The 230686-nt window shown below is 40.3% G+C and carries 237 protein-coding genes, 1 other RNA gene, 4 pseudogenes, 1 riboswitch and 2 other annotated features (1 of these 245 running past the window's edge); of the genes and pseudogenes, 199 read left to right on the top strand and 43 right to left on the bottom strand.

Annotated elements, in window-relative coordinates; all coding sequences use genetic code 11:
- Window positions 1-25: 25 nt before the first annotated feature.
- Entirely contained in the window at window positions 26-316 is a 291-nt protein-coding gene (gene yajC, locus AA980_RS13225) for a preprotein translocase subunit YajC (RefSeq protein ID WP_024030160.1), read from the top strand.
- 34 nt (window positions 317-350) lie between these two features.
- Here yajC and AA980_RS13230 read toward each other — a convergent pair whose 3' ends face one another.
- Window positions 351-713, bottom strand: coding sequence for a TIGR04086 family membrane protein (locus AA980_RS13230; RefSeq protein ID WP_024030159.1), 363 nt, complete (start codon window positions 711-713; stop codon window positions 351-353).
- A 243-nt stretch (window positions 714-956) separates the two neighbouring features.
- On the opposite strand from AA980_RS13230, the gene AA980_RS13235 reads away from it, so the two are divergent.
- Window positions 957-1622: a DUF421 domain-containing protein gene (locus tag AA980_RS13235; RefSeq protein WP_024030158.1), complete on the top strand. Its 666-nt coding sequence runs from the start codon at window positions 957-959 to the stop codon at window positions 1620-1622.
- Window positions 1623-1664: 42 nt separating this feature from the next.
- Here the strand turns inward: AA980_RS13235 and spoVB are convergent, their stop codons facing one another.
- Window positions 1665-3209 carry a stage V sporulation protein B gene (gene spoVB, locus AA980_RS13240; protein ID WP_024030157.1) on the bottom strand — a complete coding sequence of 515 codons (1545 nt, stop codon included), beginning with the start codon at window positions 3207-3209 and terminating at the stop codon, window positions 1665-1667.
- A 123-nt stretch (window positions 3210-3332) separates the two neighbouring features.
- Between spoVB and AA980_RS13245 the strand changes: the two genes are divergently transcribed.
- The 6 genes from AA980_RS13245 (at window position 3333) to dtd (ending at window position 11834) form a co-directional block, all read left to right on the top strand.
- Window positions 3333-3629 carry a post-transcriptional regulator gene (locus tag AA980_RS13245; RefSeq protein WP_024030156.1) on the top strand — a complete coding sequence of 99 codons (297 nt, stop codon included), beginning with the start codon at window positions 3333-3335 and terminating at the stop codon, window positions 3627-3629.
- 118 nt (window positions 3630-3747) lie between these two features.
- A complete protein-coding gene (secDF, locus tag AA980_RS13250) occupies window positions 3748-6009 on the top strand; it encodes a protein translocase subunit SecDF (RefSeq protein WP_024030155.1) in 2262 nt (753 codons plus the stop codon).
- Window positions 6010-6104: 95 nt separating this feature from the next.
- Complete coding sequence (recJ, locus tag AA980_RS13255; RefSeq protein WP_024030154.1) at window positions 6105-8468, top strand: single-stranded-DNA-specific exonuclease RecJ; 2364 nt, start codon at window positions 6105-6107, stop codon at window positions 8466-8468.
- Window positions 8459-8971 (top strand): adenine phosphoribosyltransferase, encoded by a 513-nt coding sequence (locus tag AA980_RS13260; RefSeq protein ID WP_024030153.1) that lies wholly within the window; start codon window positions 8459-8461, stop codon window positions 8969-8971. The genes recJ and AA980_RS13260 overlap by 10 nt, the downstream gene beginning before the upstream one ends.
- A 212-nt stretch (window positions 8972-9183) precedes the next feature.
- A complete protein-coding gene (locus AA980_RS13265; RefSeq protein WP_024030152.1) occupies window positions 9184-11379 on the top strand; it encodes a RelA/SpoT family protein in 2196 nt (731 codons plus the stop codon).
- A gap of 11 nt (window positions 11380-11390) precedes the next feature.
- Window positions 11391-11834, top strand: a complete 444-nt coding sequence (gene dtd / locus AA980_RS13270; protein WP_024030151.1) for a D-aminoacyl-tRNA deacylase — start codon at window positions 11391-11393, stop codon at window positions 11832-11834.
- Window positions 11835-11878: 44 nt separating this feature from the next.
- Here the strand turns inward: dtd and AA980_RS13275 are convergent, their stop codons facing one another.
- Window positions 11879-13648: an SH3 domain-containing protein gene (locus tag AA980_RS13275; RefSeq protein ID WP_024030150.1), complete on the bottom strand. Its 1770-nt coding sequence runs from the start codon at window positions 13646-13648 to the stop codon at window positions 11879-11881.
- Between the two features lie 285 nt (window positions 13649-13933).
- Here AA980_RS13275 and AA980_RS26950 point away from each other — a divergent pair, with 285 nt between their 5' ends.
- From AA980_RS26950 to AA980_RS13305, 7 genes are all read left to right on the top strand, one after another.
- Complete coding sequence (locus AA980_RS26950; RefSeq protein WP_156351208.1) at window positions 13934-14119, top strand: hypothetical protein; 186 nt, start codon at window positions 13934-13936, stop codon at window positions 14117-14119.
- A gap of 60 nt (window positions 14120-14179) precedes the next feature.
- Window positions 14180-14421, top strand: a binding site (T-box leader).
- Window positions 14422-14696: 275 nt separating this feature from the next.
- Window positions 14697-15971 (top strand): histidine--tRNA ligase, encoded by a 1275-nt coding sequence (gene hisS / locus AA980_RS13285; RefSeq protein ID WP_024029984.1) that lies wholly within the window; start codon window positions 14697-14699, stop codon window positions 15969-15971.
- 2 nt (window positions 15972-15973) lie between these two features.
- Window positions 15974-17743 carry an aspartate--tRNA ligase gene (aspS, locus tag AA980_RS13290; protein WP_024029983.1) on the top strand — a complete coding sequence of 590 codons (1770 nt, stop codon included), beginning with the start codon at window positions 15974-15976 and terminating at the stop codon, window positions 17741-17743.
- A gap of 67 nt (window positions 17744-17810) precedes the next feature.
- Window positions 17811-18007: non-coding RNA, 6S RNA (gene ssrS, locus AA980_RS26380), on the top strand.
- A 201-nt stretch (window positions 18008-18208) separates the two neighbouring features.
- Complete coding sequence (locus AA980_RS13295; protein WP_024029982.1) at window positions 18209-18976, top strand: tRNA threonylcarbamoyladenosine dehydratase; 768 nt, start codon at window positions 18209-18211, stop codon at window positions 18974-18976.
- Window positions 18977-19137: 161 nt separating this feature from the next.
- Window positions 19138-20064 carry an ABC transporter ATP-binding protein gene (locus AA980_RS13300; protein ID WP_024029981.1) on the top strand — a complete coding sequence of 309 codons (927 nt, stop codon included), beginning with the start codon at window positions 19138-19140 and terminating at the stop codon, window positions 20062-20064.
- Window positions 20057-21007, top strand: coding sequence for an ABC transporter permease (locus tag AA980_RS13305; RefSeq protein WP_024029980.1), 951 nt, complete (start codon window positions 20057-20059; stop codon window positions 21005-21007). Before AA980_RS13300 ends, AA980_RS13305 begins: the two co-directional genes overlap by 8 nt.
- A gap of 71 nt (window positions 21008-21078) precedes the next feature.
- Here the strand turns inward: AA980_RS13305 and AA980_RS13310 are convergent, their stop codons facing one another.
- Entirely contained in the window at window positions 21079-22350 is a 1272-nt protein-coding gene (locus AA980_RS13310) for a replication-associated recombination protein A (RefSeq protein ID WP_024029979.1), read from the bottom strand.
- A gap of 145 nt (window positions 22351-22495) precedes the next feature.
- Between AA980_RS13310 and cymR the strand changes: the two genes are divergently transcribed.
- From cymR to AA980_RS13415, 22 genes are all read left to right on the top strand, one after another.
- Window positions 22496-22915, top strand: coding sequence for a cysteine metabolism transcriptional regulator CymR (gene cymR / locus AA980_RS13315; protein WP_024029978.1), 420 nt, complete (start codon window positions 22496-22498; stop codon window positions 22913-22915).
- A 45-nt stretch (window positions 22916-22960) separates the two neighbouring features.
- The gene (locus tag AA980_RS13320; RefSeq protein WP_024029977.1) at window positions 22961-24103 is read left to right on the top strand and encodes a cysteine desulfurase family protein; all 1143 of its coding nucleotides are present in this window, start codon (window positions 22961-22963) and stop codon (window positions 24101-24103) included.
- A 39-nt stretch (window positions 24104-24142) separates the two neighbouring features.
- Complete coding sequence (mnmA, locus tag AA980_RS13325) at window positions 24143-25261, top strand: tRNA 2-thiouridine(34) synthase MnmA (protein ID WP_024029976.1); 1119 nt, start codon at window positions 24143-24145, stop codon at window positions 25259-25261.
- A gap of 38 nt (window positions 25262-25299) precedes the next feature.
- Window positions 25300-25479, top strand: coding sequence for a hypothetical protein (locus AA980_RS13330; RefSeq protein WP_034724711.1), 180 nt, complete (start codon window positions 25300-25302; stop codon window positions 25477-25479).
- Window positions 25480-25691: 212 nt separating this feature from the next.
- Entirely contained in the window at window positions 25692-26345 is a 654-nt protein-coding gene (locus AA980_RS13335; RefSeq protein ID WP_024029975.1) for a tetratricopeptide repeat protein, read from the top strand.
- A 34-nt stretch (window positions 26346-26379) separates the two neighbouring features.
- Window positions 26380-28833, top strand: a complete 2454-nt coding sequence (gene recD2, locus AA980_RS13340) for an SF1B family DNA helicase RecD2 (RefSeq protein WP_024029974.1) — start codon at window positions 26380-26382, stop codon at window positions 28831-28833.
- Between the two features lie 33 nt (window positions 28834-28866).
- Complete coding sequence (locus tag AA980_RS13345; RefSeq protein WP_024029973.1) at window positions 28867-29367, top strand: PRC-barrel domain-containing protein; 501 nt, start codon at window positions 28867-28869, stop codon at window positions 29365-29367.
- A gap of 89 nt (window positions 29368-29456) precedes the next feature.
- Complete coding sequence (locus AA980_RS13350) at window positions 29457-29648, top strand: hypothetical protein (protein ID WP_024029972.1); 192 nt, start codon at window positions 29457-29459, stop codon at window positions 29646-29648.
- A 57-nt stretch (window positions 29649-29705) separates the two neighbouring features.
- Window positions 29706-29840 (top strand): YrzQ family protein, encoded by a 135-nt coding sequence (locus AA980_RS26385; protein WP_024029971.1) that lies wholly within the window; start codon window positions 29706-29708, stop codon window positions 29838-29840.
- A gap of 92 nt (window positions 29841-29932) precedes the next feature.
- The gene (locus tag AA980_RS13355; protein ID WP_024029970.1) at window positions 29933-31003 is read left to right on the top strand and encodes an AI-2E family transporter; all 1071 of its coding nucleotides are present in this window, start codon (window positions 29933-29935) and stop codon (window positions 31001-31003) included.
- 337 nt (window positions 31004-31340) lie between these two features.
- The gene (gene alaS, locus AA980_RS13360; RefSeq protein ID WP_024029969.1) at window positions 31341-33977 is read left to right on the top strand and encodes an alanine--tRNA ligase; all 2637 of its coding nucleotides are present in this window, start codon (window positions 31341-31343) and stop codon (window positions 33975-33977) included.
- Between the two features lie 120 nt (window positions 33978-34097).
- The gene (locus AA980_RS13365) at window positions 34098-34361 is read left to right on the top strand and encodes an IreB family regulatory phosphoprotein (protein ID WP_024029968.1); all 264 of its coding nucleotides are present in this window, start codon (window positions 34098-34100) and stop codon (window positions 34359-34361) included.
- A 3-nt stretch (window positions 34362-34364) separates the two neighbouring features.
- Complete coding sequence (ruvX, locus tag AA980_RS13370; RefSeq protein WP_024029967.1) at window positions 34365-34781, top strand: Holliday junction resolvase RuvX; 417 nt, start codon at window positions 34365-34367, stop codon at window positions 34779-34781.
- Window positions 34782-34793: 12 nt separating this feature from the next.
- The gene (locus tag AA980_RS13375; RefSeq protein ID WP_024029966.1) at window positions 34794-35096 is read left to right on the top strand and encodes a DUF1292 domain-containing protein; all 303 of its coding nucleotides are present in this window, start codon (window positions 34794-34796) and stop codon (window positions 35094-35096) included.
- Window positions 35097-35449: 353 nt separating this feature from the next.
- Entirely contained in the window at window positions 35450-36586 is a 1137-nt protein-coding gene (gene mltG, locus AA980_RS13380; protein ID WP_024029965.1) for an endolytic transglycosylase MltG, read from the top strand.
- A gap of 233 nt (window positions 36587-36819) precedes the next feature.
- Window positions 36820-37470, top strand: a complete 651-nt coding sequence (locus AA980_RS13385; protein WP_024029964.1) for an O-methyltransferase — start codon at window positions 36820-36822, stop codon at window positions 37468-37470.
- Window positions 37467-38396: a peptidase U32 family protein gene (locus AA980_RS13390; RefSeq protein WP_024029963.1), complete on the top strand. Its 930-nt coding sequence runs from the start codon at window positions 37467-37469 to the stop codon at window positions 38394-38396. The genes AA980_RS13385 and AA980_RS13390 overlap by 4 nt, the downstream gene beginning before the upstream one ends.
- Window positions 38397-38413: 17 nt before the next feature.
- Entirely contained in the window at window positions 38414-39682 is a 1269-nt protein-coding gene (locus AA980_RS13395; RefSeq protein ID WP_024029962.1) for a peptidase U32 family protein, read from the top strand.
- A 1-nt stretch (window position 39683) separates the two neighbouring features.
- The gene (gene udk, locus AA980_RS13400; protein WP_034724708.1) at window positions 39684-40319 is read left to right on the top strand and encodes a uridine kinase; all 636 of its coding nucleotides are present in this window, start codon (window positions 39684-39686) and stop codon (window positions 40317-40319) included.
- 154 nt (window positions 40320-40473) lie between these two features.
- Entirely contained in the window at window positions 40474-40950 is a 477-nt protein-coding gene (gene greA / locus AA980_RS13405; protein WP_024029960.1) for a transcription elongation factor GreA, read from the top strand.
- Window positions 40951-41025: 75 nt separating this feature from the next.
- The gene (locus AA980_RS13410) at window positions 41026-42789 is read left to right on the top strand and encodes a peptidoglycan D,D-transpeptidase FtsI family protein (RefSeq protein WP_024029959.1); all 1764 of its coding nucleotides are present in this window, start codon (window positions 41026-41028) and stop codon (window positions 42787-42789) included.
- 73 nt (window positions 42790-42862) lie between these two features.
- Entirely contained in the window at window positions 42863-43543 is a 681-nt protein-coding gene (locus AA980_RS13415; RefSeq protein WP_024029958.1) for a YrrS family protein, read from the top strand.
- Window positions 43544-43606: 63 nt separating this feature from the next.
- Here the strand turns inward: AA980_RS13415 and AA980_RS13420 are convergent, their stop codons facing one another.
- Complete coding sequence (locus AA980_RS13420) at window positions 43607-43810, bottom strand: DUF2536 family protein (RefSeq protein WP_024029957.1); 204 nt, start codon at window positions 43808-43810, stop codon at window positions 43607-43609.
- A gap of 186 nt (window positions 43811-43996) precedes the next feature.
- Here AA980_RS13420 and AA980_RS13425 point away from each other — a divergent pair, with 186 nt between their 5' ends.
- From AA980_RS13425 to AA980_RS26400, 7 genes are all read left to right on the top strand, one after another.
- The gene (locus AA980_RS13425; RefSeq protein ID WP_024029956.1) at window positions 43997-44635 is read left to right on the top strand and encodes a class I SAM-dependent DNA methyltransferase; all 639 of its coding nucleotides are present in this window, start codon (window positions 43997-43999) and stop codon (window positions 44633-44635) included.
- A gap of 14 nt (window positions 44636-44649) precedes the next feature.
- Window positions 44650-45345: a 5'-methylthioadenosine/S-adenosylhomocysteine nucleosidase gene (gene mtnN / locus AA980_RS13430; protein ID WP_024029955.1), complete on the top strand. Its 696-nt coding sequence runs from the start codon at window positions 44650-44652 to the stop codon at window positions 45343-45345.
- Window positions 45346-45363: 18 nt separating this feature from the next.
- Window positions 45364-46287, top strand: a complete 924-nt coding sequence (locus AA980_RS13435; protein ID WP_024029954.1) for a PLP-dependent cysteine synthase family protein — start codon at window positions 45364-45366, stop codon at window positions 46285-46287.
- Between the two features lies 1 nt (window position 46288).
- On the top strand, window positions 46289-47422 hold the full coding sequence (locus tag AA980_RS13440) for a bifunctional cystathionine gamma-lyase/homocysteine desulfhydrase (protein WP_024029953.1): 1134 nt from the start codon (window positions 46289-46291) through the stop codon (window positions 47420-47422).
- A 474-nt stretch (window positions 47423-47896) separates the two neighbouring features.
- Window positions 47897-48037: a YrzI family small protein gene (locus AA980_RS26390; protein ID WP_024029952.1), complete on the top strand. Its 141-nt coding sequence runs from the start codon at window positions 47897-47899 to the stop codon at window positions 48035-48037.
- Between the two features lie 31 nt (window positions 48038-48068).
- On the top strand, window positions 48069-48212 hold the full coding sequence (locus AA980_RS26395; RefSeq protein WP_024029951.1) for a YrzI family small protein: 144 nt from the start codon (window positions 48069-48071) through the stop codon (window positions 48210-48212).
- A gap of 27 nt (window positions 48213-48239) precedes the next feature.
- Window positions 48240-48380 (top strand): YrzI family small protein, encoded by a 141-nt coding sequence (locus AA980_RS26400; RefSeq protein ID WP_024029950.1) that lies wholly within the window; start codon window positions 48240-48242, stop codon window positions 48378-48380.
- 422 nt (window positions 48381-48802) lie between these two features.
- Here the strand turns inward: AA980_RS26400 and AA980_RS13445 are convergent, their stop codons facing one another.
- Both AA980_RS13445 and AA980_RS13450 read right to left on the bottom strand, forming a co-directional pair.
- A complete protein-coding gene (locus tag AA980_RS13445) occupies window positions 48803-50605 on the bottom strand; it encodes a M3 family oligoendopeptidase (protein WP_024029949.1) in 1803 nt (600 codons plus the stop codon).
- 118 nt (window positions 50606-50723) lie between these two features.
- A complete protein-coding gene (locus AA980_RS13450; protein ID WP_024029948.1) occupies window positions 50724-50912 on the bottom strand; it encodes a hypothetical protein in 189 nt (62 codons plus the stop codon).
- Between the two features lie 181 nt (window positions 50913-51093).
- Here AA980_RS13450 and AA980_RS13455 point away from each other — a divergent pair, with 181 nt between their 5' ends.
- Entirely contained in the window at window positions 51094-52068 is a 975-nt protein-coding gene (locus AA980_RS13455) for a F510_1955 family glycosylhydrolase (protein WP_024029947.1), read from the top strand.
- Between the two features lie 14 nt (window positions 52069-52082).
- Here AA980_RS13455 and sigK read toward each other — a convergent pair whose 3' ends face one another.
- The gene (gene sigK / locus AA980_RS13460; RefSeq protein WP_024029946.1) at window positions 52083-52799 is read right to left on the bottom strand and encodes an RNA polymerase sporulation sigma factor SigK; all 717 of its coding nucleotides are present in this window, start codon (window positions 52797-52799) and stop codon (window positions 52083-52085) included.
- Window positions 52800-52952: 153 nt separating this feature from the next.
- Window positions 52953-53492, bottom strand: coding sequence for a CDP-diacylglycerol--serine O-phosphatidyltransferase (gene pssA, locus AA980_RS13465; RefSeq protein WP_024029945.1), 540 nt, complete (start codon window positions 53490-53492; stop codon window positions 52953-52955).
- Window positions 53493-53613: 121 nt separating this feature from the next.
- On the opposite strand from pssA, the gene AA980_RS13470 reads away from it, so the two are divergent.
- A complete protein-coding gene (locus AA980_RS13470; protein ID WP_024029944.1) occupies window positions 53614-54420 on the top strand; it encodes a phosphatidylserine decarboxylase in 807 nt (268 codons plus the stop codon).
- Between the two features lie 17 nt (window positions 54421-54437).
- Here AA980_RS13470 and sda read toward each other — a convergent pair whose 3' ends face one another.
- On the bottom strand, window positions 54438-54578 hold the full coding sequence (gene sda, locus AA980_RS13475; protein ID WP_024029943.1) for a sporulation histidine kinase inhibitor Sda: 141 nt from the start codon (window positions 54576-54578) through the stop codon (window positions 54438-54440).
- A 389-nt stretch (window positions 54579-54967) separates the two neighbouring features.
- Here sda and AA980_RS13485 point away from each other — a divergent pair, with 389 nt between their 5' ends.
- From AA980_RS13485 to AA980_RS13520, 8 genes are read left to right on the top strand one after another with little or no spacing between them, the layout of a single operon-like run.
- Window positions 54968-55483, top strand: coding sequence for a YqeG family HAD IIIA-type phosphatase (locus AA980_RS13485; protein ID WP_024029941.1), 516 nt, complete (start codon window positions 54968-54970; stop codon window positions 55481-55483).
- Window positions 55484-55486: 3 nt separating this feature from the next.
- Complete coding sequence (yqeH, locus tag AA980_RS13490) at window positions 55487-56593, top strand: ribosome biogenesis GTPase YqeH (RefSeq protein ID WP_024029940.1); 1107 nt, start codon at window positions 55487-55489, stop codon at window positions 56591-56593.
- A gap of 16 nt (window positions 56594-56609) precedes the next feature.
- Window positions 56610-57449, top strand: coding sequence for a shikimate dehydrogenase (gene aroE, locus AA980_RS13495; protein WP_024029939.1), 840 nt, complete (start codon window positions 56610-56612; stop codon window positions 57447-57449).
- Window positions 57443-57733: a ribosome assembly RNA-binding protein YhbY gene (yhbY, locus tag AA980_RS13500; RefSeq protein WP_024029938.1), complete on the top strand. Its 291-nt coding sequence runs from the start codon at window positions 57443-57445 to the stop codon at window positions 57731-57733. Before aroE ends, yhbY begins: the two co-directional genes overlap by 7 nt.
- Before the next feature lie 20 nt (window positions 57734-57753).
- Entirely contained in the window at window positions 57754-58323 is a 570-nt protein-coding gene (locus tag AA980_RS13505; protein ID WP_024029937.1) for a nicotinate-nucleotide adenylyltransferase, read from the top strand.
- Window positions 58313-58879: a bis(5'-nucleosyl)-tetraphosphatase (symmetrical) YqeK gene (yqeK, locus tag AA980_RS13510; protein ID WP_024029936.1), complete on the top strand. Its 567-nt coding sequence runs from the start codon at window positions 58313-58315 to the stop codon at window positions 58877-58879. Before AA980_RS13505 ends, yqeK begins: the two co-directional genes overlap by 11 nt.
- 3 nt (window positions 58880-58882) lie before the next feature.
- Window positions 58883-59239 (top strand): ribosome silencing factor, encoded by a 357-nt coding sequence (gene rsfS / locus AA980_RS13515; RefSeq protein ID WP_024029935.1) that lies wholly within the window; start codon window positions 58883-58885, stop codon window positions 59237-59239.
- Window positions 59236-59994 (top strand): class I SAM-dependent DNA methyltransferase, encoded by a 759-nt coding sequence (locus AA980_RS13520; RefSeq protein ID WP_024029934.1) that lies wholly within the window; start codon window positions 59236-59238, stop codon window positions 59992-59994. Before rsfS ends, AA980_RS13520 begins: the two co-directional genes overlap by 4 nt.
- Window positions 59995-60059: 65 nt before the next feature.
- On the opposite strand, the gene comER is transcribed toward AA980_RS13520, so the two are convergent.
- Window positions 60060-60884 carry a late competence protein ComER gene (comER, locus tag AA980_RS13525; protein ID WP_024029933.1) on the bottom strand — a complete coding sequence of 275 codons (825 nt, stop codon included), beginning with the start codon at window positions 60882-60884 and terminating at the stop codon, window positions 60060-60062.
- 86 nt (window positions 60885-60970) lie between these two features.
- Between comER and AA980_RS13530 the strand changes: the two genes are divergently transcribed.
- The 4 genes and pseudogenes from AA980_RS13530 (at window position 60971) to AA980_RS13545 (ending at window position 66203) form a co-directional block, all read left to right on the top strand.
- Entirely contained in the window at window positions 60971-61606 is a 636-nt protein-coding gene (locus tag AA980_RS13530; protein WP_024029932.1) for a helix-hairpin-helix domain-containing protein, read from the top strand.
- A 245-nt stretch (window positions 61607-61851) separates the two neighbouring features.
- On the top strand, window positions 61852-62829 hold the full coding sequence (locus AA980_RS13535; RefSeq protein WP_024029931.1) for a nuclease-related domain-containing protein: 978 nt from the start codon (window positions 61852-61854) through the stop codon (window positions 62827-62829).
- A 511-nt stretch (window positions 62830-63340) separates the two neighbouring features.
- A pseudogene (locus AA980_RS13540) lies at window positions 63341-63787 on the top strand (ComE operon protein 2); the annotation flags it as partial.
- Between the two features lie 85 nt (window positions 63788-63872).
- On the top strand, window positions 63873-66203 hold the full coding sequence (locus AA980_RS13545; RefSeq protein WP_024029929.1) for a DNA internalization-related competence protein ComEC/Rec2: 2331 nt from the start codon (window positions 63873-63875) through the stop codon (window positions 66201-66203).
- Window positions 66204-66269: 66 nt separating this feature from the next.
- On the opposite strand, the gene AA980_RS26405 is transcribed toward AA980_RS13545, so the two are convergent.
- A complete protein-coding gene (locus tag AA980_RS26405; RefSeq protein ID WP_024029928.1) occupies window positions 66270-66404 on the bottom strand; it encodes a YqzM family protein in 135 nt (44 codons plus the stop codon).
- A 335-nt stretch (window positions 66405-66739) separates the two neighbouring features.
- Here AA980_RS26405 and holA point away from each other — a divergent pair, with 335 nt between their 5' ends.
- The gene (holA, locus tag AA980_RS13555) at window positions 66740-67756 is read left to right on the top strand and encodes a DNA polymerase III subunit delta (protein ID WP_024029927.1); all 1017 of its coding nucleotides are present in this window, start codon (window positions 66740-66742) and stop codon (window positions 67754-67756) included.
- A gap of 42 nt (window positions 67757-67798) precedes the next feature.
- Here the strand turns inward: holA and rpsT are convergent, their stop codons facing one another.
- Complete coding sequence (gene rpsT / locus AA980_RS13560) at window positions 67799-68059, bottom strand: 30S ribosomal protein S20 (protein ID WP_024029926.1); 261 nt, start codon at window positions 68057-68059, stop codon at window positions 67799-67801.
- Window positions 68060-68274: 215 nt separating this feature from the next.
- Between rpsT and gpr the strand changes: the two genes are divergently transcribed.
- The 13 genes from gpr to deoC all read left to right on the top strand — a co-directional run bounded on the left by gpr (window position 68275) and on the right by deoC (window position 83823).
- Window positions 68275-69399, top strand: a complete 1125-nt coding sequence (gene gpr / locus AA980_RS13565; protein ID WP_024029925.1) for a GPR endopeptidase — start codon at window positions 68275-68277, stop codon at window positions 69397-69399.
- A gap of 339 nt (window positions 69400-69738) precedes the next feature.
- Window positions 69739-70944 carry a stage II sporulation protein P gene (gene spoIIP / locus AA980_RS13570; RefSeq protein ID WP_024029924.1) on the top strand — a complete coding sequence of 402 codons (1206 nt, stop codon included), beginning with the start codon at window positions 69739-69741 and terminating at the stop codon, window positions 70942-70944.
- Between the two features lie 15 nt (window positions 70945-70959).
- Entirely contained in the window at window positions 70960-71286 is a 327-nt protein-coding gene (locus AA980_RS13575; protein ID WP_024029923.1) for a DUF3679 domain-containing protein, read from the top strand.
- Window positions 71287-71444: 158 nt separating this feature from the next.
- Window positions 71445-73280: a translation elongation factor 4 gene (lepA, locus tag AA980_RS13580; RefSeq protein ID WP_024029922.1), complete on the top strand. Its 1836-nt coding sequence runs from the start codon at window positions 71445-71447 to the stop codon at window positions 73278-73280.
- A 75-nt stretch (window positions 73281-73355) separates the two neighbouring features.
- A complete protein-coding gene (hemW, locus tag AA980_RS13585) occupies window positions 73356-74495 on the top strand; it encodes a radical SAM family heme chaperone HemW (RefSeq protein ID WP_024029921.1) in 1140 nt (379 codons plus the stop codon).
- Window positions 74496-74596: 101 nt separating this feature from the next.
- A complete protein-coding gene (gene hrcA / locus AA980_RS13590) occupies window positions 74597-75628 on the top strand; it encodes a heat-inducible transcriptional repressor HrcA (RefSeq protein WP_024029920.1) in 1032 nt (343 codons plus the stop codon).
- Between the two features lie 99 nt (window positions 75629-75727).
- Complete coding sequence (grpE, locus tag AA980_RS13595) at window positions 75728-76315, top strand: nucleotide exchange factor GrpE (protein WP_024029919.1); 588 nt, start codon at window positions 75728-75730, stop codon at window positions 76313-76315.
- Window positions 76316-76346: 31 nt separating this feature from the next.
- Window positions 76347-78185, top strand: a complete 1839-nt coding sequence (gene dnaK / locus AA980_RS13600) for a molecular chaperone DnaK (RefSeq protein WP_024029918.1) — start codon at window positions 76347-76349, stop codon at window positions 78183-78185.
- 117 nt (window positions 78186-78302) lie between these two features.
- A complete protein-coding gene (dnaJ, locus tag AA980_RS13605) occupies window positions 78303-79436 on the top strand; it encodes a molecular chaperone DnaJ (protein ID WP_024029917.1) in 1134 nt (377 codons plus the stop codon).
- 17 nt (window positions 79437-79453) lie between these two features.
- The gene (gene prmA, locus AA980_RS13610; protein ID WP_024029916.1) at window positions 79454-80395 is read left to right on the top strand and encodes a 50S ribosomal protein L11 methyltransferase; all 942 of its coding nucleotides are present in this window, start codon (window positions 79454-79456) and stop codon (window positions 80393-80395) included.
- A gap of 286 nt (window positions 80396-80681) precedes the next feature.
- Window positions 80682-81431 (top strand): 16S rRNA (uracil(1498)-N(3))-methyltransferase, encoded by a 750-nt coding sequence (locus AA980_RS13615; protein ID WP_024030995.1) that lies wholly within the window; start codon window positions 80682-80684, stop codon window positions 81429-81431.
- 7 nt (window positions 81432-81438) lie between these two features.
- Window positions 81439-82812 (top strand): tRNA (N(6)-L-threonylcarbamoyladenosine(37)-C(2))-methylthiotransferase MtaB, encoded by a 1374-nt coding sequence (gene mtaB / locus AA980_RS13620; RefSeq protein WP_024030996.1) that lies wholly within the window; start codon window positions 81439-81441, stop codon window positions 82810-82812.
- A 333-nt stretch (window positions 82813-83145) separates the two neighbouring features.
- Window positions 83146-83823 (top strand): deoxyribose-phosphate aldolase, encoded by a 678-nt coding sequence (gene deoC, locus AA980_RS13625; protein WP_024030997.1) that lies wholly within the window; start codon window positions 83146-83148, stop codon window positions 83821-83823.
- 358 nt (window positions 83824-84181) lie between these two features.
- On the opposite strand, the gene AA980_RS13630 is transcribed toward deoC, so the two are convergent.
- Entirely contained in the window at window positions 84182-85123 is a 942-nt protein-coding gene (locus AA980_RS13630) for a Na/Pi symporter (RefSeq protein ID WP_024030998.1), read from the bottom strand.
- Between the two features lie 207 nt (window positions 85124-85330).
- Here AA980_RS13630 and rpsU point away from each other — a divergent pair, with 207 nt between their 5' ends.
- From rpsU to AA980_RS13745, 24 genes are all read left to right on the top strand, one after another.
- Window positions 85331-85504 (top strand): 30S ribosomal protein S21, encoded by a 174-nt coding sequence (gene rpsU / locus AA980_RS13635; RefSeq protein ID WP_007087607.1) that lies wholly within the window; start codon window positions 85331-85333, stop codon window positions 85502-85504.
- Between the two features lie 15 nt (window positions 85505-85519).
- Window positions 85520-85966 carry a GatB/YqeY domain-containing protein gene (locus AA980_RS13640; RefSeq protein WP_024030999.1) on the top strand — a complete coding sequence of 149 codons (447 nt, stop codon included), beginning with the start codon at window positions 85520-85522 and terminating at the stop codon, window positions 85964-85966.
- 313 nt (window positions 85967-86279) lie between these two features.
- The gene (locus AA980_RS13645; RefSeq protein WP_024030116.1) at window positions 86280-86915 is read left to right on the top strand and encodes an NfeD family protein; all 636 of its coding nucleotides are present in this window, start codon (window positions 86280-86282) and stop codon (window positions 86913-86915) included.
- Window positions 86916-86934: 19 nt separating this feature from the next.
- Entirely contained in the window at window positions 86935-87927 is a 993-nt protein-coding gene (gene floA, locus AA980_RS13650) for a flotillin-like protein FloA (protein ID WP_024030117.1), read from the top strand.
- A gap of 31 nt (window positions 87928-87958) precedes the next feature.
- Window positions 87959-88429 carry a hypothetical protein gene (locus AA980_RS13655; RefSeq protein WP_024030118.1) on the top strand — a complete coding sequence of 157 codons (471 nt, stop codon included), beginning with the start codon at window positions 87959-87961 and terminating at the stop codon, window positions 88427-88429.
- Window positions 88430-88514: 85 nt separating this feature from the next.
- Window positions 88515-88817: a sporulation protein YqfC gene (gene yqfC, locus AA980_RS13660; protein ID WP_024030119.1), complete on the top strand. Its 303-nt coding sequence runs from the start codon at window positions 88515-88517 to the stop codon at window positions 88815-88817.
- Entirely contained in the window at window positions 88814-90007 is a 1194-nt protein-coding gene (yqfD, locus tag AA980_RS13665; RefSeq protein WP_024030120.1) for a sporulation protein YqfD, read from the top strand. The genes yqfC and yqfD overlap by 4 nt, the downstream gene beginning before the upstream one ends.
- Window positions 90004-90966 (top strand): PhoH family protein, encoded by a 963-nt coding sequence (locus AA980_RS13670; RefSeq protein WP_024030121.1) that lies wholly within the window; start codon window positions 90004-90006, stop codon window positions 90964-90966. Before yqfD ends, AA980_RS13670 begins: the two co-directional genes overlap by 4 nt.
- A 187-nt stretch (window positions 90967-91153) precedes the next feature.
- Entirely contained in the window at window positions 91154-93328 is a 2175-nt protein-coding gene (locus AA980_RS13675) for an HD family phosphohydrolase (protein WP_024030122.1), read from the top strand.
- Window positions 93325-93795, top strand: coding sequence for an rRNA maturation RNase YbeY (gene ybeY / locus AA980_RS13680; protein ID WP_024030123.1), 471 nt, complete (start codon window positions 93325-93327; stop codon window positions 93793-93795). The genes AA980_RS13675 and ybeY overlap by 4 nt, the downstream gene beginning before the upstream one ends.
- Window positions 93779-94159, top strand: coding sequence for a diacylglycerol kinase family protein (locus tag AA980_RS13685; RefSeq protein WP_024030124.1), 381 nt, complete (start codon window positions 93779-93781; stop codon window positions 94157-94159). Before ybeY ends, AA980_RS13685 begins: the two co-directional genes overlap by 17 nt.
- A 182-nt stretch (window positions 94160-94341) precedes the next feature.
- Entirely contained in the window at window positions 94342-94743 is a 402-nt protein-coding gene (locus AA980_RS13690; RefSeq protein WP_024030125.1) for a cytidine deaminase, read from the top strand.
- On the top strand, window positions 94733-95653 hold the full coding sequence (era, locus tag AA980_RS13695) for a GTPase Era (RefSeq protein ID WP_024030126.1): 921 nt from the start codon (window positions 94733-94735) through the stop codon (window positions 95651-95653). The genes AA980_RS13690 and era overlap by 11 nt, the downstream gene beginning before the upstream one ends.
- A 156-nt stretch (window positions 95654-95809) precedes the next feature.
- The gene (locus AA980_RS26410; RefSeq protein ID WP_024030127.1) at window positions 95810-95953 is read left to right on the top strand and encodes a YqzL family protein; all 144 of its coding nucleotides are present in this window, start codon (window positions 95810-95812) and stop codon (window positions 95951-95953) included.
- A gap of 36 nt (window positions 95954-95989) precedes the next feature.
- Window positions 95990-96742: a DNA repair protein RecO gene (gene recO / locus AA980_RS13700; protein ID WP_024030128.1), complete on the top strand. Its 753-nt coding sequence runs from the start codon at window positions 95990-95992 to the stop codon at window positions 96740-96742.
- Window positions 96743-96792: 50 nt separating this feature from the next.
- Window positions 96793-96979, top strand: a binding site (T-box leader).
- A gap of 63 nt (window positions 96980-97042) precedes the next feature.
- Window positions 97043-98425, top strand: coding sequence for a glycine--tRNA ligase (locus tag AA980_RS13705; protein WP_024030129.1), 1383 nt, complete (start codon window positions 97043-97045; stop codon window positions 98423-98425).
- Between the two features lie 71 nt (window positions 98426-98496).
- On the top strand, window positions 98497-99162 hold the full coding sequence (locus tag AA980_RS13710; protein ID WP_328586714.1) for a helix-turn-helix transcriptional regulator: 666 nt from the start codon (window positions 98497-98499) through the stop codon (window positions 99160-99162).
- A 27-nt stretch (window positions 99163-99189) separates the two neighbouring features.
- Window positions 99190-99999 carry a pyruvate, water dikinase regulatory protein gene (locus AA980_RS13715; protein ID WP_024030131.1) on the top strand — a complete coding sequence of 270 codons (810 nt, stop codon included), beginning with the start codon at window positions 99190-99192 and terminating at the stop codon, window positions 99997-99999.
- A 764-nt stretch (window positions 100000-100763) separates the two neighbouring features.
- Complete coding sequence (dnaG, locus tag AA980_RS13720) at window positions 100764-102572, top strand: DNA primase (protein WP_024031174.1); 1809 nt, start codon at window positions 100764-100766, stop codon at window positions 102570-102572.
- Between the two features lie 43 nt (window positions 102573-102615).
- On the top strand, window positions 102616-103743 hold the full coding sequence (rpoD, locus tag AA980_RS13725) for an RNA polymerase sigma factor RpoD (RefSeq protein ID WP_024031173.1): 1128 nt from the start codon (window positions 102616-102618) through the stop codon (window positions 103741-103743).
- 369 nt (window positions 103744-104112) lie between these two features.
- The gene (locus AA980_RS13730; RefSeq protein WP_024031172.1) at window positions 104113-105252 is read left to right on the top strand and encodes an acyl-CoA dehydrogenase; all 1140 of its coding nucleotides are present in this window, start codon (window positions 104113-104115) and stop codon (window positions 105250-105252) included.
- A 319-nt stretch (window positions 105253-105571) separates the two neighbouring features.
- Window positions 105572-105946, top strand: a complete 375-nt coding sequence (gene cccA / locus AA980_RS13735) for a cytochrome c550 (protein WP_024031171.1) — start codon at window positions 105572-105574, stop codon at window positions 105944-105946.
- A 79-nt stretch (window positions 105947-106025) separates the two neighbouring features.
- Complete coding sequence (locus AA980_RS13740; RefSeq protein ID WP_024031170.1) at window positions 106026-106745, top strand: tRNA (adenine(22)-N(1))-methyltransferase; 720 nt, start codon at window positions 106026-106028, stop codon at window positions 106743-106745.
- Window positions 106732-107847 (top strand): Nif3-like dinuclear metal center hexameric protein, encoded by a 1116-nt coding sequence (locus tag AA980_RS13745; RefSeq protein WP_024031169.1) that lies wholly within the window; start codon window positions 106732-106734, stop codon window positions 107845-107847. Before AA980_RS13740 ends, AA980_RS13745 begins: the two co-directional genes overlap by 14 nt.
- A 143-nt stretch (window positions 107848-107990) precedes the next feature.
- Here the strand turns inward: AA980_RS13745 and AA980_RS13750 are convergent, their stop codons facing one another.
- Together AA980_RS13750 and vrrA are read right to left on the bottom strand one after the other, a co-directional pair.
- Complete coding sequence (locus tag AA980_RS13750; protein ID WP_024031168.1) at window positions 107991-108938, bottom strand: 4-hydroxy-3-methylbut-2-enyl diphosphate reductase; 948 nt, start codon at window positions 108936-108938, stop codon at window positions 107991-107993.
- 140 nt (window positions 108939-109078) lie between these two features.
- The gene (vrrA, locus tag AA980_RS13755; protein WP_053005478.1) at window positions 109079-109873 is read right to left on the bottom strand and encodes a VrrA/YqfQ family protein; all 795 of its coding nucleotides are present in this window, start codon (window positions 109871-109873) and stop codon (window positions 109079-109081) included.
- 265 nt (window positions 109874-110138) lie between these two features.
- On the opposite strand from vrrA, the gene AA980_RS13760 reads away from it, so the two are divergent.
- Both AA980_RS13760 and AA980_RS13765 read left to right on the top strand, forming a co-directional pair.
- Entirely contained in the window at window positions 110139-111455 is a 1317-nt protein-coding gene (locus tag AA980_RS13760; protein ID WP_024030081.1) for a DEAD/DEAH box helicase, read from the top strand.
- Window positions 111456-111477: 22 nt separating this feature from the next.
- Window positions 111478-112371 carry a deoxyribonuclease IV gene (locus tag AA980_RS13765; protein ID WP_024030082.1) on the top strand — a complete coding sequence of 298 codons (894 nt, stop codon included), beginning with the start codon at window positions 111478-111480 and terminating at the stop codon, window positions 112369-112371.
- Between the two features lie 60 nt (window positions 112372-112431).
- On the opposite strand, the gene AA980_RS13770 is transcribed toward AA980_RS13765, so the two are convergent.
- On the bottom strand, window positions 112432-112689 hold the full coding sequence (locus AA980_RS13770) for a DUF2624 domain-containing protein (protein ID WP_024030083.1): 258 nt from the start codon (window positions 112687-112689) through the stop codon (window positions 112432-112434).
- 176 nt (window positions 112690-112865) lie between these two features.
- Here AA980_RS13770 and AA980_RS13775 point away from each other — a divergent pair, with 176 nt between their 5' ends.
- From AA980_RS13775 to AA980_RS13785, 3 genes are read left to right on the top strand one after another with little or no spacing between them, the layout of a single operon-like run.
- Complete coding sequence (locus AA980_RS13775) at window positions 112866-113639, top strand: metal ABC transporter ATP-binding protein (RefSeq protein ID WP_024030084.1); 774 nt, start codon at window positions 112866-112868, stop codon at window positions 113637-113639.
- Window positions 113636-114499 (top strand): metal ABC transporter permease, encoded by an 864-nt coding sequence (locus AA980_RS13780; protein ID WP_024030085.1) that lies wholly within the window; start codon window positions 113636-113638, stop codon window positions 114497-114499. The genes AA980_RS13775 and AA980_RS13780 overlap by 4 nt, the downstream gene beginning before the upstream one ends.
- A complete protein-coding gene (locus AA980_RS13785) occupies window positions 114496-114906 on the top strand; it encodes a Fur family transcriptional regulator (protein ID WP_024030086.1) in 411 nt (136 codons plus the stop codon). The genes AA980_RS13780 and AA980_RS13785 overlap by 4 nt, the downstream gene beginning before the upstream one ends.
- 40 nt (window positions 114907-114946) lie before the next feature.
- Here the strand turns inward: AA980_RS13785 and AA980_RS13790 are convergent, their stop codons facing one another.
- Window positions 114947-115534, bottom strand: coding sequence for a nucleotidase (locus AA980_RS13790; protein WP_024030087.1), 588 nt, complete (start codon window positions 115532-115534; stop codon window positions 114947-114949).
- A 401-nt stretch (window positions 115535-115935) separates the two neighbouring features.
- Here AA980_RS13790 and AA980_RS27840 point away from each other — a divergent pair, with 401 nt between their 5' ends.
- Window positions 115936-116253 (top strand): hypothetical protein, encoded by a 318-nt coding sequence (locus tag AA980_RS27840; RefSeq protein ID WP_047771729.1) that lies wholly within the window; start codon window positions 115936-115938, stop codon window positions 116251-116253.
- 62 nt (window positions 116254-116315) lie between these two features.
- Here the strand turns inward: AA980_RS27840 and ispG are convergent, their stop codons facing one another.
- The 3 genes from ispG to AA980_RS13810 form a co-directional block, all read right to left on the bottom strand.
- Window positions 116316-117419 (bottom strand): flavodoxin-dependent (E)-4-hydroxy-3-methylbut-2-enyl-diphosphate synthase, encoded by a 1104-nt coding sequence (gene ispG, locus AA980_RS13800; protein WP_193392262.1) that lies wholly within the window; start codon window positions 117417-117419, stop codon window positions 116316-116318.
- Between the two features lie 110 nt (window positions 117420-117529).
- Complete coding sequence (locus AA980_RS13805; RefSeq protein WP_024030090.1) at window positions 117530-117865, bottom strand: hypothetical protein; 336 nt, start codon at window positions 117863-117865, stop codon at window positions 117530-117532.
- A 94-nt stretch (window positions 117866-117959) separates the two neighbouring features.
- On the bottom strand, window positions 117960-118739 hold the full coding sequence (locus AA980_RS13810) for a DUF1189 domain-containing protein (RefSeq protein ID WP_024030091.1): 780 nt from the start codon (window positions 118737-118739) through the stop codon (window positions 117960-117962).
- A 164-nt stretch (window positions 118740-118903) separates the two neighbouring features.
- Between AA980_RS13810 and AA980_RS13815 the strand changes: the two genes are divergently transcribed.
- Complete coding sequence (locus AA980_RS13815) at window positions 118904-119386, top strand: DUF456 domain-containing protein (protein WP_024030092.1); 483 nt, start codon at window positions 118904-118906, stop codon at window positions 119384-119386.
- Between the two features lie 41 nt (window positions 119387-119427).
- On the opposite strand, the gene AA980_RS13820 is transcribed toward AA980_RS13815, so the two are convergent.
- Entirely contained in the window at window positions 119428-120123 is a 696-nt protein-coding gene (locus tag AA980_RS13820) for a Crp/Fnr family transcriptional regulator (protein ID WP_024030093.1), read from the bottom strand.
- 362 nt (window positions 120124-120485) lie between these two features.
- On the opposite strand from AA980_RS13820, the gene AA980_RS13825 reads away from it, so the two are divergent.
- The 21 genes from AA980_RS13825 (at window position 120486) to AA980_RS13925 (ending at window position 140111) form a co-directional block, all read left to right on the top strand.
- On the top strand, window positions 120486-121094 hold the full coding sequence (locus AA980_RS13825; RefSeq protein ID WP_024030094.1) for a superoxide dismutase: 609 nt from the start codon (window positions 120486-120488) through the stop codon (window positions 121092-121094).
- 111 nt (window positions 121095-121205) lie between these two features.
- Complete coding sequence (locus AA980_RS13830) at window positions 121206-122423, top strand: MFS transporter (protein WP_024030095.1); 1218 nt, start codon at window positions 121206-121208, stop codon at window positions 122421-122423.
- A gap of 189 nt (window positions 122424-122612) precedes the next feature.
- Window positions 122613-124706 (top strand): peptidoglycan D,D-transpeptidase FtsI family protein, encoded by a 2094-nt coding sequence (locus AA980_RS13835; protein WP_047771733.1) that lies wholly within the window; start codon window positions 122613-122615, stop codon window positions 124704-124706.
- Window positions 124707-124974: 268 nt separating this feature from the next.
- A complete protein-coding gene (locus tag AA980_RS13840; protein WP_024030097.1) occupies window positions 124975-125910 on the top strand; it encodes a phosphate ABC transporter substrate-binding protein in 936 nt (311 codons plus the stop codon).
- Window positions 125911-125995: 85 nt separating this feature from the next.
- Entirely contained in the window at window positions 125996-126916 is a 921-nt protein-coding gene (pstC, locus tag AA980_RS13845) for a phosphate ABC transporter permease subunit PstC (RefSeq protein ID WP_024030098.1), read from the top strand.
- The gene (gene pstA, locus AA980_RS13850; RefSeq protein ID WP_024030099.1) at window positions 126916-127803 is read left to right on the top strand and encodes a phosphate ABC transporter permease PstA; all 888 of its coding nucleotides are present in this window, start codon (window positions 126916-126918) and stop codon (window positions 127801-127803) included. Before pstC ends, pstA begins: the two co-directional genes overlap by 1 nt.
- Window positions 127804-127886: 83 nt before the next feature.
- Entirely contained in the window at window positions 127887-128642 is a 756-nt protein-coding gene (gene pstB, locus AA980_RS13855; RefSeq protein ID WP_407937464.1) for a phosphate ABC transporter ATP-binding protein PstB, read from the top strand.
- 12 nt (window positions 128643-128654) lie between these two features.
- Window positions 128655-129428: a phosphate ABC transporter ATP-binding protein PstB gene (gene pstB, locus AA980_RS13860; RefSeq protein WP_024030101.1), complete on the top strand. Its 774-nt coding sequence runs from the start codon at window positions 128655-128657 to the stop codon at window positions 129426-129428.
- A 13-nt stretch (window positions 129429-129441) separates the two neighbouring features.
- On the top strand, window positions 129442-130101 hold the full coding sequence (gene phoU, locus AA980_RS13865) for a phosphate signaling complex protein PhoU (RefSeq protein WP_024030102.1): 660 nt from the start codon (window positions 129442-129444) through the stop codon (window positions 130099-130101).
- Between the two features lie 312 nt (window positions 130102-130413).
- Window positions 130414-130935 (top strand): DUF4912 domain-containing protein, encoded by a 522-nt coding sequence (locus AA980_RS13870; protein ID WP_024030103.1) that lies wholly within the window; start codon window positions 130414-130416, stop codon window positions 130933-130935.
- The gene (locus AA980_RS13875; RefSeq protein WP_024030104.1) at window positions 130928-132178 is read left to right on the top strand and encodes a glycosyltransferase family 4 protein; all 1251 of its coding nucleotides are present in this window, start codon (window positions 130928-130930) and stop codon (window positions 132176-132178) included. The genes AA980_RS13870 and AA980_RS13875 overlap by 8 nt, the downstream gene beginning before the upstream one ends.
- Before the next feature lie 11 nt (window positions 132179-132189).
- Complete coding sequence (locus AA980_RS13880) at window positions 132190-132816, top strand: hypothetical protein (protein ID WP_160310252.1); 627 nt, start codon at window positions 132190-132192, stop codon at window positions 132814-132816.
- Window positions 132817-132969: 153 nt separating this feature from the next.
- Window positions 132970-133119 carry a 50S ribosomal protein L33 gene (gene rpmG, locus AA980_RS13885; RefSeq protein ID WP_015594975.1) on the top strand — a complete coding sequence of 50 codons (150 nt, stop codon included), beginning with the start codon at window positions 132970-132972 and terminating at the stop codon, window positions 133117-133119.
- A 56-nt stretch (window positions 133120-133175) separates the two neighbouring features.
- Window positions 133176-133742 carry a 5-formyltetrahydrofolate cyclo-ligase gene (locus tag AA980_RS13890; RefSeq protein WP_024030106.1) on the top strand — a complete coding sequence of 189 codons (567 nt, stop codon included), beginning with the start codon at window positions 133176-133178 and terminating at the stop codon, window positions 133740-133742.
- Between the two features lie 8 nt (window positions 133743-133750).
- Complete coding sequence (locus AA980_RS13895; RefSeq protein ID WP_235815178.1) at window positions 133751-134527, top strand: DUF92 domain-containing protein; 777 nt, start codon at window positions 133751-133753, stop codon at window positions 134525-134527.
- Window positions 134528-134581: 54 nt separating this feature from the next.
- On the top strand, window positions 134582-135535 hold the full coding sequence (locus AA980_RS13900; RefSeq protein WP_024030108.1) for an L-lactate dehydrogenase: 954 nt from the start codon (window positions 134582-134584) through the stop codon (window positions 135533-135535).
- Window positions 135536-135642: 107 nt separating this feature from the next.
- Entirely contained in the window at window positions 135643-135837 is a 195-nt protein-coding gene (locus AA980_RS13905; RefSeq protein ID WP_024030109.1) for a hypothetical protein, read from the top strand.
- Between the two features lie 268 nt (window positions 135838-136105).
- Window positions 136106-137680: a rhomboid family protein gene (locus AA980_RS13910; protein ID WP_034724769.1), complete on the top strand. Its 1575-nt coding sequence runs from the start codon at window positions 136106-136108 to the stop codon at window positions 137678-137680.
- Complete coding sequence (locus tag AA980_RS13915) at window positions 137664-137867, top strand: YqgQ family protein (RefSeq protein ID WP_024030111.1); 204 nt, start codon at window positions 137664-137666, stop codon at window positions 137865-137867. Before AA980_RS13910 ends, AA980_RS13915 begins: the two co-directional genes overlap by 17 nt.
- Window positions 137868-137876: 9 nt before the next feature.
- Complete coding sequence (locus AA980_RS13920) at window positions 137877-138851, top strand: ROK family glucokinase (protein WP_024030112.1); 975 nt, start codon at window positions 137877-137879, stop codon at window positions 138849-138851.
- A gap of 135 nt (window positions 138852-138986) precedes the next feature.
- Window positions 138987-140111, top strand: a complete 1125-nt coding sequence (locus tag AA980_RS13925) for a YqgU-like beta propeller domain-containing protein (protein ID WP_024030113.1) — start codon at window positions 138987-138989, stop codon at window positions 140109-140111.
- 25 nt (window positions 140112-140136) lie between these two features.
- Here AA980_RS13925 and AA980_RS26415 read toward each other — a convergent pair whose 3' ends face one another.
- Complete coding sequence (locus AA980_RS26415; RefSeq protein WP_024030114.1) at window positions 140137-140313, bottom strand: DUF2759 domain-containing protein; 177 nt, start codon at window positions 140311-140313, stop codon at window positions 140137-140139.
- Window positions 140314-140524: 211 nt separating this feature from the next.
- Between AA980_RS26415 and AA980_RS13935 the strand changes: the two genes are divergently transcribed.
- Window positions 140525-141160: an MBL fold metallo-hydrolase gene (locus AA980_RS13935; protein WP_024030115.1), complete on the top strand. Its 636-nt coding sequence runs from the start codon at window positions 140525-140527 to the stop codon at window positions 141158-141160.
- Window positions 141161-141532: 372 nt separating this feature from the next.
- The gene (locus AA980_RS13940; protein ID WP_024029747.1) at window positions 141533-142624 is read left to right on the top strand and encodes a class I SAM-dependent methyltransferase; all 1092 of its coding nucleotides are present in this window, start codon (window positions 141533-141535) and stop codon (window positions 142622-142624) included.
- A gap of 40 nt (window positions 142625-142664) precedes the next feature.
- Here the strand turns inward: AA980_RS13940 and AA980_RS13945 are convergent, their stop codons facing one another.
- From AA980_RS13945 to AA980_RS14000, 12 genes are all read right to left on the bottom strand, one after another.
- Window positions 142665-142907, bottom strand: a complete 243-nt coding sequence (locus tag AA980_RS13945; RefSeq protein WP_024029748.1) for a DUF2626 domain-containing protein — start codon at window positions 142905-142907, stop codon at window positions 142665-142667.
- An 84-nt stretch (window positions 142908-142991) separates the two neighbouring features.
- Window positions 142992-143690 carry a helix-turn-helix transcriptional regulator gene (locus AA980_RS13950; protein WP_024029749.1) on the bottom strand — a complete coding sequence of 233 codons (699 nt, stop codon included), beginning with the start codon at window positions 143688-143690 and terminating at the stop codon, window positions 142992-142994.
- A gap of 227 nt (window positions 143691-143917) precedes the next feature.
- The gene (locus AA980_RS13955; RefSeq protein WP_034724607.1) at window positions 143918-144103 is read right to left on the bottom strand and encodes a YqzE family protein; all 186 of its coding nucleotides are present in this window, start codon (window positions 144101-144103) and stop codon (window positions 143918-143920) included.
- A gap of 51 nt (window positions 144104-144154) precedes the next feature.
- Complete coding sequence (comGG, locus tag AA980_RS13960) at window positions 144155-144532, bottom strand: competence type IV pilus minor pilin ComGG (protein WP_024029751.1); 378 nt, start codon at window positions 144530-144532, stop codon at window positions 144155-144157.
- A complete protein-coding gene (gene comGF / locus AA980_RS13965; protein WP_024029752.1) occupies window positions 144529-145005 on the bottom strand; it encodes a competence type IV pilus minor pilin ComGF in 477 nt (158 codons plus the stop codon). The genes comGG and comGF overlap by 4 nt, the downstream gene beginning before the upstream one ends.
- Window positions 144953-145291, bottom strand: coding sequence for a hypothetical protein (locus AA980_RS13970; RefSeq protein ID WP_024029753.1), 339 nt, complete (start codon window positions 145289-145291; stop codon window positions 144953-144955). The genes comGF and AA980_RS13970 overlap by 53 nt, the downstream gene beginning before the upstream one ends.
- Complete coding sequence (comGD, locus tag AA980_RS13975; protein WP_034724609.1) at window positions 145275-145715, bottom strand: competence type IV pilus minor pilin ComGD; 441 nt, start codon at window positions 145713-145715, stop codon at window positions 145275-145277. Before comGD ends, AA980_RS13970 begins: the two co-directional genes overlap by 17 nt.
- A gap of 6 nt (window positions 145716-145721) precedes the next feature.
- Complete coding sequence (comGC, locus tag AA980_RS13980; RefSeq protein WP_024029755.1) at window positions 145722-146051, bottom strand: competence type IV pilus major pilin ComGC; 330 nt, start codon at window positions 146049-146051, stop codon at window positions 145722-145724.
- An 18-nt stretch (window positions 146052-146069) separates the two neighbouring features.
- Window positions 146070-147122, bottom strand: coding sequence for a competence type IV pilus assembly protein ComGB (gene comGB, locus AA980_RS13985; protein WP_024029756.1), 1053 nt, complete (start codon window positions 147120-147122; stop codon window positions 146070-146072).
- Entirely contained in the window at window positions 147088-148194 is a 1107-nt protein-coding gene (comGA, locus tag AA980_RS13990; protein WP_024029757.1) for a competence type IV pilus ATPase ComGA, read from the bottom strand. Before comGA ends, comGB begins: the two co-directional genes overlap by 35 nt.
- Window positions 148195-148330: 136 nt before the next feature.
- A complete protein-coding gene (locus AA980_RS13995) occupies window positions 148331-149122 on the bottom strand; it encodes a YqhG family protein (RefSeq protein WP_024029758.1) in 792 nt (263 codons plus the stop codon).
- Window positions 149100-150788, bottom strand: a complete 1689-nt coding sequence (locus AA980_RS14000; RefSeq protein ID WP_024029759.1) for a DEAD/DEAH box helicase — start codon at window positions 150786-150788, stop codon at window positions 149100-149102. The genes AA980_RS13995 and AA980_RS14000 overlap by 23 nt, the downstream gene beginning before the upstream one ends.
- Window positions 150789-150942: 154 nt before the next feature.
- Window positions 150943-151031, top strand: a riboswitch (glycine riboswitch).
- 184 nt (window positions 151032-151215) lie between these two features.
- Here AA980_RS14000 and gcvT point away from each other — a divergent pair.
- The 4 genes from gcvT to AA980_RS14020 all read left to right on the top strand — a co-directional run bounded on the left by gcvT (window position 151216) and on the right by AA980_RS14020 (window position 156263).
- Window positions 151216-152316 (top strand): glycine cleavage system aminomethyltransferase GcvT, encoded by a 1101-nt coding sequence (gcvT, locus tag AA980_RS14005; protein ID WP_024029760.1) that lies wholly within the window; start codon window positions 151216-151218, stop codon window positions 152314-152316.
- A 21-nt stretch (window positions 152317-152337) separates the two neighbouring features.
- Window positions 152338-153684: an aminomethyl-transferring glycine dehydrogenase subunit GcvPA gene (gene gcvPA, locus AA980_RS14010; RefSeq protein WP_024029761.1), complete on the top strand. Its 1347-nt coding sequence runs from the start codon at window positions 152338-152340 to the stop codon at window positions 153682-153684.
- Window positions 153677-155137 carry an aminomethyl-transferring glycine dehydrogenase subunit GcvPB gene (gene gcvPB / locus AA980_RS14015; protein WP_024029762.1) on the top strand — a complete coding sequence of 487 codons (1461 nt, stop codon included), beginning with the start codon at window positions 153677-153679 and terminating at the stop codon, window positions 155135-155137. Before gcvPA ends, gcvPB begins: the two co-directional genes overlap by 8 nt.
- 115 nt (window positions 155138-155252) lie before the next feature.
- Entirely contained in the window at window positions 155253-156263 is a 1011-nt protein-coding gene (locus AA980_RS14020) for a DUF3231 family protein (RefSeq protein WP_024029763.1), read from the top strand.
- Between the two features lie 65 nt (window positions 156264-156328).
- Here the strand turns inward: AA980_RS14020 and AA980_RS14025 are convergent, their stop codons facing one another.
- The gene (locus AA980_RS14025) at window positions 156329-156712 is read right to left on the bottom strand and encodes a rhodanese-like domain-containing protein (protein ID WP_024029764.1); all 384 of its coding nucleotides are present in this window, start codon (window positions 156710-156712) and stop codon (window positions 156329-156331) included.
- A 193-nt stretch (window positions 156713-156905) separates the two neighbouring features.
- On the opposite strand from AA980_RS14025, the gene AA980_RS14030 reads away from it, so the two are divergent.
- The 9 genes and pseudogenes from AA980_RS14030 (at window position 156906) to AA980_RS14070 (ending at window position 168218) form a co-directional block, all read left to right on the top strand.
- Complete coding sequence (locus AA980_RS14030) at window positions 156906-157742, top strand: lipoate--protein ligase family protein (protein WP_024029765.1); 837 nt, start codon at window positions 156906-156908, stop codon at window positions 157740-157742.
- Between the two features lie 307 nt (window positions 157743-158049).
- Window positions 158050-160005: pseudogene (locus AA980_RS14035) on the top strand (vitamin B12-dependent ribonucleotide reductase); the annotation flags it as partial.
- A 279-nt stretch (window positions 160006-160284) separates the two neighbouring features.
- Window positions 160285-160887: pseudogene (locus AA980_RS14040) on the top strand (hypothetical protein); the annotation flags it as partial.
- Window positions 160888-161119: 232 nt separating this feature from the next.
- Window positions 161120-161569 (top strand): C40 family peptidase, encoded by a 450-nt coding sequence (locus AA980_RS14045; protein WP_024029766.1) that lies wholly within the window; start codon window positions 161120-161122, stop codon window positions 161567-161569.
- A gap of 342 nt (window positions 161570-161911) precedes the next feature.
- Window positions 161912-163076 (top strand): annotated as a pseudogene (locus AA980_RS14050) (chromate transporter).
- A 563-nt stretch (window positions 163077-163639) separates the two neighbouring features.
- Window positions 163640-164374: an urease accessory protein UreH domain-containing protein gene (locus AA980_RS14055; RefSeq protein ID WP_034724613.1), complete on the top strand. Its 735-nt coding sequence runs from the start codon at window positions 163640-163642 to the stop codon at window positions 164372-164374.
- A gap of 105 nt (window positions 164375-164479) precedes the next feature.
- Complete coding sequence (gene copZ / locus AA980_RS14060) at window positions 164480-164686, top strand: copper chaperone CopZ (RefSeq protein ID WP_024029768.1); 207 nt, start codon at window positions 164480-164482, stop codon at window positions 164684-164686.
- Window positions 164687-164768: 82 nt separating this feature from the next.
- Window positions 164769-167183 carry a heavy metal translocating P-type ATPase gene (locus tag AA980_RS14065; protein ID WP_024029769.1) on the top strand — a complete coding sequence of 805 codons (2415 nt, stop codon included), beginning with the start codon at window positions 164769-164771 and terminating at the stop codon, window positions 167181-167183.
- Between the two features lie 150 nt (window positions 167184-167333).
- Entirely contained in the window at window positions 167334-168218 is an 885-nt protein-coding gene (locus AA980_RS14070; protein WP_024029770.1) for a patatin-like phospholipase family protein, read from the top strand.
- 198 nt (window positions 168219-168416) lie between these two features.
- Here AA980_RS14070 and AA980_RS14075 read toward each other — a convergent pair whose 3' ends face one another.
- Complete coding sequence (locus AA980_RS14075; protein ID WP_328586712.1) at window positions 168417-168809, bottom strand: SA1362 family protein; 393 nt, start codon at window positions 168807-168809, stop codon at window positions 168417-168419.
- A 57-nt stretch (window positions 168810-168866) separates the two neighbouring features.
- The gene (locus AA980_RS14080) at window positions 168867-169811 is read right to left on the bottom strand and encodes a DUF1385 domain-containing protein (protein ID WP_024029772.1); all 945 of its coding nucleotides are present in this window, start codon (window positions 169809-169811) and stop codon (window positions 168867-168869) included.
- A 282-nt stretch (window positions 169812-170093) separates the two neighbouring features.
- Between AA980_RS14080 and AA980_RS14085 the strand changes: the two genes are divergently transcribed.
- From AA980_RS14085 to AA980_RS14155, 16 genes are all read left to right on the top strand, one after another.
- Entirely contained in the window at window positions 170094-170591 is a 498-nt protein-coding gene (locus tag AA980_RS14085; RefSeq protein WP_024029773.1) for a YqhR family membrane protein, read from the top strand.
- Between the two features lie 78 nt (window positions 170592-170669).
- On the top strand, window positions 170670-171731 hold the full coding sequence (locus AA980_RS14090; RefSeq protein ID WP_024029774.1) for a M24 family metallopeptidase: 1062 nt from the start codon (window positions 170670-170672) through the stop codon (window positions 171729-171731).
- 20 nt (window positions 171732-171751) lie between these two features.
- A complete protein-coding gene (gene efp, locus AA980_RS14095; RefSeq protein WP_024029775.1) occupies window positions 171752-172309 on the top strand; it encodes an elongation factor P in 558 nt (185 codons plus the stop codon).
- Between the two features lie 827 nt (window positions 172310-173136).
- Entirely contained in the window at window positions 173137-173589 is a 453-nt protein-coding gene (locus AA980_RS28040; RefSeq protein ID WP_328586713.1) for a PCYCGC motif-containing (lipo)protein, read from the top strand.
- A 9-nt stretch (window positions 173590-173598) separates the two neighbouring features.
- Window positions 173599-174282 carry a c-type cytochrome gene (locus AA980_RS14105; protein ID WP_024029777.1) on the top strand — a complete coding sequence of 228 codons (684 nt, stop codon included), beginning with the start codon at window positions 173599-173601 and terminating at the stop codon, window positions 174280-174282.
- Between the two features lie 367 nt (window positions 174283-174649).
- Complete coding sequence (locus AA980_RS14110; protein WP_024029778.1) at window positions 174650-175708, top strand: hypothetical protein; 1059 nt, start codon at window positions 174650-174652, stop codon at window positions 175706-175708.
- Between the two features lie 13 nt (window positions 175709-175721).
- A complete protein-coding gene (locus tag AA980_RS14115) occupies window positions 175722-176174 on the top strand; it encodes a cytochrome c maturation protein CcmE (protein ID WP_024029779.1) in 453 nt (150 codons plus the stop codon).
- A 25-nt stretch (window positions 176175-176199) separates the two neighbouring features.
- The gene (locus AA980_RS14120) at window positions 176200-178182 is read left to right on the top strand and encodes a heme lyase CcmF/NrfE family subunit (RefSeq protein ID WP_024029780.1); all 1983 of its coding nucleotides are present in this window, start codon (window positions 176200-176202) and stop codon (window positions 178180-178182) included.
- Window position 178183: 1 nt separating this feature from the next.
- A complete protein-coding gene (locus AA980_RS14125) occupies window positions 178184-178690 on the top strand; it encodes a cytochrome c-type biogenesis protein CcmH (protein ID WP_024029781.1) in 507 nt (168 codons plus the stop codon).
- 12 nt (window positions 178691-178702) lie between these two features.
- Window positions 178703-179077, top strand: coding sequence for a hypothetical protein (locus AA980_RS14130; RefSeq protein ID WP_024029782.1), 375 nt, complete (start codon window positions 178703-178705; stop codon window positions 179075-179077).
- Complete coding sequence (locus tag AA980_RS14135; RefSeq protein WP_024029783.1) at window positions 179074-180069, top strand: hypothetical protein; 996 nt, start codon at window positions 179074-179076, stop codon at window positions 180067-180069. Before AA980_RS14130 ends, AA980_RS14135 begins: the two co-directional genes overlap by 4 nt.
- A 22-nt stretch (window positions 180070-180091) precedes the next feature.
- Window positions 180092-180796 (top strand): ABC transporter ATP-binding protein, encoded by a 705-nt coding sequence (locus tag AA980_RS14140; protein WP_024029784.1) that lies wholly within the window; start codon window positions 180092-180094, stop codon window positions 180794-180796.
- Entirely contained in the window at window positions 180793-181473 is a 681-nt protein-coding gene (locus tag AA980_RS14145; protein WP_024029785.1) for a heme exporter protein CcmB, read from the top strand. Before AA980_RS14140 ends, AA980_RS14145 begins: the two co-directional genes overlap by 4 nt.
- A 3-nt stretch (window positions 181474-181476) precedes the next feature.
- A complete protein-coding gene (locus AA980_RS14150) occupies window positions 181477-182238 on the top strand; it encodes a cytochrome c biogenesis protein (protein ID WP_024029786.1) in 762 nt (253 codons plus the stop codon).
- Window positions 182239-182250: 12 nt separating this feature from the next.
- The gene (locus AA980_RS26425; RefSeq protein WP_082195739.1) at window positions 182251-182382 is read left to right on the top strand and encodes a CcmD family protein; all 132 of its coding nucleotides are present in this window, start codon (window positions 182251-182253) and stop codon (window positions 182380-182382) included.
- A 45-nt stretch (window positions 182383-182427) separates the two neighbouring features.
- A complete protein-coding gene (locus AA980_RS14155; protein WP_024029787.1) occupies window positions 182428-182937 on the top strand; it encodes a TlpA family protein disulfide reductase in 510 nt (169 codons plus the stop codon).
- A gap of 41 nt (window positions 182938-182978) precedes the next feature.
- Here the strand turns inward: AA980_RS14155 and AA980_RS14160 are convergent, their stop codons facing one another.
- The gene (locus AA980_RS14160) at window positions 182979-183650 is read right to left on the bottom strand and encodes an SIMPL domain-containing protein (RefSeq protein WP_024029788.1); all 672 of its coding nucleotides are present in this window, start codon (window positions 183648-183650) and stop codon (window positions 182979-182981) included.
- Between the two features lie 214 nt (window positions 183651-183864).
- On the opposite strand from AA980_RS14160, the gene spoIIIAA reads away from it, so the two are divergent.
- From spoIIIAA to spo0A, 22 genes are all read left to right on the top strand, one after another.
- Complete coding sequence (gene spoIIIAA / locus AA980_RS14165; RefSeq protein WP_024029789.1) at window positions 183865-184788, top strand: stage III sporulation protein AA; 924 nt, start codon at window positions 183865-183867, stop codon at window positions 184786-184788.
- Window positions 184789-185304: a stage III sporulation protein SpoIIIAB gene (spoIIIAB, locus tag AA980_RS14170; RefSeq protein WP_024029790.1), complete on the top strand. Its 516-nt coding sequence runs from the start codon at window positions 184789-184791 to the stop codon at window positions 185302-185304.
- A gap of 11 nt (window positions 185305-185315) precedes the next feature.
- The gene (spoIIIAC, locus tag AA980_RS14175; RefSeq protein WP_007084610.1) at window positions 185316-185519 is read left to right on the top strand and encodes a stage III sporulation protein AC; all 204 of its coding nucleotides are present in this window, start codon (window positions 185316-185318) and stop codon (window positions 185517-185519) included.
- A 16-nt stretch (window positions 185520-185535) separates the two neighbouring features.
- Window positions 185536-185925, top strand: coding sequence for a stage III sporulation protein AD (gene spoIIIAD / locus AA980_RS14180; protein WP_193392260.1), 390 nt, complete (start codon window positions 185536-185538; stop codon window positions 185923-185925).
- 141 nt (window positions 185926-186066) lie between these two features.
- Window positions 186067-187266 carry a stage III sporulation protein AE gene (gene spoIIIAE / locus AA980_RS14185; protein ID WP_024029792.1) on the top strand — a complete coding sequence of 400 codons (1200 nt, stop codon included), beginning with the start codon at window positions 186067-186069 and terminating at the stop codon, window positions 187264-187266.
- 11 nt (window positions 187267-187277) lie between these two features.
- Window positions 187278-187907 (top strand): stage III sporulation protein AF, encoded by a 630-nt coding sequence (spoIIIAF, locus tag AA980_RS14190; RefSeq protein WP_024029793.1) that lies wholly within the window; start codon window positions 187278-187280, stop codon window positions 187905-187907.
- Window positions 187900-188550, top strand: a complete 651-nt coding sequence (spoIIIAG, locus tag AA980_RS14195) for a stage III sporulation protein AG (RefSeq protein WP_024029794.1) — start codon at window positions 187900-187902, stop codon at window positions 188548-188550. Before spoIIIAF ends, spoIIIAG begins: the two co-directional genes overlap by 8 nt.
- Before the next feature lie 15 nt (window positions 188551-188565).
- Window positions 188566-189117, top strand: coding sequence for a SpoIIIAH-like family protein (locus AA980_RS14200; RefSeq protein WP_024029795.1), 552 nt, complete (start codon window positions 188566-188568; stop codon window positions 189115-189117).
- Between the two features lie 380 nt (window positions 189118-189497).
- Entirely contained in the window at window positions 189498-190013 is a 516-nt protein-coding gene (gene accB / locus AA980_RS14205; RefSeq protein WP_024029796.1) for an acetyl-CoA carboxylase biotin carboxyl carrier protein, read from the top strand.
- Between the two features lie 18 nt (window positions 190014-190031).
- Window positions 190032-191387, top strand: coding sequence for an acetyl-CoA carboxylase biotin carboxylase subunit (accC, locus tag AA980_RS14210; RefSeq protein ID WP_024029797.1), 1356 nt, complete (start codon window positions 190032-190034; stop codon window positions 191385-191387).
- Window positions 191388-191408: 21 nt separating this feature from the next.
- Window positions 191409-191816, top strand: a complete 408-nt coding sequence (locus tag AA980_RS14215) for an Asp23/Gls24 family envelope stress response protein (protein WP_024029798.1) — start codon at window positions 191409-191411, stop codon at window positions 191814-191816.
- 191 nt (window positions 191817-192007) lie between these two features.
- The gene (gene nusB / locus AA980_RS14220; protein ID WP_024029799.1) at window positions 192008-192406 is read left to right on the top strand and encodes a transcription antitermination factor NusB; all 399 of its coding nucleotides are present in this window, start codon (window positions 192008-192010) and stop codon (window positions 192404-192406) included.
- 36 nt (window positions 192407-192442) lie between these two features.
- Complete coding sequence (gene folD, locus AA980_RS14225) at window positions 192443-193300, top strand: bifunctional methylenetetrahydrofolate dehydrogenase/methenyltetrahydrofolate cyclohydrolase FolD (RefSeq protein ID WP_024029800.1); 858 nt, start codon at window positions 192443-192445, stop codon at window positions 193298-193300.
- An 80-nt stretch (window positions 193301-193380) separates the two neighbouring features.
- The gene (xseA, locus tag AA980_RS14230; protein WP_024029801.1) at window positions 193381-194739 is read left to right on the top strand and encodes an exodeoxyribonuclease VII large subunit; all 1359 of its coding nucleotides are present in this window, start codon (window positions 193381-193383) and stop codon (window positions 194737-194739) included.
- Window positions 194729-194962 (top strand): exodeoxyribonuclease VII small subunit, encoded by a 234-nt coding sequence (locus tag AA980_RS14235; RefSeq protein ID WP_024029802.1) that lies wholly within the window; start codon window positions 194729-194731, stop codon window positions 194960-194962. The genes xseA and AA980_RS14235 overlap by 11 nt, the downstream gene beginning before the upstream one ends.
- 3 nt (window positions 194963-194965) lie before the next feature.
- A complete protein-coding gene (locus AA980_RS14240; protein ID WP_024029803.1) occupies window positions 194966-195859 on the top strand; it encodes a polyprenyl synthetase family protein in 894 nt (297 codons plus the stop codon).
- Window positions 195860-196183: 324 nt separating this feature from the next.
- Complete coding sequence (gene dxs, locus AA980_RS14245) at window positions 196184-198079, top strand: 1-deoxy-D-xylulose-5-phosphate synthase (protein ID WP_034724876.1); 1896 nt, start codon at window positions 196184-196186, stop codon at window positions 198077-198079.
- A gap of 3 nt (window positions 198080-198082) precedes the next feature.
- The gene (locus tag AA980_RS14250) at window positions 198083-198913 is read left to right on the top strand and encodes a TlyA family RNA methyltransferase (RefSeq protein WP_024030471.1); all 831 of its coding nucleotides are present in this window, start codon (window positions 198083-198085) and stop codon (window positions 198911-198913) included.
- A gap of 142 nt (window positions 198914-199055) precedes the next feature.
- Window positions 199056-199505: a transcriptional regulator AhrC/ArgR gene (gene ahrC, locus AA980_RS14255; protein WP_024030470.1), complete on the top strand. Its 450-nt coding sequence runs from the start codon at window positions 199056-199058 to the stop codon at window positions 199503-199505.
- A 15-nt stretch (window positions 199506-199520) separates the two neighbouring features.
- Window positions 199521-201209 carry a DNA repair protein RecN gene (gene recN / locus AA980_RS14260; protein WP_024030469.1) on the top strand — a complete coding sequence of 563 codons (1689 nt, stop codon included), beginning with the start codon at window positions 199521-199523 and terminating at the stop codon, window positions 201207-201209.
- A 172-nt stretch (window positions 201210-201381) separates the two neighbouring features.
- Window positions 201382-202671 carry a SpoIVB peptidase gene (spoIVB, locus tag AA980_RS14265; protein ID WP_024030468.1) on the top strand — a complete coding sequence of 430 codons (1290 nt, stop codon included), beginning with the start codon at window positions 201382-201384 and terminating at the stop codon, window positions 202669-202671.
- Window positions 202672-202952: 281 nt separating this feature from the next.
- Entirely contained in the window at window positions 202953-203744 is a 792-nt protein-coding gene (gene spo0A / locus AA980_RS14270) for a sporulation transcription factor Spo0A (protein WP_024030467.1), read from the top strand.
- A 37-nt stretch (window positions 203745-203781) separates the two neighbouring features.
- Here spo0A and AA980_RS26430 read toward each other — a convergent pair whose 3' ends face one another.
- Complete coding sequence (locus AA980_RS26430) at window positions 203782-203925, bottom strand: YycC family protein (protein WP_024030466.1); 144 nt, start codon at window positions 203923-203925, stop codon at window positions 203782-203784.
- A gap of 38 nt (window positions 203926-203963) precedes the next feature.
- Here AA980_RS26430 and AA980_RS14275 point away from each other — a divergent pair, with 38 nt between their 5' ends.
- Complete coding sequence (locus AA980_RS14275; RefSeq protein WP_024030465.1) at window positions 203964-204692, top strand: glycerophosphodiester phosphodiesterase; 729 nt, start codon at window positions 203964-203966, stop codon at window positions 204690-204692.
- A 12-nt stretch (window positions 204693-204704) separates the two neighbouring features.
- Here the strand turns inward: AA980_RS14275 and AA980_RS14280 are convergent, their stop codons facing one another.
- A complete protein-coding gene (locus AA980_RS14280) occupies window positions 204705-204938 on the bottom strand; it encodes a DUF2627 domain-containing protein (RefSeq protein WP_024030464.1) in 234 nt (77 codons plus the stop codon).
- Between the two features lie 189 nt (window positions 204939-205127).
- Here AA980_RS14280 and AA980_RS14285 point away from each other — a divergent pair, with 189 nt between their 5' ends.
- The 17 genes from AA980_RS14285 to AA980_RS14365 all read left to right on the top strand — a co-directional run bounded on the left by AA980_RS14285 (window position 205128) and on the right by AA980_RS14365 (window position 225294).
- Window positions 205128-207203, top strand: a complete 2076-nt coding sequence (locus tag AA980_RS14285; protein WP_024030463.1) for a sigma-54 interaction domain-containing protein — start codon at window positions 205128-205130, stop codon at window positions 207201-207203.
- Between the two features lie 132 nt (window positions 207204-207335).
- Window positions 207336-208241 carry a phosphate butyryltransferase gene (gene yqiS, locus AA980_RS14290; protein WP_024030462.1) on the top strand — a complete coding sequence of 302 codons (906 nt, stop codon included), beginning with the start codon at window positions 207336-207338 and terminating at the stop codon, window positions 208239-208241.
- Between the two features lie 23 nt (window positions 208242-208264).
- The gene (gene bcd / locus AA980_RS14295; RefSeq protein WP_193392267.1) at window positions 208265-209374 is read left to right on the top strand and encodes a branched-chain amino acid dehydrogenase; all 1110 of its coding nucleotides are present in this window, start codon (window positions 208265-208267) and stop codon (window positions 209372-209374) included.
- Between the two features lie 135 nt (window positions 209375-209509).
- A complete protein-coding gene (buk, locus tag AA980_RS14300) occupies window positions 209510-210628 on the top strand; it encodes a butyrate kinase (RefSeq protein ID WP_407937463.1) in 1119 nt (372 codons plus the stop codon).
- 22 nt (window positions 210629-210650) lie between these two features.
- The gene (gene lpdA / locus AA980_RS14305) at window positions 210651-212072 is read left to right on the top strand and encodes a dihydrolipoyl dehydrogenase (protein ID WP_024030459.1); all 1422 of its coding nucleotides are present in this window, start codon (window positions 210651-210653) and stop codon (window positions 212070-212072) included.
- A 35-nt stretch (window positions 212073-212107) separates the two neighbouring features.
- Complete coding sequence (locus tag AA980_RS14310) at window positions 212108-213109, top strand: thiamine pyrophosphate-dependent dehydrogenase E1 component subunit alpha (RefSeq protein ID WP_024030458.1); 1002 nt, start codon at window positions 212108-212110, stop codon at window positions 213107-213109.
- Window positions 213110-213121: 12 nt separating this feature from the next.
- Window positions 213122-214105: an alpha-ketoacid dehydrogenase subunit beta gene (locus AA980_RS14315; RefSeq protein ID WP_024030457.1), complete on the top strand. Its 984-nt coding sequence runs from the start codon at window positions 213122-213124 to the stop codon at window positions 214103-214105.
- 15 nt (window positions 214106-214120) lie between these two features.
- Window positions 214121-215422, top strand: a complete 1302-nt coding sequence (locus AA980_RS14320) for a dihydrolipoamide acetyltransferase family protein (protein ID WP_024030456.1) — start codon at window positions 214121-214123, stop codon at window positions 215420-215422.
- A gap of 140 nt (window positions 215423-215562) precedes the next feature.
- Window positions 215563-217437 (top strand): methylmalonyl-CoA mutase subunit beta, encoded by a 1875-nt coding sequence (locus AA980_RS14325; RefSeq protein ID WP_034724869.1) that lies wholly within the window; start codon window positions 215563-215565, stop codon window positions 217435-217437.
- Window positions 217418-219616 (top strand): methylmalonyl-CoA mutase, encoded by a 2199-nt coding sequence (scpA, locus tag AA980_RS14330; RefSeq protein WP_024030454.1) that lies wholly within the window; start codon window positions 217418-217420, stop codon window positions 219614-219616. The genes AA980_RS14325 and scpA overlap by 20 nt, the downstream gene beginning before the upstream one ends.
- Window positions 219616-220740, top strand: a complete 1125-nt coding sequence (gene meaB / locus AA980_RS14335) for a methylmalonyl Co-A mutase-associated GTPase MeaB (protein WP_024030453.1) — start codon at window positions 219616-219618, stop codon at window positions 220738-220740. The genes scpA and meaB overlap by 1 nt, the downstream gene beginning before the upstream one ends.
- A gap of 73 nt (window positions 220741-220813) precedes the next feature.
- Complete coding sequence (locus AA980_RS14340; RefSeq protein WP_024030452.1) at window positions 220814-221251, top strand: BrxA/BrxB family bacilliredoxin; 438 nt, start codon at window positions 220814-220816, stop codon at window positions 221249-221251.
- Between the two features lie 227 nt (window positions 221252-221478).
- Complete coding sequence (locus AA980_RS14345; protein WP_024030451.1) at window positions 221479-222261, top strand: transporter substrate-binding domain-containing protein; 783 nt, start codon at window positions 221479-221481, stop codon at window positions 222259-222261.
- 71 nt (window positions 222262-222332) lie between these two features.
- On the top strand, window positions 222333-222992 hold the full coding sequence (locus tag AA980_RS14350) for an amino acid ABC transporter permease (RefSeq protein WP_024030450.1): 660 nt from the start codon (window positions 222333-222335) through the stop codon (window positions 222990-222992).
- Window positions 222985-223707, top strand: a complete 723-nt coding sequence (locus AA980_RS14355; protein WP_024030449.1) for an amino acid ABC transporter ATP-binding protein — start codon at window positions 222985-222987, stop codon at window positions 223705-223707. Before AA980_RS14350 ends, AA980_RS14355 begins: the two co-directional genes overlap by 8 nt.
- Before the next feature lie 61 nt (window positions 223708-223768).
- Complete coding sequence (locus tag AA980_RS14360; RefSeq protein ID WP_024030448.1) at window positions 223769-224758, top strand: aromatic acid exporter family protein; 990 nt, start codon at window positions 223769-223771, stop codon at window positions 224756-224758.
- Between the two features lie 23 nt (window positions 224759-224781).
- Entirely contained in the window at window positions 224782-225294 is a 513-nt protein-coding gene (locus AA980_RS14365) for a L,D-transpeptidase (protein WP_193392266.1), read from the top strand.
- Between the two features lie 45 nt (window positions 225295-225339).
- On the opposite strand, the gene prli42 is transcribed toward AA980_RS14365, so the two are convergent.
- Window positions 225340-225435 carry a stressosome-associated protein Prli42 gene (prli42, locus tag AA980_RS26965; protein WP_152681152.1) on the bottom strand — a complete coding sequence of 32 codons (96 nt, stop codon included), beginning with the start codon at window positions 225433-225435 and terminating at the stop codon, window positions 225340-225342.
- A 161-nt stretch (window positions 225436-225596) separates the two neighbouring features.
- Between prli42 and mce the strand changes: the two genes are divergently transcribed.
- The 4 genes from mce to AA980_RS14385 all read left to right on the top strand — a co-directional run bounded on the left by mce (window position 225597) and on the right by AA980_RS14385 (window position 230126).
- On the top strand, window positions 225597-226013 hold the full coding sequence (gene mce, locus AA980_RS14370) for a methylmalonyl-CoA epimerase (RefSeq protein WP_024030446.1): 417 nt from the start codon (window positions 225597-225599) through the stop codon (window positions 226011-226013).
- Window positions 226010-227560, top strand: coding sequence for an acyl-CoA carboxylase subunit beta (locus AA980_RS14375; protein ID WP_024030445.1), 1551 nt, complete (start codon window positions 226010-226012; stop codon window positions 227558-227560). Before mce ends, AA980_RS14375 begins: the two co-directional genes overlap by 4 nt.
- 87 nt (window positions 227561-227647) lie before the next feature.
- Complete coding sequence (locus AA980_RS14380; RefSeq protein ID WP_047771695.1) at window positions 227648-228763, top strand: tripeptidase T; 1116 nt, start codon at window positions 227648-227650, stop codon at window positions 228761-228763.
- Between the two features lie 85 nt (window positions 228764-228848).
- Entirely contained in the window at window positions 228849-230126 is a 1278-nt protein-coding gene (locus AA980_RS14385; RefSeq protein ID WP_024030443.1) for a DNA polymerase IV, read from the top strand.
- A 44-nt stretch (window positions 230127-230170) separates the two neighbouring features.
- Here the strand turns inward: AA980_RS14385 and zwf are convergent, their stop codons facing one another.
- Window positions 230171-230686, bottom strand: partial view of a glucose-6-phosphate dehydrogenase gene (gene zwf, locus AA980_RS14390; RefSeq protein ID WP_034724871.1) — the final stretch only. Its footprint extends 951 nt past the window's final position; the window shows 516 of its 1467 coding nt (coding positions 952-1467); its start codon lies beyond the right edge, outside the window — the gene reads right to left on this strand; the stop codon is at window positions 230171-230173.

The raw sequence follows: 230686 nt of genomic DNA on the forward strand, positions 1-230686 counted from the left end.
ACTTTTTGAAAGGAGGGAAACAGTTATGGCAGGAGGACTTGGAACAATTGGTCCATTAATATTAATGTTTGTGTTGTTTTATTTCTTATTAATCCGCCCGCAGCAAAAACGCCAAAAAGCAGTTCGGCAAATGCAAAACGATTTGAAGAAGGGTGACAAAATCGTCACGATTGGTGGATTACATGGGATTATCGACTCGATCGATGATAATAAAGCTGTAATTAAATGTGGAGACGGAAGCCGTCTTACATATGACCGCAATGCAATTCGTGAAGTCACGGAAGTTGGCGGAGAGAGTGTAAGCCTTTCAAAATAACACGTAAAAAGGAAGCCATTTGGCTTCCTTTTCTTTATGAAGACCGCCTTGAATTATTGTTAGCGATATTAACCCCTAAGATTCCACCCATCATCGCAATTAATGTATAGCAAGTGTGGTAAATTACTTGCTCTGTGTCAAACAAGCGATCATAGCCCAAGTATTGAAATAAAAAAACCACTAGCGAGTAAATAAGCCCAGTTAAACCGCCGATAAGCCAGCCCTTTTCTTTACGCTTACCCCCGGAAAGAAAACCGCCGCCGAATAGCGCAATAAATGATAATGCCGTTATGATATATTGAAGCATTCCCTCCTCGGCGGACGTAAACCTTAGTATAAATGCAAATATCAGGCTGCATAACACAGCAAAAGCAAAGATAAAAATTAATCCGTACATGATGGATGTCCCTAAGCTTTTTGATTCGATTTTAACTCTCCCCCTTCAGCATCCTCCGTGGCTGTTTTTTATTTAACTATCCCAGCCATGGCCTTAGATACAAATTTCTTTCCTAGTACAAGCGTATTCACGAGATCAGGAAAGTAGAATGAAAATTTGTCCGCTTTTCACAAAAGAAAACGAATGATTCTTAGTAAACTAGCGGACAATAGTACGGAATGGAATAAAAGGGGCGATTAGCAAGTGGAAGTTTATTTGAGTATTATTTTACGAACGATATTTTTATATTTACTGATGCTCGTCATATTTAGGATCATGGGGAAGCGGGAAATTGGCGAATTAAGCGTCCTTGACCTGGTCGTTTTTATCATGATTGGTGAGATGGCTGTTATTGCAATTGAAAATACGAAGGACCCGCTATTTCATACGGTGGTACCGATGGTTCTCTTGATGTGTATTCAAATCACGCTCGCGATCATTTCGCTAAAAAATAAAAAATTTCGTGATATTGTGGATGGACAGCCAAGTATCATCATCAATCGAGGAAAAATTGATGAGGAGGCAATGAAGAAGCTCCGCTATAACTTTGATGATTTAATGTCACAATTAAGAGAAAAGGACATTAGGAGTATTGGAGATGTTGAATTTGCCATTTTAGAAACCTCAGGCAAACTGTCTGTTTTAGAAAAAATTTACGACCCGAAGCAGCCCAAGACGCCTGCTAAGAATGGTGATATTACCGTCCCGCTAATTATGGATGGAACAATTGAGGAAGAAAATTTAAAAAGGATCAATAAAACCAATCTATGGCTCCGTCAAGAACTTAAAAAACAGGGCTACCGCGATATTAAGAAAATTTCCTTTTGCAGCTATGAAAACGGTAAATTTTTCATTGATACCCAGGATTAAAGGTATAGACACGCCGGTAAAACTGCGTGTCTTCTAATTTGTTCAAAATAACTTCCCAATCCAAGGAATTCGGTGGATTTCATCTTTTTTAATCAGTCCGAATAACAGGAGCATGACGAGATAGGATATTCCCATGCCAGTAATCGAGGTTAACACCCTTACCAGCAAATGTTCGCTTAAGAGGATATTTTCAAATAGCCAATATCCTAACCAGCCGGAAGCGCCCATGACGAGAAAACCTTTAATATAATCGCCAACATAAAATGGAAAGGTAACTTTTTTCAAAACAGTGGCAAAGTGAAGAATCGTTACTAACACAAAGCCAACAATAATTCCGAGTGCAGCCCCCGTGATGCCGAAGGAATCCTGTGAGGCAAGAGAAAAGATGACAGCCGTTTTGACAACGGCGCCAATAAGACTGTTAATCATCGCCGCTCTAGCAAGATTTAACGCTTGGAGAACAGCCTGTAATGGACCTTGATAATAAAAAAATAAGAAGAACGGGGCCATTAAGCGAATAAAGTATGACCCTTTTGTTGACCCATACATTAACTGCATTAGTGGGTCTGCCAATACATAAAGGACAATGACGGCAAGCCCGCCGGTTAAAAACGTCAATCTTAATGCCTGCTGGAGCCGATAGGCGATTAACTTATGGTTATTGCGGGAATTGGCCTCACTGATGGCTGGAACCAAAGATGTTGCCAATGAAAAGGTGACAAAAGACGGGAGCATTAACAGCGGCATCGCATAGCCGGTTAACAGCCCATATTGTTTTGTCCCATTCACCGCTAGAACACCTGCTAGCGCTAAGCTGTGAGCAACGACAATCGGTTCAAAAAACCAGGCAACAGAACCAATCATTCTGCTTCCCATTGTAGGTAAAGCAATTTCCATTAAATCTTGAAATGTCTTTTTCCCTTTTTGGGCAAATTGGAAGAAATTCTTTCGAAGCGGAAAACGTTTTTTCAATTTGAAGGTCGTCATAAGGTAAACCAGTGATAATAGTTCACCTAAAACAGATGCCGCCATTGCCGCTGCTGCCGCATATTGAACTCCATAGGGAAGAAATGCTTTTGTCATCACGGCAATTAGGGTAATTCTTACAATCTGCTCTAAAATCTGCGAAACGGCTGACGGGCGCATGTTTTGTCTTCCTTGAAAGTAGCCTCTTAACACAGAAGAAACGGCAATAATTGGAATCGCTGGCGCAATCGCAATTAAAGGGTAATATGTCCTTGGATCGGTGAACAGTGTCGTTGCTAGAATAGGTGCCAGCAGGATGATTGCCGGTGTAAGAATGATTGATAAGCTAATTGTTGTTGCAAGGGAAACAACAAGGATTTTTTTTATTTCGGCATAATCACCTCTTGCCTCAGCCTCGGCAATATTTTTTGATATCGCTACGGGAAGCCCCAGCTGTGTAATGGTGACGACAAGAATAAAGGTGGGATACGCCATCATGTATAGGCCCACACCTTCTTCACCAATGCTCCGCGCTAGGACAATCCGATAAATAAAACCGAGGACCCTAGTAATTAATCCTGCAATTAATAGGATAAAAGTCCCCTTTAAAAACTTCGACATGCTGACTCCCACCTTCTCAAAAAAGAAGAATTCATATACAATTAACTATATGCTTAATGGTGGACAAAGCATGACAAGTAGTAAGACCTTTTTAAATGGAAGTAACTTTAGGGGGCAGAGTGAATGGATAATAACCACAGATACGATTATTTTCGTACCCAGGTACAGCCGGCACTAGCAAGTAAACTTTCAGAGTTTCGCTTGCTTGGTTACGATTCGGTAACGGAACAAGAGCTTTGGGAATTCTTAATTAAGAAAAAGTGGAAGAAGGTAAAGGATGAATTAATGCTGCATGAAATTATCCAAGCCATTCTCTCTGTTAAGGTAAGTGATTATCTCAGCTTTGCAGCAATCGAGACATATAAAACGGCTGAATTCTCACTTGATGATGAAAATGAATTGAAAGAGTTATTGAAATAATCCCACCATTTTCAAATTGACAGCATTTCTAACTTATTCCATAATAGTAGCAGTGACTTTTTTTATTATTTGGACGTAAACGTGCTAAGGCACAGGCACTAAGGAGGAACAATACATAATGGTAAAGCGCAGCAGAATTATTGCTTTCTTTCTTGTAATCTTAATTGCAGGAAGTACTATGGGAGCAACAGCAAAAAACGTTATTAATAATATGAAACTTGGACTGGACCTACAAGGCGGATTTGAGGTTTTGTACGAGGTTGAGGCGGCGAAAAAAGGTCAAAAGATTGATAAAGAGGTATTGGCTAGTACCGCTGAAGCTCTCGACAGACGGATCAACGTCCTAGGGGTAAGTGAGCCGAGCATTCAAATTGAAGGAACAAACCGAATCCGCGTTCAGCTGGCTGGAATCACTGACCAAAACAAAGCACGTGAGATTTTGTCTACTCAGGCAAATTTATCGTTCCGCGATGCAAATGACCAGCTGAAGATGGACGGCACAGACTTAAAGCAAGGCGGGGCAAAGCAAACTTTTGATGAAAAGGGCGCACCAAGCGTTAGTTTAACATTAAATGATGCGAATAAATTCCGCAAAGTATCTGAAGAAATTATGAACACGAATCCAAATGTTCTTGTTATTTGGATGGATTTTGAAGAGGGAAAAGACTCCTTTAAAGCTGAATCAGCAAAACCAAATCCAAAATATATATCAGCTCCAACTGTAAAGCAAGTATTTAATCAAAATACGGTTTCAATTGTGGGCAATTTTACAGCAAAAGAAGCGCAAACCTTGGCATCGCTTTTAAATGCTGGATCATTACCGGTAAAGCTTACAGAAGTGTACTCTACGTCTGTCGGCGCTAAGTTCGGGGAACAGGCATTAAATGAGACGATTTTTGCAGGAATCATCGGTGTCGCTATCATTTTCTTGTTTATGATTTTCTATTATCGTTTTCCAGGATTCATTGCAGTTATTGCGTTAAGTATTTATATTTATTTGATTCTATTGGTTTTTGATTGGATGAATGGGGTATTAACACTGCCGGGAATTGCCGCGATTATTCTTGGGATTGGTATGGCTGTTGACGCGAATATCATTACCTACGAGCGGATAAAAGATGAGATTAAAGTTGGTAAATCGATTAAATCAGCATTCCAGGCTGGTGAAAATCATGCGTTTAGGACCATTCTTGATGCCAACTTGACAACAATGTTGACAGCAGGTGTATTATTTTTCTATGGGACAAGCTCTGTAAAAGGGTTTGCTACGATGTTACTCGTGAGTATCTTTATGAGTTTTCTCACCGCTGTATACGGGTCAAGGTTTTTGTTAGGTTTATGGGTTCACAGTGGATTATTTAAAAAGAAACCAACCTGGTTTGGTGTACATCCGTCCAAAATTCATGATATTGCTGAAAATTTTGATACAATAGATCTCCCAACCAGATATGATAAGCTAGATTTTATTAAAATGAAAAATAAATTCTTCATTTTTTCAGGTGTGCTTCTCGTTGCCGGTATAATCATTCTTGCTATTTTCCGTTTGAACCTAGGTATTGATTTTGCGAGTGGCACGCGCGTTGAAATTCAATCCAAAACACCTTTAACAACGGCGCAGGTTGAAAATGCTTTTGACAAGCTTCATTTAAAAACAGATGACGTGGTCATTTCAGGAGATAAAAAACAAATTGGCGCTGCTCGATTGGTTGGTTTTTTATCGAAAGATGAAATCGCCCATTTAAAAGCAGAGTTTAATAAGGAATTCGGCTCAGAGCCGAATGTCAGCGCTGTTTCGTCAGAAGTTGGGAAAGAGCTGGCGAAAAATGCCGTTAAAGCAGTTTTGATTGCATCGATAGGAATTATTCTCTACGTTACGATTCGATTTGAATTGTATATGGCAATTGCGGCCGTTATTTCCTTGCTTCACGATGCGTTCTTTATAATTGCCTTCTTTAGTCTTACAAGACTTGAAGTCGATTTAACCTTTATTGCTGCTATTTTAACAATTGTTGGTTATTCGAACCACGATACAATCGTTACCTTTGACCGGATTCGTGAAAACTTGCATAAGAAAAAGCGTCTCAAAACCGTTCAGGAGATTGCTGACGTTGTAAATGTTAGTATCCGTCAAACATTAACGCGTTCGATCAACACTGTTTTAACCGTATTAATTGCTACTACAGGTTTAATGATTTTCGGAAGTGCATCGATCCGCAATTTCTCTATCGCCTTGTTTGTAGGATTAATTGTCGGGGTATACTCTTCCCTTTTTATCGCAAGTTCACTATGGTTTGTTATGAAATGTAGAGAGCTAAAGAAAAAGGGAGTTATTAAAACAGAAAAGGTTAAAAAGAAATATTCAGATCAACCACAAGTGTAATTTTTGGAAAAACCGCAGAACTTCTGCGGTTTTTCTTTATTGAAAGCTGTTTAATGCTCCTGTATAATAAGAAAGTCTGAGGGGTGAACAAGCAAATGTTAAAGTCAAAATCAAGATGGATTGTTCGCAGTTCTGATCACAATCTAGTAAAAATGCTAGCTCAGGAGTTGAAAATTACACCTCTAGTTGCGTCTCTGCTTGTCAACCGTGGCTTAGACAGCCTAGAATCTGCACGGTGTTTTTTATTTGGCAAGGATGAATTTCATGACCCGTATTTATTAAAAGGGATGGATATCGCGGTTGCGAGAATTCGAGAAGCAATTGAAAAGCAAGAACCCATCCTTATTTTTGGTGATTATGACGCTGATGGTGTAAGCAGTACATCGGTGTTGATGATTGCCCTTCGTGACTTGGGAGCAAATGTACAATTCTACATCCCAAATCGTTTTACTGAAGGATATGGACCAAATGAACCGGCATTTCGTCAGGCGGCGGAAAGTGGAATAAAATTAATTATTACTGTTGATACTGGAATATCTGCTCTCCATGAAGCAGCAGTGGCAAAAGAAATCGGAATTGACCTAATCATTACCGACCACCATGAACCGGGGCCAGTCTTACCGGAAGCACTTGCAATTATCCACCCGAAACTTCCGGATAGCGACTATCCATTTCGGGAACTGGCAGGAGTAGGAGTCGCGTTTAAACTTGCCCATGCCCTTTATGGAGCAGTTCCAGAGCATTTACTCGAAATTGCCGTCATTGGAACAATTGCCGATTTAGTTTCATTAAAAGGTGAAAACCGGTTGATTGTAAAAAAAGGGCTTGAAAAGTTAAAGGCTACGAAAAATATCGGTCTTAAAGCGATTTTAAAATTGGCTGGGGTCGATCCTCTGTCAATAAATGAAGAAACGATTGGCTTTACGCTTGCACCGCGGATTAATGCCGTGGGCCGCTTAGAAGATGCAGACCTAGCCGTTCAGCTTATCCTCACAGGAGACCCGGAGGAAGCACAACATTTAGCGGAAGAAATGGATGCGTTAAATAAGACCAGGCAAGCGATTGTCAATGCGATAACCGCTGAAGCGATTCAAGAAGTGGAAACAAATTATCCAATCGAATCCAATAAGGTTCTCGTCATCGGTAAAGAAGGCTGGAATGCCGGTGTCATTGGCATTGTCGCCTCAAGGCTAGTTGATAAATACTACCGGCCAACGATTGTGTTGAATTTTGATCCAGATAAAGGGGTCGCAAAGGGATCTGCCCGGAGCATTGCCGGCTTTGACCTGTTCAAAAATTTATCGACCTGCCGTGAGATTCTTCCTCATTTTGGCGGTCACCCGATGGCTGCAGGAATGACCTTGAAATTAGAGGATGTTGCTGAGCTCCGGACAAGACTAAATAACCTTGCTGAGGAGCAGTTAACTGAAGCGGATTTTGTCCCAGTAACCTATCTTGATGAGGAAATCCGTCTAGAAGACATTAGTGTATCGTCAGTCGAAGAAATGAGTCTGCTTTCTCCTTTTGGAATGGACAACCCTAAACCAAAAGTTTTAATAAATAATGCGACAATTGCCAGTATGAGAAAAATTGGCAGTGAGCAAAACCATTTAAAGGTGTTAGTGAATGAAGCTGATGCCAATCTCGATGGAGTAGGTTTTGGGTTAGGCGCTTTAGTTGACCAAATTTCACCTGCTTCAAAAATTTCATTCATTGGGGAATTATCTATTAATGAATGGAACAATATACGTAAACCACAAATTTTCATTCACGATATCGCGGTGAATTCATGGCAGTTATTTGACTATCGCGGGCAAAAGCGAATGAGCGCCATTGCTCAATCCGTACCTGCTGAAAACAGGAAATTCATTATTTTTAATAAAGAACATCTAGAAAAAATGAGCCCTGAATTGATGGCTGATACCATTCATGTTCAAGATATCGAGGAAGCAAAAGCTCTCAATTGTAACCAGGCAAATATCGTCTTAGTTGACTTCCCGCCCTCAAAAGAGATTCTCGTGGTTTTATTAAAAGGGAAACAGCCGGCAAGGGTGTATGCCTATTTTTATAAGAAATCCAGTGATTTCTTCAGCACGGTTCCAACCCGTGACCATTTTAAATGGTTCTATGCCTTTTTAGTAAAGAAAGGTCCGATCGATCTTAAGCGATATGGCGAAGATATCGCCAAACATCGCGGCTGGTCACAGGAAACGATAAACTTTATGGCAAAGGTGTTTTCTGAACTGGATTTTGTTACAATAAACAATGGATTTATTTCTTTAACAACCGGCGCGCAAAAGCGTGATTTAAGTGACTCTAGAACATATCAAACCAAACAGATGCAATATGCTCTTGAACGGGATTTATTGTTTTCGTCCTTTCATGATTTAAAGGGCTGGTTCGATCAAGTTATCCAAGAGTCGGTAGAAACTGAGGAGGCAATAACAGAATGGATTTAAAGCAATTTATTACCATCGTACCCGATTGGCCAAAGCCAGGAATTAAATTTAAAGATATTACCCCATTAATGAATGATGGTGAAGCATATAAATATGCAACTGACCAAATCGTTTCTTATGCAAAAGAGAAACAAATTGATATCATTGTAGGACCTGAAGCTCGTGGCTTTATTATTGGCTGTCCCGTTGCTTATTCGCTGGGAGTAGGCTTTGCCCCAGTCCGTAAAGAGGGCAAACTGCCGCGTGAAACGATTAATGTGAGCTATGGCCTGGAATACGGAAAAGACGTACTGACGATTCATAAGGATGCAATTAAACCTGGACAACGCGTGTTAATTACGGATGATTTGTTAGCAACCGGCGGTACGATTGAAGCGACGATTCAATTAGTGGAAGAGCTCGGCGGAGTAGTCGCTGGTATCGCTTTCTTAGTTGAGTTAAGCTATTTAGATGGCCGGAAAAAGTTAGACGGCTATGATATTTTAACACTTATGCACTATTAAAAATAGCTTAGAGGGCACTCAGATGAGGGTGCTCTCTTTATATAATAAAAAAATAATATTCGACATATCTCGATAATTTGTAGAAATTACTTACAATCTCTTTACATCTTCGCTATTTTTTTCGATAATAGAAACAATCATTCTAATTTTGTAACAATATTTTCAAAAATACCATTAAATAATAAAATGAGACGAAAATAAAGGTGATTTTCATGGCGAATGATCAAGTGTTGACAGCCGACCAAGTCATCGACAAGACCAAGACCTATTTAAATGAAGAGCATGTTGATTTAGTTAAAAAAGCGTATGAATTCGCAAAACATGCTCATCGTGAACAATATCGAAAATCAGGCGAGCCGTACATTATTCATCCCATCCAGGTTGCAGGGATTCTAGCTGACTTGGAGATGGATCCTGCGACGGTTGCTGCGGGTTTTCTTCACGACGTCGTGGAAGATACAACTGTATCCTTAAAAGATTTAGAGGAAGCTTTCAATGACGAAGTGGCGATGCTTGTCGATGGGGTAACAAAACTAGGGAAAATTAAATATAAATCTCACGAGGAACAGCAGGCCGAGAACCACCGGAAAATGTTTGTGGCAATGGCTCAGGATATTCGCGTTATTCTCATTAAGCTTGCTGACCGTTTGCATAATATGCGGACACTGAAGCATCTTCCTGTAGAGAAACAGCGCCGAATTTCAAATGAGACACTTGAAATTTTTGCACCTTTAGCACATCGTCTTGGTATATCTAAGATAAAATGGGAGCTGGAAGATACAGCATTAAGGTATTTAAATCCGCAGCAATACTACCGGATTGTTAACTTAATGAAGAAAAAGCGTGCGGAACGGGAGCAATATCTCGAGGATGTCATCGAGGAAGTCAAGACGCAGATGGGTGAAGTTTCGATCAAGGCAGAGCTTTCAGGCCGTCCTAAGCATATTTATAGTATTTATCGAAAAATGGCATTGCAAAATAAGCAATTCAGTGAAATCTACGATTTGCTTGCAGTAAGGATTGTCGTCAACAGCATTAAAGATTGCTACGCGGTTCTCGGTATTATTCACACTTGTTGGAAACCGATGCCCGGCCGCTTTAAGGATTATATTGCGATGCCGAAGCCGAATATGTATCAATCGCTGCATACAACCGTAATTGGACCGAAAGGCGACCCGCTTGAAGTGCAAATTCGCACCTATGAGATGCACCGGATTGCCGAATTCGGGGTTGCAGCACACTGGGCCTATAAAGAAGGAAAAGCCCTCAGTGACAGCTCTTCTTTTGAACAAAAATTAACCTGGTTCAGGGAGATTCTAGAGTTCCAAAATGATACCGCCAATGCCGAAGAGTTTATGGAGTCATTGAAAATTGACCTGTTCTCCGATATGGTATTTGTGTTTACACCAAAAGGCGATGTCATTGAACTTCCATCCGGTTCTGTTCCAATCGATTTTGCTTATCGCATCCACTCGGAAATAGGCAATAAAACAATTGGCGCCAAAGTGAACGGCAAAATGGTGACGCTGGACTATCGACTGATGACCGGGGATATTATTGAAATATTAACCTCCAAACATTCCTATGGTCCAAGTCAGGATTGGCTGAAGCTGGCACAAACTTCGCAGGCGAAGAACAAAATCCGCGCCTTCTTTAAAAAGCAGCGCCGTGATGAAAATGTCGTCAAGGGGAAAGAGCTAGTCGAAAAAGAAATCCGTAACATGGAGTTCGAGCTGAAAGAAATTTTAACATCAGACAATCTGAAAAAGGTTGCTGAAAAATTTAATTTTTCCAATGAAGAAGATATGTATGCCGCTGTTGGCTATAACGGGGTCACGGCCTTGCAGGTAGCGAACCGCTTAACGGAGAAATGGCGCAAGAAACGCGACCAGGAACAATCTGCGAGCATTACCAATGTGATTTCGGATTTAAAAACATACCCTTCAAGTAAGAAACGGGAATCCGGCGTCCGTGTTCAAGGGATTGACAACCTGTTAATTCGTTTATCGAGATGCTGTAACCCGGTTCCAGGCGACGAAATTGTTGGCTTCATTACGAAGGGCCGCGGTGTCTCCGTTCACCGTTCCGATTGTACGAACATTGATTCGAATGATGCCCAGGCAAGGTTAATTCCGGTCGAGTGGGAATCTTCCTTAAATGATCGCAAGGAATATAATGTGGATATCGAAATCAACGGCTATGACCGCCACGGAATTCTTAATGAAGTGCTTCAAGCGGTTAATGAGACGAAAACAAATATATCTGCTGTCACCGGGAAATCAGACCGTAATAAAATGGCAACCATCAGCATGTCAATTGCAATCCACAATGTAAACCATTTGCACAAGGTTGTCGAACGAATTAAACAAATCCCGGATATTTATTCCGTCCGCAGGATTATGAATTAAGGAGTATTGGTATGAGAGTAGTTGTTCAACGCAGTAAAGCCGCACGGGTAACGGTTGCTGGTGAAGTAACTGGAGAAATTACCAAAGGACTTGTCCTACTAGTCGGTGTGACCCATGAGGACACAGAAGAGGATGCGGCTTACTTAGCTGATAAAATTGCAAATTTACGGATCTTTGAAGATGCGGATGAAAAAATGAATTTGTCATTACTGGATGTCGGCGGTGAAATTCTATCCGTTTCCCAATTTACCCTTTACGGCGATTGCCGAAAGGGGAGAAGACCTAGTTTCATCGAGGCGGCTAGACCAGAGCAGGCTGTCGTGCTTTATGAAACTTTTAACAAGCTGCTGCGTGAAAAAGGTATTCGCGTTGAAACAGGCCGGTTTGGGGCCATGATGGATGTTGAATTAACCAATGACGGTCCAGTGACGTTGATCGTCGAGAGTAAAGCATAAAAAAAGGCTCGGCACTTGAATTTTAAGTGCCGGGCCTTTTTATATTAATTACTCTTGAAATACCTTGCTAATCCATCATACAATCCTGATGCAGCACTTTCTTGAAACCCGCTGGATTTCAGCGTCATTTCTTCTTCGGGATTACTCAAATACCCAAGCTCCATAAGGACAGCTTTTTGGCTATTTTCACGAACAACATGGAAATCACCAAAACGGACGCCGCGATTTTTCAATTTCGTTTGCGCTACAGTTGAAGCGTAAAGCGTGTCAGCTAGTGACTTTTGATAAGAATGATAATAATAGCCGGTCATTCCACGGACGCTGCGATCTAAATTACTGTCATAATGCAGGCTGATAAACGCATCAGCATGATAAGCGCGTGCAGTATTTACACGGGATGGAAGCGGAAGGAAAGAATCATTATTTCTAGTTAAATAGACATTCGCTCCAGCAGCCCTTAATTTATCATATAAAAGCTGAGCTGTTCGAAGTGTTAACTCCTTTTCTAATGTTCCGGCTGCCCCTGTAGCCCCGTTATCCCCGCCGCCATGTCCTGGATCGAGAACAATGGTTTTATTTTTCAGATAACCTTCGGCTCCTGACTTCACAATTTGCGGATTCGCGCCGTTTGTGGAAACAATCCAGCCAGCAACAAAGCCCGTTTTACCGTTCTTCAGTTTCACTTCATACCAGTCATTCGCTAAACTTTGTACTGAGAAGGTATCGCCTGCGTTAGCCCGCTCCACAACATCCGATTGAACATTTGGCCCTTTTCGGATATTTGTTCCATTTTGCAGAATGGTAACCTTGCTTTCCTTCACAGCTTGTCCAGTATTCGTTTTCACTGCTGACTTTTCAAGATACCAGCCGGCAACCCAGCCAAAACTACCAGACTTAAACTCTATTTTTGCCCAATTATTAAACTCTTCCAAAATAGTAAAGCTTTGACCCAGCGATACAGAGCCAATGATGCCTGAATCCAATGATGCTCCTGAGCGGACGCTTAGACTTCCTGCAGTGACCGTCCCGTTCATACCGCTCGATTGTTTTTTTGCTGTGTCATTCGAGGGGGGTGAGGCAGAGGTGTCAATAAACTCCGCACTTACCCAGCCTCTTAATGATGAAAAACCGACTTCCATCCAATTATTTTGTTTTGAATAAATGGTTACAGTCGTGCCTTTTGTTAATTTTCCAACCATAGTACTTGAAGAAGATGGTTCTTTACGGACATTTAAGGTATCACCATTCACCACGCCGCTGGTTACAGTCTTCTCAGGCGGCATTGCTGGAGTATTTTCCTGCTTAACAGTTTTATACTCTAAAAAATCACTTGCAACCCATACCTCAGTGGATGATGAGCTGATTTTACACCAGTTTTCATTTTGGTCAAGCACCGTTACTTGCTGGCCTTTATTCAAGAAACCGACTATCGGGAAGCTTGTCCCAGGTCCAGAGCGAACCCGTAATTGATCTGTTTTGGCAGCGGCGCTTGTGCTTTTTGAACCGGATGCCTTGGCTGTACTGGCTGTTGTCGCCGCATTTTCTTTTGAGACCAGCCAATTAACGACCCAGCCTGTTTTTCCAAAAGATAATTGAATTTCAATCCAATCATCTTTTTCTGATACAATTGAATACTTTTCACCCCGTTTTGCTATTTTCACAAGGGGATAGCTTAAGCCTGGGCCGCCGCGAACATTGACAGTATCGGTGGAAATGGTTATAGAACCGGTTGCAGCGATACTTTTCCCCTGCGGCAGGAAGGCTCCGAAAATAAGAATGATGCCTACTAGCAGCAGGTTGAATTTTTTAAACATAACACCCTCCTTTTTCTGTTTGTTTTGCTTAAGCGCCTAGGGGCTCGCAGGTCTACAGCCAATCAGTCAAGAAGGTTAAAGAGCAACCTTCTCGCTTGCTGGTCTAAACACATGCCCTTGGACAAGGCGCTTACGCTTCTCTACTTCTATTATTTTAGCGTAAAAGAACGTGAAAATCATTCCTAAAATGTTAAATAAGGCCATCAAAGCAACAAATTACCCATTTTTGATGCAATTTTTTCCGCTTGTATGGAAATAATAACAATAAAGAAGAAGGGAACAGGGGTGATTTATTTGCGATCAAGTGAAAAGGGAATGAACATACAATCGATGGATGGCCGTCTTTTTGGCGTCGATTTTCATGATTTTATTCAACAAGAACAGCAGTCAACCTCGTTTGAACTAGCTTCAGAATTCGGTTTATCGATAGGTGATGTCAGAAAGTTAAAAAAACATTTAGAAAGGTCTTAAAACGCTCTTGACATTGCGTACAATGCTCCGTATTATTATATAAATATAAAACAAATAGGGAAATAACCATTGATGGAGCATAGTAATTAAGCTCACCCATGAAAAGAGAGGAAATGCCTTGGGCTGAAAGCATTTCTGCATGTGCCTTAATGAATGAACACTCCGTAGGCTTCTCTCTGAAAAAGCTCAGGGCTCTAGTAGGAGAAGAACGTAGCAGGCGTTAACTGTTTAAGAGGGATAGCTTTTTTTGAAGGCTATTCAACTAGGGTGGTACCGCGGGACTATAAACTCTCGTCCCTTGTATTTATTACAAGGGATGGGAGTTTTTTTATTTTTCGCTAGGCACTGTTAAAAGAGAATGTTGATTTCCGTTCCAGGCGCGAGCGGTTCGCGGGGCGGGCGGTGAGCCTCCTCGGCGCTAAAGCGCCTGCGGGGTCTCACCTGTCCCGCTGATCCCGCAGGAGTCTCGCGCCTTCCACTCCAATCAACATTGTGCTCAAAATCAACAATGTACTTTAACACAGCCTTTTGCTTAAAATTTTTTACATAAATCAGTATTGAAGAGGAGGTTTCTGCTATGTCAATCAGTATTCCAAGAGGCACGCAGGACATACTGCCAGGAGAAGTAGAAAAATGGCAGTTGATTGAAGCAAAGGCGAGAGAACTTTGTGAAAAATATCAATATCAAGAAATTCGCACCCCGATTTTTGAATCAACCGAATTATTTTCACGAGGGGTTGGCGACAGCACTGATATAGTTCAAAAAGAAATGTACACCTTCGAAGATCGGGGGAAACGAAGTATCACGCTTCGCCCCGAAGGCACTGCGGCAGTCGTCCGCTCGTTTGTCGAGAAAAAAATGTTCGGCTACGCTAACCAGCCTGTAAAGCTTTATTATATGGGGCCAATGTTTCGCTACGAACGCCCGCAGGCAGGCCGCTTCCGCCAGTTTGTCCAGTTTGGTGTTGAGGCGCTCGGCAGTAACGATCCGGCAATTGATGCCGAAGTCATTTCGCTGGCGATGAATCTGTATAAAGAAATGGGTTTGCAGAAATTAAAGCTTATTATCAACAGTCTTGGCGATAAAGAGAGCCGCGTCGCACACCGTGATGCGCTGGTTAATCACTTCAAACCGAGAATCGGTGAGTTTTGTCATGACTGCCAGAATCGTTTGGAGAAAAATCCACTGCGCATCTTGGATTGTAAACAGGACCGTGACCATGAATTAATGAAATCTGCACCTTCTATATTAGAATTTTTAAACGATTTTTCTAAAGCATATTTTGAAAAATTACAGCAGTATTTAACCCAGCTTGATATCCCGTTTGAAGTCGATGCGAACCTAGTCCGCGGCTTAGATTATTATAACCACACCGCTTTTGAGATTATGAGTAACGCTGAAGGCTTCGGGGCGATTACCACTTTATGCGGCGGCGGACGTTATAACGGTTTAGCGGAAGAGATTGGCGGTCCGGAAACACCAGGAATCGGCTTCGCCTTAAGCATTGAACGGTTTATTGCCGCGCTAAATGCAGAGGGAATCGAATTGGATACGGATCAAGGGATTGATTGTTACCTGGCTGCTCTCGGAGAGGAAGCGAAGGATTATACGGTAGGACTCCTGCAGCAGCTGCGCATGGCTGGTATTTCAGCTGAAAGAGATTACTTGGATCGAAAATTTAAGGCTCAATTTAAAGCGGCGGACCGCCTGAAAGCCAAGTATGTTGCCGTTCTTGGCGAAGATGAGCTTAAGAATAAAAAAATTAATTTGAAAAATATGGCGACGGGTGACCAAGTTGAAATAGAACTTGATTCTTTTGTTCAGTATTTTCAAGGATTAAAGGGGGAGTAACAATGTTTGGAAGATCCTATTTTTGCGGTGAAGTACCAGAGTCTGCAGTTGGGGAAAAAGTTACGTTAAAGGGCTGGGTGCAAAAGCGGCGCGACCTTGGCGGCTTAATTTTTATCGATTTGCGCGACCGCTCGGGAATTGTTCAGGTAGTCTTTAATCCTGATTTATCAAAGGAAGCACTTCAAACAGCGGAAAAAATCCGCAGTGAATTTGTTCTTGATGTTGTTGGGACAGTCGTTGCCCGTGAAGCTGGAACTGTTAATGAGAACCTTAAAACAGGTAAAATTGAAATCCAAGCTGATGCAGTAACGATTATCAATGAGGCGAAAACGCCACCGTTTACGATTTCTGATAATACAGATGCGTCAGAAGATGTTCGCTTGAAATATCGTTATTTAGACTTCCGCCGCCCGGTCATTTTTGAAACATTAAAAATGCGTCATCAGGTGACGAAGCAAATTCGCGACTTTCTTGACGGCGAAGGCTTCTTAGACATCGAAACACCAATTTTGACAAAAAGTACGCCAGAAGGTGCACGCGATTATTTAGTTCCAAGCCGTGTTCATCCAGGTGAATTCTACGCGCTGCCCCAATCACCGCAGCTGTTTAAACAATTGCTGATGGTCGGAGGAATTGAGCGCTATTACCAAATTGCCCGCTGTTTCCGTGACGAGGACCTGCGTGCCGACCGCCAGCCCGAATTTACGCAAATTGATATTGAAACAAGCTTCTTAAGCCAAGAGGACATCATGGGCATGATGGAAAAAATGATGACCCAGCTGATGAGGGAAGTAAAAGGTGTGGAAGTGCCGGCAGCCTTCCCGCGGATGACTTACGATGAGGCGATGAGCCGATTTGGTTCCGATAAACCGGATACCCGTTTTGGCCTTGAGCTTGTCGACGTATCGGAAATCGTCAAGGATTCAGGCTTTAAGGTGTTTGCCGGTGCAGTTGCCGGTGGCGGCCAAGTCAAAGCTTTGAATGTAAAAGGCTCGGCAGATAAGTATTCCCGTAAAGATATTGATGCGTTAACCGAGTTCACGGCCGTTTATGGCGCGAAAGGACTTGCCTGGTTAAAGGTGGATGCAGAAGGTCTGAAGGGGCCGATTGCGAAATTCTTCTCGGCTGAAGATGCGCAGGCACTTAAAGCGACTCTTGAGGCTTCGGAAGGGGACTTACTCCTATTTGTTGCAGATAAGAAAAATGTTGTTGCGGACGCCCTTGGCGCTTTAAGACTTAAGCTGGGAAAAGAATTGGGATTAATCGATAATAGCTTATTTCATTTCCTTTGGGTGACAGACTGGCCGCTGCTTGAGTATGATGAGGAAGAAGGCCGTTATTACGCTGCCCACCATCCGTTTACGATGCCATTTAGGGAAGACCTTGAATACCTGGATTCTGACCCAGGAAAGGTCCGAGCACAGGCCTATGACCTTGTCCTGAACGGCTATGAGCTTGGTGGCGGATCACTGCGGATTTTTGAACGGCCAGTTCAGGAAAAAATGTTCAGTGTCCTTGGTTTTTCACCGGAAGAAGCGAAGGAACAGTTCGGCTTCCTAATGAATGCGTTTGAATATGGAACTCCTCCGCATGGCGGAATCGCACTCGGCCTTGACCGCTTGGTAATGCTGTTAGCCGGCAGCTCCAACTTGCGTGATACGATTGCCTTCCCGAAAACCGCTAGTGCAAGCTGTTTATTAACGAATGCACCGGGTGAAGTTTCCGAGGCCCAATTAGTTGAACTAAACTTGTCACTAAATGTTAAAAAATAACAGGAATTCGCTTTCATGAAAACTTGAATACAGTAAGATAATGTGATAATATAAAAGCAATTAAAGAAGAGTCCTGAGATGTACGTTGTGTTACCTGAAGTTTTGACCGAACATTATTTATCCGGGAGTCTGAGTTTTCTGATTGCGTAAATGCCCCACCCTATGACGGGTAAGGGGACTTACAATACCGGAAACAGGACACCCACCTGCTGAGAGCGGGATCAAAACTAAGGACCTAGAAGCAACGGCACCATTGGGACTCTTTTCTATTCCCAAAAAATCAACCTCCTGACTGCGGAGAACGCGGGTAGGAGGTTTTATTTTTGTTTTATCTACATAATTCCTATAAAGATACTTGTTTTTATCGAATAGTATGATATATTTTTTAGGTGAAAAAATAACTTTAATTACGAAAATGAATTTATGAAAAATGAATTATGAATTTGAATTTGGAGTGAAGATAAAATGCTGCATCAATTTTCCCGTAATGAGCTTGCGGTTGGTAAAGAAGGGCTCGAAATTATGAAAAACAGCACGGTCGCTGTTTTAGGTATCGGCGGAGTTGGTTCGTTCGCTGCAGAAGCATTGGCCCGCTCTGGAGTCGGCCGTTTGGTATTAATCGATAAAGATGATGTTGATATCACAAATATTAATCGACAGCTAATTGCTTTGCTGTCAACTGTCGGTAGACCGAAAGTTGACATTATGCAGGAGCGGATTAAGGATATCAATCCCGACTGCGAAGTAATTGCGCTGAAGATGTTTTACACAGAGGAAACGTATGAGGAGATTTTTGGCTACAACTTGGATTTTGTCGTCGACGCCTCTGATACGATTGTTTATAAAATTCATTTAATGAAAGAATGTTTAAAAAGAGATATTCCAATTATTTCGAGTATGGGGGCGGCCAATAAAATGGATCCAACCCGTTTTATGATTGCGGACATCTCCAAAACTCATACCGACCCGATTGCGAAGGTAATTCGCACCAAGCTGCGGAAGGAACGAATCCATAAAGGAATTCCGGTTGTTTTTTCTGATGAAAGTCCAATTGTGATTCGCGAAGATATTAAGAAAGAGGTCGGCAACGAGAATGCCGCGATTCGCAAAGCACAAATGCCGCCAGCCTCCAATGCCTTTGTCCCATCAGCTGCAGGTTTGATCATGGCGAGCTATGTGGTGAGGGAATTACTTAAAGATATTAAGATACAACGTGTTTCGGATGAGAAATGATTGCTGTACCCTAAGCCTAGATGGTTTAGGGTTTTTTACTATTTAGAAATGATTCAACCCCGGTCGTTTTTAGAAAATAAAAAAATAAGGTTATAATATACTAGGAAATTTTTTCAACAATCAGTTAAACTAAGGTGGGATACATAGAGAGGAGAGAGAGTTTGGAAACAATAGTGGAACTAACAAATGTAACGAAAGTGATAAAAGGAAGAACGATTATAGACGATATCAGCTTCCAAGTGAATAAAGGTGAGGTTTTCGGTTTCTTAGGGCCAAATGGTGCCGGGAAAACGACGACTATTCGGATGATTGTCGGCTTAATGGGGATTACATCGGGAGACATTACCATTGGTGGTGCCAGCATAAAATCCCAGTTTGAAGAAGCGGTCAGACATGTCGGGGCCATCGTTGAAAATCCTGAAATGTATAAATTTTTAAGCGGATATCAGAACCTTGTTCATTATGCAAGAATGTCAAAAGGGATTACAAAGGAAAAAATCCGCGAAACAGTGGAACTGGTTGGTTTAACTGACAGAATCAACGACAAAGTGAAAACTTATTCACTTGGAATGCGCCAACGATTAGGCTTAGCACAATGTCTGTTGCATGACCCAGATGTGCTCATCCTTGACGAGCCCACAAACGGCCTTGACCCTGCGGGTATTCGAGAAATCCGCGATTATGTCCGCCTGCTGGCGCGTGAAAAAAATATGGCCGTTATTGTCTCCAGCCACTTGCTTTCTGAAATGGAAATGATGTGTGACCGGATTGGGATTATTCAAAATGGACGACTAATTGATGTCCAGCATATGAAGGAATTTGTCAACGGCAGCGAAGTCATGTATGAGCTGGAAGTCACCCCGAGTGAAGCAGCGCTATCAATTTTGCGGACATATTATCCACATGCTAGCGCAACCCTCTCTAGCAATGGAGTAGCTGTTGAGCTTCCGAAAATAGAAATTCCGAATATCGTGAAGGTTTTTGTTCAAGAAGATATTAAGGTTTTCGGGATAAAAGAAGTGGCAAAAACATTAGAAGATCGCTTCCTCGAAGTGACAGCGGAAAAGGGGGCGGCAACCCGTGGTTAATCTAATCAAAAATGAATGGATGAAAATTTTTAAACGCCCTGGAACCTTTGTAATGATTGGGATTCTTATCGTTTGTATTGCCCTTGTGGGGATTATTATTAAGGCACAACACAATGATAAAGATTTTGTCCAGGATAGCAATTGGCAGCAAGTTTTACAAGAGGAAAACAATGCTTTAAAGCAGCAGTTGGCACAAAGTCGGACAAAAATCGAAAAGGAATTTTTCAAAAAAGAAATCGCCATTAATGAATACCGCATTGAGCATGATATTCCAACAAGGGAAAAATATACGGTTTGGTCATTTGTAAAAGATTCTTCGCAGTTGATCATGTTGGCTGGTTTATTCATCATTATTATTTCCGCTGGAATTGTTGCTAGTGAATTTAACTGGGGAACCATTAAATTGTTATTGATACGGCCCATCAATAGGACAAAAATCCTCCTATCGAAATATTTAACGGTACTATTATTTGCCTTGTTCTTACTGGCGATTTTGTTTGTTTTTTCAACCGCACTTGGTGCAATTCTGTTTGGCATGCCTGAAAAAGCTATACCGTATTTAAATTATTTCAATGGACAAGTTTCTGAGCAAAATATTGTTGTCCATTTGCTTATCGATTATGGATTAAGTTCAATTGCCACGATCATGCTAGTGACAATGGCCTTCATGATTTCATCTGTCTTCCGAAATAGCTCACTGGCCATCGGTTTATCACTGTTTTTATTGTTTACTGGTGCTCAATTCACTGCCTTGTTATCAATGAAATTTAATTGGGCAAAATACCTATTGTTTGCGAACACGGATTTAAGACAATATTTTGAAGGAACGCCAATGGTAGATGGAATGACCCTTCCCTTCTCCATCACCATGCTCCTAATCTACTTTGCCATATTCCAATTCCTAGCCTTCTACGTCTTCAAAAAACGAGACGTCGCAGCTTAAGGGTTCCAAAAATTAACAAAAGGTGTCAGGCACTATGTGAAATTTTCACATGGTGCCTGACACCTTATTTACTATTTCGAGCGTGTTAATTTTGCGTATACGATTGCGAGTGCTTGTTCGAATTTTCCGGTTTTCTTTGGCTGGTAGTATTGTTTGTTTTTTAGTTTGTTTGGTAAGTATTGCTGCGGGACCCAGCCGTTTTCATAGTCATGTGGATATTTGTAGCCAATTCCTCTGCCGAGCTCTTTTGCTCCTTTATAATGGGCATCACGCAGGTGATCCGGGATTTCTCCGACAATTCCTTTTTGAATATCCTCAAGTGCGGCAGAAATGGCTAAGACTGCAGAATTGGACTTAGGTGATAGGCATAGCTCAATCACAGCGTTGGCTAACGGTATCCGTGCTTCTGGAAAGCCAATTCTTTCAGCTGTTTCAATTGCGGCTAGCGTGCGAGCTCCCGCCTGTGGATTAGCAAGGCCCACGTCTTCGTACGCAATTACAATTAAGCGCCGGCTGATACTTGGCATGTCACCAGCTTCAATTAATCTACCAAGATAATGGAGGGCAGCATTAACGTCACTACCGCGTATCGATTTTTGAAATGCCGACAAAACGTCATAGTGGCCATCCCCGTCTTTATCAGCCACCAAGCTTTTCTTTTGCAGGCATTCCTCGGCTGTTTTCACATCGATATGGATAATGCTATTCTCATCTTTATCCGTAGAAAGTACTGCTAGCTCGAGAGCATTTAAGGAGCTCCTGACATCCCCGTTGGAGCCTTGAGCGAAATGCTGTAAAGCTTCATCAGATATCTCAACTTTCAATTCCCCCAAACCCCGTTCTTCATCTTCAAGGGCGCGGGTTAAGGTTTGTCTCACTTCAGCAGGTGATAACGGCTTTAGTTCAAAAATTTGACAGCGGCTGCGGATTGCAGGATTAATCGCATGGTAGGGATTGCTCGTTGTTGCCCCGATTAATACAATCATTCCGTTTTCCAAGTAGGGAAGTAAAAAATCCTGCTTCGCTTTATCTAAACGATGGACTTCATCGAGAAGCAGAATGACTTTCCCCGACATTTTCGCCTCAGCAGCGACGATTTCCATATCTTTTTTATTGTTCGTAACGGCGTTAAGCGTCCGAAAGGCATATTTGGTACTGCCGGCAATTGCGCTGGCAATCGAAGTTTTTCCAATTCCTGGTGGCCCATATAATATCATCGATGTCAGCTGTTTTGCTTTTACCATTCTGGCAATTATTTTTCCGTCACCAACCAAATGTTCCTGGCCTGCGACTTCTTCAATCGTTCTAGGACGCATCCGATAGGCTAAAGGCTTTTGCTGCATATACATCTCTCCAAAAAAATATTCACTTCCATCTTACCATTTTCACTGCTAAAAGCATATTGAAGAAGAATGTGTTATAATTTCTAATACCTATCAATTTACTAAGGATTTTACTTTATATAGATTATAAATCGAGGTGCGTATTATGAAAATTTCTACTAAAGGACGTTATGGTCTGACAATCATGATTGAACTTGCTAAAAAACATGGAGAGGGACCTACTTCATTAAAAACGATAGCCCAAGCTAATGATTTATCAGAACATTATTTAGAGCAATTGATTGCTCCGTTACGGAATGCCGGATTAGTCAAAAGTATTAGAGGGGCGTACGGTGGTTATATTCTCACAAATGAACCATCGAAAATTACAGCAGGAGATGTCATTCGTGTCCTTGAAGGACCTATCACTCCTGTTGAGGGAATTGAAGACGAAGAGCCGGCGAAGCGTGAGCTGTGGATTCGCATCCGCGATGCCATCAAAGATGTCCTCGATAACACGACCATCGAGGATCTAGCTAGTCATAGTGATGACAGTGAGACAGATGGTTATATGTTTTATATTTGATGTAAAAGATAATAATAGAGAATTTTTTTGAATGAAGGTGTAATAATGGAACGAATTTATCTCGATCATGCCGCTACGACTCCGATGCACCCTAAAGTTACTGAAAAAATGCTAGAAATTATGAACTCTACTTTTGGAAATCCTTCTAGTATCCATTCATATGGCAGAGAGGCGCGTCATCATATTGATTTAGCACGTGCGGCGCTAGCTCGAAGCATTGGGGCGAAGGAAAGTGAAATCATTTTTACTGGCGGTGGAACCGAGGCTGATAATATGGCTTTATTCGGGGTGGCCGAAAGTAATCAACATAATGGCAGGCATATCATTACAACGCAAATCGAACACCATGCCGTGCTCCACGCCTGCAAGAAACTAGAAAAAATGGGCTTTGAGGTGACATATCTCCCAGTCGATGAAACCGGGAGAATTTCACTTTCGGAGCTTGAGGCTGCCTTAAGAGATGATACCATTCTCGTTTCTGTCATGTATGGAAACAATGAAGTTGGAGCGATTCAGCCGATATCGAAGATTGGCCAACTTTTGAAAAATCATCAAGCTGTTTTTCATACGGATGCAGTACAGGCTTATGGAATGGAAATCATCAATGTTAATGATAGCTTCATTGATTTATTATCAGTTTCTGCTCATAAAATTAACGGTCCAAAAGGAACGGGTTTTCTCTATGCAAGGTCAACGGTAAAATTGGCGCCTCGTCTATTTGGCGGTGATCAAGAAAGAAAACGGCGTGCTGGAACCGAAAATGTGGCAGCGATTGCCGGATTCCGTGAGGCAGTTTTGATTGTAAATGAACAACGTGCCGCCAAGCGGGAAAGGTTCATTGATTTTAAAAAAATATTAATGGACAAGCTCCGTGAACAAAATGTTGCGTTTGACGTAAACGGATCGCTTGAATTTTCCCTGCCGCATGTATTAAACTTAAGCTTTCCAGGGACAAGTGTCGAAGCAATGCTCGTTAATCTCGACTTAGCTGGAATTGCTGTTTCGAGTGGCTCTGCTTGCACGGCGGGTTCGATTGAGCCTTCCCATGTCCTTGTTGCCATGTTTGGTAAACAGTCAGAGCGCTTAATCAATTCGATTCGGTTTAGCTTTGGTTTTAATACGACGACTGAAGAAGTCGTCAAGGCAGCTGAAGAAATCGCTGGAGTTGTTTCGCGCTTGAAAAAATAAATAGTTAAGAATGCTTCAAGCGAAGAGAGAGGTGAAAATATGGAAAGAAAAGATCCAAAAAATACACGTGTTGTTGTCGGCATGTCCGGCGGGGTAGATTCATCTGTTGCTGCGCTTTTATTAAAACAGCAAGGCTATGATGTCATCGGCATTTTTATGAAAAACTGGGACGACACCGATGATAACGGTGTTTGTACTGCTACCGAAGATTATGAGGATGTCATTCGTGTTTGCAATCAAATCGGCATTCCATACTATGCGGTGAATTTTGAAAAACAATATTGGGACAAGGTGTTTACCTATTTCCTTGATGAATATAAAGCGGGCAGGACGCCTAATCCTGACGTGATGTGCAATAAAGAAATCAAATTTAAGGCGTTTTTGGAGCATGCTGTAAAATTAGGTGCGGACTATTTAGCGACTGGCCATTATGCCCAGGTCGAGTTTCGTGATGGGGAATACAAAATGCTCCGCGGCCTTGACGAAAATAAGGACCAAACCTATTTCTTAAACCAATTAACGCAGGAACAGTTAAGTAAGGTCATGTTCCCAATCGGTAATCTTGAAAAACCTCGAGTTCGGGAGCTTGCGCGCGAAGCGGAGCTTGCAACTGCGACAAAGAAGGATAGTACTGGTATCTGCTTCATCGGAGAACGAAATTTTAAAGAGTTCTTAGGTCAATACCTTCCGGCCCAGCCAGGAAATATGGAAACATTTGATGGCGAGGTCAAGGGCAAGCATGAAGGATTAATGTATCATACCATCGGCCAGCGCCACGGTTTGGGAATTGGCGGATCGGGCGAGCCTTGGTTTGCAATCGGTAAGGATTTAAAAAGAAATGTCCTTTATGTCGGGCAAGGTTTTCACAACGAGAAATTATATTCTGATTCGATTACCGCTGACAGTGTGAGTTGGGTTTCTAATCGGGAAAAACCGGCTGAATTTGAATGCACGGCCAAATTCCGTTACCGCCAGGAAGACAGTAAAGTAACAGTTCGTCTATTAAAAGGTGCGAAGGCGGAGGTTATTTTCCATGAACCTATTCGGGCCATAACTCCGGGTCAAGCCGTCGTTTTTTACGATGGCGATGAATGTCTAGGCGGCGGAACGATTGACGAAGTTTTTAAAAATGGTGAACGGTTAACGTACGTTGGTTAATATTTAGACCTCGATTCTTGTGGAGAATCGGGGTTTTTTTGCGTGAATTTTCGGGTTGGCGGAATAAATGTGAAGTTGGCGAAATTATTCCTTGGTTTGGCGAAATAAAAGGTGAAGTTGGCGAGATTCAGCGGCAGTTTGGCGAAATAAACGATAAAATCGGCGAAATCCCGGTTTCTTTTTGGAAGAAAAACCGGTTTTGGCGAAATAAACCGTGAAGTTGGCGATATTATTTCTCAGTTTGGCGAAATTAGAGGCCAAGTTGGCGAGATAAATCCGCAGATTGGCGAAAAAAACGCCAAACTCGGCGAAATCCCTGCTTTTTTTGGATTTGCGAGGATCTAAACGAATATCCAGATCCTCATTTAGCTTAGAAAGTAATTTTTGAATAAAATATGATATACTTTCTCTTAGGATTGGAGTTGAAATAATGGATAAAAACCAATTAGGTGTACAATACATGCAGGAAGGCAACTGGGAAGAGGCGGCAAAGGCATTTAATGAAGCCATCGAAGAAAACCCGAACGACCCAGTCGCTTACATTAATTTTGGAAATGTACTTTCAGCGGTCGGCGACGACGAAAAAGCGCTCAAATTTTATCAAAAAGCAATTGAAATAGATGAAAATGCTGCGGCTGCGTATTATAGCATCGGCAACTTATTATTCAGTAAGGACCTCTTTAACGAAGCCAAGAATATGTTTGAAACAGCAATGAAAAAAGGGCTCAACACAAGTGACAACTATTTTATGCTAGGGCTAACACTTGTTCAACTAAATCAGGGACGTTTTGCTCTCCCTTATTTACAAAGAAGTGTTGAACTCAACGGAACAGATGCGGAAGCACGTTTTCAATATGGATTAGCGTTAGCACAGCTCGAACTGATTGATGAATCAATGGTTCAATTCACTAAATGTATCGAGCTGGACCCTAACCATTCGGATGCCTATTATAATTTAGGGGTTTCTTTTGCCTTTAAAGAAAATGCTCAAAAAGCAATTGAGATGTTTAATAAGGCACTCGACATTCAGCCGGACCATTTGCTTGCAGGTCATGCTAAAAAACTAATCGAAAACAATCTTTAATTTTTCAAACGCCGCCGAAGGGAGGGAGTACAGAATGGAAAAGCAAGACTCGCTGGATTTATTTCAAGAGCAGGCAAAGTTCGTTAAGGGCCGGCCGATAGTAACGATTTTTCACAATGAACAAAATCTATATACTGTATTGAGAATTAGGGTTGATGAAACGAATCACCAATATGAAGACAAAGAGGCAGTCGTTACCGGTTACTTTCCGAAAATCCATGAACAGGAAAGCTATATTTTTTTCGGAGAGTTTAAGGAACATCCAAAGTTTGGAATGCAATTTCATACCAATCATTTTCGGAAGGACATGCCGCAGACAAAACAAGGCGTTGCAGCGTATTTATCAGGTGAAATGTTTAAAGGGATTGGCAAAAAAACAGCACAAAGTATCGTCGATACCTTAGGAGAGGACGCCATCTCCAAAATTCTCAATCAGCCGTCACTGCTGGATTCCATTCCCAAGCTACCTCCTGAAAAGGCAAAAATGCTTTACGATACATTGATGGAGCATCAAGGACTCGAGCAGGTAATGGTGGCCTTAAACCAATATGGTTTTGGCCCGCAAATTTCGATGCGGATATACCAAGCATATAAAGAGGAAACCCTCGATACTATTCAAAAAAATCCCTACAAGCTTGTGGAGGATATCGAAGGCATCGGTTTTGGACGCGCGGACGAGCTAGGCTACCAGCTGGGGATTTCCGGTAACCATCCAGATCGAATTAAAGCAGCATGCCTATACATACTAGAAAAAGAAAGCATCCAAGCAGGACACGTGTTCATGCAGGTCGAGGATTTACTTGAACAAGTAAAAGTTCTCCTCGAGGAAAACAAGCGCGATCAGATTGAATACGCCGACATATCGACTGAAGTCATTAAGCTTAATGAAGAAGGGAAAATTAAAGGTGAGGAAAAACGCGTTTATTTGCCTTCGTTATTTTTCGCGGAAAAAGGACTTGTGACGAGCATCCAACGCATACTAAAGCAAACGGAATACAAAGATCAATTTCCTGAATCGGAGTTCCTGCTGGCGCTGGGAAGCTTGGAGGAGCGGCTCAAGGTCCATTATGCGCCAACTCAAAAAGAAGCGATTCAGACAGCGCTCATGTCGCCCATGCTTATCTTAACTGGTGGACCAGGAACTGGTAAAACAACGGTCATTAAGGGAATAGTTGAGCTGTATGCGGAATTGCACGGAGTCTCATTAGAGTTGAAGGACTACCAGAAAAAGGATGAACCTTTCCCGTTTTTGCTTGCGGCACCAACCGGGAGAGCGGCCAAAAGAATGAGCGAATCGACCGGTCTTCCTGCAGTAACTATCCACCGGCTGCTTGGGTTTAACGGAACGGAAGGGTTTGACCGCGATGATGCGAGCCCGCTAGAAGGAAAAATATTAATTGTTGATGAAACCTCCATGCTGGATATTTGGCTGGCCAATCAATTGTTTAAGGCCTTGCCGGAAAATATTCAAGTTATCCTTGTTGGTGATGAGGACCAGCTGCCATCTGTTGGACCAGGACAGGTTTTAAAGGATTTGCTTCAATCTGAACGGATTCCAACCGTCAGATTAACAGATATTTACCGTCAGGCAGAAGGGTCTTCGATTATTGAACTGGCCCACGAAATCAAAAAGGGGTATCTCCCTGCTGATGTTACTGAGAAGCAAGCCGACCGCTCTTTTATCAAATGTTCAACCCCACAGGTGGCTCAAGTGGTTGAGAAAGTGGCACTCAATGCTAAAAATAAAGGGTATTCTGCAAAGGAAATTCAAGTATTGGCACCGATGTACAGAGGCCCTGCCGGGATTGACCGGCTAAATGTTTTACTTCAGGAAATTTTCAATCCGAATCCTGACGGAAAGCGCAAAGAAATTGCTTTTGGTGAGGTGAAATACCGCATCGGTGATAAGGTGCTACAGCTCGTCAACCAGCCGGAGAGCAATGTTTTTAACGGGGATATAGGTGAAATTATCTCGATCATTTATGCAAAAGAAAACACTGAAAAGCAAGATATGATCTATATTTCTTTTGAAGGCAATGAGATTGAATATACTAAGCAGGATTTAACTCAGATAACTCATGCTTATTGCTGCTCGGTGCATAAATCACAGGGAAGCGAGTTCCCTATTGTGATCCTTCCGATAACAAGAAGCTATTATCGGATGCTGCAGAGAAATTTAATTTATACGGCGATAACAAGAAGCAAACAATCGTTAATTTTATGCGGCGAAGAAGATGCGCTGCGAATGGGTGTCGAAAGAGCCGATGAGCTCTCAAGGCAAACGACCCTTTGCCAAAAGCTTCAAGAAACCATCCATGGTAAATCCATTAGTAAAGAAAAAAGCGTATCTAAGCAAGAAGAAAAACGGGCAACCAATGACGACCAAACTACAGCTGCAGAGATGTCCTACGAAGAAGAATTAATGCAGGTAAATCCATTGGTAGGAATGGAAAACGTTTCACCTTATGATTTTATGGTAAATGACTGAAACTATAAATGTTCACAGGAGGTGGGACACTCTTTGCGGACATTTTCTTTATTGAAAGGGCAGCCTGTATTTGAAACGAGAACCGGTACAAAAATTGGTGAGATCAGTGATCTCTGTATCTCAAGCGGCGGCACGGTGAAAGGTCTACTAGTTAAAAAAGGCGTTTTCTTCAAACAATCTTTTTTTCTGGACATTCAAAAGGTGACTTCCTTCGGCTGGGATGGAGTTATGATTGAGGAGCCCGAGCATTTAGAAAAGCTAAAAGATAGACCTGATTATACCTTAAACCATCAACATTCCTTAGACGGTATGATGATGCTCTCTAAGGGCGGAAAAACGCTCGGTTTGTTAAAAGATGTTTATTTTCAAGAAGAAGTGGGCACAATCGTAGGGTACGAAATCACGGATGGCTTCTTTTCGGATATCACGGAAGGGAAACAGGTCATTCAATCTGAGAAGCCCATAGCAATCGGAAAGGATGCCATTATCGTAGATGTAAATGAAAACTCGCCAACTGGCCATGAAACCCTGTAGGGTGAGGACCTGAGGCGCAGTTGAATTTATGCGTATCAGAATTTATCAAGTAAATTCTGGCTAGCTAAATATACGTGAGGTGTCCTTTCATGTTTAAGTGTCCCAATTGTCAAAGCAAGGATATCGGCAAAATTGGTATCAACCAATATTATTGCTGGAACTGTTTTATTGAGCTCTCGGTTTCTGAAGGCATAATCAACACCCATCAAGTTGAAGAAGACGGGTCACTTAGTTCCTTAGACGATTTGTTTGAAGAAGAAGAGCGTCGTTACACCCTTTAGAATAGAAAAGCGGACGCAGGAGCCGACGCTGGACAATTAAAATAAGAGGTGAGACGGATGAACAAAATGATGACGTCGATGATTGCTTTTGGTGCAGGGATGGCAGTATATAATCTTGCTCAGCGAAATAATATGATGTCGCCCCGCAATATGAAAAGAATGCAACGGAAAGTAAAACGTGCGATATTTTAAATGTACCTTAATCCCCCTCTTAGTTCCGAGGGGGATTTTTGTTGAATATTTACACCAATTGTCTCTAAAACTAAAGAAAAGGAGGCATTGACGTGGATATTCGCATGAAATGGTATTACCGAATCGGTTTTTTGCTCCTTTTATTGATTGCCATTTATCTCTTTCTAAAAATTAGCTTTGTCTGGATGCCGATTCTTCGAGTCACTGTTCTCATTATTCTACCGTTTATCATTGGCGGATTTATTACTTATTTGCTTCATCCGCTTGTTGAAAAATTACATGAAAAAGGGCTTCATCGCGGTCTTGCGATTATGCTCATATATGTTATTTTTTTTGGCGGAATTGGCTTGGCCCTTTATAAAGGGATACCGGCAATGATTGACCAATTAAAAGATCTGACTGAAAGTGCACCGATCTTTGCCGAGCAATACCGGGAATGGATTGCAAAGCTCCAGTCCCACACCAGGGAGTGGCCAGATGGTCTTCAAGCAAGATTAGATGAAGGCATCGATACCTTTGAAAAAAAGCTGGACTCCCTAGTAACGATTCTCGTGAATATCTTAATGAAATTTTTCAATTCGGCGTTAATCCTGATGATTATCCCGTTTATTGCCTTCTATATGTTAAAGGACTTTCAACTCATTAAACAGGCTTGCTGGTATATGACTCCAAAAAAATGGCGGAAAAAGGGGACGCTTTTTCTCAAAGATATTGATGAATCCCTCGGCAGCTATATTAGGGGACAGCTGTTAATCTGTATCATAATTGGCAGTATTTCCGCTTTGCTATTTTGGATTTTTCATTTAAAATATCCGTTGCTATTGGGTTTGATTGTTGGGGCCACAAATGTAATCCCTTATTTTGGACCGATTATCGGGGCAGTGCCAGCCGTCATCATTGCGGCAACCTCGTCAGTCAAACTAGTCATCATTACGGCAGTGATTGTTTTTGGTTTGCAATTTCTCGAAGGGAATATTCTATCCCCTTATATCGTTGGAAAAAGTCTTCATATGCACCCGTTAATCATTATGATTGCCTTAACAGCAGGTGGAGAAATTGGCGGCATTTTGGGATTGATTGTAGCAGTCCCTGTTCTTGTCGTTCTTAAAGTATCCATCGTCCATGCAAAAAATCATTTCATTAACGGGAAATCGAAGGAATAAGAAATTGACAAACGTTTTCCTGCTCGCTATAATTCCTCATATAGAATATATCGATCATGTAGAAGGATCAAGTACGTTGTAGTCCATCTATAGCGCGTAAAGCGTTGAAGAGAGGAGCTTCCTTGGCTGAAAGAGGCTCTAGATGAAGGATGACAGAAAGCTAATCCGGAGTGCAGCTAATCACTGCCGTACACTCGCGTTAAGAGTATTTTTGAGAGATGGATACCGTTTTTTTGGATCCATAATCAGGGTGGTACCGCGAGAGAGGCTCTCGTCCCTGCTATAGGGATGAGGGCCTTTTTGTATTCTTTTTTAAATATAAAGGAGGTTAAACCAAATGAAAAACTTAACTGGATCACAAATTCGCCAAATGTTTTTACAGTTTTTTAACGAAGAAAAAGGACACGCGATTGAGCCAAGTGCATCACTTGTCCCGCATGAAGATCCGTCATTATTATGGATTAACAGCGGTGTCGCCACGTTAAAGAAATATTTTGATGGCCGCGTTGTTCCGGAGAATCCAAGAATTACAAATGCACAAAAGTCCATCAGAACAAATGACATTGAGAATGTCGGAAAAACAGCTCGTCACCATACATTTTTTGAAATGCTAGGCAACTTTTCCATTGGTGAGTATTTCAAGCAAGAAGCAATTGAATGGGCATGGGAGTTTTTAACGGATGAAAAATGGATCGGCTGGGATCCAGAGCTTCTATCTGTTACCGTCCATCCCGAGGATGATGAGGCCTATGAAATTTGGCATAACAAAATCGGAATCCCAGAGGAACGGATTATTCGTCTTGAAGGAAACTACTGGGATATCGGTGAAGGTCCAAGCGGCCCGAATACCGAAATTTTCTATGACCGTGGTCCTGAGTATGGCAATGATTCAAGTGATCCTGAACTCTATCCAGGCGGTGAAAACGAGCGCTACCTTGAAGTTTGGAACCTTGTGTTTTCACAATTTAACCATAACCCTGATGGTACATATACACCGCTGCCAAAGAAAAATATTGATACCGGTATGGGATTAGAACGAATGGCATCTGTCGTTCAAAATGTGCCAACTAACTTTGATACTGATTTATTTATGCCAATCATTCGGGCAACAGAGGAAATCGCCGGCGAAAAATATGGTGTCGATAAAGAACGCGATGTAGCGTTTAAAGTCATCGCTGACCATATCCGGACCGTTGCTTTTGCAGTTGGCGACGGGGCGCTCCCATCAAATGAAGGGCGCGGCTATGTATTGCGCCGTTTGCTCCGCCGGGCAGTCCGCTATGCGAAACAAATCAATATCAATCGTCCGTTTATGTTTGAACTTGTGCCTGTTGTCGGCGAAATCATGGCTGACTTCTATCCGGAAGTAAAAGACAAAACTGAATTCATTCAAAAGGTTATTAAAAATGAAGAAGAACGTTTCCATGAAACTCTTCATGAAGGGCTAGCGATTTTAGCAAGTGTCATTAAGAAGGAAAGAGAAAAAGAAAGTGACACGATTACGGGTGCCGATGTGTTCCGTCTTTATGATACGTATGGTTTCCCAGTGGAGTTAACCGAAGAATATGCCGAAGAAGAAGGCATGAAGGTAGATCATGGAGGCTTCGAAGTGGAAATGGATAAGCAGCGTGAACGGGCCCGCGCCGCACGTCATGATGTCGATTCGATGCAAGTACAAGGCGGTGTGCTTCGTGATGTAACCGTGGAAAGTAAATTTGTTGGCTACGATCAGCTTGAGACAAGTTCCACTGTAGCAGCGATTATTAAAAACGGCGAGCTAATCAATGAAGCACAGGCAGGTGAGGAAGTTCAATTAATTCTGGATGTGACCCCATTTTATGCAGAAAGCGGCGGACAAATTGCTGACCGCGGATTGATTGAAGGGGAAGGCGCAACCGTTGCAGTTAAGGATGTCCAAAAAGCACCGAATGGCCAGAATCTTCATCAGGTAGTTGTCAAGAGCGGCACGATAAAAACGAACCAACAGGTAGCGGCAAAGGTTGATGCAAAGAATCGAGTGAAGATCATCAAAAACCATACGGCTACCCATTTGCTTCATCAGGCACTAAAGGATACACTTGGCGAGCACGTTAACCAAGCAGGATCCCTTGTGGAACCGGATCGCCTCCGTTTTGATTTTTCGCATTTTGGCCAAATTAAGCCGGAAGAACTTGACCAAATCGAAAGAATTGTTAATGAAAAAATCTGGAGAAACATCGAAGTGGATATCAGCCTTAAACCGATCGCTGAAGCCAAAGCAATGGGCGCAATGGCGCTTTTTGGCGAAAAATATGGTGATATTGTCCGCGTCGTCAAAGTCGGTGATTACAGCCTTGAGCTTTGCGGCGGCTGCCATGTTCCGAATACATCGGTGATTGGTTTATTTAAAATAGTTTCTGAGAGCGGAATCGGTGCCGGAACGAGAAGGATTGAAGCGGTCACTGGTGAAGCGGCATACAAATCCCTACATGACCAAGTAGGCTTGTTAAAGGAAGCATCTGAAAAGCTAAAATCGAATCCAAAGGATATCGTGAACCGCATTGATAGTCTTATGGTTGAAATGAAACAGCTCCAGCGTGAAAATGAGTCACTCGCAGCGAAGCTTGGAAATATAGAAGCAGGCAGCCTCGTTTCAAAGGCAAAAGATATTGATGGCGTAACCGTGTTAGCCGCCAAAGTTCAAGCGGCAGATATGAATAATTTACGGAATATGGCCGATGATTTGAAGCAGAAGCTAGGTTCTGTTGTACTTGTACTAGGCAGTTCACACGAAGGAAAAGTGAATTTAATTGCGGCTGTGACGAAGGATTTAATCGAACAAGGCTACCATGCCGGGAAATTGATTAAAGAGGTTGCATCCCGCTGTGGCGGCGGTGGCGGCGGTCGTCCTGACATGGCCCAGGCTGGCGGTAAAGATCCAGAAAAATTGGATGATGCCCTTCAATTCGTTCAGGAATGGATAAAATCGGTTTGATAATAGGACAAAGTAGTGTAAAATGTAGGTAACTATACTAGAAAGCGGAAGCGCCATGCCTAGGTGCTGTAGCTAAACTATTATAATTTTCTCCCCTATTAGAAAGGTGAGGTGCATGAAATGAACTTTGACAAAACGATGCGATTTAATTTTCCTGAAGAGCCGTTTGAACATGATGTAAATGATGTTCTTCTTCAAGTCTATGAGGCATTGCAAGAAAAAGGCTATAATCCGATAAATCAAATTGTCGGCTACCTATTATCTGGGGACCCAGCCTATATACCACGTCATCGGGATGCCCGCAATATTATTCGTAAGCTTGAACGGGACGAAATTATTGAAGAATTGGTCAAATCCTATTTAAAACAGCAGCGAGAGGGTTAAGGAATGCGCGTATTTGGTTTAGATGTAGGCTCTAAGACTGTCGGCATTGCCGTTAGTGATGAACTTGGGTGGACAGCTCAGGGCCTTAAAACCCTCAAAATCAACGAGGAAAAGCAGGAGTTTGGTTTTGAGGAAATTGGTCAATTAATAAAAGAGTATCAAGCAGACACGGTGGTCATTGGCCTCCCTAAAAACATGAACGGGACGATTGGCCCGCGCGGTGAAGCAAGTCAGCGATATGCTGCTGAAATAGAAAGTAGATTCGCTGTCCATACAGTTTTATGGGACGAGCGCTTGACAACGATGGCAGCAGAACGTGTGTTACTTGAAGCAGATGTTAGTCGAAAGAAGCGTAAGAAGGTTATTGATAAAATGGCAGCAGTCATGATCCTTCAAGGCTATCTCGACAGTAAAAATTAATGAGGTGAAGAAATGGACCACAAACACGAACACGAACATGATGAGGATCGCTATATTACACTTATTGATGAAAATGGCGATGAACAGTTATTTGAAATTCTGTTTACATTTGACTCAGACGAATTTGAAAAGTCCTATGTATTCTTTTATCCAGTTGGAGCTAGTGAAGAAGAGGAAATTGACATTCTTACTTATGCCTATATTCCAACAGATGATGGCGGCTTCGGAGAATTAATGGAAATCGAAACAGACGAAGAATGGGAAATGGTTGAAGAAGTTTTCAATACCTTCAATGAAGAGCAAGAGGAAGAATAAATCATGAAAAAACCGGCTATTTTCTAGCCGGTTTTTTCATGGGGTAATTAGACAATTTAATAGCAAAATTGACATTTTTCTCACTATATGCTGAAATAATTACGATGTCCTATTTCGCTAACTATATTAAAAGTTTGTAAAAATACGTGCGAAATCTTTTGTTAAAAGATAAGAATGTATAAAATTTTGACTTTGAGAATTGTCCAGCTCCAGCGCCTAGCCCCTCGAGGTCACAAGCCAAACCGGCCAAAAGGTTAAAAAGCAACCTTTCGTCCGGCTCGTCTTGTGCTTGTCGGGGCTGAACAAGGCGCTTGCGCTTTTCTTATTTTGGTCAAAGGGAAAGGGGGAAGACAATGACAACAGACGAAAAGAACACAAAAAAAGCTGCTATTCGAGAAAAAATGCTCGAACATCAGAGTGAAGCAAGAGTTGTCAGAAAGATTGTATTAATTATTTCTATTGTATTGCTATTATTCATAGTCTTTATTGGCGGCGGAGGTTATCTTTACATACAATCAGCACTTAAACCAGTCGATTCTAAAAGTAAGAGTCAGAAAACAGTGGAAATCCCAATTGGCTCTTCGGTGACTGGAATTGCACAAACATTAGAAAAAAATGGTATCATCAAAAACGCAAAAGTATTTAAGTATTATGTAAAATTGAAAAATGAAGGTGGATTTATGGCCGGGGATTACCAGCTTAGTCCATCAATGGATGTACCTGAAATTGTCAGCCGCTTGAAAACAGGGAAGGTCCTTGCAAAGGCCAGCTTTAAAATCACGATTCCAGAAGGGAAGCAGCTGCAGGAAATTGCCGCCATTATGGCCGAGGCTACCAAGCAGAATCAAGAGGATGTCTTAAATAAATTAAATGATAAAGAGTTTATTAAAGAGCTCATGGTCAAATACCCTGAAGTTTTATCTGACGAAATCATGAATGGTTCGATAAAATATAAGCTTGAAGGCTACCTCTTCCCGGCAACTTATCCTTTCTATAAGCCCAACCCTACAGTCGAAGAAATGGTCACGGCAATGCTTGATAAAACACGGACTGTGATAGCAGATTACGCTGAAGAAAGCGATGCTAAAAAGCTGTCAGTCCATCAATTATTAACAATGGCCTCTTTAGTTGAAGAAGAAGCAACCGGGAAGGCCGACCGTAAAAAGATAGCCAGCGTATTCTATAATCGGATGAAGAAGGGAATGCCGCTGCAAACAGACCCAACCGTCCTATATGCGCAAGGGAAGCATAAAGAAAAGGTTTTATATAAGGATTTAGAGGTGAACTCACCTTATAACACGTATCAACATACTGGTCTGCCGCCGGGACCGATTGCAAGTGCCGGTAAAATTTCCATTGAAGCTGCATTAGAGCCAGCGGAAACTGATTATTATTACTTCCTGGCAACCGCTGACGGTGAGGTTATTTTTACTAAAACATTAGAAGAACATAATAAGGAAAAAGCCAAGCATATTTCCAATAAAAAATAACTCATAATTTTTTGGGGGAAGTTCGCATCCCCCTTTAATTTGTGATAAAATAGTACAGGTATTTTAAAAGTAATCTATAGCGTAACTCACAGTTAAGGTACATCTACGGCATAACGCCCGAGACGCACCCCCCGAGTTTGAATTCCTTCAGCTCGTGACGTCAGGACCTGTGAACGCTATTTTTTCATGTCTAAAGAGCATTAGTTTGTTACAGGGATTGAGGTGATGGCAGCTTGTTAAATGAGAAGCTGCATTTTTATATTGAAGGTCTAATAGCTGAGCGGAATCCGTTGTTAATGGAAATGGAAAGCTACGCAAAAGAACATCATGTCCCGATTATGGAGCTTGCCGGAATTGAAACAATGCTGCAATTATTGCGGATTCACCGTTCGAAAAAAATTCTTGAGGTTGGGACTGCGATTGGTTATTCGGCCTTAAGGATGGCGGGGGCCATTAAAGGTTCGCACATCGTTACTATTGAGCGCGACGAGGAGCGAATAAAGGCTGCCGAGGAATTTATCCACCGTTCGGGGAATGGTGAGCAAATTACCTTAATCAAGGGTGATGCACTTGAAGTTATGGCCGAAGTAAGTCGATATGCCCCATTTGATGTGATATTTATCGATGCAGCAAAAGGTCAATATAAAAAGTTCTTTGAAATATATGCTGACCATCTTACCGAAGATGGAATGATTATTACTGACAATGTCTTGTTTAAAGGACTTGTCGCTGAATCAGAAATTGAATCTAAGAGAATCCGTAATCTCGTGAAGAAAATTGATGGCTTTAACCGCTGGTTAATGGATCATCCATATTATGATTCGGTGATTCTTCCTGTTGGGGACGGCGTCGCTATCAGCAAAAGAAGAGGTGAGAGGAAATGAAAAAACCAGAATTGCTTGTTACACCATTGACTGTCGAGGATATAGTGCCGTTAGCTGAGGCGGGAGCGGATGCGTTTGTTATCGGGGAACAGCGATATGGATTAAGGCTTGCCGGTGAGTTCAACCGTGAGGATGTAGAAAAGGCGATTGATCTGGCTCATTCCAAAGGGAAAAAAGTCTACATCGCGATGAATGCGATTTTTCACAATGAGAAAATTGAAGAACTCGGTGATTATATTCAATTTGCAGCTGCGGCAAATGCGGATGCCATTATTTTCGGCGACCCGGCGGTTCTAATGACAGCTAAAGAAGTTGCTCCTGAAATGAAGCTCCATTGGAGTACTGAGACAACAGGCACGAATTGGTACACGTGTAATTATTGGGGGAGAGAAGGTGCGAAAAGATCTGTTCTGGCCCGAGAAATCAACATGGATGCCATAGTCGAAATTAAGGAAAATGCCGATGTTGAAATTGAAGTGCTGGTTCATGGAATGAGCTGTATGTTCCAATCGAAACGAACTCTCCTTGGGAATTATTATGAGTACCAAGGGAAAGTCATGGAAATTGAAAATCGCAAGATGGAAAAGAATATGTTCCTGCACGACAAAGAACGTGCTAATAAATATCCGATTTTTGAAGATGAAAATGGTACCCATATTATGAGTCCGAATGATATTTGTATCATTGACGAGCTTCAAGACATGTTAGAAGCTGGAGTAGACTCGTTTAAGATTGACGGGATCTTAAAGAGTCCAGAGTATATCTTGGAAGTGACGAAACTATATCGTGATGCCATTGATTTATTTTTCGAGGACCCAGATGCTTATGATCATAAAAAGGACGAGCTGCTTGAGGCAATCGAAGAAATTCAGCCTGCAAATCGTTCGCTAGATACAGGGTTCTATTTTAAAGAGACAGTATATTAAAAGGGAGGAGTTCAATCGTGAATACAGTTAAAGATAAAATTTCTGAGATCATCGACGGGAAACGTGTCATTGTGAAGAAGCCAGAACTCCTTGCCCCAGCAGGCAATCTTGAAAAGCTGAAAATTGCGGTTCAATATGGCGCCGATGCCGTATTTATCGGCGGTCAGGAATATGGACTGCGTTCAAACGCCGATAACTTTACATTTGAAGAAATGAAAGAAGGCGTCGAGTTTGCGAAGGAATTTGGCGCCAAAATTTACGTGACCACCAATATTTTTGCCCACAATGAAAATATTGCCGGCTTAGAGGAATATATTCTGGGTTTAAAGGAGACGGGAATAGCGGGAATTATTGTTGCCGATCCGCTTATTATTGAAACTTGCCGCCGCCTTGCCCCGGAGATTGAAATCCACATTAGTACACAGCAATCACTATCCAACTGGAAAGCGGCCCAGTTTTGGAAAGAGGCAGGGGCAGAACGGGTTGTATTAGCTCGAGAAGTAAGTGCGGAAGAAATCAGAGAAATGAAGGAAAAGGTTGATGTTGAAATTGAAACCTTTATTCATGGCGCAATGTGCATTGCCTACTCTGGACGCTGTACTTTGAGTAACCATATGACCGCACGGGATTCCAACCGCGGCGGCTGCTGTCAGTCATGCCGCTGGGATTATGATCTATATCAACTAGAGGGCGAGAACGAAAATGCACTTTATGCGGAGGGTGATGCCCCGTTTGCAATGAGCCCAAAGGATCTAAATTTAATTCAGGCGATTCCACAAATGATTGAATTAGGGATTGACAGTTTAAAAATCGAAGGCCGGATGAAATCGATTCATTATATCGCAACAGTTGTCAGCGTTTATCGCAAGGTGATTGACGCTTATTGTGCCGACCCAGAGAATTTTGTGATTCAGCGGGAATGGTTAACAGAGCTCGATAAGTGTGCAAACCGTGAAACGGCTCCGGCGTTTTTTGAAGGCATTCCAGGGTATAAAGAGCAAATGTTTGGTAATCATAGCAAGAAGACTAGTTTCGAATTTGTTGGTCTTATCTTGGATTACAACAAGGAAACGCAAATGGTAACCCTGCAGCAGCGGAACCATTTTAAACCAGGGGAAGAAGTGGAATTCTTCGGACCAGAAATTCAAAATTTTACACATGTAGTAGATAAAATATGGGATGAAAAAGGTAATGAACTGGATGCAGCTAGACACCCTCTTCAGATTGTGCAATTTAAATTGGACAAACCGGTATACCCTAACAACATGATGCGAAAGGAGAACTAGCATGATGCAGAGACCTGTTGTTATTGGTGTCACCGGTGGCTCCGGCTCCGGCAAAACCAGTGTAACAAAAGCGATTTATGAAAGTTTGAAGGATCATTCTATTTTAGTATTAGAACAGGATTATTATTATAAGGATCAAGGTGATTTGCCGTTTGAAGAACGATTAAAAACAAATTATGATCATCCGCTGGCCTTTGATAATGATTTATTAATTGAACATATTGAAAAGCTGGTGCGATATGAGGCAATTGAGAAACCGGTTTATGATTATTCGATTCATACCCGTTCAGAAAAGGTTATTCAGGTTGAACCTCAGGATGTAATTATTTTGGAAGGAATTTTGGTGCTTGAAGACGAGCGGCTTCGTGATTTAATGGACATTAAATTGTATGTTGATACCGATGCTGATTTACGAATTATTCGCCGCATGACGCGTGATATTAAGGAACGCGGGCGGAGCTTTGATTCGGTTATCGACCAATATTTAAATGTGGTTCGGCCGATGCATAATCAATTTATCGAGCCTACGAAGCGATACGCTGATGTGATTATTCCAGAGGGCGGGCAAAACCATGTTGCCATCGATTTAATGGTCACAAAAATTCAAACAATTCTTGAACAAAAATCATTTTTATGACACAATAGCAAAAGATAAGGAATAAATATTTAGTTGCGCGCCCTTATGTAACAAGGACGCGCTGCTATATATTATGCGTAATCTGCATAAAACCTACATACACTACATACACAATTCTAATGGGGATTTGTGAAGACTAGAAGGAGTGAGGATTTTGGCTGCTGAGAAAGTATTTCCAATGACACAAGCAGGAAAAGACAAATTAGTTCAGGAACTTGAGTATTTAAAATCAGTGAAGCGTAAAGAAGTGGTGGAAAGAATTAAAATCGCGCGAAGCTTTGGCGATTTATCGGAAAACTCCGAGTATGATTCCGCGAAAGAGGAGCAGGCTTTTGTTGAAGGCCGAATTACAACCTTAGAAAATATGATTCGCAATGCGAAAATTATCTCAGAAGGCGATATGACAGGCGATTCCGTTGCATTAGGCAGATCGGTAACCTTTGTTGAGCTTCCAGATGGTGACGAAGAAACGTATTCCATTGTTGGGAGTGCTGAGGCCGATCCATTTGAAGGGAAAATCTCCAACGATTCACCAATAGCGAAAAGTTTATTAGGTAAGAAAGTTGGCGATCAAGTTTCCGTTCAAACGCCAGGCGGTGAAATGAGCGTCCGCATCGTTAGCATTAAATAATTGAAATAATATTATTCATTTGAATATTGTTTGAAATTTACAAACCTCGTCAAAACTTTTGACGAGGTGTTTTTTATGTGGAGAAAACGGGCACTTTTTTGGCTGTTCATTTGTATAACTGGTTTGCTGTTGTTGTTAATCCGTTTAATACAAATTCAATTAATTGAGACGGAAACTTTTTCAAAACATAATGTCAATTTACTCGAGGAAAGTGTTAAACAAAGAACCCAAGAGCTGGTAATCGATAATGGCAGAGGGAACTTTCTCGACCGCAACGGGGATATGCTGACCCATAAAAAGGTGTCCGTACTGGTCCTATTTCCATTTTTAAAAAAAATCGACTGGGAGATTGAAAAGGTGTCTGCTATTTCTGGGATATCGGTTCAAGTACTGCAAACGGCAGTAGAAGCGGCAAAAAAGCCGTTTGCTTTTGGCGACCCGGAACCGCGTGCGCTGACGGCCTCACAAATGGAACAAATCAATGACTTGAAAATACCCGGTGTGTTTGCAATCGAAAAAAAGTTTGAACGATCTGATATACCTGCGGAGCAGTTACTTGGTCTGACGGGTGAAAACCCGCAAGAATTAAAGAAACGTTACCCGAATAAAGAACTGTCGGAGAAAACACTCTTAGGTGTCTCCGGGCTTGAAGAAAGCTTTGATGAATTCCTGCTCCCTGAAGGAAAATCAAAGCTTGTTTACCATGTAGATGGCGGCGGTGCACCGCTATTCGGAATCAATGTTAAGTATGTCGACCCGGCGAACCCGTTTTATCCTGTAAATGTGCGGACATCGATTAATAAAAGCCTCCAGCAAAAAGCGGAGGATTTAGTGGATAAGTATCAGATAAAAAAAGGCGGTTTAGTGCTTCTTGATATTGAGGACAATAGCGTGCTCGCGATGGTGTCACGGCCAATGTTGAATAAAAAGGACCCCTATAGCAGTGCAGGAATTACCAATCGGATGTTAAAACAGCAGATTATCGGTTCAGTGTTTAAAACCGTTGTTGCCGCGGCAGCCATCGATCATAATCTTGCCGACCCCGCCCGGCTTTTTGATTGCAGTAAAAAAATCAATGGCAAGCCGGAACTAACATACGATTATGGAATGCTTGATTTTACCAATAGCTTTGCGAGAAGCTGTAATCGAACGTTTGGCGAGCTGGCAAGAGAACTGCAAACAATAGATTCTCACATGTTAGAGGATTATGCGGCTAAATTGTCACTGACAGGCATTAACGGCTGGCAGGGGGAAGTTTATCATACAAGCAATTTCAAGCAGCTTGCTGACGAAGATAAAGGCAGGGTGTTTTTGACAGATGAAGCCCGAAAAGATGCAAATTTTGTAGCGATGTCGGGAATTGGTCAGAATGAAGTGCGTGCGACTCCTTTATCTGTCGCCAATATGATGGCGACGATTGCCAGAGGCGGTAAAAAAGAGATGGTCAGGGCGGTTTCGAAAATTGAGTATAAAAATGGGACAACGATGGTTGATTTCCCCGAGCAAAACTTAAAAGGAGAAATGATTTCTCCTTTTACGGCCATGAAGCTGCAGAAGCTACTGCGAGAAGTCGTCCTTAACCCCAATGGCACGGGAAGGTGGTTTAATAATTTGCCATACGATGTTGCAGGAAAATCGGGTACCGCGGAAACAGGAAAATATGAAGATGGTAAACAATTGCATAATAAATGGTTTGCCGGCTATTTTCCTTACCAACATCCCAAATATGCGTTGGTAGCTGTTAATTTGGATGTGCTGGATTCGGAGGGCGGGGTTAATCCGTTGTTTGCCGATATGGTCAAGATGCTGTATGAAAATGATCATGGAAAGGAACAGTGAAAAAGGTTTTCCCTTCAAGTTCTCTGCAAATCATGTTAAAATATTGAGAGCCTTATGTTTAGGAGTGATATAGTTGAGTAATGATTTTAATTCTAATTCGCGTTCTGGATATCGTGCGAAAAGAAAGAAGACGAATATCGTATTAAATGGTTTAATTATCGTTGTACTTCTGTTAATTATTTTTGTCGCATACAATATTTTTGCATCAGGGGATGACAAGGCAGCACCAAAGAAGGAAAGCCCAAAAACAGCACAAAAGGATACCGAACATAAAGAGGTTAAGGATAAGAAAAAAGACGAGAACGCCAAAAAAGATGAGGAAACTAAAAAAGATGACAGCTCATCAGATGATACTGCGGCGGAAGACCAACCAAGCGAGGAGACAACCACACCGGAAAAGCCGGATGATTCGCAGGCCGTCGTGTCTGATGGGGGCACATCTTCCAATGTGCTAAAAACCATCGAAAATCCGAGCTGGAAGCCAGTTGGAACATCACAAACAGGCAATCATACCCCAGTTTATAGCGGAACAGATTGGGATGAGATGTTGAATGCTATTTCCTATGCAACCGGATTAGATCCGAGCAACATGACGGTTTTTTGGCTGGGCAGTGACAAATCAACCACCAACGCATCAATCGGAACCGTCCACTCCAAGGATAAAACACAAAAATATAAAGTTTATATAAAATGGGTCGACGGCCAAGGCTGGATGCCAACCAAAGTCGAAGAACTAGCAGAATTGCAAAGATAATGGGACAAAGGGGCAGGCTCCTTGTTTCAAAAGAACTAGGACATGGGGACTAACCCCTTGTCCTTATTTCTTTTTAAAATGAACTACAGCCGTAAAGTAGGTTTGTCCGTTTTCATTGACGTGCATTTGGTGGGAGACCGAATGTACCCCAAGCAAGATGGTTCTGTTTTCATCAATTTGTGCCTCAATCTTTTTCTGCAAGGTTTTAAGATTATTAGCTTCGAAAAATTCCACTTTATCCTCAATTAAGTCAAATTGAAAATTCATCTAAATCATCCTTTCCATACTTCCATTTTAGTTATTTCTTTAAATCCTAGCAACGGGAATTGTTTAAAAGTTTTGGGACAATGTGCCTATCCCCTTGTTCCAAATTGTGAAGTGTGATAACATTGTTTTAAATTAATTCATAGTATACTCATAGGAATTATGCGTTTATATTTGGGGGCTGATTTTATGGGCAGAGAATTTTTAGATATTTTTGAGCAATGGGCTGATTCTTACGATGATACCGTCATTGGTCATGATATAGAATATAAAGAAGTATTTTCAAAGTATGAGCAAATATTAGCTGCCGTGGCCGACCAGTCCGTTGGTCATGTAGTAGAATTTGGCGTGGGAACAGGAAATTTGACACAAAAGCTCTTGTCGAGAGGGCTTAGAGTTACTGGAATTGAACCATCTCCTCCGATGAGGAAAATTGCTGAAGCAAAGCTTGGCAATAATGCAGTTCTTCTAGACGGTGATTTTCTTCAGTTTCCAAAGGTAAACAATATTGATACCTTTGTCAGCACCTATGCCTTCCACCATCTCACCGATGACGAAAAAGCAAACGCTATTACTCACTATGGCAGCCTGCTTTCAAAAGGTGGTAGAATAGTGTTTGCGGATACGATGTTTGAATCTGCGAAAGATTATAATCAAACGATCGAAAAAGCAAAACATCAAGGCTATCTTAACCTGGCAAAAGATTTGGAAACTGAATATTATACAACGATTCCGTTTTTAACAAATATCTTAGAAGAAAACCGTTTTAGCGTTACCTTTAAACAATTCAACGATTTTGTCTGGTTATTCGAAGCCGTAAAACAGTAGAAAGAGGTCAAATTATGAAAATCGCCATCATCGGAGCAATGGAAGAAGAAGTTAAATTACTAAGAGAAAATATTGACAATCAAACACAAGAAACAGTAGCGGGATGCGAATTTACGTTTGGAACCATGCATGGTGCGGAAGTGATTCTCCTCCGTTCAGGAATTGGCAAAGTCAATGCCGCCATGTCGACGACGATCCTGCTTGAAAAATATAAGCCTGATTACATTATCAATACCGGTTCAGCAGGGGGCTTTAATCCAGCACTTAATGTCGGAGATGCTGTAATTTCAACAGAGGTTCGTCATCATGACGTCGATGTAACGGCATTTGGCTATGAATATGGTCAAGTTCCACAGCTGCCGGCAGCTTTTGTAGCCGATGAAAAATTAATGGCAGTTGCAGAAGCAGCGGCAAATGAATTAGAAAACTTCCAAATCGTGAAGGGCTTGATTGTTACCGGCGATTCTTTCATGGAGGATCCAGTCCGTGTTGATTTCGTCCGTTCCAAATTTACCGAGTTACAAGCGGTTGAAATGGAGGCCGCTGCAATTGCGCAAGTAGCTCATCGCTTTGGCGTTCCTTTCGTGATTATTCGTTCGCTTTCTGATATAGCCGGAAAAGAATCCGAACTTTCGTTTGATCAGTTTATTGATAAAGCAGCAACTAATTCTGCTACATTGGTTATGAAAATGGTAGCAGACTTACGTTAGGTTAACAGGGGTGGAGAAATGAAGGTCTACAAAAATGTTCATGAATTAATTGGCCACACACCAATCGTTGAAATTACCCAGTTTTCATTGCCTGAGGGTGTTCGTATTTTTGCCAAATTGGAGTTCATGAATCCAGGGGGAAGTGTCAAAGACAGGCTCGGAATGGAACTGCTTCGTGAAGCCTTTTCAAGTGGGAAACTTCGTACGGGCGGGACGGTAATTGAGCCGACTGCCGGAAATACCGGAATTGGCTTGGCGCTTGCAGCCATCAATAAAGGGGTACAGGTCATTTTTTGTATGCCGGAAAAATTCAGCATGGAAAAGCAGGAAATCATGAAAGCGCTTGGGGCGAAAATCGTTCATACACCAACGGAGCTAGGAATTAAAGGGGCGATTGCAAAAGCTGAAGCCCTGCTTACAGAAATTCCCGGTTCTTATTGTCCCCAGCAATTCGCCAACCCGGCAAACCCTGCGACCTACTATAAAACATTAGGACCTGAGCTCTGGGATCAACTTGAAGGTGAGTTAGATGTTTTTGTTTCAGGAGCAGGTTCAGGTGGTACATTCATGGGAACTGCCCGTTTTTTGAAAGAACAAGAAAAACAAATAAAAACGGTCATTGTTGAGCCTGAAGGTTCGATTTTAAATGGCGGTGAACCTGGCCCGCATAAAACAGAGGGAATTGGCATGGAGTTCTTGCCGCCGTTTATGGAGCCTATCTATTTTGATGCAATTCACACCGTTAGCGACGAGAATGCCTTTCACCTCGTCAAGGAATTAGCGGCTAAGGAGGGGCTGCTTGTAGGCAGTTCTTCCGGAGCAGCTTTTTATGCGGCGCTCAAAGAGGCAGAAATAGCTAAGGCTGGCACCAACATCGTTGTTGTTTTTCCAGACGGCAGTGAACGATACTTAAGCAAAAAAATCTTTGAGGGGGGAATTTAGGATGAGAAGAAAAACGAAATTGATTCATGGGGGCATTAGTGAAGATCCAGCAACAGGAGCGGTTTCTTTTCCGATTTATCAAGTAAGTACGTATAAGCAGGAGGGTGTCGGAGGACACAAAGGCTTTGAATACTCGCGCACCGGCAATCCGACGAGGAACGCACTGGAAGAACTGATTAAAGACCTTGAGGGTGGCGAAGCTGGATTTGCATTTGGCTCCGGGATGGCGGCGATGACTGCTGTAATGATGCTATTTAACAGCGGTGATCACGTTATTTTGACGGATGATGTTTACGGCGGTTCATTTCGGGTTATGACGAAGGTATTGAATCGCTTAGGAATTGACTCTACATTTGTTGATACAACAGACTTAGAGAATATTAAACGTGAAATTAGAGCAAATACGAAGGCAATTCATTTAGAAACACCTACAAACCCGTTATTAAAGATTACAGATATTAAGGCAGTCGCTAAGCTTGCGAAAGAGCATAATTTATTGACAATCGTAGATAACACTTTTTCTACTCCGTACTGGCAAAATCCAATTGAGCTTGGTGCTGATATTGTCCTTCATAGTGCAACAAAATACCTTGGGGGCCACAGCGATGTTGTTGCAGGATTAGCGGTTGTTAACAGCAAGGAACTGGCTGAAGAACTTCATTTTATTCAAAATTCCACTGGCGGTATATTGGGGCCGCAGGATTCATGGCTGTTAATTCGTGGAATGCGGACATTAGGGATTCGCTTGGAAGAAATGGAATCCAATACAGCGGCAATTGTGGCATTCTTACAAGGCCATTCTGCTGTGAAAAAGGTTTTCTACCCAGGCCTTGAGACACACCCGAATCATGAGTTAGCTAAGCGACAGACTAGAGGCTTCGGGGGCATGGTTTCGTTCGATGTAGGCAGTGCCGAAAATGCAGACCGCTTGTTAAGCAAAGTGAAATATTTTACATTAGCAGAAAGCCTCGGTGCAGTCGAAAGCTTAATTTCTGTACCGGCAAGAATGACACATGCCTCGATACCAGCAGAACGGCGGGCAGAACTAGGCATCACAGACGGCTTAGTCCGCATCTCCGTCGGCCTTGAAGATATTGAAGATCTACTTGAGGATTTAGCCCAGGCATTAGAATAGCAATGATAGGGTGTCAGGCGCCATGTGAAAAATTCACATGGTGCCTGACACCCTTGCTATTTTAAGGGCTATTTTATTATCTTTTTAAAAAGTTTGAATAAAAAGGTTTACAAAGTACCGATATGTGGATATAATTACCCTTGTAAGTAAAAAATTCCAAAAGGGGGTCGAAGAAAATGAATTTAGTTACAATTGCGTCTGGCGCTGTCATGAAAACTGTATATTTGAATATCACGCATTCGACCAGACTGGAATGGATTGCTTAGCTTAACGTTACAATACATATCCATGCCGCAGGGAGAATGACGCCTTGCGGTATTTTTGTGTCCAAAAAATGACCGGCCGCAAGGGGACTCTTTTCTTCTTGCGGCCTTTTTGTGCCCTTTTTACAGGCAAAATGGATATGGCTTGCATAAATTGTAAATGTTGCTGAACAGAAAAACGAAAGAAAATCCTTTTAAGGAGGTGGCAGGTATGACCCTAAATATATTCTTTTTCTCGATTACCATTAAAAAACGTCAAGCAAGCCTTGTAGATGCTGTTCAAAATGAACTTGCTGAAAATCTTTATGAGCGAAACAGAGACCGTCAAATTTCCGTACATCATTTCATGTAATCGGAGCTTTAGTGAAAGGAAGTGAATCAAAATGACTTTAAATATATTCTTTTTCTCGATCACCTTTAAAAAACGAGAAGTAAGCCTTCAAGAGGCAGCGCAACAGGAAATGGTTGAGAAACTTTATGAACAAAACAAAGACCGCCAAATTTCGATGCAGCATTTCATGTATTAATGCTTTAAGTAAAGGAAGTGAATCAAAATGACTCTTAATATATTCTTTTTAACGATAACGATTAATAAACGTAGAATGAACATTCAAGAAGCTGCACACCAAGAAATGGTTGAAAGGCTTTATGAACAAAACAAAGATCGTCAAGTCTCCATGCACCGCTTCATGTAAGGATTTTAAAATTTGCAAAAAAGAAAGGTGGTTTTTAATATGTTGTTTTTTCTAATGCAAGGTCGGGGTGCTAGTCTCTGGGATTCGAAGGATACCACCTAGTAAAGAAGTTGAATAGGAGGTAAAAAACATGCCACTGCATATTTTATTTTTATCGCTTATCTTTAAAGCAAAATCTAGAAAATAAAAATGTTTGTTAACAAAATGTTCACTTTTCCCTAAGATTGATACTGTGAAAATATGATAAATTCAAAGTAGAAGTAGCAGTAGCAGGATAAACCTAAGGGGTGGAGAATATGTTCATGGTTGTGATGGCTTTAATTATCACCGGGGCGATTGGCTGCGTAATTATTTCTGAAATAACAGTAGAATAACAAAAAAAGAAGCATCGGCCATTTGTCACGGCCGATGCTTTAATATGTTTATTTTTTATCTTTCGTTAATTCTAAGAATTCATCAATATCATCAAGGCAGATGTGAACAGCTTTTTCCCAGAAGTCTTTTTGGGTTAGATCCACTTGTAAATGTTTCTCTGCCAGATTCTCTACAGTCATTGATGCCGTATCCCGCAACAAGGCCATGTACTTTTCTTCATAGCCTTTACCTTCCTCTAATGCCTTGGCATAAATACCGAGGGAGAATAGATAGCCAAAGGTATATGGGAAGTTATAGAATGGAACACCGGTAATAAAGAAATGCAGCTTCGATGCCCAGAATAATGGATGGTACTCCTCTAAAGCACCACAGTAAGCCTCCTTTTGCGCCTCAAGCATCAATTCATTCAATTTTTCTACAGTCACAGTACCATGCTTTCTTTCCTCATAAAAACGTGTTTCAAACAGGAACCGGGCGTGGATATTCATTAAAAGGGCGACTGTTCTTTGGATTTTGTCATCTAATAAAACGAGTTTTTCTTCTTCATCCTTAGCATTTTTTACCGCTGCATCAGCGACAATCATTTCCGCAAAGGTCGAAGCGGTTTCGGCGACGTTCATCGCATAATTACAGTTAAGGAACGGAACATCTCTCATGGCAAAAGAATGAAACGCATGCCCCAGCTCATGTGCTAGTGTAGATACATTAGATGGTGTCCCGGAGTATGTCATAAAGATACGGGATTGTTTACTCTCAGGTAAACCGGTACAGAACCCTCCAGGTGCTTTTCCAGGGCGGTCCTCCGCCTCAATCCACTGGTCTTCAAACGCAATCTTCGCAAAAGCAGCCATCTTATCGCCGAAGTGAGCAAAGTTCTGTTCAATAAATTCTGCGCCTTCTTGATAAGACACCTTTGATTCTGTATTGCCATATGGTGCATCTAAATCAAACCAGCTCATCTTTTCAAGACCCAAGAGCTTTGCTTTACGCTCTAAATATTGAACGAGCTTCTGCTTATTTTCAGAAATGACAGCCCACATTGTTTCAAGGGTTTCCTTCTCCATCCGGTTAATGCTGAGCGGTTCCTTCAAGACATCTTCCCAACCTCTTTTTTTATAAACATTCAAACGGAAACCGGACAGATGGTTTAAGGTTTTTGCCAGGAAATCTGCCTGCTCTCCCCAAGCTTTTTCCCAATTTTTAAAAACTGCTGAACGGACGTCGCGTTCAGAGCTGGAGAATTTGTTATGTGCTTGACCGACAGAAAGCTGTTTTTCCTCGCCATTTTCAGTAAAAGAAACTTTGATTTTGCTGACAATTAAGTCATATAGTTGTCCCCAGCTGTGATAGCCGTCCACTTCAAGAGCGCTGATTAAGGCCTCTTCCTCTTTAGAGAGCTTCTCCTTGGCTTTTTCGCGGCTTTCCGTTAACACGAAGGCGAGCTCCTTTAAAGGTTCTACGGTTACTAGCTGCTGCCAAACACCGTCATCAATTGATGTCAGTAAATTATCTAATGAACCTAGTGCTGTCTGGAAGCCAGCACTTAAACTGGTGATTTTCGCGTCAAGTGAATAGGCCTTTTTATCCTCAGTATTTTGCGCCAGTAAACAGCCGACAAAGGCTCCAGCCTGAATTAGTTTTTTCGCGGCGACTTCTAAATCCGTTAGTAACTCTTGCAGGTAATTGGCGTCATTAGGTGAATTAATGGGTGTCCAGTTGTTAACTTTTGCTTCAAAATTTTGAATCAGTTCTTCAGTTTTAATAAGGTGTTTCTGTAGTTCAGGAGAATCGCTGCCACCTTTAAAAAAAACGTCTAGATCCCAAACCTCTGAATATGTAGTTGCTGTCATTCTTTGTACCCCCTTTTTATAGTACAATTTTATTATAATGTAACCATTCGAAAAACTCTATATTTTACGGTTTCCGAAATAATAGGCTTATGCAGAAGTGCATAAGCCGTAAAAGTTCTTAATAAAAACTGGTATACCACCACCAGGCTCCGAAGATAAACAATAGAATAAAGAGTACGATTATGACTGCAATCCATACACCGGCACTGAGGGCATATGGAGCACGATATGCAGGATACGCAGAATAGGCAGGATAGGCAGGATAGGGTGCTGGACAACCGAAAGAATTTGGATAACCGTAAGTCATCAGGATTCCCCCCTTTATCATTTATTACAGGGTATGTGCCTGTTAGATTACTTTTATAGGCTGAAGCTTTTACCCAGTGCAATTATTTGACAATCGGAAGGGGACTGCGGTATAAGTGGATGGATAACTTCGATTGTCTATGGTAGTGTGAAACGCCATATATGTTTTTAGGGGGAAAAAAATGAAGCTTCAACGAAAACTAATGATAGCGATTCTTTCAGGAATATTATTAATCGCCTCAGGCTGCTCAAATAAAAGCGGGGATAACAAAAAAACTAATCAAGAAAATAAGGCTGAAACAATTAAGAATTTTGAAATTGTTGAGGCAAAATCGTTTAAGGTAAAAAATATTCGCGGCATTGGCTACCCTGGAAATGACAATGCGCTTTATCTGGCGGCAAATGACGGATTGAAAATGTACAATGATGGAAAGTGGACCAAAACAACAACCAATCAACATGATTATATTGGTTTCCAAGCGCTCGAATCCGGATTTCTATCGAGCGGACATCCGCAAAAAGGGACAGGCTTTTCAGACCCATTAGGTTTAGTCAAAAGTACTGATAAGGGGAATACACTACAAAAATTAGCCCTCTATGGCAAAACGAATTTTCACTTCACCGCGTCTAGTTTTTCTGGCAACGGGCTGTATGTGATTAGTGAACAGCCGAATGATGCCTTAAGCTTAGGCGTGAATTACTCAACAGATAACGGCGGCACATGGAAAAAGAGTGCATTTAAGGATTTCAACGCGGATTCACTTGGAATGATGGCAGTGCACCCAAACAATGGTGCGATAATGGCTATGTCCACAAGGTCAGGGATTTATTATTCAACCGATAACGGAAACACAATGAAGCTGATAACCGACCCAATTATGGTTACTGCGCTCACGTTTATCGGAGATTCCATTCTATTCTCCAGTGTGGAAAACGAAAAAATTTTATTAAAGACGATAAATCCTGCATCGGGAGAACAGACGAGCATCGCTTTTCCATTTTTAGATTATGATAATCCGATTACTTATTTAACAGTTAATCCAAAAAACACGAATCAAATGGCATTCACTACTTATAAAAATGATTTATATGAATCCTCAGATGGTGGCAAAAATTGGCGCAATCTCCTTAAAGACGGTAAAAAAGAGCTGGAGTAATATCTTCAGCTCTTTTATCCTTTTTTCTTCCGTTCCTTCTCGGCGCGGTAAAATTCGTGGAACATTTTCATTAGGGCGCGCTTTTCAATTCTTGATACATAGCTTCTTGATATCCCGAGTTCTTTGGCAATTTCCCGTTGTGTTTTTTCTTTTTGCAAATCAAGGCCGAAGCGGCCAATAATGACTTCCTTTTCCCGGGTATCAAGGACTTCAATATATTTTTTAATTTTTTCTAGTTCCATGTTAAGTTGGATGGTATCAATGACATCTTCAGATTCTGATTTAAGGACATCAATAAGCGATATTTCATTCCCCTCTTTATCCTGGCCGATTGGGTCATGCAGGGAAACATCCTTTTTCGTTTTCTTAAGCGCGCGCAAATGCATCAGGATTTCGTTCTCAATGCATCGTGCGGCATAGGTAGCAAGCTTCGTTCCTTTTCCTTCTGAGTAACTCTCAATCGCTTTGATTAAACCGATTGTTCCAATTGAGATTAAATCCTCGGAATCCTCGCCGGTATTTTCGAATTTTTTTACGATATGTGCAACGAGTCGCAGATTGTGTTCAATTAGCATATTTCGGGCATGCGCATCCCCTTCTGCCATTAACCGTAAGTATTTTCTTTCTTCTGCAGCAGATAGGGGTTGCGGAAAGGCATTATTCTTTACATAGGAAACAAGAAAAAGGAATTCTTTCACTAAATAACCGAGTGCTGTTAAAATTCCAGACATAAAAACCCACCCCCGTCTTTTTTAGGACTCAAGCCTATTAATAATTCCTATGAAAAAAACGGGAAATTGTGTCTGTCCAGAAAATTTTATTTAAGGAATGCAAAAAAAAATGACCACCGAGATCTCGCATAAGCAGGTCATTTTTCTTACCATTTATACTTTTTTTAGTTTAAAGGAACTAACCATTAGGAATGATAGAATGATAATAATGAATAAGAACGTTTGGGATGGAACGTAGGGAATGGCCAAGAAGCTTAGGGTTGCCAAACACCCGGCTGCGGTAATCGGTAAACCGGTAAAATATCCATTGCTTTCGGTAATATTGAACCTCGCTAATCTAAATGCGCCACAGCCGATGTAAAAAACTGTGAAAAATGATCCAGGTCCGCCAAATTCATTTAAAATTCCTTGGTATAGTAATAGTGCTGGTGCCACTCCAAATGATATAATATCACTCATGGAATCTAATTGCTTGCCAAGTTCGGATTCGATATTAAACTTTCGGGCAATCATTCCGTCGAACCGGTCTGCTAAGGCGGCAATAAAAATGAGCAGCAGGCTTAGTCTTAAATTTCCATTAAGTCCAAACACAATCGCAAATCCGCCTAAAGATAAATTTGCTAAGGTTATCAAATTGGCTGTTTGTGATTTAAGCTTTTTAATTGTCTGATCAAATACATCCAATAAAAACATTTTCCAAACCACTCCTTTTTTTAGCCGAGGGGGAATAATTTTCCTTGTTTTATTCTATTTAATTCTAAGGGTTTTATGTCATTTCGTAAAGAGTATTTTTACACTATTTGGGGGTCTTTCAATGTTACAAACTGTTTATCGTCTTTTGATTGAGTTAACGAATGGAAAGTGGACATCCGTTGTTTTAAAGGGATTTGCCCGATCGCGGCTCAGTCGATTCATCGTACCTTCTTTTGCAAAAGTTTATCATTTGAACCAAGAAGAAATGGAGAAGGGCTTGTCTGAATATCCCACGCTTCACGATTTATTTATTCGCACGTTAAGAAAAGGAGCGCGTGAAATCGATCAAACGGTTGACTCTGTTGTTAGTCCGGTAGATGCGGTTATCGAAGATGTGGGTCAAATTAGAGAAACAAGTGAAATCGTTGTAAAAGAAAAGACCTATTCCATTGAAGAAATGCTTGGAAATCAAGAACTGTTAACAAAGTATTTAAATGGTACATACTTAATTCTTTATTTAAGCCCAAGTCATTATCATCGAATTCATAGTCCCGTTGATGGCGATGTCACTAAACAGTGGACGCTGGGAAAGAAATCGTATCCTGTTAATAAATGGGGGGTAAAGTACGGAGTTAGAACACTGGCAAAGAATTACCGTGTCATGACGGAAGTGAAAACGGAGTTTGGACATGTAACCATTGTCAAGGTTGGCGCCATGTTTGTTAATTCCATCGAAACAACACATACGGGGACGAAATTGGAAAAGGGCAGTGAAATGGCCTATTTTAGTTTTGGGTCAACAGTCGTTTTATTATTCGAAAAAAACACTTTCCAAATAGATCCAGAAATACAAACCCCAAAAGAAATCAGAGTTGGAGAAAAGATTGGATTATTAATGAAAGAAATGGGCAAAAAGAAAAGCCCTTAAAGGGCGATGTAAGAAGATTATGAAGACCGCTTAATTTTATTGAATAAAGACCGCCGCTGAATTTCAGATTCAATGAGACAAATAAACTCCGGGCTTAAATTAAGCTCTCTTGCTTTATAATAGGACTCAATTAATAATTCATCTGACAGTTTCCGCATGTCAGGATTCACCTCCAATTAGAAATAAAGGGTTCTATTTGCTGAAATGTTATCATATAGTAGTACGTTCAATTGGTGTACCCTAAATCTACCAAATTTAAACCTAGAGAACAATCGTTCCAATTATCCACAGGTTCTAGTGGATAACTTGTGATTAAATTGTTTGTAAAGTTAGAAAATGTAAATGATTCAATGGGTATAATGTTAATAAGGTTATCCACAGGTCATGATAAAGTAGAGATTTGTCGAAAAATATTTTTTGCTTTTCATAAAACTGTCATTTTCATTCGCTTTTCTTTGAAACAAAGGGTGAAATTGGTTATGATGTTACAAGTAAGTGGCTCTTTCAAAGAGTCGATTTTATTTAGAATTAATGAGGTGTTAGCTTAGTGTTAAAACAATTTTTACCGAATGAACATGTAAAAAGCATTTTGGATATATCTCCTGTAGAATTAAAACAAAGAGGCATTAAAGGGATCATTACCGATTTGGATAATACGTTAGTAGAATGGGACCGCCCCAATGCAACTCCTGCATTGATTGAATGGTTCGCTGAAATAAAAAAACATAATATTCTTGTCACAATTGTTTCTAATAATAATGAAGAAAGAGTGAAGGCTTTTTCTGACCCTCTTCAAATCCCGTTTATTTTTCGGGCAAAAAAGCCAATGGCACCGGCCTTTCGCAGAGCGATTTCGCTAATGGGGATTACAAAAGAAGAAGCTGTTGTTATCGGGGACCAATTATTAACCGATGTCCTCGGCGGCAACCGAAGCGGATTTCATACCATCCTTGTTGTGCCGGTTGCGCAAACGGATGGCTTCTGGACAAAATTTAATCGCTTTGCGGAACGAAGAATCTTAAACTGGTTCCGCAAAAAAGGCATGCTGCAATGGGAGGATTAAGCTGTGAGTGAACAACTAGATATTTGCATGGGCTGCGGTGTAAAAGTCCAAACTGAAAACCCGGAAATGATTGGCTATGCACCTGCTTCGGCATTAGCAAAGGAAATGATTATTTGCCAACGGTGTTTTCGTTTAAAACACTACAACGAAGTTCAAGATGTTAATTTAACAGATGATGATTTTTTGAAAATATTAAATGAGATTGGCAGGACAGACGCCCTTGTCGTGATGATTGTTGATATTTTTGATTTTAATGGAAGCTGGCTTCCGGGCTTGCACCGCTTCGTTGGTAAAAACAAAGTCCTGCTGGTTGGCAATAAGGTTGATTTATTGCCGAAGTCCGTTAAGCATAACAAGTTAATAAACTGGATGAAGCATGAAGCAAAGCAACTGGGATTAAAGCCGGAAGAGGTGTTTCTCGTCAGTGCGGCTAAAGGGCTAAATGTGAAAGAAACAGCGGGAGCCATTGACGAATTGCGTAAGGGCAAAGACGTTTATGTAGTCGGCTGTACCAATGTCGGGAAATCTACATTTATTAATAGAATCATTAAGGAAGTAACCGGGGAAGCAGATGTGATTACGACCTCCCATTTTCCGGGGACGACGCTGGATATCATTAAAATTCCGCTTGACGATGAGAAATCATTGATTGATTCTCCAGGAATCATCAACCATCATCAAATGGCGCATTTTGTTGATAAACGGGACTTGAAAATTATTACACCTAAAAAAGAAATTAAGCCAAAGGTGTTTCAATTAAATGAAGGACAAACCTTATTCTTTGGCGGTTTGGCCCGGTTCGATTATATCAGCGGCGGCAGACGATCGTTTGTTTGTTATGTTTCTAATGAAATCAATATTCACCGGACAAAAACCGAAAATGCAGCAGAGCTTTATGATAAGCATGTTGGGGAATTACTGACACCGCCGCGGCCGGAACAATTGGACTCATTTCCGGAGCTGGTGAAACAAGAATTTTTCGTAAAAGAAGCGAAAACGGATATTGTTTTCTCAGGGCTTGGCTGGATAACTGTCAATGAGCCCGGGGTAAAAGTGGCGGCTTACGTACCAAAGGGTGTGCAAACGTTAATTAGAAAATCATTAATATAATGGTGGGGAGAGCCAAGTGAAGAAGCTATTCGCGGTATTAGGAGATCCAATCGAGCATTCGATGTCTCCAATCATGCACAATGATTTATTTTCCTTTTATCAAATAGATGCGCACTATCTTCCCTTTCGAGTAAAAGGCGAGAATTTACACGATGCCGTCAAAGGCTTGAAAGCGATTGGTGCAGCAGGATTTAATGTCACCGTACCGCATAAGAGTAAAATTATTCCCTTGCTGGATGAGGTGGATGAATTAGCCGCCAGTATCGGAGCGGTCAATACGGTGGTCAATGAAGGCGGCAAATTGATTGGCTATAATACGGATGGTCCTGGCTTCTTAAAAGGTTTACACGCACACGTACCCAGTGCAGTGGGTCAAAAGATATTAGTAATAGGGGCTGGAGGTGCCGCACGGGCGATTTATTTCACTCTAGCCAGGGAGAATCCGCAGGCAATTGACATCGCGAATCGTACGCTGGAAACCGCTTTGAAACTTATTGAGGATTGTCCGTATACAAATATCTCAAGGGCGTTGTCTTTGGCTGAGGCAAATCAAAAATTAGCGGAATATAATTTAATTATTCAAACGACGACGATTGGTATGTCGCCAAAAATCGCTGAACAGCCACTGGATTTGGGCAATTTAAGTCATAAGTCCATGGTTTGTGATATAATTTATAATCCGTTGGAAACGCAATTCTTACGTGAGGCAAGTATAAAAGGAGCAAAAATCCAAAACGGAATCGATATGTTCGTTTATCAGGGGGCGCTTGCCTTTGAGAAATGGACTGGAATTTTTCCTGATGTGGAAAGAATGAGAGAAAATGTTTTGCAACAACTAGGAGGAAAAACATGTTAACAGGTAAACAAAAACGATTTTTACGCTCAAAGGCGCATCACTTGGATCCGATTTTTCAAGTAGGCAAAGGCGGCGTAAACGAGAATATGATTAAACAGATAGCAGATGCGCTAGAAGCGAGAGAGCTTTTTAAAGTAAGCATTTTGCAAAATTGTGAAGAAGATAAAACCGAAGTTGCCGAGCAGTTAGCAGAAGGTACTGGTGCGGATATTGTGCAAATCATTGGTAATATCATTGTTCTCTATAAAGAGTCTGTGGAAAAGAAAACAATCAAACTTCCATAAGAGCAAAGGATGGCGAAAGCATGAAGAAAGTTGGGATTTTGGGGGGAACGTTCGATCCTCCGCATTACGGACATCTTTTGATTGCTAATGAAGTTCTTGCTGCACTAAAGCTTGATGAAATTTGGTTCATGCCAAATGGGGAGCCGCCGCATAAGCAAAAAACAGGATCGGTTACGAATGGACAGCGTGTTCAAATGCTGAAGCTGGCTATTCAGGGGAATTCAGCTTTTAAAATTGAAACGATCGAGCTACATCGGGTAGGTCTATCATACACCGTTGATACAATGAAAATGTTGAATGCCGAATATACGGACTATCAATTTTTCTTTATCATTGGGGCGGATATGATTGAGTATTTGCCTAAATGGCACAAAATTGATGAGCTAGTAAAACTTGTCCAATTTGTTGGGGTGGAAAGGCCTGCCTACAGCCTTCAAACCGATTATCCGATTCTTTATGTGGACGTACCGGCAATGGATGTGTCATCCAGTATGATTAGAGAGCGGTTGACAAGCGGTAAGACGGTCCGTTATTTACTGCCAGATTCGGTTATCCACTATATCGAGGAGAATCAATTATATGGAACGTGAAGAGGCGTTAAAGATTGTCAAGGAACAATTAACAGAGCATCGCTATCAGCATACGTTAGGGGTAATGGAAACAGCGGTTCTCTTGGCGAGGCAGTACGGTGCAGACGAGCAAAAGGCGGAACTGGCGGCGATTTTTCACGATTATGCGAAATTTCGTTCGAAAGATGAAATGAAAGCAATTATTGCTGACCAAGGGTTTCCGCAGGATTTGCTCGAGTTTAATGCTGAATTATGGCATGCGCCGGTTGGAGCTTTCCTAGTGGAAAAGGAAGCAGGCATCACAGACAGAGAAATTTTAGCTGCTATCCGTTATCATACATCGGGAAGAATTGGAATGTCTTTGCTTGAGAAAATCATCTATCTAGCTGATTATATTGAACCAGGCAGGCATTTTCCCGGCGTTGATGAAGTCAGAGCGATGGCGAAGGAAAATTTAGATCAAGCATTAATAAAAGCAGTGCAAAATACGATTCTTTTTTTATTGAAGAAGAATCAAAAGGTATTTCCGGATACATTTTACACCTACAATGACCTTATTAATAAACTGGAGGCTTGATGAATGAATAATCAAGAATTATTAAAAATTGCCGTTAAAGCAGCAGATGATAAACGTGCGGAAGACATCCTTGCGCTAAACATGCAGGGGATTTCTTTAATTGCCGATTACTTTATTATTTGTCATGGGAATTCCGATAAACAAGTGCAGGCAATAGCACGGGAAATGAAAGAGAAAGCGCAAGAAAAAGGCTACGAAGTGAAAAGAATGGAAGGCTTTGATGAAGCAAGATGGATTTTAATTGATATGGGCGATGTGGTTGCCCATGTGTTCCATCGTGATGAAAGAAGCTATTACAATTTGGAACGGCTATGGGGCGATGCACCGCTTGAAGATGTTTTTAGTGAGCTGAATTCATGAGTTATCAGCAATTCGCTTACCTTTATGATGAGCTGATGAAAGATGCTCCATATGATGAGTGGGTGCGGTTTGTTAGAGATATTCTCCAAAAATATCAGGTGGAGGGCGGACCTCGGCCACGGCTGCTTGATGTAGCATGTGGGACCGGGGAGCTCTCCGTTCGCTTTGCTACTGATGGTTTTCAAGTGACCGGTGTCGACCTGTCTGAAGATATGCTGGCAGTAGCACAGGCGAAAGCGGAGGATGCAGGAGTTAGGATTCCTTTTTTTCAGCAAAATATGGCTGAATTGGAAGGTCAGGGGAATTTCGATGTGATTGGTATCTTTTGTGATTCATTAAATTATCTTGAAACCGAAGAAGAGGTTATTGCTACTTTTTCGAATGTTCTCGAGCAATTAAATGATGATGGACTTTTCATAGTGGATGTCCATTCCCCTTATAAAATCAATGACGGTTTCATTAATCAAACCTTTGCCTTAAATGAAGAAAAGGTTTCATATATCTGGAATAGTTTCCCTGGCGAAGAACCGAATAGTGTTGAGCATGAGCTAAGCTTTTTTGTTTTGGATGAACGGCTGGGAAAATATGACCGCTTTGATGAACTGCATTATCAACGTACATATCCTGTTCAGCAATATGAAACCTGGTTACTGGAAGCCGGTTTTGAAGTACTTGAGGTTTGCGCTGATTTCGAACAGACACCGCCGGAGCACGATTCAGAAAGAATCTTTTTTGTTGCCAGGAAAAATAAATGAGCCATCTTTTAAAAAAAGATGGCTTTTTTTAAAATTCATGAAGGAATTTGTCAAATAAACACGAATTAATGATTAGAGAACTGTAACTCTACTTTATCCAGATCTTCTTTAAATTTTGCGTGTGTTGCCTGAAACAGGTGTTCAAATACGTCTCCAAGTTCGTTCTCCAGTACTTTAATACCCTCACCGGTTATTCCGCCCTTTACACATACTTTTTCTTGAAGTGACGGTAACGTATAATGCCCTTGCTTTAATAATTCACCTAGACCGACAATCATTTCACTGGCAAAAATGGTGGCTGTTTTTTCATCAATTTCTGTCTCCCTGACGGCTGCTTGGATGAAACGCTGCAGGAGATAGCTGAAAAAAGCCGGTCCGCAGCTAACGATATCTGAGGCAACCCTCGTTACTTTTTCATCAATATAAACCGGCACAGAAATCTTCGTAATTATTTGCTCTATTTTCGCTTTCCAAACATCGCTGCAATTTTCTCCAAAAGTAATTAATGACACCCCGGATAACGCACGATTGGTGATGCTTGGGATTACCCGGGCGGTTGAACACGATACCTTTTGTTCAAGCTGGCTTGTACTGATAGGACTCGTTATCGAAATTAGACATTTTTCTCGACCTAAATGGGGATTGATTTCATCAAGGATTTTAAATGCATCTAATGGTTTTACACATAAAAATAACAAATCGGATTGAGCCGCTACTTCTTCTGCATTTGCCCCAACCCTAATTTCTTTATATTTATTTTTAAGCTGCATGGCTTTGGAAATTGTTCTATTCGTAATCAACATTGAAGAAGGGGAAATGGCTTTTCCGTCAATTAAGGCCTCCACCACAATACTCCCCATATTACCGGTACCGATGATACCTATATTCATTTTCCGACCCTCCTTCACAAGCAATATTCTTTAATAACCATATGAAAACGAGTAATAAAATATACCTTTAGAAAGGATGGATTCATATGAAAGACTGGTTAATTGAACACAAGTTTTATTTAATCGCCGCTGTTGTTCTTGTTTTTGGGAGCTTTTATTATTTTTATCTTTATGATGATAAAGAACTTCCGCTCAATTCCGCGATAAGTCAAGTCGACAATAAACAGCAGTCAGCTGTGAAGGATGCTGAAAAGAAAGAGCTGCCGGAAAAGATTATGGTAGATGTAAAGGGGCAGATCAAACTTCCAGGGGTTTATCTATCCAATTCTGGTGAACGGGTCATCGATGTGATTAATCGTGCAGGGGGATTAACAGACAAAGCAGACCAAAGTAAGGTGAATTTTGCCGAGCATGTGCACGATGAAATGTTGATTTATATACCAGCCATCGGTGAGGAGGGGGTTTCAGCCCCTGGCACATCAGGAGGAGCCGCTATGTCAACGTCAGGCGGTGCTGGTCAAACGCAAGGGAAAATTAATATCAATAAAGCGACTGAAAGTGAATTACAAACCCTGCCCGGAATCGGTCCTGCAAAAGCGGCAGCCATCATCGAGTATCGGAAAACAAGCGGTCCATTTAAAGCGGTGGAAGATATTAAGAATATAAGCGGAATTGGTGAAAAAACGTTTGAAAAATTAAAGGATTCGATAGCGGTTCATTGATTCTTTCATTGTCCAGCTCCAGTGCGCGTGCGCTTTTCTTATTAAATTCGATTCGCTAATAAATTGAAATATTCGCTAATAAGTGGTCAAGATTCGCTAATAAACCATCTAGATTCGCTAATAAACTCCCGAAATTCGCTAATAAAAAAATCAGACATAATTTCTTAACAATTTCCGCTAAAATTCGGCAGGATTTTCACAGGCTTTTTAGAATTTTATCATTAAAATGTAAAGGAGTGATTTGTTTGGTCATAAAAGCAAGGACTATTCCATTAAAACTTCTGATTTTGGCGGCAATATTAAGGCGGCTCCCATTAAGTCACCAAAACTATCAAGCCATTTTAGATGAATTCAAAAGACGAGAGGCCGGATATCAAGGTGAGGTATCACTAGATTACTATCTCCGTTCTCTTCCGCAGGAAAAATATCTGATTCTTCACGATTTAAACCTTCCGGATGGAAATTATATTTGCCAAATCGACACCTTTCTTCTAACACCAGAATTTGGACTCATTATTGATGTGAAAAATATGGCTGGCAAGTTAATTTTTGATACTGAGAATGAGCAATTTATTCAAATTAATAATGATAAGGAAAAAGGGTACCCAGACCCGATTGCCCAGGCTGAAAGGCATAAAGCTTTTATTAAAAAATGGCTCGCTGCGAATGGTTTTCCTCCGGTACCCATTGATTACATGGTTGTCATCAGCAACCCATACGCTACATATATGGTTTCCGGCCCCAATGCCCGCAAAGTAAAGCCGCGTGTTTGCAAGGCAGACGCTTTTCTGAGTAAGATACAATTTTTTGAAAAAATGTATTCTTCCTCACTCCTCAGCCCGAAAGAGCTTCGGAAAATTTGTCGCCTCCTTGTGAAAATGAATACTCCGCCGACAAAATTCCTTCTTGAAAAATTCGATATTAAACAGTCAGAACTATTAACGGGCGTTCTTGGCCCATGCTGCAATTATCTGCCCCTTATCCGTAAAAAACAACAATGGTATTGTCCCCGCTGTGACAAATATTTTGTTGATGCCCATATAACTGCGTTGATGGATTACTTTTTATTGTTCGATATGAAAATTACTAATCGGCAGTTTCGGGAGTTTTGCCATTTGGATTCGATTCATACAGCTAAAAGACTGCTAATGCTTTCTGGAAAAGTAAATTACTCAGGTATAAAAAAGGGAAGGGTCTATTATCCGAAGGCTTTTCCATGGTAAATTTCAATTCGCTATTAAATCCTTAAATTCGCTAATAAATATGGCAAATTCGCTAATAAATATGGCAAATTCGCTAATAAACTCTCAAAATTCGCTAATAAAAAATTGGGCGAGTCTAATTGACTGCTTTTTCGCGGGAAAAAAAATGTTTTTCAGACGGGTAAGTATCTTCTAATTACATTTTTTCGCCAATTTAACGTCCAAAATGAATAATTTACCCCACAAGAGGCTGTTTTTTCCAAAAGTGACAGTATTTAAAGCAATTTGCGATATTTTTAAAGATAAGAAATTTCGACTTGAGAAATGTCCAGCTCCATAGCGGCGAGACGCCTTCACGCTTCGCTCTACGATAAGTCAACATCTGAACGCTTGCGCTCACCATGTTTCCAATACTCTTGAAGCGCTCAAGGCATATCGTGAGCTGACTAGTGCGCTCACGCTTTTCTTATTGACCGAATTGTCCAAGCCGGCTTACACTTAAATCAGAAAAGTTATTAAGGAGTGGGAGAACGTGAATCGGATTTCGTGGAATCAATACTTTATGGCGCAAAGTCATTTGCTCGCATTAAGAAGCACATGTACAAGATTGACGGTTGGGGCGACGATTGTCAGGGATAAACGAATCATAGCAGGCGGCTACAATGGATCGATAGCTGGAGGCGACCATTGCATTGATAAAGGCTGCTACGTTATCGACAATCACTGTGTACGAACAATTCATGCGGAAATAAATGCACTCTTACAATGTGCAAAATTTGGTGTGCCTACATCCGAGGCGGACATTTATGTAACTCATTTTCCTTGCCTGCAATGCTGTAAGGCACTTATCCAAGCTGGGATTAAAACAGTTTATTATGCGATGGATTATAAAAATCACCCGTTTGCTATCGAACTATTTGAACAAGCAAATGTGAAAACAGAAAAGGTTGAACTGACAGAACCGGTCATCGATTTTCGAAAGATAAAACAGTAATTCCTCTAGAACGACGCCGGGTATTCCGGCGTCTCACCCTCGTTAAAAAAACTACTAATGGAGAAGAATCATGAATGGAAAATACTTTTATTTCGCACTTGCGGCCCTTTTGGGTGTCCTCTGTTCTCTAGTTACGTTTCTTCCGTTTTTTCTGCTGACATTCTTTTATCTGTACCTGCTAAACAAATACAAACGGTTTAAAAATAAACAACTATTCGTGGTAATGTTTATCTTTGTAACATTTGTGTTTTTGGCGGGACGGACACAATTAGAAAATAAATCTTTAATCCCCGAAACCATCACAGATTTTTATATCGAATATAACCAGAATCCAAAAATAGATGGCGACCTCCTGCAAATTCAAGCAACTGAAAAACAATTCAAGGAAAAGCTCCTTATCCGTTACAAAATAAAATCGGAAGCAGAACAAGTGCTGTTAAAAAGTAAAAGCTTTTACAATTGTTTGTGCCAGGTGTCAGGCACCATAAAAAAACCAGCCATCGCAAAAAATCCAAATAGCTTTGACTACCGTCAATATTTAGCTTCGAAGGATATTTATTGGATCGTTGAAAGCCAGGAAAATCCACTTCAAAATTGTTCCCCGATGAGACCCTCGCCAATGACCATGGTGAAACAACTTCGCTTTTTAGGAATTCGTTATCTTGAAGCACATTTTCCAATTGAAATTGCCTCACTATCAGCCGCCTTAATCTTTGGCGATCGCAGTATGCTTGACCCTGTTTTATTGGGGGATTTTCAAAAAACGGGAATCGTCCATTTGTTGGCCATTTCAGGCCTTCATGTTTCGTTGTTAGTGGGAATGGTTTTTTATTTGGGGATTCGAATCGGGCTGACAAGACAGTTCATGATGAATTTCCTGCTGCTGATTTTACCTGTCTATGTCATTCTTACTGGTGCCTCTCCATCGGTGATCAGGGCGGTCCTAATGATTTATCTTGTCTTATTGACTGTTAAGTGGAAAAGCAGGCTAAAGCTCTTACCGATTGATGCAATCAGTTTGGCGTTCATGATTTTTTTGTTTTTTTCGCCAAAGGTTATAGTTGATATTGGCTTTCAACTTTCCTTTTCGGTAAGTCTGGTGATTATTTTCTCTGCGCCGATTATTTTGCGCCGTTATCAAAACAATGGCGCCCGAATTCTGGCTACTTCAGTAACGGCTCAATTAGCTGCCCTTCCATTATTATTCTATCATTTCTTTGAAATGTCGCTGATGGGGATTGCAGCTAATATGTTATACATTCCGCTTTTTTCGTTTGTTTATCTCCCTGGCTTATACATCTTGTTTATCATCCAAATTCTTTTTGGAAACACACCACTATTTCTTATCAATATCTTCAAAAATATCATAAACCTGTCCAATCATCTTATTGGTTATTTAGCTCATTTTTCTTTCGCTGCTTTTGTTCCTGGGAGGCCGAACATCATTCAGCTAATCATCTACATCGTTATCATCGTTGCTATTTTTTACATCTGGGAAGCTAAAGTGTATCAGAAAAAGAAAACTCACTTGTTCTATTTAGTTGTTATCCTCCTTTCCTTTCAGCCTGTGTGGAATTGGCTGAACCCCATTGGTGAAGTGACGATGATTGATGTCGGGCAAGGGGACAGCAGTTTGATTCACCTTCCCCACGGGAGGGGGACCTATCTCATCGATACGGGGGGAACGATGACGTTTGGCGAAGAAGAAGAATGGAAGCACCGTTTAAAACCGTATGAAGTCGGCAGGGATGTTGTTGTTCCTTTTTTGAAGGGAAAGGGAATCACGAAAATCGATAAACTTATTCTTACCCATGGGGATATGGACCATATTGGCGGGACATTTTCAATATTAAAGGAGCTTCGGGTCAAACAAATCCTGTTGCCTTCTGTCGTTGCTCCTTCTGAAACGGAATTAAGAATTATTCAGGAGGCAGAAAAGAGAAAAATCCCAGTCATAAAAGTATCGGCGGGGGATCAATGGAAAAGTGCGGGAAGTAAATTCAATATTCTATCACCAGAAAAAAATTTTAGCGGTGAACGAAACCGCGGTTCAATCGCTTTGGTTGCGCAAGTAGGGGGAGTTACCTGGTTCTTTGGCGGGGATTTAGACCAAGAAGGGGAAATGAAAATCAGCAAACAATTTCCTAATTTAACGATTGATGTGCTAAAAGCTGGTCATCATGGAAGTAAAACTTCAAGTGCCGAAGCGTTCATCAAGCAAATCAACCCGGGTACAGCATTAATTTCAGCAGGTGAAACCAATCGTTATGGCCATCCACACCAAGAGGTTTTAGAGCGTTTGCGAGAAACGAACACGACCATTTACCGGACGGACTTGCAGGGGGCCATAACCTTCCGTTTTTATCGAAATAATGGAACCTTTTCAACCTATCTGCCATAGGATGTATTCAAAGTAAAAAAAGGCTGCATATGCAGCCTCTTAAATTACTCATATGTAGCCAAATATTTAAGAACCAATTAATTTAATGACTGTTGCAATAATAAACATTACAGCAAAAAAACCAAAGGAAACCCCAAATCCTACTCCAGAATCAATTGCATCGTTTCGTTTACTTACCGGATTTTTTTCGAATTCGTTCACAGTCTACCCCTCCTATTTCATCATATAGTATAAGCCATTTGACTGAAAAAATCCAGCCTGCCTGTGGAAAACGGCAGAGAGCGCAAACCGTCTTATTAGTTGCTTTCCTATACTGACAAGAGTTGTCAAAATAGTTTGACTCGAGGTAGGCAACACTATGATTACAAAGGAACTCCGCCGGGCGGCTTAGAACCTAGGTCTAAAAATTGCCGGGCGTTCATTATAAATCGGGAATTGGCACTTTATTGAAAAGCTGCTAATTCCCTTTAAGTACTTGTCAAATTGTCCAAGCTTCTTTACGATAGATGTGAGTGATAAGAAGAGGAGCGCGGACAATGGTATTAGATATTTGGCGGAAAATTAAACAAAGGGATTTTGCTCCTATTTATTTATTATATGGAACAGAGGCATATTTAATCAATGAGACGAAACAATTACTGCTGAACGAGGCATTAAACGAAGAAGAGAAGGACTTTAATTTTTCGGTCTATGATTTAGAAGATACACCTATCGATGTGGCGTTAGAGGATGCTGAAACCTTTCCATTTTTCGGCGAAAGAAAAGTGATCTTTTTACATAATCCAGCATTTTTAACGGCAGAAAAATCAAAAGAAAAGATTGAACATAATTTAGTGAAATTTGAGGCATATTTGAAAGAGCCAGCGCCCTATACGGTAATGGTTATTTCTGCTCCATACGAAAAATTAGATGAACGAAAAAAAATAACCAAAGAATTGAAACGAACGGCAGAAGTAGTTGAAGCGAAAAAATTAAAAGAACACGAATTAATCAATTGGGTGAAGAACCGAGCGAAGAGCAGCGGGATTGAATTTGAACCAAATGCGATTGAGCAATTATTGGCTCTTGTCGGAACAAACATGTTTATGATTACAAGTGAAGTTGATAAATTAGCTTTGTATGCCGCAGACCAAAAGAAAATTGATGTGAATTTAGTTGAAAAGTTAGTTTCACGCTCACTTGAGCAAAATATTTTTACCTTAATTGAAAAAGTGGTCCAGCGTAAACTGGATGAAGCCTTACGAATTTATTATGATTTATTAAAACAAAATGAAGAGCCAATCAAAATTTTGGCGCTGCTTGCAGGGCAGTTCCGGTTAATATATCAAGTGAAGGAGCTTTCAAGACGAGGGTACGGGCAGCAGCAAATTGCGGGTTACTTGAAAACCCACCCGTTCCGCGTCAAGCTTGCGCTCGGCCAGGCGGGTAAATTTAGCGATGAAGAATTAGCCAGTATAATGGAGATGCTAGCTGAGGCCGACTACCAAATGAAAACAGGCGGTATGAATAAATCATTATTGATTGAGATGGTATTATTTCGGTTAAAAAAGTAAAAAAAAACGATTCCTGTAAAGGAATCGTTTTTTTTTCGCTTATTAAAGAGCGTTCGCTTTTTTCATTAGACGTGATTTTTTACGAGCAGCAGCATTTTTGTGGATTAGACCTTTTCCAGCAGCCTTGTCCAATTTGCTAGCAGCAGTTACTAATGCTTCCTTTGCAGCAGCAGCGTCGTTAGTAGTAACAGCAGCTTCTACTTTCTTAACAGCCGTACGCATTGCAGATTTAGCAGTTGTATTTTGAGCATTTTTCGCTTCATTTGTTTTTACACGCTTAATAGCAGATTTAATGTTAGGCATTCCATTCACCTCCTACAAAGAATCGAGACTATATGAACTCGACTATACATTCATCATAATAATTCAGAACAAGAAGTATTTTATCAAACGAGAGCCTATATTGCAATACACAATTATCAAGGAAAGAATTTTACTCTGCATGTTTTGGAATGAGAAGGGTCAAAATAGGAAATAGTTTCTATTTATAGGAGATTTCATAATGGGAGTGAATAGTCATGAGTGAAGCAATAGATTTAAGTCAGTATTCTGTTCGAACTGATTTGGCGATTGAAGCAAGGGAAATGGTCCTTGCCGGCAGAGGCGGAACAGTTGGACAGGAGGAAAACCTTTCGCAAATTGAAGGTGTCATCATAAAGGAAAAAGATGTTGATGATATAAAAATTTCTTTAGTTGAAGTTACCAAACAGGGTGAGCAGCAGCTTGGTAAAAAGGCAGGCAGATATTTAACCGTTGAAGTCCAAGGGATTCGCCAGCAAAATACGGAGGTTCAGCAGAAGGTTGGTGAAGTTTTCGCAAGGGAATTTTCTTATTTTTTAGAAGGGACGGGGATTAAAAAAACAGATTCCTGTCTGATTGTCGGTCTTGGAAATTGGAATGTAACCCCAGATGCACTTGGACCGATGGTTTGTGAAAACTTGCTTGTCACTCGTCATTTATTCCAGCTTCAGCCGGAAAATGTCGAGGAAGGATATCGCTCCGTAAGTGCTCTTTCACCTGGTGTTATGGGACTAACCGGAATTGAGACTAGTGATATTATTTTTGGCGTTGTTGAAAAAACAAAACCGGATTTCGTGATTGCGATTGATGCGCTCGCTTCAAGATCGATTGAGAGAGTAAATTCGACCATCCAAATATCCGATACCGGTATTCACCCTGGTTCTGGTGTCGGCAATAAAAGGAAGGAACTTAGTAAAGAAACATTGGGTATTCCCGTCATCGCCATTGGTGTTCCCACAGTGGTCGACGCAGTTTCGATTACAAGTGATACGATAGATTTCATTTTAAAGCATTTCGGAAAAGAGCTCAGGGAAGGAAATCGCCCTTCGAGGGCACTTGCCCCAGCTGGAATGAGCTTTGGCGAAAAGCGAAAGTTAACGGAAGAGGATTTACCAGAAGAAAAGCACCGGAAAACGTTTCTTGGCATGATTGGCACATTATCGGAGGATGAAAAAAGGAAGTTAATCTATGAGGTTTTGTCGCCCATTGGCCATAATTTAATGGTTACTCCAAAGGAAGTCGACGTCTTCATTGAGGATATGGCCAACCTGATTGCCAACGGTTTGAACGCCTCACTCCACAGCACAGTTGACCAAGAAAATGCGGGGTATTATACAAGATAGACCAATTTAATAAGGGACCAGTATTTTTTGAAGGCACTGAAAAAGCCACTTAAATTTAGGCAGAGTGTATAATATTGGCTGTTGATTTCCGCTCCAGGCGGCTTCGCGCATCTTAGGGCGTGCCGGGGAGCCTCCTCGGCGCTTTAGCGCCTGCGGGGTCTCCCCGGCCCCGTACTCCCGCAGGAGTCTTCGCCGCCTTCCACTCCAATCAACAGAGTTCTTTTATAAGGAATTTCAGAGCCCTCGTATTCTTCAGGTCTCATTTGTCTCGTAAATTTATGGTTCTATCAATTCTAGTAATGTCATAAGATTTACTAGAATTCTAAGTGGGGTGGAACCATGAAAAATACTAGAACATCAGGCACGTTTATGATTGTCCAAGGGACAAGCATCCTGAAAATTTTCGCTGCTCTTTCATTATTTTTGTTATTGGTCTTTTCGATAAGCGGGCTGTTAACCTCGTTAAAGCCGCAATTTCGACCTATGTCTTCTTCAGTCAATCAGGCTGCTACAAATGTAAACGGTGAACTGCTGTATCAATTAATGGGTTGGGAAAATCATCATTTTTTGAAGGCAGAAAATAACTTGGCACAGGCGCCGAAGTTAAGCAGTTTGGTATTTAAGCTAGCAAGCAATATTAATCTGGATGACCCGCGAAGCCTTCTTGGCAGGGAGCTTCCCGGATTTTTTCAATTCGATGGAAAAATTGTTGTTGCCGGCGAAGGGACGAATTATACGAATATGCCGATTGAATCGGCGCCACCGATCGAAATTATGAAAGCCGAACAAGAAGCTTCTTTACAGAATTTAGAGGGATTAGATAAGCCGGCAGAAGAAAAACCACCAATCGCATCGGGGCAAACAACAGGAGAGCATAAGGTGGTTTATCTTTACTTTACACATAATCGCGAGTCCTATATCCCCTATCTAAAAGGCGTTAACGACCCTGATAACGCGTACCATTCACAAATAAACGTGACAAAAGTTGGCGACCAATTAAAGACAAGCTTAGAAGACAGAGGAATCGGTACCTTTGTTGATAAAACGGATGTCCAGGCGAACTTAAATAAAAAAGGGTTAAATTATGCAAAATCATACCAGGAATCACGCTTAGTTGTTCAAGCTGCTATGACTTCGAATCGTGATTTACGTTATCTCATTGATATTCACAGGGATTCTAAACGGAAAGACGATACAACTGTTGCTATTAACGGAAAATCATATGCGAAATTAGTATTTGTCATCGGTGGTAAAAACCCCAATTATGAAAAGAATGAAAAACTAGCAAGGGAACTCCATAAGCTTTTAGAAAAGAAATATAAAGGGTTAAGCAGGGGAGTTATGTTAAAAAAAGATCCCGGGTCAAATGGTGTTTATAATCAAAATTTATCTGATAATGCACTTTTAATTGAATTCGGCGGTGTCGATAACACATTTGAAGAATTAAACCGTTCGGCTGAAGCACTTGCAGATGTGTTTAGTGAATATTACTGGCAGGCAGAAAAAGTGAATCAGAATGTTGAGCAATCGACTGATAAACAATAGTAGGGGAGCATTCATATGAGGATGTTTATGTTAAAAAGCTTATGCATCGCAGCGCTCATGTTAATCTCAGTATTAACAGGAATGCAATTAGCCAATAATGGGATTCATAAAATGAAGGGCTATGACGATGCTTCCTTTCAAAATGCGATTTCTATCGAAGAATCGGGAAACAATATAAGTGCCTCCATTCTAGGAAATGATATCTCTAGTCATGATATTGCGGCGAAAAAGAAAAGATTAGAGGAAAACAGTGCGTTTAACTTCTTCTCATCGATGGGGAAGAAACTGTCGGACGGGATAACCGGCGCCTCGGAAAAACTGATTCAGCTGATAACAGACTAAAATGGTTAGCGGTACCTTAGTGGTGCCGCTAATTTTATCATGTAATTAAAGTCCATACGCTGCTTCCGCTTTTCTGATAAAAACATTGATTTCCACTTTTCTTTGCTGATATAATCAAAAATAGTGTAAATGTGCGAGTATAGTAGGAGTGAACTACCATGAACAGAGAAGATAGACTCAAACGACAAGCAAAAATAAGAAATTTCTCGATTATTGCCCATATCGATCATGGGAAATCAACACTGGCTGACCGGATTTTGGAAAAAACGAATGCCTTGACATCACGTGAAATGAAGGCCCAGCTTTTAGATTCAATGGATCTTGAGAGAGAACGCGGGATTACAATCAAGTTAAATGCCGTCCAATTAAAATATAAAGCAAATGATGGAGAAGACTATATTTTCCATTTAATTGATACACCAGGACATGTCGATTTTACGTACGAGGTATCGAGGAGCCTTGCTGCATGCGAAGGGGCGATTTTAGTCGTTGACGCTGCACAGGGAATTGAAGCACAGACACTAGCGAACGTATACCTTGCCCTTGATAACGACCTTGAAATCTTGCCGGTTATCAATAAAATCGACTTGCCAAGTGCGGACCCGGAAAGGGTGCGTAATGAAATCGAGGAAGTCATTGGTTTAGACGCCTCCGAAGCGGTTCTAGCTTCTGCTAAAGCAGGAATCGGTATCGAAGACATCCTTGAACAAGTCGTAAAATCAGTCCCTGCACCAACCGGCGACCCTGATGCCCCTTTAAAAGCGTTGATTTTCGATTCCTTATATGACGCTTATCGCGGCGTTGTCGCTTATATTCGTGTGGTCGATGGAACCGTTAAAGTCGGTGACAAAATAAAAATGATGGCGACTGGAAAAGAGTTTGAAGTAAATGAAGTAGGTGTTTTTTCACCGAAAGCGACGATGCTTGATGAATTAACTGTCGGTGACGTTGGCTTTTTAACGGCATCGATTAAAAATGTCGGTGACACACGTGTCGGTGATACAATTACAAATGCCAAAAATGGAACAACTGAACCGCTTCCAGGCTATCGAAAGCTCAATCCAATGGTCTATTGTGGCCTTTATCCGATTGATACAGCAAGATTTAATGACCTTCGTGAAGCACTAGAAAAGCTTCAATTGAATGATTCAGCGCTTCAGTTCGAACCAGAAACATCCCAGGCACTTGGATTTGGCTTCCGTTGCGGCTTCTTAGGTCTCCTGCATATGGAAATTATCCAAGAACGGATTGAGCGGGAATTCAAGATTGATTTAATTACCACCGCGCCAAGCGTTATCTATCATGTCCACATGACAGATGGTTCAGAACTCAAGGTAGATAACCCATCTAACCTGCCGGACCCGCAGAAAATTGACCGTGTGGAAGAGCCATACGTAAAAGCAACCATGATGGCGCCTAATGACTATGTCGGGGCAATTATGGAGCTTTGCCAGTTAAAACGGGGAATTTTTATAGATATGCAATACCAAGGTGAAAACAGGGTAAGTATTATCTATGAAATCCCTTTAGCAGAAATCGTCTACGATTTCTTTGATCAACTAAAATCAAGTACAAGGGGTTACGCCTCTTTTGATTACGAATTGATTGGTTATAAACCGTCCAAACTGGTAAAAATGGATATATTGCTTAACACTGAAAAAGTTGATGCTTTAAGCTTTATCGTTCATAATGATTTTGCTTATGAACGCGGGAAAATAATCGTCGAAAAACTGAAGGACTTAATTCCGAGACAGCAATTTGAGGTTCCGATCCAAGCAGCGATTGGACAAAAAATCGTTGCGCGTTCCACAATTAAAGCGATGCGGAAAAACGTATTAGCGAAATGTTATGGCGGGGATATCTCCCGTAAGCGTAAATTGCTTGAAAAACAAAAAGAAGGTAAGAAGCGGATGAAACAAGTTGGTTCCGTTGAAGTACCACAAGAGGCATTTATGGCTGTCTTAAAAATGGACGATAACAATACCAAGAAATAAAAAGCGGGAGGTTGGGACAAGTCTTTTGACAGACAAAATCCAGCCTCTTTTAATTATCAAAAAAGAGGTGAAAAAATGATTAAAGCAGCCTATCTCCATATCCCATTTTGTGAACATATTTGTCATTATTGTGATTTTAATAAAGTATTTCTAAAAGGCCAGCCTGTAAATGACTATTTACAAGCGGTTGACCAAGAAATGAAGATGACCCTCAGCGAATATCCGACAGATCAGCTTGAAACCATTTTTGTCGGCGGCGGTACGCCGACTTCTTTAAATGAGCTGCAGCTTGAGCAGTTTTGTGTAAGCATTAACCGAAATTTACCTAAATCTGCGAACTTGGAATTCACTTTTGAGGCAAATCCCGGTGATTTATCAACGGATAAATTGCAAATATTAAAAGATGCGGGTGTAAACCGAATCAGTCTTGGGGTCCAAACCTTTAACGACGACTTATTGAAAAAAATCGGCCGGGTCCATCGGGCGAAGGACGTCTATCAAACGATTGAACGTGCAAAAGCGATTGGCTTTGAAAATATAAGTATTGACCTTATTTTTAGTTTGCCGACGCAAACGGTAACCGACTTCCAGGAAACATTAGCTGAGGCGTTTACATTAGATATTACCCATTATTCTGCCTATTCGTTAATCATCGAACCAAAGACAGTTTTTTATAACTTGTTAAAAAAAGGGAAACTTCCCACGCCTGGTGAGGATATCGAAGCGCAAATGTATGAAATATTAATGGAAGAAATGGAAAAACATAGCTTCACGCAATATGAAATAAGTAATTTTTCAAAGCCAGGCTTTGAGAGCAGGCATAACTTAACTTACTGGAATAATGAATACTATTATGGTTTTGGAGCAGGTGCCCACAGCTATGTGAACGGAATTAGACGTTCCAACTCCGGGCCAGTGAAAAAGTATATCGACCAAATAAATAGCGGAATACTCCCGGTTTTTGAAGCCCATGAAGCAACGAAAGCGGAACAAATGGAAGAGGAAATGTTCCTCGGTTTACGCAAAACTGAGGGGGTATCGATTTCTCATTTCATCAAGAAATTTGCCCATGACCCACAAGAGTTATTTAAAAACGAGATTTCTGATTTAGTTTCTAAACAATGGATAGAAGTGAAGAAGGATAATATATATTTAACTACACAGGGTCGTTTTTTAGGCAATGAAGTTTTTCAATCCTTTTTGGGTATTGTCTAGCTTCTAGTTTTCTTTTTGATTGACATCATCCCCCTTTTTTTGATAATTTATTAGTATAATTAGCACTCGGCAACAAGGAGTGCTAACAGAGGTGATGAATGTTGTTAACAGATCGTCAATTGTTAATTCTTCAGGTAATTGTTGATGACTTTATTCGATCTGCCCAACCAGTCGGCTCAAGAAGCTTGTCGAAAAAGGAAGAAATTTCCTTCAGTTCAGCAACAATTCGCAATGAAATGTCCGACCTTGAAGATTTGGGGTTTATTGAAAAGACGCATACCTCTTCAGGGCGTGTTCCATCTGAAAAAGGGTATCGCTATTATGTTGATCATTTATTGTCGCCTCAGGTTTTAAATCAGCAGGATGTATCCATCATTCAATCCATTTTTGCTGAGAAAATTTTTGAGTTCGAGAAAATTATTCAAAGATCGGCGAAAATTTTATCCGAATTAACCAATTATACTTCGATCGTCCTAGGACCGGCCGTAAGTATTAATAAGTTAAAAAGAATCCAAATTATTCCGTTAAACAAAGAAACCGCAGTAGCCATTTTTGTTACGGACACAGGTCATGTCGAAAACCGAACGTTTTCCATACCTGCTTCGGTGGATGCTGGTGATTTGGAAAAAACGGTCAATATTTTAAATGATCGTTTAGCAGGAGTGCCTCTTGATGATTTAAACGATAAGATTTACAAGGAAGTCGCGATGCTTTTAAGGCAACATATCCATAATTACGATCTAATGCTCCATACGATTGCCGATTCCTTGAAAATGCCAATCCATGAAAAGCTTTTTTTCGGCGGGAAAACAAATATGTTAAGTCAGCCGGAATTTCATGATATTTCAAAAATCCGCAGTTTATTAATGATGATTGATCAAGAAGAGTGGATTTATAATTTAATTAGAAAAAATTCAGCAGGCATTCATGTGAAAATTGGCCGCGAAAATAATAACAGTGCAATGGAAAATTGCAGCTTAATTACTGCTACATATTCGGCTGGTCAAGAAAAATTGGGTACGATAGCCATCCTAGGGCCTACTAGAATGGAATATTCACGTGTAATCAGCTTGCTGAAATTCTTAAGCAAGGACTTATCAGAAGTGCTAACCAAGTTGTATCAAAATATTTAACACAGGTAATATTGAGTAAGGGTGAAATACTTGCTTGTTTTACCCCTTTTCCATGGAAATCTTAATATTCTACCTAACGCTTTAAGGGAGGTGAGTAAGTTGACAATTGAGAAAAACAATACCATTAATGATGAAGTTGAAGCTGATGTTGAACTTACTGATGAAAAAACAGCTGAGCCTGTTTTTGATGAGAATGGAGCAACAGCACAGACTATTGTTGATCCTGTCGAAGAACAGCTCGAAGAAATTCAACAGCTGCAGGGGAAGTTAGAGGAAGCGGAAAATCGTTACCTAAGACTTCAAGCAGATTTTGATAATTTTCGTCGCCGAACAAGATTGGATCAAGAGGCTGGCGAAAAATATAGAGCACAAAACCTAATAACAGATTTACTGCCTGCATTAGACAACTTTGAAAGAGCAATGAATTTGGAAGCAGACAATGAACAAACAAAGTCTGTGCTGCAAGGCATGGACATGGTTTACCGCAATTTGTTAGATGCCCTAAAAAAGGAAGGCGTTGAGCAGATTGAAGCGGTTGGGAAAGAGTTTGATCCCCATCAGCACCAAGCTGTGATGCAGGGAGAAGATGAGAATTTCGGCTCCAACATTGTCACTGATGAATTTCAAAAAGGGTATATATTAAAGGATCGGGTAATTCGCCCATCAATGGTTAAAGTAAATCAATAATTCTACATATTTTTTTTAGGAGGTAAAAGCTATGAGTAAAATAATTGGTATTGACTTAGGTACAACAAACTCATGTGTGTCAGTGCTTGAAGGCGGAGAACCAAAAGTAATTCCTAATCCAGAAGGAAATCGTACTACTCCTTCCGTTATTGCATTTAAAAATGGCGAGCGTCAAGTGGGGGAAGTGGCAAAGCGCCAAGCAATTACAAACCCGAATACAATCATGTCTATCAAACGTCACATGGGCACAAGTTTTAAACAAGAGATTGAAGGTAAGGATTATACTCCACAAGAACTTTCTGCCATCATTCTTCAATATTTAAAATCATATGCTGAAGATTATCTTGGCGAGCCAGTAACAAAGGCTGTTATTACAGTGCCTGCTTATTTTAATGACGCAGAACGTCAAGCTACAAAGGATGCAGGAAAAATTGCTGGTCTTGAAGTAGAGCGGATTATCAATGAACCAACTGCTGCAGCACTGGCATACGGTTTAGATAAAACCGATCAAGACCACACAATCCTTGTTTATGACCTTGGCGGCGGTACATTTGACGTATCTATCCTTGAACTAGGGGACGGCGTTTTCCAAGTAAAATCAACTGCCGGAGATAATCGTCTTGGCGGTGACGATTTTGACCAAGTCATCATTGATTACTTAGTGGAACAATTTAAAAAAGAAAATGGAATTGACCTTTCAAAAGATAAAATGGCGTTACAACGTCTAAAAGATGCTGCTGAAAAGGCTAAAAAAGATTTGTCGGGTGTAGCTTCTACACAAATTTCACTTCCATTTATCACTGCGGGAGCTGCTGGACCGCTTCATCTTGAAGTGTCCTTATCTAGAGCAAAATTTGATGAAATTTCTGCTCATTTGGTTGAACGGACTATGGGCCCAACTCGTCAAGCTCTAAGCGATGCCGGCATGTCACCATCAGAAATTGATAAGGTTATCCTTGTCGGTGGTTCAACGCGAATCCCTGCTGTCCAAGAAGCAATCAAAAAAGCAACTGGACAAGAGCCACACCGCGGTGTAAACCCGGATGAAGTAGTGGCAATGGGTGCTGCGATTCAAGGCGGCGTTATCACAGGTGATGTTAAGGATGTTGTCTTACTTGACGTTACACCGCTATCCCTTGGAATTGAAACAATGGGCGGCGTATTTACGAAATTAATTGATCGTAATACAACCATCCCAACATCTAAATCACAAGTTTTCTCAACTGCTGCTGATAACCAAACTGCTGTTGATATCCATGTGCTTCAAGGGGAACGTCCAATGGCGGCAAATAATAAAACACTAGGCCGATTCCAATTAGCGGATATTCCACCAGCACCACGTGGAATTCCACAAATCGAAGTTAACTTTGACATTGATAAAAACGGTATTGTAAACGTTCGGGCCAAAGATCTAGGTACGAATAAAGAGCAGCAAATTACGATTAAGTCTTCTACTGGTCTATCTGATGAAGAAATTCAAAAAATGGTTAGAGAAGCAGAAGAAAATGCTGAAGCTGACAAGCAGCGTAAAGAAGAAGTAGAACTGCGTAATGAAGCAGATCAGCTTGTGTTTACAACTGAGAAAACCTTAAAGGATCTAGAAGGTAAAGTTGATGCAGGTGAAGTCGAAAAAGCTAATGAAGCAAAAGACGCATTAAAACAAGCAATAGAGAAAAATGATCTAGATGAAATTCGCACTAAAAAGGATGCATTGCAAGAAATCGTTCAAGCTTTGACTGTTAAGCTATATGAGCAAGCTGCACAGCAGGCACAAGCACAGCAAGGCGGCCAAGAAGGCGGCGCTCAAGCTGGTGCCCAAGACGACAACGTCGTTGATGCAGAATTTGAAGAAGTAAAAGATGATAAGTAATCGGCTGTGAAAAAAGAAAAAGCCAAAGTCAGTTTAACTGCTTTGGCTTTTTTATTGCAATAACATCATTATCGGTGTTAGAATAATCTTTATGTGACAGATTCGGGAGTGGTAATCATGAGTAAACGGGATTACTATGAGGTGCTTGGGATAACTAAGAGCGCTTCAAAGGATGAAATAAAAAAAGCCTATCGAAAACTTTCTAAACAATATCATCCAGATATTAATAAAGCGGAAGATGCGGCAGATAAATTTAAGGAAATTACAGAAGCATATGAAGTGTTAAGCGATGATCAAAAGAAGGCCCATTATGACCAGTTTGGCCATTCCGATCCAAATCAAGGTTTTGGCGGAGGAGCAGATTTTGGCGGCGGCTTTGGCGGTTTTGAAGATATCTTTAATACCTTTTTTGGCGGCGGCGGCGGCGGTTCTAGACGACGTGATCCGAATGCTCCAAGGCAAGGTGCAGACCTTCAATACACGATGACAGTTTCGTTTGAAGAAGCAGCATTTGGCAAAGAAACAGATATTGAAATTCCACGTGAAGAAACATGCGGAACATGCAGCGGGTCTGGAGCTAAGCCTGGAACAAAACCAGAGACTTGTCAGCACTGCCATGGAACCGGACAGTTGAACGTAGAACAAAATACCCCATTTGGCAGGATTGTTAACCGTCGTACCTGTCATCACTGTAATGGAACAGGGAAAGAAATTAAACATAAATGTTCCACTTGCGGCGGCGCTGGGAAAGTGAAAAAGCGCAAGAAGATTCATGTTAAGATTCCTGCCGGGATTGATGATGGACAACAGCTTCGCATGGCGGGGCAAGGGGAAGCAGGTATGAACGGCGGTCCAGCGGGTGACCTTTACGTTGTTTTCCAAGTACGTGCGCATGAGTTTTTTGAACGAGATGGCGATGATATTTATTGTGAAATGCCTATCACATTTGTTCAAGCTTCCTTGGGTGACGAAATCGAAGTGCCTACTCTTCATGGAAAAGTGAAGCTAAAAATCCCTGCCGGAACACAAACGGGCAAAAAGTTCCGTTTGAAAGGGAAAGGTGTTCCTAATGTCCGCGGATATGGTGTGGGGGATCAGTATATTCTTGTTCGCATTATTACCCCAACAAAGCTTTCAGACAAACAAAAGCAGCTTCTAAAAGAATTCGCAGAGCTAAGCGGTTCTTCGCCAATTGGTGAACACGAAGAAAGTTTTTTCTCAAAGGTAAAACGTGCCTTTAAAAGCGAGTAAGGATTGGAGTTGGTAAGATGAAATGGTCCGAAATCAGTATTCACACAACAAATGAGGCAATTGAACCTATTTCTCATATCTTGCATGAAGCTGGAGCGAGCGGTGTAGTTATTGAAGATCCTTTTGAGCTGACAAAGGAAAGGGAAGATCAATTCGGAGAAATTTACCAACTTAATCCAGATGATTACCCGCAAGAAGGTGTTATTGTGAAAGCCTATCTGCCTGTTAACAGCTTTTTGGGTGAAACGGTAGATGCCATTAAGGAATCCATCAATAATTTAATTATTTATGATATTGATATTGGCAAAAACCATGTAACCATTAGTGAAGTGAACGAAGAAGAATGGGCAACAGCTTGGAAAAAATACTATAACCCTGTGAAAATTTCTGAAAAATTCACGATTGTACCGACTTGGGAGATTTATGAGCCTGTCAGCAGCGATGAATTAATTATCGAATTAGATCCTGGTATGGCGTTTGGAACGGGAACACATCCAACAACAGTGATGTGTATTCAAGCCCTTGAAAGAACTGTCCGTTCAGGTGACAGAGTAATTGATGTCGGGACCGGGTCTGGCGTATTAAGCATTGCGGCAGCACAGCTTGGTGCGGAAGATGTTAGGGCCTATGACCTAGATGAAGTTGCAGTAACGACTGCCAGGTTAAATATAAAGTTAAATAAAGTAAATGATTCCGTAACTATTTCGCAAAACAACCTGCTTGATGGTGTCGAGGAAAATTCTGCGGATGTCGTAGTGGCTAATATTCTTGCCGAAGTTATTTTACGGTTTACGGACGATGTTGCCCATGTTGTGAAGCCCGGTGGTTCTTTCATTGCATCAGGCATTATCCAGCAGAAGAAAGATCAGGTTAAAGAAGGTCTACTGAAAGCGGGCTTTGAAATTTCCGAAACCATTTTGATGGAAGACTGGGTTGCAATTATTGCCAAACGGAAATAATGCTGGAATAAAGGGGGGAGAATCCCCTTTTTTTCATAATATCAGCATTTAAATCATTGAACTTTGAGAATTGTCCAGCGTAAGCGCCCTAGCGGCTAGTGTCCTTCGCTCTCCGCCCTACGATAAGTCAAGCACGAATGCGCTCCGCTCTTCGTGTTTCCTTTATCTCAGTTGGAGCGCTCCAGGCCATACGCCGCTGACCAGGGCGCTTGCGCTTTTCTTATTCCCAATTAAAATTATTTTTAGTAAAATAAAGAGTAAAATGTTTTAGAGAGGGTGCAAAAGTGTGCAACGCTACTTTGTTAAACACCGAGTAAATGATGAGCGTTTTTTCATTGACGAAGAAGACCGTCATCATATCGTCAAGGTTATGCGAATGCAAGTTGGTGATCAAATCATTTGTGTTGACCAAGAAGGGAAACAGGCTATATGCAGGCTTGCAGAAATTACCGATGAAAGTGTCGTTGCAGACGTTGTACAATGGAAAGAAGAGATTTCTGAGCTTCCAATTTCAATAACGATTGCCAGCGGGCTTCCAAAAGGGGACAAGCTCGAATGGATTATCCAAAAAGGAACGGAACTCGGAGCCCATCAGTTTCTCCCATTTTCTGCTGCTCGCTCAGTCGTAAAATGGGATGAAAAAAAGGCAACGAAGAAAATAGAGAGATGGCAAAAAATTGCTAAAGAAGCTGCTGAACAATCTCATCGAGCGTTTATGCCGGAAATCGTAAGCCCGATGAGCTTTAAAGCTCTAATGGGAAAAAGTAAGGACTTTGATTATAAATTAGCTGCCTTTGAGGATGAGAGCAGAAAAGGTGAAATGCACCTGTTTTCTTCAACCCTCAAACAAATGAAGAACGGTGAGTCATTGCTTATGGTTTTTGGACCTGAAGGCGGCTTAGCGGACGAAGAGGTTAAGCAATTAAAGGATCATGGTTTTGGTCTATGCGGGTTAGGCCCGCGGATTTTAAGAACGGAAACGGCCCCGCTCTATGCACTTTCGGCCATTTCCTATCATTTTGAACTATTGAGGTGAGGATACGATGGCAACAGTCGCGTTTCATACACTTGGATGCAAGGTGAATCATTATGAAACTGAAGCTATCTGGCAGTTGTTTAAACAAGAAGGCTACGATCGGGTTGATTTTGAATCAATTTCCGACGTTTATATTATTAATACCTGTACAGTAACGAATACTGGCGATAAAAAAAGCCGTCAGGTTATCCGGCGTGCAGTGAGGAAAAATCCTGATGCAGTCATCTGTGTTACTGGCTGTTACGCGCAAACATCTCCTGCCGAAATCATGGCGATTCCTGGTGTTGATATTGTTGTCGGTACACAGGACCGTGTGAAAATGCTCGACTATATTGAACAATATAAGCAAGAGCGTCAGCCGATTAATGGCGTTGGCAATATTATGAAAAATCGTGTTTATGAGGAGCTTGATGTTCCGGCATTTACTGACAGAACACGAGCATCGTTAAAAATCCAAGAAGGCTGTAACAATTTCTGTACCTTCTGTATCATTCCTTGGGCCCGCGGTCTCATGAGATCCCGTGATCCTAAAGAAGTGATCCGCCAAGCGCAGCAGCTTGTGGATGCAGGCTACAAAGAAATCGTGTTAACAGGTATTCATACTGGCGGTTATGGTGAAGACATGAAGGATTATAATCTTGCGATGCTCCTCCGTGATTTAGAAGCGGGAGTAAACGGGATTGAACGCCTCCGGATATCATCAATTGAAGCCAGCCAGATCACCGATGAAGTGATCGAGGTAATTAAACATTCGAATATTGTTGTCCGGCATTTGCATATTCCATTGCAATCTGGTTCCAATACAGTATTAAAAAGAATGCGCCGTAAATATACGATGGAATTCTTTGGAGAAAGACTGGAGCGCCTGAAAGAAGTACTTCCAGGTCTTGCGGTTACCTCTGATGTGATCGTTGGATTCCCTGGGGAAACCGAAGAAGAATTTATGGAAACGTACAATTTTATTAAAGATCATAAATTCTCTGAGCTTCATGTATTCCCGTATTCTAAGCGTACAGGCACACCGGCTGCACGAATGGAAGACCAAGTGAATGAAGAAGTGAAAAATGAACGGGTTCACCGCTTAATTTCCCTTTCCGATCAACTGGCAAAGGAATACGCCTCACTTTTTGAAGGTGAAGTATTAGAAGTAATTCCGGAAGAGGAATATAAGGATGAAGCAAATTCTGGTTTATATGTTGGATATACTGACAACTACTTGAAAGTTGTTTTTCCGGCAACTGAAGAGATGATTGGTAAGATTGTTAAAGTTAAGATAACCAAAGCTGGATATCCATACAATGAAGGCCAATTTGTTCGAGTTGTTGAAGATACGTCAGTAGTTAAAGAAGAAGTCTTTAATACAGAAGAAGCGGCAATTTAAGGAAAGAGGACCTATTCTGGGTCCTTTTTTTGGTTTAGGTTTGGTTTTATTGTGGAAAAAATTGTCTAATTAGCCAAAACACCTTAAAAAATAGCCAAAAGCCTTGGAAAAGTAGCCAAAACACTCAAGAAAGTAGCCATAACCCATGGAAAAGTAGCCAAAACACCTCGAAAAATAGCCAAAAACTTTTCCGCTCTTAAAAATCTAGGATAATTTGGTCACAGCACATGAATTTACTATAGGTTTCTAATGTTTTTCAGGGAAACTTAAAGTAAGTGGCAACTATCGATCCAAAATTTCAAATAACCTTAAGATCGAAGGGAGCATGAGCCAATGGCTACTACTACAAATGTTGCTGCAATGATTGACCACACTTTACTAAAGCCGGAGTCAACAAAAGGACAAATCGAGACTCTCTGTCAAGAAGCCAGGGAGAATAAATTCTTTTCCGTATGTGTTAACCCAACCTGGGTCAGTGCGGCAAAGGAATTATTACAGGGCAGTGATGTCAAGGTTTGTACAGTAATTGGCTTCCCTTTAGGTGCGACAACTTCTGAAACGAAAGCGTTTGAAACAACAAATGCAATTGATCATGGTGCTGATGAAGTAGACATGGTCATTAATATTGGGGCACTAAAAGATGGCAATGATGAATTGGTGGGGAGCGATATCCTTGCTGTTGTTCAAGCAGCCAAGGGAAAAGCATTAACCAAGGTGATTATTGAAACAAGTCTTTTGACGAAGGAAGAAAAAATTCGCGCCTGTGAGCTTGCTGTTAAAGCTGGTGCTAATTATGTAAAAACTTCAACCGGATTTTCAACCGGCGGTGCAACTGTTGAGGACATTGCCCTAATGAGGAAAACGGTAGGACCTGATATCGGTGTCAAAGCTTCCGGCGGTGTACGAAGCACAGAAGATGCCAAAAAAATGATTGATGCCGGAGCGACGAGGATTGGAGCAAGTTCAAGTGTCGCGATCATAAACGGGATGCTAGTGACTTCAAATTACTAAAAAAAGAATTGATGTAACAGCGCACGTAAAGCCAGAAAAGAGCGCATCTCGGTCAACTGGAAGGTCATAGTGCCCATGAAGCAAGAAAAAAGCCCAACATGGGCACTCTGGAAGGTTCACAGTGCCCATGAAGCAAGAAAAAAGCCCATCACGGGCACTCTGGAAGGTTCACAGTGCCCATGAAGCAAGAAAAAAGCTCATCACGGGCACTCTGGAAGGTTCACAGTGCCCATGAAGCAAGAAAAAAGCTCATTACGGGCACTCTGGGCAGTCACCGACTCACGTGGAGCCAATCCCTCAAACTCGGGTAAAATCTAAGTACTCAAATACAAAGAAAGACAGCAAAATTGCTGTCTTTCTACGATACAGGGCGTTTTGGTTTTCGATCGTGGAAGTATAAAATCATCTCACCAAACCTTGTTGCAAACGGTAAAACCAGCAGGGAAGTGGCAACATTAAAAATCACACTAATATGCGCTAATTGCACATCCTTTCTACTTGCAAGCAACGGTGCGTTTTCGGTTAGCAGCGGGATCAGCGGAATAAACAGCAAAACCCCGAATACATTTAGCCAAACGTGGGCAAAGGCGGCCAGGCGAGATTCTTTTCCGCCGCCAATCGATGCAATAATCGCCGTAATACAGGTGCCAATATTAGCCCCAAGCACAATTGCGATGCCAGCATCCAACTGCAGCAGCCCGGCAGTTAGAAAACCCATCGCAATCCCAGTCATCGCCGTGCTTGACTGAATAATCGCCGTAATCACTGTGCCTGTTAATAAGCTCAAAAAAATATTATCATTAATCGATAAGATAAATTTATTGATAAAGTCCATTGTGGTTAATGGCTTCGCTAATAATTCAAAACCTTTCATCGCCGTGAAAACAGAGGCAATTCCGAACACAAGCATGCCAATACTTCTTGCCTTTTTATTTTTAAATAAAATTAGAAGTGCTCCACTAATGGCAAGGGGAACTAGGACGGCATCTAAATTAAAGGTAATTAGTTCTGTTTTAAAAGTTGTGCCAATATTGGTGCCGAGAATAATCCCGATTGACTGAGGAAAGGTCATAATTCTAGCAGAAATTAAGCCAATAGTAATGACCATAACAGCAGTGCTGCTTTGCAGGAGCGCTGTAATAAACGTTCCTGTCAACATCCCTTTTAATGGTGTTCGTGTTAGTTTGATCAGCCATGTTTTCAATTTATTTGCCGACAAATTGAATAACCCAAACCTAATAATGGTCATTCCAAAAATAAATAATAAAATACAAAGAAGAAATAATAGTATGTATAGCATGTCTTGGCCCCCTCCCCTTCATTCTATGGTCAAATGTTGCGGGGCATGCCATTTTTTCAGACAAGCTCTTCTATATTTTGCATAAATAAATGAAAAGCTCGTTCTAACACAGCGAATTTCAGTTGACCTTGTTCCAAGGTTATATTATAATTGCAAGGTACATGGATTGAATGTTAGTGTGTTGTGTTTCGGAGGGAGGGAAAGAGAATGTCTAAAACCGTCGTTCGTAAAAACGAATCGCTTGAAGATGCTCTTCGTCGCTTCAAACGTACAGTATCAAAAACTGGTACTTTGCAAGAGGCAAGAAAGCGCGAATTCTATGAAAAGCCAAGTGTAAAACGTAAGAAAAAGTCTGAAGCTGCAAGAAAACGTAAGTTTTAAGAGAGGGTGTATTATATGAGTCTTCTCGAGCGTTTAAATGATGATATGAAACAAGCGATGAAAAACAAGGAAAAAGACAGACTCTCCGTCATTCGGATGGTGAAAGCTTCGTTGCAAAATGAAGCTATCAAGCTTGGAACAAAAGAGCTTTCCGAGGATACAGAGCTAACAGTCCTTTCTCGCGAATTAAAACAACGCAAAGACTCCCTCCATGAATTTGATAAAGCTGGTCGTGAAGATCTGGTTGAAAAGCTGCGTACGGAGATTTCGATCGTCGAACTGTACATGCCGAAACAGCTTTCTGAAGAGGAGTTGTCAGTAATCGTTAAAGAAACGATTGCTGAAGTAGGTGCAGCATCAAAAGCGGATATGGGAAAAGTGATGGCTGCAATTATGCCCAAAGTTAAGGGGAAAGCAGACGGATCACTTGTAAATAAATTTGTACAACAACACCTTTCATAGTATTCTGACACTAAGACCGCAGACCAGTAAAGTCTGCGGTCTTTTATTTTAGGTTGTGTTAAAACACATTGTTGGTTTTGTGCACAATGTTGCTCTACGTTTCAGGCGCGAGACTCCTGCGGGAGCAGCGGGACAGGTGAGACCCCGCAGGCGCGCAATTCGCCGAGGAGGCTCNCCCCGCGGAAAGCGCCTGGAACGGAGATCAACATTCCCTTTTAACACAGCCTTATTTTAAAAACGAATGAAACTTTTATCGCATTCATACGTACTACATACAGTCAGTTGAAAAAAAGAAAAAAAGGGGGGACAGCTGATGGTTGAATTGCTTACTGACCCGATTGTTGTAACCGTTCTCTTAACGATTACAGGAATCGGCATTGTGTTAGAACTTTTTTCATCGAAGTTTGGTATCGCGGGGTTTATTGGTGTATTTGCATTATTGCTATTCTTTTATGGTCATTTTCAGGCAGGACTTGTGGGATTTGGTACATTAGTTCTGTTTGTGGCAGGAATTCTTCTTATTTTTTTAGAGTTCTTTGTACCGGGGGCGGTTGCGGGAACACTTGGTGTTGCTGCGTTAATCCTAAGTCTTTTTTTATCAGGAGAAGATGCCTTGCAGATGGGGGTTTCCATCTTAATTGCGATCATCATTTCTATTATCGTTTTCTTTATCATGATTAAGATGTTTGACAAAAAGCTGGTGCTGTTTAGCAAAATGGTACTGTCTGATTCAGCTGGAAATGAGAACGGGTATGTTTCTAATATTAACCGGACAGACCTTTTGGGCAAGACAGGGACAGCATTAACAGTCTTAAGGCCGGCTGGCACGGTTATCATTAATCATGAACGAATCGATGTGGTCAGCGAAGGCGGCTTTATTGAACAGGATGCCAGAGTGAAAGTAATTAAAGTTGAAGGAGCCCGCATTGTAGTAAGAGAAGTGAAATAGTTGAAGGAGGTTTTAATAAATGGAAATTAATGATGGAACAATTTTTATTCTTGCTGTTGTCGTCGTTGCTTTAATTCTTTTTGGAATTCTATTATCCTTTGTACCAGTCATGCTCTGGATTTCAGCACTTGCTGCCGGAGTACGCATCAGTATTTTTACATTAGTAGGGATGAGACTTAGAAGGGTAACTCCAAGCAGGGTCGTTAACCCGCTGATTAAAGCTCATAAAGCTGGAATCAATGTCACAATTAATCAGCTTGAAAGCCATTACCTTGCCGGCGGGAATGTCGATAGGGTAGTAAATGCTTTGATTGCCGCGCACCGTGCCAATATCGAACTATCGTTTGAACGCTGTGCCGCCATCGATCTAGCGGGTCGTGACGTGTTAGAAGCGGTGCAAATGAGTGTTAATCCAAAAGTTATCGAAACTCCGTTTATTGCGGGTGTTGCGATGAATGGGATTGAAGTTAAAGCAAAGGCTAGAATTACCGTTCGTGCCAATATCGAGCGTCTTGTCGGTGGTGCCGGTGAAGAAACGGTTGTTGCCCGTGTTGGTGAAGGGGTCGTTTCTACCATCGGTTCATCAGATAGTCATAGTAAGGTCCTTGAGAATCCAGATTTAATCTCACAAACAGTCCTTGCAAAAGGGCTTGATGCAGGTACAGCCTTTGAAATTCTCTCGATTGATATCGCAGACGTTGATATCGGTAAAAACATTGGGGCAGAGCTGCAAACAGAACAAGCGGAAGCTGATAAGAAGATTGCGCAGGCAAAAGCGGAAGAGCGCCGGGCAATGGCTGTTGCTTCTGAACAAGAAATGAAGGCAAAAGTACAGGAAATGAGAGCAAAAGTTGTGGAAGCAGAAGCAGAGGTTCCTCTAGCGATGGCCGAAGCGCTTAAATCAGGAAATATCGGTGTGATGGACTATATGAACTTTAAAAACATTTCCGCTGATACAGATATGAGAGGCTCCATCGGGAAAATAACTGGTGAGAAAAAGGACGAAAAGTAAAACCCACTTTAATAAAAAAGGAGGGTAAGTTTTGAATACAATATTAGTCATGATTGTTATCGGTATAATTACTTCGATGGTTAGTAAGGTGAAAAATAATCGCGGACAATCCCCAAATAAGCCAACTTCAACCAATGGAATCGGGGAAATCCGTAAACTTTTTCAAGAGCTTACTGATAATGAATTAAGTGAACCGAGCCTAATTAAGGAACCAAGAAAAACAAGCCCGGTAATCGTAGAGCAAAAAACAGCTGCTCCACAAAATCTCGAAAAAGAGTACATGCAGGTAAGGAAAGAGTCTGAATTCAGTCGAGAGAGAGCGGCCACCTCTCGACAGCAAAAAGAAAGAATCAAAGAACTTGTTGAGAAGGATAAGCAAGATGATGCTGGAACTATTCTTTCTGAATACCCGGACGCCAAAACACTGGTTAATGGAATTGTCTGGTCAGAAATTCTTGGTGAGCCTCGTTCGAAAAAACCGTATTTTTCTAAAAGAGGCTAAACAGTCCATCATAAATCAAATCGAAAAAAATGTGCTAGAACCCCCTTTCATTTCATAAATTGAGATGAAAGGGGGTTCTTTTTTTATGGCAAAAAAATGGGGCGGGCGAATCCGCAATTGGATGGCTAATAAAATGGATCTTCCTCAGGATGTCATGATGGATCTGCCTCGGATCACAATGATTGGCCAAATCCATGTGTATATTGAGAACCACCGTGGCTTACTGGCCTTTACCGATAAAGAGCTGCGCCTGCTATTAAAGCAAGGCCAATTGTTGATAAAGGGAAGTTCTTTTGTGATTAAAACGATTTTACCTGAAGAAATTTTGTTAGAAGGAAAAATTGATCAGGTCATGTATATAACTGATAATCCGGGAGGAAAAAAATGAAGAACCAGTGGATTGAATTTCTCTATGGCAGAGTGACCGTTAAAGTATCTGGGAAGGGGATTGAGCGTTTCTTAAATGTGTTAATAAGGAATGGTATTCATATTTGGAATGTTAAGCGGCATGGAACGGAGACGATTACCTTTAAAATGAGGCTTCATGATGCCAAGAACATTCGTTTTTATGCAAGAAAAAGCGAATGTTCGATTACATTTTTACGAAGAAGTGGAATTCCGTTTTTATTCAAAAGATTGTTAAAAAATAGCGGTTTTTTACTAGGTGCAGGAGTTTTCCTCTTGATTATCTTATTGTTATCTAACGTTATTTGGGGCATTGAAATAAAAGGTGCCAAGCCTGCGACAGAATACAAAATTCGCAAAGAATTGGACAAGATGGGTGTGAAAATTGGCAAGGTTCAATTTTTCGTTAAAAATGTGGAAGGAATACAGCGGCAATTAACGAATAACATTGGCGATCTTACGTGGATTGGCGTGGAGTTAAACGGGACAACCTATCATCTTCAAGCGGTCGAAAAAAATGAGCCCAAAAAGCCAGAGAATTTATCCCCGCAAAATCTTGTCGCGAAAAAGAAGGCCACTATTGTAAAGATGTTTATTGAAACGGGTCAGCCGGTGGTTGAAAGGAATGACCATGTAGAGCCGGGGCAGATACTCGTTTCTGGGGTGTATGGACAAGAAGGTAACACAGAGTTAGTTGCAGCTACGGGGAAGGTTTGGGGTGAAACTTGGTATAAAAGTAACGTCAAACTTCCGTTAATAACGAACTTTAAGGTATATAACGGCAAGGAAAAACAAAAACGATCTCTTTTAATGGGCAATTGGGAAATCCCAATTTGGGGCTTTGGAAAGCCGGAGTTTGAAAAATATGAGACAGAAAAGGATGTTCGTAAAATTCACTTTTTAAAGTGGGATTTGCCAATATCCTATGTTCATAAAACAATTAGAGAACGGGAAGAGTTTACTCGTGAATATACAAACGAAGAAGCAGAAAAAGAAGCGCTTAACTTGGCAAGAAAACAAATAAAAAGCGAATTAGATGAAGATGCTATCATCAAAGATGAAAAAATTTTACACAAGTCAACTAAAAATGGTAAAGTTATACTAGATATTCACTTTAAAATAATTGAAAATATAGCAGTCGGACAACCGATATTCAAGGAGACACCTGAATGACAGAAAAATTAACAACAATTAACGTACAGCTAGAAAACCCAGCCGAGGCGATTACACTGTTGGGTAACTCTGATCAAAATTTAAAAATAATTGAACAAGAACTTGATGTCTCCATCATTACAAGAGGGGAATCTGTTAATTTGTCAGGCGACGAAGAGAAGGTCAGCCTTGCAGGGGAAATTCTTGACAAATTAATGATTGTGATTCGAAAGGGAATTAATATTAGCCAAAGAGATGTTCTCTATGCGGTGCAAATGGCGAATAAGGGAACACTTGATTACTTTGTCAATTTGTATGATGAGGAAATCGGCAAAAATGTCAAAGGTAAAACCATTCGGATTAAAACCCTCGGACAAAGACAATATGTAATGGCGATAAAAAAGCATGATCTTGTCTTTGGGATTGGGCCAGCTGGAACGGGGAAAACCTATCTAGCAGTTGTTATGGCAGTGGGTGCCCTAAAAAACGGTCGAGTAAATAAAATTATTTTAACGAGGCCGGCTGTTGAAGCAGGAGAAAGTCTTGGGTTTTTGCCCGGAGACTTGAAAGAAAAGGTGGATCCTTATTTAAGGCCCCTGTATGACGCTTTAAACGACGTTTTAGGCGTCGAACATACACAGCGGTTAATTGAACGGGGGACGATTGAAATCGCTCCTCTTGCCTATATGAGAGGCCGTACGTTAGATGATGCTTTTGTTATTTTAGATGAGGCCCAAAATACGACACATGCCCAAATGAAAATGTTTTTGACAAGACTAGGCTTTGGCTCGAAAATGATTATTACTGGCGACAAAACGCAAATTGATTTGCCGAAGGGAGCGAAATCCGGATTAATTGCAGCGGAAGAAATTTTACAAAATGTCAACGGCATTTCGTTTACCTTTTTAGAACAAACCGATGTTGTCCGTCACCCGCTAGTAGGCAGGATTATTGAAGCGTATGAGAAGAAAACAGATTAAATTAACACAAGGGGTAAACCAGTATAAATGGTTTACCCCTTGTTTTCTTACCAAAATAATCAATCTTCTTCGTTTAGTGGATGAAACTTGATAGAAAAACTGTTATCATTTTACATAAAGCGAACTTTCAGTAATAATATGTTTATTCTTGCGTAATAATGTCGGGCAGTGTTTTGGGGGGATAAAGTTGGAAAAGCTGCAGAAATACTTTATACGGGTACGAAAATTGCTCGATTTTACTTTTTTTCGCATCCTATTTTTTATTGTATTAGGAGCCATCCTTTTTGCCGCAATGTATAGTCAAGTAAAACCAGAAAAACTTGACTTGGGCTTGTTTTCCGTTGCTGAAAAAACGATTCGATCCCCTGGGACAGTGGAGGATAAAAAAAGTACCGAGAAAAAACGGAAAGAGGCACGCGACCAAGTCCAGCCTGTTTATACCTTAAAAAATGAATACACGCAAAACCGAGTGGATTTAATTACGTCTATTTTTTCCGCAGCAGCAGAGGTCAATGATGAAATAAAAGAAGAAATGAAGAAGCAGGAAGAGCCGGCTACTGTGGAAAAACCGGCAAATGAGGAGCCGAGTGTATCAGAAAAAGTGACAAGGCTTAAAGCAAAATTGACCTCCGGTGTTTCGAAGGATCTCCCAGGTCAAGTGTTCTCAAGCTTAGTCCAAGCTAGTAACGATGAGTTGTCGATCGCTAAGGATTTAACCGTAACAGCAATCAACAATGTGATGACGAAAAGAATCCCTGGGGATGAAGTAGAAAACGCCAAAAAGCGAGTCGAAGAAGAATTAAAATACGCATCATTAAATGAAAGTTTAAGAACCGCTGCGATTGCATTAGGCAGGTATGCAGTCATTCAAAATGAATTTTATGACCCCGCTGCCACAGAGGATTTGCGCCTGCAGGCGGCTGAAAACGTAGAGCATGTAAAGATTCTTCAGGGGCAAATCATTGTCGAAGAAGGAAAATTGATTAATCAGGATATTTATCATCAGTTAAAGCTAGTCGGTCTTCTTAACACTGAAAAATCATTTAAACCATTAATTGGCTTAGTTGTTTTAATTACCATAATCCTTTCGGCTGTCTTTTATTATTTTTATCAAATGAAATCTCTTCCCGAGAAACGGCAAATGTTTTTATTATTGTATGGGATTATTTTTCTCCTTTCCATTTTAATTATGAAACTGGTCAGTCTGCTGCAAATATTTAATTACGCGGGAATTGGCTATTTATTCCCTGCCGCGATGGGGGGCATGCTAATTAAGATATTAATTGATGAAAAGCTGGCGATCCTCACGGCGATTATTCTGGCGGTTTGCGGTAGTGTTCTTTTCAATGAAGGTGTGACGGGAACCCTAAATTTTTCAGAAGGTATTTATATCCTTTTTAGCGCTTTAGCGGGCATCCTGTTTTTAAGCGGGCAAAATCATCGCTCGAAAATATTGCAAGCAGGCTCGATTGCGTCATTAGTCAATCTTTTGGCGATAGTGGCGCTAATGTTTCTGCCGAACGGTCAGTTTTCAGGAATCGAATATGGGTATTATCTTCTTACAGCCTTGGTATCAGGAATTGGCTCGGCTGTGTTAACCATCGGCTTACTGCCTTTTTTAGAGGCTAGTTTTGGGATTCTCTCAACGATGAGATTGATTGAACTATCTAATCCCAATCACCCGCTGCTTAGAAAAATTTTAATGGAGGCACCCGGTACATATCATCATAGTGTAATGGTCGCTAATTTAGCAGAATCTGCATGTGAGGCAATTGGGGCAAACGGTCTGTTGGCAAGGGTTGGCAGCTATTATCATGATATTGGTAAAACAAAAAGGCCAAACTTTTTTATTGAAAATCAAATGCACCATGACAATCCGCATGATCGCTTACCGCCAGACAAGAGTTCTCATATCATCATTGCGCATGTAATAGACGGTTCATCCATCTTGAAGAAATACCATATGCCTAAAGAAATTATTGATATTGCCGAACAGCATCATGGGACAACTTTATTGAAATTTTTCTACCATAAGGCGCTCCAAAACGATGAAGAAACAAAGGAAAGCGATTTTCGCTACCAGGGACCAAAGGCGCAAACGAAAGAGTCTGCTGTGGTTGGCATTGCAGACAGCGTGGAGGCAGCAGTCCGATCTTTATCACAGCCCACGCCCGAATTAATTGAATCGCTTGTCAATAAAATTGTCGCTGACCGGCTCCAGGATGGTCAATTAAATGAATGTGATATCACGATCAAGGAAATTGAAACGGTAACCCATACGTTATGCGAAACATTAAAGGGGATTTTTCACTCACGGATTGAATATCCAGAAATGACGAAAAAGAAGGTGAAGCAAGCATGACATTACTGATTGATTGTATTGATGAAACCAATGAACTATCAGACGAACAAATGCTTGAAATTGAAAGAGTATTAAATTTTGCCGCAAATAAACAAAATGTTGAAATCAATAGCGAAGTTTCGGTCACATTTGTTTCTAATGAGAGAATTCAGGAGATTAACCGGGAATATCGCATGAAAGATGCCCCAACCGATGTTATTTCTTTTGCTATGGAAGAACTGGGTGAAGGTGAAATTGAAATAACCGGAAACCAGCTTCCTCGTGTCCTTGGGGATATTATTATCTCTGTTCCAAAAACAAAAGAACAGGCTGAGGAGTATGGGCATTCTTTTATTCGAGAGCTCGGATTTCTCGCGGTTCATGGTTTCCTGCATCTCTTAGGCTATGACCACATGAGCGAGGATGAAGAAAGAGAAATGTTCACTCTGCAAAAGGAAATATTAAACGAGTATGGACTCACAAGATAAACGTAATCCGATATCTTTCATTAGCTCTTTGTCATATGCCATTTCAGGGGTTAAGATAGCTCTTAGAGCAGAAAGAAATATGAGGATTCATTTCATTAGCTCTATCTTTGTTTTAATCGGTTCGTTTTATTTTTCGATTACGAAAATAGAGTGGTTATTTATCCTTTTCGCGATTAGCGGCATGTTTGCCTTAGAGCTGGTGAATACCGCGATCGAGCGTGTGGTTGACCTAATGACAGAAGAATATCATCCACTTGCAAAACAAGCGAAAGATTTGGCTGCCGGGGCAGTCTTAGTTTATGCTGTCCTCTCGGTAGCAATTGGGATGATCATTTTTTTTCCTTACATTCTAAATTTATTTTAGCAACGGTTTGAAAAGGGAAAGGGAATTCGGTAAAATTACATTTCAGCTTATAATTCTTGGATAGGTTGATTTGTGAGAAAATTCTAATTTTTTTATTACTTTTTTGTTGCAAGTAATGATTTTCTCTCATTTTTGATGTAAAATAAAGGAACAGCAGATTCTGCTGGAAGGGAAGAAGAATTGTGAACATCGAAGAATTAATTGAAGAAGCAAAAAAAGCAAGAGAAAAAGCCTATATTCCTTATTCAAAATTTGGAGTAGGGGCAGCATTGTTAACAACGGATGGAAAAGTATATCATGGCTGTAATATAGAAAATGCCGCTTATAGTATGTGCAACTGTGGAGAACGTTCCGCTCTATTTAGTGCCTATTCACATGGCGATCGGGATTTCGCGATGCTTGCTGTTGTAGCTGATACAGAACGGCCATGTTCACCATGTGGTGCTTGCCGGCAGGTAATCTCTGAACTTTGCCCTAAGGATATGAAGGTGGTTTTAACCAATTTAAAAGGGGATATTCAAGAAATTACCGTCGAAGAATTATTGCCTGGAGCATTTACTCCGGAGGATTTACATGCAGAATAATGGGAATGGAAACGGATACAAGTCTGGATTTATTTCGATTATTGGCCGGCCGAATGTCGGGAAATCAACCTTTCTTAATCGAGTGATTGGTCAGAAAATCGCCATTATGAGCGATAAACCACAAACGACTCGTAACAAAATCCAGGGTGTGCTAACAGTAAATAATGCACAAATGATTTTTATCGATACACCAGGTATCCACAAACCAAAACATAAATTAGGCGACTTTATGATGAAGGTTGCACAAAATACACTAAAAGAAGTTGACTTGATTTTATTTATGGTAAATGCTGAAGAAGGATTTGGACGTGGTGAAGAATTTATTCTTGAAAAATTCCAAACGGTCAACACACCAATATTCCTTGTAATTAATAAAATTGATCAAATCCATCCGGATGAATTATTGCCAATTATTCAGTCTTATAAAGACAAATACGCCTTTAAGGAAATTGTTCCCATTTCTGCGCTTGAAGGTAATAATGTGGTGCGGTTGTTAGACCAAATAAAGTCCTTCTTACCTGAAGGTCCACAATATTATCCAGCTGACCAGGTAACCGACCACCCTGAACGGTTTATCATTACTGAACTGATTCGGGAAAAGGCGCTGCACTTAACGAGGGAAGAAATTCCCCATTCTTTGGCTGTTGTTCTTGACAAAATGGAGCGGCGAAAAGGTAAGGATATCATTCACGTCATGGCAACTGTAATAGTGGAAAGAGATTCACAAAAAGGGATTATTATCGGAAAACAAGGAAGTATGCTGAAAGAGATCGGAAAGAGGGCCCGAGTAGATATTGAAAATCTCCTTGGTTCAAAGGTGTTTTTAGAGCTTTGGGTAAAAGTTCAAAAAGATTGGCGCAATAAGATGTCCCAGCTCCGTGATTACGGCTTCAACGAAGATGAATACTAATAATCACCCTAATAAAATATTATCTTATCTACAAATTATGCATGGACAACATTAACAATATTTTCGTCTTATGATTTTTGCGCTGGCAGGCTATGATAATTGTAAGGTTTGGGACCCGAATAAAGCTAGTCTAAATATTGAAAGGTGGGGTTTTCGTTGATGGATTTTACGTGGAAAGTATTCCTTCAGACAGGTAATATTGACACATATCTTCTCTTCAAAGAGCTTGAGAAGGAAAACCAAGAAATACCCGGAAATCTGAATGAAGAGCTAGCACAAATCGATTTTCCCGTTTCATAAGCAAGTCTTTCGCGCTCCTTAAGAAGGTGGCTTTTAATGCTTCAGAAGTGTGAAGGCATCGTGATTAGAACGACAGATTACAGTGAAACTAATAAGATTGTAACTATATATACAAGGGAATGGGGAAAGATTGGTGCGATGGCACGAGGAGCTAAAAAGCCAAACAGCCGCCTTTCCTCGATTACCCAGTTGTTTACACATGGGTATTTTCTCATTTCTAGAGGTTCCGGATTAGGAAGCTTACAGCAGGGAGAAATCATTACCTCATTTCGTTCGATCGGTGAGGATATCTTTTTAACTGCCTATGCAAGTTACATTGTTGAATTAACTGATAAGTGTACAGACGAGAAAAAACCAAACCCGTTTCATTTTGAATTGCTTTATCAAACATTAAATTTCATGAATGAAGGCTATGACCCGGATATTCTAATGAATATTTATGAGATGAAAATGTTAAATGTCATCGGTATGTATCCCATCTTAAATCAATGTTCCATCTGCGGCAGTACAGATGGACATTTTTCCTTTTCGATTCGGGAAGGTGGATTTATCTGCCACCGCTGTTTAGATAAGGATCCGTATCATTTTAAATTATCAACAGCAGCAGTTAAATTATTACGGCTATTTTATTATTTTGATCTTTCCAGGTTAGGTAATATTTCGGTTAAACAAGAAACAAAGGCTGAATTGAAAAAAGTGATTACTGCTTATTATGAAGAGTATTCCGGCTTACATCTCAAAACAAAAAAATTCCTTAATTCCATGGATCAATTTCGCAATCTTTTATAATTGCCTTGTTGACAATGTTTAGAGTATTGGTTAAAATTTTGGTTAATAAAATAATTGCAGTGACGGAAAAGAGTAGTTAGTCAACTCTATAAAAGCGAACCTAGGACAGTGTAAGCTAGGGTATAGGGCACTAACGAAGGCGTTCTTGAGCAATCAAGTGTTGTAATAACACAACTTAAAGAGGCTGCTATCATGGCAGCAAATAGGGTGGAACCGCGGGTAACTCTCGTCCCTATGCTTAATTAAGCATAGGGACGAGAGTTTTTTTGTTTTATATTTTTAAAAAAGGAGCGAAAAGCAATGAAAGTAACGATGGAGCAAATTGTATCACATGCCAAACACAGAGGATTTATTTTTCCGGGATCGGAAATTTACGGCGGCCTCGCCAATACTTGGGATTACGGTCCGTTAGGCGTTGAATTTAAAAACAATATAAAACAGGCATGGTGGAGGAAGTTTGTTCAGGAGTCTCCTTATAATGTCGGCTTGGACGCAAGTATCTTAATGAATCCGCGAACTTGGGAAGCGTCTGGACATATTGGTAACTTTAACGACCCAATGATGGATTGCAAGAATTGTAAAGCCCGTCATCGTGCCGATAAATTAATCGAAAATGCTCTTGATGAAAAAGGCATTGAAATGGTTGTTGACGGATTGCCGTTTGATAAAATGGAAGAGCTGGTTAAAGAGCATAATATCGCTTGCCCGGATTGTGGCAGCCATGATTTTACCGGAATTCGCCAGTTCAACTTAATGTTTAAAACCTTCCAAGGGGTAACAGAATCAAGCACGAATGAAATCTTTCTTCGCCCGGAAACAGCACAAGGTATTTTCGTTAACTTTAAAAATGTACAGCGGACGATGAGAAAGAAACTGCCATTTGGTATTGCTCAAATCGGAAAAAGCTTCCGAAATGAAATTACCCCTGGTAACTTTACCTTCCGGACAAGAGAATTTGAACAAATGGAGCTTGAATTTTTCTGTAAACCAGGTGAAGAGCTTAAATGGTTCGATTATTGGAAGCAATCTGCGAAAGAATGGCTGCTTTCATTAGGTCTTACTGAAGAAAATTTACGACTCCGCGACCACTCAGAGGATGAACTTTCTCACTACAGTAATGCGACAACTGACTTTGAATTTAAGTTCCCGTTTGGCTGGGGTGAACTATGGGGTGTTGCTTCGAGAACGGATTATGATTTGAAGCAGCATATGGAATACTCAAGCGAAGACTTCCACTATTTAGACCCTGAGACGAACGAAAAGTATGTGCCATATTGTATTGAACCATCACTGGGTGCAGACAGGGTAACGCTTGCATTCTTGATTGATGCATATGACGAAGAACAGCTTGAAGATGGTACGTCTAGAACGGTAATGCACTTCCACCCTGCCCTCGCACCATTTAAGGCGGCAGTACTTCCGTTATCAAAGAAGCTGTCTGAAGAGGCAAGAGAGGTTTTCGCAACATTAGCTAAATATTATTCAGTAGATTATGATGAAGCTGGTTCCATCGGAAAACGTTATCGCCGTCATGATGAAATCGGCACGCCATACTGTATTACGTATGACTTTGATTCCAAGGAAGACAATATGGTTACAGTTCGTGATCGTGATACAATGGAACAAAAACGACTCCCGATTACTGAACTAGTGAGCTTTTTACAGGAAAAAATGTCATTTTAAAAGAAACCCGCCCACCGGCGGGTTTTCTTTTAAAAAGAACCCTATTTGGTATATAATAATTCTATTATAGTATGACATATTACGTCTTCAGATTTATTTTTAAGGTGGTGAGAACAATCGAACTGACTAAACGCCAGGAGCATATTTTGGATATTGTAAAGGAAAATGGACCGATTACCGGTGAGCACATTGCTGACCAGCTAAGCTTGACCAGAGCAACATTAAGACCGGATCTAGCTATTTTAACAATGGCAGGTTTTCTAGATGCAAGACCTCGTGTCGGCTATTTTTATACTGGTAAATCCGGAGCTCAGCTGTTAACAGAGAACCTGCAGAAAATTTATGTCAAAGATTATCAATCCATTCCAGTTGTAGTGAATGAAAATGTTTCTGTTTATGATGCAATTTGTACCATGTTCCTCGAAGATGTAGGAACTTTGTTTGTAGTCGATAAAAAAACAATTTTAGTTGGTGTATTATCCAGAAAGGATCTCCTTCGGGCAAGTATAGGGAAACAAGAGCTTACCGCGATTCCAGTCAATATCATTATGACTAGGATGCCAAATATAACCATGTGTGAACGGGAAGATTTATTAATTGATGTCGCTAAAAAATTGATTGAAAAGCAAATTGATGCATTACCGGTAGTTAAGAAATCAGACAAAGGGTTCGAGGTAATTGGCAGAGTAACAAAAACAAACATCACAAAAGCATTTGTTTCGTTAGGCGACGAATAAACTAGGATTAGGAGTTGTTGAGGGAGAATGAGTATACCAATCATTTATGTTGTCTCTGATTCAGTTGGTGAAACAGCTGAATTAGTTACAAAAGCTGCCGTCAGTCAGTTTAATGGCGCCGGGATGGTGTTAAAAACGTTTCCATATGTAGAAGATAATGAACATATTGATGAGGTATTATCGCTAGCGTCTCTGGATAAAGGGATGATTGCCTATACCCTCGTTAAACCTTCCATGCGTACATATATGAAGGAAAGAGCGGAAAAGGAAGGGATATTGTCAGTGGATTTAATCGGTCCAATCATGGACCAGATCCAAGCGTTCAGTGGTAAGACTCCTTTATATGAACCGGGTCTTGTCAGGAAGCTTGATGAGGAGTATTTCAAGAAGGTAGAAGCAATCGAATTTGCAGTCAAATATGATGATGGACGTGATCCAAGAGGTATTTTAAAAGCAGACATTGTTTTGATTGGGGTCTCAAGAACATCGAAAACGCCATTATCACAGTATTTGGCTCATAAGCGCTTAAAAGTAGCGAATGTCCCGCTTGTTCCAGAGGTCGACCCGCCCGAAGAACTTTATAAAGTTCCAAGTGAAAAATGCTTTGGTCTCAAAATAAGCCCAGAAAAACTAAACAATATTAGACGAGAACGTTTAATATCGTTAGGTTTAAATGATCAGGCGAGTTATGCAAATATCGAGCGGATAAAAGAAGAACTGGCCTTTTTCGAAAAAGTAGTGAAAAAAATTAATTGTCCAGTTATTGATGTTACAAATAAAGCAGTTGAAGAAACAGCAAACATGATTCAAAATTATATTCGAAAAGGCAAACCATAACACATAATCATTTGATTATGTGTTTTTATTAGGCTGTGTTAAAGTACATTGTTGATTTTGATCACAATGTTGATTGGAGTGGAAGGCGCGAGACTCCTGCGGGAGTAGCGGGACAGGTGAGACCCCGCAGGCGCTTTAGCGCCGAGGAGGCTCACCGCCCGCCCCGCGGAAAGCGAAGCGCCTAGAACGGAAATCAACATTCTCTTTCAATACAGCATTTTTTAAAAATATGAGATATGGTAAGTAATAATTATGGCAAAATGATAATTTATATACTATAATAAAAAATTGTGATAAAAATGTATCTTTTTAGGTTTAGAGTTGGATGTGAACGAATAAACTATTTATTGTTAGATGTCAAGGCAGGGACCCCATAAAACTCCCAAAATAATTCGACATTAATCCTTTTATAAAAGTTCACGTCTCAAGAAGGAATATGCGGATTGATGTAGAATTAATACTTAAGTAAAAAAGCATTCCGACATTTTTTGTCGAAGGTGCTGCTCAATTTTCCATTGAAGTACTTTTTGCTGCTTCCTGTTCACATGTGAAAGACAAGAATACATATGCTGCCTGGAAGTATGTTGATTCAGGAAAGTTTCCGCAGACCGATTCATCATGAACAATTAGGGTAAAGGAGATATTACAATATACAGGGAGGACTAGAGCCAGATTCCGGACAAAATTAATAAAAATTTTGTCGAAATTTGCAGGAATTTAATAAGTTTCTGCCGAATACCTGTAGTATAAATGGAGATGTTTTCATGGCAGACCGTATTGCCGAAGAAAAAATAGATAGAATTCGTCAAACTGTTGATATTGTCGAGATAATTAGTGACTATGTCCAGCTGAAAAAACAGGGGCGAAATTACTTCGGATTATGTCCATTCCATGGAGAAAGCACCCCATCTTTTTCAGTATCACCCGACAAACAAATTTTCCACTGCTTTGGCTGCGGAGCTGGGGGGAATGTTTTTTCTTTTTTAATGGAGCTAGAAGGAATCTCGTTTCAAGAAGCAGCCATTAAACTGGCATCAAAGGTTAATATTGACCTTGAAATTAATTTATCAGCAGCGCATGGTGAGAAAAAAGTTTCCAAAGAATTTCAAGCAATGCATGATGCTCATGAACTGTTACAGAAATTCTATCATCACTTACTGGTAAATACAAAAGAAGGCCAGCATGCTTTGGAGTATTTGCTAGAAAGAGGTTTTACACGCGAGTCCATCGATAAGTTTCAAATTGGCTATTCATTAAATTCATGGGATTTTGTGTATAAATTCCTCTCTAAAAGGGACTTTTCACCCGAATGGCTGGAAAAGGCCGGCTTAATTATCAGGCGTGAAAGGGACGGGAATTATTTTGATCGCTTCAGGGATCGTATTATGTTTCCGATCCATGACCGAAACGGCAAAACGATTGCTTTCTCAGGGAGATCACTTGGGCATGATGAGCCAAAATATTTAAATAGTCCCGAAACAGCAATCTTTAATAAAAGCAAAATTCTTTATAATTATCATTTGGCTAGACCAAGTATAAAAAAAATGCAGCATGCTGTTTTATTTGAGGGATTTGCTGATTGCATTGCTGCGGATCGCTCTGGGGTGGAGAATGGTATTGCCACAATGGGGACATCCTTGACAGATGAACATATAGCCCTATTACGTCAAAGCGTTCAATCCGTAACCATTTGCTATGATTCTGATAAAGCGGGAATTGAAGCTGCCTTCCGTGCCGGTAATCACTTAAATAATGCGGGTTTTCAAATCAAGGTTGCCATGATGGCTGATGGACTGGATCCTGATGAATATATTAAAAAAAAGGGCCCAGAAAAATTCCGCAATGAAGTGATTGGTGCAAGTTTAACTTGGATGGCCTTTAAATTTCTTTACTTTCGCAGAGGGAAAAATCTTCAAATTGAAGGAGATCGGCTTGCTTATATCGAAGTGATAATTAAGGAAATTAGCAAATTAGATAAAGCGGTTGAAAGAGATCATTACTTAAGGCAGCTTGCAGCAGAATTTTCGCTTTCGCTTGATGCTTTAAACCAGCAGCAAAAACAGATGTTCTTTGCTGAAAAGAGGGCTTCAGCAGGGAAAAAGGAACCTGTTAATAAACCAGTTTTAATTGCAAAACAGGTAAATAAACTAAAGCCTGCCCATATTACGGCAGAAAGACGTTTAATTGCTCATATGCTGAAAAACCGCGATGTTGCCTATAAGGTTCAGGATTTACTTGCGGGTCAGATGTTTAATAATGATGAACATCAGGCAATAATAACCTATCTGTTAGGATTTTATGAGGAACACGAAGAACCTGACTCTAGTGCATTTTTAACCTATATTCAAGATGGAAATCTTAGAAGAATGGTTGCGAACATTGAAATGATGTCGATTAATGACGAGTTAAGCAATCAAGAATTAACTGATTATATCAAACAGGTGTTGAATTATCCAAAGTTGTTAAAGATAAAAGAAAAAGAAGTGGAACTAAAGGAAGCAGAGCTGCAAGGTGAATTTAGCAGAGCTGCTGAAATTGGAAACGAAATCAACCAATTACGTAAATCGCTATAGATTATATTGGAATTGTCTTTGATTTTGGAAGGAGGGGCCCCATATGGCTGCTGAAAAATCAGCCCGTTCAAAAGAAGTTGAAAATGAATTAACTTTTGAACAAGTGAAAGATATGTTAACGGCACTGGGAAAGAAAACCGGCGTCCTTGCCTACGATGATATTGCTGAAAAAATGGCAAACTTTGAGTTGGAATCTGATCAAATGGATGAATTTTATGAGTTTTTAGGTGATCAGGGGATTGAATTAGTCGGGGAAAGTGACGATGAAGATCCAGATGATAAAAAGTTAGCAAAAGAAGATGACGAATTTGATTTAAATGATCTTAGTGTTCCTCCAGGAGTAAAGATAAACGATCCCGTTCGCATGTACCTGAAAGAAATTGGCCGGGTAGATTTGCTTTCTGCGGAAGATGAGATTAAGCTCGCTAACCGCATTGAAGAAGGCGACGAGGAAGCAAAACGCCGTCTTGCTGAAGCAAACCTGCGCCTTGTTGTAAGCATAGCAAAACGCTATGTTGGCAGGGGAATGCTATTTCTGGATCTAATTCAAGAAGGAAATATGGGTCTCATTAAAGCTGTTGAGAAATTTGATTATCGCAAAGGCTTTAAGTTTAGCACCTATGCAACATGGTGGATTCGTCAAGCAATTACCCGTGCAATTGCAGACCAAGCAAGGACCATTCGTATTCCTGTTCATATGGTTGAGACCATTAATAAATTGATTCGTGTTCAGCGTCAATTGCTTCAGGATCTTGGGCGTGAACCAACACCTGAAGAAATTGGTGAAGATATGGATTTAACACCTGATAAGGTAAGGGAAATCCTCAAAATTGCCCAAGAGCCAGTATCGCTTGAAACACCAATTGGTGAAGAAGATGATTCACACCTTGGAGATTTTATTGAAGATCAGGATGCAACATCACCTTCTGAACATGCTGCTTATGAATTATTAAAAGAGCAGCTTGAAGATGTCCTTGATACGTTAACGGACCGGGAAGAAAACGTTCTTCGCCTTCGTTTCGGGCTGGATGACGGCCGGACTCGCACCCTTGAAGAGGTAGGAAAAGTTTTCGGTGTAACCCGTGAGCGTATTCGCCAAATCGAAGCAAAGGCATTAAGGAAATTACGCCACCCAAGCCGGAGCAAACGACTGAAAGACTTTTTGGAATAGAATATAAAGATAAAATAGTTTACTCCATACAGGGGTGAACTATTTTTTTTTGCCGAAACCTCATTGGTAAAGATAAGCATTCGCTTTCTGTTATTTTACTGAATTGTCTTTCATTTTGCAAATAGACAGAGGGTAATTCATTTCATTTTTAACGTTTTTTATTTTTGCAAAAAAAGATTCAATGGCATTCATTTTTTGCAAGGTATAATAGTCTTCATTCAATTCTTCCTTTTCCCATGAAAGATTAAGTTATTTTTAATATATTCCCATAATATTATATTTTCTAAAATTTTTAAACCTTGAGAAATTAAGATAAATACTCGTATAATAATAAAGAAAGCGTATACAAAGTGCTCTAGGGGGATGGAAATGAATTTTGATTTAACTTCTGAACAAGAAATGATTAAACGAATGATCCGCCAGTTTGCAGATGAAGAAGTTGCGCCTAGTGCCATAGACCGGGATCGAAGTAAGAAATTTCCTTTGGAGATATTTCAGAAATTGGCTGAGATGGGGATTATGGGGCTTCCTTTTCCTGAGGAATACGGCGGAGGCGGTGCGGATACGGTCAGCTTTGCTATCGTAGTAGAGGAATTAAGCAGAGCTTGCGGTTCGACAGGCATTACCTACTCTGCACATATTTCCTTAGGCGGGGCGCCGCTCTATTTGTTTGGGACAGAGGAACAAAAGCAAAAATATTTAACGCCGATTTGTACGGGAGAATCTTTTGGCGCATTTGGTTTGACTGAACCGAACGCCGGTTCAGATGCTGGCGGAACAAGAACATCTGCCAAAGAGGAAAATGATGAATTTGTCATTAATGGTAATAAGTGTTTTATTACCAATGCCAGCTTTGCAAATCATTTAGCGATCACGGCTGTAACGGGCGAGAAAGATGGGAAGAAGGAAATTACAGCGATCATCGTCCCTACTAATACAGCTGGTTTTACAGTCATCGATAATTATGAAAAAATGGGCTTAAATGCATCGAATACAACGGAGCTTGTGTTAGAAGATGTAAGAGTTCCTGTGGAAAACCTTTTAGGGGAGCGTGGAGAGGGCTTTAGGCAGTTTTTAATTACGCTTGATGGCGGACGGATAGGAATTGGGGCAATGGCAGTAGGGATTGCTCAGGGCGCGTATGAAAAGGCCCTTGCCTATGCGAAGGAACGGAAACAGTTTGGTAAATCGATTTCTTCCTTTCAAGCGATTCAATTTAAACTTGCTGATATGGCAATGAAAATTGAATTAGCACGAAATATGGTGTATAAGGCGGCATGGTTAAAAGACCATGGAAGACCGTTTTCCAAGGAAGCTGCCATGTGTAAACTCTATGCTTCAGAAATATGCATGGAAGTGACGGACCAAGCCGTCCAAATTCATGGTGGTTACGGCTATATGAAGGAATATCACGTCGAGAGAATGATGCGTGATGCAAAGCTTCTGGAAATTGGTGAGGGAACATCTGAAGTTCAACGAATGGTTATTTCACGATTAATTGGTTGTTAATTAGAAAAGTGGAAGGACACTAGCCGCTAGGGCGCTGGAGCTGGACAATAGAAAAGTGGAAGCGCCCTGTTCAGCGGAGAATGGCCTGAAGCTGGATAATTCTCAAAGACCAAATGTTATATTTGAACTAAATAGGGGAAGATAACAAGAGGCTGAAAAGATAATTTTATGTTATACAGCCTCTTTTTTGTTTTTTACAAAGATTATAGTGATAAAATAAGTTTAGGGCTTTTACTTCTGTTCTTTTTCAAGTAAAATAGTAGTTGTTTGTAAACGATTTTTTATTTAACAGATTTACGTACATATGGGAGGTATTATCATGAAGAAAAATCCAGCTATTCCTTACATTCTTATCTTGGTTTTTGGAATTGTACTTGTATTTATCTTGTCATTCAAAGGCCTTGGTGATATGAAAGAGATTGCAAAGGATAATAAAGGGGCTGGCGGCGCTAAAACGGAAGAAACAGCTTCAGCCAAGCCTGAAGACATTTATAAAAATGCTGGTTGTATTGGCTGCCATGGCGATCAGTATCAAGGGGGCATGGGTCCTTCGTTAAAAGGTATTGGTGATAAGATATCAAAAGATGAAATCAAGGGGTTTTTAACGAATGGTAGTCCAAAAGGTATGCCGGCTGGCTTAGTAAAACCAGAACAAATGGATGCCATGGTGGAATGGGTATCGAAAATTAAGTAATGTTTTATAAAAAAAGTCCTTTGCATCTGTAAAGGACTTTTTTATACTTAAACGATTACATAAAGAAGTGGTGGTATTTTTGAATACAAATAAATTGTCAGTACGGCTGGCAACAGTGGCTAAATATGTAGAGAAAGGAGCAGCCATTGCGGATATTGGCTCCGATCATGCATATTTGCCGTGTTACTTAGCGAAAAATGTGGGCATTCGATTTGCGATTGCGGGTGAAGTGGCAGCTGGCCCCTATCAATCGGCTGAAAAGAATGTTTTGTCAGAAGGGTTATCTGATACTATTTCTGTACGGATGGGTGACGGTCTTGAAGTGATTCAGCCGGGTGAAGTAGATTGCATTACCATCGCCGGCATGGGCGGTGCTTTAATTACAAGTATATTAGAAAATGGCAAAGACAAGTTGGGTTCAGTCAAGCGTCTTGTGTTACAGCCCAATATTAGTGCGATTTCGATTCGAAACTGGTTTTTAGGAAACAACTGGGAGCTTGTTGCTGAAGAAATAATCGAAGAGGATGGAAAGATTTACGAGATATTAATTGCTGAAAAAGGCGACCCCGACAATCCCTATAAGACGAATAAAGATATGGGACTTTTACTAGGACCATTCCTTGTGAAAAACCAAGATGCGGCCTTCCGGAAGAAATGGACAGCAGAAAAGAAAAATTGGCAGCGCATATACGGGGCACTTGAGGGGGCAGCTGAAACAGCTGAAACAATCGAAAAGAAACAAGAGCTATTGAATAAGATAAAACTCATAGAGGAGGCTTTGAAAAATGAAGAATCCTAATGGCCATGAAATCATTCAACTTTTCGAACAGTTTTCACCGAAGGGCTTGGCAATGGAGGGTGATAAAATTGGTTTACAAATCGGACGTTTAAATAAGAAGGTTGAACGGGTTATGATCGCCCTTGATGTGCTCGAAAATGTAATCGACGAAGCAATCGAAAAAAATGTGCAGCTGATTATTGCCCATCATCCGATCATTTATCGCCCGCTTAAAACTTTACTGACCGATACGGTTCAAGGAAAAATGATAGAAAAATTAGTTAAACATGATATCGCTGTTTATGCAGCGCATACAAACCTTGATGTCGCTAAGGGCGGGGTTAACGATTTACTGGCTGCGGCGCTAGGTTTAGAGGATGCAGAGGTACTTGTCCCTACTTTTGATACAAAGCTAAAGAAGTTAGTTGTTTATGTCCCAGCCAGTCATGCAGAAGAGATTAGACAGGTCTTGGGTAATGCAGGAGCAGGATTTATCGGCAATTACAGCCATTGTTCGTTCACAGCAGCTGGGACGGGGCGGTTTCTGCCAGGGGAGCAAACTAATCCATTTTTGGGGTCCTCTGGACAGTTGGAGGAAGTGGATGAAGTGCGGATTGAGACCATTGTTCCCGAACCTCTTCTGAAAAAGACGATTACGGCAATGATTAAAGCACATCCATATGAGGAGGTTGCGTATGATGTGTATGCACTCGAAAATAAGGGGGAAGTTCTTGGGCTTGGCAGAATCGGGAGAGTCGAGGAAATGACCTTAGCTGAATTCGCGGAAAAGGTGAAGTATTCACTAGAGGTGGATAAAGTCCGGGTTGTGGGCGATTTAGGCACAAAGGTAAAAAAGGTTGCTGTTTTAGGCGGGGATGGCAATAAATATTTCATGAATGCCAAATTTAAAGGTGCAGATGTCTATGTGACAGGTGATGTTTATTACCACACCGCACATGATGCAATGATGCAGGGCTTGAACATGATTGATCCGGGCCATAATGTCGAAAAAGTGATGAAAAAAGGGCTGACCGCGGCCTTACAAAAAATGTGCCAGGAATCAGGCTATAAAGTGGAGATTTTTCCATCTGAAGTTAATACGGATCCTTTTCAATTTATATAAAGAAAACTCGCCGATTGGCGAGCCCGTTAGGGCGGTTCATAAGGCGTAGTTGCACTTATGCCTGTTAGGAAAGTAATACTTTCCTAAAGGCTAAAACAAAAAGAACCGGTCAACCATTTTTAGACGCGGTTCTTTTTTTTATTTTATTCTGCTGCCTTTTTCACTTTAGGTAAAATCCTGCTTAATTGGACCTTTTTGCTAAGTTCCCAGGTTGCTTCATTATTTGGGTCGAATTGTTCAAGGAATGTAATGACTTCCTTTGTTATTGGTGTTGGAGTTGATGCTCCTGATGTAACAGCAACATTTTGGGCATCCTTAATCCAATCAATTTTTAATTCGGTAATATCAGCAATGCGGTAGGCCTTTGTTCCGGCAATTTCCTCCGAAACCTGGGCAAGTCGATTAGAATTATTACTCATGGGATCGCCAACGACAATTGTCACATCTGCTTCGGTTGCTTGTTCGGCAACTGCTTCTTGACGGATTTGGGTTGCATGGCAAATTTCATTATAAACTTCCACATGAGGAAACTTTTCCTGGACTTTTTTCATCGTATCGGAGACATCCCATTGACTCATGGTAGTTTGGTTAGTAACAATAAGTTTCTCACTTTTAACCGTTAACGCTTCGACATCATTTGGGGTTTCAACCAAATGAACCATACCTGGTGCTACACCAACAGCTCCCTCTGGTTCTGGGTGACCCTTTTTCCCGATATAGATAACTTGAAAACCTTGTTTTGTTTTCTCTTCAATCAGGTCATGGGTTCTGGTCACATCCGGACATGTGGCATCAATCGTTACCAGACCCTTGGATTTCGCGAGCTCACGGACTTCCGGAGATATTCCATGGGCAGTGAAAATGACGGTGCCGCTATCGACTTTATCGAGAATATCCTTGCGGTTTTTGCCCTCAAGGGTAATAATTCCTTCTTCCTCGAAGGCATCTGTTACATGTTTATTATGAACAATCATACCTAAAATATAGATTGGGCGCGGCAGTGATTTATCTAATGCGGCATTTCTTGCGATGACCATTGCATCGACAACACCATAACAGTATCCGCGTGGAGAGATTTTGATTATTTGCATATATGAAGTCCCCCTATAAGACATTGTTTACTAGTCTACATATATATTATATAAAACTAATAGGTATATTACAAAGATACAATTTTTCTTAATAATTTGAACAAATAGAAAGAATGCTGTGGGGACACAGCATTCTTCTCTTATATATACATTTTAGGAACGGAACTTCCTTTTGGGGATGGGCTCCTTTTATGTGAACTTGACGGCTGCCTTCTTTTGTCAGTACTTGACCGCTGGCTGCTTTTTTTGAAACTTGTTTGTGATCTTATCTGGCCGGTTTTTTTCCGTGAGGTTCTGTTTTCAGATGATTCATTTTCAGATGATTCTTCGTTTATTTGGGCTTTAGTCACCTTACTTTTTTCGTCGGATTCTACTTCTGTTCCTTTTGCATTTTTGAAGCCTTTATATAGCCTCCACATGGCAGGCAGATTTCTGACCATTGGACCATACTGCTGAATCATCGGACCAAATGACTGTGCTGTCTTCAACACATTCTGGGTATTATTCAGAAATCCTGATATTCCTGCGGGGTTAGCTATGGAATTGAGTAAGCCGCCGCCTCCTGAGGCAGCTCTTCCGGCACCCTGCATACCCATTAGTCCACCCGGACCGCCTCCAGCTCGCGCTCCTCCGCCGAGAAGTCTCGAAAGTAAGCCGCCGCCTCCAGAAGCAGCTCTTCCGGCACCCTGCATACCCATTAGTCCACCCGGACCGCCGCCGGCTTGCGCTCCTCCGCCTACAAGTCTCGAAAGTAAGCCGCCGCCGCCCCCGCCCATTTGGCGGCCCATCATTTGCCCCATCATCTGGTTGCCGCCAAATGGATTAGCCCCTGGCCCCATCATCGCTCTTCCAGCCATAGGACCCATTGCTCCTCTTCCTCCAAACAGACCTGCACCCATCCCGCCTTGCATGGGCATTCCTGGTCTTGGCATCATACCTATAACATCCCTTCAAATGAACTTCATACATTAAATTATGCAGATAACCTAATTTGGTTTAGGTATTAAACACAAGAATATAAACAAAATTTGATGTTAAAAAATGAATTTAAGGTAAAAGATTAGAATAAAAGGATTGTTAGCTGGTGATTTAAGAGAAACTTTACTATAATTACATGATGGAAAGAAAAGTGGAAGCTCTTGCTAAGGGAAGAAATCAATCCATAATCACTAGATTATTTTAATAATAAGGAGCAATTACATGAAAGAAAATCGTTTTAATCGTTTTAAGTTTCAACCATTTATTATAGAATCCCTAAATAAGTTTGGATTTTATGAGCCGACTGAAATTCAGGAACGGATGATTCCGCTCGTATTAAAAGGGGAAAGTGCGATCGGTCAATCGCAAACTGGAACCGGTAAAACATTTGCCTTTGTTTTGCCAATCCTTGAAAAAATCAATCCGGACAAGCAGGAAGTACAAGCTGTTATTACCGCGCCGACAAGGGAATTGGCGACGCAAATTTATCACCAAATCTTGAAGGTAACAGAACAATGCAGTCCTGAAAGCCCTATTATGACAAGATGTTATGTTGGCGGGACGGATAAGCAGCGGACAATCGAGAAATTGAAGGTACAGCCGCATATTGTCGTTGGGACACCTGGCCGAATTAAAGACCTCATGATCGAAAAGGCTCTTTTTATTCATACATCGGATGTTCTTGTTGTCGATGAAGCCGATATGATGCTCGATATGGGTTTTATTGAAGATTTGGATCAAGTAGCGGCTAAAATGCCAGAAAACTTGCAGATGCTCGTCTTTTCAGCAACCATTCCGGAAAAATTAAAACCATTTCTAAAGAAATATATGGAAAATCCAAAGACAGTTCAGATTGATTCAAAGAGAAAAGCAGCGGAAAACCTGCAGCATTATCTCCTGCCTTCAAGACATCGCAATAAAAAGCAGCTTGTTCACGATGCGCTGGTACAATACAATCCGTATTTAGCGATTGTGTTTACCAATACCAAAAAAATGGCTGAAGAAGTTGCCGGATTCTTAAGTGAAAAAGGTTTAAAGGTCGCCCGTGTTCATGGCGATTTAAACCCGCGCGAACGAAAGAAAATGATGAAGCAGATTCAGGATTTGGAATACCAATATATCGTTGCCACCGATCTTGCTTCTAGAGGAATTGATATTGAGGGTATCAGCCATGTCATTAATTATGAGCTTCCATCAGACCTAGATTTCTATATCCACCGGGTAGGAAGAACGGCACGGGCTGGAAACTCAGGGGTAGCACTTACGGTTTATGAACTTTCCGATGAAGACGCCTTAAATCGTTTAGAAAAAATGGGTATTCAATTTCAGTATGTCGATCTCAAAAAGGATGGATTTGTTGAGGCAGATGAAAGAAATAAAAGAAAGACCCGCGTTAGGAAAGAGGATGATGCGGAAAGATTAGCCAAATCAATGGTTAAGAAACCGCAAAAAGTAAAGCCAGGCTATAAAAAGAAAATGCAATGGGAAATGGATAAAATTAAAAAACGGAAGCGGAGAATCGATCAGAGAAAAAAATAAGCGGCAGCAGGGAGAGAATAAAATGTTAAAAATAGGCTCACACGTGTCTATGAGCGGAAAAGATATGCTTCTCGCAGCAAGTCAAGAAGCGGTATCATACGGTGCTAATACATTTATGGTCTATACGGGTGCACCGCAAAACACAAGAAGAAAGAAAATTGAAGACTTGAATATTGAGGCCGGGCAAAGGCATATGGAGGAAAACGGGATTTCAGAAATTGTTGTTCACGCTCCCTATATTATCAATATCGGAAATACTACCAATCCAGATACGTTTGACTTGGGGGTAAGGTTCCTTCGCAGTGAAATTGAAAGAACTGAGGCGATTGGTGCAAAGCAAATTGTGCTGCACCCTGGTGCCCATGTAGGTGCGGGTACAGAGGCTGGAATTAAGAGAATTATTGAAGGCTTAAATGAAGTTTTAACTGGCAAGGAGCAGCTGCAAATTGCCTTGGAAACAATGGCTGGAAAAGGTTCGGAGTGTGGTAAATCATTTGAGGAATTAGCAATGATTATCGACGGTGTTAACTTTAGTGATAAACTCTCTGTTTGTTTCGACACCTGTCATACCCATGATGCTGGTTATAACATTGTCGAGGACTTCGACGGTGTCTTAAATGAGTTTGATAAAATTATTGGCCTAGAGAAGCTTAAGGTGCTCCATATCAATGACAGTAAAAATGCGGTAGGAATGAGAAAGGACCGGCATGAAAATATCGGGTTCGGTCATATTGGATTTAACGCCATCAATTACATTGTTCACCATCCACAGCTGACTGATGTCCCTAAAATCTTAGAAACCCCATACGTTGGTGAGGATAAGAACAATAAAAAAGCACCGTATAAATTCGAAATCGAAATGTTGCGCAATCAGCAGTTCAACGAAGACCTGCTAGATCGAATCATGCAAGGATAACAAAAAGCTGTGCCAAGGCACAGCTTTTTGTTATCCAGCTCCAGGGCGCTTGCGCTTTTCTTATTGCTTTGTAAACTGCATAAATAATTTATTTATTTCACGAGCTGTTTCGGGGCCGGCCAATTTGGCGATTTGTTTCACTAGTTGGGTCCGCTGTCCGTCATCAAAGATATTGATACTTTTACCTCTTAAGTATTCGGCAATTCTTCTCGCCTGCTGCCGATTAATTGCAACATTAAATTGCTGGGCATACTTTAACAGCTCATCAGCGGTTATCGTGTTAATCTTATGATTAATGATGTTTTCAAATATTTTCACTCTCTCACCACTCCTCCATGTTAATGTATGAGGGAGAATCAGGAGTGTGACAATGGATTATTTCTTTTGTCTAGGTATAAATCAAAAGCCTGCAGCCTTTACAATCAGTAGGTCCTATTGTATACTACTAAGGTTAAATCGGAATGATTCTTATAATTAAGGGTGAGAGTTCAGCTATGCAACCAATCATTGAAATAAAACAATTGTCCTATCGCTATGAAAAGGATACTGTGCTTGAGAATATCAATATGACGATTCCGGATGGTTCTTTCTTGGCCATTGTCGGTCCTAACGGGTCGGGAAAATCGACTTTATTAAAATTAATATTAGGCTTATTAAAGCTGCAAACTGGAGAAATCCATTTATTCGGGAAGGGAATTAGCAAATTTAGGGACTGGCAGCAAGTCGGCTATGTATCCCAAAAGGCCAATTCCTTTAACACTGGTTTTCCGGCAACCGTTTTTGAAGTGGTCGCAAGTGGCTTAACAAAAAAATTAGGCCTGTTTACATTTTTTAAAAAGGAACATGCAGCCAAAGTAAATGATGCCTTGGATGCAGTCGGAATGAAAAGGTATAGTAACAGAAATATCGGCGAACTTTCAGGCGGGCAGCAGCAAAGAGTTTTTATTGCCCGTGCCCTTGTGAGTGAACCACGACTGCTTATACTTGACGAGCCAACTGTCGGCGTTGATGCCGAAAATGTTAATTCTTTTTATCAAATGCTAGGTGATTTAAATACATGCCGCAATATTACCCTGCTATTGGTTACTCATGATATTGGTACAATATCGGATAGGGTCTCACATGTTGCCTGTTTAAATAAATATTTGCATTTTCACGGAGAAACGAATGAATTTGAACAATTTAGAAATGAAGATGTCTCGAAAGTTTATGGACATGATGTTCATTTGCTTACCCATCACCATGAACACGGGGGTGTTGTAAGATGATTCAGGGACTATTCCATTATGAATTTTTACAAAATGCCTTCCTAACTGGGATTATGATTGGCATCCTTGCCCCATTGCTCGGGGTTTTTATCGTGGTGCGAAGATTATCCTTGATTGCCGATGCCCTTAGTCATGTGACGCTTGCCGGTATTGCTGCCAGCCTTCTCATTGAAAGGAGTTTTCCAATAATGGCTGGCTTAAATCCCCTTTACATGGGGATGGTTTTTTCGGTTGGCGGGTCATTGTTTATTGAAAAGCTAAGAGGTGTCTATAAGCATTATCAGGAATTGGCGATTCCGATTATCCTTTCTAGCGGCATTGGGCTCGGGGTTATTTTCATTTCGCTGGCAAATGGATTTAATACGGATTTGTTCAGTTATTTATTTGGCAGTGTATCTGCGGTCAGCAGAACCGATTTATGGGTTATTTTAATTATTAGTATCCTTGTTATTATTGTCATCATTTTATTGTACAAAGAGCTGTTTTTACTTTCCTTTGATGAGGAACATGCAAAAGCCTCTGGAATTGCCGCAAAAAGTATTCATTTTATTTTTATTGTCATGGTTGCGCTTGTCATTGCGGCTTCGATGCGAATTGTTGGGATCCTTCTGGTTTCTTCATTAATGACATTACCGGTGGCAGCAAGTATCCGCCTAGCAAAAGGGTTTAAACAAACGATTTTCTTATCTGTGCTTTTTGGTGAAATTTCCGTCCTTGGAGGCCTTTTCACTGCTTATTATCTTGACTTGGCTCCAGGGGGAACCATCGTCATGCTTGCGGTGTTAATATTAGTACTGGCAATCTTTTATAAAAAAATAATGATTCATAAACAAGTGGATATTGGGGGTGGAGTCAAGTGAATGTGCAGGAGGCTATTCAATATTTAAAAGAACATGGATTTAAGCAAACGGGAAAACGAGAGGATATGCTCCAATTATTCGCAGACAGCGATAAATATTTAACCGCTAAGGATGTCCTTGATCAGTTAAAGGATGATTATCCGGGATTAAGTTTTGATACTATTTATCGCAATCTGACCTTATTTGTTAATATGGGGATTTTAGAAATGACGGAGTTATCAGGCGAAAAGCATTTCCGCTTTACCTGTTCCAGACACCAGCATCATCATCATTTTATCTGCTTAGACTGTGGAAAAACAAAAGAAATTGAAACCTGTCCTATGGATGGATTAAGTGAAAACTTAAAAGGATACGATATTTCTGGACATAAATTTGAAATTTATGGACGCTGTCCGGATTGTTTGTAAAAGAAAACTCGCCAGTATATTGGCGAGTTTTTTTGTTAAATTAGCAATTCTTGACGATACTCTCTTCTTTTAGCCAATTTTCAACCCATAGATTAGCTTCTTTCCAATTATTAACGCGGATGACACCCTTTGGAATCGAGTTTTGATTGTAGGGTGTATCAAATAAGATGACCGGAATTTGACACTCTTCATGAATCATCACAGCATTATCGTGTTTATCTTCAAAAAAAATATCCACTTGATGCTTTTTCACTGTTTTTACTTTATTATGGGAGCCTATTAATTCAATGTGATGAAAGGTTAAACCTTTATCTAAGAACCATTTTTCAGTGATTTCAAGTAAATGGGAGGACCGGGCGCTAATAAAAAACAATTCATGGTCTTTTTCCCATTTTTGTAAAATTCGTTTTGCTCCAGGCGCAAATGGTGATTCTTGATAAATAGTTGGTTCATTTTCAGCAAACCACTTCGCAAACTCTTCTTCCGAAACATTTACGAAGGGGGTTAATTCATATTGGTCCACGTCCTCGTAGGCAATGTTAATGCCAAAAGCTTTATTAATATAAGGTAATATTGATTTTGGACATGTGACCGTACCATCAATGTCGATTCCAAATCTCTTTCTCATTTGCATGCACACCTTCATATTGCTTTAGTATTCCCATTAATATTTTACCAAAGACGGGTTATTAATTTGTAGAAAATTTTATCAGGAAAAGAATTATATGACTAGATGAGATAAACATTAACATCTTTAAAACTCAACAAGAGGCTAACAATAATAAATGCTCCTATTACTGAAAGTGAGGGATTAGGATGGCAGATGAAAGAGACACGAAAGTGCAAGAGGCTCTCCGAAGTGCTGTTATTGGACAAGATATCCCAAATTTCCCTTCTGAATTCAGGGAAGCAACTAGAGAAGTTGATCATCCTGATCCAATTCAATCCTCTGCCGATTTAGAAGAAACCGTGTTTGGAGCATCCGTTCCAATTAGAACTGCTGCATATAATGAGGATACGGCTGCGGAAATTAGTGCTGCTGTTCCAATCAGGTCTTCAGAATATCACGAAGAAACAGCAGCGGAAATTGCTGCGCCTGTTCCTGTTGTACGAGGAAGGGATCGGGATGACAATAGGGAAAGGGCAGCTGGTGGAACCGGTATGGGGACACTGGCTTTAGCACTTTCGATTTTATCACTGTTTGTTTTGCCTATTCTTTTTGGTGCTGCAGGTATTGTGTTAGGGTTCGTTGCAAGAAGCAGAGGAGCAACAGGCCTCGGTGCTTGGGCAATCGGAATTGGGGCGTTATCGATTATTGTCGGTATCTTCATTCTTCCGTTCTTTTAACATAATCTGCACGCATAGGAGCAAAAAAGAAACCCGGTACTTTAACCGGGTTTCTTGTGTCTTTATTTAGCAAGTTTCGCTTCTTCTTCCGCTTTCTTTTGGAAATATTCTTCAGCTAATTTATCAATTTCCTTTTTCAATTCCTCAACCATTTCCGCCTCAGGAACCTTGCGGACGATTTCACCTTTTCTAAATAACAAGCCTTCGCCGCGGGCACCAGCGATTCCGATGTCTGCTTCTCTTGCTTCACCAGGACCATTAACGGCACAGCCAAGCACAGAGACCTTAATCGGCGCCTTGACATTTTGAATATATTCTTCGACTTCATTTGCAATGCTAATCAGGTCAATCTCGATGCGGCCGCATGTAGGGCAGGAGATAAGAGTTGCTGCATTAGATGAAAGACCAAATATCTTTAAAAGTTCTTTTGCTACTTTTACTTCTTGAACAGGGTCTGCGCTTAAAGAAATACGAAGCGTGTTTCCAATCCCTTTACTGATGATTGCACCAAGTCCTGCAGCACTTTTTATGCTTCCAGAAAAAAGTGTTCCCGATTCAGTGATCCCTAAATGCAATGGATAATCAAAAGCACGGGCAGCTTTATCATAGGCTTCAATCGCAAGGTTTACGTCAGAAGCTTTCATCGACACGATAATGTCATGGAAATCTAAATCTTCGAGAATTTTGATGTGGTGAAGCGCACTCTCGACCATGCCATCTGCTGTTGGATAACCGTATTTTTCTAATATCTTCTTTTCAAGAGAGCCTGCATTTACCCCAATTCTGATGGGGATACCCCGTTCCTTTGCAGCTTTGACGACAGCTTCAACCTTTTCCCGTCTTCCGATATTCCCTGGATTAATTCTAATCTTATCAGCACCGCCCTCAATCGCTTTGAGAGCCAATTTATAATCAAAGTGAATATCAACAACGAGGGGAATATTTATTCTTTTTTTGATTTCTGGGATGGCGTTTGCAGCCCGTTCGTCTGGACAGGCAACCCGGACAATTTGACAGCCTGCGTCCTCAAGGCGTTTGATTTCAGCAACAGTTGCCTCAACATCATGCGTTTTAGTGGTTGTCATGCTCTGTATAATTAATTCATTACTCCCGCCAATCGTTAAATTACCAACTTTAATTGGCCGGGTCTTTGTACGATGGGTAATTTCATTCAACTTTTATTCGCTCCTTTAATTGGAATCCGCTAGGATAACAACAATCCGAGTTTATTTTAACAGTCTTTTGCTATCTTTGACAAGATTAAGGTCCATTCTGTTTATTTTGAGTAATCAGGAAAATGATATGTGGACCCAATTTGAATCTTCTCGGGCGATTGGCTTGGGTTCAGTTTTTGAAAGTCGTTGATTAGATCAGTAATCGAAACCGGCAGAGGTTTCTTTAGTTTATGCTCAACAATTGAGATGACCGTTTCACCAGGCTTGACTTTAGCTTCAAAAGAGGGAATGTCAGTTTTGGATTTTACTGTTGTTGTTTCTATCTTTGCATCTACACGCTGCTGTGTAAAAGCAGCTGGAAGCGTGCCAACCGTTAAATCGAAATAAATGACATATACGATTAAAATGGCAAATAAGAACCCAAATAATTGTTTCATCGGACAAGCCTCCAAAAGGGAATGTTTGTACATTCGTATGCTTGTCCACTTTCTGATAGAACCAATAAGCAAAAAAAGCATCCACTAGGGACGCTTATTCAGTTATTTTCTTTTTTGGTTTGGGTATTTCATTAATAGCCAGGTATAAAACGATAATTACGACTAACCAATTGATCATAAAGCTGTTGGGCACGGATGTTTTAATGGCTGCCATAATGGTGAAAAATAACGTAGGCAGGGTTTCGCTGTATGCGGCCATTCGCCACAATTGTCGATAAGTTAACTTTCTTCCTAATAGGTTTTTAAGTACTAATCCAATTATGGCGAGGACGGAAACCTCCACAAAACTGGATGCACTAGAAACTAAATAGATGAATAAAGAGAGGAGTGGAATGATAATCCCTCTATTTCCTGCTATTGTATCAATAAAGTTGAGCAAATCTTCTTTAGAAAAATTTAATCCCTGCAGCATCGCATATGGATAAATATTGCTCTGACCGCCTGCAGCTAGGACAAATTCATCCTTTAACAAGGCAAAGGCATTGCCTTCATTTTCAACATCTGTGTCTGAAATTGTCCCAGTTGGGTCAAGAATAATCGTAAAGTTATCTTGATTACTAGTAACTGGTACTAATGTATCTGCTGTAAGCTGCCCTTTCTTTATTGAAAAGTCAGGTAATTCTTTGCTAATAATGGTTCTAGCGGAATCTATTCCCGTAGTTAGGGCAGTGCTTAAGTAAATTATCGAAGGAAGGATGGAAATCAAAGTTAGAAGGAAGACATATAAAATTGTTTTTCCAATTCCTTGAAAACGAAATAAGGCAATATCCTTTGGAGAATAGATACTCTTAACTAATTGCTTAAAAATATTCATAACAACCACCTCAATATAGATTCACCATTCTATTGTAGCTTTTGTGTAGGGTATACACAAGAATGTCCCATTATTTATGAAACAAAATTCAGTGTTATCCGTAAATAGGTAAAGAAGGAAAACCAATGTTAAACTATATTTACAAATAAAGAAGGTTGGAAGAGATGGATATTGTTTATTGGCTAATCATAAGTGTTCTTTTTATTGTTGCCTTCGTCGGGCTGGTGTACCCCATCATCCCCAGTGTATTATTCTTGTTAGCGGGGTTTTTACTTTATGGCGTGTTTTTTAGTTTCGAGCGATTCCATTGGCTGTTTTGGGTAATTCAGGGGTTATTCATTGTTCTTTTGTTTGTTGCGGATTATATTGCCAATATGGTTGGAATAAAGAAATATGGCGGCTCTAAAGCAGGTGTTTGGGGGAGTACGATTGGCATTCTCCTTGGCCCTTTTGTTATTCCGGTTCTTGGAATCCTTATTGGCCCGTTTATCGGAGCGATTGCAGCTGAGTTAATTTTCAACAAAAGAAATTTTAGCGATAGTTTAAAAATCGGTTTTGGCTCCGTTATTGGTTTTATTAGTAGTATTCTGACCAAAGCAATCATTCAAGTCATTATGATAGCCTACTTTTTTATAGTCGTTAAATAAAAAAGCCACCATTTTAATTAAGGTTGGTGGCTTTTAGCTGATTAATTTATCCCGCAAATTTCAAAGGAGCAGTTTTGGCAATCTACCTCTTCTTTTAAATAGTTTAAGTTTTTTACGGTAAACATTTGGTTTTCATACAAAATAATGTCCTTCTCGCGAAGCTCTTTTAATGAACGTTGAATGACTTCTCTTGTCCCGTATGTTAAATTGGCTAACTCTTGATGGGTTAGGGGCAGATCAATTAGGATGCCATCCTCAGTTTTCACGCCATAGGTGTTGCAAAGACGGATGAGAATAGAGTATAGACCGCCTTTTTTACCGTTCATAATTAAGTCCTGGCATTTCATCTGTGCCTTTAAATACCCGGTACTTAACCAGGAAACAAAAGCATTCATTGCCTCGGGGTCGGTTAAGATAAAATCTTCAAATTGTTCTCTTTTTATGACCAGAAGCTCGCAGTCACTTAATGTTTTAGCATAAAACTGATAACGGGGATTTGCTTTAAAAAGCTGATACTCAACAATAAGTTCCCTATCATTTAAGATTTTTAAAATAAACTCTTTTCCGCGCAAATGGACTCTTCCCAGTGCAATACTTCCTTTAAGCAATAAGTAAACATATTGGGCTGGATCCTTTTCTTGAAACAGAACGGAGCCAGATTTGAATTTTTGAATGGGCTCGTTTTTTTGGAAAAATTGAACCATTAAACTATATATTGAAAAATGAGGATCTTGCATATCAGTCACTCCTTTCATTCCTTTCAACTTGATTAAAATGAATTATATACAACATGTCAATAGAGTATTTACCAGTATTAGGAAAAAAGTAAGTGAGATATGACAAAAATCGTTGACAGAATGCTGTTTAGGTGAATCATGACAATTTTTCGAAAAATGATAGATGACCATTCGTTGTAAAATAAAGAATAAAAATCTTTCAAATGGGTATGGTATTTATGGTGGGACTGTAAGCATTTTATTTGAAACGCAGCACCAACTTTGGTATCTTTAAAGCAAAGCTTTAGAAATATTCTAAAAATCATTTTGGTGTTTAGAATATCCCTAAGGTTAAAATCATGTATACATAGGAGGAGTTTAATATGGCATTTGAATTACCACAATTACCTTATGCAGAAGATGCGCTTGAACCACACATTGACAAAGAGACAATGAACATTCATCACACTAGACATCACAACACTTATGTTACTAACTTAAACAATGCACTAGCTGGTAACGAAGAATTATTATCTAAATCAGTGGAAGAAGTAATTTCCAATTTAGATGCAGTTCCAGAAGCTGCTCGTACAGCAGTACGTAACAATGGCGGCGGACACGCAAACCATTCTTTATTCTGGCAAATCCTTTCTCCAAACGGCGGCGGCGCACCAGCTGGTGAACTAGCAGACGCAATCAACAATAAATTTGGCAGCTTCGAGAGCTTTAAAGAAGAGTTTGCCAAAGCAGCAACAACTCGATTCGGCTCTGGCTGGGCTTGGCTTGCTGTAAACAACGGCGAATTAGAAGTAACTAGCACTCCTAATCAAGATTCACCATTAATGGAGGGCAAAACTCCTATCCTTGGTCTTGATGTGTGGGAACATGCATATTACTTAAAATATCAAAACAAGCGTCCAGACTACATCGGCGCATTCTGGAACGTTGTAAACTGGGACGAAGTTTCTAAGCGTTATAACGAAGCAAAGTAAAAGGAAAACGAAAAAGGCGGCCGCGGGCTGCCTTTTTTCGTTTCCCGAAAATATTTGAATAAGAACAAGCGCCCAGATAAAGACTACCCTTATACAAAGGGGAGTTTTTTTATGGCAAAAAAATTTAAATTATTAGGTGATGTAGAGTTCACCAAAGATCTATCACTGTTGCTCATTATTGGCGGGTTATACTCATTGAGTGTTGCTCTTTCCAACACATTTGTGAATATTTATCTTTGGAAACAAACGGGAAAGTATTCGGATTTGGCCCTTTATAACCTCTCAATTGTGGTTCTACAGCCCTTAACGTTTATTTTAGCGGGCAGATGGGCTAAGAAAATCGACAGGGTCATTGTGCTTAGAATTGGTGTTATCTTTTTGTCTGTTTTTTACTTGTCTGTATTAATTACAGGGACGAAAGCACACACCTTTTTACTACTGTTGGGGAGCCTGCTTGGGATCGGTTACGGGTTTTATTGGTTAGCCTACAATGTGTTAACCTTCGAAATCACAGAACCTGAGACGAGGGATTTTTTTAATGGGTTTTTGGGAGCGTTAACCTCTGCGGGAGGAATGATTGGTCCGCTGGCTGCCGGTTTCATTATTACCAGATTTGAAAAATTCACGGGGTATACGTTTGTTTTTGGTTTGTCATTAGCATTATTTGCACTTGCTGTGTTCATGAGTTTTTCGTTAAAACCACGGCCGGCAGCGGGGAGATATTGCTTTAAGCGGATTTTAGAGGAAAGAAAACATAATAAAAATTGGCGTCTAATTACAAATGCCCACTTTTTCCAGGGGTTAAGAGAAGGGACATTTTTATTTATCATCTCCGTCTTTGTTTACATTTCGACAAATAGTGAAATGGCATTAGGGACATTTGGGCTGATTAATTCTGGGATTTCATTTATTGCTTATTATCTAGCCTCACGCTTAATTAAAAAAAATCACCGAAAAAAAGCGATTCTTATGGGCGGGATTCTTCTTTATGCTGCAGTGCTAGTAATTGTATGGGATGTGAATTTCGCCAAACTGTTAATCTATGCAGGGATGATTGCAATCGCCTATCCACTGTTGCTCGTTCCGTATATGTCAACTACATACGATGTAATTGGAATTGGCTGGAAAGCTGCAGAAATGCGAATTGAGTATATTGTCGTCCGCGAGATATTCTTAAATCTTGGAAGAATTGTTTCTATTTTAGCATTCTTAGTAGCAGTAACCAGGTTTAATGATGTAAAAAGTATTCCGATTTTACTATTGGTTTTGGGTGCTGGACATTCATTGATTTACTTGTTTATAAGAAAGGTTCAAATACCTGCTGCATAATGCGATGAATTTTCACTCATCGCATTTTTAGTTGAAGTTTTTAAAAATGGTAAGTGTTATTCATAGAAAAAAGGCGCATTATCTTATAGAATAGAGGAAGTTATCTTACCGTTTAAAAAAAGGAAGTGTATATAGACTTTGAATAATAAAAAGAAAAAGAAGAAGACACATGTCCCGTTTCGCTTGAACATGGTTTTCTTTGTGGTTTTTGTGCTATTTTCTGTTCTCATTTTGCGTCTTGGCGAAATACAAATTGTTTTCGGTGACGATTTTAAACGGGAATTGCAGCGGACCGAAGATATTACGGTTAGTAATCCAGTGCCGCGTGGAAAGATGTTTGACCGAAATGGGAAAGTCATTGTTGACAATACCCCGTTAAATGCGATTACGTATACAAAATATCAAAATACAAATCAAAAGGAAATGCTTGATACAGCAGAAAAATTAGCAAGCATCATTACAGTTGACACGGCAAAGGTCCGTGAGCGTGACAAAGAGGATTATTGGATCTTAAAAAATCCCGACAAAGCAAAGGCGTTAATTACAGAAAAAGAATGGAAGTTATACGACGATAAACAATGGGAATATAAGCAAATTTATGCTTTGCAGATTAAGAGAATCCCGAAAGCTGAAATCGCTGCTTACAAAAATGATGAACTCAAAACCATTGCGATTTTAAAGCAATTTAACAGTGGATACGCCTTAACACCGCAAATTGTCAAAAATAAAGATGTAACTTCAGAAGAATTTGCCGTTGTCAGTGAAAATCTAGAGAATCTTCCTGGTGTCGATACCACAACCGACTGGGACCGAATGTATGCTTTTGGAAATACGTTAAAATCAATTCTCGGAGACGTAACTACCTCCGAAGCAGGCATACCTAAGGAACAGTTAGACAAATATCTTGTTCGTGATTACAGCCGAAATGACCGAGTAGGAAAAAGTTATCTCGAGCTTAAGTATGAAGATGTTCTCCATGGTCAAAAGGCAAAAGTAAAAAATGTAACAGATAAAACAGGGAAAATCCTTTCTACTGAAGTAATTTCAGAGGGCAAGCGGGGAAAAGATCTTGTATTATCAATCGATATGGATCTGCAGCAGCAAGTAGAAAAAATCATTGAAAAGGAATTGTTGGAGGCCAAGAAAAAGCCAGGCACCGCTCTTTTGGATCGTGCCTTTGTGGTCTTAATGAATCCTAATACTGGAGAAGTGTTATCGCTTGCCGGAAGGCAAATTACGAAGGAAGACGGCAAAACGGAAATGAGGGACTTTGCCGGCGGGAATATTACCACTTCCTATAACGTTGGTTCAACCGTCAAAGGGGCAACCATTTTAACCGGCTATAAAACAGGAGCTATTAGTCCTGGAGATTTTCTTTTTGATGAGCCGTTAATATTCAAAAATACAAAACCAAAAAAATCCTGGAAGCAATTTAATTCCATTAATGACCTTAGGGCATTACAGGTTTCATCCAACGTGTACATGTGGAAAACGGTCATTGCTATGGGAGGTGGAAGGTATGTTCCAAACGGTCCACTTCTAATAAATGCGGAGAAGACGTTCAGCACGCTGCGCCAATCCTTCGCGCAATTCGGTCTAGGAACGAGGACAGGGATTGACCTCCCTAATGAAATGAGCGGTTTTCCAGGTTCAGATAGCCAGGCAAGTTTAGCTCTAGACCTTGCTATTGGCCAATATGATACGTATACACCGATACAGCTCGCACAGTATGTGTCCACGATTGCAAACGGAGGTAATCGTATGCAGCCCCATGTTGTAAAGGAAATTCGAGAACCGGTCATGGATAGTAATGAATTAGGCCCGATAATCCAAGAAATCCAACCTAAAGTGTTGAATCATTTAGATCTGAAAGATGAATGGATCAAGCGGGTTCAAGATGGCTTCCGAATGGTTATGCAGGTAGGTGACGGTACGGGTGTTTCTACCTTTAAAGGTGTTGATTATAACCCGGCTGGAAAAACAGGAACAGCGCAAGCATTTTATGATGGTCCTGTTACATCGCAAAAGAATGCAGAGGTTATGAACCTAAGTCTTGTCGCCTTTGCCCCATATGATAAGCCGGAAGTGGCTATGGCTGTTGTTGTCCCATGGGCTTACCAAGGAAGTACAGGACCGAGTGTTAATATGACAATCGGCAAGAGTGTAATGGATGCATACTTTGACTTGAAGAAATCACGTCCTCTAGATGAAGGAACTACGGATAGTACGCAACAAGCAGAGAATGCTGACACCACTCAAAACAGCCAGCAAACTGGCCAATAATAGTTTATCGAAGCACCTGTCTCAAAGCTGAGGCAGGTGTTTTTTACATATTTAAATAAATTAATGAGAAATATAAATATAGGCAATTTGTTAACCCAAAATAGCTAAGGAAGTCAATAGGAGTAATTTCTCAATTTACAAAAGCTCAATGTAGATTTACAAAACCTTTACAATTCATTAAAACGCAGTTTACAGTAATCCGTTATTCTAAAACATGTAAGGCAGACAAACATCATCACCATCAAAAACCTTAGGGGGAATACAGGAAATGAAAAGTTTGAAAAAATTAAGCCTTGTTACATTATTTGCAGCATTAATGGTATTTATGGCTGCTTGTGGGGGCGGAGCTTCGAAAGACAACACGAGTGGAACAGACAAGAAAGATGATACAACTCCAAAAACTGAAGAAAAACAAGAAATTTCCGGTTCATTAACCGTTTCTGGTTCCTCTGCTATGCAGCCATTAGTCGCAGCTGCAGCTGAAGAATTTATGAATGAAAATCCAAAAGCTGATATTCAAGTAACTGCTGGCGGATCTGGTACTGGTCTTTCACAAGTTTCTGAAGGATCTGTACAAATCGGTAACTCAGACGTATTTGCAGAAGAAAAAATTCCTGATAAAGCAAGCGAGCTTGTTGATCATAAAGTTGCTGTTGTAGGTATGACTGCAGCGGTTAATCCTAAAGTTGGCATTAAAGATATTAAAAAAGCAGATTTAATTAAAGTGTTCACTGGAAAAATTACCAACTGGAAAGAACTTGGCGGCAAAGATCAAAAGATCGTTCTTGTAAATCGTCCTGATTCTTCAGGAACACGTGCAATTTTCAATAAGTTTGCACTTGATGGTGCAACACCAGCTGAAGGAATTACTGAGGACTCTTCAAACACGGTTAAAAAGATTATCAATGAAACAGATGGTGCAATTGGTTACCTTGCATTCTCATACTTCACTGATGATTCTGTGACACCACTTGCTATCGATGGTGTAGAACCAACGGAAGAAAATGTACAATCTGGTAAATTTCCAGTATGGGCTTACCAACATTCTTATACTAAAGGCGAAGCTGACGGCTTAGCAAAAGCTTTCCTAGAGTATTTAATGTCAGATGAAATCCAAACTACCTTATTAAAGGAACAGGGCTACCTTCCTGTCACAAAAATGAAGGTAGAACGTGATGCAAAAGGAAATCAAAAAGATTTATAAGTTGAATAAATAAATGGATAAAAAAGGGTAAGTGCAGATATGCATTTACCCTATTATGACGTATTTTAGGGGTGTTTGGTGCATTATGGAAAAGATTATTCCTGCAAAGGAAAGATTGACAAAATCCTCAAAAAATAGGATGGACGGGGAATTACGTGGAAAAATTCTAGTAATTTTATGTGCCGTAATCATGATATCTGCAACCATATCCATTACTATTTTTCTAGGCACAAAAGGTTTACAATCATTTATTAAAAATGGTGTTAGTCTTATTGAGTTCTTAACCAGTACACACTGGAATCCTACAAATCAAGCCAGTCCGGAATATGGTGCCTTGCCGTTTATTTTCGGTTCATTTGCCGTCACCTTCCTTGCGGCGCTTATTGCGGCACCATTAGGAATTGGCGCTGCGATCTTTATGACGGAAATTGCTCCTTCATGGGGAAGAAAAATATTACAGCCAGTCGTCGAGCTATTAGTTGGAATTCCATCTGTTGTTTATGGATTCATCGGGCTTACAGTATTAGTTCCATTTGTAAGGGCACATGTGGGTGGACTAGGCTTTAGTTTGCTTTCCGGGATGATTGTCCTATCGGTTATGATTTTGCCAACGATCACTTCGATTGCAACAGATGCAATGGGCACCTTGCCAAAAAATTTAAGAGAAGGCTCTTACGCACTTGGTGCAACTCGGTGGCAAACGATTCGAAAGGTGCTAATTCCTGCAGCCCTTCCAGGCCTCCTGACTGCGGTTGTTTTGGGGATGGCTCGGGCATTTGGGGAAGCATTAGCTGTTCAAATGGTCATTGGAAACGTAAGAAATTTACCATCAAGCATTTTAGATGCATCAGCTACTTTAACAACAATTATTACATTAAATATGGGACATACCACTTACGGAAGTGTGGAAAATAATACCCTATGGTCGATGGGCTTAATTTTATTAGTTATGTCATTTGCCTTTATTCTGCTCATCCGCTATCTATCATCAAGGAGGAAGCTGTAATGAAAAGTAAAACAGCTGACCGAATTGCAACAGGCGTATTTGTTGCTATTGCTATTATCATTGTTTCTATACTTGTTGGATTATTCTCTTATATTTTGGTCAATGGATTTAAATACATTTCCTGGGATTTTTTAACTACCCCTTCAAGCAATATTCGTGCGGGTGGAGGAATTCGAGACCAGTTATTTAACTCCTTTTATATCTTACTCCTTACCATGATTATTGCTGTTCCGCTTGGCGTTGGCGGGGGAATCTATATGGCGGAATATGCGAAACCGGGAAAATTAACAGACACTATTCGTTCCTGTATTGAAGTGTTAGCATCGCTGCCATCAATCGTAATCGGAATGTTCGGATTATTGGTGTTTGTTAACGTAACAGGTTGGGGATATACGATTTTAGGAGGAGCTCTAGCACTTACAGTCTTTAATTTGCCCGTTATCGTACGTGTGAGCGAGGATTCGATTCGGACTGTTCCTCGGGATCTGAAAGAGGCTAGTCTTGCCTTAGGTATTACTCATTGGCATACTATAAAAACCGTCTTATTACCTAGTGCTTTCCCATCGATATTAACGGGGATCATTCTTGCAGCTGGACGTGTGTTTGGAGAAGCAGCAGCATTATTGTTTACAGCAGGACTTTCAACTCCAAGACTTGATTATGCAAATTGGAATCCTTTTTCTGAGCAATCTCCATTAAATATTTTCAGGCCGGCTGAAACGCTCGCCGTTCACATTTGGTCTGTTAACACACAAGGGTTAATACCCGATGTTGAAGCGGTCTCGAATGGTTCTGCTGCTGTATTAGTCATTTCAGTCCTACTCTTTAACCTTTTAGCTAGATGGATTGGAAGTATCATTACGAAGAAAATTACAGCAACTAAATAAAGGGCAGGTGAGAACGGATGGTTACGACTCTTTTGGAAAAAGAAATTGGTGAACAAACAATACAATCAACCGTCCCGTTGCAAATGGAACATATTTTAAATGTGCATGATTTAGAAATATTTTATGGTGAAAAACGTGCCGTTAACGGTATTTCTATGGATATAGAAAAAAATGCTGTAACGGCTTTAATAGGACCTTCAGGCTGTGGTAAGTCGACATTTTTAAGAAGCATTAATCGGATGAATGACCTGATTCCAGGTGCAAGAGCGCAAGGTGAGATTATGTATGAGGACCTTAATATTTTGTCAGAACAAATAAATGTCGTGGCATTACGAAAAGAAATTGGAATGGTATTTCAAAAGCCGAATCCCTTTCCAAAATCCATCTATGGAAATATAACGCATGCCTTAAAGTTCAGTGGAATAAAAAAGAAAAGTCAGCTTGATGAAATTGTTGAGGAAAGTCTGCAAAAAGCGGCATTATGGGATGAAGTAAAAGATAGACTTCATAAATCCGCCTTATCACTTTCGGGAGGGCAGCAACAGCGGCTTTGCATCGCTCGAACAATTGCGATGAAACCGACTGTCATGCTTCTTGATGAACCATCTTCGGCATTGGACCCTATTTCTAACGCAAAAGTTGAAGATTTAATTGTGGAATTGAAAAAGGATTATTCGATCATCATTGTCACTCATAATATGCAGCAGGCATCGCGAATTTCCGATAAAACGGCCTTCTTTTTAAGCGGTGATTTGGTTGAATATGATGCAACTGAAAAAATCTTCACCAATCCTTCTGTGAAAAAGACGGAAGAATATATTTCCGGAAGGTTTGGATAAGGGGGAAATAGAATGTCAACTCCGACATTGACAAGACAGGTATTTGATATAATGGATTTGAATTTATGGTATGGTGATCATCATGCCTTAAAAAACATCAACTTTCCGATTAACAAAAAAGAGGTAACAGCGATTATCGGACCGTCCGGGTGCGGTAAATCCACTTTTATTAAAACACTAAATTTGATGATTAATATGGTTCCGAAGGTGAAAATGACCGGAGAAATTAACTTTAACGAGAAAAATATTTTAGACGAGAAAATCGACCTTGTAGAACTTCGTAAAAATGTTGGCATGGTTTTTCAGAAGGGCAATCCTTTTCCACAATCGATTTATGATAATGTCGCGTATGGTCCGAGAGTACATGGAATCACTAAAAAGAAACATCTTGATGAGCTTGTCATCAAAGCACTAATGGATGTCGCTTTATGGGAAGAAGTAAAGGATCGCTTAACTGCTCCTGCCTTAGGATTATCCGGAGGGCAACAACAGCGGCTTTGTATCGCTAGAGCTTTAGCAACAAAACCGGATGTTTTGTTAATGGATGAGCCAACTTCTGCCTTGGACCCGATATCAACCTTGAAAATCGAGGAACTGATTTTAGAATTGAAAGAAAAATATACGATTGTGATTGTTACCCATAATATGCAGCAAGCATCACGTGTGTCCGATAAGACTGCTTTCTTTTTAATGGGGGAATTAATTGAACTGGATTCAACTTCGACTATTTTTTCAAATCCAAAAGACTCACGGACTGAAGGTTATATTACAGGAAGATTCGGATGATGGGGTGGCATAAATGAGTACAAGAGCTAATTTTGATAACAATTTAAAAGAATTAAAAGAACTGCTTTTAGAAATGGCTCATAAGTCAGAACAGGCAATTAAGTACGCAATGATTGCTTTACTAAATCAAGACATGAAAATGGCGAAAAAAGTAATTGAAGGCGATAATGAAATCGATGATTTGGAAGATGCAATTAACAATAAAGCATTATTATTAATTGCCAGGGAATCTCCCGTGGCAACCGATCTGAGAAAAATTAGTGTCGCATTAAAAGTTTCTTCAGAAGTGGAGCGGTTGGCGGATATCGCCGTAAATATTGCCAAATCGGCAGAGCACATTGGTAATGAAAAGCACTTTAAAGAAATCATCGATATTCCAAAAATGATGGAATTAGCATTAGAAATGGTTTCTGAATCAATAACAGCCTACTATTCCGAAGATATTGAACTGGCTAAAAAATGTGCCAATAAAGATGATGCCGTAGATAAAATGTTCGGTGACTTGGTACATGAGCTCCTAAGCTTTATCCCGCAAAATCCTAACGCAACAAACCAGATTATCCAGTTAGCGTTTGTTTGCAGGTTTATCGAACGAATCGCAGACCATTCAACCAATATCGCAGAGAATGTAGTATACCTAGTGACCGGAAAACGCATTAATTTAAATGCCTAGTAGTTAAATTGAATAAATGAAAGATGAAGCCGATCGTTTAGGCTTCATCTTTTTTTTGTTTTGGCTGAAAACTTTGTCAAAAATGAAAAATGAAAATATCAAATGAATGTCGAAAATCCAATATAATTCTTTTCTTTTTTAGACTACATAAAAATTTTATTACTGAACATCATCTGTACGTAGGACCGGCAAAATCCGACAAATTGTGTTTATTGTCTGCCTGCCCATCTGGTGATACGATTAAATTAACAACTAATATGAATATTTTGTTTGTTATAGCATATATTGATAGTTTGCAGAATGGAGGAAGCTATGATTAAGGATATGGTCAGCCCAGCACCCCCAGAGTTTGTTCCATTAAAGGGTGAACTTGCAGCGAAACTTGTGACCCCTAGAAAAATGATTCTTTTCTGGGAGGTATCCGAATTACCCGAAAAAATTATTGAACTATTTTTTAACTGCAGGTTCGAAAATCTTGTTCCAGTTGTTCGGATTTATGATGTTACGGATATTATTTTTAATGGGAAAAATGCCCGTCATTATTATGAAATTACCGTTCCCTATCAGAGTGGACACTGGTTTATTAAAGGATTGGCACCAAATCGGTGCTATACAGCTGAATTAGGCGTTCATTTATTGGATGCTAACTTTTTTCCTCTCTTCAGGTCAAACTGCATTCAAACCCCAGCGTCGACATTGTTAAATGGGATTGAGTTACATCGGGATATCATTCAATATCAGCAATATGAGGACCACCCGCCAAAATGGGTGGATCATGTAAGCACATATAGCTATTATCTGAAATCAAACCTGCTGGAGGAGAAAAATGGTTAAAACATTCTCCAAACAAGTTGACATGAACCAAAAAAGCTGGAGATTGAAAATATTGATGCTTTGCTGGGAATATCCCCCAAATATAGTTGGCGGTCTTTCGCGTCACGTGTTCGGATTATCGGTTCATTTGGCAGCAATGGGTCATGAGGTTCATGTAGTAACAGCTGGAAATGAGAGCCTTTCATCATTTGAAAAGAGTAATAGTGTGAATGTTCATCGTGTCAAACCAATTAATGAGCAGGATGATAATTTTCTTTCCTGGATAGGTGGGCTTAATTTAGCAATGGCTTTTAAGGTGGAAAAATTAGCAGAAGAAATAAATTTTGACCTTATTCACGCTCATGACTGGCTGGTCGGTTCCGCTGCTATTGCTTTAAAGGATTTACTGGCCCTTCCGCTCCTTGCGACAATTCATGCTACAGAACATGGACGCCATAATGGCATTCATACGGAAATGCAGCTGTTTATCCATGAAAAAGAGCTGCAGTTAATTACATGGGCAGATCAATTAATCGTTTGCAGTGAATACATGAGGGATGAACTCCTTTTGGTTTTTAACGCTCGAGCTGATAGGTTGGCGGTTATTCCGAATGGGATTGACCCGTTGACAGCAGAACGAACAACAGAAGAAATTTGTCCCGGCCTAAAGCAAAGAAAGTATATTTTTTCGCTTGGGAGAATTGTAAAAGAAAAAGGATTTGAAACCATTATTGAGGCGGCATTCAATTCTAAAGAGAATGGTCAAAGCTATTTTTTCGTTATTGCAGGTAAAGGACCTATGCTTGAGACTTATCGGCGTCAGGTTGTTGATTGGAAATTAGAAAACTTTGTGGCATTTATAGGTTATATTACCGATGAACAAAGGATTGGACTCATCGAAGGATGTGAAATGGCTGTCATTCCAAGTTTGTATGAGCCATTCGGAATTGCCGCACTTGAAACAATGGTTCTTGGGAAACCTACGATTGTGTCCAATACAGGCGGAATAAAAGGGATTGTGAAGCATTTGCAAACAGGATTATTGATGGTCCCAGGAGATGCAGGAAGTCTGTTAGAACAGATTGACTTTTTATTGCAAAATCCCCAAAGAGCAAGGGAAATTGGTAAGAGGGGAAGCCAAATTGTTAAAAGTTTGTATGGCTGGAACAGGATAGCTACAGAAACAAGCAGAGTTATGGAAGATACTCTGTTAAACAAACGAATGAATGAGTTTAAGCAAGCGGAAACACCAAATAAATTGTAAATAAGGTGTAAATGATGATAAATCTAACAGAATCACAAAATAATCAGCAGATTCCTAAACATCAGCAGCCATTCGAAACACTGCAATTTATTCCTGGGATTTGGGTAAATGGCATGTCCTTTTGGCTGCAAAACTGTACAGAAAAGGTCATTTACAATGAAGAGTTAGTAATTAAAGTTAAACCGGACCAAGTCCACTCGAAAATTCGGCTTGCTCATATTTATGTGAGTAATCACAGCGAGCAAAAAAAAGAAATAAAAGTTTTAGCGATGCACCATTATTCGACTATAAGACAAGATAACGTAACATTTATTTCACCGACAGATAAAAGGATTTTTCACCATTCAAATAACCATGTTTTTCTTGTTAATGGGCAATTTCATGGAGAAGGGTTGAAAGAGTATACGACAATACCGCAATGGTATGCATATACAGATCAAATTTGGAGTTCCGTGCAAAGGGGTTCCTTAAAGTATCAGCCATTAGCCAAAGGTCCTGCAGCGAGTATATTCGCCATGAAAGTGTCAGTGGAGCCAAGGGAGACTAGTAGAATGACCACTTGGTCTATAACGGGCACTAACAAAAATGAATTAATTTCAATGGAGGAAGGTCTTTTAAAAAGAATTGATACCCTTTAACTTTGATAACAGTCAAGTATCCACCCAGCAGCTAGAGTACGTCAAAAAAGGGTTTTTCTTTTCTTTAAAAACAGACTAGCATTTCCTTTTGATAAATGATATTATAGAAAAGTCGTATGATTGAATAGCTTAATCGTTTGGAGGGAAATAAACATGCGTGTGAATATTACATTAGCTTGCACTGAGTGTGGAGATCGTAACTATATTTCAACAAAAAATAAACGTAATAATCCAGATCGTCTTGAGCTTAAAAAATATTGCCCAAGAGAAAAACGTACAACTGCACACCGCGAAACAAAATAAGCATCAGGGCTTCCTGTTGCTTTTTTTATTGCCTAAAAATAAGGAGACCTGCTAAAATGAGTGATAAAATTTCCCTTCGAAAACAGATGAAAGAAACACTGGCATTGCTTTCAAAGCCCACATATGAAGATTATTCCTATAAAATTGCAACTTCGCTTTTTGAAGATGAAAACTGGATACAAGCAAAAGTCGTTGGATTGACTGTTTCAAAAGCGCCAGAAGTAGATACCTATCAAATTATCCGTAAAGCATGGGAATTAGGAAAACAAGTGGCTGTTCCAAAATGTTACCCGGAGGAGCGAACGTTATCTTTCAGAATCCTAAGTGATTTCTCTCAGCTGGAATCCGTATACTACGGGTTATTGGAGCCGATTGTAGAACTGACAACAGAAGTTCCTTCAGCAGAAATGGATCTCTTAATTGTTCCTGGAGCGGCTTATACGAGAGAAGGGTATCGTTTAGGGTTTGGTGGAGGTTATTATGACCGGTATTTGACCAATTACTATGGTAAAACCCTATCACTAGCATTTAGCGAGCAAATTATCCCTCAATTCCCAGTCGAAAAGCACGATATTCCCGTTTCAAAAATTATTACCAATCTTGAGATCATCCAAACAACATGATGGAAACAATGAGTATTTTCGCTGTAATTATCTTAACAGGCTTCGCAGGTTACTTGTTAAAGTCATTGACGATATCAGGTGCTGTTGCGGCTGTTTTAGTTGGGCTGGCCGTCTTTCTTGGCTTTGGTGTAAATGGGTTGTTCCTGCTTGGTACATTCTTTTTAACTTCAAGTCTTTGGTCCAAATTTAAAAGTTCACAAAAAAGGACGATTGAAGAAAAACTAGCAAAGGGAGCAACAAGGGATTGGCGTCAAGTACTGGCAAATGGAGGGGCAGCAGGGCTATTTAGTTTCACCCATTACGTTTCTGGTGATATTATCTGGTTAGTTGGATTTGCAGTTAGCCTTGCCAGTGCTAATTCTGATACATGGGCATCAGAAATTGGGTCTTTAAGCAAAAGGGATCCAATTTATATCCGTACCCTTAAACGAATAGAAAAAGGTACATCAGGCGCTGTAAGTGTGTTAGGAAGTCTAGCTGCACTTGCTGGTTCTCTTCTCATATCACTTATTAGTTTTTGGTTGTTCGATTTGGATTTCCTGTTTTGTTGGCTCATTTTTTTATTTGGTTATTTCGGGAATGTCATCGATACATTGATAGGTGCGTTTTATCAACAAGTATTTCAGTGTAACCATTGTGGAATTGAAACTGAAAAAAGAGTTCATTGTCATTTGCCGACGACCCGAATAAAAGGATTTCCAATAGTGGATAATGATATGGTTAATTTTCTTTCAGGCTTTTTAGCGGCATTGATGGCAATTGGAGTTTTTCAGTTTATTCAATAATTTTTTCAGTCACTAAAAAATATATGTTGTATTAAATGGATTGGAGGAGTTTTCATGCTAAAGCGGGTGAATAGAGTTGCTCTCATTGGAACAGGCTTTGTTGGTTCCAGCTATGCGTTTGCTTTGTTAAATCAAGGGATAACCGAAGAACTTGTTTTAATTGATTTAAATAAAGAAAAGGCTGAAGGGGATGCAATGGATTTGAATCATGGTCTTCCTTTCGCACCGTCACGGACAAAAATTTGGTATGGCAGCAATACTGATTGCGGCAATGCGGATCTTGTTGTCATAACCGCCGGCGCCAACCAAAAACCCGGTGAAACACGCCTTGATCTAGTCGAGAAAAATACAAGAATTTTTAAGGGGATTGTGGAAGAGATTATGGCAAGCGGGTTTGATGGCATTTTTCTTGTCGCTACCAATCCAGTGGACATATTAACTTATGCGGTTTGGAAGTTTTCGGGTCTTCCGAAAGAACGCGTAATTGGGTCCGGTACGATTCTTGACACAGCCCGGTTCCGCTTCTTGCTCGGGGAATATTTTGATGTGGATACCCGTAATGTTCACGCCTATATTATTGGAGAACATGGGGATACAGAGCTTCCTGTTTGGAGCCGAGCCGATATAGCAGGTTTATCGATTTCTGAATGGACAAAAAATAAGGATGGATTTAATCAAGAGGACCTTAATCAACTCTTTTTAAATGTCCGTGATGCTGCCTACCATATTATTGAGCGAAAAGGTGCAACCTTTTATGGAATTGCCATGGGTTTAGTGAGATTGACGAAAGCAATTCTGCAGAATGAAAATTCTGTTCTTACCGTTTCTGCCTATCTTGAAGGTGAATATGGACAAAAAGATATTTACATTGGTGTACCTGCGGTAGTGAACCGGAATGGGATTAGGAAAATCGTCGAACTTGATTTAAATGATGATGAGCGTGAAAAATTCACAAACTCTGTCAATGTCTTAAAGAATACGATGGAGCCGGTGTTTAAGAATATTTAAGCTTTTAAAGGATTAAATTCTAATTAAGGATTCAAATCCTTTTTTTACTTGATTTTTCGGATAAACCTTTGGTAATTATCACAGAATATGGTGTAGGAGGGATTTGAATGTCTCGTATGTTAACATCCATTTTAATGATTGGGTCAATAGGTTATTTTGTATTCCGCTACAGATACCGAATTATCAATGTCTTGCTCGGTTCTAGTTGGATGCGCCGGCTAACAGTTGGCTCTATAATGAGCTTCCCAGGGGTAAAACGTAAAATGATGCAATCGGTATTTGGAGGACCATCTGACTGGTGAAAACCACAGATGGTTCTTTTCGCCGATTGGAAAGTATAACTTTCCAATCAGGCATAAGTGCAACTACGCCTCATGAACCGCCTAACGGCTCGCCAATCGGCGAGTTTTCTTTATGTCTAAAAGATAACATTTGAAGTTGTTTTGTTAATGAAAACTGCTTATTTCGTTTATAATGAATATGCAAGCAAACTAAAATCCCTTATATATGTTAGAATATCATTTTAGTTTAATGGAGGCTCAAGCATTTTATATGGAAAGTAGGGGGGATATGGGTAATAAAGAAGGGTACGTTTTTTGGAGACTTGCCAATTCTTTCATCTCGGATCACGGTTATCGGATTATTCAATTATTTGAAAATCAAAAGGAATTATGGCTTGAAAAGATAGAAAATAAGAAAGCACCAATTATTCGCATGCTGCTCCATAACTTAGATTGGAGTAATGCGATGCAAAGAGATATCCAATTTACTGCTTCCAATGGGGAAAAGGTCCGCAGGCAAATTGGCCGCCCGGAGTTAAATATTATTAATATTTACATAAGCCAATTTCCACCTGTTGATGAATATGAATATCGTCTGGCAGCACCATATGTCCATCCGGAAGGAAATAAAACAACGGTCAGTTCGTTTCTTTTAGCAAAGGAAGTGTTTGACACTGGTTTTCAGCAGCTTTCCACAAGGCTCGGGAAAGTGATTCACTTTCCGATTTCTGACGATTATTCTGAACAGGAAGTTGAATCATTAAAGAAAGCAACGCTGGAACATGCGATAAAAAAGGTTAAAACCGAAAGAGCTATTCTGATGAATAGCAAGCCTATTTTTACATATGTATTCATAGCTATCCAGCTTGTTATGTTTTTCTGGCTAGAAATACACGGCGGGAGTACCAATAACTCTACCCTTATTAAATACGGAGCAAAGGTTAACCATTTAATTTATATGGGAGAATGGTGGAGGTTCATCACTCCTATTTTCTTGCATAGTGGATTTTTGCATTTGGCAATGAATACCTTGGTATTGTATTTTCTTGGTACGACGGTCGAAAAAATATTTGGTAATGTTCGTTTCCTATTTATTTACTTATTTGCAGGTGTCGCGGGTTGTATTGCCAGTTTTATCTTTAGTTCCCTATCAGTCGGAGCAAGTGGTGCCATCTACGGCTGTTTCGGTGCGTTATTATATTTTGGTATGATTTATCCAAAATTATTTTCAAGGACATTGGGAATGAATTTAATCATTGTTCTTGGAATTAACTTGATTGTAAGTTTCTCAGTAACAGGAATCGATAGTGCCGCACATCTAGGCGGATTGGCTGGAGGATTCCTCGCTGGTGGTATAGTCCACTTTCCGAAAAAAAACAAGCTTTGGTTACAATTAACCTTTTTAATTGGCTCGGTTGCAATTGTTTGGGGTGCATTATCATATGGATTTAGTTCGGTTGTAAAATCGCAGGATGAAACTTCAAATCTACAAATGGCCCAAGAGTATATTAAACAAAATAATTATGACCAGGCCTACAGGATCTTAAAGGAATTTGAGGAGAGCTCAACGAATCTGTCTGAGAAAACCTATTTTCTTTTATCCTTTTCGGAAATTAAAAAGGGGATGCTCTCTGAAGCTAAGATGCATTTACAGAAGGCAATCCAGCTAGACCCCAATTTTGATGAAGCCTATTTTAATCTATCGATTATTAACTATGAACAAAAGGATTTTGAACAGGCAAAAGTTAATGCAGAAAAGGCAGCAAAATTAAAACCAAAGCAAAAGGAATATGAAGATTTAGTCCACGAAATTAATCAATTACTTCAAATGCAGGGGGGGCCACAGAATGAAAACGGTTTATGAAATTCAGCAATTTTTAAAGCAATTTGGAACGATTATTTACATAGGTGATCGAGTTGCAGACCTTGAATTAATGGAAACAGAGCTTAAAGAGCTCTATCAATCACAGTTGATCGAAACACGTGAATTTCAAACAGCATTATTAATTTTAAGACATGAAATCCAAATACAAAAAGAAAAGCAAAGATAGGTGAATAAATTGGCAAATCAATGGATTGCAGGCGTTGACTTGGGCGGGACGACAACGAAAATAGCCTTTATTACAATGGATGGTGATATCATTCATAAATGGGAAATACCCACTGATAATTCGAATGAAGGTCAGAACATAACGACTAATATTGCTAAAGCCATAAATGAAAAAATGAATGAACTAGGTGAATCGAAAGACAACTTATTAGGAATCGGTATGGGGGCACCCGGACCAGTAGACTATGAAACAGGGATTATTTTAAATGTGGTGAATCTAGGCTGGCAGGATAACTATCCTCTTAAGGAGAGTATTGAAGCGGCTGCCTCTTTGCCAGCTGCGGTTGAAAATGATGCTAACTGCGCTGCATTGGGTGAGATGTGGCAAGGTGCCGGAAATGGAGCGAAGAACCTTGTTTGTGTTACCCTCGGAACTGGTGTTGGCGGCGGTGTGATTGCTAATGGAAGTATTGTCCAAGGCAAGAACGGTGCAGCTGGAGAAATAGGTCACATTACGGTCATCCCTGATGGTGGTGCACCATGCAATTGTGGTAAAACAGGCTGCCTAGAAACGGTGGCTTCTGCAACGGGGATTGTTCGTCTAGCGAATGAGGAACTCTTAAAAGGTGAAGCAAAAGGAGAACTTGCTGAAAGGCTTGCTGCAAATGGCAAAATTACTTCTAAAGATGTGTTTGAATCAGCTGAAAATGGTGATGCTTTGGCAAATAAGATCTTAAAAGAAGTTACCTTCCATTTGGGCTTTGTCTTGGCGAGTATTGCGAATACGCTTAATCCGGATAAAATTGTTTTAGGCGGCGGGGTTTCAAAAGCAGGATCCATTTTATTAGATGCTGTGAATGAAAACTTTGCTAAGTTTGCCTTTTCAGCGGTTCGAGATTCTACAAAGCTTGCCCTGGCTACATTAGGAAATGACGCTGGTGTGCTTGGCGCTGCCTGGCTGATTAAGAATAAATTAAATCGATAGGTTAAATAGGAAAAAAGCCGGTATTCTACGGCTTTTTTCCTATTTATTCAAATGTTTTGAAAACCATGAAACATTTTTGTCAAAAAAACGTATTAACATTTGTGAAGTATATAGGGAGGGGGCAATTGGTTTAAGTTGAACAGGTTATCGTATGGAAAGTTTATTTTTATTCTCGTTTTCTTGACTCTCCTTTTAGGTGCGTGTACAAGTAAAGAACAGCCGAAACCAAAAATTCCTGTGAAAAATGAACAGCCAAGATCCACGCTTTCAGTCGGAAGTGAATGGAAATTACCTATTTCCGTTCCCGAAGGAGAATTTGACCGGCTTGGCGGCTGGCTTTCAGAGGATGAGATTGTATACATCACCAACCTGGAACAGACATCAAATGTCTTTCGCTATCATCTACAAACAGGTAAAAGTGAATTAATATATAAAACGGAACACCCAATTGTCAACGTACAAATCAGTCCCTCGAAAAAGTATATATTGATCCATTCATCACCTTCATCCTACGAAGGATTAATCACCATTATTGATACAAAGGGTACTGAAAAAATAAGGGAATCAATCCCATCTTATGAACTTGCATTCGAGTGGAATCCATATAATGAAGAACAAGTACTAGTATCAACTTTTAATGAAGACTGGACCTTTCAAATAGCATTGCTGGACATGAATAAATTAAAAATGACGGAGCTATCGATACCGCAGCCTTTTATTAGGTGGATGGATGAGAGAAAGATTGCGTTTTTAGATTGGGACGAGGATAATCCTACTTTATTTGCCCCGCTAATTGTAAGGGATTTAGAGAAGGGATTCGAACAAACGCTATTTAACCAAGTATTACAATTTACAACGTTTCACGGTAAACTAATGACTGTTACAGTTAATGAACAAGATCGAACGAATGCTGTGTATTCTTTTTTTGATAAGGATCTAAAGGAATACTTTTCATTTTCTCAGCCGCAGCTTACTAAGTTTTCAGATTGGTTAGTTCCCTTTTATGACTATAATGAACACAAGAAGCAATTTATCTCCTTCATGCCTGTAAAAAGCGGGGAAGCGGATTCCTACTCGGCTGGCTTTGAACTCATGCTTTATAATCTTAAGAAGGGGTCACACCCGACATTGATAATGGCTGGCATGGAAAATGAGCCAATCAGTTTTTCTCCGTCTGGAGAGGCGCTTCTTTATGGCAATCGTTTCGAAAAAATCATCGATCTAAATGCCAAGAAAATATATGAGTTGATAAAAAAATAAAAAAGACTGTCAAGGACAGTCTTTTTTAATGCGTACCAGTTGGGAATCCAGATTTAAAAATTGTCATAACGGTAAACCAGCCAAAAACCAAGAATGAAGCCACTCCCCAAAATGCGCCTAAGAGGTTTTTGTTCTTTAGTGCGCTAAATCCAGCATAGGCGGCAAGCACGGTTACAATCGCAAAAATAATAACTAAACCCATAAGTAAATCCCCCTTTTTAGTATAAGCAGGCTAGAGCCTAACATGTTCAAAAAAATTATGTAACTATATTATATACATTCGAATCCTATTTTATATTTTTTTCTGGCATTTGTCGAGGGCAAAAACGCACTAAAAGAATAACACTGCTTTCACTCCGCTTGTTATATGGTGTAAAATGAGGGTATCGCAATTTGTAATGGAGGTCCTTTAAATGAAATGGCAGCAAGTTCCTTTAGGCAGTTTACAAACCAATTGTTACATAGTAGAAAATCCTGATCGCTCCTGTTTGATTTTCGATCCCGGCAGTGAAGGGAAAAAACTGATTCAATTGCTGAATCAAAGAAAATTAAAGCCTAGTGCAATTTTTTTAACACATGCACATTTCGATCATATTGGAGCAGTTACAGAGGTTAGAAATGCTTATCAGATACCCGTTTATATTCACAAACAAGAAGAAAAATGGTTAGGTGACCCAGCGTTAAACGGTTCACAATTGTTTATGTATCAGAATTCAATTAAGGTTAGTGACGCCGATCATATCATTAAAAACGAAGGGGCTATGGAAATCAATGATTTTGCTTTCAGCGTTTTTCATACCCCTGGTCATTCGCCAGGAAGTATTTCTTATTATTTCGAGAAGGAAGGGTTTGTAATCTCTGGTGACGCCTTATTTCAAGGCAGTATCGGCCGTACTGACCTTCCTGGAGGGAATCACTCACAGCTGATCAAAAGCATTCATGACAAGTTGTTAACCTTACCAGAGGACACCTATGTCTTATCTGGCCATGGTCCAGTAACAACAATTGGTGATGAAATGGACAGTAACCCATTTTTGAATGGGTTTTAAGAAATGCGGAAGCGCCCTGGTCAGCGGCGTATGGCCTGGAGCGCTCCAACTGAGATAAAGGAAACACGGAGAGCGGAGCGATCCGATGTTGACTTATCGTAGGGCGGAGAGCGAAGGACATTAGCCGCTAGGGCGCTGGAGCTAGACAATTCTCAAAGTTCAATGATATAAATTCTAATTTTAAGAAATGCGGAAGCGCCCTGGTGCTGACCTAGACACCACAAAAAAGAAAAGCCCTTCTCAGTTAAGAGAAGGGCTTTTCTGGGGGATGTTCTTTTTCAAATAATGGGAGGGGATATTGTTAAGCTACTATCCTAACAATATAATAAAGTTAACACTATGTCAATAGTGTTAACATAAAAAGGAGTTATCATGATTAACTATTTACAAACTTTAATCTCAAATTCACCAACGAAGTTAATTTCCTACGCTGATTATATAGGGGCCGTCCTTTATCATCACGAATATGGCTATTATATGAAAGAGAAACAAAAGGTCGGCCGGCAGGGAGATTTTATTACAACTAGCAATATTTCTGATGTTTACGGCAGATTAATTGCAAAATGGTTTTCATCCTTTTGTGAAAAAACAAACTTGTCACCAGTCTTTTGCGAAATTGGCGGTGGGAATGGCCGATTTGCCAAGGCTTTTTTACAGGAGTGGCATGAATCAATAAATACCCCCTTACAATATATTATGGTTGAGGCTAGTCCTTATCATCGAAAGTTACAAAGGGAATTACTAATGCCCGACTATTCGGTTGCCCAAGTAGAGCGGCTTGATGAATTAAGGGCATTTGAGGGTGTCATCTTTTCAAACGAGCTTTTCGACGCGCTCCCTGTCCATGTCGTTGAAATGGTTAATGGTCAACTTTTTGAAGTGATGGTTGGTTGTCAAAAAGAAGAATTGGTTGAGCAGACCATTCGATTAATAAATCCAGCGATTATTTCTTTTATGGAAGAAAGTAAAATCGAATTAGTAGAAGGGCAACGGATTGAGATTCCCTTGGCAATGGTGGAGATGATCCAAGAGATATCGAAGACATTGACAAAGGGAATAGTTGTAACAGCAGATTATGGCTATACAAACGAGGAGTGGAAGAACCCGCTAAGAGCAAAAGGGAGCTTAAGAGGATATTATCAACATAAAATGATGGGAAATATCCTTGAAAGTCCGGGAGAAATGGACATTACTACCCACATCCATTTTGATTGTCTGATTCAAAAAGGCGAGCAAGTAAATTTGAAGTTGGTAACAAAGCTAAGGCAGGATGAATTTTTATTGAAAGCAGGTATCTTGAAGGATTTAGAAAATCATTATGATCCGAATCCTTTTTCAATGGTTAGCAAGCGCAACCGGGCAATTCGCAGTTTAATTATGCCCACTGGGATTAGTTCTTATTTTCACATCATTATTCAACAAAAAGGTCTTGAATTAAGTGAAACTGACGTGTTCACTGGCTAGAAAGAAAAATGCCGGAGTTAAACTCCGGCATTTTTCTTTCTTATAGCCCTCCGCCAAGCGGCATCATGAACGTAGTCCAATAAGTGAAGCCTGCGAAGAAAACAGTTAAATATGCTCCGAACACGTACAAATACATACGCTCAGAAAGTTTAAGATAGCTAAGCAGAACAAAGAATCCAGTTTGGGCTAAGAACAGCATTGCAGTCTTATCCATATCACCTAGATAAAACATAACGGTAAAAATGCCCGTCCAGAAACCACATACTCTGAACATGCGATCCATATGTATCCCTCCTTTTACCCCTTCGATACCATCATTACAATATTATAAAGTAAAAGGAGGTGTAATGTAAATAATGGTTTCGAATTAGTTTGTTACAAGTGCTTGATATGAGCAAGTATCACAACCTGTAATCATGTTTGCCTTTTCTATCAACTCAACGGAGTCAAACAGGGCGCCAAACATTCCCTTTAGAAATTCATGGTGCATACTGCAAACAGTTTCCGAATGTTCCACGGCCAATTCTTTAAATGGACAATTGAATATTTGGAAGTAGATTTTAGTCTTGTCACCATTTGCTTCAAATTCAGGATAAAAACCGGCAAGTGTTGCAGCACTTTTCAATATTGTTAGCTTTTGATCAAATTCTAATTCCTCACCAAGTGATTTTTTTGCCATTTCCTGCTCAATCACCTCGGCTCCAAACCGTTTTCCTGTTAAGAAAAGTGCTTGTTTCCCAGCTTCCCCAAGTGATATCATCGTTTCGATCGCCACTTTTGATAAAAGCATATAGTCACGGAATGGAAAATGAAGTTGTATGACATCGTCGGATAAACGATATAATCGGCTTGGTCTGCCGCCTTTACCCGTTTTCTTCGTTTCAGATGCTAACATATTAACATCCTCAAGCTTCGATAAATGCAGTCTGGCAACATTCGGATGAATATTAAAATTATCTGCAACTTCTTGAACGGTGACTTCTCGATGTCGTTTGGTAATGTATTGATAAATGTAGTATCGTGTTGGATCTGACAAAACGTTTGTTATTTTTAATGTTTGTTCCATCTCTGTTCACCTCGGACCCCCATAATTTATTCCATTATAATACAGCCATAACAACAAGGGAATGAAGTTAACAATGTTAACACTATATGTTTAGAAAATGTTCACAATTACGGTCTTTATATTGTAAAAACATTATAAATTGCTGTGCTTTCATAACACTTGTAGCTTGTCAATAGTTATTTTTGTGTATTAAATAAAAAAGGAAGCGAATGCCCTTATTCGCTTCCTTAAAGCTTACGTTTTTTCTTTACTTCGGTATAAAGGATATAGGGTAGAATTCCGAACCAGCGGTACCAAAAAGATGCTCTAGCTTGTTTTCGTTCTGAGCGGAGCCGTTTTCGTTCTTCTTTTGGCTGATCGGCGTATTTAACAATCGTTTGCGTCATGTATTTTACATAATCATTTGTTTTCACGGACACACCTGCCTTTTTATTCAACTAATAGTATGTCCATGTAGTTTATCCTTATTCTACCCATTTAATTAATTTTTTGGTTCTTGTGTCAAAAAAGCCTCGACCGATTATAGATTCCTCCTCCTTAGTGCGGAGGGTAAAAATAACTTTCTGAACATATCCAGACGGGGTCTCTGCCTGGTAGTTCATTGTTCCATTTAGATAGATAATAGTGCCCTTAGAAGGGATGCTGCCGCCAGATTGAAATATCACTTCAATTTTCTTAACGGATGAGAGGAAATAATATTCCTGTTGTAAGATAGCGGCTGTTTCATGTGCCAACATTCTTTCGGTTTGCAATCGTTCAATGTGCATCGAGAAAAACATGATAAACAGGAATAGTAAGCACAATGTAAGCGGATAGGTAAACCCTTGCTGATTATTTTTCATGTGACTGCATTCCAGTTGATTAACGGATATATGATAACTGAATATTCTTTACCCCAAAGATCCGTAACAACCACTTTAACTGCATTATTTAAAATTGTGAAGGAGTATCGGGAAACGTTTTGGAGGATAACTTCATGGCCAGTGGAATTCACACGTCTCCTCAGGTTCGAACCGTATTGTTCATATTGGACGGTTTCTGTGTCCTTTGTTAAGATTAACCGGCCTGATATGACCTCAGCACGGTTAGAAAGGCGAATTTCTTTTTTTATTTGACTACAAAAAACTTGCCACTCCATTGCCTGTAATTGTGCCTGAGATCCCTTATTGTTCAGGATAATTTGAAAAACTGGTGTTATTAAGAAAATAATGATTGTAAAAATTGAAAATGCAAACAGCACCTCGAGAAGCGTAAAAGCTTTTTCATTCGAGCACACTGCATATTTCGATTTGTGGAAGAAAGGAATTTCTTTCAACTCTTACGCACACCTCCTTTTGACCAGCTGTAAGAGAATCTTTCCAAATGATTTTGTACTCGACACCATTTTCAACAAATGTGTAATTAGTAAAGGTTGGATTAGCGATTAATTTTGCCTGCAGTTCTTCATACATGAGCTGCCGTGCCTTATTTTCGACTCCAAGCTGCCGTGATTGACCCTTTAAATCCATCAACAACGGCAGCAAAAATAAACTGAGCATTAATAATGCTGATAAAGACAACAGTAACTCAAGTAAAAAGAAGCCTTTATTGTTCCGCAACATAGAACCGTCCCTTTCCGATCAAAACGGTTAACCTATAATCTTTCCTCTTAGTTTGGATAAGGAGGGTGCCAAACTTGTTTACATTTCCATCGATTAGGAATTTGAAATAAAACGTAAGGGAACCTTCTTTAACATAAATATTTGTTGAGTAATTTCTCACGATAAATGGCGGAATATCCGTTCGCAAATACATATAATACTTAAATTGACTAGGCATAAATACGACCGATACTTCATGCTGATGGGATATCGCATAGTTTTGCGCATAGTATAGGTCCGCTTTCAGTTGGGTTATAAATGCCTCCTCTTCAATCATGGGCTGCTGCGGCTTTAGAGAGAAGACAGTAACCGAGGAAATAATCATAAATACCGAGAGAACCACTAGTGACTCAATTAAGGTGAACCCTTTTTGATGATTGTTCATTTTCGGTTAGTTGGTTTTTTCAACAGCTGTGACGTTTCCTTGTGAATCAATGGCAATTTCCAGGCCGTTTGGGCAGCCTTTTGCATCATCCTTTAAATATTCAGCAGTTTTAAGTTCCGCAAGTGTCGGCACTTTATTATTATTATCCATCCCATATGCTTGGACTTCGGCTTGAACCATTTTCACATATGCCTGGCAGCCTTTATTGTTGATATTGGAATTATGTTTGGCGACATTCGGAATCGTAACAATTAACAAAACAGAAATGACGAGCATGACAATCATCATTTCGATTAAAGTGAACCCTTTTTCATTGTTTCTCAATTTAACGTTCATTTTTGAAACCTCCATTTTTTATATGCCATCAAGCAGGTGAAACATAGGTAATAGGATTGCTAAATACATCGAGACGACCAGAAATCCAATAAAGAGATAAAGAATCGGCTGGATGGTTTTGAAGCTTCTTTCAATCATATCCTCCATATTTGTTACACAGTGTTTGCTGAAAAATAACAACTCCTGTTCTAATTTTCCATTTTCCTGACCGTGTTTAACAATCATTGGAAATTCTCTTTCGAAAAATGAAAAATTTCCGAGAATGGTTTCCAACTTTTCTCCGGTCAAGAGTTTATATTTTATTTCCTGTGCCAGCCCGCTGTAAAAAGGTTGTCTTTTGTTTTTTTCAAAAAGCAGCAGGGCTTCAGAGACGGATATTCCACCGGATAATAGGAAGCTTAGTTGAATGGAAAAGTAGTGGGTAAACAATAATTTGAGGATCTTGCCGACAATTGGAATGCGAACGAGCTGTGACCTTTGCTTTAGAACGGAGAGCTTACGAAATACAAGCAAATAATAGAATACCCCTATTAAAAGGATAATCAGCACAGACCCAATCATAATGGGGAAATATTGATCAAAAGCATAAATCACCTTCGTGAAAAAATTGGCTTCAAGACCAAGGGATGAAAAAAGGCTTGTAAACTTTGGCAGCAATGTGTTTTCGACAAATACAAATAGAAAGCCGGTAATTGTAATAAGCAGTAATGGATATTGAAGTAATTTTAACAGTTTCCGTAAATCCTTATCCTTTAATAACGCGAGTTCGCTGCCTTCAAGTAAGGCATCGGCGAAACTGCCATGCTGCTCAGCGAAATAAACATAACCAATTAAGTCTTTGTGAAAACTGAGATTGCTTAAGACATCATGAAACGGTAAGCCATTTCTCAACTCTACTAAACAACCATTTAATTCCTCCTTTCGTTTAGTCGGTAATTGTAATGCTATGGACTCAATTGCTTCCGCAATTGGATATCCCCTGGCTAGTAATTCACCTGTTCTTTTCAAGAAACGTGCTTGTTCATTTACAGTCCATTTAGGACGTTTCATCATCATACACCAGCCGTTCATATTCGGACTCCTGGATGTATCCGAGAGCGATTCCCTTGTTAATCACGTCTTTAATCGTACGGTAATGTGTTTCAATTTGTTCGCCCTTTGCTGCCTTCATGGCGGCATTTAAATTTCTGCCGGATAAAAGCTCAAACACACTGGCCCTTTTCCATCTGCCGTAAGAATAACAAAATGGCGTACACTCGCCATTACAAAAAGGGCAGGTAAGTTCTACTAATCTTTGGGCGGTAACGGCGATTAATGTCTGCTCGACCTCTAACCAATTCACACCAAATTCACGGAGACGATATACAGCTCCTTTAGCATCTCGGGTATGCATCGTTGAAAGCACCAAATGCCCGGTGAGCGCCGCACGGACGGCTATTTTCGCAGTCTCTGCATCCCTGATTTCACCCACCATGATAATGTCAGGATCATGGCGAAGAATCGCCTTCAGGCCGGCAGCATAAGTAACCCCCGCTTTTTCGTTCACTTGAACTTGCAGGACAGAGTCATAGTTTTTTTCGATAGGATCTTCAAGTGTAATGACATTACGATGAAATAAGTGGGCCGTTTCGTTTAATAGGGAATAGAGCGTTGTAGTCTTGCCGCTGCCTGTTGGCCCGGTGAATATAATTAATCCATGTGCGTGTTTGAGAAGAGCTAGCAGTTTTCGTGTCATTGCAGGGAATAATGAGAGCTGATGAAAAGGAATCTGTTCTTGTTGAGGTAAAAGCCTTATCACAAGGCTTTCTCTGTTGTTTGATGGCAGTGTTGAAAGTCTAAGACCCATTAATTGTCCGTCTACTTCACAAAAAATTGCGCCGCTTTGCGGGCGTCGTCTCTCTCCGATATCCATATTGGCTGTGAATTTAAAATGTGAGATTAATCTGTCGCATTCATCTTTAGGAAGGGATAGCCGGGGAATAAGTTTGTTCGTTAAACGGATCTGAACGAGTGTGTCTTTCTTTCTTGGAACGATATGAATATCTGTCGCCTGGTTCCGTGCTGCATCTGTTACAATCCGATTTGCTAATATTTCAATTGCACTAACAATGAGTAACACCACCTTTTTATTTTGTCTCTGCATATATTCGACAACATTCCACCTTTTCCTTCCTTAAATTTAATTTATTTTATTTTTTATTTTTGCTATTGTCAAAAAATGGACAAAAGATGTCAGGCACCATGTGAAAAATTCACATGGTGCCTGACACCCTAATCGTTTATATGGCTTTTTCTGTTAAATAAAAGAGTCCGCCGTTGATGAAGGAGATGTTGATTTTGGGTTCGTATTGTTCCTGGAGAGCTTTTTTTTCTGTTTCATAGCTCTCATTTTCTTCTTCTATATCTTCATAAAAATGATCTAATAGCCGCAAATCTTGATTCCAGCGCATTCTTGCTTCCTCGGCCCATGAATGTTCTTCGCTTTCAATTACCGATCGAAGATATTTTTCAATTCGCGACATCCCGCTTTTTGGCTTTACTAGCGGGGATAGGGTAAAGGAATAATCCGGTATTTTTGGTGTCAGCGTTATTTGCTGCAGGCGGTCATGGAAGTTTTCGACCATTTGTCCATTAATCAGCTGAAGGCCAATGGACTTAAAAACATCGCGCTTCCGGTCACATTGATAAGAAATTTTTAAATTCATACAAAGCCATGGCAACAAAGGGGTTTGACTATTATGATACGGATGGTTTTCATATAGACGAATGTACCGTGATAAATTTTTTGTCGAACTAAAAATTTGATGCAGCCTTGGTGATCCAAAATGAATGATTTCACCTTTTAATTTCTCGGGAGCTGCCTCCTTGTTGGTAATAAAAGTAAGAATCATCGGATTCGGCACCCCGCCGGTTTTCTCTAAATAATGCCAGTAAAATGGCCGGTTCATGAGTTCTTTATCAAGTTCGATGGTCAACTGTACAGTTATAAATCCTAGGTGGTTTTCAAGGATCGGGCATTCATTTGCCTGAAAATAGTTTAAAAGAAAATTATGAATTTCCTGCTGCTGCATGTGAATCACCTTTCTTCATTTCTTCTGCAAACTCAATCATGGATGATAGGTTTTCCATTTTAATTCTCATCTCGCCTTCTGACGCGGACTGACCGAAAATATCGATTAAATGATCCTCGATATTGCCGAATTCCAGCTTTGTTAAGATATCATCAAGCTCGCCGACGACCCGCTCAAATAACTCAATTTTTTCATATAGAAGCTTTAAGATATGTTCTTCGACAGTATTTTTAATCGCAAAATTATAAATCATGACGTCCTTTTCTTGGCCAAGACGATGAATCCTTCCAATTCTCTGTTCAAGTCGCATCGGATTCCACGGTAAATCAAAGTTAATTATATGGTTGCAAAATTGCAGATTAATTCCTTCGCCGCCTGCTTCAGTCGCAATCAGAACCTGGGCATGCTTTTGAAATAATTCCCGCATCCAATCCTTTTTGCCTCGCTTAAACCCGCCGCGGAAGGGGACGGAGGAGATGCCGTGCTGCTTTAAATACCATTGCAGGTACATCTGCGTGGCGCGATATTCAGTGAAAATAATAACCTTATCATTTACCTTTTGAATCAATTCAAGCGCTTTTTCCGCCTTCGAATTTTGCCCGACGGCTTCGACTTTTTTAATCAGGTATTGGATTTGATTCTCAAAGGCTGGTGTCGGATTCTCTTTCTTCTGGAGCATATTCTTAAGTGTATAAAAAACAGCTTCCCTGCTGCTGCAGGCTTCGCGCTGCAATGTCATCACTGAGAAAGAACTTGTCTGCAACCAATCACCCTCACTTTTAAGAGCAGTTATCGATTCATATAAATCCTTCTCAGCTGCTGAAAATTCAATTGGAATGGTTTCAACATGCCTTTTTGTCCATTCAATGCCCGTATCGGCACGCCGGTTCCGAATCATGACTTTGTTCACTAATTCCTTTAAATGCTCATCATCATTTAACGACCTTGCATCGCGTTTATATTTTTCATAAAAGCTAGACTCACTGCCTAAATGACCCGGTTTTAACAGGGAGACAAGGTTAAAAATTTCTTCAATTCGATTTTGAATGGGTGTTGCCGTTAATAATAAACAAAATTTCTTTTTTAGGTTTTGAACAAACTCGTAGTTTTTCGTTTTATTATTTTTCAGCTTATGGGCTTCATCAATGATAATTAAATCGTAATCCTGCTTGTAGATGATCTCTCTGTGAGGATTACGCTTGGCTGTATCGATGGACGAAACAACAATATCACATTGTTCCCAAACATAGCTTTTTCTTTGGGTAATCGCTGGGATAAAAAACTTGCTGTTTAATTCAATCGCCCATTGTGTAACTAACGAGGCCGGAACGAGAATTAACACTTTTTTCACTAGTCCGCGAATCATGTATTCTTTTAAAATTAATCCAGCTTCAATGGTCTTTCCTAGTCCAACCTCATCAGCTAGAATTGCTTTTCCATTCATGTTTTCAATTACCTGTTTAGCCGTTTCGAGCTGGTGGGGGAGCGGGGTTAAATTAGACAAATGACTTGGGGCCATTAAGCCCTCGAACTCTGGGATGACAAGATGGTTTTCGACGCCGATTGCTAGTTTAAAAAGCTCCCAATTCCCCCATGGACCATCATTCTCAATCCTATGTAAAAAATCATCCTGCCAAGAGGAATCAAATTCAATTTCGACTGACATTATTTCAGCTCCCTTTGATACAAAAGATATTGCCCAATGTATTGTTTTAATGGTAGGATGATAATAGCTTTGAAAGTTTAAAATATTTTAATAAGGAAATTTAAATTAGAAGTATAATTTAGTATGACCAAATTGGATAATATTATAAATGCGAATGACAACAAGGGGAGAGACTACCTTTGTAGCGCCGAAGGAGCAAGCAGATGATGTGAATCTCTCAGGCAAAAGAACTCTTGTTTGACGCAGCTCTGGAGAGTGCTCACCGTTGATGTGAGCCACCAAAGGGGAAAGCCGTTTTAGGTAAACTTTCAGGTGCAAGGACAGAGACCTTCTTATCTTTCAAGGGAGGTTTCTGTCCTTTTTTGCTTGTCCTATTTCGGCCTCTTACAAATAATTCAAGAATTAGAAAATCGAAGGGGGATTTATCGTGACTGAATTAAAACGTACGCCGCTTTTTGAAGTGTATAAGGAATACGGTGGAAAAACGATTGATTTCGGAGGCTGGGAGCTGCCAGTCCAATTTTCAAGCATAAAGGAAGAACATGAAGCTGTTCGTACCCGTGCTGGCTTATTCGATGTTTCACATATGGGAGAAGTAGAAGTAAAAGGTCCTGACAGCTTAAGCTACTTGCAAAAAATGATGACCAATGACATATCTAGAATAAAAAACGGCGGGGCTCAATACACAGCGATGTGCTATAATGACGGCGGTACAGTCGACGACCTCCTTGTTTATAAAATCGATGACAACCATTATCTGCTTGTTGTAAACGCATCCAATATTGAAAAGGATTACAAATGGATGGAAGAGCATTTAGAAGGTGATGTCAGCATTGTAAACCTGTCAGAGAAAACAGCTCAGCTCGCTCTTCAAGGACCGCTTGCTGAAACAACATTGCAAAAGCTTACTGACACCAATTTAAGTGAAATCGGCTTTTTCAAATTTCAACAAGAAGTAATCATAAATGGTAAAAAGACACTTGTTTCAAGGACGGGTTATACCGGTGAAGATGGCTTTGAGGTTTATTGTGATGCAAGTTATGTTGTTGAAATTTGGAGAGCAATTCTAACTGCAGGAGAAGAAGACGGCGTCGTGCCGGTTGGGTTGGGAGCGCGCGACACGCTAAGATTTGAAGCAAATCTAGCCCTTTACGGACAGGAGCTTTCACCAGAAATTTCTCCGCTTGAAGCAGGGATTGGCTTTGCGGTGAAATTAAATAAAGAAGCTGATTTTATTGGGAAACATGCACTAAAACAGCAAAAGGAAAATGGTTTATCGAGAAAATTGGTTGGAATCGAAATGATTGACCGCGGAATTCCTCGTCACGGTTACCCTGTTTATAAAGGTGATGAGCTGATTGGTGAAGTAACAACTGGCACGCAGCCACCTACATCAAAGAGAAATATTGGTCTTGTACTAATTAAAACTGAATTTGCAGGCCTTGATACTGAGATCGAAGTGGAAATTCGCGGCAAACGTGTAAAAGCTGCAGTAGTTCCAACACCTTTTTATAAAAGAGAAAAGTAAAACATGAAGGGAGTTAGGTTTATGAAACATCGCTATTTACCTATGACTGAAGAAGATAAGAGGGCAATGCTTGAAACGATTGGTGTTTCTTCAATTGATGAGCTGTTTAGCGATATTCCTGAGAAAGTAAGATTCAAGGGTGAGTATAATATTAAAGCGGCGAAGTCTGAGACCGCGCTAATGAAAGAACTTTTTCTTTTAGCAGACCGCAATGCCGACCTTAAACGAAATGTATCTTTTCTAGGTGCAGGTGTTTATGACCATTACATGCCTGTTATCGTGGATCATGTTATCTCTCGTTCTGAATTTTATACAGCTTACACGCCTTATCAGCCGGAAATTTCTCAAGGGGAGCTGCAAGCGATTTTTGAATTCCAAACGATGATTTGTGAATTAACAGGAATGGATGTAGCCAATTCCTCGATGTACGATGGCGGAACAGCTCTTGCTGAAGCAGCGATGCTAAGTGCCGGTCATACTAAGCGGAAAACCATTCTTGTTTCAAGCGCCGTCCATCCGGAGTATCGTGACGTTCTTAAAACATATGCCAAAGGACAGTACCTAGAAGTAGTAGAAGTACCTGTAAAGAACGGCATAACTGATGTTGAAGCATTAAAAGGGTTAGTAAATGATGATGTGGCAGCGGTAATCGTCCAATATCCAAACTTCTTTGGCAGAATCGAGCCGTTAAAAGAAGTGGAAGAAATCACTCATGCTAGTAAGGGGTTGTTTGTTGTCAACAGCAATCCATTATCGCTAGGTTTATTAACGCCTCCAGGAAAATTTGGAGCTGATATTGTGACTGGCGATGCGCAGCCGTTCGGAATCCCAACTGCATTTGGCGGACCGCACTGCGGGTATTTTGCTGTCACGAATAAATTAATGAGAAAAGTACCAGGTCGTCTTGTTGGACAGACAGTAGATGATCAAGGCCGCCGTGGATTTGTTTTAACGCTTCAAGCGCGTGAGCAACATATCCGGCGTGAAAAAGCGACATCCAATATTTGTTCTAATCAAGCGCTAAACGCTCTTGCAGCATCAGTTGCGATGACAGCCCTTGGTAAAAAAGGTGTCCGTGAAATGGCTGCCGCTAATTTGCAGAAGGCTCACTATGCAAAAACTGCTTTTAAAGAAGCTGGTTTTGAAATCGTTTATGATGGTCATTCCTTCAATGAATTTGTCGTCAAATTAAACAAGCCAGTGAAGGAAGTAAATCAAAAACTGTTACAAAATGGAATCATCGGCGGCTATGATTTAGGACGTGACTATTCAGAGCTTGCTAACCATATGCTGATTGCGGTAACAGAACAAAGGACGAAGGAAGAAATCGATATTTTTGTGAGAGAATTGGGGGATTTGCATGCATAATCAAGATCAAGCACTCATTTTTGAATCTAGTACACCTGGCCGAATTGGATACAGTCTCCCTGAAATGGATGTACAAGAATTAGATTTGGCCAGTCTTCTTCCGGAGGGTTATTTACGGGAAGAAGAAGCTGAGCTCCCAGAGGTTTCTGAACTTGATATCATGCGTCACTATACCGCTCTTTCAAAGAGAAACCATGGCCTAGACTCAGGTTTTTATCCATTAGGCTCTTGTACAATGAAATACAATCCAAAAATTAATGAAAATGTTGCTCGTTATAACGGGTTTGCCCATGTACATCCGCTCCAGGACGAAAGCTCTGTCCAAGGTGCACTCGGGCTATTATACGATTTGCAGGAGCATTTAATTGAAATAACCGGCATGGATGAAGTGACATTACAGTCAGCTGCAGGTGCGCACGGAGAATGGACCGGATTAATGCTAATCCGTGCCTATCATGAAGCAAACGGTGATATGAAACGAACAAAGGTAATCGTTCCTGATTCCGCTCATGGTACGAACCCAGCGTCTGCAACGATTGCAGGTTTTGATACGATTACGGTAAAATCAACTGATCAGGGCCTTGTAGACCTTGAGGATTTAAGACGGGTTGTCGGGGAAGATACGGCTGCCCTTATGCTTACAAATCCAAATACGCTTGGATTATTTGAAGAGGAAATTCTAGAAATCGCTGAAATCGTTCACCAAGCAGGTGGAAAGGTTTATTATGATGGAGCGAACCTGAACGCAGTTCTTTCAAAAGCTAGACCTGGTGATATGGGCTTTGACGTGGTTCACTTAAATCTTCATAAAACCTTTACTGGCCCTCACGGAGGCGGCGGTCCTGGTTCAGGTCCGGTTGGGGTCAAGGCAGACTTAATTCCATTCCTGCCGAAGCCAATTATCTCGAAGCGCGGCGAAGAGTTTGTGCTGGATTATGACCGCCCGCAATCGATTGGCCGTGTGAAGCCATTCTACGGCAACTTTGGCATTAATGTTCGTGCTTATACTTACATCCGCTCCATGGGTCCTGACGGCTTAAAAGCGGTAACGGAATATGCAGTATTAAACGCTAACTACATGATGAGAAGATTAGCTGAGCATTACGATCTGCCATTTGAAAAGCATTGTAAGCACGAGTTTGTCCTAAGCGGTAAACGCCAGAAAAAATTAGGTGTGCGTACTTTGGATATTGCGAAGCGCCTGCTTGATTTCGGCTACCATCCGCCAACCATCTACTTCCCATTAAACGTGGAAGAATGTATCATGATTGAACCGACAGAAACAGAATCAAAAGAGACGCTCGATTCATTTGTCGATATCATGATTCAAATTGCCAAAGAAGCGGAAGAAAACCCAGAGGTAGTGCAAGAGGCACCGCATACGACGGTTGTGGGTCGATTGGACGAAACGATGGCAGCACGGAAGCCAATTTTAAAATTTCAAAAAAAATAAAAAGTATTGAGTCAGATTCGGATAATGAATCTGACTCTGTTTTTTTTCTCGACGGTGATTATAATTTTTTTTTATTCTTGGGTAAATAATAAAAATAAGACAAGGAGGGCAAAAAATGGCTGATTCAAACCATATTCCATTGACTGCATCTGAATTAGGAAACCTGTGGATGACCTATCAGGACAAAACGATGCTCATGAGGGTACTCGAACATTTACTTGAACATGTTGAAGAACAAGAAATTCAACAACTATTGCAATCAAGTCACGATTTTTCGAAACAAGCCGTCGAGACTATTAGTACTATTTTTAAGGAAGAGGGAGCAGTTGTCCCGATTGGCTTCACTGAAAATGATATTTATAAAAATAAACCTAAATTATTCGATCATCTTTATGATTTACTGTTTTTACAAATGATAAATAAAATTGGAATTAGTCTTTTTGCGCTCTACTCAACGATGTCGTTCCGTCAAGATATCAGAGATTTATTTAAGAAATTGACTGATAACTCCCAAGAGGAATTAGAAATGGTAACAAAAATTCTTTTGGAGAAGGGGATTCTTGTTCGTTCGCCATATGTGTCCATGCCAAAGGAGGTTACATTTGTTCAAGATAATGATTATTTATCTGGTTATAACATATTAAATAAGACAAGATCCTTAAATACAATTGAAGTTTCACTGATCCATCATGCGATTGAGACAAACTTAGTGGGTTTGCAATTAATGATTGGCTTCGCCCAAGTTGCAAAAGATAAACAGGTGAAAGAATATTTTGTTAAGGGCATGCAATTATCAATGAAAATTGAAACCACATTAGGTGAATTTTTACGTGAAGATTTTATTGAACCACCGGCTACACCTGCTGGGAAAGCCACCAATTCCACAGTAGCCCCATTTTCAGATAAGTTGATGATGTATATCACCAACTTGTTAAGCACTTTTGGCCTTGGGAGTAATGCACTCGGGGGAGCATTTAGCTTACGAAGTGATTTACCAATGACAATGGCTCGGATAGCGTTGGATATTTATGCTTTTGCTAAAAAAGGCGGGGAAATCATGATTAAAAATGGGTGGATGGAGGAACCGCCGCAAATTGAAGATAGACGAAAACTGACGAGTTCATAAAGAAGGGAATGTAACAAGAGGATGTCCAAAAAGGTTAACCCCTTTTTACACATCCTCTTTTAATGTTACTTTTTAACTTTTACTTTGCCAGACCACTTTTTGAACCCGCCTTGCAGCTGGGTTAGGTCTTTATAACCTTTTTTGTGTAAAAATTGTGCTGCACGTGCGCTGCGCATGCCGCTTTGGCAATACAAGTAAACAGGCATATCCTGGCGAATTTCCTTCATTCGCATTTTCATTTGGGACATTGGGATATTACGTGCTCCTAAAATATGACCGCCATCGAATTCGTTTGCTTCCCGAACATCTATTAGTTGTGCCTTTCTGTATCCGGCACGGAACTCTTCTTCGGTTACCGTTTTAACAATCCTCTTCTGATAGAAGTAGGTGAAAACGGAGTAAATAATTACTGCTGCCAAAATGATTAATAAGACATAAAGTGAACTCAACTTCTTTTTGCTCCTTTCAAGCTTTTCTGCACTAATTTTTATTATATAAGTCATTTCGATAAAGATAAAGATGAATAGGAAAATTCTTTTCATTTTTGCCTTATTTAATTATAGCAGAATCATCTCATTTTGAATTCATATCAGATTTTGGTAGACTAAAATTGATATAATTTTATAAAAATGAGGTTTTTGAATGAATAAGGAAGTTTGGCGATTTATCGATTCGGGGAATAGTTCACCATCTTTTAATATGGCTTTAGACGAAGCGTTACTTGATTGGCACAGCGAGGGGAAATTTCCGCCGGTAATCCGCTTCTATGGCTGGAACCCTCCAACCTTATCTGTAGGCTATTTTCAAAACGTTGAAAAGGAAATTGATATGGAGGCCGTAAAGGAACACGGGCTGGGGTTTGTCCGAAGACCTACTGGCGGGCGGGGAGTCCTTCATGAACATGAGCTTACATATAGTGTGATTGTGTCGGAAGCACATCCGGAAATGCCCAAGACCGTTACCGAAGCATACCGGGTCATTTCTGAAGGAATACTAAAAGGTTTTCACCATTTAGGGCTTGAGGCGTATTTCGCGGTTCCAAAAACTCCGGAGGAAAGGGATGCATTGAAAAACCCGCGCTCTGCTGTCTGTTTTGATGCCCCGAGCTGGTATGAGCTTGTCGTCGAAGACAGAAAAGTAGCAGGAAGTGCACAGACGCGGCAAAAGGGTGTTATTCTGCAGCACGGCTCGATTCTTTTAGATTTAGACGAAGATAAGCTTTTCAGTCTATTCAAATACTCTAATGAACGGGTCAAGGAACGAATGAAGAAGGCCTTTAAGGATAAGGCGGTGGCCATCAATGCGATTAGCCCGCGGAGGATCACACTTGATGAAGCAAAAGAGGCCTTTTTTAAGGGCTTTGCTGAAGGGTTGAATATTGAGCTTGAACCGTATCAACTAACCGAAGAAGAATTGGCATACGTTCAGCAGTTAGCGAAAGAGCGTTATGAAAGTGATGAATGGAATTTTAAACGGTAATTTTTAAAGCGGCGATAGCCGCTTTTTGTTTTATTCCTTTTTTTAAAATGAGGCAAGGTGCGAAATTTGTTAAAATATCCTGTTTTTTAACGAATACCAGTTGAATGCTTTCATTTTCTCCAAAATCTAGTTTTTTTTGCGTTTGACAAAATCATTATTATTTGCCTTAACTACAATATATAGTGGTGTCGAAAATATTTTCGGTACTATATATTGATTTATGATGTTTCACTATGTTAACCTAGTGGATATTAAGACAACAAGATAAAGCGTAACTTACTAGAATCTATTACAAGGAGTTGTTCTCATGTCTGTAGTTTTTAGACAAAAAATGAATATTGATTTTGAGAGGTTGAATGAGGATATCCGCTTATTCCCCAGTGTACACCCAGTTACCCCAGATATGAAAATAACTCACAAGGGTGTATCAAGATTGGTCATGCTTGACCGCTACACCTTTAAAGACACGGCAAAAATTACCCTGACAAATGGCGACTTTGTTGTTTTGACAATTAAAGAGGATCCAAAATTTCCAGCACGCGGTCTAGGCACCATTATGGAAATTGACTGGGAGAGAAAAAAAGCGAAGGTTTTGGTTGAAGAGGAATTTAGGGGTGTCCTTGAGGATCCCGAGGAGACAAGTTCAGGACTTATTTGGCGGTCACTTGATATCATTGAAAAGCCATTAGAGCTTTTCTACGAGCAAATAGCCAAACGGAATGCCACAGGCCTCGCATCGGTAGAAGAAACGGATGAGAAGCGCATGGAGTGGTTCGATAAGTTTTATCAAGAGCTTGTGACAATGAACTTTATTCCGGCAGGGCGCGTTTTGTATGGAGCCGGGGCAAATACCGACGTCACGTTTTTTAATTGTTATGTGATGCCGTTTGTTCCAGACTCTCGTGAAGGCATCTCCGACCATCGTAAGCAGGTAATGGAGATTATGAGCCGCGGCGGTGGTGTTGGCACAAATGGTTCGACATTAAGACCGCGTAATACCTTGGCTAGAGGCGTAAATGGAAAATCATCCGGATCGGTTTCATGGCTGGATGATATTGCGAAATTGACGCATTTGGTTGAGCAGGGGGGCAGTCGCAGAGGTGCTCAGATGATTATGTTGTCGTCCTGGCATCCTGACATTATTGAATTCATTATTTCAAAAATGCAAAACCCTAGAATTTTACAATTCTTAATTGAAAATACAAATGATGAAACGATTAAGAAACATGCAAAAGATAAACTTAAATTCACCCCGCTAACTTTACAGGAAACTGCAATGTACCAGGGAATTGTTAATTACAAAAACATTCCAGGTTATGGTGGGTTTGATGAAAAGATCATTGCTGAGGCAGAAGAAAAATTAGCAGCCGGTGGTAACTTTACTGTTCATAATCCTGAATTCCTAACTGGAGCAAACATATCAGTATGTTTAACTAAGGAATTTATGGAAGCAGTAGAAACCGATAGTGAGTATGAGCTACGTTTCCCTTATGTTGAACACTACAACGAAGAGGAAATGAAAATTTACAATGAAGAATGGCATCAAGTTGGTGACGTACGTGAGTGGGAAAAGCTCGGACACAAAGTGCGTGTGTACAAAAAGATTCAGGCCAGAGAGCTTTGGAATCTGATAAATATTTGTGCAACCTACTCCGCCGAACCAGGAATATTTTTTATCGATAACGCCAACGACATGACAAATGCTAAAGCATATGGACAGCAAGTCGTTGCAACAAATCCGTGTGGTGAGCAGCCTCTCGCGCCTTTTTCCGTCTGTAATCTTGCTGCTGTTAACCTTGCGGAAATGGCAGATAAGGAAACTAAAACAGTTGATTTTGAAAAGTTAAGGAAAACAGTAGCGGTCGGCGTCCGGATGCAGGACAATGTCATCAACGCTACCCCATACTTCTTAGAAGAAAACAAAAAGCAAGCACTCGGTGAGCGTCGCGTTGGACTAGGTGTCATGGGCTTACACGATTTGCTGATATACTGTGAAACAGAGTATGGTTCACCTGAAGGTAACAAACTTGTTGATGAAGTATTTGAAACAATTGCTACAACAGCTTATCGAACATCAATTGAATTAGCCAAAGAGAAGGGAAGTTTCCCATTCTTAAGTGGTAATACACATAATGAAACAAATCGGTTACGACAAGGTTTCATCGATACAGGCTTTATGAAAAAAATGCCCGAAGATGTTCGCCAATCGATTTTAGAAAACGGAATAAGAAATTCACATTTGCTAACTGTTGCTCCAACGGGTAAACATATTGCCCCCAGTGTTCGTAAGAGCGCTGCGTAAACCTTACTGTATGCGGGAAACACCGAGAATATCTTAGTACCTGTACCTTGCCAGTACGTTTAGGTAAAAATCTAAGATTGCGGTCAATCCGCAGGGAAGTCGTGGCTGACCCCTCAACGACTATACGTAGGGCAACCATTGATAATGGTTGAAGGTAGAGTCTGACCCATATGGCGACATATGGAGCGGGTACTAATAATCCCGCCCTCTATTATATCTTTATAGAGAGTAACAATCGTGAGTACTGGAACAATGGTAGGCGTTTCAACCGGATTAGAACCTTATTTCTCATTCTCATATTTCCGCAGTGGACGTTTAGGTAAATTTATTGAAGTAAAAGCAGATATCGTAGAAGAATATTTGAATCAGCATCCAGATGCAGATGCAAACAATCTTCCAAATTGGTTTGTAACAGCTATGGAACTTGCTCCTGAAGCACATGCGGATGTCCAATGTGTGATTCAGCGCTGGATTGACAGTTCCATTAGTAAAACCGTAAATGCTCCAAAAGGCTATAGTGTGGAACAAGTAGAGAAGGTATATGAGCGTCTATACCGCGGCGGAGCAAAAGGCGGTACTGTCTATGTGGACGGCTCAAGAGATTCTCAGGTTTTAACACTTAAAGCTGAAGAAAATACCAACGAACAATTATCGATGTTTGATGAAAAACCAAAGCAGCATGTTGTTCTTGTTGATACCATAAGCGACCTGCGTTCAACAGACGTAACAATAGGCTCAGAGGTTGGCAACACTTGCCCAGTCTGCCGTAAAGGGAAAGTAAAGGAAATCGGCGGGTGTAATACCTGTACAAATTGCGGTGCACAATTAAGGTGCGGTCTATAAGGATTTCAAAAGGGATGGAGATTAATATTTCCATCCTTTTTCTACTCAAAGAAGTGTTCAAGCTGCTCCAAAAAAGAACCTTATCGCCCAGTCACTCACCAAGAAGAATACACAGTATCAATAAACTATATCAATATAACTTTGTAACTAAATTGTAATCTCGCTGTGAAGACGCTGTTATTCATTCCTTGTATAGTATGAGTATCAAATCACGCCAAGGGGGAATAACATTATGCTAAAAAAATTCATCACAGCACTTGCGATTACAATTGGACTTAGCTCAGTGTTTGCCACAACGGGTGATAAAGCAGAAGCGGCTTATTATCATACAAAAGCAATTTCAGTTGCCAAAGCAAATGTCGGTGTTCCATATAAATGGGGGGGAATAACACCAAGAGGCTTCGATTGCTCAGGTCTAATAAAATATTCATTCGCTCAGGCTGGTAAAGTTTTACCACGTACAGCGGCTGAAATGTACTATACAAAAGGACATCGTGTAAGTTCTATACAACCAGGTGACTTACTGTTTTACGCACCAAGTAAAGCAAGTAAACCAACACATGTCGCGATGTATATAGGCGCAGGTAAGATGATTATGGCTTCTTCGTCAAAAGGTGTAATGATAACCTATACTAATAACAGCTACTGGAATCCAAAATTTATTGGCGCAAAACGAATATAAACTCTCTAGTAAGAACATCGGTATTCCGGTGTTCTTTTTTATATCAATCAAGGTTCTGTTAAAGGTAAAATGAGGAATTTTAAGAGTTTAAACCACCATATGTACTTGGTCCTCTCGATTGAAGGCATCAGACACAACGTAAAAATAATGTAAATTTAATCTTTTGTTATAGTCTTAATAATATTTCCATTGGTATACTCGCAATATCGGAAATCGATAATGGAGTGCTTATTATCTTTCGGAGGTGAAAACTTGGAAGATAAAGTCCTTTGGAAGTCTTTAAAGAAATTAAAAACTAGGAAAGGAGAGAATACAGTGAAAAACAACAATGAGAACAAAGCTATTAAGTCTCTTCTAGAGATCCTATTGGTTTCAACAAGGCTGGGTCTAACATCATTTGGAGGACCAATTGCACACCTTGGCTACTTTCATAATGAATATATACGAAGAAGAAAGTGGATGGATGAAAAAAGTTATGCTGATTTAGTAGCTTTATGTCAGTTCTTACCTGGTCCAGCTAGCAGCCAAGTAGGTATTGGGATTGGAGTTATGCGGGCAGGTATTTTGGGAGGTATAGTATCCTTTATTGGATTTACACTTCCCTCTGTTGTGGCAATGATTATTTTTGCACAAATTCTCCAAGGAATGGATGTGAGAGATGCTGGCTGGGTCCATGGTTTAAAAATTGTAGCAGTTGCAGTTGTCGCACATGCCATATTGGGGATGGCGAAAAGTCTAACGCCTGATTTAAAAAGAAAAGCATTAGCTTTATTTGCCTTAGTTGGAACGCTTTTGTGGCAGACAGCATTTACTCAAGTTTGCGTTATAATCATAGCGGCATTCATTGGCTTTCTTCTTTATAGACAACATAAAGAAGACAATGATGCAAAAATACAAATTCCAATATCCAAAGGTTTCGCGGCTATGTGTTTAATTCTGTTTTTTTGTTTACTGTTCCTTTTACCTATTTTGAGAGAAGTAACCTCTTTAAATTGGATTGCAATGTTTGATAGTTTTTCGTTCTGGTTCTTTAGTTTTTGGTGGTGGACATGTCGTTTTACCATTGCTTGAAAGGGAATTTGTCCCTACTGGATGGTTGAGCAAGGACGAATTTTTAGCTGGATATGGTGCTGCACAAGCTGTTCCTGGTCCATTATTTACATTTGCTGCATACCTGGGAGCTGTTATGAATGGATGGCAAGGTGGTTTATTAGCAACAATTGCAATTTTCTTGCCAGCATTCTTGCTTGTACTAGGTTCTTTACCATTTTGGGATTCTTTGCGCCGCAACCCAAAAATAAAAGGGGCGTTAATGGGAGTAAATTCGGCAGTTGTAGGAATTTTAATTGCCGCATTTTACCAACCGATATGGACCAGCTCTATACTTGCTCCCATTGATTTTGCTTTTGCAGCTATATTATTTAGCATGTTAGTGTATTGGAAGTTGCCGCCGTGGGTCATTGTTTTGACTGGGGCAATAGGTGGATTGCTTATGGAATTAATTTAAGGAAAGGATGAATCCCCCAGACCGAAATTAGAAGATGAATGGAAAGTTTCTGGGGACGATGTCAAAAAGGATAACAAAGGTCTTTGAAAAAATTGGAAATATCTTGATCAAGCCCTTGCTGGTTCGGAAGCTTCCTCACTTGATAAAGAAGCTTTAGGTTCCTTAAACGACAAGCTGACGGAAGCCTTGAAAGAGTTAGAAAAGAATACGAAATAATCAATGCTTCGGAAATATAAATAAAGACTCAATTGGCAAAAAACTACTTTAATTAGGGATAGACCTTTACGTATTCATGTGGGGTTTATCCCTTTCTATTTTACTATAACTGAAACGCATCTCAAGCCAGCATCGCTGTTTCCCACTGCGAAGGCTACTGTCCTGCTCCTAAGATTAATGCAGCACTAATAAGGGTTGCAGTATAAAATATAGATCAATTACCATGAAAAGTTGACGCAAAATTGTCGTTTTCTCTACATATTATCTTCATACTCTTAGATTACTATTTATATAGCTTAAGATACTTAAGTAACAAGATATCCATTACAATGATATAAGGTGATTCGATGTATAGCTTAATGAGCCAATTTAGTTCATTTATAAGTAAACCGTTTTTCGAGATGGCCCATAGCTTGGAATCATGGCCAATCCTTTTTGCTTTTATCTTAGGACTCGTGGGAGCATTAGCCCCATGCCAGCTTACGGGGAATATTAGTGCTGTCACGCTATATGGTAACAGTTCAATTCAAAAGAAAATTAGTTGGAGGGATGTTTTCAGTTTCACTTTGGGAAAAGTAGCAGCCTTTTCATTATTAGGAGGGCTAGTGTGGTTTTTGGGAAAGGGAATCGAACAAAACTTAATATTCTATTTTCCTTGGATCCGCAAGTTGATTGGTCCGTTATTAATCATCGTGGGTATTTATTTGTTAGGCTTCATCGAATTAACTGGGACAATTAATTTGTTTAAGAGGTCAAAGGAAAACGAACTTGGAAATCCACTCGGTTCTTTTATGCTGGGTTTTAGTTTTTCACTTGCTTTTTGTCCAACTATGTTTATTTTGTTTTTTGTCACCTTAATGCCACTCGTCTTATCAAGTTCCTATGGAGTTATTCTCCCGTCCATCTTTGCGGTTGGTACTGCCTTACCATTATTATTTGTCATTTTCCTTATTTGGTACCTTGGCGGAAGCGGTGCATTAATGAAAAAAGGTAGAAGGTTTGGTACCATTATTCAACGGGTAGCAGGTACTGCAATACTTCTATTAGGAATATTTGATACCATTACCTATTGGTCGTTATGAACAAATTGTGAAGGCTGATAAAAAACCTTTACATAGGGTAGGGGGGTATAGTAGAATGAAATAAAGCAAGGCATAATAAAAAGCTAATAAAAGGAGAGATTATTGATGGAAAGAGTAACACTAAACGTTCAAGGAATGTCTTGTGATCATTGTGTGAAAGCAGTAGAAGGAAGTGTAAGCGCACTAAACGGTGTTGGTTCTGTAAAGGTAAACTTAAAAGCAGCTACAGTTGATGTGGAATATAACCAGCAAAAGGTTTCATTGGATGAAATTAAAGAAACCATTGATGATCAAGGTTACGACGTAAAATAATAAAGTGAAAAGACGTGCTAACTATTAGCACGTTCTTTTCGCAAAAATATATACCTATATGGGGTATAAGGAGTTGGCTTTTATGAGTCAAAGCTTAAAAGAGACGAATTTGCAAATATCGGGTATGACCTGTGCCGCATGTGCGACAAGAATTGAAAAGGGTCTAAATAAACTAGCTGGTGTAGAGTCAGCAAATGTTAACCTTGCCTTGGAGAAATCCGCAATAAAATATGATCCATCACAGATAAATGTTGTTGATATTGAAAAGAAAATCAGAGATTTAGGATACGATGTTGTAGTGGAGAAGGCAGGGTTCGATATCACTGGAATGACTTGTGCCGCATGTGCAACAAGAATAGAAAAGGGCTTGAATAAGTTAGATGGTATCGTTAAGGCTAATGTGAATTTGGCGCTTGAAAAAGCAACAGTTGAGTTTAACGGCTCCATGCTTACGAGTAATGATGTCATAAAAAAAGTTGAAGCCCTTGGCTATAAAGCCCAAATAAAAGAAGATTCTAAAGAAACAAGTGACCATCGCCAAAAAGAAATTGCCAAACAATCGAAAAAATTTATCTTTTCTGCGATATTGTCATTGCCACTTTTATGGGCCATGGTTGGCCACTTTTCGTTTACCTCGTTTATTTATGTACCGAAAATGTTTATGAATCCTTGGTTCCAGTTAATTTTGGCTACACCAGTTCAATTTGTTATTGGAGGTCAGTTTTACGTAGGGGCATATAAGGCAATTAAAAATAAAGGTGCCAATATGGATGTACTTGTTGCCTTAGGTACATCGGCAGCTTATTTCTTTAGTTTATATTTATCAATTATGTCGCTTATCGAAAGTGCTCATAACGTAGATCTATATTTTGAGACAAGTGCTGTCCTCATTACATTAATTATATTAGGGAAGCTTTTTGAAGCGAAAGCAAAAGGGCGCTCCTCAGAAGCAATCAAAAAATTAATGGGTCTACAGGCAAAGACTGCAACAGTTGTTAGGAATGGTATTGAATTAGAAATTCCAATCGAAGAGGTAGTTGCCGGTGATCTCCTGTATATTAAGCCCGGTGAAAAGATTCCTGTGGATGGAAAAATCATTGAAGGGCATTCCGCTGTTGACGAGTCAATGCTGACAGGTGAAAGTGTGCCAGTGGATAAGAGTATCGGGGACGAGGTAATCGGAGCCACACTTAATAAAAATGGGTTTTTACAAATTGAAGCGACAAAAGTTGGCCGGGATACGGCTCTAGCACAAATCATTAAAGTGGTAGAGGAAGCGCAAGGATCAAAAGCTCCTATACAACGCCTTGCCGATAAAATATCTGGCGTTTTTGTGCCAATTGTTGTAGCAATTGCGGTAATCACTTTTATTATCTGGTATGTATGGGTAGCCCCTGGAGACTTTGCAGACGCCTTAGAAAAAATGATTGCCGTACTTGTTATTGCTTGTCCTTGTGCATTAGGATTGGCAACACCAACCTCAATAATGGCAGGTTCCGGCCGGGCGGCTGAATACGGAATCCTCTTTAAGGGTGGAGAGCACCTGGAAATGACTCACCGTGTGGCTACGGTAGTTTTGGATAAAACTGGTACGGTAACAAATGGAACACCGATTTTAACGGATATTCTCAATGAAGATTCATTTGTTGAAGAAGAGTTTTTAGCATTAGTTGGCTCAGCTGAAAAGCAATCAGAACATCCACTAGCACAAGCGATTGTTAAAGGGATTAAAGATAAAGGGATTTCATTAAAGGATGTCACAGAATTTGAAGCTATTCCTGGATTTGGAATTACAGCAATCGTGGACGGAAAGCAAATCTTAGTTGGTACGAGAAAACTAATGAATAAATATAAGGTAGAAATTAATAATGCCCTTGTTCAAATGGATGAATTAGAAAAAGCAGGTAAAACAGCTATGCTTGCTGCCATAGATGGTCAATATGCCGGAACGGTTGCGGTGGCGGACACGATCAAGGAAACCTCTAAAACAGCGATTAGCCGCCTCAAAAAAATGGGACTTGATGTTATCATGATTACCGGTGATAATCAGCAGACGGCCAAGGCAATCGCTGCCGAGGCAGCGATTGAACATGTAATTGCAGAGGTTCTTCCCGAGGGAAAAGCAGATGAAATCAAGAAGTTGCAGGCTGAAGGCAAAAAAGTTGCTATGGTTGGAGATGGGATTAACGATGCTCCGGCACTCGCCATTGCTGACATCGGAATGGCGATCGGGACCGGTACAGATGTTGCGATGGAAGCGTCCGATATCACACTAATTCGCGGCGATTTAAATAGTATTGCGGACGCAATCTTTATGAGTAAGAAAACCATTACCAATATTAAGCAAAATGTATTCTGGGCACTGGCTTATAATTCGCTTGGCATTCCTGTTGCCGCCCTAGGGTTCCTTGCACCATGGCTGGCCGGTGCAGCGATGGCGTTCAGTTCCGTTTCAGTTGTTCTTAACGCCTTGCGTTTACAAAAAGTGAAACTTTAAAGATTGGAAAACACGAAAGAAAAAGGCTGACAGGCTGCCATATAATTGTCAGCCTTTTTATCTGAAAAATTTTCTCCTTGTCCGCCGTACTATTTTCACATTGTGCCGATTAAAGATGTAACAATGAGTTCATCTTTAGGAGTGACTGCCATGAAAATAGACGGTGTTTTTTCAGGAGGCGGAATTAGAGGATTTACACTCGTTGGTGCCTATGAAGAAATTGAAAACAGGGGATTTCAGTTTGCAAGGGTCGCAGGATCAAGTGCAGGGTCAATTGTAGCCGCCTTAATAGCGGCTGGTTATACGAGTAAAGAAATTTATCAATTGGTGGATGAGTTTGATTTACTCAAAATGCTCGATACCCGTAAATCGATCATTCCCTTTTCGATTGCTAAATGGCTGCTCGTATATTGGAGATTAGGACTCTATAAAGGAAATGAGCTTGAAAAATGGATGAAAGAGAAACTGGAAGCAAAGGGGTTAAGGACATTCTCCGATCTTCCTCCCAATACCCTCAGGGTGATTGCCTCAGACCTATCGAAGGGACAAATGATTGTTTTGCCAGATGATTTAGAAAAATACGGGATACCACCAGGTTCGTTCTCAATCGCAAAAGCAATTAGAATGAGTTGCAGTATTCCTTATTTTTTTGAACCAGTTAAATTGCGTTCACTGGATGGAATGAGCGTAATCGTGGATGGGGGAGTACTTAGTAATTTTCCGATGTGGCTTTTTGATAAGGATAATGTAAAAAAGGTCAGACCCGTACTTGGTATCAAACTTAGTCCAAGTGAACATGAACATGAAAAACATAAAATAACAAACGGTATTCAATTATTTGGCGCCTTATTTGAGACGATGAAAGATGCCCATGATCAAAGATATATTTCCAAAAAGCATGTGGAAAATATTATTTTTATTACTGCGGAAGGAGTTTCGTTAACCGAATTTAATTTAACAGAAGAAAAAAAGCGGGAATTATTTGAAATAGGCCGAGAACAAGCAAAAAAGTTTTTAAATAATTGGAGTTATTAAATTTCTGTCTAGCTCCAGCGCCTAGGAGCTCGGGTCATAAGCCAATCCGTCAAGAAGGCTAAAAAGCAGCCTTCTCGCCGGCTCGTCTTATGCCTGTCGCTCCTGAGCACTAAGGAAAGCTCCTTAGAATAATCTTCACAGGATCAATCTGTGCTTGTTCCGAAGGCGCTTCCGCTTTTCTAATAAAAAATCGAACGTCTATAACGACGCTCGATTTTTCTTTTTCCCCTTTTTCCCATCAATAACGGTTAGGTGAGCAGGAGATTTCTTTTTTATCTTGTTGCCCTTCTTTAATGTTGTTAACGTCCCAAGAGAGGAGGTCTTAGCAGCCCCGTCCCCGCTCTTTTGCTGCAATCGCTTTTTTGACTTTTTTGCTGCTTTAAGAAATGCTCGCTGCTCTTTTTTTTGTGGGCTTGAAGATGAAAACTTCCGAACAAGGAAATAAATGAGCAGACCGATTATGGCAAAGACAGCTATTTTCTGTAGGAAACCGGCAGGATTAGCTGTAAATGAACTAAATAGACCAACTAAGGCTAGAATGATAAGTCCCCCAACAATAAAAACTGATGTCCGATTTTTCAAGAAAGCCACCTCCCTAAGAGCATCATAAGCATTTTTACTAGCTTTTAAACACGGGAAAACTAAGATTTAGACAATTTCTTTATTTTCTATTTCGTACTCAGTTACCTTTTCTCGTCTAAGCAATTCATTAAAGGAAAGAATTGCTACTTCTACTTGGTCATTATTTGGCTCTTTTGTCGTTAACAGCTGGAGCCAAAGTCCGGGATAGCCTAAAAACTTCAACACGGGAATATCTCTAAGCTTGTTAGTAACCTGAAGGACTTCAAAAGAAATTCCTAGTACTACAGGTATTAGAAGAAGACGATCTACAACCCTTAACCAGAGCGGTGTCGTAGGAACCAGCATATAGACAAAAACACCAACGATGACAGTAAATAGGATGAAACTGCTGCCGCAGCGATAATGCAGGCGAGAATGGGCCTGAACATTTTCAACGGTCAGTTCTGCTCCTGATTCAAAGGTGTTAATTACTTTATGCTCAGCACCATGATATTGAAACACTCTTTTAATGAGCGGGGTAAGCGAGACAAAATAGATATAGCATAGGAGCAGTACAAGCTTAAAAAACCCCTCCACTAACACCTGTGCAAAATCCGATGGAAATATTGGTTTCGTTAGAACTGCTAGGAAAACAGGGACTAATGTAAAGGCAAATTTTCCAAATAAGAAGGAAATTACTCCTATCGCAGCAACTCCTAAATACATTGTCAATTTAGAGACTTCTTTTTCCTTTATTGTATCATCTTCTTTTGGGTCGACATCAAATCTTTCAGTCGAAAAGTTTAAATGTTTTGATCCATTGGCACTTGCTTCAATAATGGCAATGATTCCTCGAAGAAACGGAATTTTTTTTAAGCTAGTTAAAGCTGGATTTGCTTTCCGCGGTAAATGAAAGTATTCAACAGAGCGATCTTTTCTGCGAACTGCGGTCACATAATGATGTTTCCCGCCAAACATGACTCCTTCAACGACCGCTTGGCCGCCATAAACAGGTTTTTGAGAATTGGACATGTAGTTTAACACCAACCTATATCAAAAGTTGCACAATAGCAGAAATTTAAAATCTGTTTGTACTTAATTGTTATTCTACTAGAAAAATGAAAAAACCTCTAGGATGACATAATATTTCCATTTAAAATTAGAAAAAATATTTTTACATGTAAGGATTAACATACTAAGGGCATAATATTATCGAATTTAGTATAGATTTTCCATTTTTATTGTGATTCTTGAACAATCACCTCATATGATAAGTGCAATCCCAAAAATTTAAAGTAAATGGAGGTTGGTACAATGGTAAAGGAACAGGAAAGCGTAAATTATCCAAAACCGATGTCATTTTGGGCTATGGTATTTTGGACCGGTTTATTTGGAGGAATTTTTTGGGGAACGGTTGGATTTTTTGCCTACTATTTTAATTTTACAGAAATTCGTCCAAATGTCATACTAGAACCATGGGTTCTGGGAGATTGGAAACATGGGTGGCTGGGAACCGTAATATCCATTATTTTAATGGGTGTGTTTTCTGTAGTCGCCGCCTTTATTTATTATGCTGTTCTAAAAAAATTCAAGGGTTTTTGGTTTGGTATTGGCTATGGGATCGTATTGTTCCTATTGGTGTTTTTTATTCTAAATCCTCTTTTTCCAGGGATGAAACCGTTTAACGATTTAAACATGGATACAATCATAACCTCGTTTTGCTTATATATCCTATATGGAATTTTTATTGGTTATTCCATTAATTATGAGTATCAAATTAATAATGTTCAAGAGAAAGAGGCTTCAACTTAAGTTCGGATTAGTCGGAATTGTTAGGTTGTGATAAAATATTTTTGTCCTAATAGGATTAGAAAAGGAGAGTGGAGACGATTGGAAAAAATAGAAAGACTTAGATCCAATTTTTCAAATCACGGAATTGATGGGATTCTGATAACAAGCCCATTTAATCGCCGCTACATATCTAACTTTACTGGCTCTGCCGGCGTTGTATTAATTAGTGCAGACCAGGCACTGTTTATTACTGATTTCCGTTATATTGAACAAGCCACAAAGCAATGCCAAGGATTTGAAATTGTAAAATTTTCTAGTTCCATTCCTGAAGAAGTCGCGCGACTTGCAAAAAATTTAGGGATTCAGAAACTTGGTTTTGAAGAGGATTACTTAACATGCTCCTCTTTTAAATTATATGATAAAGAAGTGGAAGCTGAACTTGTTCCTATCACAGGAGTCATTGAAAAATTACGCTTGATAAAGACCGATGCAGAGATTAAGATATTAAAGGTAGCGGCAGATATTGCCGATGCAGCTTTTAAACATATTTTGGATTTTATTCGACCTGGAAAAACGGAATTAGAGGTATCGAATGAATTGGAGTTCTTTATGAGAAAGGCCGGTGCGACTTCATCTTCCTTTGATACGATTGTTGCTTCAGGGTATCGCTCCGCACTTCCACATGGTGTTGCAAGTAATAAAGTAATTGAATCTGGCGATTTCGTCACAATGGATTATGGTGCATACTATAACGGGTATGTCTCTGATATTACACGGACAGTTGCTGTAGGTGAGCCGGACGGGAAGCTAAGAGAAATTTATGAGATTGTTCTTGAAGCACAACTAAGAGGTATGGCTGGAATCAAACCTGGGATTACGGGTAAGGAAGCAGATGCGTTAACAAGAGACTACATAACAGAAAAAGGTTATGGAGAATACTTTGGGCATTCAACAGGACATGGTATTGGTCTTGAGGTTCACGAAGGTCCTAGCCTTTCGATGAAATCTGACGTTATTTTAGAAACGGGAATGATGGTAACATGTGAACCAGGTATTTATATTCCCGGACTAGGCGGCGTTCGGATTGAAGATGATACTTTATTAACCGAAGGTGGGAACCAAGCCCTTACTCATTCTACAAAAGAACTAATTATACTGTAAGACCTTAGGAGGATATAAAGATGATTTCTGTTAACGATTTTAAAACAGGTTTAACAATTGAAGTGGATGGCGGCTTATGGCGTGTTTTGGATTTCCAACACGTTAAGCCAGGTAAAGGAGCAGCGTTTGTTCGCTCTAAGCTGCGTAACCTTCGTAATGGAGCGATTCAAGAAAAAACTTTCCGTGCTGGCGAGAAAGTAGAAAAAGCACAAATTGATAACCGCAAAATGCAATATTTGTATGCAAGCGGCGATCAACATGTATTTATGGATATGGAATCCTACGAGCAGGTAGAACTTCCTGCTGCGAACATTGAATACGAACTAAAGTTTTTAAAAGAAAACATGGAAGTACACATTATGATGTTTAATTTTGAAACCCTTGGTGTAGAATTACCAAACACGGTTGTTTTAGAAGTAACGGAAACTGAGCCGGGAATTAAAGGTGATACATCTTCTGGCGGAACAAAGTCCGCTACCCTTGAAACAGGACTTCATGTACAAGTTCCTTTCTTTATCAACCAAGGTGACAAGTTAATCATTAATACATCAGAAGCAGCTTACGTTTCACGTGCGTAATTAATTGAAAAGACCTTACTCCGAACATATCGGACAAGGTCTTTTTTTAATATCAGAATTACTCGGATACAAAAAAGAAGGGGCTATTATCAAGGGCACTGAAAAAGTTCCTTAAATTTTGATAGTGTGTCTAAATTGTCTGTTGATTTCCACTCCAGGCGGCTTCGCTTTCCGCGGACGTGCCGGTGAGCCTCCTCGGCGCTAGCGCCTGCGGGGTCTCACCTGCCCCGTACTCCCGCAGGAGTCTTCGCCGCCTTCCGTTCCAATCAACAGAGTTCTTTTACTAGTCTAAATTTAAGATTTTCAGTGCCCTCCTATTATCCGAAGGTTTTTCCATGGTAAATTTCAATTCGCTAATAAATCCTTATATTCGCTAATAAACATGGCAAATTCGCTAATAAACTAGAAAGATTCGCTAATAAACTCCCGAAATTCGCTAATAAAAAATTTGGCGAGCCTAATTGACTGCATTTCTTGCAGGAAAACATGTTTTTCAGACGGGCAAGTCTCTCCTGATTACATTTTTTCGCCAATTCGACGTCCAAAACGGATAATCTATCCCACAACAGGCTGTTTTTTTTCCTAAAGTTACTGTTTTTAAAGCAATTTGCGATATTTTTAAAAGTTAAGAGAGTATAAACTTTTGGCTTTGAGAAATGTCCAGCTACATGCCATACGCTGCTGAACATGGCTCTTGCACTTTTCTTATAATTTCACCTTTTATTATCTTAAAAACTTCACTAAATAGTAAGAATTTGCAACTATTTGTGTAATTGCTTTTTGATAAGATTAAAATGTATAAAAGAATAGGAAGAGGTGATACAACAATGAAACGAATTACCACTCTTTTATTTTTCTGTTTTACAATAGCCCTGATAGTTGCAGGCTGCGGTTCCAAACTCGATAACGAAAAATGGGCACTTGATAAAAAGCATAATCCATTACCTGATTATGTTATGGGTTCGCCGGAAAAGGTTCAACAAACCTATATGATGGCGGCAAAATACCCGGAAGTAGTGGCACAGGTTCCATGTTATTGCGGCTGTGGTGTATCAGATGGACATAAAAGTAATTTAGATTGCTTCATTGGTCAATTTGGAAATGATAAGGCAGTTACGGAATGGGATTCGATGGGTGTCGCCTGAGATATCTGTGTCGATATCGCCCGGGAGGCGGTAGATATGCATCTTGACGGTAAAAGCCCTAAGAAAATTTATCAATCAATCACTGGGAAATATGGAAATTCCGGAGATCCAACACCAACACCTGAACCAAAGTAGGTAGTAGCCATGAAAAAAATATTAATCGGAAGTTATGTTTTGATTATTATTGGAGTTATTTTGGGTATTGGAAATAGTGGTATTTTTGACAGCGAGAATTCAAAAGCTATTGCTTCAGGGGAAAAAGTCTATATCAAAAATTGTCTTGTCTGTCACGGTGAAACAGGAAAAGGCGAAGGGTCAAACGCAGGGACTGCCATTAATAATCAGCATTTTTTAAGTGTTATATCCGATAAAGACCTATATAATTATGTGAAATATGGCAGAGAAGGTACCGCAATGCCTGCTTATGGTCCAAGATTGTCGGAAAAGGATTTGGTTAACCTAACAGCGTTTATGAGAAATTGGCAAACAAAAGAGCTTGAATTTAATGTGCCAAAAACGGTTTCCGGTGATCCTGATCGAGGTATGAAACAATACAATGTCTATTGTCTAAACTGTCACGGTGAGGCAGGAGCTGGCAAAATAAAAATGGGTACAGCTCTTTCTAATCCACAATATTTAAAGTTTACAACAGATAAGCAAATCTGGATTGCTACGGCATATGGCCGCGAAGAAACAAGGATGGGTCCCTCATTAAAGGGCCTGGAAGGTGTGCGCCAGTTAAAAAAGCAAGATATTTCGGACATCATTAGTTATATACGTTCAATAAAAGAAAATAAAGAAGTGCCTAAAGATTACCTAAAACCTTGAGCCATGCAAATGGGCTCGAGGTTTTTTTTTCGCTTTTCATTTGTCCAGCTCCAGCGCCCAGCGGCTAGTGGACTTCGCTCTTTTCCCTACGATAAGTCAACATCGGATCGCTACGCTCTCCGTGTTTCCTTTATCTCAGTCAAAGCGCTCCAGTCCATACGCCGCTAAACGGGCGCTTCCGCTTTTCTTAATTGTGTCAATTTTGTGGTGGTTTTTTGACGAAAAGAGAACGATTTACATCCTTTAACAAAATGTTCAAGAGTGTCTCAACAATTAGGGCTAGATAACGATTATATTTATTTCAAAGAGGACTATAGTGGAAAATAATGCTTCCTAGTGATGAGTTTTCCATTCAAGGAGGATTAATATGTGTAAGAAAAAGTGGTTGGCATTATTCGTTACAGCATCATTTGTCTCTAGTTTTATCCTACCAAAGGCAAGTGCTGAAACAGCCTTTCAGGCAGAAAAATTTCCGATGAAGGAAATGCAGATTCAAGTTATGCCGGAGTTTGACTACCCCGAGGATTGGGAATCCAGAGATGTTCCTTCGTTACTAGTAGGTCAGTACGGTACGATTACAAACAAAAGCGGCCAAGATTATGATGGCAAAATTGTAATTTCCGTTCCTGCTAATGATAAAGGCTTTGAAGCTGCTTTAGTAGCAGAATTTCCTGAGGAAAACAAACCAGAAGTACAGCGTCCGTTTGATGTTGATAAGGAAAAGGGAATCATTAGCTGGAAACCAGCAACACCAATTAAAAATAACGAGGCTTACAAATTTGTCATTGAATATTACACGAAAACAATTGATGTAAAAGACAAGAAGAGCTTTACATATCAACTCATCAACAATGCCGATATCGATCTGCTTGATGTTATCTTTTATGCGCCAATGAACGCTAAGGATATTCAGTTAGAACCGAAGGCGCCAAACAATTCCAAAAATGACTATGGAGAAGAGCTTTACTACTATCAATACAAAAATGTAAAAGCCGGAGAAAACTTGAACTATACCTTCACATATAAGAAAGATGGCACAGAATCAACAATGGAAGCAATTAACAAAGCGCAGCCGCCAAATGATGAAAACCATGCAGGAGTAAATGGGACTGCAACAGATCAAGTATTAAATGGCGGAAAGGACAGCTCAAAACGTCCAATTATTGGAGTTGGCGGTGCATCGATTATTGGAATCGCGATTATTATCGCGGGTCTCTTTGTTTACCTGGGATTGAAAGGTAACGCTAAGTCAGCTCCTACAGCAGCAAAGGGTTCAAAACATAATAAGGAGCAGCCAAAGAAACCAACTGAAAAAAGAGATAACAAAGTTGCAAATGCGGAGGAAAAAAAGGAACTCCGCAAGAAACTCTTAACCGGAAAGATAGACCAGGAAATGTACGAAGAAGAAATGAAGAAATTAATCTAATGAGGTGTGAAGGATGAAAAAAAACACGATTGTCATGCTAGGCGGTTTTATTATTGCAGGGGCCATTGTTTTCTTACTGATGGCAGCAACACCTGGTTCTAGTGGGGTGGAGTTGACAATGAAAGAACTGCTCGCTACTCAGGATCAGCATAAAGATGATTTTGTTACGGTAGAAGGGTTATTAATTGAAGACTCGATTAAATGGAATCCTGACAAAATCGAGCTGAAATTTGATGTAAAAAATAACGAAGGCCAGATTATGCATGTTATTCATAACGGACCAAAACCAGATAACTTCTCTGAAGGTGTGATCACTATTCTTCAAGGATCTCCGACAAAGAAAGATACTTTTGAAGCAGAGTCAGTTAAAACAAGATGTCCTTCAAAATACGAAGGAAAAGATATTAAGGACTATGATCCTGAAACACATAAAGATAAGTTAAATCAACCACCGAAAGAAAAATAACAGGCAAACTTAAGAAGGTGACGAAATGTTTTTATTCGCTAACGCAACCATTTATATCGGATTAGCCATTGCAATTTATTCACTCCTCATTATCACATTGGGGATTAGTACAAAGAATCAGAAGTTTATCAACAGCGGTAAAGGCGGTTTGATTGCATTATTTGTCTGTGCTGCACTTGCAATGCTTTCCTTGTTCTACCTCTTAGCAACATCGCAATTTCAGTATGAATACGTTCATGATTATACCAGCAGTGAACTGCCAATCATTTATAAATTAACGGCCCTTTGGGCTGGTAATGCTGGCTCCTTGCTATTGTGGACATTCTTCTTAACGTTATACATGGTGATGATTGTTTTTTCCAGGAAGATGAAAGGAAATCCGATGGTTCCGTATATATCAGCTATTCTTTTGGCTAACGCGGTTTTCTTCTTCTTTATCCTGGGGTTTGTAGCAAAACCTTTCCTTCTATTAGATACAGTCCCAATAGAAGGGAAAGGTCTAAATCCTATGCTCCAAAACCCGGGAATGATTATTCATCCAGTAACACTGTACCTTGGGTATGTCGGTCTTGCCATTCCATTCGCCTTTGCAATGGCAGCGCTAATCTTGAAAAATGTCGATGATTTTTGGATAAAAGCGACGAGACGCTGGACAATTATTGCTTGGTTGTTTTTAAGTCTTGGAAATATTTTTGGCGGCCAGTGGGCATATGTAGAGCTTGGCTGGGGAGGCTACTGGGCATGGGATCCAGTTGAAAATGCGTCGTTTATGCCATGGTTAACGGCTACTGCCTTCTTACATTCTGTGATGATTCAAGAACGGAAAAACATGCTGAAAATATGGAATATCAGCTTAATCATCGTTTCTTACGCGTTGACACTCTTTGGTACATTCCTAGTACGAAGCGGCGTTCTAACATCTGTTCATGCGTTTGCCAATTCAAATCTAGGATTATACTTCTTAATCTTTATGGCTGTAGCCGTAATCCTAGCATTATATGTGTTAATGAGCCGCTACAATATGCTTAAACGCAGCGCCGGTGAATTCCAATCGTTCGTCTCTAAAGAAAGCAGCTTCTTAGTTAATAATCTATTATTAGTTGGTGCCGCATTTGCCGTCTTCTGGGGAACGATTTTCCCACTAGTATCTGAAGCTGTCCGCGGAACGAAGGTAACAGTGGGGCTGCCGTTCTTTAATAAGGTAGAAGCACCGATTCTCTTATCAATGATGTTTGTGATGGCAGTTTGTCCAATGCTTGCCTGGCAGCGGTCAACCGTAAAAAATTTGAAGAAAAACTTCACGATACCTGCTATCCTTGCTGTTCTTGGGATGATTCTAATGGTTAAGTTAGGTATCCAGAAAGCATGGGCAGTCATTGGCTACGGAGTTATTATTCTATTATTAATCACCCACTACTTAGAGTTTTATCGAGGCGTCAAAGCTAGAAGGAAAATGACGAAAGAAACACCTTTTGTTGCGTTGTACCGATTAATGATCCGAAATCGCCGCAGGTATGGAGGATACATCGTCCACCTTGGCATCGCATTCATTACCATGGGGATTATCGGCTCACAAAACTATGACTTAGAGACAATGAAGACAGTTGATTTAGGACAATCGATTGAAATTAAGGATTACCGACTCAATTATGAACGCCTTGATCAAAAAAGAGAAGGTATCAACGATATTGTTTATGCCGATATAACGGTTTTCAAAAATGGTAAAAAACTTGGTTCCTTCCAGCCGGAAAAAGTGTTTTATGGGAACTGGGAACAGCCTTCTTCCGAAGTAGCGATCATTTCTTCACTTAAGGAAGACTTATATATTGTATTAAGTGCTTGGGAAGATGATGGCAGAGCAACCTTTGTCGTCAAGGTTAATCCAATGATGAACTGGTTATGGTTTGGTTCCTTCATGATTGTCATTGGTGCTCTGTTCGCGGTTTGGAACGGAAAATATGGTAATGTCACTCCGAGATACACAGGAGTTCGCAGAGAGGTGTCTTAATATGAAAAATAAAATTTATATAGGGCTCCTCCTTATAGCGGTTATCTTTCAAGGATCAATATTCCAGGTGGAGGCCAGACAAATAAATTATAAATCTGCCGAATTTAAAGCCGTCGCATCCCAATTCGCCTGCACATGCGGCTGCGGACAAGATCATTATGAATGTGATCCCAATACGTGTAATCTTACAACCGAGTTTAAAAAAGACCTTGTTGAGATGATGAACAAGGGCTGGGATAAGGATAAAATCCGTAAATACTATGTCAATATTTATGGTGAAGAAATATTGACTTCTCCAGAGAAAAGCGGTTTTAGCTTAATGGCTTGGGTTCTTCCTTTTGTAGTATTAGGAGCAGCTGCAGCGGCTTTGTTTTTCATCATTCGTAAATGGGTGAAGAAAAAAGGAGCAGAAGAAGTAGTAGTCACTGAATATGACAACACCGAGGAAGAAGTAGAAGGAGAAATTCTTTCTTCTATGATCGATGAAGAACGCAAAAAGTATCTTTAGGATGTGAGCAAAATGCATGATATCACAATCATTTCAATGATTTTTACAGCTGCGCTGGCGCTTGTCTGTTTGTTTCTAATATTGTCACCGTTATTTAAGTGGGATACCTATTTACATGTTAGTACTAAAAATCAAGATTTAGCGTCGACGAAAGAAGCGCTTTTGACCACTCTGAATGAAATAGAGTTTGAGTACAAAATGGATAAAATCTCACACGCCGATTACAAAAGCTTAAAGAAACAATACGAATCAGAAGTAGCCAGCATTATGAAGGAAGAAGAACAAATAACAGATAAACCAGTGGACCAAGAATTAATGGCCGAAGTGGAAAAAGAAATTGAAGCGCAAATGAAAAGCTATCAGAGTAAAAAGGGGGAAGGAAAGTGATCAAGAAAATCACCGTTCTCCTCCTTGGGCTTATGCTGATAATTCCGTTAAACGGTTTGGCAGCATCTGATTCCAAAATCATAATTGATATGCAGTATATCGTTATTGGACCTTCCGAAGATGGCTCGACCTATTTGAATAATAGGGGCTTCTATTTAAACACAACAGCTGATGAATATAAAGGTGATGGAAAAAGTGAGGCCGTTTTAAATGTAACTCTCCCCAAAGGAGCAAAGGATCTAGATTTTACAGAAAATAAAATTGCTTCTAAGCAAGTTGATACAGGCTTTATTACCACTACTCCAATTCCGGGAGATCAAAGGATTGAGCTTCCCTACAGCTATAGAATCGAAAAAGGGGAGGACATCAATTTATCATTTGATTATACCGTAAAATCGTTAATCTTCCTTGTTGAAGAAGGGAAGGGCAGTCTTGAAATGAGCGGGATTCAAGCCGTTAGCCCAGAGCTGCTAAATATGGATGGTAAGAACTTTTGGATTTACACTATAGAAGATATTCAAGCGAACTCGCCATTTTCACTTGTTTACAACAAAGACGTACAGCCTGCTAAGAAGGATACCGAACAGAAGCAAACAACAAGTGAAAATGGGGCAAATAGTGCTGTTACCCATACGGCACCCGCTTTCCATAATCCCGGCCATCTAAGAATGTGGGCGCAGTCACCATTACATCGTTTTAACCCACACGTCTTTTTGATTATTATCGGAGCCATTGTGATCGCGGGGATATCCTATTTTGCCTACTTTAGACGGAAAGCAAGATTAGAAGAGGAGCGACTTGGGGCTGACAAGGAAGAGAAGGCCTTTAAGCAGTTAATGGCGAAGCAAAAGGCGATAATGGATAAGATTATTGAACTGGAAGAAACCTTCGGTGACGGGCAGCTCTCTGAAACTGAGTACCATGCCAAGCTAGCCGCCTATAAACAGCATTTAGTCCAGGTTAAGTTAAATTTACGGAACTTTATCGAATAACAGCTTGTTGGGAGTGACCGTTATGATTGAAATAAAAAAACTGACGAAGCAAGCTGATAATAAGCTAATCTTACGTGGTGTTGACCTCTCTATAAAAAAAGGGGAAACCGTTGCGATATTAGGACCAAATGGTGCTGGTAAAAGTACACTGCTTAAGGTACTGGCAACCCTGATAAAGCCGTCATCGGGTCTTATCAAGATTAATGGCTTGGATTTGAAAAAAAACCATCTTGAAATCAAAAAACTATTAGGTTATTTACCCCATTCCAGTTTGCTGTATGATCATTACTCGCCATTAGAGAACCTCGTTTTCTTTGGGAATATTTACGGGGTCGATGATGTGGAGCAAAGAGCGATTAAGCTTGTAAAGGAAGTTGGGTTATCATTCTTTTTAAATGAACCAGTGAAGAATTTCTCGCGCGGCATGATTCAGCGGATTGCCATCGCCCGTGCGATTATCCATGATCCGGAGATTTTGCTGCTCGATGAACCACATACCGGTTTGGATCAGGGCGCTATTTCTATTCTAAACAATGTAATTCTATCCATGAAGGAAAAAGGTGCTACCACATTAATGGTTACTCACGATTTCAAACAAGCAGCGGAAATCTGCGACCGGATAATCATTGTGAAAAACGGCAAAATTGTCGATGATTTCAAGATTGAAAATCGTAACTTAGGTTTTGTTTCTGAAAAGTATGAGTTGCAAGTGGAGGGTGTATCATGAATCTATTCCGCACTGCCTTGATACTTGCAAAAAAAGATTTATATTCTGAGTTAAAAACAAAACAAATCTTAACTACACAAATTATTTTTGCAGGACTTGTTATTGTTGTTTTCAGCTTTGCCTTTGACCCTGCAAATAACACAACAAAGGCTGTCATTCCGGGAGTCATTTGGGTCATTATCGTATTTGCTGGAATCTTAGGTCTGAACCGCTCGTTTATTTCCGAACAGCGAAATGAGACGATGCAAGGGTTGTTGGTTGCACCCATGGAGGCTGCGAGCATTTACTTAGGAAAATTCTTAGCTAATTTTGCGATGATGCTTGTAGTTGAACTCGTTTCTATTCCGTTTTTATTCTTACTATTTGATTTCAAGTTTCTTGGCAGCGTACCCTATTTTATTTTAGTAGTTTTCTTAGGTAGTTTTGGTTTTATCGCCATTGGGACGTTCTTAGCTGCCTTAGCCGCTAACTCTAAGAGCAGTGAAATGCTGCTGCCGCTGCTGCTTTTTCCAATCACAACGCCGATCCTGATCGGTGTTGTCCAGGCGACGAAAATCATTTTAACGAATGTCGAAAAGCTTTCGAGTGCAATTGCCTGGATTCAATTGGTTACAGCGTATGATGTTATCTTCTTTGTTGTTTGTTTCTTATTAATCGATTATGTGCTGGAGGTTTAAGTGATGAGTATGAATCTCGAACGAGAGAAAGCGATGCTCCCTGGAACACCGTTGACTAGTATGAAATCAGCGAGTCTTTCAAAAATTCTGTTTGCTGGTACAGTCATTTCCATGCTAGTATCTCTATATTTTATCTTTATCTTTGCGGCGGAAGAATCAACGATGCATGCCGCGCAAAAAATCTTTTATTTCCATGTTAGCTCTGCATGGCTTGCTTTCATGGCGTTTTTCGTAACATTTGTATTCAGTATTTTGTTCTTAATCAAGCGCAAGCGAATTTTTGACACTTATGCCTATGTTTCAGCAGAAATTGGTGTGGTCTTTACGATCATTGTTTTAACAACTGGACCAATTTGGGCAAGGTCAGCTTGGAATACTTGGTGGGTTTGGGAACCGCGTCTTATTACGACATTAATCCTTTTCTTCATCTACATTGCCTACATTATGATTCGTCAAATGGATGGTGTTTGGGATAAAAAGGCTCGACTTTCAGCTGTCTTTGGCATCATCGGTTTTGCTGACGTTCCGATTGTATTCTTTGCGATTCGCTGGTGGCAAACAAAGTTCCACCCAATTGTCTTTGGTGACGGGCCTTCCCAACAAGGCGGCGGTATTGAAAGCAGTATGCTTGTGGCATTGCTAGTAACGATTGCAGCGTTCACGATTCTTTATGCTTACCTGCTTCAAAAGGGCGTTTCCTTTGAGAAAATGAAATTTAAAGTTGAACAATATAAAGAAAAATTAAGAGAAGAATTAGAAAAATAGGGGGAATTAATCATGAATTATGAATATATGTTGGGAGCTTATTCCGTTGCTTGGGTTGTCATTTTTGGCTATATGTTCATTATTGGTAAAAAACATAGCAAGCTTCAGAAGGAAATTGAGTTTTTAAAGCAGCTTGAAAAATAGCAGGTTGGTTTAGCCTGTTGATTTTATCGGTCAGGAGGAAATCCGATGAACCAGCGAGTTATCAAATTACTCGTATTTATTCTTATTGTAGGTATGTTCGGCTTTTTTGGTTATAGTATGGTAACAAAAGGAAAACATACAGATGTCGGAGATAAGGCTTATCAATTCGAGCTGCCAAATTTAGATGGAAGTACCACGAAACTCACTGATTTTAAGGGAAAAGTTGTTATTTTGAATTATTTTGCATCATGGTGTGCCCCGTGTAAGGAAGAACTTCCAGAGCTGGAGGCTTTCCAAAAAGAGTATGGTGATCGATATAACCTCCTTATGATTAACCGAGGTGAGACAATGGATAAGATTAAAAAAGTTACCGACAGCAATAAAGCTGGAATGAATTATTTATTTGATTACAATGCGAAGGTTTCGAAGTTGTATAATGTCACAGGGCAGCCTGAAACATTTGTAATTGATAAACAGGGAGTCATTCGTGAGCACTACAATGGGGCAATTACAGAAATGCAATTGTACAACTGGGCAAAGAAATATGATGATTAATGTTAAAAAAGGATTGAACCTTCTCTGGTTCAATCCTTTTTTTAATAAGTAGGCAAATAGTGAAATTCCGCTACTATATTTGCCTTAATCAGTATTTGTCCCGGCTCAAATTGGGTGGAGCTTATCCCTTTTACAAGTGTTTCCGGTTGATGATAAAAGGGAAGGGCAACGGCTCCTCCTTCGATGACCAAACTAGGAGTCGGAACCAGTGTTACATTTAATGCTGCTGCAATCGTTTTCGCCTTTTCAAGCGCATTGTTTATTGCCATTGTTAGAGCCTGCTGGTAATAAGAATCCTTGTTTTTCACTTTAAACTGGATATTTGAGACATAATTTACTCCGTTTTCGACCCCAGTGTCCACCACTTTTCCTATTATCGATAAATCTTCTATTTTCACCTGTAAGATATGAGTGATTTTATAGCCGCGAAAAATTTGTTTTCCCTGCTCATAATCATAATCGGATTCAATCCGGTAATCGAATGTTTGCACATGACTATGGGGAATTCCAAGTGCTAATAGAGAATCGATAACCCTTTTTGACTCTTGAGAATTTCGCTGCTGGGCTGTTTTTAGTACCTTATTTTCAGTGACGACCCCTAAATTGACAGAGGCAGTGTCGGGCTGGACTGCTAATACTCCGTCCCCGGTTACTTTAATCAATGAATGTCCCTTGCCTGGAAGCCCATTCCTTGGGGGCTGGTAATTATACAAATCTTTTCTCCTCCTTAAAACCTTCGAGCTTTCTATAAAATACGGCAAAAATTTGCTAAATGTTCCATTGTTAAAATTCTTCTATTTTGTCTAGTAAAAGGCTTAAGAAAATAGAATCAAAGGATAATTTTTGAAAGAATGACCAGATTTGAAAGTCATAATGCGTCCAAGCAGGCATACATTTTAAATAATGAGAGACAAGGAGGAAACCTTCGTGGAAACAATTCTTAACTTCTTACCAAAAAAAATTGCCGAGCTAATCAGCCAAATCCCTCCTAATGAAAAAGAAAAATTAGAGGAAATCCGCATTCGCATGAACCGTCCAGTTGAAATGACGCTAAAGGGAGAACCAAGATTTTTATCCTATCTTATTCAGCCCGAAGATGCCGTTCATTTAATGAATAAAATAAGCAACTTCTCAATCTATACGCTTGAGGAAGAGCTCAAACGAGGATATATTACCGTTTCCGGGGGTCATCGGATTGGGCTCGCTGGTAAGGTGATCCTTGAAGAGGGAAGGGTCAAGGCGATTCGGGATATTTCCTCTTTTAACATAAGGATTGCCAGGGAAAAGGTGGGGATAGCTGAACCACTAATCCCCTATCTTTATCAAAGGAATTGGATGCATACGATGGTCATTGGACCACCGCAAACAGGGAAAACAACCTTGTTACGAGATATTGCAAGAATCATTTCTTCCGGGAACAGGGCAAAAGGCTTTCAGGCTCGTAAGGTAGGTATCGTGGATGAGCGGAGTGAAATCGCTGGTTGTGTAAATGGCGTACCGCAATTAACCTTTGGCCATCGGCTTGATGTCTTAGATGCCTGTCCAAAGGCTGAAGGAATGATGATGATGATTCGCTCGATGAGCCCCGAAGTCTTGATTGCCGACGAAATTGGCAGAATGGAGGATGCGGAGGCCATTCAAGAGGCGGTTCATGCGGGTATCAAACTAATCACCACTACACATGGGACGAGCATGGAAGAAATACGAAAGCGACCGTCCTTAAGAGCCATTATTGACCAAAGAATTTTTGAGCGCTTTGTCATTCTGAGCCGTGAAGCTGGGCCTGGAACGATTAAACATATACTCGATGGAAATGGACATGAAATGAAGCATAAAGTGAGAGTGACATGAATGATTAAGTTAATTGGCGCGATCATCATTATTGTTGCAACGACTTGGACTGGGTTTGAGGCAGCCCGAAATTTTAGTGACCGCCCAAAACAGCTAAGGGCGTTAAGATCGGCACTGCAATCACTAGAGGCGGAAATCATGTATAGTCACACACCACTGCATGAGGCTGCCAGGAGATTAGCTGCCCAGCTTTCAAAACCTCTTTCCCTGTTTTTTGAAGCCTTTGGAAAGAAACTGACAGACACAGAAACAACGGTGAAGGATGCTTGGGAAACTAGTTTAAAAGAGGTTTGGAAGTCCACAGCATTAAAGCAAGGGGAATTTGAAATTATGAAGCAATTTGGGGAAACCCTTGGCCGCCATGATCGCTTTTCCCAGCAAAAACATATTATGCTGACGCTGACACATCTTGAAAGAGAAGAAGCGGACGCCATCGACAGGCAGGCAAAATATGAAAAGATGGTAAAGAGCCTGGGCTTCTTATCAGGATTATTACTGATTATTTTATTATTTTAGGGGGAAAAGCAATGGGCTTAGAAGTAGATATTATTTTCAAAATTGCCGGTGTTGGCATAGTGGTTGCCTTTTTGCATACTGTTCTTGATCAAGTGGGTAAAAAGGAATATGCACAGTGGGTCACCTTGTTTGGATTTATTTATATTCTGTTTCAGGTGGCCTCGATTGTGGACGACCTTTTCCAAAAAATAAAGTCTGTATTCCTGTTTCAATAGAAAGGGGGGCTTTGCTATTGAAATCATTAAAATAGTAGGTGTCGCTCTCATCGCAACCTTTCTTGCCTTAATCATTAAAGAACAAAAACCAAATTTCGCCTTCCTTTTAGTTGTTTTTGTCGGCTGTGCCATTTTTCTGTTTTTAGTTGATAAGATTTTTGAAATCATTCATATGCTGGAAAAGTTAGCAGTGAATGCAAACGTGAATATGGTATATGTTGAAACGATTCTCAAAATTATTGGGATTGCCTATATCGCCGAATTTGCGACTCAGATAACGAAGGATGCCGGTCAAGGAGCAATCGCCTCGAAAATTGAATTAGCAGGAAAAATTATCATTCTCGCCATGGCGATACCTATTCTAACCGTTTTGATTGAAACCATTATCAAACTTATTCCGAGCTAAATAATTGTCTAGCTCCAGCGCCTAGGGACTTGGGTCATAGGCCAATCCGTCAAGAAGGCAAAAAGCGGCCTTCTCGCCGGCTCGTCTTATGCCTGTCACCCCTGGACAAGGCGCTTACGCTTTTCTAAAGAGGTGTAAAAGTTGAAGCAGAGGCTGCAGATTATTCCGATTATCATTCTCTTATCCTTTTTTTTAATGATTCCAAGTGTCCAAGCTGTCGAAGAATCCAAGGACACCTCTAACCCGCTTTCTCCACAGGAATTAGTAGATTCACAGCTTAAAGGCTTGGACTTAGCGGAATTAAAACAATTTTGGGAAGATATTACCAATAAATATGGCGGCTTTCTCCCGGAAAGCCAAAAAGGAAGCTTGTATGAATTCATAAAAGGCGATAAAAAATTCTCCTTTAAACAATGGGGGCAGGGAGTTTTAAAGTTTGCTTTCCATGAGTTTGTTGCGAATGGCAAATTACTTGGTTCGTTGATTATGCTAACGATTTTTAGTATGTTTCTCCAATCAATGCAAAATGCTTTTGAGAAAAGCGCAATCAGCAAAGTTGCATATTCGATTGTCTATATGGTGCTGGTCATTCTTGCACTTAATAGTTTCCATGTCGCTATCGATTACACAAATGAAGCGATTGGGATGATGATCTCCTTTGTGCTAGCGCTCGTGCCGTTGCTGTTGGCGTTAATAGCCGCTTCTGGAGGACTTGTTTCAGCTGCTTTCTTCCATCCAGTCGTATTATTTTTAATGAATATGAGCGGATTATTCATGCAATATATTATTCTACCGCTCCTCTTTCTAGCTACCTTGCTTAGTATTGTCAGTACAATGTCAGAACAATATAAAGTGTCGCAGCTAGCTGCATTGCTAAGAAATTGGAGCATCGGGTTAATGGGGCTGTTCTTAACGGTATTTCTAGGTGTTATCTCTGTCCAGGGGGCTTCCGCGGCTGTATCAGATGGCGTTACCATCAGGACAGCGAAATTCATTACCGGAAACTTCATTCCGGTCATCGGCAGAATGTTTACCGATGCTACCGATACAGTCGTTAGTGCATCTGTCCTGTTAAAAAATACGGTTGGAATTGCCGGGGTAGCCATCCTTCTAATCATCGTCGCATTCCCTGCGATTAAAATTTTGATGATTGCCTTTATCTATAAATTTGCGGCCGCCATCCTCCAGCCGTTAGGCGGCGGGCCAATCATTACCTGTCTGGATATTATCAGCAAGAGTGTTATCTATGTTTTTGCCGCACTTGGAATTGTCTCGTTGATGTTCTTTTTATGTATCACAGTTATTGTAGCTGCCGGAAATTTAACAATGATGATGAGATAGGAGGGATGAAAATGGAGTTTTTGAAAGAGTGGGTAACGAATATTATTTTGTTTATCCTGTTAGCTACAGTTATTGATATGCTCCTTCCAAATTCTAGTATGAAAAAGTATACGAAAATGGTTACAGGACTGCTCTTAATCGCCATTATTCTAACCCCAATCCTTAAATTGATTTCCAAGGATTTTGAATCAGCCTTTGCTGCCATCCCAACGTATCAAGCACCAGGGGAAAAAAATATGAAAAATTTAATAGATTTTAAGAAAAAAGAAATACAAGCATCCCAGAGTGCATATATTTTAAAAGACATGGCTGTCAAGCTCAAAAAGGACGCTAAAAAGGAGTTGATGGACCAATACGGATTGGAGATAGATACAATTGACCTAGCCATTAACGAAGAAAGCGACAAAGCATTTCCTGAAAACCTCCAAAAGGTTGTGGTTCTTCTGAAGCAGCCAGAAACTGGCGTGAAGACAGTCGAAGTGATTAAACAAATCGAAATTAACACAGGAACACCTCTTCCATCTAAAGGATCAACAGAAGAAACAGAACAAATAGCCGCATTTCTTTCACAAAAATGGAACGTACCAGAAGAGTCAGTTGAGGTTTCGATTGAGGGGGGGATCAAAAAGAAAAATGGATAACAACCAAGGACCATTATCATGGCTCAAAAAACTACTCAAACTGGATGAAAAAGGTGAAAAGAAACCCGGTAAATACCAGTATATGATCCTTGTCCTTTGTATTGGTGCAGCGTTTATGTTTGTTGGCAATATTGTGTTTAAAAATGACACAAATCCTGCTTCGGTACCCGCTGCAACAAGCGGGAAAGCAGAGTCGGAGGATGTAGCTGCATTTGGCTTGAATAAGGGTTCAGGCAATAAGGCGATAGCTGAATACGAAGAAAAATATGAGAATCAACTAAAGAAGGCACTTCAGGAAATGTTAGGAGTAAATGATGTTACCGTCGTAGTGAACATTGATTCAACAGATAAAAAAGTGCTGGAAAAAAATCGGGTGACAAAATCACAGACCACCGATGAGGTTGATCGTGACGGAGGGCAGCGTAAAGTGGTTGATTCCTCAACCGATGAACAACTGGTGATAATCCGTGAAGGTGAAAAAGAGGTTCCAATTGTGGTAGAGACAAAAAAACCAGAGATTCGCGGTGTATTAGTGGTTGCCAAGGGCGCTGATAATATCGAGGTAAAAAAATGGATTAGGGAAGCAGTCACGAGGGTTTTGGGAGTGCCAAGCCACAGAGTCGCTGTTATGCCTAAAAAATAAAAGGGGGATTTCTTCATGCTTTTAAAAAAACAAACAGTTTGGTTATTGACAATGTTAAGTTTAGTAGTTGTACTGACGGTTTATTATATTACCTCTCCAGAGCAAAAGACGAATGAGCTAGCAGCTGTACAGCAAAAGGCTAAAGATCAAAATCAAGGTAAAACAAAAACCGAAGCCAAGGATGGTAAATCTGTCATTTCTTCTGTAGCGGGCGATGCTCAGTTTGAAGAACTTAAAATAAATCAGGAAGACCTCCGAAGCCAACAGAGAGAAGATCTAACTACCCAATTAGCTTCTACCAATCTTTCCGAGGAGGAAAAAAGTCAGGTAAAAGATCAAATGAATAAATTAACAGAAACAGCTCAAAAGGAAGAACTGCTTGAACATTTTATTAAAACGATGGGCTATGATGATGTACTAGTTAGAGCCGATGGGCCGGAAGTCATCGTTACAGTTAAAGCCAAGAAGAAGCCATCAGTAAAAGAAGCAAATAAAATTATGCTCGAAGTGAAAAAAGAAATTGATGAAACTAACTATGTTGCAGTTGAATATGAACCATCAAAGTAAACGTAAAATAAGGGAAGCCGCGCTTCCTCAGGCTGTCGAATAACCTTCGATAGCCTTTTATTTCAATCCTATTCTTTAATAGTTAAACGCGTTAATTTGTTATAATTCCATTGGTATACGGTCTTTCAACAGGCCCAATTGCAGGAAAACAATCTATGGAAGCCTCGCTTCTTTTTTTACGTTTATTTATTTACTAATAGGGAAAAATAAAGTTTTGTATTGATATCGACAGTAAAAATTCCCTTTTTACATAAAAAATATTAAGATGGAAGCAGGGGTAAGAGTTAGAATTACAAATTAGATTATTGAACTTTTATAAGGTATTATCGTATAGTATTAGTAGTAAGTCCTAATTAAAGTTGTTCGAGGGGTGTTACATAATGTTAAAAGTACAAGAAATACGTGAATTGATTAAATTGGTTGACCAGTCGAGTATTGATGAATTTGTATATGAGAATGACGGCTCTAAAATCAAGATGAAGAAAAATGGTCCAGCAACGGTAACGACTGTTCAGCCAGTTATACAAGCAGCTGCGCAAGCGGCACCGGCTGCCGTTCAAACAATCCAAGCGGCAGCAGTTACACCTGCAGCACCTGCAGTGGAAGTAAAGCAGGAATCTCCAAAGGTTGAAACAACCACTGAAGCTGATACAGCAAATCTACATAAAATTACTTCACCGATGGTAGGAACTTTCTATGCCTCACCGACTCCAGATGCAGACGCATATGTAAAAGCTGGGTCACATGTATCAAAGGATTCCATTGTGTGTATTGTGGAAGCGATGAAATTATTTAATGAAATTGAAGCAGAAGTAGATGGAGAAATTGTTGAAGTCCTTGCAAAAAATGGCCAATTAGTTGAATACGGACAGCCATTATTTTTAGTAAAGCCTTAAGTTAGGAGCGGTAACAGAATGATAAAAAAACTGTTAATTGCAAATAGAGGAGAAATTGCAGTTAGGATTATTCGCGCCTGCCGGGAAATGGGGATTGAATCTGTAGCCGTTTTCTCAGAAGCAGACCGTGAAGCATTGCATGTTCAGTTGGCTGATGAAGCCTATTGCATTGGACCTACTGCATCAAAAGACAGTTATTTAAACGTTACAAATATTATTAGTGTCGCCAAGTTAACCGGAAGTGATGCTATTCACCCGGGTTATGGCTTCTTAGCAGAAAATGCCGATTTCGCTGAACTCTGTCGTGAATGTAATATCACCTTTGTTGGACCAAGCCCAGAAGCAATCACCAAAATGGGCACAAAGGATATCGCAAGGGAAACGATGAAGGAAGCAGGAGTACCGATCGTTCCCGGATCCACCGGAATTATTAATGACATCGACGAGGCCCTAGAACTCGTTGAAAAAATTCATTATCCCGTCATCATTAAAGCAACAGCAGGCGGAGGCGGTAAAGGAATTCGTGTTGCCAGGAATGAGCAGGAATTAATAAAAGGCATCAACATTACCCAGCAGGAAGCGCTGACCGCTTTCGGAAATTCTGGTGTCTACATTGAAAAATATATTGAAGACTTCCGTCATGTCGAAATTCAGGTCCTTGGTGACTCTCACGGCAATACCATCCATTTAGGCGAGAGAGATTGCTCCATCCAACGCAGATTGCAAAAACTGCTTGAAGAAACGCCTTCACCTGCCTTGGACGGAGAAATTCGCGAGGAGATGGGAGAAGCAGCTGTAAAAGCAGCAAAAGCAGTTGCCTATTCAGGTGCCGGCACGGTAGAATTTATCTATGACTACCGCAATCGTAAATTTTACTTTATGGAGATGAACACCAGGATTCAGGTGGAGCATCCTGTTACTGAAATGGTCACTGGAATCGACCTAATTAAAGAACAAATTCGAGTGGCAAACGGCGAAAAGCTATCAATAAATCAGCAGGAAGTCACTTTTACAGGATGGGCAATTGAGTGCAGAATCAATGCTGAAAATCCAGAAAAGAATTTTCTCCCATCAGCTGGAAAGATTAAAATGTATTTGCCGCCAGGAGGTCTTGGTGTTCGGATTGATTCGGCTGCATATCCGGGCTACACGATACCGCCTTATTACGATTCAATGATTGCGAAAGTCATCGCGTATGGCGCCAGCAGGGAAGAGGCAATCTCAAGAATGAAACGGGCATTAAGTGAATTCGTCATTGAGGGTATAAAGACCACCATCCCATTTCATTTAAAACTACTCGAGCATGAAAAATTTGTAGAAGGCGCGTTTAATACGAAATTCTTGGAACTGCATGATGTGATGAAGTCTATCTAATTTATGGAGGTGAATTGAAAGATGAGCGAATTTAGTGTATTAGAAATGGAGCAAGGAAATAGCGGCCATGGAAAGATTGAAATAGCTCCTGAAGTAATTGAGGTCATCGCGGGGATTGCTACTTCCGAGGTGGAAGGTATTGCGGCGATGCGGGGAAATTTTGCAACCGGTGTTGTAGAACGTTTAGGGAAAAAAAATCACGGTAAAGGCGTTAAAGTGGAGCTGACTGAATCAGGAATAAAGGTTGATGTGTATTGCTTGATGAAGTTTGGAGTATCCATTCCAACTGTTGCTGGGAAAGTACAAGATAACATCCGGCAAGCGCTCCTTAATATGACCGCTTTAGATGCTGAAGAAGTAAATATACATGTCGTTGGAATTCAATTTGAAACCCAAAAGATCGAACCGGAAATCGATTCAGAAATGTAAGAAGAGAAACCAAAGGAGCTTAATCCTTTGGTTTTTCTTATCCACTGATTCAAATTGAAAAAAAATTGTCCATACAGTGCGAATCTATGTTAGTTATGCTATTATCTTTTTATGTGTGTAAAAACCTTCAAATACGTTTGTATAAAAATAGACAAAAATAATTTAATATATCTAAAGGAGTTAACGGTATAATGAAGAGAAGAACAGCAAGGGAAAAAGCATTACAAGCACTGTTTCAAATCGATGTAAGCAGCACTGAGGCATCATCCGCAATTGATCATGTTTTGGAAGGAGAGGCTGGTGACGAATATCTATCTAAACTCGTTTTAGGCGTTGTCGAACATAAAGTTGAAATCGACAACTTAATAAGTGAAAACCTTGAAAAATGGACGATAGATCGCTTAGCTACCGTAGACCGAAATCTATTAAGAATTGCTGTATTTGAATTAAAAAACTTTCGAACTGAAGTTCCTGCAAATGTAATTTTAGATGAAGCAATAGAAATAGCCAAAATTTACGGGGACGACCAATCAAGTAAGTTTATTAATGGTGTTCTTTCAAAGGTGAAACAAAAGCTTCTTAACGATTAATTGATTGGGTCCTCTCACACAGGGGGAGAAATTATAATGACTGCACAAATTATTAATGGAAAAGAAATTGCTGCGAAGAAAAAAGTAGAGATTGCTGAACATGTGGCTGCCCTTAAATCTCAAGGAGTAACTCCAGGATTAGCTGTAATATTGGTCGGAAATAACCATGCTTCACGGACATATGTAACAAGCAAAGAAAAGACGTGTAAAGAACTTGGCATGTACTCCTTATTAATTGAAATGCCGGAAGAGGTCTCCGAACAGAGCTTACTCGCTAAGATTGAGGAATTAAACGGGGACCCCGCCATCCATGGGATTTTGGTTCAACTGCCGCTTCCTAAACATATTGATGAAAGTAAAGTAATTGAGACCATTTCCCCGTTAAAGGATGTCGATGGCTTCCATCCAATTAATATCGGCAGGATGATGACCGGTCAAAATGCGTTTTTGCCATGTACGCCATACGGGATTATGGTGCTGCTTGAAGAAACAGGAATCCCGATTGTTGGGAAAAATGTTGTCGTCGTCGGCAGAAGCAATATTGTCGGCAAGCCGGTAGGGCAATTATTTCTTAATCGGCATGCAACCGTAACCTACTGTCATTCCAAAACCAAAGATTTAAAAGTACATACAAAACAAGCGGATATCCTTGTTGCTGCTGTCGGTATCCCGAACTTTATTAAAGCGGAACATGTTAAAGATGGCGCAGTAGTCATCGATGTAGGCATTAATCGTAATCAGGACGGCAAGCTTTGTGGTGATGTGGCTTTTGATGAGGTGAGTGAAAAGGCTGGATATATCACACCAGTACCAAAGGGAGTAGGACCAATGACGATAACAATGCTTATGTATAATACACTAAAATCCGCTGAGGAAAGTTTAACACGCGATTAAGCAGGAGCATGTCCTTATCTTTTACGATTCTATAAAAGATAAGGACATACTCGCTAATTGGTTGAAAAGAGGAACTTATTATGCAGGAGCAAAGATATCTATCCGTAAATGCTTTAACTAAATACATAAAACGAAAATTTGATGCTGATCCACATTTACATGATGTGCATGTTAGAGGCGAAATATCAAATTTTAAACAGCATTCGAGCGGTCATATGTATTTTACATTAAAGGATGAAAAGGCACGAATTCTTGCGGTTATGTTTGCCAGCCAGTCTCGGTTTATGAAATTCACACCAGAAAATGGTATGAAAGTGATTGTAAAAGGCGATATTACCGTGTACGAACCAAGCGGACAGTATCAAATCTATATTAGAGAAATGCAGCCTGACGGCATTGGAGAATTATTTCTAGCCTATGAGCAGTTAAAACAAAGGTTGGAGGCAGAGGGACTGTTTGCAATTGAGCACAAAAAGACATTACCCCAGTATCCAAGAACGGTTGGCGTGATTACTTCTCCAACGGGTGCAGCGGTAAGAGACGTCATCACGACAATTAAAAGGCGATATCCAATTGCCAATATTCTTGTTTTCCCTGCCCTTGTTCAAGGTGATAATGCAGCACCCTCCATTGTGAAAGCAATTGATAAAGCAAATGGGATAAAGGAAATAGATGTTTTGATCATCGGGCGTGGTGGAGGCTCTATTGAGGAATTATGGGCCTTCAATGAGGAACAGGTTGCCCGAGCGATTTTTTCCTCAAGGATTCCGATTATTTCGGCCGTTGGTCATGAAACAGATTTTACGATTGCAGATTTTGTAGCGGACCTTAGGGCGCCGACTCCGACAGGTGCTGCTGAGCTCGCTGTTCCGCATATTGAGGAATTAATGGACCGAATTTTGCAGCGGCAGACTCGTCTTTTAAGAGCCATGCAGGAAAAGTTCCGATATGATAAAGAGCGGTTAAACCGAGTGCAAAAATCATATGCCTTTCGCTATCCACATCGTCTCTATGAACAGAAGCTCGAGCAAGTTGACAAATTAACTGAAAGGCTTGTCCGTGGCACGTCCAGGTTATCTGAATTAAAAAAAGGCCAGTATGAGATCCAATATAAACGTTTGCAGCGAAACCATCCGAACGAAGCATTACTTGAAGCTAAAAATCAGTTCAGACGCAGACAAAAAGATATGAACCGGTCTATGCTTCAAATATTTTCGAAAAAACAAACTGATTTCAATCATGTTCTCTCAACTTTACAAGCCTTAAGCCCTTTGAAAATAATGGAACGAGGCTATAGTTTGGCATATACCGAAGATTACAACCTTGTTAAATCGGTTAAACAAGTTAAGGTAAACGAGCGGGTTCAGATTCAATTATCAGACGGAAGTCTATACTGTAATGTGGAGAATATAAAGGAGAGCGGAAAAAGTGACGAATGAAAAGAAATTATCTTTTGAAGACGCCATGACGAAACTGGAACAAATCGTCGATAAGCTTGAAGAAGGAGATGTTCCATTAGAAGAGGCGATTACTTTTTATAAAGAAGGAATGGAATTATCAAAAATTTGTCATGACAAATTGAAAAGTGTTGAAGAGCAACTTACTCAAATCATAACGGAGGATGGGCGAACGGAGAACTTTTCGATTGAAGAGGAGGAATAAAACTTGGAAACCAGGTTACTAGACGCATTTACCGAAGAATATAAACAACTGCTGGAAACGGAGCTTCGTAAGCTGGTCGAAAAGCTCTTTGCCCCACCTAATATTAAAGAATCGATGATTTATTCTCTTGAAGCAGGCGGCAAGAGAATTCGTCCATTACTGTTATTTGCGACCTTGGACGCATATAGCATAGATCCGAAAAAGGGCATGTTGGCAGCTGCGGCAATTGAGATGATTCATACCTATTCCTTAATCCATGATGACCTGCCTAGTATGGATAATGACGATTTACGACGCGGGAAGCCGACCAATCACAAAGTCTTCGGTGATGCGGTTGCTATATTGGCTGGCGATGCTTTATTAACGTATAGTTTTGAAGTTATCGGGAAAATCCCATCTGATTTCGCTTCTCCCGATACCTTGCTAAAGGTGATCATTGAAATGGCGAAAGCAGCCGGGGCCGAAGGAATGGTTGGGGGTCAAGTTGCAGATATGGAGGGCGAAGGGAAGTCTTTAACCCTTCATGAACTTGAGTATATTCATATTCATAAGACAGGTAAGCTGCTGCGATTTAGTGTGATAGCAGGGGCGATCTTGGCAGGTGCAACGGAGAGCCAATTAGAACACCTTTCTGCCTTTTCGCATCACCTTGGTATTGCTTTTCAAATCCAGGATGATATTCTTGATTTAGTTGGTAATCAACAATTAATTGGCAAGACTGTTGGCAGTGATACGGCAAATCATAAAAGTACATATCCTCAATTACTATCATTAGAAGGTGCTAAGCAAGCGCTGGATAAGGAAATAAACCAAGCGAAAGTACATCTAAGAAAGACAGGCTTACAGACAAACCTCTTAGAGGAAATAACGGATTTAATTGCATCAAGAGACCATTAAAAACCGGTTATACAGTGCTAAGCCTTTTATCATAAAGGGAATTTGAGGCAATGAATTAAGTATGTTATAATTGTTTTCAATGTAGAAAACTTTGACAATGCCGTTATCACTACCTGTGTTAGCGGCTATTTTTTAAAGAAAAGAAAGTATAAATTTTGACTTCGAGAACTGTCTAGCTTCAGCGCCTAGCCCCTCGAGGTCACAAGCCAATCCGTCCAAAAGGTTAAAGAACAACCTTTCGGCCGGCTCGTCTTGTGCTTGTCGGGGCTGACCAAGGCGCTTGCGCTTTTCTTAAGAAAAAGTATGAAAGTGAGTGGTCCAAAAATGGATCTATTAGCAATAAAAGACCCGTCCTTTTTAAAAGGGATGTCGAATAAAGAACTGGAGGCTTTGAGTAAGGATGTTCGCCAATTCTTAATTGAAAAGCTATCTGTAACCGGAGGCCATATTGGACCGAATTTAGGTGTTGTTGAATTAACTATCGCTTTACATAAATGTTTTAACAGCCCAAAGGATAAAATTATTTGGGATGTTGGGCATCAGTCCTATGTCCATAAAATATTAACTGGCAGAGCGTGTGATTTTGATACATTAAGACAATTCAAAGGTTTGTGCGGTTTTCCGAAACGAATTGAAAGTGAGCATGATGTGTGGGAAACAGGACACAGCTCCACCTCACTTTCTGCGGCGATGGGAATGGCGATTGCCCGGGATTTAAAAAAGGAAAAATCCTTCGTTGTACCGGTTATTGGCGATGGTGCCTTAACAGGCGGGATGGCATTAGAAGCCCTAAATCATATTGGTCATGAGAAAAAGGATATGATTGTGATTTTAAATGATAACGAAATGTCGATTGCTCCAAATGTTGGGGCGCTGCATAATATTCTCGGTCAATTGCGGACAGCTGGAAAATATCAATGGGTGAAAGATGAACTGGAAGTTCTGCTGAAAAAGGTGCCAGCTGTTGGTGGTAAACTTGCGGCAACCGCGGAACGGATAAAAGACAGTCTAAAGTATTTATTCGTTTCTGGCATGTTCTTTGAAGAGCTAGGTTTCACTTATTTAGGTCCAATTGATGGTCATAATTTTGACGATTTATTTGAGAATCTTAGTTATGCTAAAAAGACGGCCGGCCCCGTCCTCCTCCATGTAATAACGAAAAAGGGAAAAGGGTTTCAACCGGCAGAAACTGATAAAACAGGTACGTGGCATGGTACAGGTCCATACAAGATGGACACAGGTGCCTTTGTAAAGCCAAACAAAATTCAGCCTCCAGCGTGGAGCAGCTTAGTCAGCGAAACCGTCCGCAAGCTTGCGCGCGAAGATGAACGAATTGTGGCGATTACACCAGCGATGCCAGTTGGCTCGAAGCTTGAAGGCTTTGCCAGCGAGTTTCCCGAACGAATGTATGATGTTGGAATCGCTGAGCAGCATGCGGCAACAGTAGCTGCAGGATTAGCGACACAAAATATGAAACCTTTTTTTGCGATTTACTCGACTTTCTTGCAGCGCGCCTATGACCAGGTTGTTCATGATATTTGCAGGCAAAACTTAAATGTATTTATTGGAATCGACCGTGCCGGTTTAGTTGGTGCAGATGGTGAAACGCATCAAGGGGTATTCGATATTGCCTTTTTAAGACATATTCCAAACATGATTTTAATGATGCCGAAAGACGAAAATGAAGGCCAGCATATGGTTTATACGGCCTTGAATTATGATGATGGCCCAATTGCAATGAGATTCCCGCGCGGCAATGGAATCGGTGTACCAATGGATGAGAAATTCCAGAGCATTCCTATCGGGACGTGGGAGGTTATCAAGGAAGGCGAAGATGCAGCGATTCTAACTTTTGGAACGACCATTCCAATGGCTATGGAGGCGGCGATGGCCCTTGAAAAGCAAGGAATCTCCGTGAGGGTGGTCAATGCCCGGTTTATTAAGCCGTTGGATGAAAAGATGCTAACGAAGTTGTTAGAAAATAACATCCCTCTCCTTACCATTGAGGAAGCGGTATTGCAAGGCGGATTTGGAAGTGCTGTTCTTGAATATGCTCATGACCAAGGCTATTATCATGCTCAAATTGACAGACTTGGAATCCCTGATCAATTTATTGAACATGGGGATGTAGGCTCCCTCCTTGAAGAGATTGGTCTAACCACTGACGGAGTGATCAAGAGAATTTCAACACTGGCACGGAAAAAACAACAAAGGGCTTAACTTATGAAAAATAAAGAACGTTTAGATGTTTTACTCGTAGAACGAGGTTTAATAGAAACAAGGGAAAAAGCGAAAAGAGCCGTCATGGCGGGTCTGGTTTATACAAATGAAGAACGGCTCGATAAACCTGGAGAAAAGGTCAAGATTGATATCCCGCTAAACATTAAGGGGAAAATGCTCCAGTATGTCAGCCGTGGGGGCTTGAAGCTTGAGAAGGCGCTGAAAATATTTGATGTCAGTGTCCATGATAAAGTGTTATTAGATATTGGGGCTTCAACCGGCGGATTTACCGATTGCGCACTGCAAAATGGCGCGAAAATGTCCTATGCTCTTGATGTCGGCTACAACCAGCTTGCGTGGAAGCTTAGGCAGGACAATCGAGTTGTCGTAATGGAGAGGACTAACTTTCGCTATGTAACCCCTGCTGATTTAACAAGTGAAATGCCGAATTTTGCCTCAATTGATGTGTCGTTCATATCACTTACCTTAATATTGCCTGTATTAAAGACACTTCTTGTACCGGGAAGTGATATTATCGCCCTTATTAAGCCACAGTTCGAGGCCGGGCGTGATCAAGTTGGTAAAAAAGGCATTGTGCGTGATGAAAAAGTCCATTTACAGGTAATCGATAAGATCATTACCTTTTCTGTTCAACAAGGATTCCTTGTCGAAAACCTATCCTTTTCGCCCATTACAGGCGGAGATGGGAATATTGAATTTTTGCTTCATCTTAAATGGGAAGGTGAACAGGACGCAGGTATCATTCAGCTCCCAGTCAGTCCTGCTGACGTTGTTAAGGAAGCACATAAAGAATTTCATACAAAGCAAGACTAGAAGGATAGGCGAATGCCTATCCTTTTTATTCATTTATTTTATAAGAATAATGTACAAGGAAATAAAAATGGGCTAACATATGGGTAGATACGACTTTTAATACAAAATACTCTAATGTTTTTAACAACCGGGGGTGAAAAAATTGAATAAAGGCCAGCGTCATATTAAGATAAGAGAGATTATTGCCGGCAATGATATTGAGACACAGGACGAACTTGTCGATGAGTTGAAGAGTGCAGGCTATAATGTGACTCAAGCTACGGTTTCACGCGATATAAAAGAATTACACTTGGTTAAAGTACCATTACTAGATGGCCGTTATAAATACAGTCTGCCGGCAGACCAAAGATTTAATCCATTGCAAAAACTTAAACGGTCATTAGTTGACGCATTTGTTAGGATTGATTCAGCAGGGCATTTGTTAGTCATGAAGTGCTTGCCGGGCAATGCGATGGCTATTGGTGCACTTATCGATAATCTTGATTGGGAAGAAATATTAGGAACGATATGCGGTGACGATACCATGTTAATTATTTGTCGGACACCGGAGGATACGGAAGTTGTTACCAACCGATTCCTAGATATGTTGTAATTGGGGGAGAGTTCCTTGTTAGCAGAATTGTCAATAAAAAATTTCGCGATAATTGAAGCCCTTTCTATCTCCTTTAATAAGGGATTAACTGTGCTTACTGGGGAAACAGGCGCAGGTAAATCGATTATTATTGATGCCATTCATTTACTTGCGGGTGGCAGAGGATCCGCAGAGTTTGTCCGCCATGGAGAGGAAAAGGCAGAAATAGAAGGATTATTCCAACTTGATGATCCAGACCATCCTGTGCTTAAGAAAGCTTTAGAATTTGGGATAGATATAGAAGAAGAAATGGTTGTATTAAGGCGCGATATTTCCCGAACAGGAAAAAGTGTTTGCCGTATAAATGGAAAGCTTGTAACGATATCAACACTACGGGAAATTGGACGAACCCTTGTGGATATTCATGGTCAGCATGAACATCAGGAATTGATGGATGAGACCAAACATTTACAATTGCTTGATCAATTCGGATCAGAAGAAATCATAGCCTCGGAAGGTGAATACCTAAAAGTCTTTCGGCGTTATGAACAAACATTACATAAGCTAAAAACTTTAAGTGAAAATGATCAGCAAACGGCCCACCGTTTGGATTTAATTCAATTTCAATTAGATGAAATTCAAAAGGCTGAATTAAAACTTCATGAAGATGAAGTGCTTTTTGAGGAAAAAAGAAAACTGGGGAATTTTGAAAGAGTATATGAGGCGATTCAATCAGGTTATGCCGCATTAAATGGAGACCAAAAGGGTCTTGATTGGATTGGAATGGTTATGGGGTACCTCGAAGATGCAGCGGCGCTTGATTCAAGCTATAAAGAAATTTCTGATTCCGTATCAAATAGTTTTTATCTATTAGAGGATGCAGCAAGTTCATTAAGAAATGAATTGGATGCTTTAGAATACGATCCGGAAAGGCTAAATGAAATTGAAAACCGCTTAAATGAAATTAACCAGCTTAAACGGAAATATGGCAAAACAATCGATGAAATAGTAGAATATGCTGCGAAAATCGAAGAAGAAATTGAAACGCTCCAAAATAAAGAAACACATATAGCTGAATTGGAAAAAGAATTAACCTCGATTAGAAAAGACTTAGTTCTTGAAGCTAAGCAATTAACTGAACTTCGGCACAAGTGGGCTGAAAAGCTAACACTATTAATACATAAAGAATTGAAGGAATTATATATGGCCAAAACCGTTTTTGAAATTCGGTTTGAATCTGACATTCAGCATTTTTCAAAAAATGGCGTTGACCATGTAGAGTTTTATATTTCAACCAATCCGGGAGAACCATTGAAGCCATTATCAAAAGTCGCTTCTGGAGGTGAGTTATCACGGATTATGCTGGCATTAAAGAGTATTTTTTCCAAGCATCAAGGTGTAACCTCGATAATTTTCGATGAAGTAGATACGGGTGTGAGCGGAAGAGTTGCCCAGTCAATTGCGGAGAAAATTTATAAGGTTGCGATTGATTCCCAGGTTTTATGTATTTCTCATTTACCTCAGGTAGCAGCTATGGCAGATACCCATTTATTTATTTCAAAGACGATTAAAGGCGGCAGAACGACAACCTCAGTCACACCATTGGCTATTGCAGAAAAAATTAAAGAAATAGGCCGGATGATTTCCGGTGCTGAAATTACCGAACTTACGAAACAACATGCTGAGGAATTATTACTTTTAGCGGCAGAAAATAAAATAAGGTGAAATTTCAATCATTTAGAGGTCTTTTAGACCATTATTTCGTGAAAAATTGAAATGCTATCCATCTTGGGTAGCTTTTTTATGTTTATACCAGTTATAAATGCTTGTGAACGAGGCAAAATTAAAGATGTAGCCATTTTTACATGTAGCACTAGAAGCGAGGAGAGTGAAAATTTTGAGGTTTGAGATAATTAGAAAAATTATTGGTGGAATTCTCCTTGTTTCATTAGTTAGCCTTATTTTTTTTCAGCCTATGAGTCAATATTTAAGCATTCCTAAGACGATTACTGTTTTTGAAGGACAGGATTACACATTCAATAAGGCTGCCCCGGTATCAGCCGCCTTAAATTCTCACAATTCTAAAAACACGCTTGAACAGGAAAAGCAATCGGTTACAGTAAAAGCAACTGAAAAAGGCAAAAATGAAATGCTTTTAGAATTTGCTGGTATTCCAATAAAAAAGGTCGATGTACATGTCTTAAAAGATTTTCGAGTCATTCCAGGCGGTCAGTCAATAGGTGTCAAATTAAATACAGTTGGTGTTTTAGTTGTTGGCCACCATTTAATCAATACAGTAGATGGTAAAAAGTCCCCAGGAGAAATTGCAGGAATCAAAATTGGGGATATTATTACTGAAATTAACGGCAGCAAAATAGAAAAAATGACCGATGTTGCACCTTTTGTACAAACGGCAGGACAAACAGGTAAAGCTCTCGATATCGCTATAAGCAGGGAAAGTGGAAAACTATCCACCAAACTCACCCCATTAAAGGATAAGGGGGAAAACACCTACAAGCTTGGATTATATATTAGAGATTCAGCTGCAGGAATTGGAACCATGACTTTCGTTCACCCTCAATCTAAAAAATATGGTGCCCTTGGGCATGTCATATCAGACATGGATACAAAAAAACCAATCGTGGTCGAGGATGGCCAAATTGTTCGTTCAACCGTCACTTCTATTGAAAAAGGCAGTAATGGTGATCCCGGTGAAAAGCTTGCCCGTTTCTCAAATGACCGTGAAATCGTTGGGAATATCCAAAAAAATAGTCCGTTTGGAATTTTTGGAGAATTAAATGAAGAATTAAAAAATGGCGTTATGGATAAACCACTGCCAATAGCGTTATCCCATCAAGTCAAAGAAGGACCTGCAAAAATATTAACAGTGGTCAATAACGACCGAGTAGAAGAATTTAATATAGAAATTGTAAGCACAATTCCGCAAAAGTTTCCAGCTACAAAAGGGATGGTCATAAAAGTAACAGATCCCAGGCTCCTTGAGAAAACAGGAGGAATTGTTCAAGGGATGAGCGGAAGTCCGATTATCCAAGATGGAAAGCTAATCGGAGCTGTAACACATGTCTTTGTCAATGATCCGACCTCAGGTTATGGGGTGCATATTGAATGGATGCTGAATGAAGCTGGAATTAATATATACGAAACACCAAAAAGCAAGGCTAGTTAATTTATTAGCAAAATGGGGTTATTCCCTATTTTGCTTTTTTTATGTTAAAGAAAATTCGACAAAAATAAGTAATTTACTGGAAATGAGGCGAATTTCGTCGAAAAGGAGAGAAAAACAAAGAAAAGATAAGATTATAACACTAATTTAAGAAAAATAAAAAAAATCAAAGGAATTTTTGTTGCATTGTCGAATTTGTAAATTAGAATAGAATTAAGAGAATACAGTTGATTATTGATTTTAAGATGAAATAGAGATGAGTTGAACCTGAGGAGGAACTGGAATTGAAGAAAATAAAAGTTTGTGTGGTTGATGACAATAGGGAGCTAGTTGGATTATTAGAGGATTATATTTCATCCCAAGAAGATATGGAAGTGGTTGGGATTGCCCATAATGGCCAGGAGTGTTTAGACATGTTAGGGACAGTAGACCCTGATGTTCTGGTTTTAGATATTATTATGCCGCATCTTGACGGTTTGGCAGTGCTTGAGCGCCTGCGTGAGTTAAAAAGGGGGGCTCTGCCAAATGTCATAATGCTAACGGCTTTTGGCCAGGAAGATGTGACGAAAAAAGCTGTTGAACTTGGTGCCTCCTATTTTATTTTGAAACCTTTTGATATGGATAATCTTGGTAACCACATTCGCCAAGTGAGTGGTAACAGTAGTTCGTTTACTCGAAAAGCTTCGTCGTCTAGCTATCGTTCTCCAGTGGAACAAAAACCAAAAAATTTAGATGCTAGTATTACAAGCATTATTCATGAAATTGGTGTTCCGGCACATATTAAAGGCTATTTATACTTGCGTGAAGCCATTTCAATGGTTTACAACGATATCGAGCTGCTTGGTTCAATCACGAAAGTATTATATCCGGATATTGCCAAAAAGTATAACACGACAGCAAGCCGAGTTGAGCGTGCGATTCGTCACGCCATTGAGGTTGCTTGGAGCCGAGGTAATATTGACTCCATTTCCAGTCTTTTCGGATATACTGTCAGCATGTCAAAAGCAAAACCAACCAACTCAGAATTTATTGCCATGGTCGCTGATAAATTACGCCTTGAGCATAAGGCTTCTTGAAAGGAAGAATAAATAAAAGCCTCAGCAATGAGGCTTTTTATTTTGATGAATAATCATTTTCTAATTCCATTATTTTTTGAATTAGAATATGTTGGGGCATATGCATAAGCTGTTCTATCGGTACCTTTAATTTTTCGGAAAGCTTAATAGCTGTTTCGGGTGATAATTGTAAGGGTTTCATATGATAATTCCTCCATTTTAAAGTTAGGATGTGAAGTTATGACGCAGATTTTTGCACATCGCGGCTACGCTGTCTCTTTTGCTGAAAATACAATGGGTGCCTTTGTTGACGCAGAAAAGGCAGGAGCGGATGGGATAGAACTCGATGTTCAAATGACGAAAGATGGTGAACTAGTTGTTATTCACGATGAAAAAGTCGACCGAACAACGAATGGAAATGGTTTTGTAAAAGACTTTTTGTATAAAGAAATTAGAAAACTAAATGCTAATAAAAAAGGTGTTAAAAAAGAGCCGATTCCAGCCCTGGCAGAAGTACTTGAACGAATGAAGACAAACAAGCTGCTATGTAATATTGAATTAAAAAACGGTTTAATTCCTTATGAAGGAATGGAAGAAAAGGTCATTGAGCTTGTTCAAAGGTTCGGCTTATCCGATCGGATTATTATTTCCTCTTTTAACCACTATAGTATTGTTTACAGTTATAGACTGGCGCCGGAAATTGAAACAGCTCCGCTTTTTATTGAAGGCATTTATATGCCGTGGATTTATTCACAATCAATAAGAGCAAAAGGGATTCATCCAAAACATTCTGCGATGTCAGATAAGATAATCATTAATACGATGGCAAATGGAATTGCCGTAAGACCCTATACCGTAAATAAAGATGCCGATATGCATCGCTTCTTTAATATTAATTGTACGGCAATTATTACGGATGAAACAGTTAAGGCGCTTCAATTACGGAAACCATATGAAAAGAGACCCTAGACGGCCTCTTTTCTACTTTTTAAATTTTGTTTGAACCTTATTTCTTTTTCGATCGCGATGAAAAATAAATCCTGCTACAAACGCTAGACCGCCGATAAAAAGAAGTAAGCCAACAAGAAATTGAAGCCACAAATACGGGAATGGTGCTTGAAGAATCCCGAAGGTCATATCACGCATTAATTTTATTCCAAAAGCGGCTAAAACCCCTGGGATTAGTAATATGATAAGAGCGAAAATACGAATCATAATTAAATCCTTCCGATTGCTAATTTTATAACAAGTGATATCTAATTATATCTCAAGAAAATAGTATTACATAGAAATAATTTGTCAACATTTGTGTTTGGTACTAAAATAAAGAGAGTGAAGGAAATTGCATGTTTTTTTCTATGGGAGAATGAAAAATATTTCTTTAAATAAAAGGGGCAGAAAAAAATGCAAAACGTTATGATTGTTGGAGCCGGTAAAGGTGGTACAGCAATCTTAAAAATTTTAAAAGAATCAGAAGTGTTAACTGTCTATGTTGTGATTGACCGAAACTTGGATGCACCGGGAATATTATTGGCCCATGAAGAGGGGATTAAAACAGGGACCCATTGGCAGCCTTATCTTACGGAAAATATTGATATCATCATTGAAGTAACGGGGAATGATGCAGTCTTTCAAGAATTAAGAAATACGAAAAGCAAAAAAACGGTATTAATACCAGGAAGTGTTGCTTTTCTGCTATCAAAGCTTATGGAAGAGAAAGAAGAACTTATCGCCAAGCATCAAAATGAATCTTATAAACAAGAACTGATTTTCAATGCAGCAAATGATGGGATGATGGTGATTGATAATCGTGGAACGGTCATCTTATTTAACAAACGTGCTGAAGAGATAATGGGAGTAAAAAAAGAGGAGGCATTAGGAAGACCTGTCGTTGAAGTTATACCAACAACCAGGCTGCCGCTAATTCTTGAAACCAGAAGGATAGAGGCAAACCAAGAAATGGTGCTGAGAAATGATCGAAAAATCATTACGACCCGCATTCCCATCATTGAAGAAAATGGGACGTTAGTTGGTGCTTTTGCAGTCTTTAAAGATATTACAGAAGTTGTTAATCTGGCCGAGGAAATCACGGATTTAAAAGAAATTCAAACGATGCTTCAAGCGATAATCCATTCCAGTGATGATGCCATTTCCGTTGTTGATGAAAATGGCCGGGGCATCCTCATCAATCCCGCTTATACCCGTATTACCGGACTTACAAAAGAGCAAGTAATCGGTCAGCCTGCTACTGCGGACATCTCTGAGGGAGATAGTATGCATATGAAGGTGCTGAAAACGAGACGAGCTGTTCGGGGAACTGCCATGAGAGTAGGTCCAAATAAAAGGGAAGTAATTGTTAATGTCGCACCGATTATCGTAAAAGGGAAATTAAAAGGCAGTGTTGGAGTAATCCATGATATGTCGGAAATGAAATCGCTGAGCAGGGAATTAAGCCGTGCAAGACAATTAATCCGGAAATTGGAGGCGAAATATACCTTTGAAGATATCATTGGTAAATCTGATGAAATGATGCTTGCCATAGAACAGGCAAAGCTTGGCGCGAAAACACCTGCAACCGTCCTGCTAAGGGGGGAATCGGGGACGGGCAAAGAATTGTTTGCTCATGCGATACATAATGCAAGTGATCGGAAATATAACAAATTTATCCGCGTCAATTGCGCCGCTATATCCGAATCCTTGCTTGAAAGCGAATTATTTGGCTACGAAGAAGGAGCCTTTTCCGGGGCAATACGAGGCGGGAAACTTGGTTTTTTCGAAGAAGCGAACAATGGCAGCATATTTCTTGATGAGATAGGTGAGCTTTCCGCTAATACTCAGGCGAAATTGTTAAGGGTTTTGCAAGAGAATGAAATTACCCGTGTAGGCGGAACAAAGCCTGTTCCTATCAATGTTAGAATCATCACAGCTACCAATGTTAATTTGGAAAAGGGTATTGCAAAAGGCTCCTTTAGGGAAGACTTATATTATCGTTTAAATCGGATGCCCATACAAATCCCGCCTTTAAGAAAACGAAAAGAAGAGATTCCTGCATTATGTGAAAGACTAATTCAAAAAATAAATCGTGATTATGGCCGTAATATAGAAGGGGTTACCCAAGCTGCATTAATGCAGTTGATCGGCTATGACTGGCCCGGGAATGTGCGGGAATTAGAAAATATCCTGGGCAGGGCGATTATTTTTGTGAATTATTTTGAGACATTAATCGATGTCCATCATTTACCTGAATTAATCAATAAAAAATTAACCAACGAACTTTCTGAAACGTATAGCAGCAATTCTTTTGCAATAAACCAAACCTTATCAGAGATGATGGAAGAGTACGAGGCGAAAATTATTCAGCAAACACTTTTCCGTTTAAAGGGGAACAAGACCTTAACGGCCAAAACCTTGGGCTTGTCAGTGAGAAATCTATATTATAAACTTGAAAAATACAAACTTGAAAATAATAGCATGCAATAATTTTCAAGGTGTGAAAAAAATTGCAGTGAATGAAAAAGAGAATAAAGCGTTTTCATTGAGTGGCGTTTTGGCACGAATCTTGCAAATTAATATATCGGAGTTGCAGTAAGAGGAGAAAGGGTTGATGACAACTTGATGCTGGATTCAATAATTGACAAAGCAGCCCAGGAAGGCACTAATACGGTTGCAGTTGCTGCAGCAGAAGATACTGAAGTGATTGATGCTGTTATCGATGCACTAGACCGAAATCTTGCTCGATTTATTCTGTTCGGTGATAAAGAGAAAATTTCTTCACTCATCGAAATGAAAAAGTATGATTGGATGAATGATAATCATCTAAAAATTGTTGATGCTGATTCTCCAGCCATTGCAGCTGAGTTAGCTGTTAAAGCTGTTTTTAACAAAGAGGCAAATGTATTAATGAAGGGGAATATTCCAACCAATATCTTGTTAAAGGTAGTCTTAAATAAGGAATATGGCCTTAGGACAGGGAATGTTTTATCGCATGTTGCCTTTTTTGAAATTCCCGGCTTCAACCAAATTAAGATTGTCACGGATGCCGCAATGAATATTGCACCTGACTTAGATCAAAAAGCACAAATAATTAAAAATGCTGTATCACTCGCTAAGGCTGTTGGAATTGACACTCCTAAAGTAGCGCCCATTGCTGCTGTGGAGGTAGTGAATCCTGTGATGCAGGCTACCGTGGATGCTGCTGCGTTATCAATGATGAATAAACGCGGTCAAATATCCGGGTGTGTTGTGGATGGCCCACTTGGGTTAGATAATGCCGTTTCAGCACTGGCTGCTGAGCACAAAGGAATTACAAGTGAAGTAGCCGGCAGAGCAGATATTTTATTGGTTCCTACTATTGAGGTTGGAAATGTGTTATATAAATCATTAATTTACTTTGCAAAGGCGAAGGTTGGCGCGGTAATTGCGGGGGCGAAAGCTCCAATTGTGTTAACCTCTAGATCTGATACCGCTGAAAGTAAGCTCTACTCTCTTGCGGTAGCGTTATGCTGTGTGAAAAAATAGATAGTAAAAATTCGAGGAGGAATATGAACATGGAAATCTTCAAGTACTTAGAAAAATACGATTATGAGCAAGTGGTATTCTGCCAGGATAAACAATCAGGATTAAAAGCAATCATTGCTATTCATGATACAACACTTGGACCTGCTTTGGGCGGAACCCGTATGTGGACATATGCATCAGAAGAAGCAGCGATTGAAGACGCCCTTCGTTTAGCAAAAGGGATGACATATAAGAATGCAGCTGCAGGTTTAAACCTCGGCGGCGGTAAAACAGTCATCATCGGCGATCCTCGGAAAGATAAAAATGAAGCAATGTTCCGTGCATTTGGCCGTTACATTCAAGGGCTAAATGGCCGTTATATTACGGCAGAAGATGTGGGTACAACTGTTGCCGATATGGATTTAATTCACGAAGAAACAGATTATGTTACCGGAATCTCTCCGGCGTTCGGTTCATCGGGCAATCCTTCACCAGTAACGGCGTTCGGCGTTTATCGCGGAATGAAAGCAGCAGCGAAAGAAGCCTTTGGTACTGATTCACTAGAAGGAAGAGTAGTGGCTGTTCAAGGTGTTGGAAATGTTGCCTATACTCTTTGTGAATACTTGCATAAAGAAGGCGCGCAGCTGATTGTTACCGATATTAATAGGGAAGCTGTAAATCGTGCAGTAGAAGCATTTGGTGCGCTTGCGGTAGACCCAGACGAAATTTATGGTGTTGAATGTGATATCTATGCTCCATGTGCTTTAGGAGCAACAATCAATGACGAAACGATTCCACAGTTAAAAGCTAAAGTGATTGCCGGTTCGGCTAACAATCAATTAAAAGATACTCGCCACGGGGATATCATCCACGAAATGGGTATTGTTTATGCCCCGGATTATGTAATTAATGCCGGCGGTGTTATCAATGTAGCGGATGAACTTTATGGATACAACCAAGAGCGGGCAATGAAGAAGGTTGAGCAGCTCTATACAACGATTGAAAAAGTAATTGAAATTTCAAAACGTGATGGCATACCAACCTACGTTGCAGCGGATCGGATGGCTGAAGAGCGAATTGCCAGAATCCGTAATTCTAGAAGCCAATTCCTGCAAAATGGGCACCACATTTTAAGCCATCGGATTTCTAGATAATTAGAAAAGCTCCAGCGTCCGTTTAGCGGCGCTGGAGCTGGACAGTTATCGAAGTTCATATTTGTAAAATAATAACGGCAAAGCGCTGAATGGGAAATTCAGCGCGTTTGCCTTTAATTTAGATTGTTTTGTTAGATGGAGGTTACAAAGTTGCCAGATAATGAATATCGGATTCTCATCATCAACCCAGGCTCAACATCCACCAAGATTGGAGTCTTCGAGAATGAAATTTCCATTTTTGAAAAAACCATCCGCCATGACTTAGGGATGATTAATAATTTTTCCAATATTATTGATCAATATGAATTTAGAAAAAACACAATTTTGGAGACGCTGGATAAAGAAGGGATAAATGTTTCGAAATTAGCGGCTGTTTGCGGGCGCGGCGGATTGCTTCGGCCGATTGAGGGCGGTACCTATGCAGTTAATGATAAGATGTTGGAGGATTTACGTTCGGGTCTTACAGGACAGCACGCATCAAACCTTGGCGGTATCATTGCCTCGGAAATCGCCTCAGGCCTTAATATTCCAGCGTTTATTGTCGATCCAGTCGTTGTCGACGAACTTGCTCCGATTGCAAGAATCTCTGGCTTTTCCTTAATTGAAAGAAGAAGCATCTTCCATGCCTTAAACCAAAAAGCGGTGGCAAGAAGAGTGGCAAAGGAATTGGGGAAAAAATACGACAAGCTGAATCTTATTGTGACCCATATGGGTGGCGGGATAACCGTTGGTGTCCATAAACAAGGCAGAGTTGTCGATGTGAACAATGGTTTGCATGGCGACGGTCCATTTAGCCCAGAGCGTGCGGGGACGGTGCCTGCAGGGGATTTAATAGCTTTATGTTATTCGGGTGAACACTACCGGGAAGAAATTATGAAGAGGCTTGTCGGTCAAGGAGGCCTTGTTGGTTACCTTGGAACAAATGATGCGGTAGAAGTAGAGCGAAGAATTGAGGCAGGCGATCAAGAGGCACGGCTTGTTTACGAAGCGATGGCCTATCAGGTTGCAAAAGAAATTGGCGCTGCCAGTACTGTCCTTTCCGGAAAAGTAGATGTAATTATTTTAACAGGCGGACTTGCCTATGGAAAAGGCTTTGTGAAATCTATCACCGATAGGATTAATTGGATTGCCGATGTGATTGTACAGCCAGGTGAAAATGAACTCCAAGCACTTGCTGAAGGAGCACTTCGCGTTTTACGTGGTGAAGAAAACGTAAAGATCTATCCAGGAGAATATACAACAGCAAAAATTTAACGGGAATGGAGAGGAAATATAAGTGGCACAGGAATACGATTTAGTCATTCTTGGCGGTGGAACAGGCGGCTATGTAGCGGCGATCCGCGCCTCACAGCTTGGTTTAAAAACAGCCATCGTCGAAAAAGGAAAACTTGGTGGTACTTGCCTTCACAATGGCTGCATTCCAAGTAAGACATTGCTAAGAAGCGCGGAGGTTTTTGCAACAGCAAAACGGAGTGAAGACTTTGGAGTGGTAACTGGCGATGTTGCGGTTAATTTCGGAAAAGTACAAGAACGAAAAAATAAAATTATCGATCAATTACATAAAGGTGTTCAGCATTTGATGAAGCAAGGTAAGATTGATGTTTATGAAGGTCTAGGACGCATCCTAGGACCATCCATTTTCTCGCCAATGCCGGGCACAATTTCAGTTGAAATGAACAACGGCGACGACAACGAAATGTTGATTCCCAAAAATGTGATAGTCGCCACCGGATCAAGACCAAGGACACTCCCGGGGCTTGAAATTGATGGGGAATATGTATTGTCCTCTGATGAAGCCTTAAAGCTTGAAGCACTGCCAAGTTCAATTATTATTGTCGGAGGCGGCGTAATTGGGATTGAATGGGCCTCAATGCTTTCTGACTTCGGAGTTGAGGTGACGGTTATTGAATATGCTGACCGGATCCTTCCGACAGAAGACAAAGAAATTTCAAAGGAAATGCAGCGTTTGATGAAGAAAAAAGGGATTAAACTTGTTACAAGTGCCAAGGTTCTTTCGGAAACACTTGTTAAGGATAACGGGGTTGCCATTTCTGCCGAGGTTAAAGGTGGAGTGAAAGAATTTAAAGCTGAAAAACTGCTGGTTTCTGTTGGGCGCCAAGCAAACACAGAAGGAATTGGACTTGATAATACCGAAATTCAAGTAGAGAAGGGCTTTATCACTACAAATAAATTTTTCCAAACAAAGGAATCCCATATTTATGCGATAGGCGATGTGATTGGCGGCTTGCAATTGGCCCATGTTGCTTCGCATGAAGGAATCGTTGCGGTAGAGCATATCGCAGGGAAAGATCCGTCCCCATTTGATTATAATCTTGTTTCTAGATGTATTTATAGTAATCCAGAGGTGTCAAGTGTAGGGATTACTGAGGATCAAGCAAAAGAGAATGGTCATAAAGTAAAGGTTGGTAAGTTTTCTTTCCGAGCAATTGGAAAGGCCCTTGTATTTGGAGAGTCAGATGGATTTGTCAAAATTGTCGCTGATGAAGAGACCAATGATATTTTAGGGGTGCATATGATTGGTCCGCATGTAACCGATATGATTACAGAAGCTGGGCTTGCGATGGTATTAGATGCAACACCATGGGAAATTGCCCACACTATCCACCCACATCCAACCTTGTCGGAGGCAATTGGTGAAGCTGCGCTTGCAGTTGATGGGAAAGCGATTCATTCTTAAGAATTAATGGTGAACAAATGGGAGGTACGAAATTAATGGTAGAAAAGCGTCATGAAGCTTTAGGTTTAAGCGACGGAAAAGTATTGGAGATATATGAAACGATGCTTTTGGCTCGTCGTATTGATGAACGGATGTGGTTATTGAACCGTGCCGGGAAAATACCGTTTGTAATTTCATGTCAAGGGCAGGAAGCAGCCCAAGTGGGAGCGGCTTTTGCGCTTGATCGGGAAAAGGATTATGTGCTTCCTTATTATCGTGATATGGGTGTCGTGTTAACATTTGGGATGACACCAAAGGAACTAATGCTGTCAGGTTTTGCTAAAGCAGAAGATCCAAATTCGGGCGGCAGGCAAATGCCAGGACACTTTGGACAAAAGAAAAATCGGATCGTGACTGGTTCATCGCCAGTTACAACTCAGGTTCCGCACGCAGTAGGTGTTGCACTTGCAGGAAAAATGGAAAGAAAGGACCTGGTTACATTTGTAACCTTTGGGGAAGGTTCTTCTAATCAAGGTGATTTCCATGAAGGGGCTAACTTCGCCGGTGTTCATAAACTGCCTGTCATTTTCATGTGTGAAAATAATAAATATGCGATATCTGTTCCAATTGAAAAACAATTAGCTTGTGAAAAGGTTTCGGACCGTGCGATTGGGTATGGAATGCCGGGTATTACGGTTGATGGGAATGATCCATTGGAAGTATACAAAGCTGTTAAAGAGGCGGCTGACCGCGGACGCCGCGGCGAGGGTCCAACATTGGTTGAAACAGTTTCCTACCGTCTCACGCCGCATTCTTCTGATGATGACGACCGGTCCTACCGTGCTCCAGATGAAGTTGCAAAGGCAAAAACACAAGATCCAATCATTACGTTTGGCGCTTATCTAAAAGAAACTGGCGTTATGAATGATGAAATCGAAAAAGAAATCAATGACCGTGTGATGAAGCAGGTAAATGAAGCGACTGATTATGCTGAAAATGCTCCTTATGCTGCACCAGAAGAAGCAATGAAATATGTATATGCGGACACGGAAGAGTAAGGGGGACATATCATGGCGATCATTTCATATATAGATTCAATTACAATGGCCATTCGTGAGGAAATGGAAAGAGATCCAAAGGTTTTTGTACTCGGAGAAGACGTTGGCGTAAAAGGCGGCGTATTTAAAGCTACACAAGGCTTATATGAGCAATTTGGTGAAGAAAGGGTCATCGATACACCTCTCGCAGAATCAGCGATTGCCGGTGTCGGAATCGGTGCTGCGATGTACGGCATGCGACCAATTGCCGAAATGCAGTTTGCCGATTTTATTATGCCGGCCGTTAATCAGATTATCTCTGAGGCAGCTAAAATTCGCTATCGTTCGAATAACGACTGGAGCTGTCCGATGGTTATTCGTGCACCGTATGGCGGCGGCGTTCATGGCGCACTATATCATTCCCAATCGGTTGAAGCAGTGTTTGCCAATCAGCCTGGTTTGAAAATCGTGATGCCATCGACACCTTATGATGCGAAGGGCTTATTAAAAGCGGCGATTCGCGATAACGACCCAGTATTATTTTTCGAGCATAAACGGGCCTATCGTTTAATCAAGGGTGAGGTTCCGACAGACGATTACACCTTGCCAATTGGAAAAGCCGATGTAAAGCGCGAAGGAGAGGACATTACCGTTATAACGTATGGTCTTTGCGTTCATTTTGCCCTTCAAGCAGCGGAGAAATTAGCCGGTGATGGAATTTCTGCCCATATTCTTGATTTGCGCACTGTTTATCCTCTTGATAAAGAAGCTATCATCGAAGCTGCTTCCAAGACTGGGAAAGTCCTGCTTGTAACAGAGGATAACAAAGAAGGCAGCATTATCAGTGAAGTGTCAGCGATTATTGCAGAAAATTGTTTATTTGAATTAGATGCTCCTATTAAGCGTCTAGCTGGACCGGATGTACCGGCAATGCCATATGCACCAACAATGGAAAAATTCTTTATGGTAAATCCTGAAAAGGTAGAAAAAGCAATGCGCGAGCTTGCTGAGTATTGATAGGAGGTATGGATTGTGGCGATTGAACAAATTAAAATGCCTCAGTTAGGGGAAAGTGTAACCGAAGGTACCATCAGTAAGTGGCTTGTTTCGGTAGGTGATAAAGTAAATAAATACGACCCCCTTGCAGAGGTAATGACAGATAAAGTAAATGCAGAAGTTCCGTCCTCCTTTACAGGTGTGATTAAAGAGCTAATCGCTGGTGAAGGTGATACATTAGCAGTAGGTGAGATTATCTGTACAATTGAAGTCGAAGGCGGTGAGTCTCAGGAAACTGCAACAGCTGAGAAAACCCCTGCAGCAGCAACAATTGGTGCAGAATCAGGAATCCAAGTGGACCAAGGAAACAAAGCTCGTTACTCACCTGCCGTTCTGAAAATTTCTCAAGAACATGGCATTGATTTAACACAGGTGTCAGGCACCGGTGCAGGTGGACGGATTACAAGGAAAGATTTGCTGAAATTGATTGAGGCTGGAACTATTCCTGCTGCAGGTCAAAAGGTAGAGGCACCGGTAGTTCCTGCAGCAGTCCCGGCAGCCAAACAAGAAATGGCACAGCCTGTTGTTTCTAGTCCAGCACAGGCGGCACCTGCGGTGAATATCCCAGTTACTGCTGGTGACATTGAAATTCCGGTAACAGGTATCCGAAAAGCGATTGCTGCTAACATGCTGCGCAGTAAGCATGAAGCACCACATGCGTGGACTATGATTGAGGTAGATGCAACTAACTTGGTTGAATATCGAAACTCATTAAAAGACGAGTTTAAGAAAAAAGAAGGCTTTAATTTAACGTTCTTTGCTTTCTTTGTAAAGGCAGTGGCACAGGCATTAAAAGAATTCCCACAAATCAATTCGATGTGGGCAGGGGAAAAAATCATCCAGAAAAAAGACATCAATATTTCGATTGCAGTTGCAACCGATGATGCACTTTATGTCCCTGTTATTAAAAATGCCGACGAAAAAACGATTAAGGGAATTGCCCGTGAAATCTCTGAGCTTGCTGTAAAGGTTAGAACAGGGAAGCTTCGTTCGGAGGATATGCAGGGTGGAACTTTCACCGTGAACAATACAGGCTCTTTCGGCTCTGTTCAATCAATGGGTATCATAAATTACCCACAGGCAGCGATTCTGCAGGTGGAGTCCATTGTCAAGCGCCCAGTGGTTATGAATCATGGCATGATAGCTGTTCGCGACATGGTGAATCTATGTATGTCCCTTGATCACAGGGTATTAGATGGTCTCGTTAGCGGCCGGTTCTTACAACGTGTGAAGGAAATTCTCGAAAATACTTCAAAATCAACCACTTCGATTTATTAAAAAACAACCGCTGCATGTCGGGTGCAGCGGTTGTTTTGATTTTAGGCGGCCGTTTTCCATTGCCTGAATTCTGTTTGTACCATAAAATAGTATTTAGAAGAATTAATTGAATTTTACTTCAATTAGTAATTGAAAGGGGGATGGGGAGTTTGGAAAAAATAAAGAATCAGTCTTTTGCCTTAAAGACCAGGCATGAATGGGAAGAAAAAGCAGAAGTAGCTCTAAAAGGCAAAACGGTCGAATCATTACAAACTACTACATATGAAAACATTGTTTTGAAACCGCTTTATACAAGACAGGATGAGCTGTCCGTTCCAGAATTTCCAGGTGGTTCAGATTTCAGAAGAGGTATTTTCCCGCTTGGATATAGTACAAACGAATGGAAGGCTGCACAGCGAATTACTTATCAAACTACTGAAGACTTGAAAGAGAAACTCCAACAATCATGTGAAAAAGGGCAATCAGCTATTTCCTTTGAAGTGAAGCAGGTATTGTTTGAAGCAGAGGAAAGCCTAGTAAACATACTAGGAAAGTCTTATCAGCAATATCCATTTGCTATCAACACTAAGGATTTACAAACGGAATTTCTTGCCGCAATCGCTGAATTGGATAACCACGATCAAATCAGCGGTTATATTGGTTCTGACCCTCTTGCCATATTTGCAGAAGCAGGACATATTTCCGATGAATTTTTCAATAACTGGGTAAAAAACATTCAACAATCAAATGAGAACTTTCCTAACTTACGGACAATCTTAATTGATTCGGTTCCTTACCATAATGGCGGGGCGAATGCGGTACAAGAGCTAGGAATTGCCATCGCTGAAGGAGTCTATTATCTTGAAAAACTGCAGGAAAAAGGAATAGAGCTGGAGGAAATTTTAACAAAAATGATCTTCCAATTCGCGATTGGCAGTAATTATTTCATGGAGATTGCTAAACTGCGGGCAGCGCGAGTCCTCTGGAACCGAATAACCCAACTGTATGGTGCAAAAGAAGAAGTACGTGGGATGATGATTGCCGCGGAAACATCTTCTTTCACTAAAACCGTTCATGATCCCCATGTTAACCTGCTAAGAGCTGGAAATGAAGCATTTGCGGCGGTAATTGGGGGAGTCCAATATTTATATGTAAGTCCTTTCGATGAACTCACTGGTGCATCACCGTTTTCCGAAAGGATTGCAAGAAATATCCAACTGCTCTTAAAAGAAGAGGCCCATCTTAAAACAGTAATTGATCCTGCCGGCGGTTCTTGGTATGTAGAGGCATTAACGAATCAACTGGCTGAAAAAGTGTGGGAGTTCTTCCAACAAATCGATTCATCAGGCGGCATTCTTGAAGTGTTAAAATCCAGTTGGCTTCAGAAGGAAATAACTGCTGCATATGACAAAAAGAATAGTGATATCCAAACAAGAAAACAAAGCATTGTCGGAACGAATGTCTATGCTAATTTAGCTGAAATTGTACCTCGAAAACCCCTTTTAAATGAAAAACCGTATTTTGCGGATGGAGAAAAAATTGAAGCCATTACCGAAAGGAGATTGGCCGAACCATATGAAGAATTGCGGAGAAAAGCAAAGGGTATCGAAGAAAAATTAGCTGCGAAGCCTTCAGTAGGTTTGATTTGTCTTGGTGAACTAAAACAGCATAAAGCAAGACTCGATTTTATGAAGGGATTTTTTGCTCCGGGCGGGATCATAGCTGTAGAAAGCAATCCTATTTTATCAATAGAAGAGGCTAAACAATTTATATCAGACCTGCAGAGTAAGTACGTTTGCATCTGCGGCACCCATCATCAGTATGAAACGATTGGTCATGAAATCCTAGCGGCATTAAAGGCTGAATTCCCTGAGCGGGTTTTTTATTTAGCTGGACTTCCCGAAAAGGAAAACCAATCCCATTGGATAAACGAAGGCATTAAGCAGTTTATCCACCTGAAAAGCAATTGCTATGAAACTCTGTCGGCAATCTTGAATGAGCTGGAGGTGACCACCAATGAAAATACAAAAGCCTGATTTTCAAAAAATCCCATTGTTCAGCGATCAAAGCTTTGTGACAAAGGAACAGTGGCAGGAAAAAGTACAACAGGAAATTGATACGTCCATTGAAGACTTACTGTTTGAAACAAATGAACAAATCTCTCTAAAACCGATTTACACAAAAGAAGACCGCGAAGGGTTAGAGCATATTGATGATCTCCCTGGACTACCACCATTTACAAGAGGCCCCTATCCAACTATGTATGTCAATCGTCCATGGACTGTTAGACAATACGCCGGATTTTCAACGGCTGAGGAAAGTAACGCCTTTTACCGGCGCAATCTAGCAATGGGGCAAAAGGGGTTATCGGTTGCCTTTGATTTAGCGACACACCGCGGTTATGATTCTGACCACCCACGCGTGGTAGGGGATGTTGGGAAAGCAGGAGTGGCAATCGATTCCGTTCTCGACATGAAGACGCTTTTTGACGGAATTCCACTGGAGCAAATGTCCGTTTCGATGACGATGAATGGGGCGGTGCTTCCGATACTTGCTTATTTTATCGTAACAGCCGAAGAACAGGGAGTCAGTCAGGACAAGTTGTCCGGAACGATTCAAAATGATATTTTAAAAGAATATATGGTTCGAAACACGTATATTTACCCGCCGGAAATGTCGATGAAAATTATTGCGGATATTTTTGAATATACGTCAAAATATATGCCAAAGTTTAATAGTATTAGTATTTCCGGTTATCACATGCAGGAGGCAGGGGCACCGGCCGATTTAGAGTTAGCCTATACACTTGCAGATGGTTTGGAATACGTAAGGACAGGTCTTAAGGCTGGAATTGAAATCGACTCATTTGCCCCAAGACTGTCGTTTTTCTGGGCGATTGGGATGAATTACTTTATGGAAGTAGCCAAAATGCGGGCGGCCCGCTTAATCTGGGCAAAAATGATGAAATCCTTCCAGCCCAAAAATGAAAAATCGTTAGCATTACGAACCCATTCACAAACTTCTGGCTGGAGCTTGACAGAGCAGGATCCGTTTAATAATGTTACTCGAACTCTTATAGAAGCACATGCCGCGGCAATGGGTCACACCCAATCACTGCACACCAATGCCTTGGATGAGGCGATTGCCTTACCAACAGACTTCTCGGCCCGAATCGCCCGCAATACGCAGTTATTTTTGCAAGAAGAAACGGGAATGACAAAGGTCATTGATCCGTGGGCAGGCTCGTATTATCTTGAAAAATTGACCGATGAATTGGTGGAAAGAGCTTGGGCATATATTGAAGAGATTGAAAGTCTTGGGGGAATGGCAAAGGCAATTGAAACTGGTCTGCCGAAAATGAGAATTGAGGAGGCAGCCGCCCGAAGACAGGCGCAAATTGATTCCGGAAAGGAAACAATTATTGGCGTCAATCGTTACCGCCTCGAAAGAGAAGAGGCAATTGATATTTTAGATATTGATAATACGGCTGTCCGCATAAAACAAATCGAAAAATTAAATTCCTTGAAAGCCAGTCGTGATGACCATAAAGTGGAAGAAGCGCTGAGCGCTTTAACGAAAGCAGCGGAAACAGGTGAGCAAAACTTATTGGAGCTCGCAGTAATGGCAGCAAGAGTACGAGCAACTCTTGGTGAAATTTCTGATGCGCTTGAGACGGCTGCCGGCAGACATAAAGCCATCATCCGCTCGATTAGCGGTGTATATAGTACGGCGTTTAACAATGAGGAGGAAATCACGGAAGTACAAAAAATGACCGATGATTTTCTTGTAAATGAAGGCAGAAGACCAAGAATATTAGTGGCAAAAATGGGCCAGGACGGTCATGACCGCGGCGCGAAGGTCATTGCCACTGCATTTGCCGATCTCGGCTTCGATGTCGATATCGGTCCATTGTTCCAGACCGCAGAAGAATCCGCTTTACAGGCTGTTGAAAACGATGTTCATGTAATTGGCATGAGTTCGCTTGCTGCCGGGCATAAAACGTTGTTACCACAGTTAGTGGAGGAATTAAAGAGATTAGGCCGGGAAGATATTTTGGTTGTTATTGGCGGAGTTATTCCTGCCCAAGATTATCAATTTTTATATGAACACGGTGCATCGGCTATCTTTGGGCCAGGGACGATTATTCCTGTTGCAGCCCAAAAGGTCATCCAGGAGATTTATAAGCAACTTGGTTATGAGGAAGTGTCAGAGTAATGGCAGCGGATCAAAAACCGGAATGGAGTGACCCGAATAATCCTGAAAATTGTTCAAGTATCGTAAGAAAAGGGCAGGAGCATGAGGGCCAAGCTGCTTCGATTCAAAAAAATATCCGTTTTCAAAAACACAGGAACTCGGAACCATCCGTTGATGAGATTTATGAAGGTGTATTAAAAGGTGATCGGAGTCTGCTAGCAAGGGCTCTCACCCTAGTCGAAAGCAATGCCGAACAGCATTTCCAAAAAGCGCAGCAGCTCTTGCAAAAACTTCTGCCTAAAGGCGGCAAATCCATTCGCATTGGCATCACCGGTGTCCCCGGAGCGGGCAAAAGCACCTTTATTGAAGCCTTTGGGTGTTATTTATGTAGCCTCGGTCACCGGGTTGCCGTTTTGGCCATTGATCCAAGCTCGAGTATAAGCGGGGGCAGTATTCTTGGGGACAAAACACGGATGGAGCAATTGGCGAGAAACCCAAGAGCCTTCATCCGCCCCTCACCAACTGGGGGAAAGCTTGGCGGTGTCCACCGAAAAACAAGGGAATCGCTGTTGATTTGTGAAGCGGCGGGCTTTGATGTGATTTTAATCGAAACAGTTGGAGTTGGCCAAAGTGAAGTCATTATTCGGGATATGGTCGACTTTTTCATGCTCCTTGTGCTGACGGGAGCAGGTGATGAATTGCAAGGGATGAAAAAGGGAATCATGGAACTTGCTGATGCGGTTCTTGTTCATAAAGCAGATGGAACTAATAAGCAGAAAGCGGAGCAGACAAGAAAAGAGTATAACCGCATCCTTCACTTTTTACAGCCCGCAACAAAGGGCTGGGCGACAAAAGCATATACATGTTCCTCGATGACCGAGGAGGGAATCAGTGAAATCTGGAAGGTCATACAATCCTTTGAACTAACAGGCAAAGCATCAGGAGTGTTTGAGGAAAGAAGGAAAAGCCAGGCAAGAGAATGGCTTTATTCCATGATTACCGATCAGCTCGAATTTCATTTTTACCAGCACCTTGGGGTAAGAAATCAGCTGCCTAAGTTGGAAAATGAAGTGATTGCAGGAGAAAAGACGGTCGCTGCTGCTGTTGAAGCTTTATTTAGTACCTTTTTAACTAATAAAGAATAATCATTTCATTTGGAAAAAACACACTTTAACTGATATGATGTAGTTATCTAGAAACACTAAGGAGTGATTTTTTATGAGCATGGACTTTAACTTTTTTATGAACGATGTGGTTAAACAGGCACGTCAAGAAATCGTGTCTGCTGGGTATAAAGAACTGAAAACACCTTCGGATGTTGAAGAAGCGCTTGAGCAAAAGGGCACAACCCTAGTAATGATTAATTCCGTTTGTGGTTGTGCTGGCGGTGTTGCCCGTCCTGCAGCTGCTCACGCTGTTCATTATGATAAACGTCCAGATCATCTTGTTACCGTTTTTGCCGGTCAGGATAAGGAAGCAACCGAAACGGCAAGAAACTTTTTCACCGGTTATCCGCCATCCTCGCCATCTTTTGCGTTATTAAAAGATGGAAAGATTCTCTCAATGGTTGAAAGACATCAAATTGAAGGCTACGATGCTGCGACAGTTGTATCAAGACTGCAAAAGGAATTTGATGAATACTGCGAAGAATATTAAGCTGAAATTGTAAGGACTAATCTCTTATCAGGAGGTTAGTCCTTTTTCTATGGGAAAAATTACTGTGAAAAAATATGGACGAATTTTTAAAAACATATTTGCATAATTATTAGTTTGTGTTAAAATTCATTACATTGAATAATTATTAATCAAATAATCTATCTATCTTGAAAATGAGATGAATATTCTAAGTTTGAATTTTCAGATAAGTTGTAGGAGGAAAACAAATGAAAAAGGGCGTTATTTTATTATTAACAATGATGCTGATGGCAGGATTGCTTGCAGCCTGCGGGACGAGCGATAAGTCAAATAAGAAAAGCGGAGATAAAAAGGTATTAGTAATGGCAACCTCTGCAGATTACCCGCCATTTGAATATGTTGAAACAGGAAAAAGTGATGAAATCATTGGCTTTGATGCGGATCTAGCTAAAGCAATTGCGAAAAACCTTGGATACGAAGTCAAGATTAAGGATATGGATTTCAGTGGTTTAGTTCAATCCTTAAAATCAGGACAAGCCGATTTAGTCCTAGCGGGGATGACGCCAACGGAAAAAAGGAAAAAGAACGTTGATTTCAGCGATATTTATTATACAGCCCATCACTTAATCGTTTCTAAAAAAGACAGCGGTATTAAATCGATTGCGGATTTAAAAGGAAAAACGGTTGGTGTTCAGCTTGGCTCGATTCAAGAAGGGAAAGCACAGGAAATCAATAAAGAAGTGCCGATTAAAATTGAAAACCGTAATCGTATTCCAGATCTAATTCAAGAAATCAAATCAGGCCGTTTTGATGCTGCAATTATTGAAGACACGGTAGCAAAAGGGTATTTGGAGAAAGAAAAAGATTTTGCAGGCTTCACCCTTAGTGATGACCCTAAAGAGGCAGGTTCTGCAATTGCCTTTCCGAAAGACAGTGAGTTAACAGCGAAATTTAACAAAGAGTTAAAGAAAATGAAAGATAACGGCGAGCTGCAAAAATTGGTTGTGAAGTGGTTCGGCGGGGAACAATAGTCTAGATTCGCATGAGACGTTCGATTCTGAGCGTCTCTAAACATTTTTATTAAAGAGAGGACGGAAGATGAATGAACTTAGATTTTACTCAATTCATTCCCTCCATGCCATATATTTTAAAAGGTATTTTAGTTACCCTTCAGATTGTGCTATTAGCTGGGGTATTAGGGTTTGCACTTGGAATCATTTTATCATTATTTAAAATTAGCTCGGTAAGAATTCTTAACTGGGTTGCGGATGTGTATACCTCCATTTTCCGCGGCACACCGTTAGTATTGCAATTGATGTTGATTTATTATGGTTCACCGCAGCTAATCGGCTATCAAATTGAGCCATATACTGCGGCCATTTTGTCATTTGCACTAAATTCAGGTGCCTATATTTCAGAAATTATCCGGGCAGGAATTCTCGCTGTTGATAAAGGCCAGCAAGAAGCAGCGATGGCATTAGGTGTGCCGTATAGAAAAATGATGTGGGATATCATTCTGCCGCAAGCACTTAAAAATATCCTTCCAGCGTTAATGAACGAATTTATTACCCTAACCAAGGAATCGGCGATTGTCACCACAATCGGGGTTATGGATATTATGCGTCGTTCCTATCAAGTGGGGGCGGAAAACTACTCATTTTTTGAGCCATTATTAATAGCGGGCCTAATTTATTACTTAATGGTGATTACCTTGACTTTCTTAGGAAAAGCGCTTGAAGGGAGAATGAGACGCAGTGATTAAGATCGAAAACTTGTATAAGAACTATGGAAAACTAGAAGTGCTAAAAGGCATTTCCACCTCGATTAATAAAGGGGAAGTCGTAGCAATCATTGGCCCTTCAGGATCTGGTAAATCTACTTTCCTCCGTTGTTTGAATCTACTTGAAGAACCAACTGACGGAAAGATTTGGGTAGGAAATGAAGATGTTACCGATAAAAAAACAAACATTATGAAGGTGCGGCAAAATGTCGGTATGGTTTTTCAACACTTTCATTTGTTTCCGCATAAAACCGTTTTGCAAAATCTTACTTATGCACCAATGAAGGTAAAAGGATTATCAAAGGACCAAGCGGAGAAAGTAGCCTATGGTCTGTTGGAACAAGTAGGCTTATCGGAAAAAGCCAATGAATATCCTACAAAATTATCTGGCGGGCAAAAACAGCGGGTGGCGATTGCCCGCGCGTTGGCGATGGAGCCGGAGGTTATGCTGTTTGATGAACCAACATCTGCTCTTGATCCGGAAATGGTCAAAGAGGTTCTTGAGGTAATGAAATCACTTGCTAATACAGGCATGACGATGGCAATCGTGACCCATGAAATGGGCTTTGCAAGAGAAGTCGCTGACCGGGTTTTGTTCCTTGATGGCGGCGTCCTTGTGGAAGATGCCCCGCCTAAAGAATTCTTCGCCAATCCAAAAAGCAAAAGGGCGCAGGATTTCTTGCAAAAAATGCTTTAATAAGGATATGCTAGAGATGGTCTTAAGGGATCATCTTTTTTACTTTTTGGAGAGATGAAATATGAAATATCGCATCGGATATCGAACCATTAAAACGGCTGCAGGCACGGCTATTTCAATCTTAATCGCGCAGCAGCTCGGGTTTCACAACTTTGCTTCGGCAGGTATTTTAACGATTTTATGTATTCAGGTGACGAAAAGGAGATCGCTTCGAACGGCATGGGATCGATTTTTAGCCTGTGTTTTAGCCATGCCTATTTCTGCCGTGTTTTTTGAGGGGATTGCCTACCATCCGCTTGTTATCGGGGTTATGCTTCTATTCTTTATTCCAATTCTTGTTATGCTGAAGGCAAAAGATGGTGTTGTCACAAGCAGCGTTATTATTTTGCATATCTATATGGCTCACAATATATCAATGACAAATTTTTTGAATGAGCTTGGGGTAATCACAGTGGGTATAGGTGTTGCTCTACTAATTAATCTTTATATGCCGAGCGTTGAAAAAATATTGAGAGACTATCAACGTAAAATCGAGGAAAGTTTTAAGCTTATTTTCTGTGAAATGGTGCGTTACTTAAGAACAGGAGATAGCGATTGGGAGGGCAAGGAAATTACCAAAAGTGCCCGTTTGCTTGATGAGGCCAAAATGCTGGCGTTGAGGGATATGGAAAATCACTTTTTAAGGGAAGAAAATATTTATTTTCACTATTTTAAAATGAGAGAAAAACAATTTGAAATCATCGAGCGGGTGTTACCAATTGTTACATCCATTACTAGCAAAGTAAAACAAGCGAAAATGATTGCTGATTTTCTTGAGGAACTATCTGAAAATATTCACCCTGGGAATACGGCGCATCTATATATTGATAAATTAAACACGATGAAAAAGGAATTTGAAGAAATGGAGCTGCCGAAAACAAGAGAGGAATTTGAAACCAGGGCAGCACTCTTGCAATTAATCAACGAAATGAACGACTATTTGATCATTAAAAGTTCCTTTCAAGCGAAAAAAGAGAAAGTGAATGAAAGAAAGAAATTTGAAGCAAACTAGGGGAAAAAAGGTAGGTGGATGGTTTGTTAAAAATCTTATCGCCAATCCTGATGACTTTTTTCCTTTCACCATTATGGCCGCTGGGACCGAACCCTGTTCCTGGTGACCCGTTCGTTATTGTCAATAAAAGTAGAAATGAACTGGCTTTTATTAATGAAAACAAAGTCCAAACGGTTGTAAGCGTCGGTACGGGTATGACGCAGGAGTTAACACCAGAAGGTCTTTTTACGATAACGGTAAAAGCAAAAAATCCTTATTTTCGAAGAGGAAATATTCCGGGCGGGGATTCTGCGAACCCACTTGGGTCTAGGTGGATTGGCTTTGATGCAAAAGGAACGGATGGACGCATCTACGGTATTCATGGAACGAATCAGCCTGCTTCAATTGGAAAGTATGTCTCCCAAGGATGTATTCGCTCGCAGAATGAAGTTGTTTCTTCACTATTTCCGTTAATCCCATTAGGAACAAAAATATTAGTCATCACTTCAAAAAAATCATTTCAAAAGCTGGCTCAGGAAAATGGGGCTATTAAATAAGCAAAAGGGACTGTTCATTTGAACAGTCCCTTCTTAATATGTTTATTATAGTAATGAACCGATTCCAATTAAGAGAGTTGAGGCAAGCATGGCGAATAGCATTAAATAAACAATGATTTTCCTTGTCTTCTTTTTTTGCAATGTAGGTACCTCCCTTTACTTCAATAGCTATATTCCTATTGTACAGGGAAAAGTTAAAATGGACAACGGAACTAGTTAGCAATTTTGGGAAGGATTTATGAACTTTTTACCGAATACAATAATTGTCGAAACTATTTTAAAATTGGAACAGAGGGGTATGCATGATTAAAAAAGTCGACCATATTGGAATTGCCGTGAAATCTCTTGAACATACACTTCCATTTTATACGAATGTGTTGAAGCTTACATTGTTAGCTATCGAAGAGGTTGACAGTCAAAAGGTTAAAGTAGCGTTTTTGCAAGCAGGTCAAACAAAACTGGAGCTTCTCGAGCCGACATCGGAGGAAAGTCCGATTGCTAAATTTATCGAAAAACGCGGGGAAGGCATTCACCATGTTGCCCTTGGCGTTGAATCAATTGAAGAAAGAATCATTGAAATGAATGAAAAAGGCATTCGCATGATTGATGAACAGCCAAGGCTTGGAGCAGGGGGGGCTCATATTGCCTTTATGCATCCAAAATCATCATCCGGTGTTTTATACGAGCTTTGTGAGAAGAAAGGGATGAAGGGGCAATGATTGATATTTATGAAAAAATAAATGATTTGTATGATAAGCGCCGAGAGGTTGAGCTTGGCGGCGGCGATGAGCGGATTGAGAAGCAGCATGAAAAGGGGAAATTAACAGCGAGAGAAAGAATTGAATTGTTAGTTGACAAAGGCACGTTTGTCGAATTAAATCCGTTCATTGAGCACCGGACAAATGATTTTGGTCTCGATGAGCTAAAGGGGCCTGGAGACGGAGTCGTGACTGGATTTGGTAAAGTAAATGGCCGTCCTATTTATCTGTTTTCACAGGACTTTACGGTGTTCGGCGGGGCATTAGGGGAAATGCATGCGAAAAAAATTGCCAATGTTATGGACCTTGCCGCGAAAAACGGCACCCCCTTTGTTGGTCTTAATGATTCCGGCGGAGCACGGATTCAAGAAGGTGTGGTTTCTCTTGATGGGTATGGGCATATTTTTTATCGGAATGCGATTTATTCCGGTGTGATCCCGCAAATATCCGTCATCATGGGTCCATGTGCAGGCGGCGCTGTTTACTCGCCGGCAATTACTGATTTTGTGTTTATGGTCGAAAAAACAAGCCAAATGTTTATCACTGGCCCGAAAGTGATTGAAACGGTAACAGGCGAGAAAATTTCTGCTGAGGACCTTGGCGGGGCAAATGTCCATAACTCCATCAGCGGCAACGCCCATTTTCAAGCGGAGTCAGAGGCTGAGGTTTTACAAAATGTCCGGAGGCTGCTCGGGTTTCTGCCGCAAAATAATGAAGAAAAACCGCCAAGACAAGAGGTGGAGAATGAAAACGACTATCGCCCGGATTTAACCGACGTAATTCCATTTGATGCTGTTCGCCCTTATGATGTCCGTAAAGTGATTGAACAGGTAACAGACGCAGACTCGTTTATGGAAATTCACAAGGATTTTGCGAGGAATATTGTCGTTGGATTTGCAAGAATGAAAGGTGAAACAGTTGGACTTGTCTGCAACCAGCCGAAAGTAATGGCTGGCGGATTGGATATTGATTCATCGGATAAGGCAGCTCGGTTTATCCGCACCTGTGATTCTTTTAATATCCCAATCATCACGTTTGAAGATGTAACAGGCTTCTTCCCAGGCGTTAAACAGGAGCATGGGGGAATTATCCGTCACGGTGCGAAGATTTTATTTGCCTATTCTGAAGCTACTGTTCCGAAGCTTACCGTCATTTTAAGAAAGGCCTATGGCGGTGCCTATGTAGCATTAAATAGTAAGTCGATTGGCGCCGACTTGGTGTTTGCTTGGCCAAATGCAGAAATCGCCGTTATGGGGCCACAGGGAGCTGCTAATATTATTTTTGCCAAAGAGATTCATAATAGCGATAATCCAGAGCTGACCAGACAGCAAAAAATTGATGAATACCGGGAAAAGTTTGCGAATCCATATGTGGCGGCAAGCAGAGGCATGGTCGATGATGTCATCGATCCCCGGGAAACAAGAATCAAAATTATCCAAGCGCTGGAAATGCTCCGCAATAAAAAAGAGTCCAGACCCTATAAAAAACATGGAAATATCCCGCTTTAAGTAACTTACTGTTTCTTTCATTTGATGATATCAACGGGAAAGAGGTATACTGGAATAGTGAGTACATAACATGGAGGGGTCAATAAAATGGTGAATCAAGAACGTCTGTTGAATGAATTTTTAGAGCTTGTACAGATTGACTCAGAAACAAAATACGAGGCTGAGATTGCGAAGGTATTAAAGCAAAAATTTACTGATTTAGGTCTCGATGTTTTTGAAGACGATACAATGGCTGTGACTGGTCATGGCGCAGGAAACTTAGTTTGCACGCTTGCGGCAACGAAAGATGGCGTTGATCCGATTTATTTTAACTGCCATATGGATACTGTTACACCTGCTAAAGGAGTTAAGCCGTCGATTAAAGATGGCTATGTTGTTACGGACGGAACGACTATCTTAGGTGCTGATGATAAAACTGGTATTTCTGTTATGCTAGAAACCATCCGTCTACTAAAAGAAAACAATCTTCCGCATGGCTTGATTCAATTTGTGATTTCAGTCGGCGAGGAATCCGGTCTGCTTGGTGCTAAAGCGATAGATCCTTCATTGTTGAAAGCGAAGTATGGTTATGCGCTTGATAGCGATGGCTTAGTTGGGAACGTAGTTGTCGCTGCCCCAACGCAAGCAAAAGTAAAGGCCGTTATTTACGGAAAAACCGCGCATGCTGGTGTGGCACCAGAAAAAGGCGTGTCTGCGATCACGATTGCAGCTAAATCGATTGCGAGGATGCCGCTTGGAAGAATCGATCATGAAACAACGGCAAATATTGGCCGTTTCGAAGGCGGGCAAGCAACCAATATCGTATGTGACCGTGTTGATATTTTAGCAGAAGCTCGTTCGCTGATTCCTGAAAAAATGGAAGCACAGGTTGGTAAAATGAAAGAAGCATTTGAAACGGTTGCTGCAGAAATGGGCGGCCATGCCGAAGTTGAAATTATGTATCCTGGCTTTAAATTCGGCGAAGGCGACCAAGTCGTTGAAATTGCCCGCAAAGCAGCAGGCAAAATCGGCCGCAGCTGTGAACTGCAGCATAGCGGCGGCGGCAGTGACGCTAACGTATATAATGGCTTCAACATCCCAACTGTGAACCTCGCTGTTGGTTATGAAGAAATCCACACCACAAACGAACGGATGCCGCTTGAAGAATTATATAAACTTGCAGAAATGACACTCGCGATTATCGACGAAGTGACAAATCAATAATTGCTATTATTTTACGAAGGAGAGCCATTGGTTCTCCTTTTTGCTATACTAAAGGGGAATAAATGTTTTAAGGATGTGTGTTCGCTTGAAGGAAATGTATCCGAAGAACGGACGAGTGATTCTCCATGTGGATATGAATAGTTTCTATGCCTCAGTTGAAATGGCCTATGAGCCGACACTGAAGGGAAAACCGGTAGCCATCGCGGGAAATGTGGAGGAGCGCAGAGGCATTATTGTCACTTGCAGCTATGAAGCGAGGAAATTTGGTGTCAAAACCACGATGCCGCTGTGGGAAGCAAAGAAACTTTGCCCACAATTAATTGTGAGGAAGCCCAATTTTGAACGGTACCGTGCCGCTTCAATGGGCATGTTTGAAATTTTGCGGCAATATACTTCCCTTGTTGAGCCTGTTTCTATTGATGAAGGCTACATGGATATTACAGAAAGCTTCGAATTTGGCAGTCCGATTGAAATCGCCGAAAGTATTCAAAAAAGGGTCATGGAACAGCTCGATTTGCCATGTAGTATTGGCATCGCCCCCAATAAATTTTTAGCGAAAATGGCCTCAGATATGAAGAAGCCAATGGGGATTACCATCCTGCGTAAGCGTGATATCCCGAAAGTGCTTTGGCCTTTGAACACAAACGAAATGCATGGTGTTGGCAAAAAGACAGCAGAAAAGCTGACAACGATTGGCATTCAAACAATTGGCGATTTAGCTAAAGGGAATGAAATACAGCTTAAAACGCTACTTGGAATTAACGGAATTCGAATAAAAGAAAGAGCAAATGGAATCGATTCTCGACCAGTTGACCCGGAGTCAATTGAGGAATTTAAGAGTATTGGCAACTCCACGACGCTGCCAAGGGACGTGAGCAATCAGCAAGAGCTTTTTCAGGTACTGGATTCATTGGCAGAAACGGTTTCAGTGAGATTGAAGCGGAAGAATGTCCTGGCATCTGCATTGGCCATTACGATTCGGTATAAAGATCGGAAGACGATTACAAGAAGTAAGAAGCTTTCGAATCCTATTCTTCACAAAGAAGATATTGCGGCGGTTGCTAAACAGCTTTTTCTAAAGTCCTGGAATGGGGAGTCCATTCGATTATTGGGGATTACCGGGAATGATTTAGTTGATCATGATCATGCGTACAAACAATTAGATTTGTTTTCCTATGAAAAGGATGCGAAAAAAGAGCCGCTGCTTAAAACCCTTTCGAATCTGCGGGAAAAGTATGGGAAAAATATTATTGAGAAGGCAGGGTCTCACAAAGTTGATCCCTCACATAATGTAGGCACAGGAACAAGTTTTAACAAGGATTTTCTACGCAGCTTCCAGAATAAAAAGAATGAAGAAGACTAAAAAGCTCCATTTTGCCGACTAAACAAAGTGGAGCTTTTTGGACATCATTTACAAATATCTACTTCTAAATTTGTCACGGGCCACCAGAAGCTGCCATCTTTTTCTAACAGTTCATCCGCTTCTATCGGACCCATTGACCCTGCCTCATAATTTGGAAAGGTGGCTTTTGTTTTTTCCCATACTTCCGAGATTTTATCGACAAATGCCCAAGAATAGGCCACTTCATCCCAATGAGTGAAATTGGTGGCATCACCGCGCATGCAGTCGTAAAGTAGTTTTTCATAGCCTTCTGGGGTGTTCATCGCATGAACGCCCGTATTAGCGAAGCTTAGTTTCACCTCTTGTGCATCCAAGTGACCACCCGCTTTCTTGGCATTAAGATGCAGGGTAATTCCTTCCTCCGGTTGAATATGAATCACAAGAAGGTTCGGGTTTAGCATTTTTTCGGTTTGATAATATAAATTCATCGGGATATCTTTAAATTGAACAACAATTTTTGTCGATTTCGCCGTCATTCTTTTTCCGGTACGAATATAAAAAGGAACGCCGGCCCAGCGGAA

The organism is Neobacillus vireti, assembly GCF_001026695.1.
GTDB lineage: Bacteria > Bacillota > Bacilli > Bacillales > Cytobacillaceae > Neobacillus > Neobacillus vireti.

What these genes read in the sequence shown, in the direction of transcription:
- yajC (WP_024030160.1), top strand. Translation starts at nt 26, where the DNA reads ATGGCAGGAGGACTTGGAACAATTGGTCCATTAATATTAATGTTTGTG.
- AA980_RS13230 (WP_024030159.1), bottom strand. Translation starts at nt 713, where the DNA reads ATGTACGGATTAATTTTTATCTTTGCTTTTGCTGTGTTATGCAGCCTG.
- spoVB (WP_024030157.1), bottom strand. Translation starts at nt 3,209, where the DNA reads ATGTCGAAGTTTTTAAAGGGGACTTTTATCCTATTAATTGCAGGATTA.
- AA980_RS13245 (WP_024030156.1), top strand. Translation starts at nt 3,333, where the DNA reads ATGGATAATAACCACAGATACGATTATTTTCGTACCCAGGTACAGCCG.
- secDF (WP_024030155.1), top strand. Translation starts at nt 3,748, where the DNA reads ATGGTAAAGCGCAGCAGAATTATTGCTTTCTTTCTTGTAATCTTAATT.
- recJ (WP_024030154.1), top strand. Translation starts at nt 6,105, where the DNA reads ATGTTAAAGTCAAAATCAAGATGGATTGTTCGCAGTTCTGATCACAAT.
- AA980_RS13260 (WP_024030153.1), top strand. Translation starts at nt 8,459, where the DNA reads ATGGATTTAAAGCAATTTATTACCATCGTACCCGATTGGCCAAAGCCA.
- AA980_RS13265 (WP_024030152.1), top strand. Translation starts at nt 9,184, where the DNA reads ATGGCGAATGATCAAGTGTTGACAGCCGACCAAGTCATCGACAAGACC.
- dtd (WP_024030151.1), top strand. Translation starts at nt 11,391, where the DNA reads ATGAGAGTAGTTGTTCAACGCAGTAAAGCCGCACGGGTAACGGTTGCT.
- AA980_RS13275 (WP_024030150.1), bottom strand. Translation starts at nt 13,648, where the DNA reads ATGTTTAAAAAATTCAACCTGCTGCTAGTAGGCATCATTCTTATTTTC.
- hisS (WP_024029984.1), top strand. Translation starts at nt 14,697, where the DNA reads ATGTCAATCAGTATTCCAAGAGGCACGCAGGACATACTGCCAGGAGAA.
- aspS (WP_024029983.1), top strand. Translation starts at nt 15,974, where the DNA reads ATGTTTGGAAGATCCTATTTTTGCGGTGAAGTACCAGAGTCTGCAGTT.
- AA980_RS13295 (WP_024029982.1), top strand. Translation starts at nt 18,209, where the DNA reads ATGCTGCATCAATTTTCCCGTAATGAGCTTGCGGTTGGTAAAGAAGGG.
- AA980_RS13310 (WP_024029979.1), bottom strand. Translation starts at nt 22,350, where the DNA reads ATGCAGCAAAAGCCTTTAGCCTATCGGATGCGTCCTAGAACGATTGAA.
- cymR (WP_024029978.1), top strand. Translation starts at nt 22,496, where the DNA reads ATGAAAATTTCTACTAAAGGACGTTATGGTCTGACAATCATGATTGAA.
- AA980_RS13320 (WP_024029977.1), top strand. Translation starts at nt 22,961, where the DNA reads ATGGAACGAATTTATCTCGATCATGCCGCTACGACTCCGATGCACCCT.
- mnmA (WP_024029976.1), top strand. Translation starts at nt 24,143, where the DNA reads ATGGAAAGAAAAGATCCAAAAAATACACGTGTTGTTGTCGGCATGTCC.
- AA980_RS13335 (WP_024029975.1), top strand. Translation starts at nt 25,692, where the DNA reads ATGGATAAAAACCAATTAGGTGTACAATACATGCAGGAAGGCAACTGG.
- recD2 (WP_024029974.1), top strand. Translation starts at nt 26,380, where the DNA reads ATGGAAAAGCAAGACTCGCTGGATTTATTTCAAGAGCAGGCAAAGTTC.
- AA980_RS13350 (WP_024029972.1), top strand. Translation starts at nt 29,457, where the DNA reads ATGTTTAAGTGTCCCAATTGTCAAAGCAAGGATATCGGCAAAATTGGT.
- AA980_RS26385 (WP_024029971.1), top strand. Translation starts at nt 29,706, where the DNA reads ATGAACAAAATGATGACGTCGATGATTGCTTTTGGTGCAGGGATGGCA.
- alaS (WP_024029969.1), top strand. Translation starts at nt 31,341, where the DNA reads ATGAAAAACTTAACTGGATCACAAATTCGCCAAATGTTTTTACAGTTT.
- AA980_RS13365 (WP_024029968.1), top strand. Translation starts at nt 34,098, where the DNA reads ATGAACTTTGACAAAACGATGCGATTTAATTTTCCTGAAGAGCCGTTT.
- ruvX (WP_024029967.1), top strand. Translation starts at nt 34,365, where the DNA reads ATGCGCGTATTTGGTTTAGATGTAGGCTCTAAGACTGTCGGCATTGCC.
- AA980_RS13375 (WP_024029966.1), top strand. Translation starts at nt 34,794, where the DNA reads ATGGACCACAAACACGAACACGAACATGATGAGGATCGCTATATTACA.
- mltG (WP_024029965.1), top strand. Translation starts at nt 35,450, where the DNA reads ATGACAACAGACGAAAAGAACACAAAAAAAGCTGCTATTCGAGAAAAA.
- AA980_RS13390 (WP_024029963.1), top strand. Translation starts at nt 37,467, where the DNA reads ATGAAAAAACCAGAATTGCTTGTTACACCATTGACTGTCGAGGATATA.
- udk (WP_034724708.1), top strand. Translation starts at nt 39,684, where the DNA reads ATGATGCAGAGACCTGTTGTTATTGGTGTCACCGGTGGCTCCGGCTCC.
- AA980_RS13410 (WP_024029959.1), top strand. Translation starts at nt 41,026, where the DNA reads ATGTGGAGAAAACGGGCACTTTTTTGGCTGTTCATTTGTATAACTGGT.
- AA980_RS13420 (WP_024029957.1), bottom strand. Translation starts at nt 43,810, where the DNA reads ATGAATTTTCAATTTGACTTAATTGAGGATAAAGTGGAATTTTTCGAA.
- AA980_RS13425 (WP_024029956.1), top strand. Translation starts at nt 43,997, where the DNA reads ATGGGCAGAGAATTTTTAGATATTTTTGAGCAATGGGCTGATTCTTAC.
- mtnN (WP_024029955.1), top strand. Translation starts at nt 44,650, where the DNA reads ATGAAAATCGCCATCATCGGAGCAATGGAAGAAGAAGTTAAATTACTA.
- AA980_RS13435 (WP_024029954.1), top strand. Translation starts at nt 45,364, where the DNA reads ATGAAGGTCTACAAAAATGTTCATGAATTAATTGGCCACACACCAATC.
- AA980_RS13440 (WP_024029953.1), top strand. Translation starts at nt 46,289, where the DNA reads ATGAGAAGAAAAACGAAATTGATTCATGGGGGCATTAGTGAAGATCCA.
- AA980_RS26390 (WP_024029952.1), top strand. Translation starts at nt 47,897, where the DNA reads ATGACCCTAAATATATTCTTTTTCTCGATTACCATTAAAAAACGTCAA.
- AA980_RS26395 (WP_024029951.1), top strand. Translation starts at nt 48,069, where the DNA reads ATGACTTTAAATATATTCTTTTTCTCGATCACCTTTAAAAAACGAGAA.
- AA980_RS26400 (WP_024029950.1), top strand. Translation starts at nt 48,240, where the DNA reads ATGACTCTTAATATATTCTTTTTAACGATAACGATTAATAAACGTAGA.
- AA980_RS13445 (WP_024029949.1), bottom strand. Translation starts at nt 50,605, where the DNA reads ATGACAGCAACTACATATTCAGAGGTTTGGGATCTAGACGTTTTTTTT.
- AA980_RS13450 (WP_024029948.1), bottom strand. Translation starts at nt 50,912, where the DNA reads ATGACTTACGGTTATCCAAATTCTTTCGGTTGTCCAGCACCCTATCCT.
- AA980_RS13455 (WP_024029947.1), top strand. Translation starts at nt 51,094, where the DNA reads ATGAAGCTTCAACGAAAACTAATGATAGCGATTCTTTCAGGAATATTA.
- sigK (WP_024029946.1), bottom strand. Translation starts at nt 52,799, where the DNA reads ATGTCTGGAATTTTAACAGCACTCGGTTATTTAGTGAAAGAATTCCTT.
- pssA (WP_024029945.1), bottom strand. Translation starts at nt 53,492, where the DNA reads ATGTTTTTATTGGATGTATTTGATCAGACAATTAAAAAGCTTAAATCA.
- AA980_RS13470 (WP_024029944.1), top strand. Translation starts at nt 53,614, where the DNA reads ATGTTACAAACTGTTTATCGTCTTTTGATTGAGTTAACGAATGGAAAG.
- sda (WP_024029943.1), bottom strand. Translation starts at nt 54,578, where the DNA reads ATGCGGAAACTGTCAGATGAATTATTAATTGAGTCCTATTATAAAGCA.
- yhbY (WP_024029938.1), top strand. Translation starts at nt 57,443, where the DNA reads ATGTTAACAGGTAAACAAAAACGATTTTTACGCTCAAAGGCGCATCAC.
- AA980_RS13505 (WP_024029937.1), top strand. Translation starts at nt 57,754, where the DNA reads ATGAAGAAAGTTGGGATTTTGGGGGGAACGTTCGATCCTCCGCATTAC.
- yqeK (WP_024029936.1), top strand. Translation starts at nt 58,313, where the DNA reads ATGGAACGTGAAGAGGCGTTAAAGATTGTCAAGGAACAATTAACAGAG.
- rsfS (WP_024029935.1), top strand. Translation starts at nt 58,883, where the DNA reads ATGAATAATCAAGAATTATTAAAAATTGCCGTTAAAGCAGCAGATGAT.
- AA980_RS13520 (WP_024029934.1), top strand. Translation starts at nt 59,236, where the DNA reads ATGAGTTATCAGCAATTCGCTTACCTTTATGATGAGCTGATGAAAGAT.
- comER (WP_024029933.1), bottom strand. Translation starts at nt 60,884, where the DNA reads ATGAATATAGGTATCATCGGTACCGGTAATATGGGGAGTATTGTGGTG.
- AA980_RS13530 (WP_024029932.1), top strand. Translation starts at nt 60,971, where the DNA reads ATGAAAGACTGGTTAATTGAACACAAGTTTTATTTAATCGCCGCTGTT.
- AA980_RS13545 (WP_024029929.1), top strand. Translation starts at nt 63,873, where the DNA reads ATGAATGGAAAATACTTTTATTTCGCACTTGCGGCCCTTTTGGGTGTC.
- holA (WP_024029927.1), top strand. Translation starts at nt 66,740, where the DNA reads ATGGTATTAGATATTTGGCGGAAAATTAAACAAAGGGATTTTGCTCCT.
- rpsT (WP_024029926.1), bottom strand. Translation starts at nt 68,059, where the DNA reads ATGCCTAACATTAAATCTGCTATTAAGCGTGTAAAAACAAATGAAGCG.
- gpr (WP_024029925.1), top strand. Translation starts at nt 68,275, where the DNA reads ATGAGTGAAGCAATAGATTTAAGTCAGTATTCTGTTCGAACTGATTTG.
- spoIIP (WP_024029924.1), top strand. Translation starts at nt 69,739, where the DNA reads ATGAAAAATACTAGAACATCAGGCACGTTTATGATTGTCCAAGGGACA.
- AA980_RS13575 (WP_024029923.1), top strand. Translation starts at nt 70,960, where the DNA reads ATGAGGATGTTTATGTTAAAAAGCTTATGCATCGCAGCGCTCATGTTA.
- lepA (WP_024029922.1), top strand. Translation starts at nt 71,445, where the DNA reads ATGAACAGAGAAGATAGACTCAAACGACAAGCAAAAATAAGAAATTTC.
- hemW (WP_024029921.1), top strand. Translation starts at nt 73,356, where the DNA reads ATGATTAAAGCAGCCTATCTCCATATCCCATTTTGTGAACATATTTGT.
- dnaK (WP_024029918.1), top strand. Translation starts at nt 76,347, where the DNA reads ATGAGTAAAATAATTGGTATTGACTTAGGTACAACAAACTCATGTGTG.
- dnaJ (WP_024029917.1), top strand. Translation starts at nt 78,303, where the DNA reads ATGAGTAAACGGGATTACTATGAGGTGCTTGGGATAACTAAGAGCGCT.
- prmA (WP_024029916.1), top strand. Translation starts at nt 79,454, where the DNA reads ATGAAATGGTCCGAAATCAGTATTCACACAACAAATGAGGCAATTGAA.
- mtaB (WP_024030996.1), top strand. Translation starts at nt 81,439, where the DNA reads ATGGCAACAGTCGCGTTTCATACACTTGGATGCAAGGTGAATCATTAT.
- deoC (WP_024030997.1), top strand. Translation starts at nt 83,146, where the DNA reads ATGGCTACTACTACAAATGTTGCTGCAATGATTGACCACACTTTACTA.
- AA980_RS13630 (WP_024030998.1), bottom strand. Translation starts at nt 85,123, where the DNA reads ATGCTATACATACTATTATTTCTTCTTTGTATTTTATTATTTATTTTT.
- rpsU (WP_007087607.1), top strand. Translation starts at nt 85,331, where the DNA reads ATGTCTAAAACCGTCGTTCGTAAAAACGAATCGCTTGAAGATGCTCTT.
- AA980_RS13640 (WP_024030999.1), top strand. Translation starts at nt 85,520, where the DNA reads ATGAGTCTTCTCGAGCGTTTAAATGATGATATGAAACAAGCGATGAAA.
- AA980_RS13645 (WP_024030116.1), top strand. Translation starts at nt 86,280, where the DNA reads ATGGTTGAATTGCTTACTGACCCGATTGTTGTAACCGTTCTCTTAACG.
- floA (WP_024030117.1), top strand. Translation starts at nt 86,935, where the DNA reads ATGGAAATTAATGATGGAACAATTTTTATTCTTGCTGTTGTCGTCGTT.
- yqfC (WP_024030119.1), top strand. Translation starts at nt 88,515, where the DNA reads ATGGCAAAAAAATGGGGCGGGCGAATCCGCAATTGGATGGCTAATAAA.
- yqfD (WP_024030120.1), top strand. Translation starts at nt 88,814, where the DNA reads ATGAAGAACCAGTGGATTGAATTTCTCTATGGCAGAGTGACCGTTAAA.
- AA980_RS13670 (WP_024030121.1), top strand. Translation starts at nt 90,004, where the DNA reads ATGACAGAAAAATTAACAACAATTAACGTACAGCTAGAAAACCCAGCC.
- ybeY (WP_024030123.1), top strand. Translation starts at nt 93,325, where the DNA reads ATGACATTACTGATTGATTGTATTGATGAAACCAATGAACTATCAGAC.
- AA980_RS13685 (WP_024030124.1), top strand. Translation starts at nt 93,779, where the DNA reads ATGGACTCACAAGATAAACGTAATCCGATATCTTTCATTAGCTCTTTG.
- era (WP_024030126.1), top strand. Translation starts at nt 94,733, where the DNA reads ATGCAGAATAATGGGAATGGAAACGGATACAAGTCTGGATTTATTTCG.
- recO (WP_024030128.1), top strand. Translation starts at nt 95,990, where the DNA reads ATGCTTCAGAAGTGTGAAGGCATCGTGATTAGAACGACAGATTACAGT.
- AA980_RS13705 (WP_024030129.1), top strand. Translation starts at nt 97,043, where the DNA reads ATGAAAGTAACGATGGAGCAAATTGTATCACATGCCAAACACAGAGGA.
- AA980_RS13710 (WP_328586714.1), top strand. Translation starts at nt 98,497, where the DNA reads ATGACATATTACGTCTTCAGATTTATTTTTAAGGTGGTGAGAACAATC.
- AA980_RS13715 (WP_024030131.1), top strand. Translation starts at nt 99,190, where the DNA reads ATGAGTATACCAATCATTTATGTTGTCTCTGATTCAGTTGGTGAAACA.
- dnaG (WP_024031174.1), top strand. Translation starts at nt 100,764, where the DNA reads ATGGCAGACCGTATTGCCGAAGAAAAAATAGATAGAATTCGTCAAACT.
- rpoD (WP_024031173.1), top strand. Translation starts at nt 102,616, where the DNA reads ATGGCTGCTGAAAAATCAGCCCGTTCAAAAGAAGTTGAAAATGAATTA.
- AA980_RS13730 (WP_024031172.1), top strand. Translation starts at nt 104,113, where the DNA reads ATGAATTTTGATTTAACTTCTGAACAAGAAATGATTAAACGAATGATC.
- cccA (WP_024031171.1), top strand. Translation starts at nt 105,572, where the DNA reads ATGAAGAAAAATCCAGCTATTCCTTACATTCTTATCTTGGTTTTTGGA.
- AA980_RS13745 (WP_024031169.1), top strand. Translation starts at nt 106,732, where the DNA reads ATGAAGAATCCTAATGGCCATGAAATCATTCAACTTTTCGAACAGTTT.
- AA980_RS13750 (WP_024031168.1), bottom strand. Translation starts at nt 108,938, where the DNA reads ATGCAAATAATCAAAATCTCTCCACGCGGATACTGTTATGGTGTTGTC.
- vrrA (WP_053005478.1), bottom strand. Translation starts at nt 109,873, where the DNA reads ATGATGCCAAGACCAGGAATGCCCATGCAAGGCGGGATGGGTGCAGGT.
- AA980_RS13760 (WP_024030081.1), top strand. Translation starts at nt 110,139, where the DNA reads ATGAAAGAAAATCGTTTTAATCGTTTTAAGTTTCAACCATTTATTATA.
- AA980_RS13765 (WP_024030082.1), top strand. Translation starts at nt 111,478, where the DNA reads ATGTTAAAAATAGGCTCACACGTGTCTATGAGCGGAAAAGATATGCTT.
- AA980_RS13775 (WP_024030084.1), top strand. Translation starts at nt 112,866, where the DNA reads ATGCAACCAATCATTGAAATAAAACAATTGTCCTATCGCTATGAAAAG.
- AA980_RS13780 (WP_024030085.1), top strand. Translation starts at nt 113,636, where the DNA reads ATGATTCAGGGACTATTCCATTATGAATTTTTACAAAATGCCTTCCTA.
- AA980_RS13790 (WP_024030087.1), bottom strand. Translation starts at nt 115,534, where the DNA reads ATGAGAAAGAGATTTGGAATCGACATTGATGGTACGGTCACATGTCCA.
- AA980_RS13805 (WP_024030090.1), bottom strand. Translation starts at nt 117,865, where the DNA reads ATGAAACAATTATTTGGGTTCTTATTTGCCATTTTAATCGTATATGTC.
- AA980_RS13810 (WP_024030091.1), bottom strand. Translation starts at nt 118,739, where the DNA reads ATGAATATTTTTAAGCAATTAGTTAAGAGTATCTATTCTCCAAAGGAT.
- AA980_RS13815 (WP_024030092.1), top strand. Translation starts at nt 118,904, where the DNA reads ATGGATATTGTTTATTGGCTAATCATAAGTGTTCTTTTTATTGTTGCC.
- AA980_RS13820 (WP_024030093.1), bottom strand. Translation starts at nt 120,123, where the DNA reads ATGCAAGATCCTCATTTTTCAATATATAGTTTAATGGTTCAATTTTTC.
- AA980_RS13825 (WP_024030094.1), top strand. Translation starts at nt 120,486, where the DNA reads ATGGCATTTGAATTACCACAATTACCTTATGCAGAAGATGCGCTTGAA.
- AA980_RS13830 (WP_024030095.1), top strand. Translation starts at nt 121,206, where the DNA reads ATGGCAAAAAAATTTAAATTATTAGGTGATGTAGAGTTCACCAAAGAT.
- AA980_RS13835 (WP_047771733.1), top strand. Translation starts at nt 122,613, where the DNA reads ATGGTTTTCTTTGTGGTTTTTGTGCTATTTTCTGTTCTCATTTTGCGT.
- AA980_RS13840 (WP_024030097.1), top strand. Translation starts at nt 124,975, where the DNA reads ATGAAAAGTTTGAAAAAATTAAGCCTTGTTACATTATTTGCAGCATTA.
- pstC (WP_024030098.1), top strand. Translation starts at nt 125,996, where the DNA reads ATGGAAAAGATTATTCCTGCAAAGGAAAGATTGACAAAATCCTCAAAA.
- pstA (WP_024030099.1), top strand. Translation starts at nt 126,916, where the DNA reads ATGAAAAGTAAAACAGCTGACCGAATTGCAACAGGCGTATTTGTTGCT.
- pstB (WP_407937464.1), top strand. Translation starts at nt 127,887, where the DNA reads ATGGAACATATTTTAAATGTGCATGATTTAGAAATATTTTATGGTGAA.
- pstB (WP_024030101.1), top strand. Translation starts at nt 128,655, where the DNA reads ATGTCAACTCCGACATTGACAAGACAGGTATTTGATATAATGGATTTG.
- phoU (WP_024030102.1), top strand. Translation starts at nt 129,442, where the DNA reads ATGAGTACAAGAGCTAATTTTGATAACAATTTAAAAGAATTAAAAGAA.
- AA980_RS13870 (WP_024030103.1), top strand. Translation starts at nt 130,414, where the DNA reads ATGATTAAGGATATGGTCAGCCCAGCACCCCCAGAGTTTGTTCCATTA.
- AA980_RS13875 (WP_024030104.1), top strand. Translation starts at nt 130,928, where the DNA reads ATGGTTAAAACATTCTCCAAACAAGTTGACATGAACCAAAAAAGCTGG.
- AA980_RS13880 (WP_160310252.1), top strand. Translation starts at nt 132,190, where the DNA reads ATGATGATAAATCTAACAGAATCACAAAATAATCAGCAGATTCCTAAA.
- rpmG (WP_015594975.1), top strand. Translation starts at nt 132,970, where the DNA reads ATGCGTGTGAATATTACATTAGCTTGCACTGAGTGTGGAGATCGTAAC.
- AA980_RS13890 (WP_024030106.1), top strand. Translation starts at nt 133,176, where the DNA reads ATGAGTGATAAAATTTCCCTTCGAAAACAGATGAAAGAAACACTGGCA.
- AA980_RS13895 (WP_235815178.1), top strand. Translation starts at nt 133,751, where the DNA reads ATGAGTATTTTCGCTGTAATTATCTTAACAGGCTTCGCAGGTTACTTG.
- AA980_RS13900 (WP_024030108.1), top strand. Translation starts at nt 134,582, where the DNA reads ATGCTAAAGCGGGTGAATAGAGTTGCTCTCATTGGAACAGGCTTTGTT.
- AA980_RS13905 (WP_024030109.1), top strand. Translation starts at nt 135,643, where the DNA reads ATGTCTCGTATGTTAACATCCATTTTAATGATTGGGTCAATAGGTTAT.
- AA980_RS13910 (WP_034724769.1), top strand. Translation starts at nt 136,106, where the DNA reads ATGGGTAATAAAGAAGGGTACGTTTTTTGGAGACTTGCCAATTCTTTC.
- AA980_RS13915 (WP_024030111.1), top strand. Translation starts at nt 137,664, where the DNA reads ATGAAAACGGTTTATGAAATTCAGCAATTTTTAAAGCAATTTGGAACG.
- AA980_RS26415 (WP_024030114.1), bottom strand. Translation starts at nt 140,313, where the DNA reads ATGGGTTTAGTTATTATTTTTGCGATTGTAACCGTGCTTGCCGCCTAT.
- AA980_RS13935 (WP_024030115.1), top strand. Translation starts at nt 140,525, where the DNA reads ATGAAATGGCAGCAAGTTCCTTTAGGCAGTTTACAAACCAATTGTTAC.
- AA980_RS13940 (WP_024029747.1), top strand. Translation starts at nt 141,533, where the DNA reads ATGATTAACTATTTACAAACTTTAATCTCAAATTCACCAACGAAGTTA.
- AA980_RS13945 (WP_024029748.1), bottom strand. Translation starts at nt 142,907, where the DNA reads ATGGATCGCATGTTCAGAGTATGTGGTTTCTGGACGGGCATTTTTACC.
- AA980_RS13950 (WP_024029749.1), bottom strand. Translation starts at nt 143,690, where the DNA reads ATGGAACAAACATTAAAAATAACAAACGTTTTGTCAGATCCAACACGA.
- comGG (WP_024029751.1), bottom strand. Translation starts at nt 144,532, where the DNA reads ATGAAAAATAATCAGCAAGGGTTTACCTATCCGCTTACATTGTGCTTA.
- AA980_RS13970 (WP_024029753.1), bottom strand. Translation starts at nt 145,291, where the DNA reads ATGTTGCGGAACAATAAAGGCTTCTTTTTACTTGAGTTACTGTTGTCT.
- comGD (WP_034724609.1), bottom strand. Translation starts at nt 145,715, where the DNA reads ATGAACAATCATCAAAAAGGGTTCACCTTAATTGAGTCACTAGTGGTT.
- comGC (WP_024029755.1), bottom strand. Translation starts at nt 146,051, where the DNA reads ATGAACGTTAAATTGAGAAACAATGAAAAAGGGTTCACTTTAATCGAA.
- comGB (WP_024029756.1), bottom strand. Translation starts at nt 147,122, where the DNA reads ATGAACGGCTGGTGTATGATGATGAAACGTCCTAAATGGACTGTAAAT.
- comGA (WP_024029757.1), bottom strand. Translation starts at nt 148,194, where the DNA reads ATGCAGAGACAAAATAAAAAGGTGGTGTTACTCATTGTTAGTGCAATT.
- AA980_RS13995 (WP_024029758.1), bottom strand. Translation starts at nt 149,122, where the DNA reads ATGCAGCAGCAGGAAATTCATAATTTTCTTTTAAACTATTTTCAGGCA.
- AA980_RS14000 (WP_024029759.1), bottom strand. Translation starts at nt 150,788, where the DNA reads ATGTCAGTCGAAATTGAATTTGATTCCTCTTGGCAGGATGATTTTTTA.
- gcvPA (WP_024029761.1), top strand. Translation starts at nt 152,338, where the DNA reads ATGAAACATCGCTATTTACCTATGACTGAAGAAGATAAGAGGGCAATG.
- gcvPB (WP_024029762.1), top strand. Translation starts at nt 153,677, where the DNA reads ATGCATAATCAAGATCAAGCACTCATTTTTGAATCTAGTACACCTGGC.
- AA980_RS14020 (WP_024029763.1), top strand. Translation starts at nt 155,253, where the DNA reads ATGGCTGATTCAAACCATATTCCATTGACTGCATCTGAATTAGGAAAC.
- AA980_RS14030 (WP_024029765.1), top strand. Translation starts at nt 156,906, where the DNA reads ATGAATAAGGAAGTTTGGCGATTTATCGATTCGGGGAATAGTTCACCA.
- AA980_RS14045 (WP_024029766.1), top strand. Translation starts at nt 161,120, where the DNA reads ATGCTAAAAAAATTCATCACAGCACTTGCGATTACAATTGGACTTAGC.
- AA980_RS14055 (WP_034724613.1), top strand. Translation starts at nt 163,640, where the DNA reads ATGTATAGCTTAATGAGCCAATTTAGTTCATTTATAAGTAAACCGTTT.
- copZ (WP_024029768.1), top strand. Translation starts at nt 164,480, where the DNA reads ATGGAAAGAGTAACACTAAACGTTCAAGGAATGTCTTGTGATCATTGT.
- AA980_RS14065 (WP_024029769.1), top strand. Translation starts at nt 164,769, where the DNA reads ATGAGTCAAAGCTTAAAAGAGACGAATTTGCAAATATCGGGTATGACC.
- AA980_RS14070 (WP_024029770.1), top strand. Translation starts at nt 167,334, where the DNA reads ATGAAAATAGACGGTGTTTTTTCAGGAGGCGGAATTAGAGGATTTACA.
- AA980_RS14080 (WP_024029772.1), bottom strand. Translation starts at nt 169,811, where the DNA reads ATGTCCAATTCTCAAAAACCTGTTTATGGCGGCCAAGCGGTCGTTGAA.
- AA980_RS14085 (WP_024029773.1), top strand. Translation starts at nt 170,094, where the DNA reads ATGGTAAAGGAACAGGAAAGCGTAAATTATCCAAAACCGATGTCATTT.
- efp (WP_024029775.1), top strand. Translation starts at nt 171,752, where the DNA reads ATGATTTCTGTTAACGATTTTAAAACAGGTTTAACAATTGAAGTGGAT.
- AA980_RS14105 (WP_024029777.1), top strand. Translation starts at nt 173,599, where the DNA reads ATGAAAAAAATATTAATCGGAAGTTATGTTTTGATTATTATTGGAGTT.
- AA980_RS14110 (WP_024029778.1), top strand. Translation starts at nt 174,650, where the DNA reads ATGTGTAAGAAAAAGTGGTTGGCATTATTCGTTACAGCATCATTTGTC.
- AA980_RS14115 (WP_024029779.1), top strand. Translation starts at nt 175,722, where the DNA reads ATGAAAAAAAACACGATTGTCATGCTAGGCGGTTTTATTATTGCAGGG.
- AA980_RS14120 (WP_024029780.1), top strand. Translation starts at nt 176,200, where the DNA reads ATGTTTTTATTCGCTAACGCAACCATTTATATCGGATTAGCCATTGCA.
- AA980_RS14125 (WP_024029781.1), top strand. Translation starts at nt 178,184, where the DNA reads ATGAAAAATAAAATTTATATAGGGCTCCTCCTTATAGCGGTTATCTTT.
- AA980_RS14130 (WP_024029782.1), top strand. Translation starts at nt 178,703, where the DNA reads ATGCATGATATCACAATCATTTCAATGATTTTTACAGCTGCGCTGGCG.
- AA980_RS14140 (WP_024029784.1), top strand. Translation starts at nt 180,092, where the DNA reads ATGATTGAAATAAAAAAACTGACGAAGCAAGCTGATAATAAGCTAATC.
- AA980_RS14145 (WP_024029785.1), top strand. Translation starts at nt 180,793, where the DNA reads ATGAATCTATTCCGCACTGCCTTGATACTTGCAAAAAAAGATTTATAT.
- AA980_RS14150 (WP_024029786.1), top strand. Translation starts at nt 181,477, where the DNA reads ATGAGTATGAATCTCGAACGAGAGAAAGCGATGCTCCCTGGAACACCG.
- AA980_RS26425 (WP_082195739.1), top strand. Translation starts at nt 182,251, where the DNA reads ATGAATTATGAATATATGTTGGGAGCTTATTCCGTTGCTTGGGTTGTC.
- AA980_RS14155 (WP_024029787.1), top strand. Translation starts at nt 182,428, where the DNA reads ATGAACCAGCGAGTTATCAAATTACTCGTATTTATTCTTATTGTAGGT.
- spoIIIAB (WP_024029790.1), top strand. Translation starts at nt 184,789, where the DNA reads ATGATTAAGTTAATTGGCGCGATCATCATTATTGTTGCAACGACTTGG.
- spoIIIAC (WP_007084610.1), top strand. Translation starts at nt 185,316, where the DNA reads ATGGGCTTAGAAGTAGATATTATTTTCAAAATTGCCGGTGTTGGCATA.
- spoIIIAF (WP_024029793.1), top strand. Translation starts at nt 187,278, where the DNA reads ATGGAGTTTTTGAAAGAGTGGGTAACGAATATTATTTTGTTTATCCTG.
- spoIIIAG (WP_024029794.1), top strand. Translation starts at nt 187,900, where the DNA reads ATGGATAACAACCAAGGACCATTATCATGGCTCAAAAAACTACTCAAA.
- AA980_RS14200 (WP_024029795.1), top strand. Translation starts at nt 188,566, where the DNA reads ATGCTTTTAAAAAAACAAACAGTTTGGTTATTGACAATGTTAAGTTTA.
- accB (WP_024029796.1), top strand. Translation starts at nt 189,498, where the DNA reads ATGTTAAAAGTACAAGAAATACGTGAATTGATTAAATTGGTTGACCAG.
- accC (WP_024029797.1), top strand. Translation starts at nt 190,032, where the DNA reads ATGATAAAAAAACTGTTAATTGCAAATAGAGGAGAAATTGCAGTTAGG.
- AA980_RS14215 (WP_024029798.1), top strand. Translation starts at nt 191,409, where the DNA reads ATGAGCGAATTTAGTGTATTAGAAATGGAGCAAGGAAATAGCGGCCAT.
- nusB (WP_024029799.1), top strand. Translation starts at nt 192,008, where the DNA reads ATGAAGAGAAGAACAGCAAGGGAAAAAGCATTACAAGCACTGTTTCAA.
- folD (WP_024029800.1), top strand. Translation starts at nt 192,443, where the DNA reads ATGACTGCACAAATTATTAATGGAAAAGAAATTGCTGCGAAGAAAAAA.
- xseA (WP_024029801.1), top strand. Translation starts at nt 193,381, where the DNA reads ATGCAGGAGCAAAGATATCTATCCGTAAATGCTTTAACTAAATACATA.
- dxs (WP_034724876.1), top strand. Translation starts at nt 196,184, where the DNA reads ATGGATCTATTAGCAATAAAAGACCCGTCCTTTTTAAAAGGGATGTCG.
- AA980_RS14250 (WP_024030471.1), top strand. Translation starts at nt 198,083, where the DNA reads ATGAAAAATAAAGAACGTTTAGATGTTTTACTCGTAGAACGAGGTTTA.
- AA980_RS26430 (WP_024030466.1), bottom strand. Translation starts at nt 203,925, where the DNA reads ATGAAACCCTTACAATTATCACCCGAAACAGCTATTAAGCTTTCCGAA.
- AA980_RS14275 (WP_024030465.1), top strand. Translation starts at nt 203,964, where the DNA reads ATGACGCAGATTTTTGCACATCGCGGCTACGCTGTCTCTTTTGCTGAA.
- AA980_RS14280 (WP_024030464.1), bottom strand. Translation starts at nt 204,938, where the DNA reads ATGATTCGTATTTTCGCTCTTATCATATTACTAATCCCAGGGGTTTTA.
- AA980_RS14285 (WP_024030463.1), top strand. Translation starts at nt 205,128, where the DNA reads ATGCAAAACGTTATGATTGTTGGAGCCGGTAAAGGTGGTACAGCAATC.
- bcd (WP_193392267.1), top strand. Translation starts at nt 208,265, where the DNA reads ATGAACATGGAAATCTTCAAGTACTTAGAAAAATACGATTATGAGCAA.
- buk (WP_407937463.1), top strand. Translation starts at nt 209,510, where the DNA reads ATGGAGGTTACAAAGTTGCCAGATAATGAATATCGGATTCTCATCATC.
- AA980_RS14310 (WP_024030458.1), top strand. Translation starts at nt 212,108, where the DNA reads ATGGTAGAAAAGCGTCATGAAGCTTTAGGTTTAAGCGACGGAAAAGTA.
- AA980_RS14315 (WP_024030457.1), top strand. Translation starts at nt 213,122, where the DNA reads ATGGCGATCATTTCATATATAGATTCAATTACAATGGCCATTCGTGAG.
- AA980_RS14325 (WP_034724869.1), top strand. Translation starts at nt 215,563, where the DNA reads ATGGGGAGTTTGGAAAAAATAAAGAATCAGTCTTTTGCCTTAAAGACC.
- scpA (WP_024030454.1), top strand. Translation starts at nt 217,418, where the DNA reads ATGAAAATACAAAAGCCTGATTTTCAAAAAATCCCATTGTTCAGCGAT.
- meaB (WP_024030453.1), top strand. Translation starts at nt 219,616, where the DNA reads ATGGCAGCGGATCAAAAACCGGAATGGAGTGACCCGAATAATCCTGAA.
- AA980_RS14340 (WP_024030452.1), top strand. Translation starts at nt 220,814, where the DNA reads ATGAGCATGGACTTTAACTTTTTTATGAACGATGTGGTTAAACAGGCA.
- AA980_RS14345 (WP_024030451.1), top strand. Translation starts at nt 221,479, where the DNA reads ATGAAAAAGGGCGTTATTTTATTATTAACAATGATGCTGATGGCAGGA.
- AA980_RS14350 (WP_024030450.1), top strand. Translation starts at nt 222,333, where the DNA reads ATGAACTTAGATTTTACTCAATTCATTCCCTCCATGCCATATATTTTA.
- AA980_RS14360 (WP_024030448.1), top strand. Translation starts at nt 223,769, where the DNA reads ATGAAATATCGCATCGGATATCGAACCATTAAAACGGCTGCAGGCACG.
- mce (WP_024030446.1), top strand. Translation starts at nt 225,597, where the DNA reads ATGATTAAAAAAGTCGACCATATTGGAATTGCCGTGAAATCTCTTGAA.
- AA980_RS14375 (WP_024030445.1), top strand. Translation starts at nt 226,010, where the DNA reads ATGATTGATATTTATGAAAAAATAAATGATTTGTATGATAAGCGCCGA.
- AA980_RS14380 (WP_047771695.1), top strand. Translation starts at nt 227,648, where the DNA reads ATGGTGAATCAAGAACGTCTGTTGAATGAATTTTTAGAGCTTGTACAG.